The organism is Streptomyces sp. NPDC003035 (genome assembly GCF_042888285.1).
Classification (GTDB): domain Bacteria; phylum Actinomycetota; class Actinomycetes; order Streptomycetales; family Streptomycetaceae; genus Streptomyces.
The window spans coordinates 1-226210 of sequence record NZ_JBIAPJ010000004.1 but is presented as its reverse complement, the minus strand read 5'-3'; the positions used below and the strand labels follow the sequence as shown (position 1 = coordinate 226210).

207 protein-coding genes, 2 tRNA genes and 1 pseudogene (1 of these 210 cut by a window edge) are annotated in these 226210 nt (G+C 72.2%); 131 read left to right on the top strand and 79 right to left on the bottom strand.

Annotated features, from left to right (window positions below; translation table 11 throughout):
* The 6 genes from ACFYV5_RS14165 to ACFYV5_RS14140 form a co-directional block, all read left to right on the top strand.
* Positions 1–643, top strand: partial view of a tryptophan 2,3-dioxygenase family protein gene (locus tag ACFYV5_RS14165; RefSeq protein WP_355113363.1) — the 3' portion only. The gene continues 206 nt to the left of window position 1, outside the view; only the last 643 of its 849 coding nucleotides appear in the window; the start codon falls outside the window, past its left edge; the stop codon is at positions 641–643.
* Positions 636–1853 carry a kynureninase gene (gene kynU / locus ACFYV5_RS14160; RefSeq protein WP_389168282.1) on the top strand — a complete coding sequence of 406 codons (1218 nt, stop codon included), beginning with the start codon at positions 636–638 and terminating at the stop codon, positions 1851–1853. Before ACFYV5_RS14165 ends, kynU begins: the two co-directional genes overlap by 8 nt.
* A 94-nt stretch (positions 1854–1947) precedes the next feature.
* Complete coding sequence (locus ACFYV5_RS14155; protein WP_389168280.1) at positions 1948–2817, top strand: alpha/beta hydrolase; 870 nt, start codon at positions 1948–1950, stop codon at positions 2815–2817.
* A gap of 104 nt (positions 2818–2921) precedes the next feature.
* Positions 2922–4268, top strand: a complete 1347-nt coding sequence (locus ACFYV5_RS14150; protein WP_389168278.1) for a sensor histidine kinase — start codon at positions 2922–2924, stop codon at positions 4266–4268.
* On the top strand, positions 4265–4924 hold the full coding sequence (locus tag ACFYV5_RS14145; RefSeq protein ID WP_355113355.1) for a response regulator transcription factor: 660 nt from the start codon (positions 4265–4267) through the stop codon (positions 4922–4924). Before ACFYV5_RS14150 ends, ACFYV5_RS14145 begins: the two co-directional genes overlap by 4 nt.
* 143 nt (positions 4925–5067) lie before the next feature.
* Complete coding sequence (locus ACFYV5_RS14140; protein WP_389168275.1) at positions 5068–6255, top strand: cytochrome P450; 1188 nt, start codon at positions 5068–5070, stop codon at positions 6253–6255.
* A gap of 47 nt (positions 6256–6302) precedes the next feature.
* Here ACFYV5_RS14140 and ACFYV5_RS14135 read toward each other — a convergent pair whose 3' ends face one another.
* On the bottom strand, positions 6303–7880 hold the full coding sequence (locus tag ACFYV5_RS14135) for an ABC transporter permease (protein WP_389168273.1): 1578 nt from the start codon (positions 7878–7880) through the stop codon (positions 6303–6305).
* Positions 7877–8776, bottom strand: coding sequence for an ABC transporter ATP-binding protein (locus ACFYV5_RS14130; protein WP_355113351.1), 900 nt, complete (start codon positions 8774–8776; stop codon positions 7877–7879). The genes ACFYV5_RS14135 and ACFYV5_RS14130 overlap by 4 nt, the downstream gene beginning before the upstream one ends.
* Before the next feature lie 62 nt (positions 8777–8838).
* Here ACFYV5_RS14130 and ACFYV5_RS14125 point away from each other — a divergent pair, with 62 nt between their 5' ends.
* Positions 8839–9342, top strand: a complete 504-nt coding sequence (locus ACFYV5_RS14125; protein WP_389168270.1) for a GbsR/MarR family transcriptional regulator — start codon at positions 8839–8841, stop codon at positions 9340–9342.
* A 12-nt stretch (positions 9343–9354) separates the two neighbouring features.
* Here ACFYV5_RS14125 and ACFYV5_RS14120 read toward each other — a convergent pair whose 3' ends face one another.
* Positions 9355–10152 (bottom strand): diacylglycerol kinase, encoded by a 798-nt coding sequence (locus tag ACFYV5_RS14120; RefSeq protein ID WP_355113347.1) that lies wholly within the window; start codon positions 10150–10152, stop codon positions 9355–9357.
* 142 nt (positions 10153–10294) lie between these two features.
* Between ACFYV5_RS14120 and ACFYV5_RS14115 the strand changes: the two genes are divergently transcribed.
* Positions 10295–11578, top strand: a complete 1284-nt coding sequence (locus ACFYV5_RS14115) for an adenylosuccinate synthase (RefSeq protein WP_355113345.1) — start codon at positions 10295–10297, stop codon at positions 11576–11578.
* A 71-nt stretch (positions 11579–11649) separates the two neighbouring features.
* On the opposite strand, the gene ACFYV5_RS14110 is transcribed toward ACFYV5_RS14115, so the two are convergent.
* Positions 11650–12480: an oxidoreductase gene (locus ACFYV5_RS14110; RefSeq protein WP_389168267.1), complete on the bottom strand. Its 831-nt coding sequence runs from the start codon at positions 12478–12480 to the stop codon at positions 11650–11652.
* An 86-nt stretch (positions 12481–12566) separates the two neighbouring features.
* On the opposite strand from ACFYV5_RS14110, the gene ACFYV5_RS14105 reads away from it, so the two are divergent.
* Positions 12567–13457, top strand: coding sequence for a LysR family transcriptional regulator (locus tag ACFYV5_RS14105; protein ID WP_389168265.1), 891 nt, complete (start codon positions 12567–12569; stop codon positions 13455–13457).
* Here ACFYV5_RS14105 and ACFYV5_RS14100 read toward each other — a convergent pair.
* Positions 13454–15328 carry a serine/threonine-protein kinase gene (locus ACFYV5_RS14100; RefSeq protein WP_389168263.1) on the bottom strand — a complete coding sequence of 625 codons (1875 nt, stop codon included), beginning with the start codon at positions 15326–15328 and terminating at the stop codon, positions 13454–13456. The genes ACFYV5_RS14105 and ACFYV5_RS14100 overlap by 4 nt on opposite strands.
* Positions 15329–15354: 26 nt before the next feature.
* Positions 15355–16926, bottom strand: a complete 1572-nt coding sequence (locus ACFYV5_RS14095; RefSeq protein ID WP_389168261.1) for a substrate-binding domain-containing protein — start codon at positions 16924–16926, stop codon at positions 15355–15357.
* Positions 16927–17043: 117 nt separating this feature from the next.
* Between ACFYV5_RS14095 and ACFYV5_RS14090 the strand changes: the two genes are divergently transcribed.
* Positions 17044–17985, top strand: a complete 942-nt coding sequence (locus ACFYV5_RS14090) for an NADP-dependent oxidoreductase (protein WP_355113335.1) — start codon at positions 17044–17046, stop codon at positions 17983–17985.
* 88 nt (positions 17986–18073) lie between these two features.
* Here the strand turns inward: ACFYV5_RS14090 and ACFYV5_RS14085 are convergent, their stop codons facing one another.
* Complete coding sequence (locus tag ACFYV5_RS14085) at positions 18074–18595, bottom strand: MarR family transcriptional regulator (RefSeq protein ID WP_389168259.1); 522 nt, start codon at positions 18593–18595, stop codon at positions 18074–18076.
* A 125-nt stretch (positions 18596–18720) separates the two neighbouring features.
* On the opposite strand from ACFYV5_RS14085, the gene ACFYV5_RS14080 reads away from it, so the two are divergent.
* Positions 18721–19188: a MarR family winged helix-turn-helix transcriptional regulator gene (locus tag ACFYV5_RS14080; RefSeq protein ID WP_389168257.1), complete on the top strand. Its 468-nt coding sequence runs from the start codon at positions 18721–18723 to the stop codon at positions 19186–19188.
* A 109-nt stretch (positions 19189–19297) separates the two neighbouring features.
* Positions 19298–20185 carry a glycoside hydrolase family 19 protein gene (locus ACFYV5_RS14075; RefSeq protein ID WP_355113329.1) on the top strand — a complete coding sequence of 296 codons (888 nt, stop codon included), beginning with the start codon at positions 19298–19300 and terminating at the stop codon, positions 20183–20185.
* A 55-nt stretch (positions 20186–20240) separates the two neighbouring features.
* Here ACFYV5_RS14075 and ACFYV5_RS14070 read toward each other — a convergent pair whose 3' ends face one another.
* Together ACFYV5_RS14070 and ACFYV5_RS14065 are read right to left on the bottom strand one after the other, a co-directional pair.
* Complete coding sequence (locus ACFYV5_RS14070; protein WP_355113327.1) at positions 20241–20567, bottom strand: hypothetical protein; 327 nt, start codon at positions 20565–20567, stop codon at positions 20241–20243.
* 145 nt (positions 20568–20712) lie between these two features.
* Positions 20713–20892 carry a DUF397 domain-containing protein gene (locus ACFYV5_RS14065; protein ID WP_389168925.1) on the bottom strand — a complete coding sequence of 60 codons (180 nt, stop codon included), beginning with the start codon at positions 20890–20892 and terminating at the stop codon, positions 20713–20715.
* Positions 20893–20957: 65 nt separating this feature from the next.
* Here ACFYV5_RS14065 and ACFYV5_RS14060 point away from each other — a divergent pair, with 65 nt between their 5' ends.
* On the top strand, positions 20958–21173 hold the full coding sequence (locus ACFYV5_RS14060; protein ID WP_389168254.1) for a ricin-type beta-trefoil lectin domain protein: 216 nt from the start codon (positions 20958–20960) through the stop codon (positions 21171–21173).
* Between the two features lie 4 nt (positions 21174–21177).
* Here ACFYV5_RS14060 and ACFYV5_RS14055 read toward each other — a convergent pair whose 3' ends face one another.
* Both ACFYV5_RS14055 and ACFYV5_RS14050 read right to left on the bottom strand, forming a co-directional pair.
* Positions 21178–21633 (bottom strand): MarR family winged helix-turn-helix transcriptional regulator, encoded by a 456-nt coding sequence (locus ACFYV5_RS14055; RefSeq protein ID WP_389168252.1) that lies wholly within the window; start codon positions 21631–21633, stop codon positions 21178–21180.
* Entirely contained in the window at positions 21630–22220 is a 591-nt protein-coding gene (locus ACFYV5_RS14050) for a DJ-1/PfpI family protein (protein ID WP_389168250.1), read from the bottom strand. Before ACFYV5_RS14050 ends, ACFYV5_RS14055 begins: the two co-directional genes overlap by 4 nt.
* 216 nt (positions 22221–22436) lie before the next feature.
* Between ACFYV5_RS14050 and ACFYV5_RS14045 the strand changes: the two genes are divergently transcribed.
* From ACFYV5_RS14045 to ACFYV5_RS14035, 3 genes are all read left to right on the top strand, one after another.
* Positions 22437–23798: an aspartate aminotransferase family protein gene (locus tag ACFYV5_RS14045; RefSeq protein ID WP_389168248.1), complete on the top strand. Its 1362-nt coding sequence runs from the start codon at positions 22437–22439 to the stop codon at positions 23796–23798.
* A 164-nt stretch (positions 23799–23962) separates the two neighbouring features.
* The gene (locus tag ACFYV5_RS14040) at positions 23963–24661 is read left to right on the top strand and encodes a GntR family transcriptional regulator (protein WP_389168246.1); all 699 of its coding nucleotides are present in this window, start codon (positions 23963–23965) and stop codon (positions 24659–24661) included.
* A gap of 158 nt (positions 24662–24819) precedes the next feature.
* Positions 24820–25470: a hypothetical protein gene (locus ACFYV5_RS14035; RefSeq protein WP_355113315.1), complete on the top strand. Its 651-nt coding sequence runs from the start codon at positions 24820–24822 to the stop codon at positions 25468–25470.
* A gap of 78 nt (positions 25471–25548) precedes the next feature.
* Here the strand turns inward: ACFYV5_RS14035 and ACFYV5_RS14030 are convergent, their stop codons facing one another.
* Entirely contained in the window at positions 25549–26265 is a 717-nt protein-coding gene (locus tag ACFYV5_RS14030) for an SLATT domain-containing protein (RefSeq protein ID WP_389168923.1), read from the bottom strand.
* 260 nt (positions 26266–26525) lie between these two features.
* Here ACFYV5_RS14030 and ACFYV5_RS14025 point away from each other — a divergent pair, with 260 nt between their 5' ends.
* From ACFYV5_RS14025 to ACFYV5_RS13985, 9 genes are all read left to right on the top strand, one after another.
* Positions 26526–26861: a YbaB/EbfC family nucleoid-associated protein gene (locus ACFYV5_RS14025; protein WP_355113313.1), complete on the top strand. Its 336-nt coding sequence runs from the start codon at positions 26526–26528 to the stop codon at positions 26859–26861.
* Positions 26862–27024: 163 nt separating this feature from the next.
* Positions 27025–27624 (top strand): recombination mediator RecR, encoded by a 600-nt coding sequence (gene recR / locus ACFYV5_RS14020; protein ID WP_355113312.1) that lies wholly within the window; start codon positions 27025–27027, stop codon positions 27622–27624.
* Positions 27625–27668: 44 nt separating this feature from the next.
* Positions 27669–28331: a DUF5063 domain-containing protein gene (locus ACFYV5_RS14015; RefSeq protein ID WP_355113310.1), complete on the top strand. Its 663-nt coding sequence runs from the start codon at positions 27669–27671 to the stop codon at positions 28329–28331.
* Between the two features lie 37 nt (positions 28332–28368).
* Positions 28369–28785 carry a hypothetical protein gene (locus ACFYV5_RS14010; RefSeq protein WP_389168242.1) on the top strand — a complete coding sequence of 139 codons (417 nt, stop codon included), beginning with the start codon at positions 28369–28371 and terminating at the stop codon, positions 28783–28785.
* Positions 28782–30731 carry an FxSxx-COOH system tetratricopeptide repeat protein gene (fxsT, locus tag ACFYV5_RS14005; protein ID WP_389168240.1) on the top strand — a complete coding sequence of 650 codons (1950 nt, stop codon included), beginning with the start codon at positions 28782–28784 and terminating at the stop codon, positions 30729–30731. Before ACFYV5_RS14010 ends, fxsT begins: the two co-directional genes overlap by 4 nt.
* 246 nt (positions 30732–30977) lie before the next feature.
* Entirely contained in the window at positions 30978–32249 is a 1272-nt protein-coding gene (locus tag ACFYV5_RS14000; RefSeq protein ID WP_355113304.1) for an aspartate kinase, read from the top strand.
* Between the two features lie 40 nt (positions 32250–32289).
* Complete coding sequence (locus ACFYV5_RS13995) at positions 32290–33360, top strand: aspartate-semialdehyde dehydrogenase (RefSeq protein ID WP_355113302.1); 1071 nt, start codon at positions 32290–32292, stop codon at positions 33358–33360.
* A 279-nt stretch (positions 33361–33639) separates the two neighbouring features.
* Positions 33640–34362, top strand: coding sequence for a SigE family RNA polymerase sigma factor (locus ACFYV5_RS13990; protein WP_355113300.1), 723 nt, complete (start codon positions 33640–33642; stop codon positions 34360–34362).
* Complete coding sequence (locus tag ACFYV5_RS13985) at positions 34359–35519, top strand: hypothetical protein (RefSeq protein ID WP_389168236.1); 1161 nt, start codon at positions 34359–34361, stop codon at positions 35517–35519. Before ACFYV5_RS13990 ends, ACFYV5_RS13985 begins: the two co-directional genes overlap by 4 nt.
* Before the next feature lie 205 nt (positions 35520–35724).
* Here the strand turns inward: ACFYV5_RS13985 and ACFYV5_RS13980 are convergent, their stop codons facing one another.
* Together ACFYV5_RS13980 and ACFYV5_RS13975 are read right to left on the bottom strand one after the other, a co-directional pair.
* The gene (locus ACFYV5_RS13980) at positions 35725–36465 is read right to left on the bottom strand and encodes an SURF1 family protein (RefSeq protein WP_389168234.1); all 741 of its coding nucleotides are present in this window, start codon (positions 36463–36465) and stop codon (positions 35725–35727) included.
* A 22-nt stretch (positions 36466–36487) separates the two neighbouring features.
* On the bottom strand, positions 36488–38326 hold the full coding sequence (locus ACFYV5_RS13975; protein ID WP_389168232.1) for a prolyl oligopeptidase family serine peptidase: 1839 nt from the start codon (positions 38324–38326) through the stop codon (positions 36488–36490).
* Between the two features lie 62 nt (positions 38327–38388).
* Here ACFYV5_RS13975 and ACFYV5_RS13970 point away from each other — a divergent pair, with 62 nt between their 5' ends.
* Both ACFYV5_RS13970 and ACFYV5_RS13965 read left to right on the top strand, forming a co-directional pair.
* On the top strand, positions 38389–39219 hold the full coding sequence (locus ACFYV5_RS13970; protein WP_355113293.1) for a class I SAM-dependent methyltransferase: 831 nt from the start codon (positions 38389–38391) through the stop codon (positions 39217–39219).
* 54 nt (positions 39220–39273) lie between these two features.
* Positions 39274–40284: a YdcF family protein gene (locus ACFYV5_RS13965; protein ID WP_389168230.1), complete on the top strand. Its 1011-nt coding sequence runs from the start codon at positions 39274–39276 to the stop codon at positions 40282–40284.
* 699 nt (positions 40285–40983) lie between these two features.
* Here ACFYV5_RS13965 and ACFYV5_RS13960 read toward each other — a convergent pair.
* From ACFYV5_RS13960 to ligD, 4 genes are all read right to left on the bottom strand, one after another.
* On the bottom strand, positions 40984–42141 hold the full coding sequence (locus ACFYV5_RS13960; RefSeq protein WP_389168228.1) for a protein kinase: 1158 nt from the start codon (positions 42139–42141) through the stop codon (positions 40984–40986).
* 151 nt (positions 42142–42292) lie between these two features.
* Positions 42293–42931 carry an endonuclease gene (locus tag ACFYV5_RS13955; protein WP_355113286.1) on the bottom strand — a complete coding sequence of 213 codons (639 nt, stop codon included), beginning with the start codon at positions 42929–42931 and terminating at the stop codon, positions 42293–42295.
* 34 nt (positions 42932–42965) lie between these two features.
* Positions 42966–43400, bottom strand: coding sequence for a hypothetical protein (locus ACFYV5_RS13950; RefSeq protein WP_389168226.1), 435 nt, complete (start codon positions 43398–43400; stop codon positions 42966–42968).
* A gap of 128 nt (positions 43401–43528) precedes the next feature.
* Complete coding sequence (gene ligD, locus ACFYV5_RS13945; protein ID WP_389168224.1) at positions 43529–44476, bottom strand: non-homologous end-joining DNA ligase; 948 nt, start codon at positions 44474–44476, stop codon at positions 43529–43531.
* A gap of 477 nt (positions 44477–44953) precedes the next feature.
* On the opposite strand from ligD, the gene ACFYV5_RS13940 reads away from it, so the two are divergent.
* Positions 44954–46300: a KamA family radical SAM protein gene (locus ACFYV5_RS13940; protein ID WP_389168222.1), complete on the top strand. Its 1347-nt coding sequence runs from the start codon at positions 44954–44956 to the stop codon at positions 46298–46300.
* Between the two features lie 78 nt (positions 46301–46378).
* Here the strand turns inward: ACFYV5_RS13940 and ACFYV5_RS13935 are convergent, their stop codons facing one another.
* A complete protein-coding gene (locus ACFYV5_RS13935) occupies positions 46379–47842 on the bottom strand; it encodes a SulP family inorganic anion transporter (protein ID WP_389168921.1) in 1464 nt (487 codons plus the stop codon).
* A 412-nt stretch (positions 47843–48254) separates the two neighbouring features.
* On the opposite strand from ACFYV5_RS13935, the gene ACFYV5_RS13930 reads away from it, so the two are divergent.
* Positions 48255–48674 carry a MerR family transcriptional regulator gene (locus ACFYV5_RS13930; protein WP_389168220.1) on the top strand — a complete coding sequence of 140 codons (420 nt, stop codon included), beginning with the start codon at positions 48255–48257 and terminating at the stop codon, positions 48672–48674.
* A gap of 478 nt (positions 48675–49152) precedes the next feature.
* Here the strand turns inward: ACFYV5_RS13930 and ACFYV5_RS13925 are convergent.
* The 3 genes from ACFYV5_RS13925 to ACFYV5_RS13915 all read right to left on the bottom strand — a co-directional run bounded on the left by ACFYV5_RS13925 (position 49153) and on the right by ACFYV5_RS13915 (position 51021).
* Positions 49153–49226: transfer RNA gene (locus tag ACFYV5_RS13925), tRNA-Pro, on the bottom strand.
* A gap of 38 nt (positions 49227–49264) precedes the next feature.
* A complete protein-coding gene (locus ACFYV5_RS13920; RefSeq protein WP_355113278.1) occupies positions 49265–49999 on the bottom strand; it encodes a Pr6Pr family membrane protein in 735 nt (244 codons plus the stop codon).
* A gap of 83 nt (positions 50000–50082) precedes the next feature.
* Complete coding sequence (locus tag ACFYV5_RS13915) at positions 50083–51021, bottom strand: metallophosphoesterase (protein WP_355113276.1); 939 nt, start codon at positions 51019–51021, stop codon at positions 50083–50085.
* Positions 51022–51094: 73 nt separating this feature from the next.
* Here ACFYV5_RS13915 and ACFYV5_RS13910 point away from each other — a divergent pair, with 73 nt between their 5' ends.
* Entirely contained in the window at positions 51095–51559 is a 465-nt protein-coding gene (locus ACFYV5_RS13910) for a GatB/YqeY domain-containing protein (RefSeq protein ID WP_389168217.1), read from the top strand.
* Positions 51560–51665: 106 nt separating this feature from the next.
* Here the strand turns inward: ACFYV5_RS13910 and ACFYV5_RS13905 are convergent, their stop codons facing one another.
* Positions 51666–53909, bottom strand: a complete 2244-nt coding sequence (locus ACFYV5_RS13905; protein ID WP_389168215.1) for a transglycosylase domain-containing protein — start codon at positions 53907–53909, stop codon at positions 51666–51668.
* Between the two features lie 802 nt (positions 53910–54711).
* Here ACFYV5_RS13905 and ACFYV5_RS13900 point away from each other — a divergent pair.
* Positions 54712–55056 carry a WhiB family transcriptional regulator gene (locus ACFYV5_RS13900; RefSeq protein ID WP_026058363.1) on the top strand — a complete coding sequence of 115 codons (345 nt, stop codon included), beginning with the start codon at positions 54712–54714 and terminating at the stop codon, positions 55054–55056.
* A gap of 124 nt (positions 55057–55180) precedes the next feature.
* Here the strand turns inward: ACFYV5_RS13900 and ACFYV5_RS13895 are convergent, their stop codons facing one another.
* Together ACFYV5_RS13895 and ACFYV5_RS13890 are read right to left on the bottom strand one after the other, a co-directional pair.
* Positions 55181–56491: an ArsA family ATPase gene (locus ACFYV5_RS13895; protein ID WP_389168919.1), complete on the bottom strand. Its 1311-nt coding sequence runs from the start codon at positions 56489–56491 to the stop codon at positions 55181–55183.
* A gap of 251 nt (positions 56492–56742) precedes the next feature.
* Positions 56743–57705 (bottom strand): ArsA-related P-loop ATPase, encoded by a 963-nt coding sequence (locus tag ACFYV5_RS13890; RefSeq protein WP_355113269.1) that lies wholly within the window; start codon positions 57703–57705, stop codon positions 56743–56745.
* 71 nt (positions 57706–57776) lie between these two features.
* Here ACFYV5_RS13890 and ACFYV5_RS13885 point away from each other — a divergent pair, with 71 nt between their 5' ends.
* The 5 genes from ACFYV5_RS13885 to ACFYV5_RS13865 all read left to right on the top strand — a co-directional run bounded on the left by ACFYV5_RS13885 (position 57777) and on the right by ACFYV5_RS13865 (position 61200).
* Complete coding sequence (locus ACFYV5_RS13885) at positions 57777–57935, top strand: DUF4177 domain-containing protein (protein WP_017947820.1); 159 nt, start codon at positions 57777–57779, stop codon at positions 57933–57935.
* Positions 57935–58405 (top strand): RidA family protein, encoded by a 471-nt coding sequence (locus ACFYV5_RS13880; RefSeq protein WP_355113267.1) that lies wholly within the window; start codon positions 57935–57937, stop codon positions 58403–58405. Before ACFYV5_RS13885 ends, ACFYV5_RS13880 begins: the two co-directional genes overlap by 1 nt.
* 119 nt (positions 58406–58524) lie before the next feature.
* Positions 58525–59400, top strand: a complete 876-nt coding sequence (locus ACFYV5_RS13875) for an NUDIX hydrolase (RefSeq protein WP_389168212.1) — start codon at positions 58525–58527, stop codon at positions 59398–59400.
* Positions 59397–60227, top strand: coding sequence for an MBL fold metallo-hydrolase (locus tag ACFYV5_RS13870; RefSeq protein ID WP_389168210.1), 831 nt, complete (start codon positions 59397–59399; stop codon positions 60225–60227). Before ACFYV5_RS13875 ends, ACFYV5_RS13870 begins: the two co-directional genes overlap by 4 nt.
* A gap of 88 nt (positions 60228–60315) precedes the next feature.
* Positions 60316–61200, top strand: coding sequence for a prohibitin family protein (locus ACFYV5_RS13865; RefSeq protein WP_389168208.1), 885 nt, complete (start codon positions 60316–60318; stop codon positions 61198–61200).
* Between the two features lie 80 nt (positions 61201–61280).
* On the opposite strand, the gene ACFYV5_RS13860 is transcribed toward ACFYV5_RS13865, so the two are convergent.
* On the bottom strand, positions 61281–61955 hold the full coding sequence (locus tag ACFYV5_RS13860; RefSeq protein WP_015034542.1) for a Crp/Fnr family transcriptional regulator: 675 nt from the start codon (positions 61953–61955) through the stop codon (positions 61281–61283).
* A 229-nt stretch (positions 61956–62184) separates the two neighbouring features.
* On the opposite strand from ACFYV5_RS13860, the gene nth reads away from it, so the two are divergent.
* From nth to ACFYV5_RS13845, 3 genes are all read left to right on the top strand, one after another.
* A complete protein-coding gene (gene nth, locus ACFYV5_RS13855) occupies positions 62185–63207 on the top strand; it encodes an endonuclease III (protein ID WP_389168205.1) in 1023 nt (340 codons plus the stop codon).
* A gap of 68 nt (positions 63208–63275) precedes the next feature.
* Positions 63276–64031, top strand: coding sequence for a CoA pyrophosphatase (locus ACFYV5_RS13850; RefSeq protein ID WP_355113256.1), 756 nt, complete (start codon positions 63276–63278; stop codon positions 64029–64031).
* Positions 64032–64086: 55 nt separating this feature from the next.
* Positions 64087–65286, top strand: a complete 1200-nt coding sequence (locus ACFYV5_RS13845) for a MarP family serine protease (protein ID WP_389168201.1) — start codon at positions 64087–64089, stop codon at positions 65284–65286.
* A gap of 106 nt (positions 65287–65392) precedes the next feature.
* Here ACFYV5_RS13845 and ACFYV5_RS13840 read toward each other — a convergent pair whose 3' ends face one another.
* The 6 genes from ACFYV5_RS13840 to ACFYV5_RS13815 form a co-directional block, all read right to left on the bottom strand.
* Positions 65393–65581 carry a hypothetical protein gene (locus ACFYV5_RS13840; protein ID WP_355113252.1) on the bottom strand — a complete coding sequence of 63 codons (189 nt, stop codon included), beginning with the start codon at positions 65579–65581 and terminating at the stop codon, positions 65393–65395.
* Positions 65582–65681: 100 nt separating this feature from the next.
* Positions 65682–66617 (bottom strand): alpha/beta hydrolase, encoded by a 936-nt coding sequence (locus ACFYV5_RS13835; RefSeq protein WP_355113250.1) that lies wholly within the window; start codon positions 66615–66617, stop codon positions 65682–65684.
* On the bottom strand, positions 66614–67111 hold the full coding sequence (locus ACFYV5_RS13830; RefSeq protein WP_389168196.1) for a phage holin family protein: 498 nt from the start codon (positions 67109–67111) through the stop codon (positions 66614–66616). The genes ACFYV5_RS13835 and ACFYV5_RS13830 overlap by 4 nt, the downstream gene beginning before the upstream one ends.
* Positions 67112–67148: 37 nt before the next feature.
* Positions 67149–68543: a Na+/H+ antiporter NhaA gene (nhaA, locus tag ACFYV5_RS13825; RefSeq protein WP_389168193.1), complete on the bottom strand. Its 1395-nt coding sequence runs from the start codon at positions 68541–68543 to the stop codon at positions 67149–67151.
* Between the two features lie 262 nt (positions 68544–68805).
* Positions 68806–70818, bottom strand: coding sequence for an acetate--CoA ligase (acs, locus tag ACFYV5_RS13820; protein WP_389168190.1), 2013 nt, complete (start codon positions 70816–70818; stop codon positions 68806–68808).
* A gap of 137 nt (positions 70819–70955) precedes the next feature.
* The gene (locus ACFYV5_RS13815; RefSeq protein WP_389168187.1) at positions 70956–73262 is read right to left on the bottom strand and encodes a SulP family inorganic anion transporter; all 2307 of its coding nucleotides are present in this window, start codon (positions 73260–73262) and stop codon (positions 70956–70958) included.
* Positions 73263–73564: 302 nt separating this feature from the next.
* On the opposite strand from ACFYV5_RS13815, the gene ACFYV5_RS13810 reads away from it, so the two are divergent.
* Positions 73565–74881 carry a hypothetical protein gene (locus ACFYV5_RS13810; RefSeq protein ID WP_389168184.1) on the top strand — a complete coding sequence of 439 codons (1317 nt, stop codon included), beginning with the start codon at positions 73565–73567 and terminating at the stop codon, positions 74879–74881.
* Between the two features lie 62 nt (positions 74882–74943).
* On the opposite strand, the gene ACFYV5_RS13805 is transcribed toward ACFYV5_RS13810, so the two are convergent.
* Positions 74944–75930, bottom strand: a complete 987-nt coding sequence (locus ACFYV5_RS13805) for an ATP-binding protein (RefSeq protein WP_355113243.1) — start codon at positions 75928–75930, stop codon at positions 74944–74946.
* A gap of 102 nt (positions 75931–76032) precedes the next feature.
* Between ACFYV5_RS13805 and ACFYV5_RS13800 the strand changes: the two genes are divergently transcribed.
* On the top strand, positions 76033–76860 hold the full coding sequence (locus ACFYV5_RS13800; RefSeq protein ID WP_389168181.1) for an oxidoreductase: 828 nt from the start codon (positions 76033–76035) through the stop codon (positions 76858–76860).
* A 333-nt stretch (positions 76861–77193) separates the two neighbouring features.
* Here ACFYV5_RS13800 and ACFYV5_RS13795 read toward each other — a convergent pair whose 3' ends face one another.
* Positions 77194–78060, bottom strand: coding sequence for an HAD-IB family hydrolase (locus tag ACFYV5_RS13795; protein WP_355113239.1), 867 nt, complete (start codon positions 78058–78060; stop codon positions 77194–77196).
* Positions 78061–78538: 478 nt separating this feature from the next.
* Between ACFYV5_RS13795 and ssd the strand changes: the two genes are divergently transcribed.
* Genes ssd through ACFYV5_RS13760 form a run of 7 tightly spaced genes read left to right on the top strand, consistent with a single transcriptional unit; the run spans position 78539 to position 83524 of the window.
* The gene (ssd, locus tag ACFYV5_RS13790) at positions 78539–79693 is read left to right on the top strand and encodes a septum site-determining protein Ssd (RefSeq protein WP_389168178.1); all 1155 of its coding nucleotides are present in this window, start codon (positions 78539–78541) and stop codon (positions 79691–79693) included.
* Complete coding sequence (locus ACFYV5_RS13785; protein ID WP_389168173.1) at positions 79690–80871, top strand: TadA family conjugal transfer-associated ATPase; 1182 nt, start codon at positions 79690–79692, stop codon at positions 80869–80871. Before ssd ends, ACFYV5_RS13785 begins: the two co-directional genes overlap by 4 nt.
* Positions 80872–80927: 56 nt before the next feature.
* Complete coding sequence (locus ACFYV5_RS13780; protein WP_389168918.1) at positions 80928–81758, top strand: type II secretion system F family protein; 831 nt, start codon at positions 80928–80930, stop codon at positions 81756–81758.
* Positions 81759–81775: 17 nt separating this feature from the next.
* The gene (locus ACFYV5_RS13775) at positions 81776–82540 is read left to right on the top strand and encodes a type II secretion system F family protein (protein ID WP_389168170.1); all 765 of its coding nucleotides are present in this window, start codon (positions 81776–81778) and stop codon (positions 82538–82540) included.
* Positions 82541–82594: 54 nt separating this feature from the next.
* Entirely contained in the window at positions 82595–82789 is a 195-nt protein-coding gene (locus ACFYV5_RS13770) for a DUF4244 domain-containing protein (RefSeq protein WP_355113232.1), read from the top strand.
* Positions 82776–83135 (top strand): TadE family type IV pilus minor pilin, encoded by a 360-nt coding sequence (locus ACFYV5_RS13765; RefSeq protein WP_389168166.1) that lies wholly within the window; start codon positions 82776–82778, stop codon positions 83133–83135. The genes ACFYV5_RS13770 and ACFYV5_RS13765 overlap by 14 nt, the downstream gene beginning before the upstream one ends.
* The gene (locus ACFYV5_RS13760) at positions 83132–83524 is read left to right on the top strand and encodes an Rv3654c family TadE-like protein (protein ID WP_389168163.1); all 393 of its coding nucleotides are present in this window, start codon (positions 83132–83134) and stop codon (positions 83522–83524) included. Before ACFYV5_RS13765 ends, ACFYV5_RS13760 begins: the two co-directional genes overlap by 4 nt.
* Here the strand turns inward: ACFYV5_RS13760 and ACFYV5_RS13755 are convergent.
* Positions 83466–85943, bottom strand: coding sequence for a DEAD/DEAH box helicase (locus ACFYV5_RS13755; RefSeq protein WP_355113225.1), 2478 nt, complete (start codon positions 85941–85943; stop codon positions 83466–83468). The two genes, ACFYV5_RS13760 and ACFYV5_RS13755, sit on opposite strands and share 59 nt — an antisense overlap.
* A gap of 79 nt (positions 85944–86022) precedes the next feature.
* Here ACFYV5_RS13755 and ACFYV5_RS13750 point away from each other — a divergent pair, with 79 nt between their 5' ends.
* From ACFYV5_RS13750 to ACFYV5_RS13680, 15 genes are all read left to right on the top strand, one after another.
* Positions 86023–86376, top strand: a complete 354-nt coding sequence (locus tag ACFYV5_RS13750) for an STAS domain-containing protein (RefSeq protein ID WP_137988538.1) — start codon at positions 86023–86025, stop codon at positions 86374–86376.
* An 89-nt stretch (positions 86377–86465) separates the two neighbouring features.
* Entirely contained in the window at positions 86466–86921 is a 456-nt protein-coding gene (locus tag ACFYV5_RS13745; protein ID WP_355113223.1) for an ATP-binding protein, read from the top strand.
* Between the two features lie 241 nt (positions 86922–87162).
* Positions 87163–89571 carry a sodium-translocating pyrophosphatase gene (locus tag ACFYV5_RS13740; protein ID WP_389168158.1) on the top strand — a complete coding sequence of 803 codons (2409 nt, stop codon included), beginning with the start codon at positions 87163–87165 and terminating at the stop codon, positions 89569–89571.
* Between the two features lie 188 nt (positions 89572–89759).
* Positions 89760–90377: a small secreted protein gene (locus ACFYV5_RS13735; protein ID WP_389168155.1), complete on the top strand. Its 618-nt coding sequence runs from the start codon at positions 89760–89762 to the stop codon at positions 90375–90377.
* Positions 90378–90993: 616 nt separating this feature from the next.
* Positions 90994–92532 (top strand): methyltransferase, encoded by a 1539-nt coding sequence (locus ACFYV5_RS13730; RefSeq protein WP_389168152.1) that lies wholly within the window; start codon positions 90994–90996, stop codon positions 92530–92532.
* Positions 92529–93533, top strand: a complete 1005-nt coding sequence (locus ACFYV5_RS13725; RefSeq protein ID WP_355113215.1) for a helix-turn-helix domain-containing protein — start codon at positions 92529–92531, stop codon at positions 93531–93533. The genes ACFYV5_RS13730 and ACFYV5_RS13725 overlap by 4 nt, the downstream gene beginning before the upstream one ends.
* A 60-nt stretch (positions 93534–93593) precedes the next feature.
* Complete coding sequence (locus ACFYV5_RS13720) at positions 93594–94592, top strand: ATP-binding cassette domain-containing protein (protein ID WP_389168149.1); 999 nt, start codon at positions 93594–93596, stop codon at positions 94590–94592.
* Entirely contained in the window at positions 94589–95371 is a 783-nt protein-coding gene (locus ACFYV5_RS13715; protein ID WP_389168147.1) for an ABC transporter permease, read from the top strand. Before ACFYV5_RS13720 ends, ACFYV5_RS13715 begins: the two co-directional genes overlap by 4 nt.
* A 13-nt stretch (positions 95372–95384) precedes the next feature.
* A complete protein-coding gene (locus ACFYV5_RS13710) occupies positions 95385–96176 on the top strand; it encodes an ABC transporter permease (RefSeq protein ID WP_355113210.1) in 792 nt (263 codons plus the stop codon).
* A 159-nt stretch (positions 96177–96335) separates the two neighbouring features.
* Entirely contained in the window at positions 96336–96533 is a 198-nt protein-coding gene (locus ACFYV5_RS13705; RefSeq protein ID WP_389168144.1) for a hypothetical protein, read from the top strand.
* A gap of 236 nt (positions 96534–96769) precedes the next feature.
* Entirely contained in the window at positions 96770–99604 is a 2835-nt protein-coding gene (topA, locus tag ACFYV5_RS13700; RefSeq protein ID WP_355113206.1) for a type I DNA topoisomerase, read from the top strand.
* Between the two features lie 157 nt (positions 99605–99761).
* Positions 99762–103151: a dTMP kinase gene (gene tmk, locus ACFYV5_RS13695; RefSeq protein ID WP_389168140.1), complete on the top strand. Its 3390-nt coding sequence runs from the start codon at positions 99762–99764 to the stop codon at positions 103149–103151.
* A 106-nt stretch (positions 103152–103257) separates the two neighbouring features.
* Entirely contained in the window at positions 103258–104460 is a 1203-nt protein-coding gene (locus tag ACFYV5_RS13690) for a DNA polymerase III subunit delta' (protein WP_389168138.1), read from the top strand.
* Positions 104461–104555: 95 nt separating this feature from the next.
* A complete protein-coding gene (locus ACFYV5_RS13685) occupies positions 104556–106100 on the top strand; it encodes an alpha/beta hydrolase (RefSeq protein ID WP_389168135.1) in 1545 nt (514 codons plus the stop codon).
* 97 nt (positions 106101–106197) lie between these two features.
* A tRNA-Thr gene (locus ACFYV5_RS13680) sits at positions 106198–106271 on the top strand.
* Positions 106272–106318: 47 nt separating this feature from the next.
* Here the strand turns inward: ACFYV5_RS13680 and ACFYV5_RS13675 are convergent.
* A pseudogene (locus ACFYV5_RS13675) lies at positions 106319–106498 on the bottom strand (integrase); the annotation flags it as partial.
* Positions 106499–107237: 739 nt separating this feature from the next.
* Between ACFYV5_RS13675 and ACFYV5_RS13670 the strand changes: the two are divergent.
* Positions 107238–107591 (top strand): hypothetical protein, encoded by a 354-nt coding sequence (locus ACFYV5_RS13670; RefSeq protein WP_389168132.1) that lies wholly within the window; start codon positions 107238–107240, stop codon positions 107589–107591.
* 413 nt (positions 107592–108004) lie between these two features.
* On the opposite strand, the gene ACFYV5_RS13665 is transcribed toward ACFYV5_RS13670, so the two are convergent.
* Positions 108005–109114 carry a LuxR C-terminal-related transcriptional regulator gene (locus ACFYV5_RS13665; protein WP_389168129.1) on the bottom strand — a complete coding sequence of 370 codons (1110 nt, stop codon included), beginning with the start codon at positions 109112–109114 and terminating at the stop codon, positions 108005–108007.
* A 200-nt stretch (positions 109115–109314) separates the two neighbouring features.
* Between ACFYV5_RS13665 and ACFYV5_RS13660 the strand changes: the two genes are divergently transcribed.
* From ACFYV5_RS13660 to ACFYV5_RS13615, 10 genes are all read left to right on the top strand, one after another.
* Positions 109315–109521: a hypothetical protein gene (locus ACFYV5_RS13660; RefSeq protein ID WP_355113194.1), complete on the top strand. Its 207-nt coding sequence runs from the start codon at positions 109315–109317 to the stop codon at positions 109519–109521.
* A 4-nt stretch (positions 109522–109525) separates the two neighbouring features.
* Positions 109526–110437 carry a hypothetical protein gene (locus tag ACFYV5_RS13655; protein ID WP_389168125.1) on the top strand — a complete coding sequence of 304 codons (912 nt, stop codon included), beginning with the start codon at positions 109526–109528 and terminating at the stop codon, positions 110435–110437.
* Positions 110438–110632: 195 nt separating this feature from the next.
* The gene (locus ACFYV5_RS13650) at positions 110633–111145 is read left to right on the top strand and encodes a cupin domain-containing protein (protein ID WP_389168122.1); all 513 of its coding nucleotides are present in this window, start codon (positions 110633–110635) and stop codon (positions 111143–111145) included.
* On the top strand, positions 111142–112734 hold the full coding sequence (locus ACFYV5_RS13645) for a class I tRNA ligase family protein (RefSeq protein ID WP_389168120.1): 1593 nt from the start codon (positions 111142–111144) through the stop codon (positions 112732–112734). Before ACFYV5_RS13650 ends, ACFYV5_RS13645 begins: the two co-directional genes overlap by 4 nt.
* A gap of 100 nt (positions 112735–112834) precedes the next feature.
* Positions 112835–115087, top strand: coding sequence for an FAD-dependent oxidoreductase (locus ACFYV5_RS13640; RefSeq protein ID WP_389168117.1), 2253 nt, complete (start codon positions 112835–112837; stop codon positions 115085–115087).
* A 334-nt stretch (positions 115088–115421) separates the two neighbouring features.
* Positions 115422–116669 (top strand): APC family permease, encoded by a 1248-nt coding sequence (locus ACFYV5_RS13635; protein WP_389168114.1) that lies wholly within the window; start codon positions 115422–115424, stop codon positions 116667–116669.
* Positions 116670–116709: 40 nt separating this feature from the next.
* A complete protein-coding gene (locus ACFYV5_RS13630; protein ID WP_355113182.1) occupies positions 116710–118026 on the top strand; it encodes a lysine N(6)-hydroxylase/L-ornithine N(5)-oxygenase family protein in 1317 nt (438 codons plus the stop codon).
* Positions 118027–118095: 69 nt separating this feature from the next.
* Entirely contained in the window at positions 118096–118806 is a 711-nt protein-coding gene (locus ACFYV5_RS13625) for a pyridoxamine 5'-phosphate oxidase family protein (RefSeq protein WP_355113181.1), read from the top strand.
* A complete protein-coding gene (locus tag ACFYV5_RS13620; protein ID WP_389168111.1) occupies positions 118803–120182 on the top strand; it encodes an aspartate aminotransferase family protein in 1380 nt (459 codons plus the stop codon). The genes ACFYV5_RS13625 and ACFYV5_RS13620 overlap by 4 nt, the downstream gene beginning before the upstream one ends.
* 95 nt (positions 120183–120277) lie before the next feature.
* Entirely contained in the window at positions 120278–121597 is a 1320-nt protein-coding gene (locus ACFYV5_RS13615; RefSeq protein WP_389168108.1) for an MFS transporter, read from the top strand.
* 31 nt (positions 121598–121628) lie between these two features.
* Here ACFYV5_RS13615 and ACFYV5_RS13610 read toward each other — a convergent pair whose 3' ends face one another.
* The 4 genes from ACFYV5_RS13610 to ACFYV5_RS13595 form a co-directional block, all read right to left on the bottom strand.
* Positions 121629–122564 carry a sigma factor-like helix-turn-helix DNA-binding protein gene (locus ACFYV5_RS13610; RefSeq protein WP_389168105.1) on the bottom strand — a complete coding sequence of 312 codons (936 nt, stop codon included), beginning with the start codon at positions 122562–122564 and terminating at the stop codon, positions 121629–121631.
* A gap of 19 nt (positions 122565–122583) precedes the next feature.
* Positions 122584–122970: a DUF6479 family protein gene (locus tag ACFYV5_RS13605; RefSeq protein WP_389168103.1), complete on the bottom strand. Its 387-nt coding sequence runs from the start codon at positions 122968–122970 to the stop codon at positions 122584–122586.
* A gap of 79 nt (positions 122971–123049) precedes the next feature.
* Positions 123050–124741, bottom strand: a complete 1692-nt coding sequence (locus tag ACFYV5_RS13600; RefSeq protein ID WP_389168100.1) for a bifunctional 3'-5' exonuclease/DNA polymerase — start codon at positions 124739–124741, stop codon at positions 123050–123052.
* Positions 124742–124949: 208 nt separating this feature from the next.
* Positions 124950–126203, bottom strand: a complete 1254-nt coding sequence (locus ACFYV5_RS13595; protein WP_389168097.1) for a LuxR C-terminal-related transcriptional regulator — start codon at positions 126201–126203, stop codon at positions 124950–124952.
* Positions 126204–126335: 132 nt separating this feature from the next.
* Here ACFYV5_RS13595 and ACFYV5_RS13590 point away from each other — a divergent pair, with 132 nt between their 5' ends.
* Positions 126336–127253: an NADP-dependent oxidoreductase gene (locus ACFYV5_RS13590; protein ID WP_389168094.1), complete on the top strand. Its 918-nt coding sequence runs from the start codon at positions 126336–126338 to the stop codon at positions 127251–127253.
* A 625-nt stretch (positions 127254–127878) separates the two neighbouring features.
* Here the strand turns inward: ACFYV5_RS13590 and ACFYV5_RS13585 are convergent.
* From ACFYV5_RS13585 to ACFYV5_RS13575, 3 genes are all read right to left on the bottom strand, one after another.
* Positions 127879–129972: an ABC transporter permease gene (locus ACFYV5_RS13585; RefSeq protein WP_389168091.1), complete on the bottom strand. Its 2094-nt coding sequence runs from the start codon at positions 129970–129972 to the stop codon at positions 127879–127881.
* Complete coding sequence (locus ACFYV5_RS13580; protein WP_389168088.1) at positions 129966–130811, bottom strand: ABC transporter ATP-binding protein; 846 nt, start codon at positions 130809–130811, stop codon at positions 129966–129968. The genes ACFYV5_RS13585 and ACFYV5_RS13580 overlap by 7 nt, the downstream gene beginning before the upstream one ends.
* A gap of 104 nt (positions 130812–130915) precedes the next feature.
* Positions 130916–131731, bottom strand: a complete 816-nt coding sequence (locus ACFYV5_RS13575; RefSeq protein WP_389168085.1) for an NAD(P)H-binding protein — start codon at positions 131729–131731, stop codon at positions 130916–130918.
* A 79-nt stretch (positions 131732–131810) separates the two neighbouring features.
* Here ACFYV5_RS13575 and ACFYV5_RS13570 point away from each other — a divergent pair, with 79 nt between their 5' ends.
* From ACFYV5_RS13570 to ACFYV5_RS13560, 3 genes are all read left to right on the top strand, one after another.
* A complete protein-coding gene (locus ACFYV5_RS13570) occupies positions 131811–132200 on the top strand; it encodes a helix-turn-helix domain-containing protein (RefSeq protein WP_355113161.1) in 390 nt (129 codons plus the stop codon).
* Positions 132179–133318, top strand: coding sequence for a DUF2786 domain-containing protein (locus ACFYV5_RS13565; RefSeq protein ID WP_389168082.1), 1140 nt, complete (start codon positions 132179–132181; stop codon positions 133316–133318). Before ACFYV5_RS13570 ends, ACFYV5_RS13565 begins: the two co-directional genes overlap by 22 nt.
* Before the next feature lie 327 nt (positions 133319–133645).
* A complete protein-coding gene (locus tag ACFYV5_RS13560) occupies positions 133646–135706 on the top strand; it encodes an FUSC family protein (RefSeq protein WP_389168079.1) in 2061 nt (686 codons plus the stop codon).
* Between the two features lie 41 nt (positions 135707–135747).
* On the opposite strand, the gene rpsN is transcribed toward ACFYV5_RS13560, so the two are convergent.
* Both rpsN and rpmB read right to left on the bottom strand, forming a co-directional pair.
* A complete protein-coding gene (gene rpsN, locus ACFYV5_RS13555) occupies positions 135748–136053 on the bottom strand; it encodes a 30S ribosomal protein S14 (protein ID WP_355113156.1) in 306 nt (101 codons plus the stop codon).
* Positions 136053–136289 (bottom strand): 50S ribosomal protein L28, encoded by a 237-nt coding sequence (gene rpmB, locus ACFYV5_RS13550; protein WP_355113154.1) that lies wholly within the window; start codon positions 136287–136289, stop codon positions 136053–136055. Before rpmB ends, rpsN begins: the two co-directional genes overlap by 1 nt.
* Positions 136290–136352: 63 nt before the next feature.
* Here rpmB and rpmG point away from each other — a divergent pair, with 63 nt between their 5' ends.
* From rpmG to ACFYV5_RS13525, 5 genes are all read left to right on the top strand, one after another.
* Positions 136353–136517: a 50S ribosomal protein L33 gene (gene rpmG / locus ACFYV5_RS13545; RefSeq protein ID WP_026252351.1), complete on the top strand. Its 165-nt coding sequence runs from the start codon at positions 136353–136355 to the stop codon at positions 136515–136517.
* 7 nt (positions 136518–136524) lie between these two features.
* On the top strand, positions 136525–136779 hold the full coding sequence (locus ACFYV5_RS13540; RefSeq protein ID WP_355113151.1) for a type B 50S ribosomal protein L31: 255 nt from the start codon (positions 136525–136527) through the stop codon (positions 136777–136779).
* On the top strand, positions 136779–137918 hold the full coding sequence (locus ACFYV5_RS13535) for a CobW family GTP-binding protein (protein WP_389168073.1): 1140 nt from the start codon (positions 136779–136781) through the stop codon (positions 137916–137918). The genes ACFYV5_RS13540 and ACFYV5_RS13535 overlap by 1 nt, the downstream gene beginning before the upstream one ends.
* Before the next feature lie 3 nt (positions 137919–137921).
* A complete protein-coding gene (gene rpsR, locus ACFYV5_RS13530; RefSeq protein WP_137988604.1) occupies positions 137922–138161 on the top strand; it encodes a 30S ribosomal protein S18 in 240 nt (79 codons plus the stop codon).
* A gap of 156 nt (positions 138162–138317) precedes the next feature.
* A complete protein-coding gene (locus tag ACFYV5_RS13525) occupies positions 138318–138530 on the top strand; it encodes a DUF397 domain-containing protein (RefSeq protein ID WP_030219358.1) in 213 nt (70 codons plus the stop codon).
* Between the two features lie 75 nt (positions 138531–138605).
* On the opposite strand, the gene ACFYV5_RS13520 is transcribed toward ACFYV5_RS13525, so the two are convergent.
* Positions 138606–139109, bottom strand: a complete 504-nt coding sequence (locus tag ACFYV5_RS13520) for an ATP-binding protein (RefSeq protein WP_389168070.1) — start codon at positions 139107–139109, stop codon at positions 138606–138608.
* Between the two features lie 289 nt (positions 139110–139398).
* On the opposite strand from ACFYV5_RS13520, the gene ACFYV5_RS13515 reads away from it, so the two are divergent.
* From ACFYV5_RS13515 to ACFYV5_RS13485, 7 genes are all read left to right on the top strand, one after another.
* Complete coding sequence (locus tag ACFYV5_RS13515) at positions 139399–140271, top strand: helix-turn-helix domain-containing protein (protein ID WP_389168067.1); 873 nt, start codon at positions 139399–139401, stop codon at positions 140269–140271.
* A 114-nt stretch (positions 140272–140385) separates the two neighbouring features.
* Complete coding sequence (locus ACFYV5_RS13510; RefSeq protein WP_355113144.1) at positions 140386–141843, top strand: aldehyde dehydrogenase family protein; 1458 nt, start codon at positions 140386–140388, stop codon at positions 141841–141843.
* Between the two features lie 100 nt (positions 141844–141943).
* Positions 141944–142483 carry a DinB family protein gene (locus tag ACFYV5_RS13505; protein ID WP_389168063.1) on the top strand — a complete coding sequence of 180 codons (540 nt, stop codon included), beginning with the start codon at positions 141944–141946 and terminating at the stop codon, positions 142481–142483.
* 77 nt (positions 142484–142560) lie between these two features.
* Positions 142561–143202, top strand: coding sequence for a PadR family transcriptional regulator (locus ACFYV5_RS13500; protein ID WP_389168916.1), 642 nt, complete (start codon positions 142561–142563; stop codon positions 143200–143202).
* Between the two features lie 88 nt (positions 143203–143290).
* On the top strand, positions 143291–144238 hold the full coding sequence (locus ACFYV5_RS13495) for an ATP-binding cassette domain-containing protein (RefSeq protein ID WP_355113138.1): 948 nt from the start codon (positions 143291–143293) through the stop codon (positions 144236–144238).
* A 14-nt stretch (positions 144239–144252) separates the two neighbouring features.
* Positions 144253–144999: an ABC transporter permease gene (locus tag ACFYV5_RS13490; RefSeq protein WP_355113424.1), complete on the top strand. Its 747-nt coding sequence runs from the start codon at positions 144253–144255 to the stop codon at positions 144997–144999.
* 310 nt (positions 145000–145309) lie between these two features.
* Positions 145310–146335 carry a WD40/YVTN/BNR-like repeat-containing protein gene (locus ACFYV5_RS13485; protein WP_389168058.1) on the top strand — a complete coding sequence of 342 codons (1026 nt, stop codon included), beginning with the start codon at positions 145310–145312 and terminating at the stop codon, positions 146333–146335.
* A gap of 16 nt (positions 146336–146351) precedes the next feature.
* Here ACFYV5_RS13485 and ACFYV5_RS13480 read toward each other — a convergent pair whose 3' ends face one another.
* Genes ACFYV5_RS13480 through ACFYV5_RS13470 form a run of 3 tightly spaced genes read right to left on the bottom strand, consistent with a single transcriptional unit; the run spans position 146352 to position 149506 of the window.
* Complete coding sequence (locus tag ACFYV5_RS13480; protein ID WP_389168055.1) at positions 146352–147764, bottom strand: glutamate decarboxylase; 1413 nt, start codon at positions 147762–147764, stop codon at positions 146352–146354.
* A 21-nt stretch (positions 147765–147785) separates the two neighbouring features.
* Positions 147786–149078 (bottom strand): ion channel protein, encoded by a 1293-nt coding sequence (locus ACFYV5_RS13475; protein WP_389168052.1) that lies wholly within the window; start codon positions 149076–149078, stop codon positions 147786–147788.
* A gap of 59 nt (positions 149079–149137) precedes the next feature.
* Entirely contained in the window at positions 149138–149506 is a 369-nt protein-coding gene (locus ACFYV5_RS13470; protein ID WP_355113130.1) for a YbjQ family protein, read from the bottom strand.
* Between the two features lie 158 nt (positions 149507–149664).
* Here ACFYV5_RS13470 and ACFYV5_RS13465 point away from each other — a divergent pair, with 158 nt between their 5' ends.
* A complete protein-coding gene (locus ACFYV5_RS13465) occupies positions 149665–150357 on the top strand; it encodes a VTT domain-containing protein (RefSeq protein ID WP_355113128.1) in 693 nt (230 codons plus the stop codon).
* Here the strand turns inward: ACFYV5_RS13465 and ACFYV5_RS13460 are convergent.
* Both ACFYV5_RS13460 and ACFYV5_RS13455 read right to left on the bottom strand, forming a co-directional pair.
* Positions 150354–152000 carry a threonine/serine exporter family protein gene (locus ACFYV5_RS13460; RefSeq protein ID WP_355113422.1) on the bottom strand — a complete coding sequence of 549 codons (1647 nt, stop codon included), beginning with the start codon at positions 151998–152000 and terminating at the stop codon, positions 150354–150356. The genes ACFYV5_RS13465 and ACFYV5_RS13460 overlap by 4 nt on opposite strands.
* Positions 152001–152128: 128 nt before the next feature.
* A complete protein-coding gene (locus ACFYV5_RS13455; protein WP_019888410.1) occupies positions 152129–152623 on the bottom strand; it encodes an inorganic diphosphatase in 495 nt (164 codons plus the stop codon).
* A 103-nt stretch (positions 152624–152726) separates the two neighbouring features.
* On the opposite strand from ACFYV5_RS13455, the gene dacB reads away from it, so the two are divergent.
* The 7 genes from dacB to ACFYV5_RS13420 all read left to right on the top strand — a co-directional run bounded on the left by dacB (position 152727) and on the right by ACFYV5_RS13420 (position 161160).
* The gene (gene dacB, locus ACFYV5_RS13450) at positions 152727–154178 is read left to right on the top strand and encodes a D-alanyl-D-alanine carboxypeptidase/D-alanyl-D-alanine-endopeptidase (protein ID WP_389168045.1); all 1452 of its coding nucleotides are present in this window, start codon (positions 152727–152729) and stop codon (positions 154176–154178) included.
* A gap of 27 nt (positions 154179–154205) precedes the next feature.
* Entirely contained in the window at positions 154206–155336 is a 1131-nt protein-coding gene (locus ACFYV5_RS13445) for a zinc-dependent metalloprotease (protein WP_355113124.1), read from the top strand.
* Positions 155337–155532: 196 nt separating this feature from the next.
* A complete protein-coding gene (gene tilS, locus ACFYV5_RS13440; RefSeq protein WP_389168040.1) occupies positions 155533–156609 on the top strand; it encodes a tRNA lysidine(34) synthetase TilS in 1077 nt (358 codons plus the stop codon).
* A gap of 41 nt (positions 156610–156650) precedes the next feature.
* Entirely contained in the window at positions 156651–157190 is a 540-nt protein-coding gene (gene hpt, locus ACFYV5_RS13435; protein ID WP_067161225.1) for a hypoxanthine phosphoribosyltransferase, read from the top strand.
* Between the two features lie 161 nt (positions 157191–157351).
* A complete protein-coding gene (gene ftsH, locus ACFYV5_RS13430; RefSeq protein WP_355113121.1) occupies positions 157352–159385 on the top strand; it encodes an ATP-dependent zinc metalloprotease FtsH in 2034 nt (677 codons plus the stop codon).
* A 99-nt stretch (positions 159386–159484) separates the two neighbouring features.
* A complete protein-coding gene (folE, locus tag ACFYV5_RS13425; RefSeq protein ID WP_355113120.1) occupies positions 159485–160090 on the top strand; it encodes a GTP cyclohydrolase I FolE in 606 nt (201 codons plus the stop codon).
* A 71-nt stretch (positions 160091–160161) separates the two neighbouring features.
* Positions 160162–161160: a hypothetical protein gene (locus tag ACFYV5_RS13420; protein WP_389168035.1), complete on the top strand. Its 999-nt coding sequence runs from the start codon at positions 160162–160164 to the stop codon at positions 161158–161160.
* A 122-nt stretch (positions 161161–161282) separates the two neighbouring features.
* Here the strand turns inward: ACFYV5_RS13420 and ACFYV5_RS13415 are convergent, their stop codons facing one another.
* The 6 genes from ACFYV5_RS13415 to ACFYV5_RS13390 all read right to left on the bottom strand — a co-directional run bounded on the left by ACFYV5_RS13415 (position 161283) and on the right by ACFYV5_RS13390 (position 166158).
* Positions 161283–161768, bottom strand: a complete 486-nt coding sequence (locus ACFYV5_RS13415; protein WP_389168032.1) for a DUF3180 domain-containing protein — start codon at positions 161766–161768, stop codon at positions 161283–161285.
* Positions 161769–161813: 45 nt separating this feature from the next.
* Complete coding sequence (gene folK / locus ACFYV5_RS13410) at positions 161814–162413, bottom strand: 2-amino-4-hydroxy-6-hydroxymethyldihydropteridine diphosphokinase (protein ID WP_355113114.1); 600 nt, start codon at positions 162411–162413, stop codon at positions 161814–161816.
* On the bottom strand, positions 162410–162769 hold the full coding sequence (folB, locus tag ACFYV5_RS13405; protein WP_158988273.1) for a dihydroneopterin aldolase: 360 nt from the start codon (positions 162767–162769) through the stop codon (positions 162410–162412). The genes folK and folB overlap by 4 nt, the downstream gene beginning before the upstream one ends.
* A gap of 202 nt (positions 162770–162971) precedes the next feature.
* Entirely contained in the window at positions 162972–163430 is a 459-nt protein-coding gene (locus ACFYV5_RS13400) for a nuclear transport factor 2 family protein (protein ID WP_355113112.1), read from the bottom strand.
* On the bottom strand, positions 163427–164287 hold the full coding sequence (gene folP, locus ACFYV5_RS13395) for a dihydropteroate synthase (RefSeq protein WP_355113111.1): 861 nt from the start codon (positions 164285–164287) through the stop codon (positions 163427–163429). The genes ACFYV5_RS13400 and folP overlap by 4 nt, the downstream gene beginning before the upstream one ends.
* Before the next feature lie 38 nt (positions 164288–164325).
* A complete protein-coding gene (locus ACFYV5_RS13390) occupies positions 164326–166158 on the bottom strand; it encodes a phosphatidylglycerol lysyltransferase domain-containing protein (protein WP_389168025.1) in 1833 nt (610 codons plus the stop codon).
* Positions 166159–166320: 162 nt separating this feature from the next.
* Between ACFYV5_RS13390 and ACFYV5_RS13385 the strand changes: the two genes are divergently transcribed.
* Positions 166321–167433: an alpha/beta hydrolase gene (locus ACFYV5_RS13385; protein WP_389168021.1), complete on the top strand. Its 1113-nt coding sequence runs from the start codon at positions 166321–166323 to the stop codon at positions 167431–167433.
* Here ACFYV5_RS13385 and ACFYV5_RS13380 read toward each other — a convergent pair.
* Positions 167420–168505, bottom strand: coding sequence for an ABC transporter ATP-binding protein (locus ACFYV5_RS13380; RefSeq protein WP_389168018.1), 1086 nt, complete (start codon positions 168503–168505; stop codon positions 167420–167422). The genes ACFYV5_RS13385 and ACFYV5_RS13380 overlap by 14 nt on opposite strands.
* A gap of 142 nt (positions 168506–168647) precedes the next feature.
* On the opposite strand from ACFYV5_RS13380, the gene ACFYV5_RS13375 reads away from it, so the two are divergent.
* The 4 genes from ACFYV5_RS13375 to ACFYV5_RS13360 all read left to right on the top strand — a co-directional run bounded on the left by ACFYV5_RS13375 (position 168648) and on the right by ACFYV5_RS13360 (position 172234).
* A complete protein-coding gene (locus tag ACFYV5_RS13375; protein ID WP_389168015.1) occupies positions 168648–169334 on the top strand; it encodes an ABC transporter permease in 687 nt (228 codons plus the stop codon).
* Position 169335: 1 nt separating this feature from the next.
* Positions 169336–169998, top strand: a complete 663-nt coding sequence (locus ACFYV5_RS13370; protein WP_389168012.1) for an ABC transporter permease — start codon at positions 169336–169338, stop codon at positions 169996–169998.
* A gap of 116 nt (positions 169999–170114) precedes the next feature.
* The gene (locus tag ACFYV5_RS13365) at positions 170115–171092 is read left to right on the top strand and encodes an ABC transporter substrate-binding protein (protein WP_389168009.1); all 978 of its coding nucleotides are present in this window, start codon (positions 170115–170117) and stop codon (positions 171090–171092) included.
* 131 nt (positions 171093–171223) lie between these two features.
* Positions 171224–172234 (top strand): hypothetical protein, encoded by a 1011-nt coding sequence (locus tag ACFYV5_RS13360; RefSeq protein WP_389168006.1) that lies wholly within the window; start codon positions 171224–171226, stop codon positions 172232–172234.
* A gap of 78 nt (positions 172235–172312) precedes the next feature.
* Here ACFYV5_RS13360 and ACFYV5_RS13355 read toward each other — a convergent pair whose 3' ends face one another.
* Positions 172313–173455, bottom strand: coding sequence for an NADH-quinone oxidoreductase subunit D (locus ACFYV5_RS13355; protein WP_389168003.1), 1143 nt, complete (start codon positions 173453–173455; stop codon positions 172313–172315).
* 135 nt (positions 173456–173590) lie between these two features.
* A complete protein-coding gene (locus ACFYV5_RS13350; RefSeq protein ID WP_389168914.1) occupies positions 173591–174535 on the bottom strand; it encodes an SAM-dependent methyltransferase in 945 nt (314 codons plus the stop codon).
* A gap of 139 nt (positions 174536–174674) precedes the next feature.
* Here ACFYV5_RS13350 and ACFYV5_RS13345 point away from each other — a divergent pair, with 139 nt between their 5' ends.
* Genes ACFYV5_RS13345 through ACFYV5_RS13335 form a run of 3 tightly spaced genes read left to right on the top strand, consistent with a single transcriptional unit; the run spans position 174675 to position 177188 of the window.
* Positions 174675–175877: a sensor histidine kinase gene (locus tag ACFYV5_RS13345; protein WP_355113096.1), complete on the top strand. Its 1203-nt coding sequence runs from the start codon at positions 174675–174677 to the stop codon at positions 175875–175877.
* An 18-nt stretch (positions 175878–175895) separates the two neighbouring features.
* On the top strand, positions 175896–176570 hold the full coding sequence (locus ACFYV5_RS13340; RefSeq protein WP_389167999.1) for a response regulator: 675 nt from the start codon (positions 175896–175898) through the stop codon (positions 176568–176570).
* Between the two features lie 6 nt (positions 176571–176576).
* Complete coding sequence (locus ACFYV5_RS13335; protein WP_389167996.1) at positions 176577–177188, top strand: ATP-binding protein; 612 nt, start codon at positions 176577–176579, stop codon at positions 177186–177188.
* 50 nt (positions 177189–177238) lie between these two features.
* Here ACFYV5_RS13335 and ACFYV5_RS13330 read toward each other — a convergent pair whose 3' ends face one another.
* The gene (locus ACFYV5_RS13330) at positions 177239–178327 is read right to left on the bottom strand and encodes a DUF5937 family protein (RefSeq protein WP_389167994.1); all 1089 of its coding nucleotides are present in this window, start codon (positions 178325–178327) and stop codon (positions 177239–177241) included.
* Between the two features lie 99 nt (positions 178328–178426).
* On the opposite strand from ACFYV5_RS13330, the gene ACFYV5_RS13325 reads away from it, so the two are divergent.
* Positions 178427–178645, top strand: coding sequence for a hypothetical protein (locus ACFYV5_RS13325; protein ID WP_389167991.1), 219 nt, complete (start codon positions 178427–178429; stop codon positions 178643–178645).
* 43 nt (positions 178646–178688) lie between these two features.
* Here the strand turns inward: ACFYV5_RS13325 and ACFYV5_RS13320 are convergent, their stop codons facing one another.
* Entirely contained in the window at positions 178689–179846 is a 1158-nt protein-coding gene (locus tag ACFYV5_RS13320; protein WP_389167988.1) for a threonine aldolase family protein, read from the bottom strand.
* A gap of 124 nt (positions 179847–179970) precedes the next feature.
* Here ACFYV5_RS13320 and ACFYV5_RS13315 point away from each other — a divergent pair, with 124 nt between their 5' ends.
* From ACFYV5_RS13315 to ACFYV5_RS13270, 10 genes are all read left to right on the top strand, one after another.
* Entirely contained in the window at positions 179971–180882 is a 912-nt protein-coding gene (locus ACFYV5_RS13315; RefSeq protein ID WP_355113086.1) for a DUF2520 domain-containing protein, read from the top strand.
* On the top strand, positions 180879–181982 hold the full coding sequence (panC, locus tag ACFYV5_RS13310) for a pantoate--beta-alanine ligase (RefSeq protein WP_389167985.1): 1104 nt from the start codon (positions 180879–180881) through the stop codon (positions 181980–181982). Before ACFYV5_RS13315 ends, panC begins: the two co-directional genes overlap by 4 nt.
* Positions 181979–183673, top strand: coding sequence for an L-aspartate oxidase (locus tag ACFYV5_RS13305; protein WP_355113083.1), 1695 nt, complete (start codon positions 181979–181981; stop codon positions 183671–183673). Before panC ends, ACFYV5_RS13305 begins: the two co-directional genes overlap by 4 nt.
* Positions 183670–184698, top strand: coding sequence for a carboxylating nicotinate-nucleotide diphosphorylase (gene nadC / locus ACFYV5_RS13300; RefSeq protein WP_355113082.1), 1029 nt, complete (start codon positions 183670–183672; stop codon positions 184696–184698). The genes ACFYV5_RS13305 and nadC overlap by 4 nt, the downstream gene beginning before the upstream one ends.
* Positions 184698–185504: a type III pantothenate kinase gene (locus tag ACFYV5_RS13295; protein WP_355113080.1), complete on the top strand. Its 807-nt coding sequence runs from the start codon at positions 184698–184700 to the stop codon at positions 185502–185504. Before nadC ends, ACFYV5_RS13295 begins: the two co-directional genes overlap by 1 nt.
* A 775-nt stretch (positions 185505–186279) precedes the next feature.
* Positions 186280–186858, top strand: a complete 579-nt coding sequence (locus ACFYV5_RS13290; RefSeq protein ID WP_389168912.1) for a hypothetical protein — start codon at positions 186280–186282, stop codon at positions 186856–186858.
* 14 nt (positions 186859–186872) lie between these two features.
* Positions 186873–187055 carry a hypothetical protein gene (locus tag ACFYV5_RS13285; protein WP_355113078.1) on the top strand — a complete coding sequence of 61 codons (183 nt, stop codon included), beginning with the start codon at positions 186873–186875 and terminating at the stop codon, positions 187053–187055.
* 122 nt (positions 187056–187177) lie between these two features.
* Positions 187178–187624, top strand: a complete 447-nt coding sequence (locus ACFYV5_RS13280; protein ID WP_355113077.1) for a BlaI/MecI/CopY family transcriptional regulator — start codon at positions 187178–187180, stop codon at positions 187622–187624.
* Positions 187625–187683: 59 nt separating this feature from the next.
* Positions 187684–188211 carry an amino-acid N-acetyltransferase gene (locus ACFYV5_RS13275; protein ID WP_355113075.1) on the top strand — a complete coding sequence of 176 codons (528 nt, stop codon included), beginning with the start codon at positions 187684–187686 and terminating at the stop codon, positions 188209–188211.
* 144 nt (positions 188212–188355) lie between these two features.
* Positions 188356–188691 carry an Lsr2 family protein gene (locus tag ACFYV5_RS13270; RefSeq protein WP_389167977.1) on the top strand — a complete coding sequence of 112 codons (336 nt, stop codon included), beginning with the start codon at positions 188356–188358 and terminating at the stop codon, positions 188689–188691.
* Here the strand turns inward: ACFYV5_RS13270 and ACFYV5_RS13265 are convergent.
* Positions 188670–189260: an SCO3374 family protein gene (locus ACFYV5_RS13265; protein ID WP_355113071.1), complete on the bottom strand. Its 591-nt coding sequence runs from the start codon at positions 189258–189260 to the stop codon at positions 188670–188672. The genes ACFYV5_RS13270 and ACFYV5_RS13265 overlap by 22 nt on opposite strands.
* Positions 189261–189721: 461 nt before the next feature.
* Between ACFYV5_RS13265 and ACFYV5_RS13260 the strand changes: the two genes are divergently transcribed.
* Entirely contained in the window at positions 189722–192247 is a 2526-nt protein-coding gene (locus ACFYV5_RS13260; RefSeq protein ID WP_355113070.1) for an ATP-dependent Clp protease ATP-binding subunit, read from the top strand.
* A gap of 63 nt (positions 192248–192310) precedes the next feature.
* On the opposite strand, the gene ACFYV5_RS13255 is transcribed toward ACFYV5_RS13260, so the two are convergent.
* The 3 genes from ACFYV5_RS13255 to ACFYV5_RS13245 are packed head-to-tail and all read right to left on the bottom strand — an operon-like array spanning position 192311 to position 198962.
* Positions 192311–195220, bottom strand: a complete 2910-nt coding sequence (locus ACFYV5_RS13255; RefSeq protein ID WP_389167973.1) for an NACHT domain-containing protein — start codon at positions 195218–195220, stop codon at positions 192311–192313.
* Positions 195217–195546 carry a trypco2 family protein gene (locus tag ACFYV5_RS13250; RefSeq protein WP_389167970.1) on the bottom strand — a complete coding sequence of 110 codons (330 nt, stop codon included), beginning with the start codon at positions 195544–195546 and terminating at the stop codon, positions 195217–195219. Before ACFYV5_RS13250 ends, ACFYV5_RS13255 begins: the two co-directional genes overlap by 4 nt.
* A gap of 38 nt (positions 195547–195584) precedes the next feature.
* Positions 195585–198962: an NACHT domain-containing protein gene (locus tag ACFYV5_RS13245; protein WP_389167967.1), complete on the bottom strand. Its 3378-nt coding sequence runs from the start codon at positions 198960–198962 to the stop codon at positions 195585–195587.
* 489 nt (positions 198963–199451) lie between these two features.
* On the opposite strand from ACFYV5_RS13245, the gene ACFYV5_RS13240 reads away from it, so the two are divergent.
* Positions 199452–200216 (top strand): M23 family metallopeptidase, encoded by a 765-nt coding sequence (locus tag ACFYV5_RS13240; RefSeq protein WP_389167964.1) that lies wholly within the window; start codon positions 199452–199454, stop codon positions 200214–200216.
* Between the two features lie 13 nt (positions 200217–200229).
* Here ACFYV5_RS13240 and ACFYV5_RS13235 read toward each other — a convergent pair whose 3' ends face one another.
* A complete protein-coding gene (locus tag ACFYV5_RS13235; protein ID WP_355113061.1) occupies positions 200230–200787 on the bottom strand; it encodes a helix-turn-helix domain-containing protein in 558 nt (185 codons plus the stop codon).
* A 130-nt stretch (positions 200788–200917) separates the two neighbouring features.
* On the opposite strand from ACFYV5_RS13235, the gene ACFYV5_RS13230 reads away from it, so the two are divergent.
* Positions 200918–202507 (top strand): MDR family MFS transporter, encoded by a 1590-nt coding sequence (locus ACFYV5_RS13230; RefSeq protein WP_389167961.1) that lies wholly within the window; start codon positions 200918–200920, stop codon positions 202505–202507.
* 70 nt (positions 202508–202577) lie between these two features.
* Here the strand turns inward: ACFYV5_RS13230 and cseC are convergent, their stop codons facing one another.
* From cseC to ACFYV5_RS13200, 6 genes are all read right to left on the bottom strand, one after another.
* Positions 202578–203894, bottom strand: a complete 1317-nt coding sequence (gene cseC / locus ACFYV5_RS13225) for a two-component system sensor histidine kinase CseC (RefSeq protein WP_355113057.1) — start codon at positions 203892–203894, stop codon at positions 202578–202580.
* 12 nt (positions 203895–203906) lie between these two features.
* A complete protein-coding gene (gene cseB / locus ACFYV5_RS13220; protein ID WP_355113055.1) occupies positions 203907–204611 on the bottom strand; it encodes a two-component system response regulator CseB in 705 nt (234 codons plus the stop codon).
* Between the two features lie 58 nt (positions 204612–204669).
* Positions 204670–205383, bottom strand: coding sequence for a hypothetical protein (locus ACFYV5_RS13215; RefSeq protein ID WP_355113053.1), 714 nt, complete (start codon positions 205381–205383; stop codon positions 204670–204672).
* Positions 205371–205934 (bottom strand): SigE family RNA polymerase sigma factor, encoded by a 564-nt coding sequence (locus ACFYV5_RS13210; RefSeq protein WP_158988241.1) that lies wholly within the window; start codon positions 205932–205934, stop codon positions 205371–205373. Before ACFYV5_RS13210 ends, ACFYV5_RS13215 begins: the two co-directional genes overlap by 13 nt.
* A 239-nt stretch (positions 205935–206173) precedes the next feature.
* Positions 206174–207109: an A/G-specific adenine glycosylase gene (locus ACFYV5_RS13205; protein WP_389167955.1), complete on the bottom strand. Its 936-nt coding sequence runs from the start codon at positions 207107–207109 to the stop codon at positions 206174–206176.
* A gap of 21 nt (positions 207110–207130) precedes the next feature.
* Entirely contained in the window at positions 207131–207793 is a 663-nt protein-coding gene (locus ACFYV5_RS13200) for a phosphatase PAP2 family protein (protein WP_389167953.1), read from the bottom strand.
* A 159-nt stretch (positions 207794–207952) separates the two neighbouring features.
* On the opposite strand from ACFYV5_RS13200, the gene ACFYV5_RS13195 reads away from it, so the two are divergent.
* The gene (locus ACFYV5_RS13195; protein WP_389167950.1) at positions 207953–208780 is read left to right on the top strand and encodes a hypothetical protein; all 828 of its coding nucleotides are present in this window, start codon (positions 207953–207955) and stop codon (positions 208778–208780) included.
* 122 nt (positions 208781–208902) lie between these two features.
* Here the strand turns inward: ACFYV5_RS13195 and disA are convergent, their stop codons facing one another.
* Positions 208903–209961, bottom strand: coding sequence for a DNA integrity scanning diadenylate cyclase DisA (disA, locus tag ACFYV5_RS13190; RefSeq protein ID WP_329125588.1), 1059 nt, complete (start codon positions 209959–209961; stop codon positions 208903–208905).
* A gap of 138 nt (positions 209962–210099) precedes the next feature.
* Complete coding sequence (radA, locus tag ACFYV5_RS13185; protein WP_355113046.1) at positions 210100–211503, bottom strand: DNA repair protein RadA; 1404 nt, start codon at positions 211501–211503, stop codon at positions 210100–210102.
* Positions 211504–211691: 188 nt separating this feature from the next.
* Between radA and ACFYV5_RS13180 the strand changes: the two genes are divergently transcribed.
* On the top strand, positions 211692–213401 hold the full coding sequence (locus tag ACFYV5_RS13180; RefSeq protein WP_389167946.1) for a hypothetical protein: 1710 nt from the start codon (positions 211692–211694) through the stop codon (positions 213399–213401).
* Between the two features lie 20 nt (positions 213402–213421).
* On the opposite strand, the gene ACFYV5_RS13175 is transcribed toward ACFYV5_RS13180, so the two are convergent.
* Positions 213422–214333, bottom strand: coding sequence for a hypothetical protein (locus ACFYV5_RS13175; protein ID WP_389167943.1), 912 nt, complete (start codon positions 214331–214333; stop codon positions 213422–213424).
* Positions 214334–214373: 40 nt separating this feature from the next.
* On the opposite strand from ACFYV5_RS13175, the gene ACFYV5_RS13170 reads away from it, so the two are divergent.
* The 4 genes from ACFYV5_RS13170 to ilvD all read left to right on the top strand — a co-directional run bounded on the left by ACFYV5_RS13170 (position 214374) and on the right by ilvD (position 218843).
* Positions 214374–215306 (top strand): Ppx/GppA family phosphatase, encoded by a 933-nt coding sequence (locus ACFYV5_RS13170; RefSeq protein WP_389167940.1) that lies wholly within the window; start codon positions 214374–214376, stop codon positions 215304–215306.
* Positions 215307–215416: 110 nt separating this feature from the next.
* Positions 215417–216253 carry a sugar phosphate isomerase/epimerase gene (locus ACFYV5_RS13165; RefSeq protein WP_355113038.1) on the top strand — a complete coding sequence of 279 codons (837 nt, stop codon included), beginning with the start codon at positions 215417–215419 and terminating at the stop codon, positions 216251–216253.
* Positions 216250–216861, top strand: a complete 612-nt coding sequence (locus ACFYV5_RS13160; protein ID WP_389167936.1) for a TetR family transcriptional regulator — start codon at positions 216250–216252, stop codon at positions 216859–216861. Before ACFYV5_RS13165 ends, ACFYV5_RS13160 begins: the two co-directional genes overlap by 4 nt.
* Positions 216862–216989: 128 nt before the next feature.
* Positions 216990–218843, top strand: a complete 1854-nt coding sequence (ilvD, locus tag ACFYV5_RS13155; protein ID WP_389167933.1) for a dihydroxy-acid dehydratase — start codon at positions 216990–216992, stop codon at positions 218841–218843.
* A 90-nt stretch (positions 218844–218933) separates the two neighbouring features.
* Here ilvD and ACFYV5_RS13150 read toward each other — a convergent pair whose 3' ends face one another.
* Positions 218934–221066, bottom strand: a complete 2133-nt coding sequence (locus ACFYV5_RS13150; protein WP_389167930.1) for a PQQ-binding-like beta-propeller repeat protein — start codon at positions 221064–221066, stop codon at positions 218934–218936.
* 157 nt (positions 221067–221223) lie between these two features.
* Between ACFYV5_RS13150 and ACFYV5_RS13145 the strand changes: the two genes are divergently transcribed.
* The 5 genes from ACFYV5_RS13145 (at position 221224) to proC (ending at position 224619) form a co-directional block, all read left to right on the top strand.
* Complete coding sequence (locus ACFYV5_RS13145) at positions 221224–221538, top strand: SH3 domain-containing protein (protein WP_389167927.1); 315 nt, start codon at positions 221224–221226, stop codon at positions 221536–221538.
* A 32-nt stretch (positions 221539–221570) separates the two neighbouring features.
* Positions 221571–222107, top strand: coding sequence for a hypothetical protein (locus ACFYV5_RS13140; RefSeq protein WP_389167924.1), 537 nt, complete (start codon positions 221571–221573; stop codon positions 222105–222107).
* An 88-nt stretch (positions 222108–222195) separates the two neighbouring features.
* Positions 222196–222990 (top strand): ABC transporter ATP-binding protein, encoded by a 795-nt coding sequence (locus tag ACFYV5_RS13135; protein ID WP_389167921.1) that lies wholly within the window; start codon positions 222196–222198, stop codon positions 222988–222990.
* Entirely contained in the window at positions 222987–223724 is a 738-nt protein-coding gene (locus tag ACFYV5_RS13130; RefSeq protein WP_389167917.1) for an ABC transporter permease, read from the top strand. The genes ACFYV5_RS13135 and ACFYV5_RS13130 overlap by 4 nt, the downstream gene beginning before the upstream one ends.
* Positions 223725–223809: 85 nt before the next feature.
* Complete coding sequence (gene proC / locus ACFYV5_RS13125; protein ID WP_355113031.1) at positions 223810–224619, top strand: pyrroline-5-carboxylate reductase; 810 nt, start codon at positions 223810–223812, stop codon at positions 224617–224619.
* A gap of 80 nt (positions 224620–224699) precedes the next feature.
* Here proC and trpS read toward each other — a convergent pair whose 3' ends face one another.
* Positions 224700–225701: a tryptophan--tRNA ligase gene (gene trpS / locus ACFYV5_RS13120; RefSeq protein ID WP_355113029.1), complete on the bottom strand. Its 1002-nt coding sequence runs from the start codon at positions 225699–225701 to the stop codon at positions 224700–224702.
* Positions 225702–226210: the final 509 nt, after the last annotated feature.

The window sequence follows — 226210 nt, the reverse complement described above, 5'->3', positions numbered from 1 at the left end:
GGAGACCGCGAGCCGCGCGCTGCGCGAGGACCGCGTCCCGGTGGCGATGGACGCGCTCAAGCGCTCCGTGCGCGAGCTGGAGGCCCTGAACCACTCCTGGCGACCGCTCGCCCAGCTCACCCCGGCGCAGTTCAACGCCTACCGCGGCGCCCTCGGCGAGGGCTCCGGCTTCCAGTCGGCGATGTACCGGCGGATGGAGTTCCTGCTCGGCGAGAAGTCCGCGTCGATGCTGGTGCCGCACCGCGGCGCGCCCCGGGTCCACGCCGAGCTGGAGAAGGCGTTGCAGGAGCCGAGCCTGTACGACGAGGTGCTCAGGTTCCTCGCCCGGCGCGGGCTGCCCGTACCGCAGGCCGTGCTCGGCCGCGATCTGGCGAAGAAGTACGAGCCGTCGCCCGAGATCGAGGAGATCTGGGCCGGCATCTACGCCGACGCCGACCAGAACGCCGAGCTCGTCCGCCTGGGCGAGGCGCTGAGCGACGTCGCCGAGCTGGTCTGGCGCTGGCGCAACGACCACCTCGTCGCCACCCGCCGCGCCATGGGCTCCAAGACCGGCACCGGCGGCTCGGCGGGCGTGGCCTGGCTGGAGAAGCGGGCGCAGAAGAACGTGTTCCCCGAGCTGTGGACGGCGCGCAGCCATGTCTGAGACCTTGCGCGAGAGGGCGCTGCGGCTCGACGCCGAGGACCCGCTGGCCAAGCTGCGCGAGAAGTTCGCCCTCGACGACGAGACCGTCTACCTCGACGGGAACTCGCTCGGCGCCCTGCCCGCCCACGTACCCGCCCGGATGGCCGACGTCATCACCCGCGAGTGGGGGCAGCTGCGCATCCGCTCCTGGGACGAGAGCGGCTGGTGGACCGCGCCCGAGCGGATCGGCGACCGGATCGCCCCGCTCGTCGGCGCCGCCGCGGGACAGATCGTGGTCGGCGACTCGACCAGCGTGAACGTCTTCAAGGCGGTCGTGGGCGCGGCCCGGCTGAGCGCGGACGACCGGGACGAGATCCTCGTCGACGCGACGACCTTTCCCACGGACGGGTACATCGCGGAGTCGGCGGCCCGGCTGACCGGCCATCGGATGGTGGTCCTCGACCCCGCCGACATACCGGACGCGGTCGGTCCGCGCACGGCCGCCGCGCTGGTCAACCACGTCGACTACCGCACCGGCCGCCTCCAGGACCTGCCCGGCATCACGGCCGCGCTGCGCGCGGCGGGAGCGCTCGCCGTCTGGGACCTGTGCCACAGCGCGGGCGCGCTGCCCGTCGGTCTGGACGAGCACGGGGTGGACCTGGCCGTCGGCTGCACGTACAAGTACCTGAACGGCGGCCCCGGTTCGCCCGCGTACCTGTACGTCGCCGAGCGGCACCAGGCCGCCTTCGACTCGCCGCTGCCCGGCTGGAACTCGCACGCCGACCCGTTCGCGATGACCCCCGGCTACCGGGCGGCGGACGGCGCGCTCCGCGGCCGCGTCGGCACCCCGGACATCCTGTCCATGCTGGCGCTCGAATCGGCGCTGGACGTCTGGGACGGGGTGGACATCGAGGACGTGCGGGCCAAGTCCCTCGCGCTGACGGACTTCTTCCTGGAGTGCGTACGGGAGCACGTTCCGGCGGGCCGGGTCGAGTCCCTCACGCCGGGCGCGCACGCCGAGCGCGGCAGCCAGGTGGCGCTGCGCTGCGCCGAGGCGCCGGCAGTGATGGCCGAACTGATCGCGCGCGGTGTCGTGGGTGATCTGCGCAGACCGGACGTGCTGCGTTTCGGCTTCACCCCGCTGTACGTCGGTTTCGCCGACGCGGAGCGGGCGGCGCGGGCCCTGGCCGACGTCCTGGCCGAGGTGCCTGGTGACCTCCTGAGCTCGTAGGTCCGATGATCGCTTGATCTGTGGGGGCGTCAGTCCTGGTACCGTCCCCGCAGGTCAGGCCAATTCGGCCCCGTCCTCAGGAGGTTGGAACAGAATGCCGGACCCCGCCGCGCGCGACGCCGCCGAAGAAGCATCGGCCTTCTCGCACCCGGCCGTCGCCCCTGACGTGTCCGCCGCGTACGGCGAACACCCCGACCAGGTCGTCGACTTCTACGCACCGCGCGACGGCCGGCAGCGGGCCCCGCTCGTCGTCGCGCTGCACGGCGGTGCCTGGCGGGCGCCGTACGACCGGCAGCACCTGACTCCTTTCGTGGACTTTCTGGCCCGCCGCGGCTTCGCCGTCGCCAACGTCGAGTACCGGCGCGGCAGTGCCATCCCCCGGCAGGGCGGGACCGCTCCCGTCGCCGGCCGCTGGCCGGAGACCTTCGACGACGTGGCGGCGGCGCTGGACGCCGTGCCGCGGCTGGCGGCCGAGCATCTGCCGCAGGCCGATCCGCGCCGGATCGTGCTCACCGGCCACTCCGCGGGCGGCCATCTCGCCCTGTGGGCCGCCGCCCGGCACGTACTCCCCCCGGACGCGCCCTGGCGCCTGCCCGTTCCGCCCCCGCTGCGCGGGGTGGTGGCGCTGGCCCCCATCGCGCACTTCGACCGGGCGGTGGAGCTCGGGGTGTGCGGCGGTGCGGTGACCGAACTTCTCGGTGGGGAAGGAGAGTTCGACGTACGGGCGCGGCATGCCGACCCCGCTCTGCTGCTGCCGACCGGGATCGCCACCGCGGTCGTCCAGGGCCGGGAGGACGTCGTCGTCCCACAGGCCGTGGCCGACGCCTATGTGGAGGCGGCGGCGAAGGCGGGGGAGATGGTCGGCCTCACGCTCCTCCCGGACGTGGGCCACTTCCCGCTGATCGACCCGGCGGCGGACGCCTGCGCGGTGGTGGCGGAGGAGATCGCCCAGCTCGCGTTCTGACGAAGGGGGCCTCGGACCGTACCTACGGGGCGGTGGACCACGCGGACGCGTTCCGCGCGTAGGCCCGCGTAGTCCTTGGGACGGACGCGGGAGGATCCGTATTCATGGTGACGACCGCGTCCGCCCGCCCCCGTACCGTTGCTGACGTGACCGACACCCGTGCATCGAGCCGCAGCCCCGAGTTCCGCCTGGCCCAGGGCGCGCTCGGCGGGCTGCGCGAGGACCTCTTCCACGACGCGTTCGCCTACCGGCCGCTGGGGCCGATGTCGGTGGACGGGCCGGTGACCCGGCGCCTTCCGGAGCGGATACGCCGCAACGCCCGCTGGACCCCGCACGCGATCGTGGGGGCGTTCGCGCTCTTGGTCTTCGCGGTCGGGTCGGACATCGGTTCCGGCAGCGGCCTGTTCCTCCTCGCGTTCGCGGGTCTGCCGGCCGTGGCCGTGCTGCTGACCCTGGTCCGCCCGGTCCTCGCCTTCTGGGCGTCGCTGGCGATGACCCCGTTCATCACCGCCCTCGGCTCGTACAGCGACGGCTCGCCGTGGGGCCCGACCTCCGGCACCGCCCATGTGGTGATCATGACGGTGGTGGCCGCCCGGACCCGGCCGCGTACCGGCGCCTGGATGTGGCTGGTCAGCGCCGTCTACGCCTTCTTCGCCACCGGTCTCCTCGGCCGGGGAGCCGGCCCCGACGCCTTCGCGGTCCTCTTCCCCTCCGCGCTCGTGCTGCTCGTCGTGACCGTCCTCCAGGTCCGCCGCGAGGCCAAGGAGACCGTCACCGCCCAGCAGACGGTGACCGCCGTGGAACGCTCCAAGCGGACCCTCCTCGAGGAGCGCACGACCATCGCCCGCGAACTGCACGACGTCGTCGCCCACCACATGTCCGTGGTCGCCATCCAGGCGGAGGCCGCCCCCTATCGGGTCGAGAACCCGCCGCCGGAGCTGGAGCAGGCCTTCGTCACCATCCGCGAGAACGCGGTGGCTGCCCTGACCGAGCTGCGCCGCGTCCTCGGAGTCGTACGGGCGGAGGACTACGAGGCCCCCGACGCCCCGCAACCCACCCTCGCCGACCTGGAGGGGCTGATCGGCAACGTCCGCGAGGCCGGGCTCGACGTCGAGAAGACGGTGACCGGCGCGGTGCGGGAACTGCCGCAGGGCGTGGAGCTCTCCGCGTACCGGATCATCCAGGAGGCGCTGAGCAACGTACTGCGCCACGCGCCGGGCGCGGGGGCGAAGGTCGAGGTCAGCTATGTCCTCGGCGGGCTCGGACTGCGGATCGTCAACGGCCCCGCGCGCGGCCTGCTGAAGCCCTCGCAGGGCGCCGGACACGGCATCACCGGGATGCGCGAGCGGGTGTCGATGCTGAACGGCGAGATGACGGCCGAGCCGACCGAGGACGGCGGCTACGAGGTCACCGCGTTCATCCCCGTGACCCGCGAGGAGACGGACCAGTGATCCGGGTACTGATCGTCGACGACCAGATGATGGTCCGCGAGGGGTTCTCCGTGCTGCTCGGCGCGATGCCGGACATCGAGGTCGTCGGCGAGGCCGTCAACGGCCGCGAGGCGATCGCCCAGGTCGCGGCGCTGCGCCCGGACGTCGTCCTGATGGACATCCGTATGCCGGAGCTGAACGGCATCGAGGCGACCCGCGAGATCGTGGCCGCGGACGCGGACGCGAAGGTGCTGGTCCTGACGACGTTCGATCTCGACGAGTACGTCTACCAGGCGCTGCGCGCCGGCGCCTCGGGCTTCCTCCTGAAGGACGCCTCCGCGCGGCAGCTGGCCGAGGGCGTACGGGTGGTGGCGGCCGGCGAGGCGCTGCTCGCGCCCACGGTGACGAAGCGGCTCATCACCGAGTTCGCGAAGGCGGCCGAGTCGCCGAGACCACCGGCGCTGGCGCAGATCGGGGACTTGACCGAGCGGGAGACCGAGGTGCTCGTGCTGATCGCGCAGGGCCTGTCGAACGCGGAGATCGCCGACCATCTGGTGGTGGCCGAGTCGACGATCAAGACGCATGTCAGCCGGATCCTGGTGAAGCTGGGGCTTCGGGACCGGACGCAGGCGGCGGTCTTCGCGTACGAGGCGAGGCTGGTGCAGGTCGGCGGGTAGGGGCTGCGGAGGTCAGCGGGGGTCTGCGGGGCTGCGGAGGCCAGCGGGGGTCTGCGGGGCTGCGGAGGTCGTGGCCGCGGGCCGCGGCGCCGGTGCGGGCCCTGCCCCTCCCGTGGGCGGCCCGGCGCGGGTAGCGTCCGCCCATGGACGTTCCTTTCGAGCCCTGGTCGCCGGACTTCGTCGCGGACCCGTACCCCGCCTACGCCGAACTGCGGGCGCGGGGCCGCGCGCACTGGTACGCGCCGACCCGGCAGTGGCTGATCCCGCACCACGAGGACGTGTCGGCGCTGCTGCGTGACCGGCGTCTCGGCCGGACGTACACGCACCGGTTCACGCACGAGGAGTTCGGCCGCACGGCTCCTCCCGCGGCGCACGAGCCGTTCCACACCCTGAACGACCACGGTCTGCTCGACCTGGAGGCGGCCGACCACACCCGGATCCGGCGGCTGGTGTCGAAGGCGTTCACCCCGCGGACGGTGGAGAACCTGGTGCCGACGGTGGAGCGGCTCGCCCGGGAGCTGGTGGGCGGTCTCGTCGCGCGGGGCGGCGGGGACCTGCTCGCGGAGGTGGCGGAGCCGCTGCCGGTCGCCGTGATCGCGGAGATGCTGGGCGTCCCGGCGGAGGACGAGGAGCGGGCGCGGCTGCGGCCCTGGTCGGCGGACATCTGCGGCATGTTCGAACTGAACCCCTCGGAGGAGACGGCGCGCCGGGCGGTCCAGGCGTCGATCGAGTTCTCCGCGTACCTGCGGGAGCTGATCGCGCGGCGGCGGAAGGACCCGGGGGAGGATCTGATCTCGGCGCTGGTGGGTGTGGAGGAGCTGACCGAGCAGGAGATGATCTCCACGTGCGTGCTGCTGCTGAACGCGGGGCACGAGGCGACGGTGAACACGGCGGTCAACGGGTGGTGGACGCTGCTGCGGGAGGGCGTCCGTCCGGATCCCGAAAAGTTGTCCACAGCTGTGGAAGAAATCCTGCGGTACGACACCCCGCTGCAGATGTTCGAGCGCTGGGTCCTCGACGACATCGAGGTCGGTGACGTCGTGATCCCGCGCGGCTCGGAGGTGGCCCTCCTCTTCGGCTCGGCCAACCGCGACCCGGCGCGCTTCGGCCCGACCGCCGACGTGCTCGACCTCACCCGGGCCGAGAACCCCCACATCACCTTCGGCGCCGGCATCCACTACTGCCTGGGCGCGCCCCTGGCCCGCCTCGAACTGACCGCTCTCTTCGGGGAGGTGCGGCGCCAGGCCCCCGGCCTCCGGCTCGCGGCGGAACCGCGCCGCAAGCCGGGCTTCGTGATCCGTGGCGTGCACGAGTTGCTCGTGGAGGTCTGACCCCATGGCCGCGGAGCCCCGTCTCCGGGCCCCGCGTTCCGGCGACGTCAGGCGGTCGTCACGTCCCGGCGGCCCAGCCTCCACAGGCCGGCCGCGACGAGGGCCGCCGCGAGGGCCGTCAGGACGAGGACCGGGCCCCACGCCATCGCCGCGCCCGGCAGCTTCGGCAGGTGACCGAAGGGGGACAGGTCCAGGACCGACCGAGGCAGGTCCAGCGCCGGGCCGATCCAGCCGAGGGCCAGGGCGAGCCCCGCCGCCGCCCACCCCGCGGCCGCCGCCTTGGGCAACGCGCCCCACAGCAGGACCGCGAGCCCCGCCAGCGTCCAGATCGCCGGGAGCTGGGCCAGCGACGCGCCCAGGATCGGGCCGAGGTCCTCGCCGTACGAGACGTACAGGCCGAGGCCGCTCAGCAGCATGATCAGCGCCGCGCCGCCGAAGGCGATCAGCAGGTGTCCGGCCGCCCAGCGCAGCCGCCCCACCGCGTTCGCCAGGATCGGTTCGGCCCGCTGCGAGGTCTCCTCGCCGTTCAGGCGCAGCACCGACCCGACCGCGTACAGCGCCGCGACCATCCCGAACAGGTTCACCATCGTCGCCAGGAAGGCGTCCGTCAGACCGGTCCGACCGCCCATCCGCTCGAAGATCTCCCGGGCCTGCTCGTTGTCGCCCACGAGGTCGGCCGCGCCCGCGACCATCCCGCCGAAGACGATGCCGCCGAGCAGGAAGCCGGTCGACCAGCCGAGCACGCTGCCCCGCTGCAGCCGCCAGGCGAGCGCGCCGGCCGTTCCGAGCCGCCCTTCCGCCGGGCCAGGCCGGGTCGGCAGGAAGCTCATACCCACGTCGCGCCGCCCGGTCAGCTCGTACGCCACCACCGCCTGGACGAGCACGGCCGCGGCGATCAGGAGCAGCACCCACCACCGTTCGCCCGCGAAGGCGCGGACGTTCTCGGCCCAGCCGACCGGCGAGAGCCAGGTCAGCACCGACCCGCCGTCGGCCGTTCCCGCGTCGCCGGCCGCCCGCAGGACGAAGGCGAGGCCCAGCACCGCCGCCGTCAGGCCCTTGGCGAGCCGGGCGCTCTCCGTCAGCTGCGCGACGATCGCCGCCGTCGTGGCGAAGAGCATCCCGGTGCCGCCGACCGCGAGACCGAGCGCCGCCGCACCGCCCGCGCCCTGGCCGGCGAGACCGGCCGTGATGACGAGCGCGACGGCCGCGTTGGCGGTGAGCGCCGTGAGGAGTGCGGCGGTCAGCGGGGCCCGGCGGCCCACGACGGCGGAGGAGAGCATCTCCTGACGCCCGGTCTCCTCTTCCTCCCTGGTGTGCCGCACGACGATGATCAGGCTCATCACGGCGGCGAGGACGGCGGCGAAGGTGCCGAACCGCCAGGCCACGAGCCCGCCGAGGGAGTCGCTGAACACCGGCCCGTACAGCGAGCGCATCGAGCTGTTGGCGGTCATCGACGCGGCCAGTTCGGCGCGCTGCTCCTGGGTGCCGTACAGGCCCTCCAGGGAGCCGACACCACTGGCGACCATGCCGCCGGTGACGACGGCCCAGACCGGCAGCATCAGCCGGTCGCGGCGCAGGGCGAGCCGGGTGAGCGGGCGGGTGCCCGCGAGAGTCGAGGTGCTCATCGCGCGTTCGCCCCGTCGGTGGCGTAGTGGCGGAGGAACAGCTCCTCCAGGGTGGGCGGGGTGCTGGTCAGGCTCCGTACACCGGATTCGGTCAGGGACCGCAGCACGGCGTCGAGCTTGTCGGTGTCGACCTGGAGCCGGACCCTGTGGCCCTGGACGGCGAGATCGTGGACGCCGGGGAGGTGCGCGAGCCCGTTGGGCGGCCCGGCGAGTTCGGCGGTGACGCTGGTACGGGTGAGGTGGCGCAGCTGCGCGAGCGAACCGCTCTCCACGGTCCGTCCCTTGCGGATGATGCTGACCCGGTCGCAGAGCGTCTCGACCTCGCTGAGGATGTGCGAGGACAGCAGGATCGTGCGTCCGCGCTCGCGCGCCTCGGCGACGCAGCTCTGGAAGACCTCCTCCATGAGCGGGTCGAGACCGCTGGTGGGCTCGTCGAGGACGAGCAGGTCGGCGTCGGAGGCGAAGGCGGCGACCAGGGCGACCTTCTGGCGGTTGCCCTTGGAGTACGTCCGCCCCTTCTTCGTCGGGTCGAGCTCGAACCGCTCGATCAGCTCGGCCCGCCGGGCCTTGTCCAGGCTTCCGCGCAGCCGTCCGTAGAGGTCGATGACCTCGCCGCCGGAGAGGTTGCGCCAGAGCGTGACGTCACCGGGGACGTACGCGATCCGGCGGTGCAGCTCGACGGCGTCGTGCCAGGGGTCGCGGCCCAGGAGCTGGGCGGCGCCGGAATCGGCCCGCAGCAGCCCGAGGAGGACGCGGATGGCGGTGGACTTCCCGGCGCCGTTGGGGCCGAGGAAGCCGTGGACCTCACCGGTCTCGACGGTCAGATCGAGGCCGTCCAGCGCGTGTGTCCGCCCGAAGGACTTGTGCAGTCCGGCGATGGTGATTGCCTTCGTCATGCTTCAGAACATACGGTAGTTTCACAAACTTGTGAAGTTAAGGAAGCGTATAAAGTTGGGGGATGAGTGAGTTGACGGCCCGCGAGGGCAATGACGAGGCCGTGTCCCGGTTCGTGGAGCGCTTCGCCGCCGAACTGACCGAGGCCGGCATGCAGCGGATGGCGTCGCGCGTCTTCGCGGCCCTGCTCGCCTCCGAATCGGCGTCCATGACCTCCGCCGAGCTCGCCGAGCAGCTGCGGATCAGCCCGGCCGCCGTCTCCGGGGCCGTCCGCTACCTCACCCAGGTCGGCATGGTCGGCCGCGAGCGCGACCCCGGCTCACGCCGCGACCGCTATGTCCTCCACAACGAGGTCTGGTACGAGACGCTCACCCGCCGCGACCAGATCCTGACCCGCTGGGAGAAGGTGCTCCGGGACGGCGCGGAGATCCTCGGCACGGACACGGCGGCGGGGAGGCGGACGGCCGAGACGGCGGAGTTCCTCGAGTTCCTCCAGAAGGAGATGCTGAGCCTCCTGGACCGCTGGCGCGCCCACAAGGCGTCCCAGCGTGAGGCCCAGCGTGACTAGAGGCGGGCTCCCTCACGTCCTCGGCAGCGTCAGCCCCCATGCCCCTTCCCGCACCGTCCACGTCCTGCGGCGGACCGGGCCCGTCACCACCGTGTCCGCGCGGTAGCGGAAGTCCGGGCCCGAGATCGTCAGCGTGCGGGCCGTCGTGTGGAAGGCGGGCGCGGACGGCGGGTGGAGGGTGATGTCCGCCACACCCGCCAGGGAGCGGACGCTCACTCCCGCCAAGGGGGCGCTCATGTCGCTGAGCAGGATGCCGTCCGCCTCCACCCGGAGGCGGTGCGTGCGGAGCACGAGCGCGGAGGGGGCCGGACGGACCAGGGTGCGGACCAGGGAGCGGCAGGTGCCCCAGACGGTCGGCGGGACGACCGCCTCCGACCGGGCCGCCGGGATGCTCAGGTCGCCGAGCACGACCCCGTCGCTGTCGTCGACCAGCAGGTCCAGACGGTGTACGGACCCGTCGAGGACCGCCCGGGCCGCCGCCACCGCGTTCTGCGGCACGCCGAGCGCGTGCGCGACTTCCAGCGAGCCCGGGGCGCCGATCGGGACCAGGGAGAGCGCCCCGCCCGCGAGGTCACGCTCCCGGTGCAGCAGCCTCACCGTCCGTAGCAGCGCACGGTCGTCGCCGATCACCACGGGGCGGCGGGAGCCCCGCCGGGCAAGGGCCCGGGAAAATTCCTCCAGGCTGTCCGGAAGGCAGATCTTCGCCTCTGCTCCCGCGCACAGCACATCTTTCGCGATCCGTACGGACTCGCCGTCACTTCGGCGGGCGACCGGGTCGATGACCACCAGCAGCTGGTCGTGAGCCGACACCTCGGTCCTTCCTCGGGTAGCATCTTTGTGCAAGAGCCCCTTGCGCTATTGCGCCAGGGGCTTCGTCTATTCCGGGGCACACCGGTGAGGCGGCGGACGCCCGCTGACCTTGACATGCCCCGCCCGGAAGGGGTGTACGCCTGTGCCCGCACTTGTGCTGCTCGGTGCTCAGTGGGGTGACGAGGGCAAGGGAAAGGCCACCGACCTCCTCGGTGGATCCGTTGACTATGTGGTGCGTTACCAGGGCGGCAACAATGCCGGCCACACCGTCGTCGTAGGCGACCAGAAGTACGCGCTTCATCTTCTCCCTTCCGGAATCCTCTCCCCGGGGTGCACCCCGGTGATCGGAAACGGTGTCGTCGTCGACCCCGCGGTCCTGCTCTCCGAGCTGAGCGGACTGAACGAGCGTGGCATCGACACGTCAAAGCTCCTGATCAGCGGCAACGCGCATCTGATCACGCCGTACAACGTCACCCTCGACAAGGTGACGGAACGGTTCCTCGGGAAGCGCAAGATCGGCACGACGGGTCGCGGCATCGGCCCGACCTATGCCGACAAGATCAACCGCGTCGGCATCCGGGTCCAGGACCTGTACGACGAGTCGATCCTGAACCAGAAGGTCGAGGCGGCGCTGGAGGGCAAGAACCAGCTGCTCGCCAAGCTCTACAACCGCCGCGCGATCGACGCCGCCCAGATCGTCGAGGAGATGCTCCAGTACGCGGAGCAGATCAAGCCCTACGTCGCCGACACCACCCTGATCCTCAACAACGCGCTGGACGAGGACAAGGTCGTGCTCTTCGAGGGCGGCCAGGGCACGCTCCTGGACGTCGACCACGGCACGTACCCCTTCGTCACCTCCTCGAACCCGACCGCGGGCGGCGCCTGCACCGGTACGGGCGTCGGCCCGACGAAGATCAGCCGGGTCATCGGCATCCTCAAGGCGTACACGACCCGTGTCGGCGCCGGTCCGTTCCCGACCGAGCTCTTCGACCAGGACGGCGAGGACCTGCGCCGCATCGGTGGCGAGCGCGGTGTGACCACCGGCCGTGACCGTCGCTGCGGCTGGTTCGACGCGGTCATCGCCCGCTACGCGACCCGCGTGAACGGCCTGACCGACTTCTTCCTCACCAAGCTCGACGTGCTGACGGGCTGGGAGCAGATCCCGGTCTGTGTCGCGTACGAGATCGACGGCAAGCGCGTCGAGGAGCTGCCCTACTCGCAGACCGACTTCCACCACGCGAAGCCGATCTACGAGATGCTGCCGGGCTGGTCCGAGGACATCACCAAGGCCCAGACCTTCGCCGACCTGCCGAAGAACGCGCAGGCGTACGTGAAGGCCCTGGAGGAGATGTCGGGCGCCCCGATCTCCGCGATCGGCGTCGGCCCCGGCCGCACCGAGACGATCGAGATCAACTCGTTCCTGTAGGGGTTCCTGGAGGAACACGCGCTGGAGGGCCCGTACCCCGGACATCCGGGGTACGGGCCCTCTCGCATGCCCTACGCGTCCAGCTTGGTGTCCCGGCCCACCTTCTCCCAGGCTGCCAGGTCACCCCGCACCTGCTCCAGGTGGCCGTAGATCGTGTCGATCGAGTCGTCGCCCAGCGCCAGCCGCAGCGGCGTCTCCTCCGCGTCGAGCGCCGCGAGCACCGCCGCCGCGGCCTTCGCCGGGTCACCGACCTGCGTGCCGGCGCCCGTCTCGACGTACGCGCGCGTCGCGCCCACCGTGTCCGCGTAGTCGGCGATCCCCTCCCCGCTCAGGCTGTGGTTGCCGAACAGGCTCGTACGGAAGGCGCCCGGCTCCACGATCAGGACATCGATGCCGAGCGGGCGGACCTCCGCCGCCAGTGCCTCCGACATGCCCTCCAGGGCGAACTTCGTGGCGCTGTACGCGCCGAAGCCGGCCATCGACATCTGCCCGCCCACACTGCTGAGCTGCACGATCGCGCCCGAGCGGCGGGCCCGCATGGACGGGAGGACCGCGCGGGTCAGCGCCGCCGGGCCGAAGACATGCACGTCGAAGAGCGAGCGGAGCTCGGCGTCCCCGGTCTCCTCGACCGAACCGACATGCGTGCGGCCCGCGTTGTTCACCAGGACGTCGATACGGCCGTGCCGCTCGGTCACATCCCGGACGACCCTCTCGATCGCGGCCGTGTCGGTGACGTCGAGCGCCACCGCGTCGACCTGGTCGGGGTGGGCGGCGACCAGGTCGTCCAGGGACCCGACCCGGCGGGCGGCGGCGACGACCACGTCGCCGGCCCCGATCGCCGCCTCCGCGAAGGCGCGTCCGAAGCCGCTGTTGGCGCCCGTGATCAGCCAGACCTTGCTCATGTCCGTGACTCCCTCTCTCGGTGACACAACAAGCCTGTGCCACAAGGGCGTTGCCGGTCCAAGATCTGTCGTGATAGCCCATGGGCATGACCATGGACGTGCACGGGCGGGACCTCAGATACTTCGTCGCCGTCGCCGAGGAGCTGCACTTCACCCGCGCAGCCGAGAAGCTGTACGTCTCCCAGCCCGCGCTGAGCAAGCAGATCAGGGCCCTGGAGCGGCAGCTCGGCGCCCCGCTCTTCGACCGCGACCGGCGCGGCGTCCGCCTCACCCCGGTCGGTACGGCGCTGCTGCCGCACGCCCGCGCCGTGCTCGCCGCCTGGGAGGAGGCGGGCGGCGCCGTGCGGCGGGCCCGCGCGGCCGAACAGGCCACGCTCGTCGTCGGGATGTCCACCAGCCCCGGCCGGGGCGGGCTGCTGCCCGCGATCCGCTCCCGCTTCACCGAGGCCCATCCGGAGATCCGGCTGAAGTTACGGCAGGTGGGCTGGGAGGACCCCACGGCAGGGCTCGCGGACGGGACGAGCGACGTGGCCTTCGTCTGGCTGCCCCTGGCGGACGCCGAGCGCTACCGCTGGGTCGTCGTGGCCACCGAGCCCCGCCTGGTGGCCCTTCCCGAGACGCATCCGCTCGCCGGGCGCGAGAGCATCGACTTCGCCGAGCTGCTCGAAGAACCCTTCCTCGCGCTGCCCGCCACCAGCCCCGCACTGCGCGACTTCTGGCTCGCCGTGGACTCCCGCGCCGGACGCCCGCCGGTCGTGGGCGGGGAGATCGCCAGCACGGACGAGACGTACGAGGCGCTCGTCGACGGCCTCGGCATCTGCCTGGTGGCCGCCGGCAACGCACCCCTGCTCACCCGCGGCGGGGTCGTCGTCCTGCCCGTCGACGGGGTGTCCCCGAGCCGCTTCGCCCTGGCCTGGCGCGCGGACGACACCCGCCCCTTCGTCCGGGACTACGCCCGCGCCGCGGCCGCCCGCTAGCGCCGCTGGTACTCGCCCGGCTCCCCGTCGAGCATGGGGAAGACAAGCAGCCGCTCCTTGCCCTCCGAGCGGACGAGCGTCAGGTAGCCGGAGTTGCCACCATGGGTGCAGTCGGCGTCCGAGGAGTCCGGGTCGGGGGTTCCGGGGCCGATGACCAGCGGGGTGCCGGACCCGGCCAGCAGGGCCGTGAACGTGCAGCTGACCGCGTCGCCCGTGAGGTTGCCCTCGTCGTCCTGGCGGGGGTAGACCTGCACGTTCCGGTAGACGGTGGCGCCGATGGGGCCCTGGGTGATCGTCACCTCGTCGGTGTAGCGGTCGGCGTTCTCGCCGTAGATCAGCGGATCCTTCTTCATCTGCCAGGTGCCGACGAGCGTCGCGGGGACGATGTCCGTACCCGTCCTCGCCTTGCGGAAGGTCGCCTTCGCGGCGCCCGAGGTCCACTCCAGGACGTCCGGGGAGCGCAACGCGAGGGTCTGATGGGCGGCGGGAGTGCAGCGCTGGGCGGGGACGCTGGTGGTGACGTCGGACTCGCCGAGGACCACCTTGTCCTCGTCGGCCGAGACGAGCCGGGACCGGCCCATGCACAGGCGCTCGTCGGTCACCTGGACGTACGTGGACACCTTCGAGCCCGCGGCGCCCTGCGTGAGTTCGATCCGGACGGTCTCGCGGGGGTGGTCGGCCGAACCGCGCAGGACGCCCTCCCAGGCGCCGAGGAAGGACGCCGGAACGATCCCGGCCGGGCGGGCCGCCACGCTGTCCGTCTCGCCTCGGGCGCGGTTCTTCTGCTCGTCCCGTCCGGTGTCCGGATCCGGCCAGAACGTGTACGTGAGGGCGGCCGCGGCCGCCACGACGAGCGCCGTGGCGGCGGCGATCAGCCCGGTACGGCGCCGGCGCGGCGGCTTCGGTGCCGGTGCGGGCGTGGGGTCCCCGGCCGTGTCGTTCGTCCCGCCCGCGCCCGTGCCGGCAGGGGTGGCCGTCGCATCCGTCTCCGTCTCCAGCAGCCGGGCCGCGTGGCGGCCGAGGCGGGCCAGCACGTCCGCCGGGAGCCAGGGATCCGTGACCGTGATCGTCTCGGCGAGCTCGGCGGCCGACGGCCGGCCGGCCGGGTCCTTCCCGAGGCACGCCCGCACCAGGCCGGCGAGCTCGGGCGCGAGGCCCGTCAGGTCGGGCTCGTCGTGCGCGATGCGGAACATCGTGGCGTGGACGCCGCTGTCCGCCGTACCGAACGGGGAGCGGCCGGTCGCCGCGTAGACGAGGACCGAACCGAGACAGAAGACGTCCGAGGCCGGAGTCAGCTTCTCACCGCGCACCTGCTCCGGGGACATGAAACCGGGCGAGCCGACCACCGCGCCGGTGCTGGTCAGCCCCCCGTCGGTGATCGTGTCGACGGCCCGGGCGATGCCGAAGTCGATGATCTGCGGACCGTCGACGGTGAGCAGGATGTTGGACGGCTTCAGATCGCGGTGGACGAGCCCGGCGGCGTGCACATGGGTCAGCGCCCGCGCGATCCCGGCCGCGAGCGCGCGTACGGTCGCGGTCGGCAGCGGCCCGAACTCGTCACCCACCACCGTGCGCAGCGACGGCCCCGGTACGTAACCGATGGCCACCCACGGGGCCTCGGCCGCCGTGTCCGACCCGAGGACCGGAGTCGTGCCCGTGCCGCCCACGCGCTCCAGGGCGGCGACCTCGCGGGCGAACCGGCGCCGGAACTCGTCCTGCACGGCCAGCTCCGCGTGCACGACCTTCACCGCCACCGTCCGGCCGCCCGCCGAACGGGCCAGGAACACCCGTCCCATGCCGCCGACGCCCAGCCGGCCGAGCAGTCGGAACGGGCCGATGCTGACCGGGTCTTCCGCGTTCAATGGATCCACGTCGACAGAGGATGCCAGACGGGCGTTCACCCGTCGCCGCAGATCCGCAGGCCCTTGGGCGTCGCGCACGGCAGGTGGCCGTGGGTGCGGATGACGTCCTGGCCGCTGCCCCGGCTCAGGTAGGCCAGGAAACTGGAGGTCAGCGAGTCGGCCGGGGGTTGTCCCCAGGTGTAGGCGTACTCGATCTCCCGGTACGGGTACGTCGAGTCCCCGATCTCGTCCACGTTCGCCATCCGGCCGTCGATGGCCACCCGGTGCGCGCCCTTCAGCCCGCTGCCGGACCGGAGTTCGGTGTAGCCGATGGCGCCCGGAAGCTTGGCGACCGTCGTCAGCACCTGTTCGGTGCTGTCGAGTTCGCAGCGCACGACGGGAGCTTCCCGGTCGTCCTTCGTCACGCAGTCCAGGGAGGAGTTCGCGGGTTCGTTGCGGCCGAGCACCCGGCGTTGGAAGACCTCGCGGGTACCGGAATTGGCGTCCCGGCTGACCAGCAGGACCGGACGGTCCGGCCCGCCGGGTATCTGGTTCCAGTTGGTGATCCTGCCCTGGTAGAGGCGGCGGACCTGGTCGAGGGTGAGGTTCGTGACCGGTATCTCGTCGTTGAGGACCAGGGTGAAGAGGGAGACGGCGACCATGCTCTCGCGCAGCTGCGGGTAGCCGCCGGGCTTGCGCCCGTCGGAGAGCGCCAGGACGCCGGGGGAGCCCTTGCCGCTCGTTGCGCCGGCCGCCGCCAGGGCCCGTATGCCCGCCGTCGAGCCGTGGGCGTCCACCACGATCGTGGACCCGTCGCAGTCCTGCTCGTACTTCTTCGCCAGCTCGCGCACGGCCGGGGCGAACGCCGTCGAGCCGGTGACCGTGAGCGTGCCCCTGGCACAGCCGATCGGCGGCGGGGTCTCCGTCCGGACGATGATCGTGGCGAGGACGACCACGCAGGCGGCGAGGACGAGGGTGATGTTCCGGGCGGCGGGGCTGAAGGTCGGCGTCTTCTCGTCGACGCTCCGGCTGTGGTTGCGGTGGATCTCGGTGTCCTTGAGCGTCCTGTCGAACTCGATCTCGTCCTCGGCCACCCGGGCCGAGAGCAGCACGAGCAGCTTGAAGTACTGCCTGCGTGCGAGCGAGACCTTGGGCATCAGGACCGCGTCGCCCTCCTTGCGCAGCCCCGGAGGCGCCGCCAGGTGGCGCTTCACCCGGTCGAATTCCCGGGGGACGGTGGCGACGACCGCCTGCACGGTCCTGCCGTCGAACGTGACCTTCAGCCCCTCGAACACGTCGGACTGCTCGTAGTCCGCGTGGCCGATGTCGCGGGCGCCGTCGTTCTCGATCCGGATCAGGACGAGGGTGGAGCCGTTGGAGTCGCCGATGTCACCGACCCGGAGCGTCAGATCGCCGACGGTCTCGTCCCCCTCGCGCAGGGGCGTATTGAGCTGCACGCGGTAGCCGAGCCTCCTGCCCCGCTGCAGGATGCGCTCGTACGCGACCACGCCGGCGGAGACGAGGACACCGAGGAGCGCGGTGACCACGGCGATGACGTTTTCGGCGGTGACCCAGTCCACGACCGAGACGGTACGGACGGGTGTGCGGTTCTGCGGGGGAGGTCGCATGTCGCCACCTGGAGTTCTCTCTTCGTTCAGCGGGGCACGGGTTGGCGGAGCATCTGTTGCCGGGGGTGAGGTCCGTGGGTGTAATGGCCACGAGGGGGCCCGTCGGAGAGGAACCCCATGCGTGTCGTCGAAGTGACCGCCTACGGTGGCCCTGAGGTCCTGAGCATGGCCCGCCGGCCCGAGCCGGAGGCCGGAGACGTCCCGGGTCGGGTGCGGGTGCGGCTGAAGGCCGCCGGTGTGAACCAGGCGGATCTGCGGATCCGCTCCGGGAGGTACGCCGACGAGGTCGGCGATCTCCGGCCCCCCTTCGTCCTCGGGACGGACTTCGCCGGCAAGCTCCTCGATCCCGTGCCCGGCATGCCCGCCGGGACCCGTGTGGCCGGTTTCGTGCCCTGGTTCGAGGAGCTGACGGGCGAGGGCACGTACGCCGAGGTCCTCCGGGCCGCCCCCGAATGGCTGGCCCCGATCCCGGACGACGTGGACTTCACCGTGGCCGCCTCCGTCCCGCTGGCCTCGGCCACCGCCCAGCAGGGCCTCGACCGGATCGGGCTCCCGCCGGGGGCGATGCTGCTCGTGACCGGTGCGAGCGGGGTGGTGGGCCGCCTCGCCGTCCAGTACGCCTCGGCCGCCGGACTGCGCGTGGTGGCCGTCGCCCACGAGGGTGACGAGACCGACCTGAAGTTCCTGGGCGCGGAGCACAGCGTCACCCGCGGCACCCCGGCGGAGGTGGTCCGGAAGGTGCTGGAGTTCGCCCCGGATGGGGTGGACGCGGTCTTCGACGGGGCGTTCCTCGCCGACCCGCTCCTGCCGGTCCTGAAGGACGACGGCGCGTTCGTCGCGCTCGCCGCCGACCGGGCGCCGGTCGGCGAGCGGAACGTCCGCGTGGAGACCGTCCGGGGGAAGCCGGACGCCGCCCGCCTGAAGGAGACCCTGGAGAAGGTGGCGGCCCGCGAGCTGATCACCCGGGTGGCTGACGTCATGCCCCTGGAAGAGGTCGCGGAGGCCCACCGCAGGGCGGAGGCGGGGCACCGCCCGGGCCGCATCGTGCTGCTGATCTGAGGCGGCTGGGCGCTGGCCGCCGGCCGGTGTGCGCCGGCCGCCGGAGATCAGGGGGGCCGTGGCCGGCCGCGCGGTCATGCGATCGCGGTCAGGCGGTCAGTGCCGCAAGCTCCGCGTCGGCGCGCTCAGTGACCAGGGCGAGGACGCGTCCGGCGGCGGCCAGGTCCTCGACGGGTATCCCGCCCCAGATGCGAGCGGTCATGGGGGCGGTCTCCGCGACGACGGCGGGGAGAAGCTCGCGCCCCGCGTCCGTGGGGCGGAGGTGCGGGCCGTCCGCGACGAGCAGCTGCTTGCCCACCAGCTCGTCGAGAGTGGCGTGGATGTCGGCCGGATCGGCCTTGAGAGAGCCCCGGACCTGGGTGACGAGATCGTCCCGCGTCCGCGGGGTGTCGGCGGTGACGGCGGCACGCAGGGCGATCTGCTGCTGGAACGTCATGCCGTGCCGGGCCAGGACGGGCTCCAGGACGCTGCGGGCGGCGTAGTGGGCCAGGCCGACCGCACGGGCGTCCGCGAGGGGCGCGGTGGTGGCGGTGGTGGCGGTGGTGGCGGTGGTGGCGGACGCGGTCGCGGACGCGGTCGCGGACGTGGCGGTGGATGCGGTGCTGGTCATGGTGTTACCCCCTCGGTGCGAGACGACGTTCGCCGTTCGCTCATCTAACGTTCATTGCTCTAACGTTTATGACGCTAACGAAGCTACATCGTTCGGAGCACTAACGCAAGAGGTAATCTGCGGGCATGACGACGGACAGCGGAGGCGACGCCTCCGAGATGGATGAGCGCGAGACCCCGGCCCGCCTCCGCGCCCTGCCCAGCCGCCTCCTGGCACTGACCGCCGCCCGCGCGGACCGCCTGGTCAGCGCCGGTCTCGCGGAGGAGGACGCCCGCAAGTGGCACTACGCGGTGCTCGCCACCCTCGACGAGTACGGCCCGACCAGCCAGGCCGGTCTGAGCCGTCGCACCGGCATCTACCGCAGCGACCTCGTCGCCGTCATCAACGAACTGGCCGAACGCCGCCACGTCGAGCGCACCCCCGACCCCGAGGACCGCCGACGCAACGTCATCACCCTGACCGAGCAGGGCGGCAGGCATCTGGAGCGCCTGGACGAGGTGCTCGCGGAAGCTCAGGACGAGCTCATGGAACCCCTGTCGAAGCTCGAACGAGAGCTGCTCACGAGCCTGTTGGGGCGCATGCTCAAGCGCTGAGGGGCGGGAGGGGGCGGGTGCCCACCGACTGTCACAAGAGCTGGTCTAGACCTTGACAGGTCCAGACCAAAGACGCTTCGCTTGCCTTCCCCCACGGAAGGACGGGCGCATGCTGCGACGTCTGCTCATTCTCATGTCCGCACTCTGTACGGCCGTCGGGCTGGCCGTGTTCCTCCCGGCGGCCACGGCCGGCGCGGCACCCGCCTGCGTGACCGCCTGGAACTCCGGGAGCGTGTACACGGGCGGCATGACCGCCTCGTACAACGGCCGCAACTGGTACGCCAAGTGGTGGACCCAGAACGAACGCCCCGGCTCCGCCGACGTCTGGCGCGACGAGGGCACCTGCGGTGGCGGCGGCACGACCCCGCCACCCACGTCCGGATTCGTCGTCTCCGAGGCACAGTTCAACCAGATGTTCCCGAGCCGGAACTCCTTCTACACCTACAGCGGTCTCACGGCCGCCCTCAGCGCCTACCCCGGCTTCACCAACACCGGCAGCGACACGGTGAAGAAGCAGGAGGCCGCCGCCTTCCTCGCCAACGTCAGCCACGAGACCGGCGGCCTGGTCCACATCGTCGAGCAGAACACCGCCAACTACCCGCACTACTGCGACAGCGGCCGGCCCTACGGCTGCCCCGCCGGCCAGGCCGCCTACTACGGCCGCGGTCCCATCCAGCTCTCCTGGAACTTCAACTACAAGGCCGCGGGCGACGCCCTCGGCATCGACCTGCTCAACAACCCGTACCGCGTCGAGCGTGAGGCACCCGTCGCCTGGAAGACCGGCCTCTGGTACTGGAACACCCAGAACGGACCCGGCACGATGACCGGCCACAACGCCATGGTCGACGGCGCGGGCTTCGGCCAGACGATCCGCTCGATCAACGGCGCGCTGGAGTGCGACGGCAAGAACCCGGCACAGGTCCAGAGCCGCGTGAGCAAGTACCAGCAGTTCACGCAGATCCTCGGAGTACCGACGGGCGCGAACCTGTACTGCTGAGGGCGTGAGCGTTCCCGGGGCCCCTCGACGGGGCGCCCGGGAACCGTGCGTGCGATCAGCAGGGTGCGCTGATGTTCCCGCAGTAGATCCAGCCGGTCGCCGGGGACGTCACGTGGTACCAGCGGTTGCCCGCGGAGTTGATCCTGCTGTAGTCCCAGTACACGTCCTGCCCGTACGACGTCTGGTAGACGACGCCGCAACTGGCGGCCGCACAGCTCCTGATGGGCCCGCCGATCGACATGGCCCAGCCGGCCGCTGCCTGGGCGGAAGCCGCCTGGGCGGGCGCTGCCTGGGTGGGCGCCGCCTGAGCGGGGGCCACGACGGTGGCGGTGAGTGCGGCGCCGGCCAAGACGCCCGCCGCGGCGAGCATACGGATGCGCATGAAGGCTCCTCTGTCGCGAGTGGGGCCCCGGTGGATGCCGGGGCCTGACAGAGCGCCACTCTTCTCGGCCGCCGGGAGGCCGCTCAAGGCCGATCCCGTCCGGGACGTGTCCGGGACCGGTCCCGGACACGTCCCGGACGGGGCGTCAGCCGCGCCAGGACAGGAAGACGGACCAGGCGGCGGGGGCGACGGCGAAGGTGGGGCCGTCGCTGACCTTCGAGTCCCGCAGGTGGACGGCGTGGGCGCAGGTGGCGACCTCGACGCACTCCTGCCGGCGGGCACGACCGCCCGCCGATCCTGGCCGCGTGGCGTCACGCGCTTCAATGCCGGTCCCGCCCACGTGAGTGACGTACCGGTGCCGGCGTTGACAGGGTGCACCTGGCCGCTCGCGTGGCGGTTCCCGCTGGGGCGTCAGCCCTCTGGCACTGCAACAACGGCTGGAACCAGGTCTGGGAGCACCGGAACCTGTCCTACGTCAACCCGACGACCGGTCACGCCGTCGACGTGCCGCAGGGCACGCGCACCTGGGGCACCCAGATGATCGCCTGGCCGTTCAACGGGAACAACAACCAGCGTTGGGGTTACTACCCCAGCACCGGCTGGTAGCCCGTCACTCCGGCGCGCCGTCGAGCGCGTCCAGCGCCCTGGAGAGCCGTTCCAGGACCCGTACCGTCTCGTCGAACGCCTCTTGGCCGCCCAGCTCCCGCGTGAGCCGGGCGGCCAGGTCCGCGTGGCCCGGGTCGATGCGGCGGATGGCGGCGCGGCCTTCGGGGGTCGGGGTGAGGAGTTTGGCGCGGCGGTGGGCCGGATTCGGCTCGTACGCGGCGAGGCCCCGCTCCACCAGGAGGTCCGCGATCCGCTGGACGCTCTGGCGGGTGATGCCCATGACGCGGGCGATCCCGGCGACCGGCAGCGGCTCGGGCAGGACCGCGCCCAGGACCTGCCACCAGGCGGCCGTGAGGCCGGCCGGCTCGGCCAGTTTCTCGGACACCGCGAGCAACTGGCCGTTCAGGCGGAAGACGCCGAGGGCCGTGCGGGAGAGGGCGTCCTGCTGCTCGCGGCTCACCCGTTGAGCTCTTCGTACGCCGCCGGGTCCGAGTCGTGGAAGAGGCGGTACCAGGCGTCCAGCTTGGCGCCCTCGAAGGCGCCCATCTTTCCGAGCACCTCGCGGGCGAAGGCGACCGGCTCGGTCGGGCCGGCCGTGATCAGGTCGCCGTCGGTGACGGCGTCGGTGTCGACGTAGTGCTCGCCGCCCTTGTAGCCGGTCGCGGCCAGGTAGAAGGAGACGGCGCTGGTGTGCGCGCGGTCGTCGAGGAGGCCTTCGCGGGCCAGCCCCGCGGTGGCGCCGCAGATGGCGGCGACGGGGACGCCCGCGTCGAGGAAGCGGCGGGCCGCGACCGCGAAGGGGGCGAGGTCGTCGCCGGTGTCCCAGAGGTCGGCGCCGGGGAGGATCAGAAGGGCGCTGTCCTCGGGGCGGAGGTCTTCGAGGGGGAGGCCGGGGGTGATGCGGAGGCCGCCGATGGTGGTGACCGGGGCGGTGGTCGGTCCCACGGTCTTCACCATGAAGCCGGAGCGGGCGAGCCAGGCGGTGGTGTGGCCCGTCTCCCAGTCGGCGAGGGAGTCGTAGACGGCGAGGTGGACGGTGCGGGGCATGTCGGGGCCTCCTGCGTAGTGTCGGTGCCGTTCTCTTATGACAGAAGGCTGTCATGTCGACAGCATGCTGTCAAGATGCTGGTGCCCGGGGAGGTCGACGGGGAGGGGCGGCCGGGCAGCCGGGGGCGCGCGGTCCACAACCTGTCGCGTCGGCGACGGTCTCGGTGGACAAGATGGTCATGGCCGCTCCGACCTGCACGTCCTTACCCTGGCCGCATGACCCCTCATGTCGTACCCGATCCCCAGGCCGGCGCCGCCGTGAAGGCCGCCGACCGTGCGCACGTGTTCCACTCCTGGTCCGCCCAGGGCCTGATCGACCCGCTCGCCGTCGCCGGTGCCGAGGGCTCGTACTTCTGGGACTACGACGGCAACCGCTACCTCGACTTCACCAGCGGCCTCGTCTACACCAACATCGGCTACCAGCACCCCCGCGTGGTCGCCGCCATCCAGGAGCAGGCCGCGAAGCTCACCACCTTCGCGCCCGCCTTCGCCATCGACGTCCGCTCCGAGGCCGCACGCCTCATCGCCGAGCGCACGCCCGGCGACCTGGACAAGATCTTCTTCACCAACGGCGGCGCCGAGGCCGTCGAGAACGCCGTACGGATGGCCCGGCTGCACACCGGCCGTCACAAGGTGCTCTCGGCCTTCCGCTCGTACCACGGCGCCACCTCCACCGCGATCAACCTCACCGGTGACCCGCGCCGCTGGGCCTCCGACACCGGTTCCGCGGGCGTCGTGCGCTTCTGGGCGCCGTTCCTCTACCGCTCGCCGTTCTACGCCGAGAACGAGCAGCAGGAGTGCGAGCGCGCCCTCGCGCACCTGGAGGACACCATCGCCTTCGAGGGTCCGGCCACCATCGCCGCGATCATCCTGGAGACCGTCCCCGGCACCGCCGGCATCATGACCCCGCCGCCCGGCTACCTCGCCGGGGTCCGCGAGATCTGCGACAGGTACGGCATCGTCTTCGTCCTCGACGAGGTCATGGCCGGCTTCGGCCGTACGGGCAAGTGGTTCGCCGCCGAACACTTCGACGTCGTGCCCGACCTGATCACCTTCGCCAAGGGCGTGAACTCGGGCTACGTACCGCTCGGCGGTGTCGCGATCAGCGCCGAGATCGCCGCGACCTTCGACAAGCGGCCCTACCCGGGCGGACTGACCTACTCCGGTCACCCCCTCGCCTGCGCCGCCGCCGTGGCCACCATCCACGTCATGGAGGACGAGAAGGTCGTCCAGCACTCCGCCCACATCGGCGAGACCGTCCTCGGCCCCGGCCTGCGCGAGCTCGCCGAGCGCCACCCGTCGGTCGGCGAGGTGCGCGGCATGGGTACGTTCTGGGCGCTCGACCTGGTCAGGAACAAGGAGACCCGCGAGCCCCTCGTCCCGTACAACGCGACGGGCGAGGCGAACGCCCCCATGGCGGCCTTCGGCGCGGCGGCCAAGAAGCACGGCCTGTGGCCCTTCATCAACATGAACCGCACCCACGCCGTCCCCGCCTGCAACGTCTCCGAGGCCGAGGCCAAGGAGGGCCTCGCCGCCCTCGACGCGGCGCTGAGCGTCGCCGACGAGCACACCGCATAGCGAGCGCACCGCGGGGCGAGCGCACCGCGGAGCGAGCACATCGCGGAGCGCACATCGCGGAGCGCACATCGCGTGGGCGAACGTCACGTAGCGCGAGCGACGTCACGGAGCCGTCCCTCCCGTCTGGTCTAGGGTGTCCGAAGCCGGACGGAGGGGGCCACCACATGCCCGCGAGCGGAGCTGTCACCCGCAACACCCTGCGGCGGCAGATCGCGGACGCGCTCCGTGACGAAGTGCTCGCTGGGCGTTTGCAGCCCGGTGAGGAATTCACCGTGAAGCAGATCGCCGAGCAGTACGGAGTGTCGGCGACGCCCGTGCGCGAAGCGCTCGTCGACCTCTCCGCCCAGGGGCTCCTCGACTCCGACCAGCACCGCGGCTTCCGGGTGCACGAGTTCACGATCGACGACTACCGCGGCATGGTCGAGGCCCGGATGCTCGTCGTGGACGGCATCTTCCGCCGCCGCACCCCCCTGTCCGTCCCGCCCACCGAGCCCGACGTCTCGCGCGGGGTGGCGCTCGTCTCCGTACGGCGCCGGGGCGAGGCGGCGGCGCGGGCGGCCCGCGCCGGCGACCTGGACGTCCTCATCGGGTACGACATCCGCTACTGGCGCGAGCTGGCACGGCTGGTCTCCGCCAACGACTACATCGCCGACTTCCTGCACCGGCTGCGGGTCCAGGCGTGGGTGTTCTCCGTGCCGTACCTGCGCTCCGACCGCGATCTGCTCGGTTGGCTGTGGAGCGGGCACGTGGACCTCGTCGACGCGGTCACGCTCGGGGACGCGGAGGCGGCGGTCGCGGTGGTCCAGGCGTACAACACCCAGTCGCTGGCCTGGGCGGACCGTCTGGAGCGGCTCACGGGGTGACGCTGTCCCCGCCGGTGGTGGTCGCCGGTCGCGCAGGCGACGGCGAGCGGCCGGGGGTGTCGACGGTGGTGTCCCGGGGCAGGTCCCCAGCGGGTGTGCGGCGCGGACGGCGCCGACTACCCTGGCCGTCCCTGCAACTGACGGAGAGAGAGCCTCCCTTGGCCTGTGACCTGTGGCTGGTCCCTCTTGTCGACGTGCTGTGTCACAGCCCCGACAACCCCTTCGCCGAAGAGATCGCCGCCTACGACAAGGCCCTGACCGCGTCCGGTCTGCCGACCGTTCCCGTCTTCGCCTACATGCCGGGGCTCTCCGGCGACGTGGCGCCCGTCGCCGGATTCGACTACGAGGCCCTGCACTTCCTCCGCCGCGCCTACCTGCTGCTGATGTGCGGGCTCGCCGTCGAACCGGTCGACGAGCTCGGCGGGGACTACGAGCAGCTCCTCGAGATGTTCGAGGCGACCGCGCAGCAGTCCCACCTCGTCTGGCACTACGACCACGCCGGCGCGTACGTCCCCGTGGACTTCCCGGTCCCGCTCTCCAGCGACGAGCTCCTGGAGGGCGGCGGTCCGCTGGGGTCCTCGCACGGTCTGCTGCGGGAGCTGGAGTTCGTCGCCCCCGCGATCGGCATCGACCCGGCCAATCCGCCTGCCGCGCCGCTCCCGCCGGAGCGGCCGACCGCGCTGGAGGAGCCGGCGGCACCCGTCGCGTACGACGACAGTCCGTTCGCGCGCGAACGCCATGTGTGGCTCGGGCTGCACGCGGCGGCGACACGGAGCCTCGGACAGGGCTCGATGATCGTCCTGAGCTGACGCGAGAGCAGCGCGTGGACCGACGCGTGGACCGACGCGTGGAGGCGGGCGCCCCTCGATCATGGAGAGGCGCCCGCCTCAGCGCGGTTCCGGCGGGCGCTGCCGCGGCATGTTGGGGCGGGTGCCCGGGGGGAGCGGGAAGCGGGTCGAGGGGTGCGTGCCGCCTTCCGGGCGGGGCGGGCCCGCGCTCACGGACGGGAGGGCCGGCGGCGTGGGGCCCCCGCGGAAGTCGACCATCCAGTCCGCCGTCTCGGCCCGTACGAGCTCCGTCACGTCCTCCGAGAAGCGCCGCAGCACCCCGAGACATCGCTCCGCGGCCTCGCTCGCGGTCCCCTCCGTCGGCCCCAGCACCTCCCGTACGCTCTCCGACGCCCAGTCGAACTGCAGGGCCTGGAGTCTCCGCTGCACCGCCTGGGCCGTCGCCACGTCCCTCATCCAGCCCGACGTCAGCCCGAAGTACCGGTCGCAGGCCATGCAGGCGGCGCCGAGCAGCAGGGACAGGTACCCCCACCCCGTCGCGCCGTCCGGCGCGACACCGGTGAGATCGAGCAGCGGCAGCGCCGCGCCGGCGATGACGCCCAGCGCCGTGCCGACCCGCAGGGCGCGGGCACAGCGGCGCTTGCGGACCCGGTCGGACAGGTACCACTCCACCGTGCGCAACGCCTGGGACTCGACCCAGCGATAGAGCTCGTCGAGGCGGTCGGCGGGCTCACCCCAGTCGCCGAGAGGGAACGGCGTCCCGGTCAGGTCACGGTTCGCGGCCGAACCTGCGGTATTCCCCGGTTGCGGCTGCATCTCCGGCTGCTGGCTCACCGGGGCACTCCTCTGTTCAGCTCAGCGCTCGTGGCCTTCTGTGACGTGCGGTGCACGTGGTGCCTGCCCTTCCTACCGCCGAATGGTGGGCTGTGGGCCCGGAAAGCCGGGATTTCCGCCCACAAGGGGGTCTTGATCAGGTAGAGGAGCCCGCAGTTTCTCACTCGAAAGAGTTGTGGCGGCAGGCCGGGCATGGACCACGTAGGCTCGGCGTACCGACATACCGAACATCAGGAGTGACCGTGATTCCCGGTGGTGGCCAGCCCAACATGCAGCAGCTCCTCCAGCAGGCCCAGAAGATGCAGCAGGATCTCGCGCGCGCTCAGGAGGAGCTCGCCGCGACCGAGGTCGAGGGCCAGGCGGGCGGTGGTCTGGTGACGGCGACGGTCACCGGCTCCGGCGAGCTGCGCGGCCTGGTGATCGATCCCAAGGCCGTCGACCCGGAGGACACCGAGACGCTGGCCGACCTGGTCGTCGCCGCGGTCCAGGCCGCCAACGACAACGCGCAGCAGCTCCAGCAGGCCACGCTGGGCCCGCTGACGCAGGGGCTGGGCGGCATGCCGGGCCTGGGTTTCTGAGCCCGTCGGCCGAGCCCGTCGGCCGAGCCCTCGGACCGGTGGCCTCGCGGCCGCTTCCGGCCCGCTCCCGGCCCGCGGTCGGCACCGCTTCACGCGCCGGGCTTCTAAGGGGCCCCGGCAGCCACTACCGTAAGAATCAAGCACTTCTCAGAAGGGCGTTCCGTTGTACGAAGGCGTGGTTCAGGACCTCATCGACGAACTGGGCAGGCTGCCCGGCGTCGGTCCCAAGAGCGCGCAGCGGATCGCCTTCCACATCCTCCAGGCCGAGCCGACCGACGTCCGTCGCCTCGCGCACGCGCTCCTGGAGGTCAAGGAGAAGGTCAGGTTCTGCGCGGTCTGCGGCAACGTGGCACAGCAGGAGCAGTGCAACATCTGCCGCGATCCGCGCCGGGACCTCTCGGTCATCTGTGTGGTCGAGGAGCCGAAGGACGTCGTGGCGATCGAGCGGACGCGTGAGTTCCGCGGCCGCTACCACGTGCTCGGCGGCGCGATCAGCCCCATCGAGGGCGTCGGCCCGGACGACCTGCGCATCCGTGAGCTGCTCGCGCGGCTGGCGGACGGGTCGGTCACCGAGCTGATCCTGGCGACCGACCCCAACCTGGAGGGCGAGGCCACCGCGACGTACCTGGCGCGGATGATCAAGCCCATGGGGCTCAGAGTCACGCGTCTGGCGAGCGGGCTGCCGGTCGGTGGCGATCTGGAGTACGCCGACGAGGTCACCCTGGGGCGTGCCTTCGAGGGGCGGCGACTGCTAGATGTATGACGACAGGGTCTGCGCGCCGGCCGCGCTCGAAGGAGGCACCCGCGATGTCTGACGCCACACTGCACGCGATCACGCAGGATCCGGACGACTTCGCGGTCCAGATCGCCGACTCGATCGAGTCCTTCATCGTGGCCACCACGGAGGTGGCCAAGGGGGACGAGCCCGACAGCACGGTGCCCTTCCTGCTCCTGGAGATCTCCCAGCTGCTGCTCGCCGGCGGTCGGCTGGGCGCCCACGGAGACTTCCTCCCGGACGAACGCTACGAGACCGATACGGGTCCCGAGCCGGACATGGACGACCTGCGAGAGCGCTTCGCGGTGATGCTGGACCCGGTGGACGTCTTCTCGGAGGTCTTCGACCCCTACGAGCCGCGCAAGGCGCCGGTGCCGGCCCGGATCTCCGACAACCTCGCCGACATCGTCGCGGACCTGCGGCACGGTCTGGCGCACTACCGGGCCGGGCGCACGAGCGAAGCGCTGTGGTGGTGGCAGTTCTCCTACTTCTCCAACTGGGGTCCGACGGCCTCGGCGACCCTGCGGGCGCTGCAGTCCCTCGTCGCCCACGTCCGCCTCGACCAGCCGCTCGCGGAGCTGGACGGCCTCGACACGGACGAGGACCTGACGGAGGACGACCTCGCGGAGGAGGCGGGGCGGGTCATGGCGGAGGAGATCGCGGGTCCGCTGGGCCTGGGCACGCTGAAGAAGTAGCCGCCTCCGCCCGTCGCTCTCCTGCCATCATGGGTCCATGGCAGGCCAAGGGCAGTCAAAAGCGTTGCGGTGGACCGGCGTTGGCGTCGGGGCGGCCGGGGTCCTGGCGCTGGCCGTCGTGGCCGTCGCCGACCTCGGGAAGGCCGACCAGATCGCGAGCGTGGTGGGGGCCGTGCTGGCCGCCGCCGGGCTCGGGCTCTCGCTCTGGGCGCGCGGTGGGGGCGGGGTGACCGCCTCCGGGGAGCGATCGGTGGCCGCCGGCGGGAACATCGGGTCCGCGACGACGGGGAACGGCGCGCAGGCGCCGACAGCGCCCCCGATGCCGGGGGCCGGTACGTCGTCCGCGGGATCCGCCGGGCCCGCCGCGCCGACCGCCGGGCCCGTCACCGCCTCCGGTGACCGTTCCGTCGCCGCCGGTGGTGACATCGGGAGCGTGTCGACGGGCGACGCGTGAGCGGGGGCGTCGAAGCCGCCGGGGAGCGGTCGGTCGCGGCCGGCGGGAACATCGGGCGGGTCACGACCGGGGACCACGTCACCCAGATCGAGCACGCGGTCCTGCTGCCGCCGGAGGCCCTGGCGACGGCGTCGTGCCCGGGCGGACTGGCCAACGTCCCCCGCCGCCACGCCCATTTCGTCGGCCGGAAGCGCGAGATCTCCTTCCTGGACGAGGAGTTCGACATCGTCGTGATCTGTGGACTCGGCGGGGTCGGCAAGTCCACGCTCGCCGCACGCTGGGCCGCCGGGAAGACCAGTGAGCGCACCCTGGTCTGGTGGATCACCGCCGAGAACCGGTCCGAACTCGACGCGGGCCTCGTCGGCCTCGCCGTCGCCATGCAGCCCGCCCTCATCGACGTACTGCCGCCCGAGGCGCTGCGGGAGAGGGCGCTGCAGTGGCTGTCCACGCACGACGAGTGGCTGCTCGTCCTCGACAACGTCTCCGATCCGGCCGACATCGAGCCCTTGGTCGCTCGGGTCCGCCGCGGCCAGATTCTGATCACCACCCGGCAGACCGGCGGGTGGTACGGGGTCGCCAGGGTCCTCACCCTGGACGTGCCCGACGGGGCCGAGTCCGTCGAGATGTTCACGCGGATCCTCACCCATGCCGGGCCGCGCGCCGCCTCCGGCGCCCGGCATCTGTGCGCGGCCCTGGGGCAGTTGCCGCTCGCCGTGGCGCAGGCGGCCGCGTACTGCGCGGAGACCAGTACGGAGCCCTTCGACTATCTGGAGCAACTGAGGCAGTATCCGGGCGAGTTGTACGAGATGCCGGTCGAGGGCGGGGTCGACGGTGGTCAGGCCGTCGCCTGGACCTGGCGTCTGACCCTGGACCGGCTCGCCGCGGCCGATCCGCTGACCGGCACGATCCTGCGGACCCTCGCCTGGTGGGGGCCGGACCGGATCCCGCGCGCCCTCCTCGACCGGATCGCCTCACCCTTCGCCGTACGGCGGGCGCTCGGCCGGCTCGCCTCGCACAGCATGCTCACGCTGCACGAGGACGGTGCCGTGTCGGTGCACCGCCTGGTGCAGGCGGTGGCGCGCACCCCGCACGGGAGCGACCCGCACCGGCGGGCGGAGGACATCGCAGCGGCCCGCCTCCTCGCCGAGGAGGCGCTGGCGTCGGCCGCGCCGTCGAGGGCCGGGGGCGTGGCGGAGTGGGGCGTGTGGCGTGAACTCTTTCCCCACGTCGAGACGTATGTCCACCACACCGACCCGTCGGCGGACACCGCGCACACGGCGGCCCTGCTGGACAGGGCGGCCCGGTTCCTGCTGGAGCACAGCGACACGGAGCGGGCGGCCGCCTGGTTCGAGCGGGCTGTTGAGTGCCGGCAGCGGGTGCTCGGGGAGGATCACCCGGAGACCGCGGGCAGCCGCGAGGGCGTCGCCGAGTGCTGGGCGATCCAGGGGGAGCTGGGGCCCTCGGCCGAACTCCAGGAGCGAGCCGTCGCGGACCTGGAGCGGGTACTGGGGGAGGGCCGGGCGGAGACGCACATGGCCCGGTGCCGGCTCGCGGTCACCTGGCGCCATCTGGGGGACAAGGAGGCCGCGGTCACGCTGCTGGAGGGGGCGCTGGCCGGTCTGGAGCGGATCCTCGGGCCTCGTCACCGGGACACGCTGTGGGTGCGGAGCAATCTGGGCGTCGCCTATCAGGACGCCGGGCGGCTGGAGCGGGCGATCGCCCTGCAGGAGCGGACGCTGGGCGAACGCCGGGGGCTGCTCGGCCCCGACCATCCAGAGACGCTCACCTCGCGGCTGAACCTGGTCCGGCTGTACGAGGCGGTGGGGCAGCTGGAGCGGGCGACGACGGAGTTCGACGCGGTCGTCGGCGACGGCGTACGGGCGCTGGGAGAGGAGCATCCGTTCGCGGTGCATCTGATGCACGTGCGCCCGCCGAGGGCGTGGTGAAGCGCGGCCCGCGGTGGACGGCGCCCTCTCGCGGGGAGCCTCCCGCATGTGAGCCCGGGCACACCCCGGCGTACCTCCTCCCCTCCCGGGCAGGGTGTCTCCCACGGGCGGCCCGGGCTTCCGGCCGAGATCACGTCGTGAGCGGGACATCTCAGGATGTGATATACGGTCGGTGATTCCGGGCCGCTCGTTAGACTGAGCCGACCGCAGTAATGACTGCGGCAGAGACCTGAGCGAGGAGCGCACGTGGGCCTTGTCGTGCAGAAGTACGGAGGCTCCTCCGTTGCCGATGCCGAAGGCATCAAGCGCGTCGCCAAGCGGATCGTGGATGCCAAGAAGAACGGCCACCAGGTGGTCGTCGTGGTTTCCGCGATGGGCGACACGACGGACGAGTTGATCGATCTCGCCGAGCAGGTATCCCCGATCCCTGCCGGACGTGAGTTCGACATGCTGCTGACCGCCGGAGAGCGGATCTCCATGGCCCTGCTGGCCATGGCGATCAAAAACCTGGGCCACGAGGCCCAGTCGTTCACGGGCAGCCAGGCCGGTGTCATCACCGACTCGGTCCACAACAAAGCGCGCATCATCGATGTCACGCCGGGCCGGATCCGTACCGCCCTCGACGAGGGCAACATCGCGATCGTGGCCGGCTTCCAGGGTGTGTCCCAGGACAAGAAGGACATCACCACGCTGGGGCGTGGCGGGTCCGACACCACGGCGGTGGCGCTGGCCGCCGCGCTGGACGCCGAGGTCTGCGAGATCTACACCGACGTCGACGGTGTGTTCACGGCCGACCCGCGTGTGGTGAAGAAGGCGAAGAAGATCGACTGGATCTCCTTCGAGGACATGCTGGAGCTCGCCGCCTCGGGCTCCAAGGTGCTGCTGCACCGGTGCGTCGAGTACGCACGCCGTTACAACATCCCGATCCACGTCCGCTCGTCCTTCTCGGGCCTGCAGGGCACCTGGGTCAGCAACGAACCGCAAGGAGCCCAGAAGGTGGAGCAGGCCATCATCTCGGGTGTCGCCCACGACACCTCCGAGGCGAAGATCACCGTCGTCGGCGTGCCGGACAAGCCGGGCGAGGCCGCGGCCATCTTCCGGGCTGTCGCGGACGCCGAGATCAACATCGACATGATCGTGCAGAACGTGTCCGCGGCCTCCACCGGTCTGACGGACATCTCCTTCACCCTCCCCAAGGCCGAGGGCCGCAAGGCCATGGACGCCCTGGACAAGGCGAAGGGCGCGATCGGCTTCGACTCGCTGCGCTACGACGACCAGATCGGCAAGATTTCCCTGGTCGGCGCGGGTATGAAGACGAACCCGGGCGTCACCGCGTCCTTCTTCCAGGCGCTGTCCGACGCCGGTGTGAACATCGAGCTGATCTCGACCTCCGAGATCCGCATCTCGGTCGTGACCCGCCAGGACGACGTCAACGACGCCGTGACGGCCGTCCACACCGCCTTCGGTCTCGACAGCGACTCGGACGAGGCCGTCGTCTACGGCGGCACCGGCCGATGACGGACCGGTGACGGACGGGTGACGGACCGGTGATTCGCCGATGAGCCGCAAGCCGACGCTCGCGGTCGTGGGAGCGACCGGAGCCGTCGGCGCGGTGATGCTCCAGCTCCTGTCGCAGCACGCCGACGTCTGGGGCGAGATCCGACTCGTGGCCTCCTCGCGCTCGGCCGGCCGCAAGCTGGCCGTGCGCGGGGAGGAGACCGAGGTCCTCGCGCTGAGCGAGGACGTCCTGGAGGGCGTCGACCTCGCCCTCTTCCTCGCGCCGGAGGAGATCGCGGCACGGTGGGCGCCGATCGCCGCGGCCAAGGGCGCGGTGGTGGTGGACACGTCCGTGGCGTTCCGGGCGGATCCGGACGTGCCGCTGGTGGTCCCGGAGATCAACCCCCATGCCGTACGCCTCCGGCCCCGGGGCATCGTGGCGAGCCCCGGCTGCTCCACGCTGGCCTTGATCGTCGCCGTGGGCGCCCTGCACGCGGAGTTCGGGGTCGCCGAGCTGGTGGTGACCGCCCAGCAGGCCGCGAGCGGGGGCGGGCAGGCGGGTGTCGCCGCCCTGCGCGAGCAGCTGTCGCTGGTGGCCGGGACCGAGCTCGGCAACCATCCCGGCGACGTACGGCGGGCCGTCGGGGACGACACCGGGCCCTTCCCCGGGCCGGTCGCGCTCAACGTACTGCCGTGGTCCGGCGCCCTGGGAGAGGACGGCTGGTCCTCCGAGGAGCTGCGCATCCGCGAGGAGACGCGCAAGATCCTCGGCCTTCCGGGGCTTCCGGTCGCCGCCACCTGCGTGCGCGTTCCCGTCGTCACCGCGCACTCCGTCTCCGTCCACGCGCGGTTCGAGCGGCCCGTGAGCGTCGCGCGGGCGCACGAGATCCTGGCGACCTCGCCGGGAGTGGTGCTGTACGACGATCCGGCGGCGGGCGACTTCCCCACGCCGGCCGACGTCGTGGGCACGGACCCGGTCTGGGTGGGGCGGGTACGTCGCTCGATGGACGACGAGCGCGCGCTCGAGTTCTTCGTCTGCGGCGACAACCTGCGCAAGGGCGCGGCGCTGAATGCCGTACAGATCGCGGAATCGGTCATTCGCCCTGAGCGTCCGGAAATCGGCGACGCTTGACCGCTCCGCCGCACGGCATCGGTGAACGACTTGTGAGCAAGTCGGCGGCATAAGTCCCTTGAACTGGGGTGACGCCATGTTCGACGATGCTCTTCCCTCTTACTGCAACCGGTAGTTGGGTGGGGGGCGTCTCTGCGTGCGCCTTGGTGGTGTAGCGCGCGAGGTGCTGTCAAAACGGGGCATGGGGGGAGATCGGGTACGCATGATGACAATTGGATCACCGTCAAGAACGGTGGCGTACTCGTACAACCCTGACGGGGGGACGTGTGTCCAACAGGCGTGGCAGAGGTACTCGACATCCCAGCGGTCGTCCCGCTCCGTGGCACGGCAGTCGTCCCCGGACGGGGCGCGCTCGCGGTCCCCGTACGGGGCACCATGGCGCGCCCGCTCAGGCGCCCGCGTCCGTCCGGCGGCATGCCGGTGATCACTCCCGTGCCCGCGAGAACGCGGACGGCCGGTGTGGTCGGTATTCCCTCGCCACGCGAGAGCACTGAAGGCATCGTGGCCGCGGGCACCACCGTCGATCACCTGACCGAGACCTACCGGGCGCACTACCGCTCGCTCCTCGGCCTCGCCGCGCTGCTCCTCGACGACACGGCCTCCTGCGAGGACGTGGTCCAGGAGGCGTTCATCCGGGTGCACTCCGCCCGCAAGCGGGTCCGGGACCCCGAGAAGACCCTGGCCTATCTGCGGCAGACGGTCGTCAACCTGTCCCGTTCCGCGCTGCGCCGCCGCATCCTCGGACTCAAGCTGCTGTCCAAGCCGATGCCGGACATGGCGAGCGCGGAGGAGGGCGCGTACGACCAGCTGGAGCGGGACGCGCTCATCAAGGCGATGCGCGGGCTGCAGCGGCGACAGCGCGAGGTGCTGGTGCTGCGATACTTCGCGGACATGACGGAGGCGCAGGTCGCCGAGACGCTCGGCATATCCCTGGGCTCGGTGAAGGCGTACGGCTCGCGTGGCATCGCGGCGCTGCGCGTCGCGATGGAGGCGACGGCATGAGCCCCGACGACATGAGCTCCGGCGGCATGGGCCCGGATCGCGAGGGCCCGGACCGTGAGGATCTGGACCGCGAGGGTCTGGACCGTGAGGGTCTGGACCGCGAGGACGCCCGCCGTCACGACGGCCCGGGACACGAGACGGCGAGCGATCCCTTCGCGGGCGACGAGCTGGCGCTGCGGCGCCTGCTCCACGGCGCCGTGGGGGACCTCCAGCCCTCCGAGGGCGCACTGGACCACCTGCGCCGCGCGGTGCCCGTACGGCGCACCCGCAAGCGTCAGGCCATCGTCGGCTTCGCCGCGGCCGCCGTGCTGATCGGCACGGCCGTTCCCGCCTTCGTCCACGTCGCCAACTCGGGCGGCATCACCGCCGGCCAGGCCGTGAACGCCGGCCACGGCGAGCAGGCCCAGGGCGGCACAGGCTCCGAGACCGGGGTCGAGGGCGGCCAGCAGGGCGCGGGCACGCCGACCGGCACCGCGAGCCCCAGCCAGGGCGCGGGCGAGGGAGCAGGCAAGCCCGAGCAGCCCGGGGCCGGCAAGGCGGGCGGCACGGGGACCGATTCGAAGCCGCCGACGGACTCCCCGCCGGACTCGGTGCCGGCGTGCGAGGCCGCACAGCTGGGCGTCAGCGCGGTACAGGCGGGCGGACCCGATGCCGAGGGCAAGGTCTACGGCACCTTCCGCATCGCCAACGTCTCCGGCAAGGAGTGCGTGGTGAGCGGCGACGGCAGCGTCGGCTTCCAGGCCATGGGCGCGGCCGACAGCTCCAAGATCACGGTCCTGGCGCACACGGCCGGGGACGCGGCGAGCGGCCTTCCCGACCCCTCGCAGGAGTCGCCCACGCTGGTCCTCAAGCCGGACAACGCGTACGAGGTGAAGTTCGCCTGGGTCCCCTCGGAGACCTGCCCGACCACGCCTCCGTCTCCGGACCCGAGCACCTCGACGGACGGTGCCGGCGGTACGTCGACGGGCTCCACCGGTTCGACGGGCGACAACACCACCGACGGCACGTCTCCCCAGCTCCGCACGGACGGGACGCCGGAGGACGGCAGCGTCTCGGTCAGCCACACGGCGGAGCCGGGCGCCCCGCAGGCGGCGACGACGATCTCGAACGCCTGCGCGGGAACGATCTACCGCACGGGCGTACTCGACGCGTCCTAGGGCCCGGAGGGTGCCCCCGGGGCGGCTCGGCCAGGCCCAGGGCCGGGAAGGGCCCGTCGGGTGTCCCGGAGAGGCCGGGAAGCGTCCGTGCGCTCAGGGCGGCCGGCTCGTGGGTCCGAGGGCCAGAGCCCTGGAGAGCCCGGCCGCTGCCCCGGCTGGTGGGCCCTCGGTCGAGGGCCGGAGCCCAGTAGGCCCGGGGCCCGGCCTAGAGGCCCAGGGCCTCGTCCTGTTGGGCCTCCGCCTCACGGCGCAGGAGGCGGAACCACATGAAGACCACGAAGCCCGCGAAGACGAACCACTCCGCCGTGTACCCGAGGTTCTGGAACGCCTTCAGGTCCAGCGACGTGCCCGCCGCCGCGGCCGCCGGAACCGGCGTCAGGCCGGCGGGGGAGTCCACGACCGTGACCCACGCGTCGTAGACCTCGTCCGGGACCAGGTTCACCAGGGCGCTCGCGCTGATCATGCCGAGCTGGCCCTCCGGGAGACCGCCCGCCGCGTGGACGCCCTTGGTCCCCGTGTTCTCCGACGCCTGGAGGGCGCCCACCACGGTGACCTCGCCGGACGGCGGGGCCGGCGCCTTCGCGCCGGCCGGCAGCCAGCCCCGTACGACGGGCAGGGACTTGCCGCCGTCCGTCTTCAGCAACGTCAGCACATAGCTGCCGGTGCGCCCGTCCAGCTCACGGTCCGGCACCAGGAACTGCGCTCCGTACCGGCCGCTCGCCTCCGCGTGCCGGCCCGAGGTCTCCTTGTCCACCGGCAGCAGCTCGTCCAGCGGCTCGGTCCTCAGCGTGCCCGGATCCGGGGCCCGCTCCGCCTCCCGGTGGGAGTCGACGCGGTCCTCGAACTTGCCCATCTGCCAGGTCCCCATGAACAGGCAGAACGGGATCGCCAGCAGGACGAAGACGTTGATCCCCCACCAGCGGGGCGTTTTCAGGAACCGGTACACCCCTCCACGGTACGCAGCCGCCTCACCCCCCGACCGGCCGGGTCCCCAGGTGACGCGCCGCGAAGTCCAGCTCCAGGCGCACCTGCTTGATCCGCTCCTCCACCACCAGGGAGCCGTGCCCCGCGTCGTACCGGTACACCTCGTGCGCCGCGCCCCGGGCCGCCAGCCGGTCCACGTAGTTGTCGATCTGCCGGATCGGGCAGCGCGGATCGTTCACACCCGCCGAGATGTACACCGGCGCCGTGACCTCGTCCACGTACGTCAGGGGCGAGGAGATCCGGAACCGGTCCGGCACCTCCTCCGGCGAGCCGCCGAACAGCGTGCGGTCCAGCGCCTTCAGGGCCTCCATCTCGTCCTCGTACGCCGTCACGTAGTCCGCGACCGGGACCGCGGCGAGCCCCAGCGACCAGGCCCCCGGCTGCGTGCCGAGCCCGAGCAGCGTCAGATACCCGCCCCACGAGCCGCCCGACAGGACCAGCTTCTCCGGGTCGGCGAGACCCGAGGCGACCGCCCACTCGCGGACCGCGGCGATGTCCTCCAGCTCGATCAGGCCGACCCGGTGCTTGAGCGCGTCCGTCCACTCCCGGCCGTAGCCCGTCGAGCCGCGGTAGTTGACCCGGACCACCGCATAGCCGTGGTCGAGCCAGGCCGCCGGACCGGACGCGAAGGCGTCGCTGTCGTGCCACGCAGGGCCGCCGTGCACCTCGAAGATCGTCGGGAACGGGCCCTCGCCCTCCACCGGCCGCTGCACGAGGGCGTGGATACGGCCGCCGGGCCCCTCCACCCACACGTCCTCCACCGGCACCGACCCGGGCGCCTTCGCGCCCGGCGGCTCCAGGACGACCCCGCCGGCCGTCGAACGCACCACCGGCGGCTGCGCGGCCGAGGACCAGAGGTACTCCACGCTGCCGTCCGGGCGGGCCGTGGCCTCCGACACCGAACCGGCCGGGGTCTCCACCCGCACCAGCGCGCCGGTCGCGATGTCGTACCGCCACAGCTCGCTGCGCGCCTCGAAGCTGTGCACGACCAGCAGGCCCGTGCCGTCCGCGTACCACTCCGCCGACACGTCTCCCGGCAGGTCGAGCCGGAGATCGGTCTCCTTGCCCGTCGCCACGTCCCACAGCAGCGGCTCCCAGCGGCCCCGCCGCTGGTGTCCGACGAGCAGCCGGGTGTCACCGTCCACCGGCGCGAAGCCCAGCACCGCCAGGCCAAGCTCCTCCGTCCCGCCCTTGGAGTCGTCCAGCTCGGCCACCACCGAGGAGTCGGCGGCCCGCAGCACCCGCAGCGCCGAGTGCATGGCGTCCCCGTGCTCGGTGTGCTCGATCGCGATCAGCGAGCTGTCGTGGGAGAGGTCACCCACCCCGGCCGACTCCCGGTGCCGGTAGATCTCCACCGGCTCCGCCCCGGCGCGCACGAGATGGATCGTCGAGCCCTCCTCGTCCGTCGAGCGGCCGACGACCACCGTGCCGTCCCGGCCGATCGCCAGACCCGCCGGGTACGAGGGCGCGAGCCCGGGCACCGCGGGCTCGTCCACGCCGCCGCCGAAGGGCTGGCGCATCCACACCCCGAACTCGTCCCCGTCCTTGTCCGAGAACCACCAGATCCACTGTCCGTCCGGCGACAGCGTGCCGTCCGTCGTGCCGTTCGGCCGGTCCGTGACCTGCCGCCGCACGCCGGTCGCCCGGTCCCAGGCGTACAGCTCGTACGTCCCCGTCGCATTGGACACGAACAGCGAACGGTCCGGCGCCTCCTCGGCCCACTCGGGAAGCGACACGCGCGGCGCCCGGAACCGCTGCTCCCAGACGGGGACCTCCCGCGACGGGCTGTCTGTGATCTCGTTGGTCTCAGTCATGGCCCCCATGATGCTCCGATCCGCCGACAATCCGTTCGCATCCCCCGCAACCTGTGGATAACCTCCCGGGCATGTACTCACCGACGCCCGACGACTGGCACGAGGGCAACCGCGCTCGCTGGGACGAGAGAGTCCCGATCCACGCGGCCAGCGCGTACTACGACCTCGACGCGTTCCGGGCCGGCAAGGAGGCGCTGCGCGACTTCGAACTCGCGGAGGTCGGAGACGTCACCGGCCGCTCCCTCCTCCACCTCCAGTGCCACATAGGCCTGGACACACTGTCCTGGGCCCGGCACGGCGCCTCGCACGTCGTCGGCCTCGACTTCTCCGAGCCCGCCGTCGAGACGGCCCGCTCCCTCGCCGCCGACCTCGGGTTCTCCGCGGACCGGGCCGCCTTCGTCGCCGCCGACGCCTACGACGCCGCCGAGGCCGTCCCGGACTCCTCGTACGACATCGTCTACACCGGCACGGGGGCGCTGAACTGGCTTCCCGACATCGAGCGCTGGGCCGAGACCGCCGCCTCGCTCGTCGCCCCGGGCGGATTCCTCTACGTCGCCGAGTTCCATCCGCTCACCGACTCCCTCGACGACGAGACGGGCAGCCGGATCGTCCACGACTACTTCGTGCGCGACCCCTGGGTGGACACCAGCTCGGGCACGTACGCGGACATGGACGCCGCCACCGTCCACAACCGGAGCGTGGAGTGGGTGCACCCGGTCGGGGAGGTCGTCACGGCGATCGCCAGGGCGGGGCTGCGCATCGAGTTCCTGCACGAGCACGAGGTCTCGCTCATCCCCCGGTACGGGACCCTGAAGCGGCAGGAGGACGGGTACTACCGCTTCCCCGCCGACCGGCCGCGGATCCCGCTGATGTACTCGATCAAGGCGTCCCGCCCCCGCTGACACGGATTCAGGAGAGCCCGCCCGCCGGATCCACCGTGGACCTACGATGACGAGATGATCGCCTTCGCCGTGGCCATCGCCTTCCTGGCGCTCTTCGGGGCCGGCGTGCTGCGCGACCGCCGGCGTTTCGGCAACGCCGTCTACCTCGGGCTCGCCGTCACCTTCCTCGGCCTCGGGCTGCTCGCGGAGATCGACACGGCACCGCCGGGCGTCGCCGCATCGGCGATGGTCGTCGTGCTGCTCGTGCTCGGCCTCGGTCCGGTCGTGCTGGCGGGCCTGCTGTGCGCGAACGGCGTGCAGATGGTCCGCAAGGAGGGCAGGAGCCCCGCCAACCTGCTCTCGCTCCTCGCCGGGCTCGGCATGTTCGGTGTGATGGGCCTGATGGTCGCGGCACTGGTCACCCACTCGTGGACGCTGGGCCTGATCGTCGGCACCCTGCTGCTGGTCCTCGGCTACATCTCCTTCCTCTTCGTCTGTTTCGTCGGATACGCCTTCCTCTACGGGCGGATGCGGCTGCGCCGCGACGCGGACTTCGTGGTCGTCCTCGGCTCCGGGCTGATCGGCGGGCGGCGCGTACCGCCGCTGCTCGCGAGCCGGCTGGAGCGCGGGCGCGAGGTGTACGAGTCGCTCGCCGCGCGGGGCGGGCGGCAGCCGGTCCTGATCACCTCGGGGGGCCAGGGCCCGGACGAGGAAGTGCCCGAGTCGCATGCGATGGCGGAATATCTCGTGGAGCGCGGCTTCCCGGAGGGCCGGATCGTGCGCGAGGACCGCTCGCGGACGACGGAGGAGAACATGCGCTTCAGCAGGCAGCTGATGGAGGAGGCCGCCGGCCCGGGCGCGGAGTGCGTGATCGTGACGAACAACTTCCACGCTTTCCGGGCGGCGCTGATGGCCCGTCGGGTGGGGGTGAACGGTCAGGTGGTCGGCTCGCCCACCGCCGCGTACTTCTGGCCGAGCGCGACCATCCGCGAGTTCGTCGCGGTCTTCCTCCAGTACAAGGCGGTCAACCTCGGGGTCTGTCTGACGCTGATTCTGATGGGGGTGCTTGCCTGGGCGGTCCGCTGATCGTCTTCGACATGCGGCTGCGGACGACGGCGGTGCCGATGGCACCGGCGAGCGCGGCGGCGCCGAGGCCGAGGGCGATGGCGGAGGGGCCGGAGTCGGAGACGACCTCGGCGGGGACGGTGGCCGCCGCCTCGGCGGCTGTCTGGAGGGGGTGCATGTCCCCAGGGGAACGGAACGGGGCGGGGAGGGCCACCCGGCGGGCCCCGTTCGGGGCGGGGAGGTCGGGGACGGGGTCCTGAGGGAAGGTCGGGAATCGGGTCGTACGGGGGCGTGCGCGGGCGGCTGACCCGACGTACGGCTGACGCCGGGGGCGTAGGTCGTACGGCTGACCTCGCGGCTCAGGTCGTACGGTGGGACGGATCCCGGAGTCGGGCCTCGAGGCCGTCGAGAGGGCCTCCACACCGAACTCGAGCGCGTCGCTCGTCGTCGCGGCCGGGTCGGCGCCCTGCCGTTCCTGGAGGCGGGCCGGCAGGCGGGGGCACGGGGACGCGATCCTGTACGCCCAGTCGGCGACTCGCCCCACACCGCGTCGGCGGCGAGGACGTTCGAGGCTGTCCTTGCTGCCGACGTGCCAGTACATGGCGGTCCCCGCCGCGCCCAGGCGCCGGCCGAGGCGGCGCATGCGCGGCCCGTCGATTCCCACGCTGTCGAGCGGCTCGACGGCGGCTCGACGGCGGCTCGGACGATCAACCCCGACGTCTACGACAGCCAGGACATGCCGATGAACAGGAAGACCACGAAGGCTATGACACCGGCCACGGCAGCGGTCTTCCGGGGACGGCGCCGGGACAGGGCCGCAAGACCGCCCTCGCTCCGGCGCGTCTGCCGTCGCGGAGCGGTGGCGGCCTGAGGTCGGGGCCTCGTGTGCGGTACGGGGCGTGGCTGCGGGTGCGGTGCCGAGTGCCGGGCTTGCGCATGCGGCTGCGCGTGGGCGTGGGCGTGGCCGCGGCCGTGGCCGTGCGGTGCCGGTGGGAGCGGCCGGGAGTGGTGCTGGGAATGGGGTGGGGAGTGGGTGTGGGAGTGGGGCTGAGGATTCGGCAGGGGGTGCCCCCGCCAGGCGCCCGAGGCGAACCAGTCCGCGATCGCCTGGGCGGGCGGTCTCTGCTCGGGCTCCTTGGCCAGCAGCGTGAGGAGGTACGCCTCGAACGCGGCCGGCAGTCCTACCCCGAGCTGGCGGGGCGGAGCGGGCGGCGTGTCGATGTGTTGGTACAGCAGGGCGGTCGCGGTGTCACCCTGGAACGGCGGGCGGCCGGTGAGCAGTTGGTACAGGACGCAGCCGAGCGAGTACACGTCCGAGGCCGACGACGCCGGCCGGCCGAGAGCCCGCTCGGGCGCGAGGTAGAGGCCGGTGCCGACGATCTGCCCGGTGGTGGTGAGCCCGGCGGAGGGGTCGTCGACGAAGCGGGCGATGCCGAAGTCGGCGAGCTTCACCGTCCCATCCCCGTCGAGCAGCAGGTTCCCGGGCTTGATGTCCCGGTGCACGACCCCTTCCCGGTGCGCGGCGGCCAGCCCGGCGGCGGCATGGGCGGCGACGACGGCCACCCGCTCAGGGGGCAGCACGCGTGGGGTCCCCGAGTCCCCGGCGAGGCTCTCCCCGTCCACCAACTCCATGACGAGGAACAGCTTTCCGTCCCACGTACCGAAGTCGAAGACGCCCACGACATGCGGATGACTCAGCCGCGCCGCCGTCTGCGCCTCCAGCCGGAACCGGTCGGCCGCCGAGGGATCGGTGCCGTGCCCGAGCATCAGCTTCACGGCCACGTCCCGCCCGAGTACCTCGTCGGTGGCCTGCCACACCTCGCCCATACCGCCACGCCCGACACACGAGTGGAGCCGATATCGGTCCGCGACCAGCACCTGAGAACCCAGCCTTTCGACGGTCAGTCACCTGACAGGAAGCACGCGTCGCCGTACCCCGCTGTCCGGCGCGTCCGATGCCGTTCAAGAGTAGAGCCGCTTGATCGACACCCCGCGCCGGGATGGCCCGTCCGCCGTCAAGTCCGCCGCCTCACGCGGTCTTCAGCTCCTCCGCCGCGTTCTTGGACAGGCTGACGCGCACGAGGGCGGCCGACAGGCGCGCCAGATCCTTCGGCGGTACGAGCTCCGCAAGGCCGCTCGCGGAGCGCGGAAGCCCGAGCCCGGCGGCGGTCGCGCGCGAGCGTTCGTCGAAGAACGGACGCAACTCCGGCCAGACAGCCTGGACTTCCCGGCAGAAGATGTCCGCACCCACCGGCCCGATGCGAGGCACGTCCTGCAGCAGCGTGCGCAACTCCTCCGTATCGCCCCCGGCTTGCTCGCGAAGCTTGCGCACATCGCCGTGGAAGCGGTCGAGCAGCAGCTCGGCACCGTCGCCGAGCGCGGTCGCGGTGCTCTCGTCGTAACGGACGTAGTGCGCCCGCCCGAGGGCGTCCACGCGCTCCTGCCAGCCGGACTCCGCCATGGCCCGGGGTGTCCGCAGTCCTGCCGCGAACAGCTCCCGGGCGGCGGCGGTGGCCGTCTCGGCCCTGATCCGGATAGAGCACAGAACCGTGAGGACCAGCAGTTGGTACAGGGGAGCGGGCTTGTCGCGAAGGGCGATGCCGGCTTCGTCGGCGTAGGTCCGCCCGTGCTCACGCAGCAGTCGGCTGATCACCTCGGAGGTGTCCATCGGAGCGCTCCTTCCGACTCCGCCTGCCCTGCCGTCATTCGCCGAAGTGGAAGGGGCGGCGGGGATGGCGTCCCGGGGCGGTCGAGGGGTCGTCCCCCGGAGCGGCCGGCGCGTCCGACCTCGTGTACGGGCCATCCTGGGCGCCGTAGCCGCCCTGGCCGCCATGACCGCCATGACCGCCTGGAGCGTCCCATTCGCCCGTCTCTCGGTCCGCCGGGGCCGGCGCCTCATGGGCGCGTTGCCGTCGGCGCCGGGAACGAGTGACGCCCGCCTTGATCATGGCCAGGGCGAGGCCGAGGATCAGGGTCAGCGCGATGCCCGCGAGAAAGATCCCGAGGCCGTCGAGGGTGGCGATCTCCTTGTCCAGGACCGTCACGGTGTAGTCCGGGCCTCCGGTGTTGTCCGCGATCAGCAGCCCGATGAAGGCCCCGGTCGCCCCCAGAAGCAGCAAGCCCAGCAGCAACAGCATGGCCGCACGTCCTTCCGTGAACCGTCCCCCCTTCCTCCCCCCGCACCTACCCGCAGGACGCGCATCTGACCCGCCCGCGCGTCACCGGCTCACCGGCTCACCGGCTCACCGCCCACGACGCACCCCGCTCACGGACGAGCGCGGAGGCCGGAGCGGCGGAGGCGGTCCGCCGCCGCGGTGAGCGAGCGCGGCCGCGGGGCGGGACTCCAGGGGTCGTCCTCCAGGAGCCGGCTCGCGTCCGCGAGGCCCCACCGCCGCGCGTCGAGTTCCGGATCCTCCAGATCGGCCCAGGCGAGCGGAGCCGCGACGGGCGCTCCGGGGCGGGCCCGTACCGCGTACGGCGCGACAGCGGTCTGACCGTAGGCGTTGCGCTGGATGTCGAGGTAGAGGCGCCCTGCCCTGGCCTTCTTACGGGCCTCGGTGGTGAGCCGGTCGGGATGGCGGTCGGCGAGCACGGTGGCGACGTCGGTGGCGAAGGCGCGTACGTCGGCGAAGGGAGCGCGCCGGTCCAGCGGAACGATGACGTGCAGGCCGCGGGATCCGGTGGCCATCAGCTGGGACGGCAGTTCCAGCTCGTCCAGCAGCTCGTGGAGCCATCGCGCGGCCTCGCGGACCCGGGCGAAGTCGTCGTCGGGCGGGTCGAGGTCGAAGACCAGCCGGTCCGGATGGTCGGGCCGGTCGGCCCGGGAGAGCCATCGGTGGAGGGTGGTGCAGCCCTGGTCGGCGAGGAGGACCAGGGTGGCGGTGTCCTCGCAGACGACGTACGTGACGCTCCCGCCCTCCTTGGGCAGTTCGGCCCGGTGGACCCAGCCCGGGAAGTGCTCCGGGATGTCCTTCTGCATGAAGCCGGGATCGCCGATGCCGTCCGGGTGGCGCTCCAGCATCAACGGCCGGCCGCGCAGGTGGGGCAGCATCCGCCGGGCGACGGTGCGGTAGTACGCGGCGAGGTCGGCCTTGGTGATGCCGTCCTCGGCGAAGAGCACCTTCTCCGGACGTCTGACCTCGACGGTGTGCCGGCCGGCCCGAACCGTGTGCGCGGCGCTCATCGGGAACCCGGACCCGAATCCGAACCCCATGGGCGGTACTCCGTCAGCGCCGTCACGCGTGGCGTCATGCCTGTCTCCTGCCGTCGGAGGACATCAGCTCGCCGTGCGCCTGCCCTCTTCCCTGCCGGCCATGCGCGCGGACGCGGCCCCCGGCCGTCGACGGCTCGGCGGAGGTCGTGGTGATCGAGCCAACCTGACGGCGCCCCGCACCCCTCTCCGCGCCGGTGGCGCGGCTCAAAGATCCCCACTCCGCGAGCCGGCGCGCTGGTGACCACCATCATCCGCTCCGATGGTCCCGATCGCGTGGCCTGTTACCGCTCGGCGGGGAATGTCCGGACTTCCCGGTTACCACCGACTCCCGGCACCGCTAGCGGCATTGGCACCCCGTTCCGCCCTCTCCATCATCGTCCGCGGGTGCGACGATCGATCGACGGTGAGGACACGTCCATGGAGAGAATCGACGGGGTACCACGTGGAGGCAGCGGAGGTAAGGGTGGCCGCCCTCGTGTGAGCGTCTACACCGGCCGCCGCCTCGCCCGGCTCATCGCCGACCGCACCGGCCGTCCCGACCTGGCCCACGACGCCGAAGTCGTCGGCCACGTGCTGCCCTTCAAGGTCAGCGCCCACGTGACCGACCAGCTCATCGACTGGTCCCGCGCTCCCGACGACCCCCTCTACCGCCTCGTCATGCCGCACCGCGACATGCTCGCTTCCGCCGACTTCGCCGCCGTCGAGGCGGCACGCGACGCGGGCGAGCAGCGGTTGCGCCTGACCGTGTCCGGCGTACGCGACCGGCTCGACCCCTACCCGCAACCGAACCCGTACCCGCAACCGTCCGGCCGACCGCGGCGCGACACGCCGGAGGACGGCCAGGGGCTCCAGCAGGAGGACGCCGAGACGCTGCTCGTCTTCCCCCGGCAGGGCCAGACCTGCCACAGCTACTGCGCCTACTGCTTCCGCTGGCCGCAGTTCACCGGCGAGACCGCGACGAGGCCGCCCGTCAGCGGCCCCGAGGCGATGACCGCCCATCTGGACCGGCACCCCGAGATCACCGACGTCCTGCTGACCGGCGGCGACCCGCTCGTGATGCGCACCGAGCTCCTCGACGCGTACGTCGCCCCGCTCCTCGCCGAGGAGCGACGCGACCGGATCCGTACGGTCAGCATCGGCACCAAGGCCGTCTCCTTCTCCCCGGAACGCTTCCTCACCGCCCCCGACGCCGACGACCTGCTCCGTCTCTTCGAACGCGTCGTCGCCTCCGGCCGTCGTCTGGCCCTGACGCTCCACGTCTCCCACCCCCGCGAGCTCCATCCCGAGCCCGCTCGCCACGCCCTGCGCAGGCTGCGGGACACCGGCGCGGTCCTGCGCAGCCAGGCCCCCGTCGTCCGGCACGTCAACGACGACCCGGACGTCTGGGCGCGGATGTGGCAGGAGGGGGTGGAGCTGGGCATCGTCCCCTGCTCCATGTTCGTGGAGCGGGACGCGGGTCCCCGCCGGTACTTCGGCCTTCCGCTGTCCCGAGCCCTGACGGTGTACGCGGACGCCCTGCGCCAGGTCTCCGGGCCGGCCGGGGCGGCCAGGGCGTCCCGCGGCCCGGTCATGTCCACCGAGCTCGGCACGATCGCGATCGAGGGGATCGCCCATCTGCCCGACGGCCCCGCGTTCGCGCTCCGCGTCCTCCGGGCCCGCGACCCGGCCCTCGTCGGCACCCTCGCGCACGCCCGCTACGACCCCGTCGCCCAGGGGTGGAGCGACCTCGTCCCGTACGCCCCGCACGACCGGCGCGTGATCCCGCACGAGCCACTGACCCTGAGTGCGCTGCTGCCCGGACTGGGAGGGGTGTGGGGCGACTGAGTCCCGGTCCGATCCCGGTCCGATCCCGATCCCGGTCCGATCCCGGACCGGTCCTGGACCGATCCCGGATCGGACCCGTCAGTGCCCGGCTGCGAGTTCGCCGCTGAGCTTGCCGTGGAGGTCGGCGCTGGGGTCGTTCAGGCCGGTGATCTCGACTGTCTTGCCGCGTTGGGCGTACTTGGTCTCGATGGCGTCGAGGGCGGCGACGGAGGAGGCGTCCCAGATGTGGGCGGCGGACAGGTCGATGACGACCCGGTCGGGGTCGGTGGCGTAGTGGAACTGTCCGACGAGGTCGTTGGAGGAGGCGAAGAACAGCTCGCCGGTGACGCGGTAGACGACCGTCGTGCCGTCGGGGTCGGTCACGGCGGTGACCTCGGCGAGACGGGCGACGCGCTTGGCGAAGATGACCATGGCGGTGACCGAGCCGACGACGACGCCGATGGCGAGGTTGTGGGTGGCGACGACGCACACGACGGTGATCACCATGACGGCGATCTCCCCGGCGGGCATGCGTTTCAGGGTCTTCGGGGCGAGGGAGTGCCAGTCGAAGGTCGCGAACGACACCATGATCATGACGGCGACCAGGGCGGCCATGGGGATGTCGGAGACGACCGGGCCGAAGACGATGCACAGCACCATCAGGAGCGCGCCGGCCAGGAACGTGGACAGGCGGGTGCGGGCACCGGAGACCTTCACGTTGATCATCGTCTGGCCGATCATCGCGCAGCCGCCCATGCCGCCGAAGAAGCCGGTGACGACGTTCGCGATGCCCTGGCCGATGGACTCGCGGGTCTTGTTCGAGTGGGTGTCGGTGATCTCGTCGACGAGCTTCGCGGTCATCAGCGACTCCATCAGGCCGACGAGCGCCATGGCGAAGGCGTACGGGGCGATGGTCGTCAGGGTGTCGAGGGTGAACGGCACGTCGGGCAGACCCGGAACGGGCAGGGAGGAGGGCAGGTCGCCCTTGTCGCCGACGGTCGGCACCGCGATCGCCGCGCCGAGGGTGATGACGGTGAGGATCACGATGGAGACCAGCGGCGCGGGGATCACGGTGGTGATCTTCGGGAAGAACACCATGAGCGCCAGGCCGCCGACGATCAGCGGATACACGGCCCAGGGCACGTCCCGCATCTCCGGGATCTGGGCCATGAAGATCAGGATGGCGAGCGAGTTGACGAAGCCGACCATCACCGAGCGCGGAATGAACCGCATCAGCTTCGCCACGCCCAGCGCGCCCAGGATCACCTGGAAGCCCCCGGCCAGGATGACGGCGGCGACCAGGTACCCGAGGCCGTGCTCACGGTTCAGCGGCGCGATGACGAGCGCGACGGCGCCGGTGGCGGCGGAGATCATCGCCCGCCGGCCGCCGACGACCGAGATGACGACGGCCATGGTGAACGAGGCGAACAGGCCGATCGCCGGATCGACACCGGCGATGATCGAGAACGAGATCGCCTCCGGGATCAGCGCGAGCGCGACGACCAGACCGGCCAGCACCTCGGTGCGCCAGACCTTGGGGTCGGTCAGCCAGTCGGGCTTCATGCCCCGCAGACGCGCGGCCGGGGAGACGGTGGAAGCAGCAGAAGACAAGGGGAAGGAACCTGTCGTGCTCGGGCACACCCCGTTCGACGGGTGGGGCGGGCGGAGGGGCGCGGGGCGTGGAACCGGAAGATCGGGAAGGAACGGAGCACACCCGCGCGAGGGCGGCGGGGCTCACATCCAGGGGTGAGGCGTCACGGTGGGCAGGCGGCGGCGCCGGGCGTCATGGGCTCGCGCACGCTTCTCTCCTGCAAGAATCGGAACTTCACCGGGGCAGGGCGGCACGCCGTCCTGCCTCCAGCAACCCTACCCTAACGTTAGAGTAGAGATCGGCGGTGCCCACCTGGGCCGAGACCGCCGAACAGTCGAGGCTGCCGTGGCCGGCAGGGACGAGAAGGGCCAGAGGATCACGGGCGTGGACGGCAAGCACATGCAGATCGGCGAGGTCGCCGCGCGGACCGAACTGTCCCTGCGCACCATCCGCCACTACGAGGAGACCGGCCTCGTCGTCCCCTCCGCCCGCTCCCAGGGCGGCTTCCGCCTCTACACCGAGACCGACGTGGCCCGCCTGATGGTGATCCGCCGGATGAAGCCGCTCGGCTTCACCCTGGATCAGATGCGCGACCTGCTGGACGCCACCGACCGCCTCGACGCCGAAGCCGACGCCACCCTCGACGCCGACGAGCGCGAGGCTCTTCTGGCGCGCGTGCGCGACTATCAGCAGGCCGCCGCCGAACAGGTCGAGAAGCTCCGCGTCCAGCTCATCCGCGCCGAGGACTTCGAAGCCACCCTCCGCGCCCGCCTGGAGCAGAACACCCCCGCCACCCGCACCTGAGACCCCTCCCGCGGACGGCCCGCGCCGCGCCGTCCAGCGCACGCGCGGCTCTCTGCGCGGACCTCCCGCGCCCGCCGAGGTGGGCGCCGAGCGGCAGCAGGGGGCTCTTGGCGTTCACGCGACGAGACGCTCAACGGCCAATCGCCGCCAGGGCAGTTGTCAGTGCCTGCGTCTAGGGTCTCAAGCGCGCGGTCGGCTTCCGGGGGTTCCAGCTCTGAAGGGAATGGTTGCATCCCCGGCCTGTCTGGGGGCGGCCCGGAGACTCGTCCTAGACCTAACCGACGGTCGGGCTTCGTCGATGGCCAGGAGATGACCTGCCAGAGCCGACCGCGCACCGCCTCTCGCGTGGGCGCGGGCGGGGCACGCGGTGCCGTGGTCATGGACGGGGAGGAGCGGTAGCCGCGCAGATAGACACACAAACACAAACAGGTGAGGCACCTACCAAAAATGGTAGGTGCCTCACCTGGTGTTTCAGCTGTCGGGGTGGCGGGATTTGAACCCACGACCTCTTCGTCCCGAACGAAGCGCGCTGCCAAGCTGCGCTACACCCCGATGTCACTGCTCTGTTCTTCACGTCGCGGCGACATCGATTACTTTAGCCCACCCACGCCCGGAGACGAAATCCGGTTTTCGCGCCCTCGCGCCGCAGGTCGGATGCGGTCCAGGGCGACGATCGCCAGGCCCAGCGCGTAGAAGGCCGCCCCCAGGACGAGCACGTTGACGAGGACGCCCCCGTAGCCGAGCTCGGTGACGTCGATGAAGGGGTACGTGTAGCGGCTCGGTACGTCGGGGGAGAGCAGGGCGCCCCGGATCAGGGCGAAGGTCAGATACGCGGCCGGGGCGGCGAGCCACTGGGCCGCGTGGCGTGGGCGCAGGGCGCCCGGGAGGGTGAGCAGGAGGAAGTCCAGGGCCGCACCGATCGGGGTGACCGTGTGGAGCAGCTGGTTCGCGACGGCCTTGGCGCCCGAGAGCTTGGCCAGCTCGTCCACCACGTTGAACTCGCTCGACCCGTTCGCCAGGACCAAGTGGAAGACGAGCCCGACCACCGAGATGCACAGCAGCACCCCGCCCGTCCACAGCGCCGGCAGCGGCGGGCGGCGCGTCCAGGCTCGTCGGGCCGACAGCGTGAAGACGACCGCGACCAGGATGTTCGACCAGATCGTGAAGTAGCTGAGTACGACCGGCACGCTCCCGTGCACGCACTCGATCACCACGCCCGTCGCCGCGGCCAGCGCGATCAGGGCGCGGAAGGCCGCCGCGTACGGCCGGCGCGCGACGGGTATGACGGCGGAGGCGGGCACGGCCGCGGTGCGAGGCGTGATCATCCCCCCACCGTAAAGGGACGAACGTCAAAGGACGACCGTAAGGGGCGAACCGCCCAGTCGCGCGCCGCCCAGTCGGGCGCCGCTCAGTCGCGTGCCGTCAGCGTCAGCAGCGTCGCCTCCGGCGGGCAGGCGAAGCGCACCGGGGTGTACCGGTTCGTGCCGCAGCCCGCCGAGACGTGCAGGAACGAGGTCCGGCCCTCCACGGTGTGCGTGGAGAGGCCCTTCACCCGGTCCGTGTCCAGGTCGCAGTTGGTCACCAGCGCGCCGTAGAAGGGGACGCACAGCTGTCCGCCGTGCGTGTGCCCCGCCAGGATCAGCCCGTAGCCGTCCGCCGTGAACGCGTCGAGGGTGCGCAGGTACGGGGCGTGGACCACGCCCATGGAGAAGTCCGCCGACACGTCCGGGCCGCCCGCCACCCGCTCGTACCGGTCCCGCTTGATGTGCGGGTCGTCCAGGCCGGTGAAGGCCACCTCCAGATCGGGCAGCTTCAGCCGGCCGCGCGTGTTGGTCAGGTTCACCCAGCCCGCCTCGTCGAAGGCGTCCCGCATCCCCTCCCACGGGTTGTGCACGACGCGGACCGCCGGGGCGTTGCCGTTGAGGCCGTGGCGGCCCTGGGCCCTCTCCTTCAGATAGCGGGCGGGGTTGCGCAGCCGCGGCCCGTAGTAGTCGTTGGAGCCGAAGACGTACACGCCCGGGAACTCCATCAACGGGCCGAGCGCGTCCACGACCTCCGGGATCGCGTCCGTGTCCGAGAGGTTGTCGCCCGTGTTCACGACGAAGTCCGGGCGCAGCCCCGCCAGCGACTGCAGCCAGGCCCGCTTCTTGCGCTGGCCGCAGACCATGTGGATGTCGGAGACCTGAAGCACCCGCAGATCCCGCATCCCGCGCGGGAGCACCGGGATCGTCACCCGTCGGAGGCGGAACGAGCGGGCCTCGAAGCCCGCCGCGTAGACCAGTCCGGCCGCCGCCGTCGCCGTGAGGCCTGCCGTGATCTTCAGGGGGATCCCGTACCGTGCGCGCATCCCCCCATCGTCGCAGACCCGACGGAGGGAAATGCGCGGGCGGGTCGGTAGGGGCACCTGACACACTTGGGTCATGACCACGCTCAAGGCCAAGCTTCAGGACGACCTCAACGCCGCCATCAAGGAGCGCGACGAGCTGCGCTCCTCGACGCTGCGGCTCACCCTCGCCGCGATCACCAAGGAAGAGGTCGCGGGCAAGACCAAGCGCGAGCTCTCCGACGACGAGGTGCAGAAGGTGATCGCCAAGGAGGCGAAGAAGCGCCGCGAGGCCGCGGACGCCTTCGCCCAGGGCGGTCGCGCCGAGTCGGCCGAGCGCGAGAAGGCCGAGGGCGTCATCCTCGACGCGTACCTGCCGCAGCAGCTGAGCGACGAGGAGCTGGAGCAGATCGTCGCGGCGGCCGTCGCCGAGGCCACGGGCGCCGGCGCCGAGGGGCCGCGCGCGATGGGTGCCGTCATGAAGATCGTGAACCCGAAGGTCGCCGGGCGGGCCGAGGGCGGGCGCGTGGCGGCCGTCGTGAAGAAGCTGCTCGCGGACTGAGCGCCCGTACCGACGCCGCGCCCCGGCGACCGAGGGCGCCAGTAGCAACGACCGAGGGCGCCTCCCGCACGCGGGAGGCGCCCTCGCTCATGTCCTCACTTCTGCCCTACCGGCCGTTTCCGCCACCGCCGCCGTTGCCGTTTCCGCGGCCGCCCGTCCCGCCGATCAGGTCCGGTGGGATCGTGATCCCCGGGAACATGTCGTCGCCCTCGTCCCCGTCGCCCGGCTTGTTGTCGTCGCGGGGCTTGTCCTTGTCCTTGTCCTTGTCCTCCGGCTTCTCGCCGCGCGGGACCGCGATGGGCGCGAAGGACGGCGTCTCGGAGGCGCTCAGCGCCCCGGTCATCGCGATCTTCCAGATCGGGCCCGGGAGGCAGCCACCGCAGACCTTGTCGTACGTCACGCCGCCGATGACGATGTCGTACATCGACTGCTTCTCGCCGACGTCGTCACCGACCCACACCGCCGTGGACAGGTTCGGGGTGTAGCCGACGAACCAGGCGTCCTTGCGGTCGTTGGTCGTACCCGTCTTGCCGGCGTTGTCGCGGTCGCTCAGACCCGCCTTCGTACCGGTGCCGTCCTCGACGACGCCCTTCAGCATCTGGTTGATGGTGTCCGCGGTGCGCTCGCTCATCGCCCGCGAGCACTCCGTCTGAGGCACCTTCAGGCGCTCGCCGTTCGCCGTCTTGATCGACTCGATGGCGATCGGCGTGCAGTACGTGCCGCGGTTGGCGAAGGTGGCGTAGACGGCCGCCATGTCGAGCGGGGTGGCCTCGATCGCGCCGAGCGTGATGGAGGGGCTCTCCTTGACCTGCTTGCCCAGCTCCCGCTCGTACCCGACCTTCTTCGCCATCTGCACCGTCTCGCACAGGCCGGCCATCTGCTCCAGCTTGGCGAAGTACGTGTTGATGGACTTGCCGAGCGCGCTCGTCATGTCCCAGGTGCCGGTCTCGGACTTGAGCTCGTTGCCGACCTTCCAGTCGGCGTACCCCGCCGGCTTGCCGTCGCAGCGCGTGAAGGAGTCCTCCGGCACCGTGATCTCGTACCCGGAGGAGAAGCTCTGCGCCGGGCTCAGGCCCTTCTCCAGGGCGGCCGCGGCGGTGATCGGCTTGAACGTCGAACCGACCTGGAAGCCGTACGTCGTGCCGCCCATCTTGCTGCCGACGGCCAGGTTCAGCGTGGTCTCGTGCTTCTTCTGGTCCAGGCCGTACGGACGCGACTGCCCCATCGAGAGGATCTTGCCGCTGCCCGGCTGGACCTGGACCACCGAGGCGGCGACCTTGTCGTTCTTGTAGATCTTCGCGACGGCCGCCTCGTTGGCCGCCTCCTGCGCGCGCGGGTCGAGCGTGGTCCGGATGGTCAGGCCGCCCAGGTTCCACAGCTTCTGCCGCTCCTCGACCGTCTTCCCGAAGACGGGGTCGGTGAGGATCGTCTTGCGGACGTAGTCGCAGAAGAAGCCGGCGCCGTCGACGGCGGTGATGCAGCCGTTCTTCGGGCTCTTCACCTTCAGCTTGATCGGGGTGGCCTTCGCCCGGTCCGCCTCGGCCTGGCTGATGTCCTTCACGTCGGCCATCCGCTGCAGCACGATGTTGCGCCGCTTGGTGGCTTCCTGGGAGTCGTTGACCGGGTCGTAGCGGCTCGGCGACTGGACGAGGCCGGCCAGCATGGCGGCCTCCTCCAGCTTGAGGTCTGCGGCGGGCTTGGAGAAGTAGCGCTGGGACGCCGACTCGATGCCGTACGCCTGCTGGCCGAAGAAGGTGATGTTCAGGTAGTTCTCGAGGATCTTCTTCTTCCCCAGCTCCTCCTCGACCTGGATCGCGTACTTGAGTTCGCGCACCTTGCGGCCGATGGTCTGCTGGGTGGCCTGGGCGACCTTCTCGGGGTCGTCGCCGGCCTCCTCGACGAAGACGTTCTTCACGTACTGCTGGGTGAGCGTCGACGCGCCCTGCGCCACGCCACCCGACTGGGCGTTGCGGTTGATGGCGCGCAGCACGCCCTTGAGGTCGATCGCTCCGTGCTCGTAGAAGCGGGAGTCCTCGATCGCGACGATCGCCTTCTGCATGTACGGCGAGATCTTCTCGATCGGCACGACCTTCCGGTCGCGCGAGTACACGGTGGCGAGGTGGCCGCCCTCGGAGTCGAGGATCGTGGTGCGCTGACTCAACGGCGGTGTCTTGAGATTGGACGGGATTTCGTCGAATCCCTCGACCGTGCCCTTGGCCGCCAGCCCGAGCGCTCCGGCCGCGGGCAGGGCGATACCCGCCAGCACGGCTCCGGAGAGCACACTGACACCGAGGAACTTGGCGGCCTGCTGGGTCCCGGTCAGACCTCCGCCCGAGCGCTTGTTTGCCATGGGGGCAGCCTAATCCGTAGTGATGAGCGTTCCGTAGGAGCGGGGGCTTCTCGGAGCGTTCGCGTACCAGACCGTGACATCCGGAGGCAGCAGGGCCGTTGCCCCGAACGGATGCCCCGGCGGAGATCGGCGCGAGGCCGAGCCCGTCAGCGGGGCAGGGCGAGTCAGGAGAGCGGAGGGAGTGAGGCAAGCCTCGAGAGCGGCCCGCTGCGGCGGGGGAAGATGGCCGCCCAGGGGCACCCTGGTGCGCGGGCCAGAAGGCGGGCTCATCCAGGAGCGGATGCCCGTCCACGACGGGCGAGGAGGAGTACCGGTGCCGTGCCATCACATGCCGGGATTCTCCCCGCCCCCGCCCCAGCCCTGTCCCAGCCCCTGCGCACACCGGCATGAGGTGTCTACGTTCCCATTCGCCGGACACACGGACAGGCCTTGGCCTAAGCTGCTCCCAACTGTCACAGCAGTGTGGTTCTGCATCAAGACCCGGGTGTGACATCGGCAGGAATTCCCTTGACCCCGAAGCCTGGGAAACCCTGCCCGATTCCGCCCCATGCGTCACTCGACGCCCCAAGTGACTCCGTCACAGTCGGGCGAACTGTACCGGTTCGCCGGGTTCGACACGCATGTCCTCCGGTCACTCCCCTGGGTGATCTGCCGCGTACGCATAGTCCGTTCGGGCCATTCAAGATTGGGCCCGAAGGGGGTGTTGCGCTGTGCCCACCTTCCGTAACGTCACCAACTGGCAGCGGTGAATATGCCGCTACCGCCGTGGGGGAGCCTCGATTCGGGAGAGGACGGCGCCGGTATGGGCTGGGTAGCTGACTGGAGTGCGCAGGCGGCCTGCCGCACTACCGATCCGGATGAACTTTTCGTGCAGGGAGCGGCACAGAACAGGGCCAAGGCGGTGTGCACCGGATGTCCGGTGCGGACCGAGTGCCTGGCCGACGCCCTGGACAACCGCGTGGAGTTCGGCGTGTGGGGCGGCATGACGGAGCGCGAGCGCCGTGCCCTGCTGCGCAGGCGGCCGACCGTCACCTCGTGGCGGCGACTGCTCGAGACCGCGCGCACGGAGTACGAGCGGGGAGCGGGCCTGCTGCCCGTGGCGATGGAGGACGACGCGACGTACGAGGCGTACGCGGCGGTGGGCTGACCCGCCCGGCACGTCGTACGAGACGCGCGACAAGTACCACGCGTACGAGGCGCACGAGGCGTACCACGCGCACGAGGTCGGCCTACGCGGCGGTGGGTGGCACCCCCGCCGGCGTTCGCACGGCTCAGGCCGACGGCATCCGGCCCGTCCCGGCCGTGAGGCGATCGCCGATGGCCCGAAGCCCCGCGAGATCGTGTACGTCACCGGGCAGCGCGGCCACTTCCGCCACAGCCACCTCGGGGTGGAGCGCCGTGAAGCGGTCACGCGTGCGCTGTTCGCGCGCGAGCACCTGCATCCGCTCGGCATGGAGTCGGAGCAGTCCTGCGGTCACCTGCTGAATGTCGTACGGTGCGTCGTCGGCTGTGGGGGCAGCCTCGTCGTGCGAAGAACGTGCGGCGGCGGTGGCGGTGTCTGACGGCTCGGCGGATGTGGCCCGGGAGCCACGAACACCAGTCTTCCCGGCCCCCTGATCCACAATGCGCCCCTCGTCAAGATTTTCCGCGGCGGCCCGCGCACGCTCGGCCGACAGCCCGGCGGCGCCGCTGCCGTGGACGCGGTTGAGGACGAGGCCGGCCAGCGGCATCTCCTCGGCGGCCAGCCGCTCCACGAAGTACGCGGCCTCGCGCAGCGCGTCCCGCTCCGGGGTGGCCACCACGAGGAACGCCGTGCCCGGGGCCTGGAGCAGCTTGTACGTCGCGTCCGCCCGGGTCCGGAAGCCGCCGAACATCGTGTCCATGGCGGCGACGAAGGTCTGCACGTCCTTGAGGAACTGACCCCCCAGCAGCTTCCCCAGCGTCCCGGTCATCATCGACATGCCGACGTTGAGGAACTTCATCCCCGCGCGGCCGCCCATCTTCGCCGGGGCCATCAGCAGCTTGATGAACTTCCCGTCCAGGAAGGACCCGAGCCGCTTCGGCGCGTCCAGGAAGTCGAGCGCCGAACGGGACGGGGGAGTGTCGACGATGATCAGGTCCCACTCCTCGCGGGCCCGCAGCTGGCCGAGCTTCTCCATCGCCATGTACTCCTGCGTACCGGCGAAACCGGCCGACAGGGACTGGTAGAAGGGGTTCTCCAGGATCGCCCGGGCGCGGTCGGAGTCCGCGTGCGCCTCGACGATCTCGTCGAAGGTCCGCTTCATGTCGAGCATCATGGCGTGCAGTTCACCGCCGTCCGACCCCTTGATGCCCTCCACCTTTCGGGGGATGTTGTCGAGCGAGTCGATCCCCATCGACTGGGCCAGCCGGCGCGCCGGATCGATCGTCAGCACGACGACCCTGCGGCCGCGCTCGGCCGCCCGTACGCCGAGCGCCGCCGCGGTCGTCGTCTTGCCGACGCCACCCGCGCCGCAGCAGACGATGATCCGCGTCCCCAGGTCGTCGATGAGCGGATCCAGGTGCAGGACGGGCGCGGAGTCCAGCCCGTTCGCGGCGGACACGGAGTTGAGACCGCTCAGGGCGGGCGGGGACTCGGGTTCGTCCACGGCGGGTGGGGAGTCGGATCCGTCCACGGCGGGTGGGGAGTCGGATCCGTCCACGGCGGGCGAGGAGGCAGGTCCGTCCACGGCGGGCGAGGACTCGGGTTCGTCCACGGCGGGCGGGGAGTCGGATCCGTCCACGGCCGGCGCGGCTTCGACGCCGTCCACGGCCGGCACGGAGTCGAGACCGTTCACCGCGGCATCCTTCTCCGTCACGCGCCCACCCCTTGCTTCCGCAGGTCCTTCGCCAGCCGGTACAGGCCCGCGATGTCCGCCCCGTCCCCGAGGAACGGGAGTTCGTACGTCGGTACGCCGAGTCCGCGGAGCACCGCCCGCTGCTCGCGCTCCAGCTCCACCCGCTGCGCGTGCTCGCCCGCCTGCTCCAGGAGCGGCTCGACCAGCCTCGTGCCCCCGGTGATCCCCGCCGCCGCCAGCGTCCTCGCGACCGCCTCCCGGTGGTCGCCGGAGGCGGCCCGGACCGCCGCCTCGTCGAGGACGTGCGGACGCACCATGTTCACGATGACCTCGCCCACCGGAAGTCCGGCCGCCCGCAGCTCCGCGATGCCGTCCGCGGTCTCCTGGACCGGCATCTCCTCCAGGAGGGTCACCAGGTGCACCGCCGTCTCCGGGGACTTGAGCACCCGCATCACGGCCTGCGCCTGATTGTGTATCGGGCCGATCCGGGCCAGCCCCGCCACCTCGTCGTTGACGTTGAGGAAGCGGGTGATCCGGCCGGTCGGGGGCGCGTCCATGACCACGTGGTCGTACGTGTACCCGCCGTGCTTCTCGCGCCGGCGGACCGCCTCGCACGCCTTGCCGGTCAGCAGCACGTCCCGTACGCCCGGCGCTATCGTCGTCGCGAAGTCGATCGCGCCGAGTTTCTTCAGGGCCCGGCCCGCGCTGCCCAGTTTGTAGAACATCTGGAGGTAGTCGAGGAGCGCGCGCTCGGCGTCGATGGCCAGCGCGAACACCTCCCCGCCGCCCGGTGCGACGGCGATCTTGCGCTCCTCGTACGGAAGGGCCTCCGTCTCGAAGAGTTGTGCGATGCCCTGTCTGCCTTCGACCTCGACGAGAAGGGTGCGCTTGCCCTCCGTCGCGAGGGCGAGCGCGAGGGCGGCGGCGACCGTCGTCTTACCGGTACCGCCCTTGCCGCTGACCACCTGGAGCCTGCTCACGTCTTCGAGCCTAACCACTGCCGCGCCGCCCTAAGCAGGAGGTGTGTGTGGCAGCGGATACAGTCGGCTCCATGACCAAGTGGGAATACGCGACCGTGCCCCTTCTCGTGCACGCGACGAAGCAGATTCTGGACACCTGGGGCGAGGACGGGTGGGAGCTCGTCCAGGTCGTTCCCGGACCGAACAACCCCGAGCAGCTCGTGGCCTACCTGAAGCGGGAGAAGTCCTGATGAGCGGCGCCGTCGAGGCGAAGCTGGCCGAGCTGGGCCTGACCCTGCCGGAGGTCGTGCCTCCGCTGGCCGCCTACCAGCCGGCCGTGCAGTCCGGCGCGTACGTCTACACCTCGGGCCAGCTCCCGATGGTGGCGGGCAAGCTTCAGCTGACCGGCAAGGTCGGTGGCGAGGTCACCGCCGAGGAGGCCAAGGAGCTCGCGGCCACCTGCGCGCTGAACGCGCTCGCGGCCGTGAAGTCGGTCGCCGGTGACCTGGACCGGATCAAGCGGGTCGTGAAGGTCGTCGGCTTCGTCGCCTCGGCCCCCGACTTCACCGGGCAGCCGGGCGTCGTCAACGGCGCCAGCGAGCTGCTGGGCGCGGTCCTCGGCGACAAGGGTGTGCACGCGCGCAGCGCGGTGGGTGTCGCGGTGCTGCCGCTTGACGCCCCGGTCGAGGTCGAGGTCCAGGTGGAGCTCGTCCAGGACTGAGGCCTCGTACGGGGACTGGTTCGCCCGACTCCGTACGACTCCGTGTGAAGAGAGCCGGTTCTCCCGTCCAGGGTGAATCGGCTCTCGTGCGTAGGAGTCGTTGCGCATACCATCCGGCCATGCCGAATGGTCAGTGGTACCCACCGGAATGGCCCGACCGCATCCGCGCCCTTGCCGCGGGCGAGCTCACCGCCGCGACACCCAAGCGGGCGGCCACCGTCCTGCTGCTGCGCGACGGCGCCGAGGGGCCGAGCGTCCACATGCTGCGACGGCGCGCCTCCATGGCCTTCGCGGGCGGTGCGTACGCCTATCCCGGTGGCGGAGTCGATCCGCGGGACGAGCACCTCGTGCGCTGGGCCGGCCCCTCCCTGGAGAGCTGGGCCGAGCGCCTCGGCGTCACGGGTACGGAGGAGGCGCAGGCCATCGTCTGCGCGGCCGTGCGGGAGACGTACGAGGAGGCGGGCGTCCTCCTCGCCGGGGAGACCGCCGATTCCGTGGTCGGTGACACGACGGGTGACGAGTGGGAGAAGGACCGGGAGGCGCTGGTCGCCCGCGAGCTGTCCTTCGCGGACTTCCTCGACCGGCGCGGCCTGGTGCTGCGGTCGGACCTGCTGGGCGCGTGGGCGCGGTGGATCACGCCGGAGTTCGAGCCCCGGCGGTACGACACCTGGTTCTTCGTGGCCGCCCTTCCGGCCGGTCAGCGCACCCGCAACGCCTCGACCGAGGCGGACCGCACGGTCTGGATCCGCCCGGCGGAGGCGGCGGCCGGGTACGACCGGGGCGAGCTGATGATGATGCCGCCGACGATCGCGACCCTGCGGGGCCTCGAGCGCTTCGGCACGGCCGCCGAGGCGCTGGCCGCGGCGAGGGAGCAGGACCTGACTCCCGTACTCGCGCAGGCGCGGCTGGACGGTGACGCGGTGATCCTGAGCTGGCCGGGCCACGACGAGTTCACCAAGCACATCCCGGCGGGGCCGGCCGGAGGTGCGCGATGAGCGACGCCGCCGCGCTGCCCGGACAGCCCCGGGGCGGGGTCCTCTCGGGTCCCGCGACCGAGCGCGCCGTCAACGTCCTCGCGCCGAACCCGTCCGCGATGACTCTCGACGGCACCAACACCTGGATCGTCTCCGAGCCGGACTCCGACCTCGCCGTCGTGGTCGACCCGGGCCCGCTCGACGACGGCCATCTGAAGCATGTCGTCGAGACCGCGGCGAAGCTCGGCAAGCGGGTCGCGCTCACCCTGCTGACGCACGGACACCCCGACCACGCCGAGGGCGCGGGCCGGTTCGCCGAACTGACGGGCACGCACGTACGGGCCCTGGACCCGGCCCTGCGGCTCGGGGACGAGGGACTCACCGACGGGGACGTCGTCACCGTCGGCGGCCTGGAACTGCGGGTGGTGCCGACGCCCGGCCACACCTCGGACTCGCTCTCCTTCCATCTCCCCGCGGACCGAGCCGTCCTGACGGGCGACACGATCCTCGGCCGCGGCACGACGATCGTCGCCCACCCCGACGGGCGGCTCGGGGACTATCTGGACTCGCTGCGGCGGCTGCGCTCGCTCACGGTCGACGACGGGGTCCACACGGTGCTCCCGGGTCACGGCCCGGTCCTGGAGGACGCGCAGGGCGCGGTGGAGTTCTACCTGGCCCACCGGGCGAGCAGGCTCGCCCAGGTGGAGACGGCCGTCGAGAACGGCCACCGGACCGCGCAGGAGGTCGTCGCGCATGTGTACGCGGACGTGGACCGCACGCTCTGGCCGGCCGCCGAGCTGTCGGTGCGGGCGCAGCTGGAGTACCTGCGGGAGCGCGGCCTGATCTGACGTACGCCCCCGACCCCGCCTCCCCCTGGGGCCTCTGCGTGCTTTACGCTCCGTTTACTTCTGGCCGTAGTTCTCGGGGGGAACGCCCGTGTTCGTCATATCCATCCTGTTGCTCATCGCCGCGGCGGTGCTCTTCTTCGTCGGTCGCGCCCAGGACACCCGTGGGCTGAAGCTGGGTGCCCTCGGAGCGCTCATCGCCGGTGCCTTCGCGATGCTCGGCTCCACGCTCTACGTGGTCAGCGCGTACGAGGTCGGTGTCCCGGTCGCCTTCGGCAAGGTCGGTACGCCCATGACCTCGGGCATGCACGTCAAGTCGCCGTTCACGAACGTCACGACGTTCTCCACCCGCCCCGTCGACCTCAACCTCTCCGACAAGGACGTGGTCGAGGTCCGCTCCTCGCAGGGCGGCGTGATGGAGGTCGAGGTGACCGTGAAGTGGGCGGTCACGCCGGCCAAGGCGGTCGAGCTGTACCGGCTCGCGGGCAGCGAGGAGGCCATCCAGCAGCGCCTGGTCTACCCCGACAGCCGCGAGATCGTCCGCAACGTCTTCGCGCGCTACACGAGCGAGCAGGGCTACGCCACGGACCGCGAGAAGATCAACGCCGAGATCGGCACGCTCATCAAGGAGCGGCTGGCCCCGCGCGGGATCGACGTCACCGCCGTCAACTTGCGCAATGTGAAGCCCTCGGCAGCCCTGCAGGACCAGATCGACCGCAAGATCCAGCAGCAGCAGGCGACCGAGCGGGCCACCGAGGCCTCCCGTACGGCCAAGGCGGAGTCCGACCGGCGCCGTATCGAGGCGGAGGGCATCGCCCGCGCCAACAAGATCCTGAACGAGTCGCTGACCGACAAGGTCCTGATGAACCAGTGCATCGACGCGTACAAGGAGGCCGCGGCGAAGAACCCGGTCTACGCGGTGCCCTGCGGCAGCGGCAGCGGGAACCCGCTGATCGTGGACGGTACGAAGCGGTAGTCCGCCTCCCGTACGTACGAGAAGGGCCGCCCCGGTTCGACCGGGGCGGCCCTTCTCGTACGTACGGGACTGCGCGCTTCCTACCGCGAGCGCTTCGCGAGGCGTTCCACGTCCAGCAGGATCACGGCGCGGGCCTCCAGGCGCAGCCAGCCGCGCTGGGCGAAGTCCGCCAGGGCCTTGTTGACCGTCTCGCGGGAGGCGCCGACCAGCTGGGCGAGCTCCTCCTGGGTCAGGTCGTGGACGACGTGGATGCCTTCCTCGGACTGCACACCGAAGCGGCGCGACAGGTCGAGGAGCGCGCGGGCGACACGGCCCGGAACGTCCGAGAAGACCAGGTCGGACATCTGGTCGTTGGTCTTGCGCAGCCGACGGGCGACCGCGCGCAGCAGGGCGGTGGCCACCTCTGGGCGGGCGTTCAGCCAGGGCTGGAGGTCGCCGTGGCCCAGGCCCAGCAGCTTGACCTCGGTCAGCGCGGTCGCGGTGGCGGTACGCGGACCCGGGTCGAAGAGCGACAGCTCACCGATGAGCTCACCGGGGCCGAGGACGGCCAGCATGTTCTCCCGGCCGTCGGGCGAGGTGCGGTGGAGCTTCACCTTGCCCTCGGTCACCACGTACAGGCGGTCGCCGGGGTCGCCTTCGTGGAAGAGCGCGTCGCCACGGGCGAGCGTCGCTTCACTCATCGAGGCGCGCAGCTCCGCGGCCTGCTCGTCATCGAGCGCCGCGAAGAGCGGGGCGCGCCGCAGAACGTCGTCCACGAGTTCTCTCCTATGTCGACCTGCTCAGGGGACCTTGATCCCATGATGCCGGACGTACAAAACAGTGCGATCAATCACAACAAGTTTGACGTACCGAACCACCCCTCCGTACGTCAGGGCCCCGATTGGGTCGTGATCGGCCGTGCCCGGGGCGGATGTCGGTGGTGGCGCTTAGGCTGGCCGGGTGTCCAACTCGCCGGTGAGAGCGCAGGCCAAGGGGGCTGGAAGAGTGTCGGCCAAGGGTTATTCCGCTGTGGGCGAACAGGGTGCGCCGAAACGGGCGAATGCCGCAAAACGCCCAGTGAAGGCCACGTCCACGTCGGCCCCGAAGGCTTCCGAGTCCGCGGCCAAGGCCACGGGATCGGGTGGGAAGCGGGGTGCGAAGTCGGCCGTGAAGCCGGGTGCGGCGCCGGAAGCGAAAGCCGCGAAGCGGACTCCCGCATCCACGAAACCCGCGAAACCGGAATCCCGGCTCGCGATGGTCCGCAGGGCCCGGAAGATCAACCGGGAGCTGGCCGAGGTCTATCCGTACGCCCACCCCGAACTGGACTTCCGGAACCCCTTCGAGCTGCTCGTCGCCACGGTCCTCTCCGCCCAGACCACCGACCTGCGGGTCAACCAGACCACCCCCGCGCTCTTCGCGAAGTACCCGACCCCCGAGGACCTGGCCGCCGCCGTCCCCGAGGAGGTCGAGGAGCTGATCCGGCCCACCGGCTTCTTCCGCGCCAAGACCAAGTCGATCATGGGCCTCGCGACGGCCCTCCGGGACGACTTCGGGGGTGAGGTCCCCGGCCGCCTCGACGACCTGGTGAAACTGCCCGGAGTGGGCCGCAAGACCGCGTTCGTCGTCCTCGGCAACGCCTTCGGTGTGCCCGGCATCACCGTCGACACCCACTTCATGCGCCTCGCCCGCCGCTGGAAGTGGACCGAGAGCGACGACCCGGTCAAGATCGAGGCGGAGATCGCCGCGATCTTCCCGAAGGCCGAGTGGACGATGCTCTCGCACCGGGTGATCTTCCACGGCCGCCGGATCTGCCACGCCCGCAAGCCCGCCTGCGGCGCCTGCCCGATCGCCCCGCTCTGCCCGGCGTACGGAGAGGGCGAGACCGACCCGGAGAAGGCGAAGAAGCTCCTGAAGTACGAGAAGGGCGGCTTCCCCGGCCAGCGACTGAACCCGCCCCCGGACTATCCGGGCCGCCCGGCCCCACCCGCCCCCGGCGTGGCCCCAGGGGCCGAGGAGGCCGCCGAGTGAGCCCAGGGAGCCAGGCCATGAGGGAACGAACCCAGACACCGACGGCGTTGTGAACCACGGGGGTGCCTATGACGCGCACTGAAGAGACCGAAGCGACCGAAGAGACCGCGGCACACGCCGAGGCGCACACCGAGGCCCCGACCCACGGCGTCGGGACCGGCGGCCTGCTGAGCCGGAACGGCCTGCCGGACTGGCTCGCCCCCGTCGACCGTGCCGCCCGCGTCGTCGCGCCCGAGCAGCTCAGTCGCTTCCTGCCGCCCGCGAGCGGCGCCGGCCGCCAGTCCGCCGTCCTCATCCTCTTCGGCGAGGGCGAGCGCGGACCCGAGCTGCTGCTCATGGAGCGTTCCGGCTCCCTGCGCTCGCACGCCGGGCAGCCCTCCTTCCCCGGCGGCGCCCTCGACCCCGAGGACGGCGCCCCGGCCGACGGCGGCCTGCTGCGGGCCGCGCTGCGCGAGGCCGAGGAGGAGACCGGGCTCGACCCCTCCGGCGTCCAGCTCTTCGGCGTGCTGCCCCAGCTCTACATCCCGGTCAGCGGCTTCATCGTCACCCCCGTGCTCGGCTGGTGGCGCACGCCGTCCCCGGTCGGGGTCGTCGACCCCGCCGAGACCGCCCGGGTCTTCACCGTCCCCGTGGCGGATCTCACGGACCCCGCGAACCGCGCGACCGCCGTCCACCCCAGCGGTCACCGGGGCCCCGCATTCCTCGTCGCATCCGCTCTGGTCTGGGGATTTACGGCCGGAGTGATCGACAGGCTGCTCCACTACGCGGGCTGGGAGCGGCCCTGGGACCGGGCCAGGCAGGTCCCACTGGACTGGCGGTCATGACAGGCTGACCTGCGGGGCCGGGGCGACCGAAGACGAATCTGCGAGGCTATTGACGGTGAACGTGCTGGACATCTTGTTGCTGCTCGCCGCCGTGTGGTTCGCGGTCATCGGGTACCGCCAGGGTTTCGTGGTCGGCATCCTGTCGGTCGTCGGCTTTCTCGGCGGCGGCCTCGTCGCCGTCCTGCTGCTCCCGGTCGTCTGGGACTGGCTGACGAACAACTCGCAGGTCTCCACCACGGCGACGGTCGTCTTCGTGGTCGTGGTCATCGTCTGCGCCTCGGTCGGCCAGGCGTTCACCACCCACCTCGGGAACAAGCTGCGCCGGCACATCACCTGGTCTCCCGCGCGCGCCCTGGACGCCACCGGCGGCGCGCTGGTCAACGTCGTCGCGATGCTGCTGGTCGCCTGGCTGCTCGGCTCGGCACTCGCCAGAACCTCCATGCCCACGCTGGGCAAGGAGGTGCGCAACTCCAAGGTGCTCCTCGGCGTCGAGCAGGTGATGCCCGATCAGGCGTCCGCGTGGTTCTCGAACTTCACCTCGACTCTCGCGCAGAACGGCTTCCCGCAGGTCTTCAGCCCGTTCGCCAACGAGCCCATCACCGAAGTACGGCCCCCGGACCCGGCGCTCGTCGGCAGCCCGGTCGCCGCCCGGGCCCAGCGCTCCATCGTCAAGGTCGTCGGCACGGCGCCGAGCTGCGGCAAGGTCCTCGAAGGCACCGGCTTCGTCTTCTCCGACCGCCGCGTCATGACCAACGCCCATGTCGTCGGAGGCGTCGACGAGCCGACCGTCCAGATCGGCGGTGAGGGCAAGTTGTACGACGCGAAGGTCGTCCTCTACGACTGGCGGCGCGACATCGCCGTCCTGGACGTGCCGGACCTCGACGCCGAGCCCCTGCGGTTCACCGACGAGGACGCCCGCAGCGGAGACGACGCGATCGTCGCGGGCTTCCCCGAGAACGGCTCGTACGACGTCCGCTCGGCGCGCGTCCGGGGCCGTATCAACGCCCCCGGTCCGGACATCTACCACCGCGGCGAGGTGCGCAGGGATGTCTACTCCCTGTATACGACGGTCCGTCAGGGCAACTCCGGCGGCCCGCTCCTCACCGCCGACGGCAAGGTGTACGGCGTGATCTTCGCCCGCTCGCTCGACGACCCGAACACCGGTTACGCGCTGACGGCCGACGAGATCCGCGACGACATCGCCCAGGGTCGCGCGGCCACCCAGCAGGTCGACAGCCAGGGGTGCGCGTTGTAGGTGCCGACCGAGTGCCGGTCGGGTGCGAGTCGAGCGCGGGACGTCGGCGCGCACGCGAGCGGGTGCGTTTCGTAGCCGAACGGACGAGTACGGTCAGTCCCGGAGGTCAGTCACGGGTGTGCCTGAGCCGCGCGGAGACCCAGCGGGCCCGGCGGCGCAGAATGCGCGGGATTCCGATCCCCTCCGCGGTATGAGAGCGGCCCTGCTCCTGCGGACCACCTCTCTCATGCGTGCCCGGCCCAGCGGTCGAGCGGCGGTTGCGTGCTGTGTCACCGTAGTCGTGCGTCCAGCCCATACCCCGACGTCTGCCCGGGGCCCAAGGTCGGTAACCGCCCAGGAGCCCGCCAATTGGAGTATGCGCCGGGCACATGGCCGTTCGTCGAACGGGAGTCCGGTCAGCGGTCGGGCTCGGGGTCCTTGAGCCAGTTGATGAGCTCCGTGGAGAACGCCACCGGGTCCTCCTCGTGGGGGAAGTGCCCCAGCCCGTCGAAGAGTCGCCAGCGGTACGGCGCCTCCACGTACTCGCCGGAGCCCGCCGCGCTGCGCGTGCGCATCGCCGGGTCCATCGAGCCGTGCAGGTGCAAGGTGGGTACCCGCACCGGGCGCTTCATACGCCGGTTGAACTGGATTCCGTCCGGCCGCGCCAGGGACCGCACCATCCACCGGTACGGCTCGATCGAGCAGTGCGCGGTCGACGGGATGCACATCGCCCGGCGGTACACCGCGAGCGCCTCCTCGTCCGGCAGCCCGGGGCCCGACCAGTCCTCGATCAGCTTCCCCACCAGAGCCGCCTCGTCCGCGACGAGCTGACGCTCCGGCAGCCAGGGGCGCTGGAAGCCCCATACGTAGGAACCGGCGCGCGACTGCGAGAAGTCGGAGAGCATCGCCGAACGCCAGCGGCGCGGGTGCGGCATCGAGGAGACCGCGAGCCGGCGGACGAGCTTCGGCCGCATGACGGCCGCGGTCCAGGCGAGATAGCCGCCCAGGTCGTGTCCGACCAGCGCCGCGTCCGGCTCGCCGAGGGAGCGGACGACGCCGGTGATGTCGAGCGCCAGGTTGGCGGGGTCGTAACCCCGGGGCGTACGGTCGCTGCCGCCCACGCCCCGCAGGTCCATCGCCACGGCCCGGAAGCCCGCGTCGGCGAGAGCGGGCAGCTGGTGGCGCCAGGTCCACCAGAACTGCGGGAAGCCGTGCAACAGCAGCACGAGCGGCCCGTCACCCATCTCGGCGATGTGGAAGCGCGCACCGTTGGCGGCCACGTCGCGGTGGGTCCAGGGGCCTTCGATCCGTACGGGACTGCCGCTGCCGTTGCTGCTCTCGGGGACGGTCATGCAGACGAGCGTCCCACAACAACGGCCTTGTCCTGGACCGTGCCGGGCAGTGCCGCCCGTTCGGGGCGCGGGTGCGGCTTGGCGTTCTGCAGGACCGCGGCCGTCCGCTTGGCCGAGTTGATGGACTTCTCCGGCTTCTTGACCTTCTTGAACTTGGCGTAGGCCAGCAGCCCGAGCAGCCCCGCGAGCAGGACGTTGGCGGCGAAGGAGAACAGGAAGCACCAGGCGAGGTTCCAGCCGCCCTCACCGTTGTGGCCGCCGGTCCAGGCGTTGATGCCGTACGCGAGCGCGAAGCTCAGCATCGGCAGCGAGAAGAGGAGCACCGTGGCGGCCGTCACGCCGGCGGCGCCGCCCATCGCCCCCCGCTTGACGTCCTGTCGGATCTCGGCCTTGGCCAGGGCGATCTCGTCGTGCACCAGCGCGGACATCTCGGCGGTCGCCGAGGCGACCAGCTGACCGAGGCTGCGCTCGGTTCCGTCGATCGGGTCGCTCATCGCTGCTCCCTCTTCTCTTCTACGGTCCGACCTCAGATCATGCCGGACTGTCGCCGCCATCGCGCGATGCCCCCGCCAGTTGGGCGCGCTCACGGTGCTCGGCGGCCTTCTTCTCGTAGATCTCGGCCATGCGCAGGTGGTACGCCGGGTCGTCCTGCTCGTACATGTCGGGGATGCCGTCGTGGTCGTCGTCGCGCTCCTCCTCGGCGCACAGCGCCTGGTACCTGCGGACCCGCAGCTTGAGCAGGACCGTGGCGAGCAGGGCCGCGATCAGCGAGCCGATCAGGACGGCTGCCTTGACCTCGCCGGTCAGGGCCGCGTCGCCCTCGAAGGCCAGCTCGCCGATGAGCAGCGAGACGGTGAAGCCGATGCCGGCGAGGGCGGCCACGGCGAAGACGTCGCCCCAGGCCAGGTCCTTGTTGAGCTCCGCCTTGGTGAAGCGGGCGGCCAGCCAGGTGCCGCCGAAGATGCCGACCGCCTTGCCGACCACCAGGCCGAGGACGACACCGAGGGTGACGGGCTGGGTGAAGACGTCGGTCAGCGAGTCTCCGGTGACCGCGACCCCGGCCGAGAGCAGCGCGAAGAGCGGGACGGCGAGCCCGGCGGAGAGGGGGCGGACCAGGTGCTCGATGTGTTCGCCGGGGGAGTGGTCCTCACCTTCCTTCCGCGTGCAGCGCAGCATCAGGCCCATGGCGACACCGGCGATGGTGGCGTGGACGCCGCTGTTGTACATCAGGCCCCAGATGACCAGGGCGAGCGGGACGTACACGTACCAGCCGCGGACGCCCTTGCGCAGCAGCAGCCAGAAGACGGCGAGACCGGCGACGGCGCCGCCGAGGGCGGCGAAGTTCAGGTCGCTGGTGAAGAAGACCGCGATGATCAGGATCGCGAACAGGTCGTCGACGACGGCGAGTGTCAGCAGGAAGGCACGCAGCGCGGACGGCAGCGAGGTGCCGATGACGGCGAGCACGGCGAGCGCGAAGGCGATGTCGGTGGCGGTGGGGACGGCCCAGCCGTCCATCGAGCCGCCGCCGACGGCGTTCGTCAGGACGTAGACGAGCGCGGGCGCGGCCATGCCGCAGAGGGCGGCGACGACGGGGAGCGCGGCGGCCTTGGGGTCGCGCAGCTCGCCCGCGACGAGCTCGCGCTTGAGCTCGATGCCGGCGACGAAGAAGAAGATCGCGAGGAGGCCGTCGGCCGCCCAGTGCTGGAGGGAGAGGTCGAGCCCGAGGGCCGCGGGGCCGATGTGGAAGTTCCGTACCGACTCGTAGCTGTCGCCGAGGGTGTTCGCCCAGACGAGTGCGGCGATGGCGGCCACGAGGAGGAGCACGCCGCCGACGGTCTCGGCGCGCAGCGCGTCGGCGAGGAAGCGCCGTTCGGGCAGCGACAGACGGCCGAGGAAGGTGCGATCGGTCGGGGTGGGCGCGGGCACGGCAAGCAACCTCCGGTCGGTTTGGGCAGGGCGAAGCACATGCCGACCAGACTTCCCGGCGCACCTAGGTTTTTCTGTCACGTCTCTGACGCGATCTTTACTTTACCTAACGAGCCGGGGTTGTGTCCGGTGACCGTCACTTTAGGGACAGAACTCCGCTCCGGCCCGTTGTGCCCCCGACCGGCCACCGGAAACGAGGGCGCCCGCCCCGGGGATCCCGGAGCGGGCGCACACGGACGTTCAGTCCTCCGTCAGTCCTCTGTCAGTCCTCCGAGGACGCGCTCGGCAGCTTCGTCTGGATGAGTGCCATGACCGAGGAGTCGGTGAGGGTCGTGACGTCCCCCAGCTCCCGGTTCTCGGCCACGTCCCGCAGCAGCCGTCGCATGATCTTCCCGGACCGCGTCTTCGGCAGCTCCGCCACCGGCAGCACCCGCTTCGGCTTCGCGATCGGGCCGAGCGTCGTGCCGACGTGGTTGCGCAGCTCGGCGACGAGGCTCTCGTCCTCGCTCGCCGTGCCCCGCAGGATGACGAAGGCGACGATCGCCTGCCCGGTCGTCTCGTCGGCCGCGCCGACCACGGCCGCCTCGGCGACGGACGGGTGCGAGACGAGCGCGGACTCGACCTCGGTGGTGGAGATGTTGTGCCCGGAGACGAGCATGACGTCGTCGACCCGGCCGAGCAGCCAGATGTCGCCGTCCTCGTCCTTCTTCGCGCCGTCGCCGGCGAAGTACTTGCCCTCGAAGCGCGACCAGTACGTGTCGATGAACCGCTGGTCGTCGCCCCAGATGGTGCGGAGCATCGACGGCCACGGCTCGGTGAGGACCAGGTAGCCGCCGCCTCCGTTCGGCACCTCGTGGGCCTCGTCGTCGACGACGGTGGCGGAGATGCCGGGGAGCGGGCGCTGGGCTGAGCCCGGCTTGGTCTCGGTGACGCCCGGCAGCGGCGAGATCATCATCGCGCCGGTCTCGGTCTGCCACCAGGTGTCCACGATCGGGGTCTTCCCGGCGCCGATGTGCTCGCGGTACCACATCCACGCCTCGGGGTTGATCGGCTCGCCGACCGAGCCCAGGACGCGCAGGCTCGACAGGTCGAACTTCGCGGGGATGTCGTCGCCCCACTTCATGAACGTACGAATCGCGGTCGGCGCGGTGTAGAGGATCGTGACGCCGTACTTCTGGACGATCTCCCAGAACCGGCCCTGGTGCGGGGTGTCCGGGGTGCCCTCGTACATGACCTGCGTCGCGCCGTTGGCCAGCGGTCCGTACGTGATGTACGAGTGGCCGGTCACCCAGCCGATGTCGGCGGTGCACCAGTAGACGTCGGTCTCCGGCTTGAGGTCGAAGACGGCGTGGTGGGTGTACGCGGCCTGGGTGAGGTAGCCGCCGGAGGTGTGCAGGATGCCCTTCGGCTTACCCGTCGTACCGGAGGTGTAGAGGATGAAGAGCGGGTGCTCGGCCTCGAACGCCTCGGGGGTGTGCTCGGCGGACTGACGGGCGACGATGTCGTGCCACCACACGTCCCGGCCCTCGGTCCACGCCACCTCCTGGCCGGTGCGGCGCACGACGAGCACGTGCTGGATGCGGTCGACCCGGCCGAGGGCCTCGTCGACGGCGGGCTTGAGGGCGCTCGGCTTGCCGCGGCGGTAGCCGCCGTCGGCCGTGATGACGAGCTTGGCGTCGGCGTCCTCGATGCGCGTGGCGATGGCGTCGGCGGAGAAACCGCCGAAGACCACGGAGTGCGCGGCGCCGACGCGGGCGCAGGCCAGCATCGAGACGACGGCCTCGGGGATCATCGGGAGGTAGATCGCCACCCGGTCGCCCTTGGTGACGCCCAGTTCGGTCAGGGCGTGGGCGGCCCGGGAGACCTCGTCCTTGAGCTCGGCGTAGGTGAGGGAGCGGCTGTCGCCCGGCTCGCCCTCGAAGTGGATGGCGACGCGGTCGCCGTTCCCGGCCTCGACGTGCCGGTCGACGCAGTTGTACGCCACGTTGAGCTCGCCGTCGGCGAACCACTTGGCGAAGGGCGGGTTCGACCAGTCGAGGGTCTCGGTCGGCTCGGTGGCCCAGGTGAGCCGCTTGGCCTGCTCGGCCCAGAAGCCCAGCCGGTCCGCCTCGGCCCGCTCGTACGCCTCCGCCGTCACGTTGGCGTGCGCGGCCAGCTCGGTCGGCGGCGCGAACCGCCGCTCTTCCTTGAGCAGGTTGGCCAGGCTTTCGTTGCTCACGACATCTCCCTTTCCCAGGGCGTCCCATGTGCCTATGTGTCCCGCGTCATAGCTCATCAGTCAGATGCCCGGGTGACAAGAGTCTCCAGGAAATTGGTTTAGACCTATGAGGCGGCGGGCGTGCGGTGGCCCCTCCCTCCCGAGCGGTGGGAAGAAGGGGCCATACAGTCTCACGGACGCCCGGACGGGAAGGTTCAGGACGCGCGGGCTTCCTGCAGCGTCGTGGGCGGGACCAGGTCGAAGACGTCGTCGTACCCGTGCGGTTCGTCGGAGTCCGCGAGCAGATACGCCTGGGCCTCGCCCACGTGGAAGTACATCCCGTGCAGCGTGAGCGTCCCGTCGGCGAGCCGCCGCGCCACCGCGTCGTACGCCCGCAGGTGTTCGAGCTGCTGCACGACGTTGGTCAGGCAGAGCTGCTCGACCGCGTCGGCCGGCAGCCTCCCGGAGATCCGGGCCCAGGCGTGTCTGCGGCTCGTCATGCGCTCCAGGCTCGGCAGTCCGTGCCGCAGCCAGCGCCGCAGTGGCGTCGGCGGGTCGTCCGGCGTACTGCCGAGCAGGGCCTGCATCGCCCCGCAGCCCGAGTGCCCGCAGACGGTGATCGACTGCACGCGCAGCACCTCCACCGCGTACTCGATCGCCGCCGCCACCGAGTCGTCCCCGTTCCCCTCGCCGGGCAGCGGGACCAGATTGCCCACGTTCCGTACGGTGAAGAGGTCGCCGGGCCCGCTGGCGGTGATCATGCTCGTGACGAGGCGGGAGTCGGCGCAGGTGAGGAACAGCTGGGACGGGCTCTGGCCCTCACGCGCCAGGCGGGCGAGCTCGTCACGCACCAGCGGGGCCGTGTTCCGCTGGAACTTGCCGATGCCGCTCGCCAGTTGGTGCCCGGTCTCGCGTCGCGTCTCGTCTGCCGGATGGTTCTCCCCGCAGTGGTTGCGCCAGGGCGTCCAGGGGCGGCAGCAGGCGTGCGACTCCGAGGTCGGCTCGGTGATCCGGGCACCGGAGGGGCCGGTCATCTCCACCGTGGCGCCGTGCGACGCCTGCCAGTCGTGCAGCGCCTCGTACGCCGCATGGTCCATGAAGGACCCGTCCAGCTCGATCACCACCTCCGACGCGTCGGGGATCGTGTGCAGGATCCGGCTCAGCCGCGGCACGGCGAGAAAGGTCAGCTGGCCGCGGACCCGGACCAGATAGCGGCCGTCCTTCTCCTCGTGGGTGATGCGGGTGCGGGCGAGCCGGTGCAGGGCGACGGCCGTGGCGACCGCGATGCCGAGGGCGACGCCCTCCAGGATCCCGAACAGGACGACACCGGTGACCGTCGCCGCGTAGACGAGGGCTTCACGGTGCCGGGTGACCGTGCGGATGTGGGTGATGCTCACCATCTGGACGCCGACCACCATCACGAGCGCGGCGAGGGCCGGCAGCGGGATCAGGTCCAGGACCGGCACCAGGAGGAACGCGGCCAGGATCACCCACAGGCCGTGCAGCATCGTGGAGTTGCGGCTGACGGCGCCCGCGGAGACGTTGGCGACGCTGCGGACCGCCACTCCGGCGACGGGCAGCCCTCCGAGCGCGCCGGAGACCATGTTCGCCGCGCCCTGGCCCGCCAGCTCGCGGTCGAGGCGGGACCGGGGGACCCCGACGCCGCGGTCGGGCCGGGCGGACACCAGCTTGTCGACGGCGACGGCGGAGAGCAGCGACTGGACGCTGGTGACGAGCGTGATCGTGAGCACGCCGGCCGCGATGCCGAGCGCCGGACCCTCGGGCAGCCCGACGAGGGCGTGGCTGCTCCAGGAGGGCAGGTCGACGCGCGGCACATGCAGCCCCGCGACGACGGCCACGAGGGTGGCCAGGGCCACGGAGGCGAGAGCGGCCGGTGCCTTCCGTACGAGCCGGCCCGCCCGGCCGGGCAGGCGCGGCCACAGCAGCAGGACGGCGATGGTCAGGGCACTGACGGCCAGTCCGGTGAGGTGCGGGGCGGCCAACTGAGCCGGAAGGGCGATGACATTGGCCACCACGGAGCTCTGTGGCGTACCGCCGAGGACGATGTGGAGTTGTGCGAAGGCGATGGTCACGCCGATACCGGCGACCATGCCGTGCACGATCGCGGGGGAGACGGCGAGGGCTGAGCGGGCCACCCGCAGGGCGGCCAGGCCGAGTTGGGCGAGTCCGGCGAGGACGGTGATGGCGCAGGTGGTGCGCCAGCCGTACCGCTGGATCAGCTCGGCGGTGACCACCGTGAGGCCCGCGGCGGGGCCGCTGACCTGGAGCGGTGCTCCGCCGAGCCGGCCGACGACGATGCCGCCGACGGCGGCCGCCACGAGGCCGGCCTGGAGTGGGGCTCCGGTGGCGAGTGCGATGCCGAGGGAGAGCGGCAGCGCGATCAGGAAGACGGCGATCGACGCGGACACGTCGGCGCCCGCGATTCGGAAGCGTGGCCGGCGGCCGGGCGGGCTGTGGGGCCGCTGGGTCGGGGTACGGCGGATGGGCATGCAGACAGTCATGGTTCCCGTCTCCTCCGGGGCAGCGCGGTCGCGGCTCGTGCGGGACGAACGTGGGGGTCGCGGCCGTGGGTCACGGCGTGCAGCGGCGGGATTCCGAGCGTGGATCCTGATCGCCAGGATCAACACTCAGTAAATGGATCGTAATGCAGAGTAAAGTCTGCGGCATTATTTTCGGGGCAAACAGGGCAATGATTCACCGGTTCCGGTGAATGGTGTGCAGAGTTCCGCTTGTCGTTTCATCTCTTCGACGGTCGTGGTGCGACGTTGACGCCGCTCGCACGGAACCGAGGAGAGGTGGGCGGATGACAACCGCCGGGAGAAGGACCACTGCCCGCACCAGGACGCTCGCCGTCGGCGCTCTCGCCGCCGCCCTGATCGCCGGCCTCGCCGGTTGCTCGGACTCCGGCGGACCGGGCGGCGACCAGGGCGCGCCGGGCGCGAAGAAGGACCCGGCCGCGGCCCCGGAGAACGCTGTACGGCTGATCGGCGACGGCTCCACCGCCTTCACCGGCGCCCAGCCCCACCAGCCGGTCTGGCAGAAGCTGAAGCCGGGCGAACAGCCGCCACAGTTCGTGGTCTTCTCGTGGGACGGCGCGGGCGAGGACAGCCAGAAGCTCTTCTCCCACTTCCGCAAGGTGGGCAAGAAGTACGACGCGACCATGACGTACTTCCTCAGCGGCGTGTACCTGCTGCCCGAGGAGAAGCGGAAGCTCTACAACCCGCCCCAGCACGCGGCGGGCCGCTCGGACATCGGCTTCAACGACACCGAGGGCATCCGGGCCACCGTCCGCGAGCTGCGCGGCGCCTGGCAGGAGGGCAACGAGGTCGGCACGCACTTCAACGGCCACTTCTGCGGCAAGGAGGGCGGCGTCGGCAACTGGTCGGTCGAGGACTGGAAGAGCGAGATCATCCAGGCCAAGTCCTTCGTGAAGAACTGGAAGACCAACTCCGGCCTCACCGCGGAGCAGCCGCTTCCGTTCGACTACGACAAGGAGCTGGTCGGCGCCCGCACCCCGTGCCTCGAGGGGCGCAAGAACTTCGTCCGGGCGGCGTCCCAGATGGGCTTCCGCTACGACACCAGCGGCGTCAACGACCAGATCTGGCCCAAGAAGGACCACGGCCTGTGGGACCTGTCGATGCAGCTCGTGCCCGTCCCGGGCCGTGCCTTCCAGACCCTCGCCATGGACTACAACTTCCTGGTCAACCAGTCCGGTACGACCAAGGGCGACCCGTCCATGCACAAATTCTGGGGCAACCAGATGCGTGACGGCCTGGTGCAGGCCTTCAACCGCTCGTACCACGGCAACCGCGCGCCGCTGATCATCGGCAACCACTTCGAGTCCTGGAACGGCGGCACGTACATGCGCGCCATCGAGGAGACCATCGCCACGGTCTGCGTCCAGAAGGACGTGAAGTGCGTGTCCTTCCGGCAGCTCGCGGACTGGCTGGACGCCCAGGACCCCGCGGTGATCGAGAAGATGCGGACCCTGAAGGTGGGCGAGGCTCCGAAGGGTGGCTGGGCGACCTTCCTGGTTCCCCAGCCGGCGGCCCCCGCGCAGCCCGCCGGCCCGCAGCCCGCCGCCGCGCAGCCTGCCGCCGCGCGGGCCGAGCGCCGCTGAGTCCCTCGCTCGACGTCACGCCGGGGCCGACCCGCGCGGGCGGGCCGGCCCCGGGCCTCTCTTCAGCTGGGCTGGGGCACCGCGAGTGCCTCGTCGAGCACGAAACCGGGGTCGACCTGAGCGGCCAGGTCCGCCCCGGTCTTGGCGTTGCCCCAGCTCTCCGCGTTCTTCAGGTGGAAGTGGACCATCTGGCGCGTGTACCGCTCCCAGTCGCGGTGCGCGTACGAGTCGTCCGCCGCGTTCTGGAGGGCCTGGAGCGCCATCCGGTTGTCCGCCTCCAGGAGTTCGAAGCGGGACGGGCGGCCCTTCTCCATCCCCCGGACCCAGTCCGAGTGGCCGACCGTCACCAGCAGGTCGTCGCCCACCTCGGCGCGCAGGAAGTCCACGTCGTCCTGACCCTGCACCTTGTTGCCGACGACCTTGAGCGCGACACCGAAGTCCCGTGCGTACTCCTTGTACTGGCGGTAGACCGAGACCCCCTTGCGGGTCGGCTCCGCGACCAGGAACGTCATGTCGAAGCGGGTGAACATCCCGGACGCGAAGGAGTCCGAGCCCGCCGTCATGTCGACGACGACGTACTCGTCCTCCCCGTCGACCAGGTGGTTCAGGCACAGCTCCACCGCGCCGACCTTGGAGTGGTAGCAGGCGACGCCGAGATCCGACTCGGTGAACGGCCCCGTCGCCATCAGCCGGATGTCCCCGTCGTCGAGGCGCACGGTCCGCGCGCACGCCTCGTAGACCGGGTTGTCCTCGCGGACCCGCAGCAACCGCGAGCCCTCACCGGGCGGGGTCGTCTTGATCATCGTGTCGGCGGAGGCGATCCGCGGGTTCGAGCCCCGCAGGTATTCCTTGATCAACGGCAGGTGCGCCCCCATCGCGGGCAGCGCCGCGGCCTCCGCCTCGTCGAGACCCAGCGCGGCCCCGAGATGCTGGTTGATGTCGGCGTCCACCGCGACGACGGCGGCCTCATTGGCGGCGAGGTGGCGGATGAAGAGCGAGGACAGCGTGGTCTTCCCGCTGCCGCCCTTCCCTACGAAAGCGATCTTCATGTTCACCTAGCGTAGTGGTATGACTGCCGCGTGTGGTCAAGGGGCGTGAAGAAGACCACTCCAACGTGGGGTGGCGGCCCAGGGCGCGTAGCCTCGCTACTTATGAGTACGCACGCCTCTGACCCCCTGGCCGCCCTCGGCTCCCTGCCGGGCGTCGCCGAATCGGTGGACTCCGTACGCAAGGCCGTCGACCGGGTCTACGGGCACCGCGTGATGCGGCGCCGCAGCAACGAGATCACCTCCGAGGCGGCCCTGCGCGGCGCGCGGGGTTCGGCCGCGCTCTCCGGCGCCGACTGGGCGCTGGAGGAGGTCCGCCGACGGACCGACTTCGGTGGGGACGCCGAGGCGCGGACGGTGGGCGCGGCCCTGCGGCTGGGTGCCGAGGCCGGTCAGCTGCTCTCCATCTGGCGCCAATCGCCGCTGCGCGTGCTGGCCCGCCTGCACCTGGTCGCGGTGGGCGACAGCGGTGACTTCGTGGACTCCGTCGGCAGGCCCCGGCAGGCCGGCGAGGCGGTCGACGAGCCGCTGATCGAGGCGCCGCTGCCGGACCCGGCCGAGGTCGCCGGCCGGCTCGAGGGGCTCTCGGAGCTGATCATCGCGGGCGGTAAGGCCCCGGCGCTGGTGACGGCGGCCGTGGTGCACGGCGAACTGCTCGCGCTGCGGCCGTTCACCTCGTACAACGGGCTGATCGCGCGGGCCGCCGAGCGGATCGTGCTGATCGGAAGCGGGCTCGACCCGAAGTCGATCTGCCCGGCGGAGGTCGGGCATGCCGAGCAGGGGCGCGCCGCGTACGTCGCGGCGTTCGACGGATATCTGTCGGGGACCTCGGAGGGCATGGCCGCCTGGATCGCTCACTGCGGGCGGGCCGTGGAGCTGGGTGTCAGGGAGTCGACGGCGGTCTGCGAGGCGCTCCAGCGCGGCGCCGCCTAGGAAACCGCCGGAACGTCGGGAAGCCGCCTCGGTAGTCACCTGAAAAGGGTTGCGGCGGTACCAGTTCTGGTACCGCCGCTGGCACGTCTGCCGAGTTACCAAGCGTCCTCGATATGTGCCCATCAAGCGGGGAGCTTTGCCCTTCGCCTGGTGCGGCTGGCCCGTAATCGACGGGTCGACGTCGCGTGGGTGCCCGGCTTCAGTGCGTGGTCCGTGGGGCCTTCTTGCTCAACAGGTGATCCTCTCGGATGTCCTAGGTCTCGCGGGCCTGATTCCTTTCTACTCCTGTCGAGAGGGATGCGAAAGCCCTGGCCGCACTTCTTTACTTTCCGCTCAAATCCGGGCAAAGCGATCGGCAAGAGCGGTCTGCCGTCGGCGGTTGGCGTACCAGACGAGTCCGGCGGTCGCCGCGGCGGCGCCCACGGCGGCCGCGGCCACGAGCGCGGGGCGCGGAGGCATCCGGAACGCCGGCAGGCGCTGCTTGAGCCGGACCGGCTTCTCGAAGGCCAGGATCGGCCAGTCCCGGGCGAGGGCCTCGCGGCGGAGCGTCCGGTCGGGATTGACCGCGTAGGGGTGACCCACGGTCTCCAGCATCGGTACGTCGGTCGCCGAGTCGCTGTACGCGTAACAACGCGAGAGGTCGTAGCCCTCCGACTCCGCGAGCTCACGGATCGCCTCGGCCTTGGTCGGCCCGTAGGCGTAGTACTCCACCTCCCCGGTGAAGCAGCCGTCGTCCCCGACGACCATCCGCGTGGCGACGACCCGGTCGGCGCCCAGCATCTCGCCGATCGGCTCCACGACCTCGGCGCCGGAGGTCGACACGATCACGACGTCGCGGCCGGCGGCGTGGTGCTCCTCGATGAGGGAGGCCGCCTCGTCGTAGATGAGCGGGTCGATCAGATCGTGCAGGGTCTCGGCGACAAGCTCCTTGACCTGCGACACGTTCCAGCCTTTGCAGAGCGCGGAAAGATATTCGCGCATCCGCTCCATCTGATCGTGGTCGGCCCCGCCCACGAGGTAGACGAACTGGATGTAGGCCGTCCGCAGGACGGCGCGGCGGTTGATCAGTCCTCCTTGGTAGAAGGACTTGCTGAAGGTCAGCGTCGACGACTTCGCAATGACCGTCTTGTCCAGGTCAAAGAAGGCGGCTGTGCGCGGCAACGAGTGGTTTTCCACGAGCCGAGCATAGGTGCCCGCCATTCGGCGTACGCTCGGGCGTGTGGGTTTGCCTGAGAGGGCTCTCGGGTACACCATGGAAGTCACGGATCGTTCGCGACCGTGCTAACCCGGTCCGGCTCCTCCCCCCCCGAGTCGGCCGGAGAGACGACCCCCGCTCTCCCCCCCGGCGGGGGTCGTCGCATGTCCGGACGCGTTTTCACCCGCTGGATCTTCATCTCTCCTCCTCCGTCGGCCGCACGGCCGAGGCTGCGTGATGCCCTCAGTTCGTCACTCAGCGTAGTGCTCGGACTGCTCTCCGGACATCCCCGGTAGGGGGCACGGGGATATTCACAACCGGTGAGTTATCCACAGTTTTTGAGCAAGATCCGCACGATTTCCCGTACGGCGCCACGGTGATTCCCGCCGCGAACTCCGCGGACGGAAGGAATCACCGATCTCGGCGGCGCGACGGGCGCTGATGGGATCGCACGGACAGGGGGCGTGCGCTGTGGCGGGAACCATGACTTTCAGAACTTCGCGGGGCCGCGGGGCCGCGCGGGCCGTCGGCTCTTCGGGAACGCCCGAGGGCGTGACGGCCGGAGGCGGACACCGGACCGGACCGCTGATCGTGACCGAGGACCTCGCGTTGCTCGACGACCTGCTGAGGCTGTGCGCGGCCGCGGGTGCCGATCCCGAGGTGCACCACACGGTGCCGGAGCACCGCGCGAGCTGGGCCGATGCCCCGCTCGTCCTGGTCGGCGAGGATGCCGCGAAGCGGTGTCGCGGTGCCGCGCGCCGACAGGGGGTGATCCTCGTCGGCCGGGGCGCCGAGGACCGCGAGGACCCCGAGGTGTGGCGGCGGGCCGTCGAGATCGGCGCCGACTGTGTGCTGCGGCTGCCCGACGCCGAGAGCTGGCTCGTCGACCGGATCGCCGACGCGGCCGAAGGCGCCGGGAAGCAGGCGCTGACGGTCGGCGTCATCGGGGGTCGCGGTGGGGCCGGTGCCTCGACACTGGCCTGCGCCCTCGCGCTGGCCGGCGCCAGGACCGGGCGGCGCACCCTGCTGGTGGACGGCGACCCGCTCGGCGGCGGACTCGACGTCCTCCTCGGCGGAGAGCGGGCCGAGGGCAGACGCTGGCCGGACTTCGCCGCCTCCAAGGGGCGGGTGGCCGGCGGCGCCCTGGAGGAGTCGCTGCCCTCGGTGCGCGGGCTGCGGGTGCTCAGCTGGGACCGGGGGGACTCGGTGCTCGTGCCGCCCGAGGCGATGCGCTCGGTGCTCGCCGCGGCGCGCAGGCTGGGCGGGATCGTCGTCGTGGACCTGCCTCGCCGGATCGACGCGGCGGTGACCGAGGCGCTGGCGCAGCTGGACCTCGGACTGCTCGTCGTCCCGGGCGAATTGCGGGCCGTCGCGGCGGCCCAGCGGGTCGCCTCCCTCGTGGGTCTGGTGCTGGGCGATCTGCGTGCGGTGGTGCGCGGGCCGTACGCGCCGGGGCTCGACGAGCAGTGGGTCGCGGACGCCCTGCGGCTGCCGCTCGCCGGAGAACTGCCGCACGACCCCGGCCTCCTGACGGCCCTCGACAGCGGCGCGCCGCCGGGCGGTGAGGTGCGGGGACCGCTCGGCCGCTTCTGCGCGCAGTTCTGGGACCGCGCCCTGGCCCCGGAAGGGACGTCATGAACGGCGGGGCGCCCCTCGCCGGCGGGGGTGGCGGCGCTGGGCTTCTGGAGGCCGTGCGGCAGCGGCTCGCGGAGAGCGGCGCCGACCCGACGCCGGCGCGGGTCGCGGCGGCGCTGCGGGCCCAGGGGCGACTGCTCGGGGACACGGAAGTCCTGGGCGCGGCGGAGGCGTTGCGCTGCGAGCTGGTCGGCACGGGCCCACTGGAACCGCTGCTCGCCGATCCGGACGTCACCGACGTGCTGGTCTCCGCGCCCGACCGGGTCTGGGTCGACCGGGGAGCCGGTCTCGAACTCACCGAGATCCGCTTCGCGGACGCGCCCGCCGTACGCCGACTGGCGCAGCGGCTCGCGGCGGTGGCCGGCCGGCGGCTCGACGACGCCCGGCCCTGGGTGGACGCCCGGCTGCCGGACGGGACCCGGATGCACGCCGTGCTGCCGCCCGTGGCGGTCGGTTCGACCTGCCTGTCGCTGCGGGTCGTGCGGCCGCGGGCCTTCTCCGTGGGGGAGTTGACCGCGGCGGGCACGGTCCCGCCGGGCGGCGAGCGGGTCCTGCGGGCGCTGATCGAGGCCCGCGTCTCCTATCTGATCTCCGGCGGCACGGGCTCGGGAAAGACGACCCTCCTCTCCACCCTGCTCGGCCTGGTCGGCGAGCGGGAGCGGATCGTCCTGGCCGAGGACTCGGCCGAACTGAGGCCGGACCATCCGCATGTGGTGCGCCTGGAGGCGCGCCCGGCGAACCAGGAGGGCGCCGGTCTGGTGACCCTGCGGGACCTGGTCCGGCAGGCGCTGCGGATGCGGCCCGACCGTCTGGTGGTCGGCGAGGTACGGGGCGGGGAGGCGGTCGATCTGCTGGCCGCTCTCAATACGGGCCATGAGGGCGGTTCCGGGACGGTCCATGCCAACACGGCGGCGGACGTACCGGCCCGGCTGGAAGCGCTCGGGACGGCCGCCGGTCTCGACCGGGCTGCGCTGCACAGCCAGTTGGGGGCCGGACTCTCGGCGGTGCTGCACCTCGCACGGGACCGGGCGGGGCGCCGGCGGATCGCCGAGATCCACGTCCTCGAAAGGGACCGGGAGGGGCTGGTGGTGACCGTGCCCGCGCTGCGCTGGGGAGCGGCCGGGTTCGTGCGGGATCGGGGCTGGGAGCGGCTGCGGTCGCTGATCGGGGGCGAGTGGTGAGGGCGGAGCAGTGGGCGCTGGCCCAGAGTGCGGCGGTGTTGTGCGCCGGGGCGGCGATGTGGCGGCTGGCCGAGCGCGAGCGGGGGCTGCGCCGGGCGCGGACGGTGCTGGCGGGTGTGGGGGCCGTAGGAGCCCTGAGGGGCCCAGGACGGGGCCTGCCCGCGCTGCGGGCGGTGGGTGAACGGTGGTGGGCCGTGGTGCGCGGGCGGCGCGCCTGGTGGTGCCTGCCGGTGGCGGGGGTGCTCGCCCTCCTCGGGGAGTCGCCGCTCCCGCTGGTGGCGGGGGCGCTCGCGGTGCCGCTGGTCGGGCGCAGGCTGCGCGCGGCGGCGCTCCGCAAGGAGCGGGAGGCGCGGTCCGACGCGGTGGTGGCCCTGTGCGGCACGGTCGCGGGTGAGCTGAGAGCGGGTCGGCAGCCCGGCCAGGCGCTGCTCTTCGCGGTCGGGGCCTCCGGGGCGCTGGGGGCGCGGGAGGAGGCGGAGGTGCTCGCCGCGGCCCGGTTCGGTGGGGACGTGGCGGGAGCGCTGCGGCGGGCGGCGCGGCAGGACGGTGCCGACGGCCTGGCCGGTCTGGCGGCCTGCTGGCAGGTCGCGGTGGACGGGGGTGCGGGACTGGCCGCGGGGCTCGACCGGCTGGAGGGCGCGCTCCGGGAGCACCGGGACCAGCGGGAGCGGTTGAGGGCCCAGCTGGCCGGGGCCTGGGCGACGGTGACCGTCCTCGCGGTGCTCCCGGCGGTGGGGCTCGTGCTCGGTTCGGCGATGGGCGCTCGACCGTTGCACGTGCTGCTGCACTCGCCGGTGGGGTGGGGGTGTCTGGCCATCGGCGGAGCCCTGGAGGCGGCCGGTTTGTGGTGGGCCGCGCGGATCGTCAGGGGAGGCGAGCGGGGGTGAGCGGTCCGATGTGGCTCATGGGCGAATTCGTCCACCGGCTGGGGATGGCGGTCGCGGCGGCCGGTTCGGTCGTCTGGGTCGCCTGGACCGTGGCGGATCGCCGACGGGAGCGGCGGACGCGCAAGCGCGTGGCGGCCTTGCTGGAGGCCGAGTTCGACCGTCGAGGACGGAGCGGTCCGAGGATTCCGCCGTGGCTGCGGAGCTGGGCGGGGCCGCTCGCGGGGGCCGTCGCCGGCTGGGTGCTGATCGGTGGTGCGGCCGGTCTGTCGGCGGGTGTCGCGGCGGGCTGGGGCGTACGACGCTTCCGAGCGCGCCGGGCCCCGGCGGCGGGTGACGAGGGTGCGGTCGCACGGCAACTCCCGCTCGCGGCCGATCTGCTGGCGGCCTGTGTGTCGGCGGGGGCGGGGCCCGGCGAGGCGGCGGAGGCGGTGGGCCGATCGCTGGGCGGACCGGTCGGCGATCGGCTGACCCGGACGGCGGCCGAGCTTCGCCTCGGCGGTGAACCGGCCGACGTATGGCGGAGGTTCGGCGCGATACCGGGCGCCGGGGGCTTGGCCCGCTGCCTGGAACGGGCCGGCTCCTCCGGGGCGCCCGCCGCGGAGGCCGTCTCGAAGCACGCGGCCGATCTGCGGGCGGACCGCGCGCGGAAGGCGGCGGCCCGGGCACAGCGGGCGCAGGTGCTGATCACCGCGCCCGTGGGCCTCTGCTTCCTGCCCGCGTTCCTGGCCGTGGGGGTGGCCCCGGTGGTGATCGGCCTCGCGAGCGGGCTGCTGCGGCACTGACGGAAGACGAACACGCCGACGCCACAGGGCGATCGGCCTCACTTGGGGGTTGGCATGAAGAGGATGAACGCGTGGTGGCGAGCCCGGTGGGCGGCCCGGAGCGATGCGGGGATGACCACGTCCGAGTACGCGATGGGGACGATCGCCGCCGCGGCCTTCGCGACCGTGCTGTACAAGATCGTGACCAGTGGTTCGGTGTCCGGAGCGCTGGAGTCCGTGATCGGGAAGGCGCTCGATGCGCCGTTCTGAGGACCGCGGCGCCGTGACCGTGGAGGCGGCGATGGCCCTGCCGGCCCTGGTGGTGTTCACCATGGCCCTGGTCTGGGCGCTCGCCGCCGCGGCGGCGCAGATCCAGTGCGTGGACGCGGCGCGGGCCGGGGCGCGGGCGGTGGCCCGTTCGGAGCCGGTGGCAGGCGCCGAGGCGGCCGCTCGGGCGGCCGCGCCCGAGGGCGCCCGGGTCGACGTCACCCGGTCGGGCGAGCTGTGGCGGGTGACGGTGGAGGTGGTGGCGCCGGGACCGGGCGGAATGGGGCTCACGCTGCGCGCGGGGGCGGTGGCGCTCGCCGAGGACACGGTGGGGGTGGCGGGGCCGTGAGCAGGGCAGGGAGGGCCGCGGTGACCGGGCTGCGCGGAGACCGCGGGTTCGCGACGGTGTGGACGGCGTTCGCCGCCTGTGTCCTGTGCGTGGTGTTCGGGGCGGTGCTCGCGCTGGGGCAGGCGGTCGCGGCCCGGCACCGCGCGGGCGGTGCCGCCGACCTGGCGGCGCTCGCAGCCGCCGACCGTGCCTTGTGGGGCGAGGAGACCGCCTGCGCGGCGGCGGCCCGGGTGGCGGATGCGCATGGGGCGTCCGTGCTGCGGTGCTCGGTGCGGGGCGACGTCGCGGACGTGACAGCGGCGGTGCGGCTGGGGCCGTACGCACCGGCCGTCAGGGCGAGGGCGGGGCCTTCCGAGGCTCTTCCGGGGCTTCCCGCAGCAGCTCCGTGAGGAGGCGCACGGCGCCGCGCTTGTGGAGGGGGTCGTTGCCGTTGCCGCACTTGGGCGACTGGATGCAGGAGGGGCAGCCCGCCTCGCACTCGCAGGAGGCGATCGCCTCACGCGTGGCCGTCAGCCAGGCACGGGCGGTGTGGAAGGCCCGTTCGGCGAAGCCGGCGCCGCCCGGGTGGCCGTCGTAGACGAAGACGGTGGGCAACAGGGTGTCGGGGTGGAGCGGGATCGACACCCCGCCGATGTCCCAGCGGTCGCAGGTGGCGAAGAGCGGGAGCATGCCGATCGAGGCGTGTTCGGCGGCGTGCAGGGCGCCTCCGAGGATCTCCGGGTTGATTCGGGCGGCGTCCAGCTGGTCCTCGGTGACCGTCCACCACACGGCCCGGGTGCGCAGGGTGCGGGGCGGCAGGTCGAGCTTGGTCTCGCCGAGGACCTCGCCGGTGATCAGACGGCGGCGCAGGAAGGAGACGACCTGGTTGGTGACCTCGACGGAGCCGTAGCAGAGGCGGCCGGCTCCCCAGGGGATCTCGGTGTCGGTCTCGAGGACGGAGATGGAGGTGGTGTCCCGGGCGGTGGTGGAGTACGGCGGGGCGGCCTCCTCGACCAGGGCCACGGAGTCCTTCAGGTCGAGGGTCTTCACCAGATAGGACCGGCCCTGGTGCAGGTGGACGGCGCCCTCGTGGACGGCCGTGTGGGAGGCGGCCTCGTCGACCGTGCCGAGGAGGCGGCCGGTGGCGGCCTCCACGATCTGGACGGGGCTGCCGCCCCCGCCCCGGATGTCGGTCAGGTCGGCGGCCCGCTCGCGGCGGGTCCAGTACCAGCCGGTGGAGCGCTTGCGCAGCAGGCCGGCGGCCTCCAGCTGGGGCAGCAGGTCGGGGACGGCCGGGCCGAAGAGGGCCAGGTCGGGTTCGGTCAGCGGGAGCTCCGCGGCGGCGGCGCACAGATGGGGGGCGAGGACGTACGGGTTGTCGGGGTCCAGGACGGTGGACTCGACCGGCTGCTGGAACAGCGCCTCGGGGTGGTGGACCAGGAAGGTGTCCAGCGGGTCGTCACGGGCGACCAGGATGGCCAGGGCGCCCTCGCCGGAACGGCCCGCGCGGCCCGCCTGCTGCCACAGGGAGGCCCGGGTTCCCGGGTACCCGGCGATCAGCACGGCGTCCAGGCCCGAGACGTCCACGCCCAGCTCCAGGGCCGTCGTGGCGGCCAGGCCGAGCAGCTCGCCCGAGTGCAGGGCGCGCTCCAGGGCCCGGCGCTCCTCGGGCAGGTAGCCGCCGCGGTAGGCGGCGACCCGGCGGGCGAGGGAGCGGTCGACCTCGGCGAGGCGTTCCTGGGCGATGACCGAGATCAGCTCGGCGCCGCGCCGGGAGCGGACGAAGGCGACCGAGCGGACGCCCTGGACGGTCAGGTCGGTCAGCAGATCGGCCGTCTCGGCGGTGGCCGTGCGGCGTACCGGGGCGCCCTGCTCGCCGTGGAGCTCGGTCAGCGGCGGCTCCCAGAGGGCGAAGACCAGTTCGCCGCGCGGGGAGGCGTCGTCGGAGACCTCCGTGATCGGCAGGCCGGTCAGCCGGCCGGCGGCGAGGGCGGGCTCGGCGGAGGTGGCGGAGGCGAGGAGGAAGACGGGATCGGCGCCGTACCGGGCGCAGACGCGGCGCAGCCGGCGCAGCACCTGGGCGACGTGGGAGCCGAAGACGCCACGGTAGGTGTGGCACTCGTCGATCACGACGAAGCGCAGGGAGCGCAGGAAGGAGGACCACCTGGGGTGGGAGGGGAGTATGCCCCGGTGCAGCATGTCCGGGTTGGTGAGCACGTAGTTCGCGTACTGGCGGACCCACTCGCGCTCCTCGACCGGCGTGTCGCCGTCGTAGACGGCGGGCCGGATCCGGTTGCCGAGCGGGGCGGCCAGCTCGCGCACGGCGCGGCGCTGGTCGGCGGCCAGGGCCTTGGTCGGGGCCAGGTACAGGGCGGTGGCGCCCCGGCCGTTGGCGGCTTCGGAGCCGTCCAGGAGCGCGGACAGGACCGGGGCGAGATAGGCCAGCGACTTTCCCGAGGCGGTGCCGGTCGCGATGACCACGGATTCGCCGTCCAGGGCGTGCTCGGCGGCCTCCGCCTGGTGGGCCCACGGATGCTCGATGCCCGCCGCCTGGATCGCGCCGATCACTTCCGGCCGGATGCGATGCGGCCAGACCGCATGACGACCCTCTCGGGCGGGCAAGTGCTCCGTATGAGTGATGCGCGCGGCCCGGCTCCCACCCGAGGAGAGCCGGTCGAGGACCATGCCGGGAGAGGGGCGGCTGCCCATGTCCCCGGCAGGTCGACTGGGGCGCTGATTCTTGGCCATCGGCACCGAGTGTGTCACTGGCCTGACGGACAATGCTCCCAAGGCGTCGTGCATGGCTGCTGGTAAGTGATTGAATGCCATCGCGGCTGGCGTTCCGTCCCCCGACTCCGCCGGGGAGACCCGAGGGGCGACCGCTCGATAGCAAGGTGCTGGAGGATCCGTGGACCTGTCCCTGTCGACTCGCAATGTGTCCGGCCCGAGTGGCGACCGTACGGTCGTCGAGGTCGGTGGCGAGATTGATGTGTATACCGCGCCCAAGCTGCGCGAGCAGTTGGTCGAGTTGGTGAACGACGGCAGCTACCACCTGGTTGTCGACATGGAGGGCGTGGACTTCCTCGACTCGACCGGCCTCGGCGTGCTGGTGGGTGGCCTGAAGCGCGTGCGCGCGCACGAGGGCTCGCTGCGCCTCGTCTGCAACCAGGAGCGCATTCTGAAGATCTTCCGGATCACCGGTCTGACCAAGGTGTTCCCCATTCACACCACGGTCGACGAGGCCGTCAACGCCACGGACTGAGGCCGTCGGCGTCGGAAGAAGGAGTGGAGAACCGGGCCGGGAGGCCCGGTCCTCCGAGTTGCCCGCCCATACGTTCCTAGGGGGACCGCATGGCCACCGTTGAACTCCGCTTCAGCGCCCAGCCCGAGCACGTCCGCACGGCCCGCCTCGTGGCGGCCGCGGTGGCGCGCCGGGCCGGGGTCGACGAGGCGGTCCTCGACGAGGTCAGACTCGCCGTCGGCGAGGCGTGTTCCCGTGCCGTCGGGCTGCACCGCAGCAGCGGTGTCACCACCCCTGTCCGGGTCGTGCTGACCGAGGAGGAGAAGACGTTCTCCATCGAGGTCGGCGACGGTGCCCCGGGCACCGGGGCGGCGGCGGATGCCGCCGGTGTACCCGGCGCGCGGGGCGAGGCACCGGCCGAGGGGTTCGCCGAGACCGACGTCGAGGACGAGATGGGTCTCGCGGTGATCCGCGGGCTCGTCGACGACGTCGAGGTGCGAGCGGGCGAGGAGGGCGGGGTCATCAGGATGACCTGGCCGATCACGCCGGCGGTCGTGCTCCCCTGAGCGCTTTTCCCCCGAACGGCCCACACCGATCCATCGAGATCATGAAAAAGAGGCCCTGCTGAGCAGGGCCTCTTTTTCATGTGTCCAGATCATCGATCATGTGTAAATGCTTTTGCCCCATTACCGCTTTCGGTGGGAAGATCGGGGCAATGGGGAAATCCGTCTGCGGCGCCCTGTTTTGATCAGGTTCCGCTCCCTACAATCCGTCCACATCTTGAGCTCGCAACGTCAAGGAGGACGAATGGCGGGGCTCTTCAACCCAGAACTGACCGGACACCCCACTTCTCTCGCCGCGGCGGTACTCACCGACGAGAACCGAACCATCGTGATCGTCATCGCGGGCGTCGCCCTGGCGGCGCTCGTCGTCGCCCAGCTGCTGGTGCGCCAGGTGCTCGCGGCCGGTGAGGGCACCGAATCGATGAAGAAGATCGCCGCCGCCGTGCAGGAGGGCGCGAACGCCTATCTGGCGCGGCAGTTGAGGACCCTCTCGATCTTCGCCGTCGTCGTGTTCTTCCTGCTCCTGCTGCTTCCCGCCGACAACTGGTCGCAGCGTGCCGGGCGTTCCCTGTTCTTCCTGGTGGGTGCGCTTTTCTCGGCGGCCACCGGATACATCGGAATGCGACTCGCCGTTCGGGCGAATGTGCGAGTGGCCGCGGCCGCTCGTGAGGCGACTCCCGCGCCCGGCGAACCGGAAAGGGATCTGACGTCCGTCGCGCACAAGGCGATGAAGATCGCTTTCCGTACGGGCGGAGTGGTCGGCATGACCACCGTCGGCCTCGGCCTGCTCGGCGCCGCCTGCGTCGTGCTCGTCTACGCCGCCGACGCGCCCAAGGTTCTGGAGGGCTTCGGCCTGGGTGCCGCGCTCATCGCGATGTTCATGCGCGTGGGCGGCGGCATCTTCACCAAGGCCGCGGACGTCGGCGCCGACCTGGTCGGCAAGGTCGAGCAGGGCATCCCCGAGGACGACCCGCGCAACGCCGCCACCATCGCCGACAACGTGGGCGACAACGTCGGCGACTGCGCGGGCATGGCCGCCGACCTCTTCGAGTCGTACGCCGTCACGCTCGTCGCCGCGCTCATCCTCGGCAAGGCGGCCTTCGGCGACCTCGGCCTCGCCTTTCCGCTGATCGTCCCGGCGATCGGCGTGGTCACCGCGATGATCGGCATCTTCGCGGTCGCCCCGCGGCGCGCCGACCGCAGCGGAATGACCGCCATCAACCGCGGCTTCTTCATCTCCGCGGTGATCTCGCTCGCCCTGGTCGCCGTCGCCGTCTTCGTCTACCTGCCGTCCTCCTACGCCGACCTCAAGGGAGTCACCGAGCCCGGCATCCAGAGCCACCCCGGCGACCCGCGGATCCTCGCCCTGGTCGCCGTCGCCATCGGCATCGTCCTGGCGGCGCTGATCCAGCAGCTCACCGGCTACTTCACCGAGACGACCCGGCGCCCGGTCAAGGACATCGGCAAGTCCTCGCTCACCGGCGCCGCCACCGTCGTCCTCGCCGGCATCTCCATCGGGCTGGAGTCCGCCGTCTACACCGCCATGCTCATCGGCCTCGGGGTGTACGGCGCGTTCCTGCTCGGCGGTACGTCGATCATGCTGGCGCTGTTCGCGGTCGCCCTCGCCGGCACCGGTCTGCTCACCACCGTCGGCGTGATCGTCGCCATGGACACCTTCGGACCGGTCTCCGACAACGCCCAGGGCATCGCCGAGATGTCCGGGGACGTCCAGGGCGCGGGCGCGCAGGTCCTCACCGACCTCGACGCCGTCGGCAACACCACCAAGGCCATCACCAAGGGCATCGCCATCGCGACCGCCGTCCTGGCGGCGGCCGCGCTCTTCGGTTCGTACCGCGACGCGATCGCCACGGCGGTCTCCGACGTGGGGGCCAAGGCCACCGAGACGAACCTGTCGTTGGACATCTCACAGCCCAACAACCTCTTCGGCATGGTCCTCGGCTCCGCGGTCGTCTTCCTGTTCTCGGGGCTCGCGATCAACGCGGTCTCGCGCTCGGCGGGCGCGGTCGTCTACGAGGTGCGGCGGCAGTTCCGCGAGCACCCCGGGATCATGAACTACACCGAGAAGCCCGAGTACGGGCGCGTGGTCGACATCTGCACCAAGGACGCGTTGCGCGAACTCGCCACGCCCGGGCTGCTCGCCGTGATGGCACCGATCGCGGTGGGCTTCGCGCTCGGCGTGGGCGCGCTCGGCTCGTACCTCGCCGGGGCGATCGGGACGGGCGCGCTGATGGCGGTCTTCCTCGCCAATTCCGGCGGCGCCTGGGACAACGCCAAGAAGCTCGTCGAGGACGGCCATTACGGCGGCAAGGGCAGCGACGCCCATGCCGCGACCGTCATCGGCGACACCGTCGGCGACCCGTTCAAGGACACCGCGGGACCGGCCATCAACCCGCTGCTGAAGGTGATGAACCTGGTCGCGCTGCTGATCGCGCCCGCGGTGGTGCAGTTCAGCTACGGGGACGACGCGAGCGGCGGGCTGCGGGCGATGATCGCGATCCTCGCGACCGTCGTCATCATCGGCGCCGTCTACGTCTCCAAGCGGCGTTCGGTGGCCGTCGGTGACGAATCGGGTGACGAAGGCAACGCCGCGCGGCGGGCGGAGGCTTCGCCGGACGCGCCCGTGACGTCGTAACACCTGGTCATGTGAGGGGCGGGCGGCGCGTGCTGACGTGCCGTCCGCTCGTCGCGTACGGGGACGTGAGGCGTGTCTCCCTTGGTGCGAACGGTTGCAATATGGGATGAATCGGTCGCACGACAGGTGGATGGCGCCCGCTCGGCGTGTATGTTCCGGGGCCGAGAGCCTTGGAAGGGACCGATCCGGTGAACAAGAAACTTGCGGCCGTGCTGTCCGGCGGCGCGGTACTGGTGCTCGCGCTGTCCGGTTGCGGCGACGACGGTGACAAGGTCAACGACTGGGCCAAGACGGTCTGCGACCAGGCGAAGCCCCAGATCCAGAAGCGGGCGGACGCCCAGCAGCTCATCATCTCGACGGCGGCGGACGGAAAGCCGGCCGACATCCAGGCGGCGGACTCGAAGGCGTTCCAGGACATCGCGGACGCCGACCGGGCGCTCGCCAAGGCCATCGAGGGCGCGGGGGCGCCGCCGGTCGACAACGGGCAGAAGCTCCAGCAGGACGCGGTCAGGGAGCTCAACGCCACGGCGGTCGCGTACGAGGGGCTGAAGAAGCAGGTCGACGGGCTCGACCCGAGCAACCAGCAGAAGTTCGCGGACGGTCTGCAGGGTGTCGCCGACGGCCTGAAGAAGATCGAGAAGATGGACCAGGACGCGCTGGCGAAGCTGCAGTCCGGCGAGCTGGGCACGGCGATGGCGAAGCAGCCGGGCTGCCAGAAGGCGACGCCCTCGCCGAAGGCGGGCTCGACCTCTTCGGAGAAGGCGTCGACCGAGCCGTCGGACGCCGCGAGCAAGAAGGCGGAGTAACGGGGCGGGACGGTACGCCCCCTCGCGAAGGGCCCGGTGACGAGCACGCCTCGTCCCCGGGCCCTTCCGCGTACGAGGCGCCGAGGCCGCAAGGGCGCGGCTCGGCCGGCCGGGTGCCCCGGCGGCGCGCGGCTGCGGCCTGGCGGGCCGGTGGCCCGTCGTCCGGCGGCCTCCGGCCGGCCGTGGGCCCTGCGGCCCGCAGGCAGCCGGGGCGCGTACAGGCGACCCCAGGCGTCCGGCGCCATCGGAGCCCTGCGGCCAAGGTGGGCTGCGGCCCGCAGGGTGCCGAAGGACGATCGGCGGGCGCCGGCGTCCGGGTGCCCTTGCGGCCCTGCGGCCCCGTAGACGACCGACCGGTGGCCCTGCGGCCCCGCAGGCGGCCGGATCCCATGGGACCGGCGGCCCCCCGGCTCCCGCCCCCTACCGCCCCGCAGGCGGCCGGATCCCATGGGACCGGCGGCCCCCCCGGCTCCCGCCCCCTACCGCCCCGCAGGCGGCCGGATCCCATGGGACCGGCGGCCCCCGGCTCCCGCGGTCGCTGGTCCCACCGGACCGGCTCCCACGGGTCGGGCGGGGCAGCTGAGGGGAGGGTGGTGGTGGCCGTCACAATGGGGGGGTGAGTACGACCAGTCTGACCTCCCGCCTTCCCGTGCCCGCGCACGCCGCCCGGCTGCGTGAAGCGCTGCTTGCCGCCGACTTCACCGCCGACGGGCTGCTCGAACTGCTCGGAGCGCCCGCCTACGCCGCGCTCGCGCGCAGTGAGACCGTGCCCGCGCTGCGGGCCACGCGGGGGGACTCCCCGCTGGAGATCCTCGTGCGGCTCTTCCTTCTCCAGGGCGCCGTCCCCGTCGAGCGGGCCGGGGCCGCGCTGCCGTTGGAGGAGTGCCTCGCGGACGGCTGGGTGGAGCGCGACGGCGGCGAGGTCCGTGCCGTCGTCGACATCCGGCCCTACAGCGGCCCGGACGGCCAGGACTGGTTCATCGTCTCCGACCTGGGCTGCGCCGTCGGCGGGGCCGGGGGCATCGGGCGCAAGGACGAAGGAGTCGTCCTCGGTGTCGGCGGAGCCTCCACCACGCTCGCCGGCATCACCGTCCGTACGCCCGTGGCCTCCGCGCTCGACCTCGGGACCGGCTCAGGCATCCAGGCCCTGCATGCCGCCCAGCACGCCACGCTCGTCACCGCCACCGACCTGAACCCGCGCGCCCTGGACTTCACGCGGCTCACCCTCGCGCTCTCCGGGGCCCGAGAGGCCGAACTGCTGCAGGGCTCCCTCTTCGAGCCCGTCGACGGCGACACGTACGACCTGATCGTCTCCAACCCGCCGTTCGTCATCTCCCCCGGCGCCCGGCTCACCTACCGCGACGGCGGGATGGGCGGCGACGACCTCTGCCGCACGCTCGTGCAGGAGGCCGGGGAGCGGCTCAACGACGGCGGCTACGCCCACTTCCTCGCCAACTGGCAGCACGTCGAGGGCGAGGACTGGCAGGACCGGCTGCGCTCCTGGGTGCCGCGCGGCTGCGACGCCTGGATCGTGCAGCGCGAGGTCCAGGACATCACCCAGTACGCCGAGCTGTGGCTGCGGGACAGCGGCGACCACCGTGAGAACCCGGAGCGGTACCGCGAGCGGTACGAGGCATGGCTGGACGAGTTCGAGGCGCGCAGGACCAAGGCCGTCGGCTTCGGCTGGATCACCCTGCGCAAGAACCCCGCCGTGGCCTCCGGCGCCGTCGAGCCGTCGATCGTCATCGAGGAGTGGCCGCACCCGGTCGAGCAGCCGCTCGGCGACACCGTGCGGGCCCACTTCGAGCGCCAGGACTATCTCCGCACGCACGACGACGCGGCCCTCCTCGCCGAACACTTCGCCCTCGCACCCGAGGTCGTCCAGGAGCAGGTCGGGCTGCCGGGCGCCGAGGACCCCGAGCACGTCGTGCTGCGGCAGAACCGCGGGATGCGGCGCGCCACCAAGGTGGACCACGTCGGCGCCGGCTTCGCGGGCGTGTGCGACGGCTCGCTCAGCGCCGGCCGGATCCTGGACGCGATCGGGCAGCTGATGGGCGAGGACCCGGTGCTGCTGCGGGACCGCACCCCGCAGGCGATCCGGCTCCTGGTGGAGGAGGGCTTCCTCCTGCCATCCGGAGAGGCACAGCAGGGTTGATACGGATCGAGCTGGACGAGACCTCGCTCGGGGCGACCCGCATCGCGATCAGCCCGCTGCGGGACGCCTTCTGCGCCGTCCACCTGGCGCTGCCCCGGCGGAACCCCTCCTGGCCGTACCAGGAGTGGGTGGGCCCGGCACGTGAGGTGTGGCGTCAGGACGATCGGATCGCGCCCCTGCGCGCCCTTGTGGAGGAACTGCCTCCCGACGTGTCCGACTTCCTGCTGCCCCGCCCGGTCGGCACGGTCCACGTCCACGAGGAGCTCGATCTGCTGCGGGCCACCGACCCGGAGTTCGTCCGCGAGCAGGTGGCCGTCTGCTATCCGGGGCTGGCCGACCACTCCTCCGTACAGCCGTATCTGAGGGATCCGGCCGCCGCCTGCGCCGCGCTCGCCGACGCGTACGCGGCGTACTGGGAGGGGGCGATCGCGCCGTACTGGCCGACCATGCGCCGGCTCGTCGAGGACGAAGTGCTCGTCCGGGCGCGGACGTTCGCCACCGAAGGCGTCGACGCGCTGTTCAGCGGCCTCGAGTCCAGGGCCCGCTGGGAGCGGCCCGTGCTCGAACTGACGAAGTACCTCGAGGCGGAGTACGCGGCGGGGGAGCGGCGGCTCGTCCTCGTGCCGCTCGTCTTCGCGGAGGGCTGCCGGCTCTACTCGACCGACGATCCCGACGTGGTCGCCGTCTCCTTCCAGGCCCGCGGAGCCGCCGCCCTGCGCGAGCCGGTCGAACCCGTCGCCGAGGACCGGCTCGGGCTGATGCTCGGCCGCGGCCGGGCCGCCGTCCTGCGGGAGCTGGCCGGCCCGCTGACCACGGCCGGTCTCGCGGACCGGCTCGGGCTCGCGCCCAGCACGGTCTCCGAACACCTGTCGGTGCTCGCGGAGGCCGGAGTGGTGACCCGGCACCGGGTCGGCCGCTCCGTCTACTACCAGCTGACGGACACCGGCCGTTCGCTGCTCGCGCTCCTCGCCGGAGAGGGCGTGCTGCACGCGGTCGCCTGACGATTCGGAGCGTGCCGAATCGTTCGCCCCGCCCTCCCCGGGCCTCCTACCGTCCCGCCCATGCTCGCAATCGAGGCGGACGCGCTGCGCCGCACCTACACCAGCAGGACCGGGTGGCCGCGCCCCCGCCGGACCGAGACCGAGGCCGTGCGCGGGGTCACCTTCGAGGTGGCGCCCGGGGAACTGTTCGGACTGCTCGGCCCCAACGGCGCCGGGAAGACCACCACCATCAAGATGCTCAACACCCTGCTCCTGCCCACCTCCGGCACGGCCCGGGTGTTCGGCCACGACGTGGCCCGCGACCCCGTCGCCGTACGCCGCCGCATCGGGTACGTCTTCGGCGGCGACCGTGGCCTGTACGACCGGCTCTCCGCGCTCGACAACCTCCGCTACTTCGCCGAGCTGTACGGCGTCGAACCCCGCGCCCAGAAGCGGCGCATCGCCGAACTCCTCGACCTGGTCGGCCTCACCGGCCGCGAGAAGGAGCGGGTCGAGGGGTACTCGCGCGGGATGCGGCAGCGCCTCCACATCGCGCGCGGCCTCCTGCACCGCCCCGACGTCCTCTTCCTCGACGAGCCGTCCATCGGTGTCGACCCGGTCGCCGCCCGCGATCTGCGCCGTACCGTCGCCGACCTCTCCGCCGCCGGCACCACCGTGCTGCTCACCACCCACTACATGGCCGAGGCGGACGAGCTCTGCGACCGCGTCGCCGTCATCGCCGGTGGCCGGATCCGGGCGCTCGGGACGCCCGAGAGTCTCAAGTCCCGCGTCCGGGAACGGGACGTGCTGGAGATCGAGGCGTACGGCGTCGGCACGGAGCACCTGGCGCGGATCCGTGAACTGCCCGGGGTGCGGGGCGCGTCCGTGGAGGACCGGGGCGCGGCGCAGACCGTGACCGTGCAGAGCGACCGCGGGGCCGTCCCCCACGCCCGGGTCCTGGCGGCCGTCGACGGCGTACGCGTCGGGCGGGTCGCCAGCCGCGAACCCTCCCTGGAGGACGCCTACATCGCGATCGTGTCGGAAGACGCGGGTCAGGCGCCGCAGGAGGTGCCGGCGTGACGCGCGTCCTGCGGCCGATGCGGCTGATCGGGGTCGGCGTGCGCACCCACGTCTCGTACATGTCGCGCTCGCCGATCGAGATCACCTTCGCCGTCCTCGTGCCGCTGGTGTACGCGACCCTCGCCGTCTACCTGTTCCGTGCGGCCGGCGACCCGGAGCGGCTGCTCACCGCCTCCGTCGGCGCCGGTCTCATGGGCATCTGGGGCTCGGTGCTGTTCGGTTCGGGCGGTGCCGTGCAGAACCAGCGATGGCTCGGCACGCTGGAGACGCTCGTCGTGGCGCCCACGCCGCTCGCCCTCGTCCTGCTCCCGATCACGCTCGCGACCGCCGTCATCGGCACGTACGCGATGGGCGCGACCGTCCTGTGGGGCGTGCTGCTCTTCGGCGTACCCCTGGACTTCGCGCACCCGCTGCTGTTCCTCCTCGCCGTCCCGGTGTGCGTGCTCGCGCTCGGCATGATGGGGCTGCTGCTCGCGGCCGTCTTCGTCCTGCTGCGCAACGCCAACGCGCTGGCCAACCCGCTCGACACGCCGGTCTGGCTGCTGTCCGGGCTGCTCGTGCCGATCGGTGCGCTGCCCGCCTGGACCCACCCCGTCTCCTGGGCGCTGCCGACGACCTGGGGCGCGCGGGCCGTGCACGCCGCGACCTCCGGCGGAGACGTCCTCGCACCGCTGCTCGCCGCCGTCGCGCTCGGCGCCGGATACGCGCTGGCCGCCGTCCTCGTCCTCGGGCGGGTGGAGCGGCGGGCGCGCGCCGCCGCCACGCTCGCCCTCGCCTGAAAGGCCACCAGAGATGTTCCGCTTCCTCGGCTCCGCGCGGCTGGTCCTCGTCGGCGGATCGCTCTCGTACCGCGCCCTGTTCAACTGGACGACCCCACCCATGTTCATCGGAACGCTGCTGGTCGGGCCGTTGCTCCAGGTTTTCTTCTTCGTCTTCCTGGGCAGAGAACTCGGTGTCGCCGACGACCGCTTCCACCTGGTCGGCAACGCCGTCCTCGCGGCTTCCGCCTCCTGCGTGTACGGCGGCACCATGGCGATCGCGAACGAGCGCCGGTTCGGCACCCTCGGGGCCGTCCTCCTCTCGCCGCGCCGCCGCGTCCCCCTGTGGGCCGGACGCGCCCTCCCGTACGTCCTGAACGGGCTGCTCGTCAGCGTCTTCGTCCTCACCGTCGCCGCGCTGGTCCTCGGTCTGCCGGTGCCCGCCGGTGCGCTGCCCGGACTCGCCCTGGTGCTGCTCGTCGCGGCCGGTGCCTGCTCGGCGTTCGGGCTCGCCCTGGGCGCGCTCGGGCTGCGCTTCCGTGACGTGTTCCTGGTGTCGAACGTGGCCAGTTCGGTCCTGTTGCTGCTGACGGGCGCCGCCGTCCCCCGGCACACGCTGCCCGAGTGGATGCGGACGGCCGGTGACCTGATGCCGCTCACCCACGCGACGGACGCGGCGCGCCGGCTCACCGCGGGAGAGGGCCTCGACGGGGCGCTGCTCGGCGCCGAGCTGGCGGTGGGAGCCGGCTACGCGGTGCTGGCCGTGGCGCTGCTCGCCCTCTTCGAGCGGGGCAGCAGACGACGGGCCACGCTCGATGTGATGTGACGAACCGAAAGAGGGGAGTGGGGCACTACCGGCCATATTCGTGAACCCGTGCGGGAGCGTCCGCGTCGTTCACCCGGAATTCGGGCTGTGGACGCCGGAAGGTGCCAGCCTCGGCCTCCAGGGACCACGGGGGCCCGGTGAACGGAACGGGGTACGGACATGGAGAGCGGGCCGGCGGTCTTCGCGGGGGCGGCGTTCGCGCTGTTCGGAGCCGCGCTGCTGTTGTGGACGGGGATGCGCGTGGCGCACGGCGAGCCGGTCGCGCAGGGGGTCGCCACGCCGGTGGCCGCCACCCTGACGACGATCTTCGGATGTGTCTTCCTTCTTCTCGGGGTGTGGTGCTTCGGACGGGTGTGACGAGGTCGTTCCGTGCGGCCCCGCCGCACCGGACCGGGAGTCCGGGCGGCAGGAATGCCAGGACTCGGGTTACCGTTCGAGTGGCCGTTGCGGGCTTTCGCCGTTTGACACGGGGGCGGGTTGTACCGTCACACTCCGCAGCGACGGCAGCGTCACCGCACGTGCCGCCGCCGTACGTGCCAACGGAGTGCAGTGCCGTACGTGCCACCGAGCGTCGACCGGAGAGAAGAGCGAAGTTGTCCCCGACCAGCGAGACCGCACAGGGCGGCCGCCGACTCGTCATCGTCGAGTCGCCTGCCAAGGCGAAGACGATCAAGGGCTACCTCGGCCCCGGCTACGTCGTCGAAGCGAGCGTCGGACACATCCGCGACCTCCCCAGCGGCGCCGCCGAGGTGCCGGAGAAGTACACCGGCGAGGTGCGCCGCCTCGGCGTCGACGTCGAGCACGACTTCCAGCCCATCTATGTCGTCAATGCCGACAAGAAGGCGCAGGTCAGGAAGCTCAAGGAGCAGCTGGCCGGAGTCGACGAGCTCTTCCTCGCCACCGATGAGGACCGCGAGGGCGAGGCCATCGCGTGGCACCTCCTCGAGGTCCTGAAGCCCAAGGTCCCCGTCCACCGGATGGTCTTCCACGAGATCACCAAGGACGCGATCCAGGAGGCCGTCCGCAACCCGCGCGAGCTGAACAAGCGCATGGTGGACGCCCAGGAGACGCGCCGCATCCTGGACCGGCTGTACGGCTACGAGGTCTCGCCGGTCCTGTGGAAGAAGGTCATGCGCGGCCTGTCCGCGGGCCGCGTCCAGTCCGTCGCCACCCGCCTCGTCGTCGAGCGCGAGCGCGAGCGCATCGCCTTCCGCTCCGCCGAGTACTGGGACCTGACCGGCACCTTCTCGACGGGCCGCGCCGGTGACCCCTCCGACCCGTCGTCGCTGGTCGCACGCCTGAACACGGTCGACGGCAAGCGCGTCGCCCAGGGCCGTGACTTCGGCTCGGACGGGCAGCTGAAGACCGCGAACATCCTCCACCTCGACGAGGAGAAGGCGCGGGCGCTCGCCGCCTCGCTGACCGACACCTCGTTCAGCGTCCGGTCGGTCGAGTCGAAGCCGTACCGCCGCTCGCCGTACGCCCCGTTCCGAACGACCACGCTCCAGCAGGAGGCCTCGCGCAAGCTGGGCTTCGGGGCGAAGGCGACCATGCAGGTCGCGCAGAAGCTGTACGAGAACGGCTTCATCACCTACATGCGTACGGACTCCACGACCCTGTCCGACACCGCCATCGCGGCGGCAAGGGCCCAGGTCACGCAGCTGTACGGCGCCGACTACCTGCCGGAGAAGCCCCGCGTCTACGCGGGCAAGGTGAAGAACGCGCAGGAGGCGCACGAGGCGATTCGCCCTTCGGGTGATCGTTTCCGCACCCCGGCGGAGACCGGTCTGAGCGGCGACCAGTTCCGGCTCTACGAGCTGATCTGGAAGCGGACCGTCGCCTCCCAGATGAAGGACGCGACCGGAAACTCGGTCACCGTGAAGATCGGTGGCCGCTCCGCGGACGGCCGGGACGCCGAGTTCAGCGCGTCCGGCAAGACGATCACCTTCCACGGCTTCATGAAGGCGTACGTGGAGGGGGCCGACGACCCGAACGCGGAGCTGGACGACCGTGAGCGCCGGCTGCCGCAGGTCGCCGAGGGCGACGCGCTCTCCGCCGAGGAGATCAGCGTCGACGGCCACGCGACCAAGCCGCCGGCCCGCTACACCGAGGCCTCGCTGGTCAAGGAGCTGGAAGAGCGCGAGATCGGCCGCCCGTCGACGTACGCGTCGATCATCGGCACGATCCTGGACCGCGGCTACGTCTTCAAGAAGGGGACGGCGCTCGTGCCGTCGTTCCTGAGCTTCGCCGTGGTCAACCTGCTCGAGAAGCACTTCGGCCGGCTCGTCGACTACTCCTTCACCGCCAAGATGGAGGACGACCTCGACCGCATCGCGCGCGGCGAGGCCCAGGCCGTGCCGTGGCTGAAGCGGTTCTACTTCGGCGAGGGCGGTAAGGAGGCCGCCTCCGGCGGCGCCGCCGACGCCGGGAACGGCGACGGCGACCACCTCGGTGGTCTGAAGGAGCTGGTGACCGACCTCGGCGCGATCGACGCCCGGGAGATCTCCTCCTTCCCGGTCGGCGACGGCATCATGCTCCGCGTCGGCCGCTACGGCCCGTACGTCGAGCGCGGTGAGAAGGACGCCGAGGGGCACCAGCGCGCCGACGTCCCCGAGGAGCTCGCCCCGGACGAGCTGACCGTCGCGTACGCCGAGGAGCTGCTGGCCAAGCCGAGCGGCGACTTCGAGCTGGGCGTCGACCCGGTCAGCGGCAACCAGATCGTGGCCAAGGACGGCCGGTACGGCCCGTACGTCACCGAGATCCTGCCCGAGGACACCCCGAAGACCGGCAAGAACGCGGTGAAGCCGCGGACCGCCTCGCTCTTCAAGTCGATGGCGCTGGACACCGTGACGCTGGAGGACGCGCTCAAGCTCATGTCCCTGCCGCGCGTGGTGGGCACGGACGCGGAGGGCGTCGAGATCACGGCGCAGAACGGCCGCTACGGCCCGTACCTGAAGAAGGGCACGGACTCGCGCTCGCTGACGGACGAGGAGCAGCTCTTCACGATCACGCTGGAGGAGGCGCTCGCGATCTACGCGCAGCCCAAGCAGCGTGGCCGCGCGGCCGCCAAGCCGCCGCTGAAGGAGCTCGGCGTGGACCCGGTCAGCGAGAAGCCGGTGGTCGTCAAGGACGGCCGCTTCGGCCCGTACGTGACCGACGGCGAGACGAACGCGACCCTGCGGACCGGGGACAGCGTCGAGGACATCACGCCGGAGCGCGGCTTCGAGCTGCTCGCCGAGAAGCGGGCCAAGGCGCCGGCGAAGAAGACGGCCAAGAAGGCGCCCGCCAAGAAGACGGCCGCCAAGAAGGCGACGCCGGCGAAGAAGACGGCGGCCAAGAAGACCGCAGCCAAGAAGACGACGACGGCGAAGACGGCCACGGCGAAGAAGACCGCCGCGAAGAAGACGGCCGCGGCGAAGCCGGAGTAGCGAGACCGCGGAAGCGGGACCGGAGTAGCCGGGGCCGCAGTGGCGGGAGTAGTCCCGGGAAGCCAGGGCAGACGGGGCGGAGGCATGGTGCCTCCGCCCCCGACGTTTGTTCGGGTGGAGGCCACAGGGAGTGAAGGGGTCCGGATAGGGTGGACGGATGACGCGAGCAGAGCAGCCAGAGTCCGATGCCGCCCTTGTCGCCGACTCCCGCGAGCGTGCCGTCCGCGCGCTGCTGCGCCATCAGCCCCTTCGACGGTTGTGGAGCGCGCAGTTCGTCGGCGGGACGGGAGACGCGCTCGCCCTCCTCGTCCTGGTGCTGCTGGGGTATCAGACCGCCGTGTCCGAGGGAGCCCTCGGAGGCGGCTACCGGGGCGCGGCGTTCGCCGTAGCCGCCGTGATCGGCGTACGACTCCTTGCCTCCGTGCTCTTCGGCGCCGTCCTCCTCGGCCCCCTCACCACACTGACCGGGCCCGGCGGACCGCTCGACCGGCGCTGGACCATGATCGGGTCCGACGGGCTGCGGATCGCGCTCCTCGTGATCGCGCCCCTGTGGATCGACTGGGTGCCGGACACGGCGCTGTGGTTCCTGCTCGGCACCGTTCTCGTCACCGGCGCCGCCGAGCGGCTGTGGACCGTCGCCAAGGAGGGCGCGGCCCCCGCGCTGCTGCCCGCGCCGCCGCTGGAGGGCGCATCCGTGCGGCCCCTGCCGGACCACCTGGACGCGCTGCGCCGGCTGTCCCTGCGGACCGGATTCCTCGCGGTCCCGGCCGCCGCGGCCGCGCTCCTCGTCGCCACCCTTGTCGGCAACCTGCTCGGCACGGGCGTCGACTGGTTCTCCGCGCACCAGGCCGCCCTCGGCGCGTACGTCGCCGCCGGACTGTTCGCCGCCTCGCTCGCCGTGCTGTACGCCGTCGAGCTGCCGGGCGGGCAGACGCCCAGGCCCCGTTCGCCGCTGGAGGGCCTGCGCAGGCCCTCCGCCGAGAAGGGCCGCACGGGCGCCGTCCCGCTGCTCGTCCTCGCCTGCGCCACCGTCGCCGGAGCCATCGCCGCCGCCGCGGCGGTCGCCGTCCTGCACGCCCACGATCTCGACGGCGGCCCGGTCACCTTCGCGCTGCTGATCCTCGCGCTGAGCGGGGCCACCGGGGTCGGCATCCGGACGGCCGGGTCCGTCCTTCCCGCCTTCTCCCGCCGCCGGCTCCTCGCCCTCGCGATCACCGTCACCGGCATCGCGCTGCTCGCGATGGGTCTGGTGCCCGACACGGCGACGGTCCTGTTCCTCGCCGTACTCGCCGGGTACGCGGCCGGTGTGGCCGCCAACACCGGCCACGCCCTCATCGACCAGGAGATCGAGGAGGGCCGGCAGCCCCGGGTCACCGCGCACCTCCAGGCCGTCGCCCGGGTCGGCATGGCGCTCGGGGCGCTCGGCGCCCCGCTGCTCGCCGCCGCCATCGGACCGCACCACCTCGCCTCTGGCAGCTTCGTCTTCGCGCACGGCGGCGCCGCCTTCACGCTGATGCTGGTCGGGGCGCTGCTGCTGCCCGTCGCCGCGCTCGTCCTCGCCAAGACCGACGACCGGGCCGGCGTACCGCTGCGCCGCGACCTGCGCGACGCGCTGCGCGGCGCCGACCCGGCCCAGGCCCCCGCCGCGACCGGCTTCTTCATCGCCCTGGAGGGCGGCGACGGCGCGGGCAAGTCCACGCAGGCCGAGGCGCTCGCGGAGTGGATCCGCGCCAAGGGCCACGAGGTCGTCGTCACCCGCGAGCCGGGCGCGACCCCGATCGGCAAGCGGCTGCGCTCGATCCTGCTCGACGTCTCCTCGGCCGGACTCTCGAACCGCGCCGAGGCGCTGCTGTACGCCGCCGACCGCGCCGAGCACGTCGACTCCCTGGTCAAGCCCGCCCTGGAGCGGGGCGCGGTGGTCATCTCCGACCGGTACATCGACTCGTCCGTGGCCTACCAGGGCGCCGGACGCGACCTCTCCCCGACCGAGATCGCCCGGATCAACCGCTGGGCCACGGGTGGCCTCGTCCCGCATCTGACCGTGCTGCTCGACGTCGCTCCGGAGACCGCGCGGGAACGGTTCACCGAGGCCCCGGACCGGCTGGAGTCCGAGCCGCCGGAGTTCCACGCGCGCGTGCGGGCCGGTTTCCTCGCGCTGGCCGCCGGCGACCCCGGCCGCTACCTCGTCGTCGACGCCGGTCAGGAGCCGGAGGCCGTGACCACCGTCGTACGCCACCGGCTCGACCGGATGCTGCCGCTGTCCGAGGCCGAGGTGAAGGCCCAGGAGGAGGCGCGCCGGAAGGCCGAGGAGGAGGCCAGGCGCCGCGCCGAGGAGGAGGCCGCCCGCAAGGCGGAGGAGGAGCGGCTGGAGCGCGAGCGCCAGGAGCAGCTCGCCAGGCTCCGTGCCGAGGAGGAGGAGCGCAAGCGCCAGGAGGAGGAAGAGGCGCGGCGCCGCGAGGCCGAACGGCAGGCGGAGGAGGCGCGTCGGCGGGCCGAGGAGGCCCGGCTGGCCGCCGAGGAGGAGCGCAAGCGGCGCGAGGCCGAGGAGAAGGCCCGCCGCGAGGAGCAGGAACGGCTCCGCAGGCAGGCCGAGGAAGAGGCCCGGCTGCGCGCCGAGGCGGAGGAGCGCCGCCGCGAGAAGCAGCGCAAGGCCGAGGAGGCCCTGCTGCGGGCGGAGGAGGCGCGGCGTCTGGCCGAGGCCGCGGCGGCGAGGGCCGCCGAGGAGGCGCAGCGCAAGGCCGCGGCGGAAGCCGCGGAGAAGGCGGCCAGGGAGGCCGCGGAGGCGAAGGCCGCCGCGCAGGCCGCAGCCGTGGCGAAGGCCGCGAAGGCCGCGGAGGCCAGGAGGGCGGCGGAGGCGGAGAAGGCGGCCAGGGAGGCCGCGGAGGCCGAGGCGGCTGCCCGGGCCGCGAAGGCGACCGAGACGGAGATGTCGGCGAACGAGCTCACGGTTCCGACGCCGATCGTCAGGCCCGGCTCGGCGTCCGATGCGGGATCCGCTGGGGCGTCCGATGCCGGGTCCGGTGCCGGGTCCGGTTCGGGGTTCGATGCCGGGTCCGGTTCGGGGTCCGATTCCGGGTCCGGTTCGGGGTCCGGTTCGGCACCCGACGAGGTGACGCAGGTCGTGCCGATCGTGTCGCCGAACGAGGTCACGGTCGCCACGCCGATCGTCCGGCCGGACGAGCAGCCGGAGGATCGGCCGGGCCGTCGGCCGGACGGCCGGTCGGGCGTCCGGCCCGAGGAGGAGACCACGGTCCTTCGCCCGGTGCGCGACGCCGACGAGACCGCGGTGCTCCCGCCCGTACGGGACGCGAGCCCGGCGGACCGGGTGCCGCAGGGCATCTTCCGGGACGAGCGGCCCGCCGCCCCGGCCGAGTCCGCGGGCTCCAACGACCGCACGCGCGAGCTGCCCCAGCTCGACGAGCAGGGCCGTCCCAAGCGCCGCTCCGACTGGGCGGAGGAGACCCCGCTCGACGACCTGCCGTCGCTCGCGGACGAGCTGCTCGGCCCGCACGACGACGAGGACGACGGCCGGCGCCGCCGGCGCTGACCCTCACCACCACGACAACGGGTCGCGGGCCTCTGCCCGCGACCCGTTGTCGTGGGTTGTCGGAGGCGCCCCCCACAATGGAGGGCGTACCTGAGGAGGGGCAGACATGGCCGTATGGGACGACCTCGTCGGACAGGCGCGGGTCGAGGAGCAGCTCGCCGCCGCGGCGCGGGACGCCGACGCGCTCGTGACCTCCCACGCGGCGGGTGAGCCCGACCCCGACACGTCCAAGATGACCCACGCCTGGCTGTTCACCGGCCCCCCCGGCTCCGGCCGGGCGACCGCGGCGCGCGCCTTCGCGGCCGCGCTGCAGTGCGTGAGCCCGGACCGGGCGCTGGGCGGGGCGCCGGGATGCGGCTTCTGTGACGGCTGCCACACCGCGCTGATCGGGACGCACGCCGACGTGGAGGTCGTGCGCACGGACCTGCTCTCCATCGGTGTGAAGGAGACCCGCGAACTCGTCCGGCGCGCTCAGCTCTCGCCGGCGGGCGGCCGCTGGCAGGTGATCGTCCTGGAGGACGCCGACCGGCTCACCGAGGGCGCGGGCAACGTGCTCCTGAAGGCCGTCGAGGAGCCCGCGCCCCGCACGGTGTGGCTGCTCTGCGCGCCGTCCCTGGAGGACGTGCTGCCCACCATCCGCTCCCGCTGCCGCCACCTGACCCTGCGGACGCCGCCGGTGGACGCGGTCGCCGACGTGCTCGTACGCCGGGACGGCATCGAGCCCCAGGTCGCCGCGGCGGCCGCCCGGGCCACTCAGGGGCACATCGACCGCGCCCGCCGACTGGCGACCGACGAGCGGGCCCGGGCCCGCCGTTCCGTCGTCCTGAAGCTCCCGCTGCGCGTGGGGGACATCGGCGGTTGCCTCAAGGCGGCCCAGGAGCTGGTCGACGCGGCCGGCGAGGACTCCAAGCAGATCGCCGAGGAGGTCGACACCAAGGAGACCGAGGAGCTGAGGGCCGCGCTCGGCGGCGGCCAGGGCGGGCGGATGCCGCGCGGCACGGCTGGGGCGATGAAGGAGCTGGAGGAGCGGCAGAAGCGGCGCAAGACCCGTACGCAGCGCGACAGCCTGGACCTCGCGCTCACCGACCTCACCGCCTTCTACCGCGATGTGCTGGCCCTGCAGCTCGGGGCGCGCACGCCGATCGCCAACGAGGATGTACGGGACTCCCTGGAGCGGATCGCCCGCGACACCGCGCCGGAGCGGACGCTGCGCCGGATCGAGGCGGTGCTCGCCTGCCGGGACGCGCTGGACCGCAATGTCGCCCCGCTGCTGGCGGTGGAGGCGATGACGATGGCTCTGCGCGACTGAGGACGGACGGCGGACGGATGGACGGCGGACGGATGGACGGGCGGCCGGGACGGGCGATTGGACACGGTCCGTACCCGTACGGATACGCTCCGGGGATGGACTCCAGGCGTTTGCTCCGCATGTCCGCCACGGCCCTCGCGGCCGCCGGGCTGATCCTCTCCGGCTGTACGGGCGGAAGCGACGCCGCCGCCCCCGCCGGGCCGTCCTCCGCGCACTCGCCCGCGACGCCCGATCCCGCCCTGCGGAGCTACTACGGGCAGAAGCTCACCTGGCGCGACTGCGGTGTGCCGCAGTTCCAGTGCGCCACACTCCGCGTACCGCTCGACTACGCGAAGCCGCAGGCCGGGGACATCGAACTGGCCGTCTCCCGGGCCGCGGCCACCGGCCCCGGCAAGCGGATCGGCTCGCTGCTGGTCAACCCCGGCGGCCCCGGCGGCTCCGCCGTCGGCTACCTCCAGGGGTACGCGGGCATCGGCTACCCCGCCCCCGTCCGCGCCCGCTACGACATCGTCGCCGTCGACCCGCGCGGGGTGGCCCGCAGCGAGGCGGTCGAGTGCCTGACGGGCCCGCAGATGGACACGTACACGCAGGTCGACCAGACCCCCGACGACGCCTCGGAGACCCGTGCCCTCGCCGCCTCCTTCAAGGGGTTCGCGGCGGGCTGCGTGAAGCGCTCCGGAAAGGTCCTGCCGCACGTCTCCACCGTCGAGGCGGCCCGGGACATGGACATCCTGCGGGCGGTGCTCGGCGACGGGAAGCTGAACTACGTCGGGGCCTCGTACGGCACCTTCCTCGGCGCCACCTACGCCGAGCTGTTCCCCTCCCGCGCCGGACGGCTGGTCCTGGACGGGGCGATGGACCCGTCGCTGCCCGCGATCGACCTCAACCGCGACCAGACCGCGGGCTTCGAGACGGCCTTCCGGGCGTTCGCGGCCGACTGCGTCACGATGCCGGACTGTCCGCTCGGCACCGAGTCCGTCGCCGCGGCCGGCGACAACCTGAAGACCTTCTTCCGTGACGTCGACGCCCGGCCCGTGCCGACGGGCGAGAGCCGCGCGCTGGGGGAGTCCCTGGCGACGACCGGGGTGATCGCCGCGATGTACGACGAGGGGGCCTGGCCGCAGCTGCGCGAGGCGCTGACCCGGGCGATCGGCGGCGAGGGCTCGGGCCTGCTCGCCCTGGCCGACAGCTACTACGAGCGGGAGGCGGACGGTTCGTACGCGAACCTGATGTTCGCCAACGCGGCCGTGAACTGCCTGGACCTCCCCGCCGCCTTCGGCGGTCCGGCGGACGTCGAGAAGGCGGTGCCGTCCTTCGAGAAGGCGTCGCCCGTCTTCGGCGAGGGCCTCGCGTGGGCGGCCCTGAACTGCACCTACTGGCCGACCCCGGCGACCGGCCGCCCGCACCGCATCACCGCCGAGGGCGCACCCCCGATCGTCGTCGTCGGCACCACCCGCGACCCGGCGACCCCCTACAAGTGGGCCGAGTCCCTCGCGGACCAACTGGCCTCCGGAAACCTGCTGACCTACGAGGGCGACGGCCACACGGCATACGGCCGCGGCAGCGACTGCATCGACACCGCGATCAACGCGTACCTCCTGGAGGGCACGGTCCCGAAGGACGGCAAGCGCTGCACGTGAGGGGTGGCGCGGGCCACGCGGAGGGTGGTCGGGAGCACCCCCGGAAACTGTGTAGACTTGGCGAGGCCGCTGCACCCACCATGGGAACGCACGGCATGCCGCCTTAGCTCAGTTGGCCAGAGCAACGCACTCGTAATGCGTAGGTCTCGGGTTCGAATCCCGAAGGCGGCTCTGTAGAAGCCTCAGGACTCACTCGCCGTGACCTGGGGCTTTTGCTTTTACCGGATGCGACGGCGACGGCGGGAGCGGGCCGCGCGAGTGTCCTCGGTCTCAGTTCTGGTCTCAGTCGGGACCTGCGGTGCCTTCTGGGCCGGGGGACGGAGCTGCGGGAGGAACGTGTCTCCCATGCGCTTCATGGCATCCCTGGACTGCTCGGACCGACCCTTCACATATCGCCGCGGGTGGTTGTTCATACGGTCACCCCTAGAACGGCGGTTCGTCGCTGTACGCGCCGGTCGTGGCCCAGGGGTCGGTGGACGGGGTGCGGCGGCGCCGGGAGTGAGGCTGTGGGAGCGCAGGAGAAAGAACAGGACGAGCCCGAACAGGGCGACGAGCGAGACCGTGATGGCCATGCCGAAACTCCCTTGATCACTGGGTGAGATGGGCGGGTAGGCTGCGCGGGCCCCGGGTGCTCGCAAGCTTGGGGACATGGACCGGTGGTCGTGCTGGCGAGCCCTTGCTCTTGAGCGAGTCCGCGACAAGGTGGGCGGCCACCGGTCCCACGACGTTGGTCAGCGGTTGCCGGCCGGGTGGACGGCGCGGCTGTGGTTGGTGAGGCGGCGGCCGAGGCGCAGGCGCTTGCCGTGGCCCTTGCAGCGGCGGCAGGGCTTGGCCCGCTTCAGGCGGCCCTTGCGGTCGACCTATGGGTGGTCACTCCCTCTGCACCCTTATGAGGGCGCGTACTTGGTGTCCTCATGACTTGGTCACGAATGACGCACATAACCGGGTTGGGTGGCCGTTTCGGCAGTCCGTATTTTCCTTCTCCGTTCCCGCCCGCAATGGGTTCTCGTGCGCGGCGGTGTAACAGTGGGCGCGTGCGGAACGCAGAAGCAGGAAGAAGCGGGCGACGACATCCGGGTTGAATTTCGACACCTGGAGCGAGCGCGCCGACATGGCACTACGTCGATCGGATTTCCTGTGAGCAACATCGACCCGGTCCCCGGATACCAGACGCACGACCGGTCCGCGCGGTCGGACCGCTCCGTGCGTCAGCAGGCCGCCACGCGGCGCACCGCCCTCGCCGTCTGCACGGTCGCCGACGTCGCGGCAGGTCTGCTCGGCCTGTGGATCCTGTTGTTCCTGCTCGACGCGAACCAGGCGAATGTGTTCGTCGAGTTCGTGCGGGGAACGGCGGACCGGCTGGCCTGGTGGGCGCGGGACATTTTCACGATGGACACAGAGGGTCTACGCGTCGCCCTCAATTATGGTCTTCCGGCCGTCTTGTATTTGCTGATCGGCCATGGGATCGCTGCCCGGCTCAACCGAGCCTGACAGCGGACCGCCCTTTATCGATCGCCACGAACCGTTGCCGCCGGCGCCTTCCCACCAACGATCAGGCGCGGAAGTGCCGGCAGCCGAAGGGTCGACTGTGACACGCAGCTTCACTCGAAACGATCTCTCGCCGATATACGAGGACCTGGTACGCGAATGTGGTGACGTCGTCGCCGAAGCGCGGCGGGCGGCTGATCACGCGCAGCATCAGGCAGCGGAACTGCTGCCCGGATGGGACGCGGTCCACCAAGAGTCTCGCAGGGGCGACAACGTCAGAGCCGCCGCGGGTGGGCATCCGGAGTGGCGCGGGTCGCTGCCGTAGCTGAACTCGGCGACGCGGCAACTCGGCGCGGATACCCCTGCCCAGCGCCGAAACCCCGGTGCGGATCCTTTCCGCGCCGGGGTTTCCCGGCCTATCCCGTCGGCTGCTCGCGTTCCTGCTGGGCCAGGAGGTAGCCCGCCTGGAAGCGGCTTTCGGCGCCGAGCGCGGCCATCACGTCGGCGACGTGGCGGCGGCAGCTGCGGACGGAGAGGCCGAGGCGGCGGGCGATGGCGGCGTCCGTCAGGCCCTCCGTGAGGAGGCGGACGATCGTCTGCTTGAGCTCGTCCGAGATGTCCATGATCGTCTGGCGGTCCCATTCCGTCTCGAACGGCAGCGCCTCCAGCCAGAGTCGTTCGTAGGCGCCCACCATGAACGAGACCACGTGCGGTTCGCGGATCAGGACCGCCGCGTTCGGGTCGTCCGGGACGGGGATGACCGCCGTCGTGCGGTCGAAGACCAGCATCCGCATGAACTCGTCGTCCAGGGTGCGCACCTGGGCGCCCAGTCTGCCGACCCGCTCGACGTAGGCGCAGGTGCCCGAGGAGAAACGGGCGGTGTGCTGGTAGAGGATCCGCATCCGGACGCCGCGGCGCAGGAGTTCCTCGTCGCGGGCGACCGCCTCCTCCAGGACCTCGGCGCGTCGGCCGCCGCCCGGCTGGGCCGTCATGACCTCGCTCTCGCAGGTGCGGCCCAGTTCGGTGATGGCCTCCCGGACCGCCCGGAGATCGGTGAGGACCTCCACGTACTCCGCCTGCCGCAGATGGGTCAGCCGGGCCAGGTGCGTCTCGTACAGCGGCATGAACGCCATCAACTGTTCGCGCGTGCGCTCCATGTGGAGGCGCCGGGCCCGCATCTCGCGCTCCAGCGGGCCCAGGGTGCGCTGGACCGCCTCGTCCGGCGGCACCGGCAGGACGCCGCGCTCCGGGGTGCGGCGCAGCAGGCCCATGTCGAGCAGCGCCGACACGGCGGACTCCACGCGGGCGAGCGGGAGTTCCAGTTCCTCGGCCAGGTCCGCGGGGTGCGCGGGGGTGTCCGGGTCGCGCCCCAGGACCGTCACGTACACCCGGGCCGGCGGGTCGTCGGGCGCGAGCCCATCCGGCAGGCCGTCCCCCGAGGACGCGCCGATGAGGCCGACCGCGAAGCCGCCCCCAGGGCCGCTCGCGAGGCCCTCGGGCCTCTCACTTCTGTCTGGTATCGCCACCTTTACCCCCGCTTGTGACAGCGTCCTGTTGCTGCCATGCAGCCTAATGAGCCATGCGGTCCGCCCGATAGTCATGCAATCCCGGATACGTTCATCTCACCGCCCACAAGGTCAAAGCTCACAGAGCTCGTGAAGCACGCGAGCCACGCACAACCCGTGAAAACCACCGGACTTACTCATCGGAAGAGAGAGCAGACGACATGAAGCGGCGGATCCGCACCACCGTGTACGCCACCCTGATCACCGCCTTCGCGGGCCTGGCCACCGTCACCGGAACGCAGATGGCGGGCAGCGGCGCCGGCACCGACGACACGGGGTGGGGTGCGTCGGTCGTCAGCGGCACCTACGACACCGGCTGGGGCGCTCCGGCCCCCGGCCCGGGCACCAACGACACCGGCTGGGGATGACCGTATGACCCTGCTCGACTGCACCCTGCGCACCAGCGGGCAGCTCATCGGCGCCACGCCGTCACCGCAGCTGGTCGCCGACTACCTCGCGGTCTGCGCGCGGATCGGCATCGACGTGATCGAGCTGGGGCCCGTACACGATCCGGCCGGCCGGACGGGCGGTCCGCTTCCCGACCTCCTCCCTGATCTTCTTCCCGATCTCCTTCTTGTCGCTCCCACCCAGTGGTACGGGCCGCGGTTCGCGGTCCTGCTCGACGCGGCCGAACTGCCCATGGGGGACGGACCCGCGGCCGCGGCCGCCGACCGGATCGCCGAGCGGATCGCCACCGCCCCCCTCCCCGTCGGCCTGGTGCGCGTCGCCGTCCGCTACGACGAGGTGGCCCGCGCGGCCGCTCCGCTGGGCCGGCTGCGCGAAGCCGGATTCGGCGTCTGCCTCCTCCTCACCGAGATCGACCTCGCCTCCTACCCGGAGCTCGACCGCTGTCTCGCCGAGACGGCGGCGCTCGGTCCGCTCGACGCCGTCTTCCTCGTCGACTCGCTCGGCTCGCTCCGCCCCGAGCGGGTCATCGAACTCGTCCAGTCCACCCGCGCCGCCGTGCCCGCGCCGGTCGGCATCCACGCCCACGACAACCAGGGCTTCGCCCTGCACAACACCGTGGTGGCCCGCAGCGCCGGCGCCACCTGGCAGGACGCCGCCGTGCACGGGATCGGTCCGGGGGCGGGGGTCACCCGCACCGAGCAGTTGCTCGCCCTGCTCGGGGCCGCACCCAGCGATCTCGGTCCGCTCCTCGAACTGATCGCCACCCACTTCGCCCCGCTCAAGCGGCGGTACGGCTGGGACGCCGGGCCGCGCCAGGTGATGGCCGGCCTCGCCCGGATCCCGGTGGCGGCGGTACGAGGGCTCGGCGTGAGCTGAGGGGGAGAGGAGGCGGGGCGCTGATCGACCGACGACCGACCGCCCGCCCTCGTCACCCCCCTTGAACCGCCATCTCCGGCCTTGCCCCGGCCGCCGCCCGTTCCGTGGTCCGTCCGTGCGCCGTCCGTGGCGCGTTCCGTAGCGCGTTCCGTCCCGCGCGCCCTCCGCCGTCGCCGACCGCCTCAGGAGTCCCGTATGCCCTTCACCGCACCCATCCTGCCCCCGGGAGAGCCGGCCGTCGCCGTCACCCCGTACGGCAGCGCCGCCCCCACCACCCCGCCGGTCCGGCGGGTCCACCGCACAGGAGAGGCCATGGCCGACCGCAGCCCGAACCGCTTCCGCATCGACCGGAATTCCGCCGAGGAGGAGTTCGGCCTCGCCTGCCAGCGGCTGATCCCATGGCCCGGCGGGGACAAGGAGCCGCCGGTCGGCGCCATGGCCTGCTTCCTGAAGCCCGGCGGCGACTCCGACCCCGACTGCCACAACCAGGACGAGGTCATGATCATCCTCGCCGGGACCGGCAGCGTGACCCTCGACGGCGAGCTCGAACCGCCGTTCCGGGCGGGCGACATCGTCGTCCTGCCCCGCAACCAGGAGCACGTCGTCCACAACACGGGTGACGAGGAGCTGAGCTGGGTCTCCCTCTACTGGCCGCTTCGCGAGCCCGCCGTCCGTACCGCAACCGAGAACGAGGAGGTCGCCGCGTGAGCGCGACGCACTGGATCACCGCCACCCCGCCCACGCCCAACGGCGACCTGCACATCGGCCACCTCGCCGGCCCGTACCTCGCCGGTGACGTACTGCGCCGCTTCCTGGTGGCCGAAGGGGCCGGAACCGTCCGGTACACCACCGGCCTCGACGACCACCAGAGCTACGTTCCCGTCCGCGGCCTCAACGACGGCGGGCGCAAGGGTGAGGAGGTCGCCGACGGCTACGGCGCCTCCATCGAGTCCGTCTGGCGGCAGGCCGGCGCCGACTTCGACGCGATCGTCCGCCCGCGCCGTGACGTCGGATACGCGTCGGCCGTGCAGGAGTTCTTCCAGCGGCTGTACGACGCCGGGCACATCGTCGCCCGTACGAGGCCGCTGCCGTACTGCACCGGCTGCGAGCGCTGGCTGTACGAGGCGTACCTCAAGGGCGACTGCCCGCACTGCGGTTCCGGCTCCAACGGCAACGCCTGCGAGCCCTGCGGCCGCCCCAACGACTGCGCCGACCTGACCGACCCCGTCTGCACCGGCTGCGGCGCCACCCCCGAACTCCGCGACTGCGAGCGGCTCTACTTCCCCCTCGCGCCGTGGGAGGAGCAGCTCGACGCCTTCTGGGCCGAGGTCGACATGCCGCCCCACCTGCGGGCGCTCTGCGAGCGGATGCGGGCCGAGGGGCTGCCGGAGATCGCCGTCAGCCACCCCTCCGAGTGGGGCGTGCCGGTGCCGGTGGCGGGCTTCACCGAGCAGCGGATCTACGTGTGGTTCGAGATGGCCCCCGGCTATCTGCAGGAGTGGACGGGCGCCGGGGAGACCGGCCCCGCGCCCGCGCCCGTGCAGTTCTTCGGCTTCGACAACGGCTACTTCCACGCCCTGCTGTTCCCCGCGGCGTTCCGGGCGTACGACGCCGGGATCGCGCTGCCGAAGGCCTTCGTGGTCAACGAGTTCTACCGGCTCGAAGGGCTGAAGTTCTCCACCAGCCGTCGCCACGCGATCTGGGCGCACGAGGAGCTGGCCCGCACGGGTGCGGACGTCCTGCGCTACCACGTGCTCTCCGACCGGCCCAACGGTCGCCAGACCAGCTTCAGTTCGGCCGCCCTGGAGATCAGCCGCGCCCGGCTCGCGGACCGGTGGGACGGCTGGCTGGGCCGGCTGTTCACCGCCGTCGCCGAGGGCGGGGGCGTGGTCCCCGAGGAGGCGCCGCAGGGGGCGGCCTGGGAGCGGCTGCGCGCCCGGCTGACGGAGACCGTCGGTCAGCTGCGGGAGGCGTACGGGGTCGAGGGCTACGATGCCCGGCGCGCCGTCGCGCTGCTCGACGAAGTGGTGGCCCTGGCCGAGGACTTCGGATACGTCAACGGCTTCGAGGCGGAGCGGCCGGACGGCGCCCCGGCGTACCGCGCCGCGCTCTCCGCGCAGCTCGCGGTGGCCGCCGCGCTGTCGGCATGGGCCGCGCCGGCACTGCCGTACGGCTCGGCCCGGCTGGCCGAGTTCCTCGGCCTTCCGCCAGTACGGCCCGTGGACGCGGTGGCCCTGACGCCGCTGGTCCCGGGGGCGCCGGTGGCCGCCTGGCCGGGGACGGTCTTCAGTGGCTGAGTCCACGGCGGGGGGCGGGGCCGGCGGGTCCGGGTCCGGGTCCGGGTCCGGGTCCGGGTCCGGGTCGAGGTTCGGGTTCGGGTTCGGAGGTGTTGAGTCCGTGGGCGTCGAGTGTGTGCGTGTCGACGCCGCGGGTGACGAGTCCGGGCTGCCCCGTGGCGCCGTCGTGGGGCCCTTCTCCGGGCCCCGGGCCGCCTGGGGCGAGCACCTGGAGCGGGCCGCGGCCCTGCACGGGGCCGTCAACTGGGAGCTGTACGACGACCGGGGCGAGGCGGAGACGTCCCGGCAGATCGCCGAGGCCGTCGTCGCCGAGGGCCGGCACACACTGGTGATCGGCCACTTCAACAGCGCCGGCGCGCGGGCCGCGCTTCCCATCTACCGGGCGGGTGGACTGCCCGTCCTGCTGCCGCTGGCCACGACGCCGGACCTGCTCGCCGACAGCGCGGGCACGGTGCTGCGCTGGTGCCCGGACGACCGCGCCCAGGCGGCGGACCTGCTCACGGCCGTCGGCGCGGCGGGCCACACCCGGATCGCCGTCACGCACGACGGGACGGCGTACGGGGAGGGCCTGGCCCGTCTCGTACGGGACGCCTGGCCGTCGGATGCGGGCTCCGGAGCCGGTCCAGCCGGTCCCACAGCTGGTCTCGGTAGCGGCCGGGTGCCGGCCGGGCCGGTCGTCTCGGACGGCAGCGCTCCGGCGACGGGCGCCCTGCCGGGCGTCGGGCCGCTGGCGGCAGGCCGCCCCTCCGGGGGCGGTCCCGAGAGGGCCTCGGAGGCGGGCAGCGGCCCGGACATCCTCTCCGGTCCCGGGATCGACGCCGCGGCTCCGGACTCCCTGACCGCGCTCGTCGTGTGCGGGACGCACGGTGGGGCCGCGCGGGTCGGCGGGGAGTGGCGGGAGGCGGGGTTCGGTGGGGAGTTGTACTTCACCGACGACTGCGCGGTGGACGAGTTCTCCGAGCTCCTCGGGGACGCGCACCGGGGCGCCGCCCGGGTGGCTCGGATGCGCGGAGGTCCGGAGACCCACGTCATGGCCGCGTTCGCCGCGGCCACCCAGGCCCTCACGGAGGACCCGGAGCGGACCGGGCGGATCCTGCTCGCCGCTGTACGTGCCCATGCCGATCGGGCGTTCACCGCGGCCGGGGAGCCGGTGGAGGGGAGCGTGGGCTGGGACTTCGTACCCGTCCCTGTATCCGTGCCCGTACCTGCACCCGTACCTGCGCCGGAGCCGTCCACGGGCGGTGGTCACCGCGGGCGGGCCTATGACGTGATCGTCGTCGGCGCCGGTGTGGTGGGGTCCGCGACCGCCGCCGTACTCGCCCGGCAGGGTGCGCGGGTGGCGCTCGTCGCGCCGATGGACGGGCGCCGGGACCACGCGACCGCCTGGTCCGGTGGGCTCGTACGGGCCTTCGAGGCCGATCCGTACCTGCGGGGGCTCGCTCTGCGCAGCCACCAGCTGGCCTGGGGGCCCGCGGCTCATGTGCCGGGACCGTACGGCTTCGTGCCGACCGGGTCGCTCGTGCTGTGCGGTGACGCCGACCTGGAACAGGCCGAGAAGGGCGTCGCCGAGCTGAACGGGTCCGGGGTGCCGGCCGAGTTGCTGACACCGGGGACGCTCAGGGAGCGGTTCTCCGGGCTGGCGGTCGACGGGGTGACCGCGGCCGTGTGGGAGCCGGAGGGCGGCTACGCCGATCCGCCGCGCACCGCCCGCGTCTACCGGGACCGTGCCCTGGCCCACGGCGCCCGGCTGCTGCCCGCCCGGGTGCGGGAGCTGGTCGCGCCGCCCGGGGCGGACCGGGTGCGGGTCCTGCTGGAGCCTGGGGGACCCGTCGAGGCCCTGGCCGTCGTCCTGGCGGCGGGCAGCGGCACCGGGGCGATCGCCGGGCACCGGTTGAGCGGCTCGGACGCCGGGCGTACGAAGAGCATTCGGTACGGCTTCTTCCACCACCCCGACACGGCCGGTCTGCCGACCGTCGTCGACATGGTGACCGGCGTCTGGGGGCGGCCCCAGGTCACCGGGGAGGCGGCGGGCGGATACATGGCGGGGCGGCCGGTCGACGAGTGGGATGTACCCGCGGGCGGCGACGACACGCTCACCGACGAGCACGTGGCGTACATCCGCCAAGGCGCGGCCGAGCGCTGGCCCTGGCTCGCGGACCCGGCGGCCCGCTTTCTCGGCGGCCGGCAGGGCGTGGACCTCTACACCCCGCACTCCCTTCCCCACCTCGGGAGGGAACGGTCCGGCAGCCGCATCGTGCTCGCCACCGGCTGGTCGGGCGCCGGCTTCAAGACGGCCCCGGCGGCGGCCGAACTGGCGGCTGCGGAAGCCCTGGACGTCCTCTCAGGCGCCTGACACCGGGGCACCAGGCGGCCCTTCGGTCGGGCCGGTCGGGCCGGCGGCCCCGGCGTCGCCGAGCGACTTCGCGCTCGCTCGACCGGCACCGGCCGCCGCCTGGCGGCAGCCGGTCGTCGATGGCTGGTCGCACGTCAGGCAACGCCCGGTGGCCTGACGGCCCCTGGTTCCGGTCCGGTGATCCCCAGGACCGGTGACCGGGCCTGGGACCACGGCTCAGTGGCCTGGCGGCCACCGTCCGGGCCGCCCGGTGCCGGCCCGCTCGCCCGCGCTCACCGTCCGCCGACCCCTTCCCACCCCCCACCCCTCAACCCCCCCACCGGAGGTGACACCCATGACGGATCTCATGTCCCGACCCGCGTCCGACGGCGCGGAGGTGACCGGGCGACTCGGAGTTCGGGCGCTCGTCGTGTTCTACGTCAGCAGCCTCGTCGGGACCGGCATCCTGCTGGTGCCCGCGCTGACCGAGCGGCAGGCCGGGCCGGCCTCCGTGGTGGCGTGGCTGGCGCTCGCCGTCTGTTCCTATCCGTTCGCCCGGTTCTTCGCGGAGATGTCCGCCTGGCGGCCCGACGCCGCCGGTCTCGCCGCCATGGTGACCGCCGGGCTCGGGCGGCGACCCGGACGGGCCGCCGCGCTGCTGCTCGTCGCCACGTACGTCATCGGCAACCCCGTCATGGGCATCGTCTCCGCCCGCTGTCTCCTCGGCCTGCTCGGGCAGCCCGACGGGCCCGTCTACCCGATCGCCATGGGCTTCATGGCCCTCTCCGCCGCGTTCACCCTGCTCGGTCTCACCGCCGGCGCCCGGGTCCAGGCCGCCTCCCTGGTCGTGCTGCTGCTCGGGCTCGGCGGGGCCGTGGCGCTCGCCGCGCCGCGGTTCGACGCGGGGGAGTACACCCCCTTCCTCACCCAGGGCTGGGGCGGCGTCGGCATCGCCGTCGTCACCGCGTTCTTCTCCTTCCTCGGCTGGGAGAACGTCTCCACCCTCGCCGATCAGGTCGACGACCCGGCCCGCAGCTACCGACGCGCCATCCGCTGGGCCGTCCCCATCGTGGGGCTGCTCTACGCCGCCGTCACAGCCGCCTACCTGGCCGTGCCCGGCGACGAACCCGTCGTCATCACCGCCCTGCTGGGAGCCTCCCTCGGCGAGACCGGCGCCGTCGTCGGCGATCTGCTCGCCCTCGGCCTCGCGGTCGTCGCCACCAACGCCTGGGTCCTCGGCGCCACCCGCGTCGTCCGGGCCGCCGCCCGCGACCGCATCCTGCCGCGCTCCCTCGCCGACCGTCCGGTGCCCGCCACCGTCGCGCTGACCCTCGCCTACACCGCCGTCCTCGGCGGCCTGACCCTCACCGGCACCGGCGAGGAGATCGTCCTCATCGTCACCAGCAGCGCGTTCCTGCTGCTGTACGTGGCGGCGGCGGCGGCCGCCCTCCGGGCCCGCGGCACCGGGCGCGCCCTGCGCACCACCGCCGTCGTGACCCTGGTGATCGCCGCCGTCTTCCTCTCCTTCGCCGGTACCGGCCTGCTGCTCGCGCTGCTCCTCGCCGCCGGCTGCGTCGCCGTCACCGCCACCCGCTCCGCCTGACGTCCCGCTCCACCCGACCCTTTCCGCGAAAGGCCCCGCCATGAACGAGACCACTCCCGTCTACGACGTCGTCGGCGTCGGCTTCGGCCCCGCCAACCTCGCCCTGGCCATCGCCATCGAGGAGTACAACGAGCAGGCCGCGCCCGACGAGAAGCTCACCGCCGTCTTCCTGGAGAAGCAGCCCTCCTTCGGCTGGCACCGCGGCATGCTGATCCCGGACGCCACCATGCAGGTCTCGTTCCTCAAGGACCTCGCCACGATGCGCAACCCGCGGAGCCGCTTCGGTTTCGTGCCGTACCTCCACGACCGGGGCCGGCTGGTCGACTTCATCAACCACAAGGTGCTGTTCCCCACCCGCGAGGAGTTCCACGACTATCTGCAGTGGGCCGCCAACGGTGTGGATCACATGGTCCGTTACGGCCTCGAGGTCACCGCCATCCGCTCCACCACCCAGGCCGGCCCGGTCGTCGAGGTCGACGTCACCGCGCTCGGTGAGACCGAGGCGGTCACCTACCGCGCCCGCAACCTGGTCCTGGGCACCGGCCTCGTGCCCCGGATGCCCGAGGGCGTCGCGTCCTCCGAACGTCTCTGGCACAGCAGCGAGTTCCTGCACCGGCTCGCCGCGCTGCCCACGGAGACCCCGCGCCGTTTCGTCGTCGCGGGGGCCGGGCAGAGCGCCGCCGAGATCGCCGACCACCTGCACCGTACGTACGAGAACGCCGAGGTCGTCGCCGTCCACACGCGCTACGGCTACAGCCCCGCCGACGACAGCCCGTACGCGAACCGCATCTTCGACCCGGAGGCCGTCGACCTCTACCACGGCGCCGACCCGGAGGTCCGCCGCAAGCTGATGGCCTACCACCGCAACACCAACTACGGCGTCGTGGACATGGACCTGATCGAGGAGCTCTACCGCCGCTCCTACCAGGAGAAGGTCCGCGGCGAACAGCGGCTGCGCATCATGGGCGCCTCGCAGCTCACCTCGGTCGAGGCGGACGCCGACGAGGTCCGGGTGCGGGTGCGCAACCTGGCGACCGGTGAGACCGAGGCGCTCACCGCCGACGCCGTCGTCTACGCCACCGGCTACACCGAGCCCGACCCGGCCCGTCTGCTCGGCGAGCTGAACGCCGCCTGCGAGCGCGACGAGGACGGCCGGCTGCGGGTGCACCGCGACTACCGGGTGCACACCGGACCGGAGTTGGAGGCCGCCGTCTACCTGATGGGCGGCACCGAACACAGCCACGGCATCACGGCGAACCTCCTGTCGATGGCCGCCGTACGGGCGGGCGAGATCTGCGACTCGCTGGCGGCCCGCCGCCGTTCCGACAGGCGGGCACCGGTGGCGGCGCGCGGCTGAAGCCCGTAGAACCCCAGAAGCACCGCAGCACGGACGCACGTCGGTACGTACGACCCCAGAAGAGGACACATGAGCACCGCCGCCGAACAGGTACCCGCACCGGACGAACTGGCTCCTACCGAACGCACCCGGCTGCGCCGGATGCGCCACAAGGGCAGCCACCGGCGCGCCGATCTGGAGGCGGTGCTCGCCGCCGGCTTCCTCTGCCACCTCGGCGTCACCGTCGACGGCACCACGATGGTGGTGCCCACGGCGTACGGCACCGACGGCGACCGGCTCTATCTGCACGGCTCGGTCGCCAGTCGCAGCCTGGTCCAGGCCCCCGACGCGACCGTCTGCGTCACGGTGACGCACGTCGACGGCCTGGTACTCGCCCGCTCCGTGTTCGAGCACGGCGTCAACTACCGCTGCGCGATGATCTACGGCGTACCGCGTCTTGTGACCGACCCGGAGGAGAAGCTGCGGGGGCTGCGGGCGCTCACGGAGCAGTGCGCGCCGGGGCAGTGGGAGTACGCCCGGCAGCCCAGCCGCAAGGAGCTCGCGGCGACCGCGGTCGTGGCGCTCGACCTCGTCGAGGCCTCGGTGAAGATCGCCGTCGGTCCGCCGGACGACGGTGACGGGCCGGACGCGGAACTGGGGCTGTGGGCCGGGGTGCTGCCGGTCGTCACCACCTTCGGGGAGCCGGTCGCCGACCCCGTCCTGCCGGCCGGCATCGAGCCGCCCGCGCACATCGCGGCGCGCGCGGGCCGCGTCCTGACCGGGGAGCAGGTGCAGGCATGACGCGCACCACCGACGCCACCGGGAGCACCGACGGGACCGCGCGCACCAACGCCTCCGCGCGCGCCGCCGACCGCGCCCATGTCTTCCACTCCTGGTCCGCGCAGGCGCAGACCGATCCGCTGCCCGTGGCCGGTGCCTCCGGCGCGTACTTCTGGGACCACGAGGGCAACCGCTACCTCGACTTCTCCTCCCAGCTCGTCTACACCAACATCGGCCACCAGCACCCACGGGTCGTCGCCGCGATCCAGGAGCAGGCGGGGCAGTTGTGCACCGTCGCCCCGAGCTTCGCCGTCGACGTCCGCTCGGAGGCGGCCCGGCTGATCGCCGAGCACACGCCCGGGGATCTGGACCGGATCTTCTTCACCACGGGCGGCGCGGAGGCGGTCGAGCACGCGGTACGGATGGCCCGGCTGCACACCGGCCGCCACAAGGTCCTGTCCGCGTACCGCTCGTACCACGGCGCCACCTCCACCGCGATGCATCTGACCGGTGACCCGCGCCGCTGGCCCTCGGACACGGGCGCGGCAGGGGTCGTCCACTTCTGGGGTCCGTACGCCTATCGGTCGTCCTTCCACGCCACGGACGAGCAGCAGGAGTGCGAGCGGGCCCTGCGTCACCTGGAGGAGACGATCGTCGGGGAGGGGCCCGGCACGATCGCGGCGGTCCTGCTCGAGTCGGTGGTCGGTACGGCGGGTGTCCTGGTGCCCCCGGACGGCTATCTCGCCGGGGTGCGCGCGCTGTGCGACCGCTACGGCATCGTGTTCGTCCTGGACGAGGTGATGGCCGGCTTCGGGCGTACGGGGCGCTGGTTCGCGGCCGACCACTGGGGCGTGGTCCCGGACCTGCTCACCTTCGCCAAGGGGGTCAACTCCGGTTACGTACCGCTGGGCGGGGTCGCGATCGGCGAGAAGATCGCCGCGACCTTCGCCGACCGTCCGTACCCCGGCGGCCTCACCTACTCCGGGCATCCGCTGGCCTGCGCGGCGGCGGTGGCCACCATCGAGACCATGCGCGCCGAGCGCGTCGTCGAGCACGCCGCCGACCTCGGCGCGCGCGTTCTCGGCCCGGGGCTGCGCGACCTCGCCGCCCGGCACCGCAGCGTGGGCGAGGTCCGGGGGCTGGGTGCCTTCTGGGCCCTGGAGCTGGTCGCCGACCGCACCACGCGTGAACCGCTCGTCCCCTACGCGGCCACCGGCGAGGCGGCCGCGCCGATGGGCCGGGTCGCCGCGGCGTGCAAGGCGCGCGGGCTGTGGCCCTTCGTCCACATGAACCGTATCCATGTCGCCCCGCCCTGCAACCTGACGGAGGCGGAGGCGAAGGAGGGGCTCGCGATCCTGGACGAGGCGCTGGAGGTCGCGGACGCGGAGACGCGCTGATCCAGCGCCGGGCGCGAACGGTGTAGCCCTGCTTCATCGTCACTGAAGAACTACTCGCTTGTGCTGACGCGTCGGGGTGCGGCAGGTTCGCAGACATGCGATCCGATTCACCCTGGCGCGTATCCGACTTCCGTACGTTGTTCTCCGCCGCCGTCCTCAGCCACCTCGGCACCAACGCCGGATACGTCGCCGTCCCCCTGATCGCCGTCGAGGCCCTGGACGCGAGCCCCGGCGAGGTGGGGGCGCTCGCCACCCTCGCCACCCTGGCCTTCCTGCTCATCGGCCTTCCCGCCGGGGCCTGGGTGGACCGGCTGCCCCAACGACGCGTCCTGATCGCGGCGGACACGGCCCGCGGACTGCTCTTCGCCTCCGTGCCCGTCGCCTGGTGGTGCGACGCCCTGACCCTCACCCAGCTCTACGCCGTCGTGCTGCTCAGCGGCTGCGCCACCGTCTTCTACGACGTGACCGGGCAGAGCATCCTGCCCCGCTTCGTCGGGCGGGACGGACTCGTCCAGGCCAACGCGGCCATGGTCAGCCTGATGGCCGTCACCAACGTCGTCGGTCGCGGAGCGGGCGGTGGCCTGGTCCAGCTGCTCACCGCCCCGCTGGCGGTGGCGGGGGCGGCGGTGAGCCATCTGGCCTCCGCCGTACGGCTCCTGTGGCTGAAGGAGGCGGCGGCGCCCGCCGTACCGGCCGACCGGACGCGGGAACCGCTGCGCGCACAGATCGCGGCCGGCGTACGGCACGTCCTCGGGAACAAGGAGCTGCGGGCGCTCGCCCTGTGCGCCGCGCTCACCAACCTCGGCTCGCAGATCCTCAACACGATGATGCCGGTGCTGTTCGTTCGCGAACTGGGGCTCTCCGCAGGGATGCTGGGTATCTACTGGGCGGCCGGCGGCCTCGGGCTGCTGCTCGGCTCCCGCTGTGCGCGGTCGGTGGCGGCCCGCCTCGGCTACGGGCGCACCCTGGGCCTGGCGGGTCTCGTGCTGGCCCCCGCCGGACTGCTCGTCCCGCTCATCGGGCAGGGCCTGTGGCTGTGGGTCGCGGGCGCCGGGTGGCTGCTCGCGATGTTCAAGACCGGCATCGACAACGTCCTCGGCGTCAGCCTGCGTCAGCGGATGACCCCGGACGCCATGCTCGGCCGCATGAACGCGACCTTCCGGTTCCTGCTCACGGGCGCGCTCGCGGTCGGGGCGGCGATCGCGGGGCTGCTGGGGGAGCTCGTCGGCATCCACCCGACCATGTGGGTGGGCGGCGCGTTGCTCGCCACGGCGTTCCTGCCGGTGTTCCTCTCGCCGGTGAGAACCCGCCAGGACCTCCCGCCCCAGGCCGCTCCCACTCCCACTCCCACTCCTACTCCTACGACGCCCCGACCCGCGGCGGAGGCGAAGGGCACCGGGGCGACCACTTCTTGACCGGCCTGGTCGGCCGGGGCCGGCGGGGCGCTCAGTCCGGCAGGAGCTGGACGTCCAGGCGGTCGAGGTGGGGCGGGTCCATCAGAAGGTCGAGGGCCGTGACGCGGCCGTCGATGACCGTGAAGGCGACCACCGACACCGGCGGGCCGGCCGGTGCCCACGCCAGTCCGGCCGCTCCGTCCACCAGCGCGAGACGCGCCGACCGACTCCGGCCGGCGAAGCTCTCCGCCACCGCCAAGGCCCCGTGCGCGATGCCGGCCCCGCTCCGTACCGCCTCCCCGTCCGTCCGCAGCACCACATCGGCGTCGAGGAGCGCGAGCAGCGCGTCCACATCCCCGCTCCGCGCCGCGGTGAGGAAGGCGGCGACGACCTCGCGCTGGCGCGGCAGGTCAGGTTCCGGCATCTCCTCCGTGCCCTGCACCCGCCGCCTCGCCCGGGCCGCGAGCTGCCGGGCGGCGGCGGGGGTGCGCTCCACGATCGGCGCGATCTCCTCGAAGGGGACGGCGAACAGGTCGTGGAGCACGTAGGCCAGCCGTTCGGCGGGCGTCAGCGTGTCCAGGGCGGAGAGCATCGCCGGGCCGGCCGGGTCGGCGAGCAGCGCCCGCTCCTCGGGGTCCGTGACCTGCTCGGGCCGGTGCGGCTGTCCAGGCTCGCCCGCGCCCCACGGGTCCCAGGGGTCTCCGCGCCGCGCCTCGCGGGACCGCAGCAGGTCCAGGCAGACCCGGGCGACCGCCGTGATCGGCCGGTCGGCCGGATCGCCGGGGCCCAGGTCGGGGGAGCCGGAGCCGGAGCCGGAGCGGCTCAGCCGCAGCCGCAGCCGCGCCTCCCGGACGGCGTCGTCCGCCTCGGCGAGCGAGCCGAGCATCCGGTACGCGACCGCCCGCAGCCGCGGCCCGTACTCCTCGAAGCGGTCCACCGAGGCCACGAGATCACGACCGTCATGGTTCACCGCGTGATCGACCACCACTCGGAACCTCCGTAAGCGGTCAGTCGCCGTGCCCCGGTCCGCCGCTGCCGAAGCCGCCGCTGGAGATCCCGCCCCACTTGCGCTTCTCCTCGCTCGGCGGTTCGGGCGAGGTCTCGCTGCCGTCCTTCAGCTGGTACGGCATGAGCCGGTGCTCGCCGTCGGTCCGCGGCATCTCGGCGGGCCTGCGGTATTCGGACGTCTCGCCGGGCAGCCCACCCTCGGGCCGGTGCGGCTGCTCCTCGGGTTTGGGTGTCGGGGACTCCTTGTCCCTGATGCGCATACCCAGCACGAACGCGCCGATCAGAACGGCGACCACGACCAGGCCGCCGAGGACCTGGGCCAGCCCCGACTGCCAGATCCCGGCTGCCGTGGTGACCCCTGCGGAATCGATGAGGAAAGCGTTCATGTCCTACACCTACCCGCTCTGGGGCGGTATGGGACATTTTGCTTCCCGCGGTCGTGTGAAATTTCCGCGCGGACGAGTTTCACTTCGCGTCCGCGTACCGCTCCACCGTCGCCGTCGTGAACGGGAAACGCACCGGCGTCTGTCCGAACGCGATCCGTCCGGCCTCGTCCCCCGCCGCGCGGATCGCCTCCGTGACCGCCTCCGCCTCCTCGGCCGGGCAGTGCACGATCACCTCGTCGTGCTGGAAGAAGACCAGCTCGGCCCGCATCCCCGCGGTGGCGCGGCGCAGCGCGGCGAGCATCAGCAGCGCCCAGTCCGCGGCGCTGCCCTGAACGACGAAGTTACGGGTGAAGCGGCCGCGCGCCCGCGCGTTGCTGGAGGCGTATCCGGGGGTGAACTCGGCGTCCGCCGCCGGTGGCTCGCCGCCCTCCTGCGGGATGCCCGCCTCCTCGTCCTCGCCGGCGCCGACCGCGCGCGGACTGGTCCGGCCGAGCCAGGTCCGGACGAGCCGGCCCTCCTCGCCGGCCTTCGCCGCGTCGTCGACATAGGCCACGGCCTTCGGGAAGCGGCGGCGCAGCGCGGCCAGGTTCTTCAGTCCGTCGCCGCTGGTCTGGCCGTAGACGGCGCCGAGCAGCGCGAGCTTGGCGTGCTCGCGGTCGCCGGAGAACGCGCGGTCCGAGAGCCGGGTGTACAGGTCGTCGGGGTGCCCGGCGACCTCCATCAGGCCGGGGTCGCGGGAGATCGCCGCCAGCACCCGGGGCTCCATCTGGTCGGCGTCGGCGACGACCAGCCGCCAGCCCGCGTCGGCGACGACGGCCCGCCGGATGACCTTGGGGATCTGCAGGGCGCCCCCGCCGTTGGTGGTCCAGCGGCCGCTGACCGTGCCGCCGGGCAGGTACTCGGGGCGGAAGCGGCCGTCGCGCACCCAGTCCTGGAGCCAGGACCAGCCGTGGGCCGTCCAGATCCGGTACAGCTTCTTGTAGGCGATGAGCGGCTTCACCGCCGGGTGGTCGAGCTCCTCCAGCTCCCAGCGGCGGGTGGACCGCACCCGGATACCGGCCTGGGCGAAGGCCTTGACCACGTCGGCGGGCAGGTCGGGCCGGACGCGGCGGCCGAAGGCGGCCGAGACCTCGTCGGCGAGCTCGGCCAGCCGGCGCGGCTCGCCGCCTCCCGCGTACCGCTCGCCGAGCAGCTCGTGCAGCAGCTCCCGGTGCACATCGGCCCGCCACGGGAGCCCGGCCCGGTGCATCTCGGCGGCCACGAGCATCCCCGCGGACTCGGCCGCCGTGAGCAGCCGCATGCGCCCCGGGTGCTCGGTGCGGTCGTGCCGCCGCTGCTGCTCGGCGTACACCTCGAGAAGGCCCTCGAAGGGGATCCTGGAGGACGGCACCGGCTCGAAGAGCGAGTCCTGGGAGCCGGGCTCGGCGGCCCTCTGCGGCGGATCGGGCGGTACGGGGGCGTTCCGCAGCCGCGCGAGGGCGGCGGCGGCGGACCGGGGCTCCCCGAGCCGCCCCTCGTGGCCGAGGAGCAGCTGCTCGGCCACCTCGATGTCGTAACACCGCTCGACGCGTACGCCGGCGGCGAGGAGCCGCGGAAGGACCTCGGCGCTCGACCGCCACACCCAGCGGGCGACGCCGGGCCGTGCGCGCACGGCCTCGACGAGATCCGCCTCGCGGACGACGGCCCCGGCGGGCAGCCCGTCGGGACCGAGCGGGACGAGCAGCGCTCCGTCCCCCTCCGCCTCACCGGCCAGCGCCCACCTCTCGCTCATGGGTGCGAGTCTGGCACCTGCCACTGACAGCACCTGGCCACCGCACCGATGGCGTCGCCGCGGACGTCGATCCTGCTCGTACCGCCGCGTGCCTGTTTCCGCTGCGGGCCGCCGCCGCAGCGCGCCCGCTCACGCCGCTACAACGCGGCCGCTCGCACGCAACGGGCGCCGCCACGCCCCCTCGTGCCGTTCGCGCGCAGCGGGGCCTTCACGCCGCCTTGTGGAAGAGCGCCGCGGCCTCGCCCCTGGAGCCCACTCCGAGCTTCGTCAGGATGTTGGCGACGTGGAACTTCACCGTCGACTCGCTGATGTGGAGTTCCTGCGCGATCCGGCGGTTGCGGTGGCCGAGCGCCAGCTGGGTCAGGACCTCCAGCTCGCGGCCGCCGAGGCCGGTGAGCGGGTCCACGGCCGTGGCCGGTGCGTCCGGGGTGGCCAGCGGGAGGGTCGCCGTGATCGTCGTGCCCCAGCCGGGGACGGCGTCCAGCTCCAGCCGGCCGCCGAGCACCTCCAGCCGGTCGGTGATGCTGCCCGCACCGAGCGGGCAGGCGTCCAGGGCGCCCGCGCCGTCGTCCCGCAGCGTGGCCCGCAGCTCGTGCTCCGTGATCTGCCAGTCGACGCGGACCCGGCTCACCGAGTCCTGTTCCAGGACCACGAGCAGGAGCGCACGGACGATCGCCCGCGCGCCGTGCGCCACGTCCGCCGCCAGTGAGCGCGGGCTGTCCGGCGGCGGGCCGAGTTCGAGCCGTACGGGGCTGTGCCGCAGCATCGTCCGCAGCCCGTCCGCGAGCCGCTCGAAGGCCTCCCGGGCCGGCTCCTCGGCGACCGCGCGGTCCCGCTTCGACTCCGCCCGCATCTCGATGAGCGCGCTGACGGCGAGGTCCGTGGCGGTCGCCCGGGCCGCTCCGTCCTCCAGGGCCCGGCTGCGGAGCACCCCGAGGATCCCGGAGAGCGCGGCCGCGTGCGTCGTCGTCAGCTCCGCGATCACCCGGGCCCGGGTGTCGGCCGCCGCCCGCGAACGGGCCAGGGCACCCGGCAGGGCCTCCACCGCGAACCGGTCGAAGTGACTGGTTACCAGGTCCCAGAGGGCCTGCGCGACGGCCAGGATCTCGTCCCGTACGGGTCCGGCGCCGGCGCCGTCCTCCCGTACGAGCACGAGGACCGAGCGGCGCGCCGTCGCGTCGCTGGTGACGGCGACGACCTCGCGCTCCGCGCCGCCGACCGTCGCCCGGCCCTGCCAGGGCTCGCCGGGTGTGCCGGAGGCCAGCAGCGGCGTGAGTTCGGCAGCGGTGAGAAGGCCGGTCTCACCGACCACCTTGAAGGGCGAGTGCGCGCAGTGCGTGGAGAGTTCGGCGGCGGTCCGGTGCGGGATCAGCGGCGCGAGCGCGGCCGACAGCCGGGGCAGGATCTCGCCGAGCGGCTGCCGGATGATCTCGTACGCGGTGGTCAGCGTGGTCGCGTCCATGGGATCAGCGTAGTGAGCCCCACCCTGTCCACGGCTGGCCTTTCGGACAGGTGGGACTGGCCGTTCGGCCGGCCGGGAGGAGGGGGCCGTCGACCGAAGCTGGAGACCGAACCGGCGACCTGAGGAGATGTCATGGAAGCGATCGTGTACGACGAGTTCGGCGGCCCGGACGTGCTGCGCCACGAGACCGGCGTCGCGGTGCCCGAACCGGGCCGCGGCCAGGTCCGGGTGAAGGTGGCCGCTGTCGGCGTCAACCCGGTGGATCACAAGCGCCGTTACGGCTGGGTGGAGGCGTTCTACCCGACGACGTTCCCGGCCGTGCCGGGCCTGGAGTTCGCCGGAACGGTGGAGGCGCTCGGGCCGGACGTGAACGGCGTCGAGGTCGGTGACGAGGTCCTCGGCTGGACGACGACCGGCGCGTACGCCGAGTACGCCCTGGCCGAGCTGTTCGTGCCCAAGCCGGCCGGCCTGTCGTGGGAGCAGGCGGCGAGCCTTCCGGTGGCGGGCGAGACCGCCGCGCGGGTGCTGGCCCTGCTCGGCGTCGAGGAGGGCGAGACCCTGCTCGTGCACGGCGCGGCGGGCGTGGTCGGGTCGGTCGGCGTCCAGCTGGCGGTCGCGGCGGGCGTCACGGTGATCGGCACGGCGTCGGAGGCCAACCACGGGTACCTGCGCGAGCTGGGCGCGATTCCGGTGACGTACGGCGACGGCCTGGCGGACCGGGTCCGGGCGGCGGCGCCGGGAGGCGTCGACGCGGTCTTCGACGCGGCGGGCCACGACACGCTGCCGGTCTCGATCGAGCTGGTGGCGGGGCGCAAGGACCGCATCGTCACGATCGCGGCGACGGACGCGGCGGAACACGGCATCGTCTTCTCCGGTGTCACCGCGGCGCCTGAGGTGGTCCGCGAGGGGCTGACCACGCAGCTCGGCCTCATGACGGAGGGCCGCCTGTCGATCCGACTGGCGGAGACCCTTCCCCTGAAGGAGGCGGCGCGGGCTCAGGAACTGAGCGAATCGGGCCACGTGCGCGGCAAGTTGATCCTGCTGCCGTAGATGCCGCCTGGTTCGCTGCGGGCCCCGTGGCCGGACCCGCACCGGGCGTCCCCGGCCCCGTGGCCCGTACCGGCCTTGCCCGGGGCCGCACCCAGCCTGCGGGCCAGTACCGGTGGCCAGGTCCGCGCCGGGCGTCCCCGGCCCCGTGGCCCGTACCGGCCTTGCCCGGGGCCGCACCCAGCCTGCGGGCCAGTACCGGTGGCCAGGTCCGTGCCGGGTGTCCCCGGCCCCGTACGGGGCCTTGCCCGTGGCCCGTACCGGCCCTGGCTCAGGGGTCTGTACCGAGGCTGCCCGGGCCTCACCGAGCTTGGACCCGGGGCCGTATCCGGCCCGCGCCCGTTCCCACCGCCGTCGCGGGCCTCCGCCAGGCCCGCGCCGCGTCCACGCCGGCCGCCGCCCAGGCCTCACCGCCCTCGCGCGGGGCCTTCGCCGGGCTTGCGCTGGTCCTCACCAGGCCCGCACACGTACTCACCAGGCCCGCGCAGGCGTTCGCCAGGCCCGCGCTGGTCCCCGCGACCCCCGCGCACGCCCCACCGACCCCCCGCGCAAGCCCGCCACCCGCGCGGGGCGGGGCGGTGACCCGGCTCCGACCCCGGTCACCGCCCCGTTCATCCACCTTCCTCGCTCAGCGCGTCGCGCGCCACGCGGGGAGCGCCGAGGCCGCCACGGCGACCGCCCCGCACATCCCTGCCGCGGCTCCGACCGCGCCCCACGGCACCGACAGGGCGACCGGCGCGGACAGTGCCGCGAGCCCCGCCCCCAGCACCCCCAGATCGACCGCCGTCACCGCGAGGCCGAGGAACGCGCCGATCGCCACCGCCAGGGCCGCCTCGCCCGTCACGACCCGTACGATCTGGCCCCGCGTCGCGCCGGCCAGCCGGAGCGAGGCCAGCTCCTCGCCCCGTACCGACGTCGCCATCAGCAGCGTGTTGGCGAGCGCGATCACGGTGTAGACGAGCGCGATACCGAGGACCAGGAGCAGGCCCAGCCGGGTCTCGCGGCTGGTCGTGGGGTGGGTGGCGGCGGCCCACGCCTCCACCGTGCGCACCGTCCCGCCCGCCGCCGCGAGCGCCTCCGGCCCGGGGCCGACCGCCTCCGCCTCGATCCGGTCCACCACCGCGCCCGGCGCGTTCGCCCGGGTCACGTACGGCCCGTTGTCCCCCGTCCCGCGCGCCAGGACGGCCACGACCCGCAGCCGCACCGGCCCGCTCCCGTCCGCGAGCCACACCTCGACCCGCTCGCCGACCGTCCGCCGCTCCCACTCCTCGTCGACGACGATCGACCGGTCGTCGAGGTCCCGTACGTCCCCCGCCACCACCGGCAGCCGCGCCAGGTCCGCGAACGCCGCCGGGTCGGAGACCGCCCGGGCCCCGTACTTCACGAGCGCCTCGGCGCCGTCCCGTACGAAGACGGAGGTGGCGCCCGTCGCCGACGCACCGGGCACCGGCCGCAGGTCCTCACCGCTCACCACCCACCGAGCGGCCGTCTGCTCCCGTGCCTCCGCCGCCTTCGTGCTCGTCACCGTCGTCGCCGAGCCCAGCAGCGAGCCGGCCAGCGCGACCGTGACGAGCACGGGCGCTGCCACGGCGGCGGTACGGCGCACGGCCGCCGCGCTGTTCTCCCGTACGAGCATCCCCGTCGCTCCCGGCAGCCGCAGGGCGCGCGCCACCGGCCGGACGAGCAGCGGGGCGAGCAGCGCGACGCCGGTGATCAGAAGCATCGGCACCGTCGTGTACGTCTTCCGCTTCAGCAGCTCCGAGGGCTCGGTGACGCACGTCCACACGAGCAGCCCGGCGCCGGTCAGGAGCAGTCCCGTACCGAGCAGCGCCCGGCCGAGCGGCAGGACGTCGGTGTCGACGTCCGCCTCGCGCAGCGCGGCCGTCGGGCCGACCTTCCCGGCCCGGCGGGAGGCGGCCACGGCCCCGGCGAGGGCGACGGTCACCCCGGTCCAGAAGGCGGCGTGCAGCGGCCAGGTGGCCGCGCCGATCGTGAACCAGTCGGGGGCGAGACCGCCGTCGACGAGTACCCGCGCCAGCCACGGCGCACCCCACGCGCCGAGCGAGCAACCGGTGGCCGAGGCGAGGACCCCGACGCCCGCGGCCTCGGCGAGGAGCATCCGCCGCACCTGGCCGGGCGTGGCCCCGGCGGTGCGCAGCAGGCCGAACTCCCGCCGCCGCAGGGCGACCGCGAAGGCGAAGGTGGAGGCGACGACGAAGACGGAGACGAAGGTGGTGACTCCGCCCGCGGTGCCGAGGAGGGAGTTGAGGGCGACGAGCGCCTCGGCGTCCCGCCCGGGCTCGGGGTCGGCGAGCCGTCGCTCGTTCCCGGTGAGGACCTGGGCGCGGTCGCCGACGAGGGTACGGATCTCGGCGGCGGGGCCGTGGACGCCGACGGCGTCGGGGCCGCCGGCGGTGGTGACGGTCCAGCGGGCCTTCAGCTCGCCCAGGAGTTCGGTGTCCACAGGCTGTGGACGGTCGAGCGGGCGGGAGACGGAGGCCGTGTCCGGCCCTCGCCGGACGTCGACGGTGACCGCGTCCTTCCCCTTCACGACCACCGGCGCGGACGCGAACCGCTGGGGTGCGCGCTCGGGGGCGTCGAAGGTCGAGGCGAGCCCGAGGCCCATGGTGGTGAGGAGCCCGACGCCGAGGGCGAGGGCGAGGAAGCTGCCGAGGAAGGCGGCCCAGCGGGCGCGGAGCCCGGAGAGGACGACGGTCAGCATGCGACGGCCCCCGTCTGCGAAGGCGCCCCTTGTGCCCCCGACGGACCCGACGGACCCGACGTCCCACACGGTGCCGCCACCGCCACCGCCACCGCCGCCGCCGCAGACACCGCCGACACCGCCGACGTCTCCAGTCCCGCCATGCGGGCCGCGACCGCCTCGACCGTCGGCCCGTACAGCTCCCCCTCCACCCGTCCGTCGACCAGGAACACCACCCGGTCCGCCCGCGCCGCCGCCACCGGATCGTGCGTCACCATGACAATGGTCTGGCCGTCCCGGTCCACCAGCTCCCGCAGCATGGTCAGAACCTCACGGCTGGTGGTCGAGTCCAGCGCACCGGTCGGTTCGTCCCCGAAGAGCACCGCCGGCCGGGTGATCAACGCCCGGGCGATCGCCACGCGTTGCTGCTGTCCGCCGGACAGCTCCCCGGGGCGGTGCTTCTCCCGCCCGCCGAGCCCGACCCGTTCCAGCGCCTCCCGCACCTCGCGACGCGACGGGCGGCGTCCGGCGAGCCGCAGCGGCAGGGCCACGTTCTGCGCGGCGGTGAGCGAGGGGAGCAGGTTGAACGACTGGAAGACGAATCCGATCCGGTCCCGCCGCAGCAGTGTCAGGCGCCGCTCGCTCAGTCCCTCCAGGGCGACCCCGCCCACCTCGACCGTCCCGCCGGTCGGCCGGTCCAGACCGGCCGCGCACTGCAGCAGCGTGGACTTGCCGGACCCCGAGGGGCCCATGACGGCGGTGAAGGTGCCGGCACGGAAGTCGAGGTCGACGCCGTCGAGGGCGCGGACGTCGCGGTGGTGGCGGCGAAGGTCGGTGAGGCGTACGGCCGTTGAGGTCATGGCTCAAGCGAACCGTTTCCGCGACCGCCGATCACGACCACTGGAGGGCGTCTGCGGGGTATGCCTGGCCCTACCCCCGCCGTACGGCTAGCCCTGCCGTACGGCTAGCCCTGCCGTACGGCCGCCACGAACACCTCCAGCGCGTCCAGCGGCTCGCGGCCAAGGAGATCCCGCAGGTCGCTCTTCACCCCCGTGCCGTCCATGAAGCCGTGCGCGATGGCCGAGTACGTCCCCGTCAGCATCGGCACCTGGAAGGCCATGGCCCCGGAGGCCGCGATCGCGGTGCGCGCCTCGGCGAGCGTGCCGGGGGTGTACGTGGCGCCGAGCGCGGCCGCCAGGTCCGCGCCGCCGAGAGGGCGTTCGCCGACGAGCTCGTAGGTGCGGCCCGCGTGCCGGGCCGGGTCGGTGGCGACGGAGACCGCGATCTCGGCGAGGTCCTCGCGGGCGACGGCGGCGAGCCGACCCTCGCCGAGGGGGCCGGTGATGCGGTTGCCGGCGTCGGGCGTGGCGATCCAGGTGAGGAACTCGGCGTAGAGGCCGTTGCGCAGGACGGTCCACTCGACGGTCGACCGCTGGAGCCGCCGCTCGGTCCAGCGGTGCGCGAGGGCGTACGGGAGGTGGTCGCCGTCGCCGGAGAGGCTGGTGTAGACGACGTGGCCCACCCCGGCCCGCTCGGCGGCGGAGATGGCGGCCTCGTGACGGGCGATGACGGTGTCGTCCTCTCCGTAACCGGCGGAGATCAGCAGCAGGGTGTCCACCCCGGCGAAGGCGTCCGGCAGGGTGGCCGGGTCGTCGAAGTCGACGAGACGGGTGCCGGGCAGTCCGGCGCGCGTGCCGAGGAGGACGTCGCCGTCGCGACCGGCGAGACGCTCCGCGACAAGCGAGCCGAGACCGCCGGAGACACCGGTGACGAGCAGCATGATTCCCCCTGATTTCGTGATCGTGTTCGGTGAGGATCATTCTGGTGGGGCGGGTCGGATCGCATAAGGAGGCACATTCATGTACGAGGGGCACACGGAGGTAACCACCGAGCCTCTGGTGAGTTGCGCGGAGGAGTGCGGAGTACGGGATGTGCAGGACCGCCTCGGCGACAAGTGGACCGTGCACGTGGTGGTTGAACTGGCGGCGGGGGCGCGGCGGTTCAAGGAGCTGCAGCGGCTGGTCACCGGCATCTCGCAGCGGATGCTCACCCTGACCCTGCGCCGCCTGGAGCGGGACGGGCTGGTGACGCGGACGGTGTATCCGACGACGCCGCCGCAGGTGGAGTACGCGCTGACGGCGACCGGTCACAGCATGACCCACCTGATCAAGCAGCTGATCGACTGGTCGCTCGACCACCGTGCGGTGATCGGTCGGGCGCGTGAGGAATGGGACGCGAAGCAGTCGTGAGCACGACCAGGAGTACGGTCGAGAAGGCCTTCGAGGCCCTGTACACGGACGACGACACGGCCCTGGACACGGCGGCGTCCCTGCTCGCGGCGGACCGGGCGGCGGACGCGGAACTGTCGCGTCGTGGTGAGGAGTTCGTCCGGCGGGCGTGGGAGCGGGGCTGGCAGCCGGCGGATGTCGTACGGCTGGTGCGGCGGGATCTGGCGGAGGAGCACGTGCGGCTCCTCGGCGGGCTGATCGTTTCGGAGACGGCGCGCTACGAGCGCCTGCCGGCGCGCTGGGCGGCGCAGCTCGCCGACCTGGACACCACCCCCGTCCGCGCGGACCGCTTCTCCTCGGCGACGACCTCCCTGGAGCTGTACCGGCTGCTGGTCCGGCTGCCGTCCCTGGAACCGGTGGGCCCGGTGCCGGGCGACGCGCTGCCCGCCGCGGTGGCGGGGGAGCCGCGGATGCTGACGCGGGTGCGGGCCCTGCTCGCGAAGGCGGAGGCGACGGGCTACCCGGAGGAGGCCGAGGCGCTGACGGCCAAGGCGCAGGAGCTGATGGCCCGCCACAGCCTCGACGAGGCGGCCCTGGCGGCGCGGGCGCAGACGGGGGACACCCCGGGGGCGATCCGGATCGGGGTGGAGCCGCCGTACGAACAGGCCAAGGCGATCCTGCTGGACGCGGTCGCGGCGGCGAACCACTGCCGGGCGGTGTGGAGCGAGGCGTACGGCTTCTCGACGGTCGTCGGCTTCGAGGCCGACCTGGATCCGGTGGAGCTGCTGTACACCTCGCTCCTGGTCCAGGGCACGGCGGCGATGACGCGGGCGGAGGCGGAGCAGCGGGCGGGAGGCCGGAAGCGTACGAAGTCCTTCCGGCAGTCCTTCCTGCTCGCCTACGCGAACCGCCTGGGCGCCCGGCTGGCGTCGACCTCGCGCCGCGTGGCGTCGGAGACCCCGACCCTGCTCCCGGCGCTCGCCTCCCGCGAGGTGGCGGTCACCTCACGCACGGACGAACTCTTCCCCGAGACCCGCACGACGCGCGTCCGCGCGATGTGGGACGAGGCGGGCTGGACCCACGGCACGACGGCCGCCGACCGAGCGGGCCTGGGCAGGGGCCACCCGGAGGTGGAGTGACCCTGCGTTCCGGTGCCCGCCCTCACCCCTCCCACGGTTGTGGGCAACTGTTCCGCAGGGGCGGAACGGGTGGGCACAACCCACGACGGCGCCGCACCCGCGGGTACCGCAGGCACCGGGAGCCTGGGCCCGGCAAGGGCGCCGTCGCGTTGTGCCCACCCGTTCCGCCCCCTAGGGCTTCGCCCTGGGGGACCCCCATGCGGAACGATTGCCCACAACGAGGGCAGGGGGGGTGGGGCGGCGCCCCAGGGGAACGCCTGCCCACAACCGGCGGGGGCAGGGCCCCGAAAGCACCGAAACGCCCCGCTTCGTGGATACGCTCGGCCCATGAGCTGGCTCCGCGCCCTGAAGGACACCACCCGCGCGGGCCTCGCCGTCGAGCGGCGGCGGCTCGAACCCCTCGTCGCCGCCCGCGCCGCCCTCGGTCTCGCCCTCGTCGTCGGCGCCGCCCTCGCGCTCTTCGGACCCGGTGTCGCCGTCTCCTCCGCGTTCGGCGCGTTCCAGGCCGCCATCGCCACCTTCCAGCGGTCCTGGCGTCCCCGCCCCACCCTCGCCCTCGCCTCCGGCGCCAGCCTCGCCGTCTCCACCTTCCTCGGGTACGTCACGAACGCCGGCGCCCACCCCGCCCTCTTCCTCGGTCTGCTCGCCCTCTGGACCTTCCTCGCCGGCCTCGCCTGGACCGCGGGCCCGACGGTCGGCATCATCGCCTCCTCCAACGTCGCGATGATGCTGGTCACCGTCACCCTCCCCACCTCCGTCGCCGAAGCGGCCGGCCACGCCGCCATGATCGCCGTCGGCGGGCTGGTCCAGGCCGCCCTCGTCGTCCTGCTCCCCGTCCGCCGCTGGGGCGCCCAGCGCGACGCCCTCGCCGACGCGCTCGCCGCCGAGGCGGACTACGCCCGGCGCCTGCGCCAGGACCCGACCGCCGCCTTCGACCCCGTCCCGCTCATGACCGCCCGCAGCGCCGCCGCCGTCACCGCCCGCCAGGCCCGGCGCCGCCCCGCCGAGCTGCACGGCGCCCGCGCCCTCGCCGAGCGGATCCGTCCCGTGCTCGCCTCCCTCGCCGACCCGGCCGTCGGCGCCTCCGCCGAGGGGCCCGAACGCGACCGCGTCCGCGAGCTGCTCGCGGCCGCCGGAGCCGTACTCGACGCCGCCGCCCACGCGATCCGGCACGGCGAACCCGTCGACCTCCCGCCCGCCGCCCTCGCCGCCCTCCGCACCCCCGACACCGGCGCGATCCTCAGCGGCCCTCCCCGCCGGGCCGCCGTCCGCCTCGCCGCGCTCCTCGACGACGTCGTCGAGACCGCCGAACCCCGCACCGAGACCGCCGCCGACGCCCGCTCCCGCCCCAGCCTCCTGCGTCTCACGCCCGTCGTCGCGGCCCGCATGCGTGCCGAACTGCGCCGCGACTCGCCGATCCTGCGCCACGCCGTCCGCGTCACCACGGTCACCGCCGCCGGTTACGTCCTCGGCTCCGCGCTCCCCCTGGGCCACGGCTACTGGGCCCCGATGGCCTCCGTGATGGTCATGCGCCCGGACTTCTCACAGACGTACGCCCGTTCCGTGGCCCGCTTCGGCGGCACGCTCGTCGGCGTCGCGCTGGCCACCGGCGTCGTCCAGGGCGCGCACCCCGACATGTACTTCTCCGCGGCGCTCTCCGTCCTGTGCGCCTTCGGGATGTACCTGCTGATGCGCACGGGGTACGCCGTCAGCCAGGTCTGCGTCGCCGCCTACGTCGTGTTCCTGCTCGGCATGGGCGGTTCGGAGTGGACGCAGACCGTCTTCGAGCGCGTGGTCCTGACGCTCCTCGGCGGGGTCCTCGCCATGCTCGCGTACGCCGTCTACCCGGCCTGGGAGACGCCCCGGCTGCGCGGTCGGCTCGCCGACTGGCTGGTGGCCGACGGCCGTTACGCCGCTTCCGTCGTCGCCCACTACGCCGATCCGGCAGGCTCGTCCTGCCCGGACGTCCGCGAGGCGCTGCTCGACACCCGGACGGCCCGGATCGCCTGGCAGGAGGCGCTGGACCGGGCGACCCACGAGCCGGTGCGCCACCGGGGTCTTTCGCGCGCGGCGGCGGACGACGCCGGGCACGCCCTCGCCCAGCTCGGCAGGGTCGCCATGCTCATGGAGGCACACCTGCCGGAGCGCGGCGCCCCGCCCGTGCCCGCCGCCGCGACGCTCGCCGAGGCGCTGCGCCGGGCGACGGAGCGGGGCGCGAAGTCCGTACGGGAGCGGAAGGTGCCGGACTGGGACGACGTACGGACGACGCTCGCCACCTGGGAACCACCCGAGGAGCCCCTCCTCCGCAAGAGCGCGCCCCTGCTGCTCGAAGCCCTGGACGCGCTCTCCGAGGCGCTCTCCCAAGAGAACGGCCCCGCGAAGCCCTGACGTCCCGCGAAGCCTGGAAGCCCCCCGGCCCGCCGCCTTCGCTACCAGGATGCCTTGCGCACCCCCGGCAGGAACCCGGCGTGCGCCTGCTCCCGCAGCCGTACGCGCGAGATGCCGAACTTCCGCAGGTGCCCGCGCGGCCGGCCGTCCACCGCGTCCCGGTTGCGTACCCGGGTGGCGCTCGCGTCCCGCGGCTGCCGCCGCAACTCCCGCATCGCCGCCTCGCGTTCGGCCTCCGGGGTGGACGGCCTGCGGATGATCTCCTTCAGCTCGGCCCGCCGTTCGGCGTACCGCTCCACGACGGTCTTCCGCCGTTCGTTGCGCGCGATCTTGCTCTTCTTCGCCATCAGACCTTGACCCCCCGCGCGCGGATCCGGGCCACCGCGGCCTCGATCCCGATCGTGTCGACGGTCTTGATCGCGCGGGCGCTCAGCGTCAGCCGGACGTACCGGCCCTCGCTGGGCAGCCAGTAGCGCTTCTTCTGGATGTTCGGGTCGAAGCGCCGTGACGTACGGCGGTGCGAGTGCGAGATGCGGTTGCCGAATCCGGGCTGTGTGCCGGTCAGCTGGCAGTGGGCGGACAAGGGTGACCTACCTCTCCGGGCGGCTGTTGGTAATGGGAACCATGTTCATTTACTCTACACACCATGGCCCGCAACGAACTCCGCCCGATCATCAAGCTCCGGTCCACCGCCGGCACCGGCTACACCTACGTCACCCGCAAGAACCGCCGGAACGACCCCGACCGCCTCACCCTGCGCAAGTACGACCCGGTCGTCGGCCGTCACGTCGACTTCCGAGAGGAGCGCTGAGCACCCGATGCAGCACGACATCCACCCCCCGTACGGCCCGATCGTCTTCCGCGACAAGGCCGGCGGCTTCGCCTTCCTCACCCGCTCCACGCTGACCAGCGAGAAGACGGTCGAGTGGGAGGACGGCAACACCTACCCGGTCGTCGACGTCGAGATCTCCTCCGCGAGCCACCCCTTCTACACCGGCACCGCGCGCGTCCTCGACACCGCCGGCCGGGTGGAGCGCTTCGAGAAGCGTTACGGACGGCGCGAGGCTCGCTGATGACCGCAGGCCTCTCCGTCGCCCTGGTCGGAGGGCTCCACTCCGACGCCCGCCGCGCCGCCGTGGACCGGCTCCTCGCCACCGTCCCCGGCAGCGTCGCGCTCCATCACGACCTCGCGACGGCCCCGGAGACGGGGACGGTCGCCCGTACCGTCCGCGACGCCACCGGTGTCCTGTCCACCGACGAGACCCCGCTCGTCAACGACTGCGCCTGCTGCGCCCTGCGCGAGGACCTCGTCCCCGAGCTGGAGCGGCTCGCCGATGCCGGACTGACCCGGCTCGCCGTCGTCGAGCTCTGGGACTCGGTCGAACCCAAGGCGATGGCCGAGGTCGTCGCCGCGGCCGGGCTCCGACTCACCGCCGTGCTGACCGCCGTCGACCCGGCCCTGGTCCTGCCCTACCTCGGCAACGGCGACGACCTCGCGGACGCGGGGCTCGCCGCCGCGGCCACCGACCAGCGGACCGTCGCCGACACCTGGGCGCGCCAGCTGGAGTACGCGCCCGTGCTGGCCGTCGTGGACAGCCCCGACGCCGACGACGAGGACCGCGCGCTCCTCGCCCAGCTCCACCCCACCGCCCGGCAGGTCCCCGTCGATTCCGGTACGGAGCTGGCCTCCGCCGCGCTCGGCGGCTTCGACGTCGAGGCCGCCGCGGCCGCCCAGCACCCGGCCTGCGCGCTGCTTCCCCAGGAGGCCGACCAGAGCGGGGTCGCCACCTTCGTCTGGCACCACACGCGCCCCTTCCACCCCGAGCGGCTGTACGCGGCCCTGGAGGACCTGACCTGCGCCGCGGCCCGCAGCCGCGGCCGGTTCTGGCTCGCCGACAGGCCCGACACCCTGCTCCACTGGGACGCCGCAGGAGGCGCGCTCTGTGTCGAGAGCGTCGGCCCGTGGCTGGCCTCGCTGCCCGACGCCGCGTGGGAGATGGTCCCGCCGATCCGCCGGGCGGCCGCCGCCCTGGACTGGCACCCGGAGCACGGCGACCGCTGCCAGCACCTGGTCTTCACCTCACCCGGCCTGGACCGCGAGGGCCTGGCCGAGGTCCTCGACTCCTGCCTGCTCACCGACGCCGAGTACGCCGCCGGGCGCGAGGCCTGGAAACAGCTCCCGCCCGCCTTCGACAACCTTCTGGAGGTCTGACCCGTGCCCCCCAAGTCCCCCCGCAAGCCCGCCAAGCCGCGCCCGAACCCGCTGGACCGCGACGGCATCACGTACATCGACTACAAGGACACCGATCTGCTGCGGAAGTTCATCTCCGACCGGGGGAAGATTCGGAGCCGTAGGGTGACACGGGTGAGCGCCCAGCAGCAGCGGCAGATCGCCCGTGCCGTCAAGAACGCCCGGGAGATGGCACTCTTGCCTTACTCGTCGGTAGCGCGCTGAGTGCACGGAGTCGCGTAGTCACTACGCCACGCCGCGTGCACGTGCATCTGCTCATGCATGGGCAAATGAACGCAGCTATGATCCGAGGAAGTTGACACCTGCACCAGGCATCTCGGGGAGCTACCAGTGCATCATGCGCATCACGCGTACAACGGCATGGCGGCCACGGAGCTTCGCGGTGTCGTGTGGCAGAAGAGTCGGCACAGCAACTCCCAGGGGTCGTGCGTGGAGTTCGCCAAGCTGCCCGGTGGCAACGTTGCCGTACGCAATTCGCGCCACCCCGACGGTCCCGCCCTGGTGTACACGCCCGCCGAGATAGAGGCGCTGCTGCTCGGGGTCAAGGACGGGGAGTTCGACCACCTGGTGTGACGTGTGCCGACCGCGCACGGACGAGGGAACGAAGGGCCCCGGCATCCGCGCCGGGGCCCTTCCCGCGTACACGCCTCACTCCGGCCCGAGCCGGAACAGCGCCCAGACCACCTTGCCCTGGAGCGTCCCGGCCAGCGGGTGCCATCCCCAGCCGTCGCTGAAGGAATCGACCAGGAACAGACCCCGCCCGGACTCCGCGGCGAAGTCCTCGTCCCCGTCGCGCGCCTCCGGGCTCCGGTGGCTCGGATCGCGCACCGCGCACACCAGTCGGCTCGTCCAGCGCATCAGGTGCAGGCGGACCGGGGGTGCGTGCCGGCCGTCCTCGTCCTGAGAGGTGCCCGACGGCAGCGCGTGACGCAGGGCGTTGGTGACGAGTTCGGAGACGACCAGGGCGACGTCGTCGAAACGTTCGGTCAGCTCCCACTGCGCGAGGGTCGACTGCGTGAACTTCCGTGCGCCGCGCACCGCTTCGTAGCGCGGCGGAAGGGCGCAGGAGGCGGAGCTGGAGACGGCAGCGGCGTCGATCGGCGGAAGCCCCTGCCGCAACGGCTCGAGCATGGTCGATCCATTCGTCCCCATGCGAGGCACTCCCGGGAATCGCGTCTGTGGTGCGACAACACGAACGAGTACGCAGCTGCGCGGGGTCCATGGTTCCGAATGCGACCAAGGGATGCAAGGGCAGATGCACGTGCACGCGCCGGACCTGTCCCTCCCCGCGCCGATTCTGTGCATATCTTCTGCCGCCTACTTTCGCCTTGATCAGCAAGTCGCCCTGAACATGCCGCCTTTGCGTAATCGGATGTGTACGGGCTGAAGCGTTTAGTGGCAGAATCCGGGGGCCCGAGACCGCGAAGGAGAGGCTGGAGCCGTGACCGCAGTCGAATCGAGCGGAGCGAGCGGGAGCGTCGTGCGGCGCATCCTGCTGGGTTCGCAGCTGAGGCGGCTGCGCGAATCGCGCGGCATCACCCGCGAGGCGGCCGGCTATTCGATCCGCGCGTCCGAATCCAAGATCAGCCGCATGGAGTTGGGACGGGTGAGCTTCAAGGCCAGGGACGTCGAGGATCTGCTCACGCTCTACGGCGTCAGTGACGAGGCCGAGCGCGGCTCGCTCCTCGGGCTCGCCCGCGAGGCCAACGTGGCCGGGTGGTGGCACAGTTTCGGTGATGTGCTGCCCGGCTGGTTCCAGACGTACATCGGCCTGGAGGGCGCCGCCTCCCTCATCCGCGTCTACGAAGTCCAGTTCGTCCACGGCCTGTTGCAGACCGAGGCGTACGCACATGCCGTCGTCACCCGCGGTATGCCCGGCGCCCCGCGCGCCGAGATCGAGCGCCGCGTCGCGCTGCGCCTGGAGCGCCAGAAGGTCCTCGTCTCCGAGAACGCGCCGATGTTCCACGCCGTCCTCGACGAGGCCGCGCTGCGCCGTCCGTACGGCGACCGGTCCGTGATGCAGGGGCAGTTGCGGCATCTGATCGAGATCTCCGAGCACCCCAACGTGGCGCTCCAGGTCATGCCGTTCAGCTACGGCGGGCACGCCGGCGAGAGCGGCGCGTTCACGATGCTGAGCTTCCCGGAGTCCGACCTCTCCGACGTCGTCTACCTGGAGCAGCTGACCAGCGCCCTCTACCTCGACAAGCGCGAGGAAGTCGCCCAGTACGCGCGCGTGATGGAGCGGCTGCGCCAGGACAGTCCCGATCCGGCCGAAAGTCGCGATCTTCTCCGCGGGCTCCTTCAACTCTCGTAGGACGTCAGTACGATGACGTGGCATCAGACGTCAGACGTGAGGCGTCGGACGTCAGTCGTCACCTTGGTCACCGTCGCCACAGAGTCCGCCACCGCGGGTTAAGGGGTCTCGTACATGTCCTACTTCACCGACCTGGCCCACCAGTACATCGACGGCGAGTGGAAGCCCGGCAGCGGCTCGTGGGACATCATCGACTTCAACCCCTACACCGGGGAGAAGCTCGCCTCGATCACCGTCGCCACCGCCGACGAGGTCGACCGCGCCTACCGCGCAGCCGAGCGCGCCCAGCGCGAGTGGGCCGCGACGAACCCGTACACCCGGCGGCTCGTCTTCGAGCGTGCCCTGCGGATCGTCGAGGAGCGCGAGCAGGAGATCGGCGACACGATCGTCGCGGAGCTCGGCGGTACGCGCCTGAAGGCGGCTTTCGAGCTGCACCTCGCCAAGGAGTTCCTGCGCGAGGCCATCCAGCTGGCGCTGCGCCCCGAGGGCCGGATCCTGCCCTCCCCGGTCGACGGCAAGGAGAACCGCGTCTACCGACTCCCGGTCGGCGTCGTCGGTGTCATCTCCCCCTTCAACTTCCCCTTCCTCCTGTCGTTCAAGTCGGTCGCCCCGGCGCTCGCGCTCGGCAACGCGGTCGTGCTCAAGCCGCACCAGAACACGCCGATCTGCGGCGGCACGCTCGTCGCGAAGGTGCTGGAGGACGCCGGACTGCCGGCCGGGCTCCTGAACGTCGTCGTCACCGACATCGCCGAGATCGGCGACGCGCTGCTGACCCACCCCGTCCCGAAGGTCATCTCCTTCACCGGATCCGACAAGGTCGGCCGCCACGTCGCCACCGTCTGCGCGCAGAACTTCAAGCACGCCGTCCTCGAACTCGGCGGCAACAGCGCGCTGATCGTCCTCGAGGACGCCGACGTCGACTACGCGGTGGACGCGGCCGTCTTCAGCCGCTTCGTGCACCAGGGCCAGGTGTGCATGGCCGCCAACCGGATCCTGGTGGACCGCACCCTGGAGGCGGAGTTCACCGAGAAGTTCGTCGCCAAGGTGAAGACGCTGCGCGTCGGCGACCCGGCCGACCCCGCCACGCACATCGGCCCGCTCATCAACTCCCAGCAGGCGGAGTCGGTGTCGGCCGTCGTCGAGCAGGCGGTGGCGGGAGGCGCGACGGCCCTGCTGCACGGCTCGGCGGACGGCAACGTCGTCTCCCCGTCGGTCCTGACCGGCCTCGCGGCCGACGCGCCCGTGCTGAGCCAGGAGATCTTCGGCCCGGTGGCCCTCATCGTGCCCTTCGACGGCGAGGAGGAAGCGGTACGGATCGCCAACGACACGCCGTACGGCCTGAGCGGCGCCGTCCACACCGGTGACATCGAGCGCGGTGTACGGGTCGCCCAGCGCATCCACACCGGCATGATCCACATCAACGACGGCACGGTGGCCGACGAGCCGATCGTGCCGTTCGGTGGCGAGAAGCACTCCGGTATCGGCCGGCTGAACGGCGACGCGATGATCGACGCCTTCACGACCCAGAAGTGGATCTCGATCCAGCACGGCCGGAGCCGGTTCCCCTTCTAGGACAGCAACTGTCCTACACGGTTCGTAACGTGATGGGTGTCGGAAAGGGCGAAGGCCCTCCGGCACCCATCCTTCGTTCAGACATGAAAGGCGGACGACCATGGTTGCTCTTGTTCCCGCGGAGGCCCAGGGTGACGAGCGCGGAGCGTTCCTCAACTTCGTCGAGGCCCAGCGGGCCGCCCTCCGGCGCGCGGTCCTCGGGCTGACGGAGGAGCAGGCGGCGAGCCGCCCCAGCGCGAGCGAGCTCAGCCTGTCCGGTCTGATCAAGCATGTCGCGGAGGTCGAGCTGAATTGGCTGCGCCTGGCGCAGCAGCGGCCGAACGAGCGGCAGCGCACCCGCGAGACCTGGGGCGAGGCCTTCCGGCTGACGGACGAGGAGACGATCCCGCAGGTGCTGACCTTCTGGGAGGGCGTCCAGAAGGAGACCGAGGAGTTCGTCCGGGAGGTGCCGAGCCTGGACGACACCTTCCCGCTGCCGTCGGCGCCCTGGTTCCCGAAGGACGGGCGGGTCTCGGTGCGGTGGATGCTGCTCCACCTCGTCCAGGAGATGGGCCGGCACGCCGGGCACGCGGACATCATCCGGGAGTCCCTGGACGGCCAGGACTCGTTCTCGCTGATCGCCCGGGAGCAGCGGGGTTGACCCTGTGGCGCCGCGTGTGCCTCGTACGCCTCGTACGCCTCGTACCCTAGTCAAAATTGACGAGGGAGGTGGTGGGGATGTCGGCGATCCGGCTCCTCGTCCTGGGCGCGGTGAAGCAGCACGGCCGCGCCCACGGCTACCAGGTCCGTAACGACCTGGAGTTCTGGGGCGCGCACGAGTGGTCCAGCGCCAAGCCCGGCTCGATCTACCACGCGCTCAAGCAGATGGCCAAGCAAGGCCTGCTGCACGCGTACGAGATCGCGCCGAGCACGGCGGGCGGCCCGCCGCGGACCGAGTACGAGGTGACCGAGAAGGGTACGGAGGAGTACTTCGCGCTGCTGCGCGAGGCGCTGACCACGTACGACCAGAAGATGGACGTCCTGTCGGCGGGGATCGGGTTCATCGTGGACCTCCCGCGGGCGGAGGTCGTGGAGCTGCTGCGGCGACGGGTGCGGGCGCTGGACGAGTGGCGGGCGGCCGTCACCTCGTACTACACCCCCGAGGGCGGCCCGCAGCAGCTCGGGCACATCGGCGAGATCATGCACCTCTGGGTGCACTCGGCGGACGCGGGCAAGGAGTGGACACTCGATCTGATCGAGCGGATCGAGGCCGGTGCGTACTCCTTCGCCGGTGAGGGCGGGGAGCCCTTCGTGGGCGTGCTCGCCGAGGGCGAGGAGAACCCGTTCGCGACGGGGACGCCGGACGAGTATCGGGATTAATCAAGTTTGACTAATGGCGAGGGCGGGCATACGTTCGGCGGTGGTCAAATTTGACTACCGGGCCGTGAGGCCCGACGGGAGGAGCGGGATGACTGACGCGATCGTCGTCGAAGGCGCGCGGAAACGGTACGGGGACAAGCAGGCGCTCGACGGTCTCGACCTGGTCGTGGGCGCCGGCACGGTGCACGGGGTGCTCGGCCCCAACGGCGCGGGCAAGACCACGACGGTGCGGATCCTGGCCACGCTGCTGCGGCACGACGAGGGCCTGGTGCGGGTGGCCGGCTTCGACGTCCGGACCCGGGCCGCCGACGTGCGGCGCAGGATCGGGCTGCTCGGTCAGCACGCGGCCGTCGACGAGGAGCTCGGCGGCCGGCAGAACCTGGAGATGTTCGGGCGGCTCCACCACCTGGGCGCCCGGCGGGCCGGCGCGCGGGCCGACGAACTCCTGGAGCGCTTCGGGCTCGCGGACACCGGCCGCAAGCCCGTCAAGCAGTACAGCGGCGGGATGCGACGCCGGCTCGACCTCGCGGCCTCGCTGGTCACCGAGCCGGACGTGCTGTTCCTCGACGAGCCCACGACCGGGCTCGACCCGCGCGGCCGGGGCGAGGTGTGGGAGTCGGTGCGCTCGCTCGTCGGCGGAGGGACGACCGTCCTGCTGACCACGCAGTACCTGGAGGAGGCCGACCAGCTCGCCGACCGGATCTCGGTCGTCGACCGCGGCCGGGTCGTCGCCGACGGCACGGCCGACGAGCTGAAGGCGAGGGTCGGCGGGGACCGCATCGACGTCGTCCTGCGGGACGGGCGGCGGCTGGACGAGGCGGCACGGCTGCTGCCGGCCCTCGGCTCCGAGGCGGTCGTCGACAAGGACCGGCGCCGGATCAGCGCCCCGGTGACGGACCGGATGGCGGCGCTGGCCGAGACCGTACGGGCCCTGGAAGCGGCCGGGATCGAGGCGGAGGACATCGCCCTGCGCCGCCCGACCCTCGACGAGGTCTTCCTGCACCTGACCGATCGTGAGAAGGAGGTGGCGGCGTGAGCGCGGCGTATGTGATGAGCGACTGCTGGACCATGACCCGGCGGGAGCTGGCGCACTGGGCGCGGCAGCCGGTCCAGGTGGTCGTCGGACTGATCTTCCCGATCATGATGCTGCTGATGTTCGGCTACCTCGTCGGCGGAGGGCGGGAGATCGAGGGCGCGTACGTCGACTTCCTCGTACCGGGCATGCTCACGCTCACCATGGTCTTCGGCCTCGAAGGCACGATGACGGCCGTCACGCGGGACCTCGACAAGGGTGTGATCGACCGCTTCCGCTCGATGCCGATGGCCGACGGCGCGGTGCTCGTGGGGCGTTCGGTCGCCGACATGCTCCAGTCCGCGGCCGGACTGCTGCTGATGATCGGCGTGGGGTACGCGATCGGCTGGCGGGTGCACGGCGGTTTCGGGGGCTTCCTGGGGGCCGTGGGGCTGCTGCTCCTGCTGCGCTTCGCGATGCTCTGGATCGGCATCTTCCTGGCGCTCGTCGCGGGCCGGGCGGAGCTGGTGCAGGCCGTCCAGATCCTGGTCTGGCCGCTCGGCTTCCTCTCCAACGCGTTCGCCTCGCCCGAGTCCATGCCGGGGTGGCTGGGCACGGCCGTGGAGTGGAACCCGATGTCGGCGACGGCGACGGCGGTACGGGACCTCTTCGGCAACCCGGGCGGCGAGCCGGGGCACGTGATGGCGGCGGTGGTGTGGCCGCTGGTGCTGCTCGCGGTCTTCTTCCCGCTGGCGGTACGGAAGTTCAGGCGGCTGAGCGCGTAGGGGAAGGTGAGGGGAGCGTGGTGGGAACCCCGAGCGGCCGAGCGGTGTAACTAAGGCAGACGGTTCACCGCGGACCGGGCGAAGGGCGGGGGGACGGGCGATGCGCAAGCTCTACGGAGTGGTCGGCGCCGTCGTGGCGCTGGTGTTGACGGCTTGTACGGGGGCGGGGGCGGGGACGGGGGCGGGGTCTTCGGGCTCGCGGGGTTCTCCGGGGTCTCCGGGTGCCGGGGCTGCCGGGTCTTCGGGTGCTCCGGTCGCCCCGCCGCCGCGGATACCGTCCGCGCCGGAGCTGCCCGGCTGGTCGCACAGCGTGGGGTTCGCCGCCGACGGCAGTGGGTTCACCCTGCTCGCCTCCTGCGTCGAGGACGAGAGGGTCCCGGCCAACGGCTTCTGCCGGCAGCACGTGGCCGTCCTCGACCGGGGCGCGAAGGAGTGGACGATGCGCAGGTCTCCGCTGCCCGAGACCCGGGGCGGGGTCGGCGTCTCGTCGAGCCTGCTGGTGCTCGGTCCGGGGCGCGCCCTGATCGAGGAGGGCGGCGCCGAGCCGGAGGCGCGGCGGACCTGGTTCACCCGGGACGGCGGGCGGAGCTGGCGCCAGGGCGACCTGAAGACGGTCGGCACGGCTCTGGAGATACCGGCCGGCGCCGTCCTCACCACCGACTGCGCGCGGCCCGCCGGATCGCAGGGGGACGACTGCGCCCAGGAGCGGCTCGTCGTGGTCTCCCCGCAGGACGGCCGGCGACGGGCGCTGGCCCGCGGGCCGCTGCTCGGCGCGCACCCGAGGCCGGCCGAGCGGGCGGAGCCCGACGGCTCCTGGTGGGTCTCGGGCACCGATCCGGTCACGGGACGCTCGGCCGTCGCCGTGTCGCGGGACGCGGGACGCAGCTGGACGCCGAGCCGGCTGCCGAGCCCCACCACCGCCCCCGGCCGGCACACGACGGTCGTGGTCGGACCGGACGCCGTGTACGCGGCGGAGATGGGGGAGCTGAAGGGCGGCGAACCCGTCAAGAACCCCCTGCGGGCGCTGCACCGCTCGCTGGACGGCGGCCGCACGTGGGAGCGGATGTGGACGACCGGGCCGATGCTGGAGCCGCGCACGCTGCAGGGGCTCCCGATCGCGGGCCCGGGCGGCAGGGTGGTGATCGGCGCCGAGGACCGGGAGTACGCCAGCACCGACGGCGGCCGCAGCTTCCGCCCCACGGGCGAGGGCTCCCGCTTCACCCGCCGCACCCCCATCGGGCTGCTCCGTCAGGGAACCACGTGTCTGTACGACATATCGGCCGACGGGGTGCGCTGGGCGGAGTTCCGCCTCGCCTGCGAGGACGAGGAGTCCTGAGGGCGGTCCGCCGGGCTCAGTGGTGGAAGGAGGTCGCGGCCTGCCTGTCATGGCTCAAGGGACCCGGCTGCATCCGCAGTTCCGGCAGAAGCCGTGCCAGGTCCTCGATCAGGAGCCCCGCCAGGTCCGCCGAGAAGCCGTTGCGGCAGACCACACGCAGCACGGACAGGTCCTCCCGGTTGGCCGGGAAGGTGTAGGCGGGGACGAGCCAGCCGCGCTCCCGCAGCCGCCGCGAGACGTCGAAGACGTCGAAGCGGGTGACGTCGGGGGCGGTGGTGAACGCGAAGACGGGCAGTTGGTCGCCCCGGGTGAGGAGGTGGAAGTCGCCCATGGCCTCGATCCGTTCGGCGAGTCCGCGGGCGACGTCCCGGGTGGTCTGCTGCACCGCCCGGTAGCCCTCCCGGCCGAGCCGCAGGAACGTGTAGTACTGCGCGACGACCTGGGCGCCGGGCCGGGAGAAGTTGAGGGCGAAGGTGGGCATGTCGCCCCCCAGGTAGTTGACCCGGAAGACGAGTTCCTCGGGGAGCTCGGCGGGCGAGCGCCACAGCGCCCAGCCGACGCCCGGATAGACGAGTCCGTACTTGTGACCGGAGGTGTTGATCGAGGAGACCCGGGGCAGCCGGAAGTCCCAGACCAGGTCTTCGTCCACGAAGGGGGCGACCATCGCGCCGGAGGCGCCGTCCACATGGACGGGGATGTCGAGGCCGGTCCGTTCCTGGAGGGCGTCGAGGGCGGCGCAGATCTCGGCGACGGGTTCGTAGGAGCCGTCGAAGGTCGAGCCGAGCACGGCGACGACACCGATGGTGTTCTCGTCGCAGAGCGCGGCGGCCGCCTGCGGGTCCAGATGGAAGCGGTCGCCCTCCATGGGCACGAGCCGGGGCTCGACCTCCCAGAAGGCGCAGAACTTCTCCCAGCAGACCTGGACGTTGATGCCCATCACCAGATTGGGCCGGGCGCTGCTCGGGTAGCGGTCGGCGTTCCTCTTGGCCCAGCGGCGCTTGAGGGCCATGCCGGCGAGCATGCACGCCTCGCTGGAGCCGGTGGTGGAGCAGCCGACGGCGGCCGCGGGGGAGGGGGCGTTCCAGAGGTGGGCGAGCATGGCCACGCAGCGGCGCTCCAGTTCGGCGGTGCGCGGGTACTCATCCTTGTCGATCATGTTCTTGTCGCGGCACTCGGCCATCAGGACGCCGGCCTGGGTCTCCATCCAGGTGGTGACGAAGGTGGCGAGGTTGAGCCGGGAGTTGCCGTCGAGCATCAGCTCGTCGTGGACCAGCTGATAGGCGGTCATGGGCGGCAGCGGGCCGTCGGGGAGCCGGTGACGCGGAGGCGCGTCGGTCATGCCGCCGACCGGGTTGGCCTCGCCGAAGAACGGGTTGAGGGCGAGACGCCGGTCGGGCTCGGGCGCGTCGGGACCCTTGTGCAGCGGCATGGGGACTCCTTCCGGGGGCGCTCAGCGCAGGGAGGCGCCGGACGCGTCCAGTTCGAGCTGGGGGCGGCCGGTGACGACCAGCCAGGCGGGCAGGGAGGCCAGACAGAGGAGGGCGAGCATCGTGGGCGAGGAGGCGAGGACGGCGGCGACGAAGAGGCTCACCCAGCCCTGCCGGGTGGTCGCGAGCAGGACGCCGAGCACGGCGGAGGAGACGGCGACGGCCGGGTGGATCTCGGGGACGAGGGCCTGGGCCAGCAGACCGAAGGCGGCCCCGATGAACACGGCCGGGAAGATCCGGCCGCCCACGAAACCGCACGAGGCGGCGACCAGCAGGGCGGCGAGCTTGACCACGGCCATCCTGGCCAGCTCGGCCGACGACCATCCGCCGAGGCCGGAGGACAGCTCCTTGATCTCCTCCAGCCCCTTGAAGAGCGTCAGAGGCCCGCCGAGCACGCCCAGCAGACCGAGGACCAGGCCGCCGGCCGGCAGGATCAGCATCGGATGCCGCAGCCGCTTGAAGAGACGGTGGACAAGGGGGAAGCCGTAGCAGGCGAGGAGGCCGAAGAGGGCCGCGGCGGGCGCGACGGTCATCGCGGCGAGCAGATCGCCCCATCCCGGGTCGGTCAGCTCGGGGAGCGACATATCGAAGCTGGGGTGGGCGAGCAGGGTGGTGGTCATGGCCCCCGCACCGGCGGCGACCAGTGGGGCGAAGAGCCGGTCCCACAGCGAACCCCGCCCGCCCGTCTGGTGGACGAGGGCCTCGGAGATGACCAGCGCGGCGGCCACCGGGGTGCCGAAGAGGGCGCCGATGGTGGCCGCGGAGGCGAGCGAGACCCACATCGCCCCGGGCACCGCCGGCTGGGCCTTGCGGCCGAGCCAGTAGGCGAGCGCGACATTGGCCGCGATGATCGGGTTCTCCGGGCCGAGGCTGACCCCGCCGGCCAGCGTCAGCGTGCTCGCCAGCAGCAGCCCGGGGACGACGGTGGGCGCGATCGGGGCGCCGGCGAGATCGGTGGTGGCGGGATCCGGGCCCGCGTGCCCGGGCACCTTCCAGACGACGAGGCCGACCGCGACACCGGTCGCGGTGAGCATGACGATCATCCAGAGGGACGAGAAGCCGCCGATGCCCAGGGCGTCCGGAAGCGTCTCCCACAGCACGTGTTGGAACTCCTCGGAGACCACGCTGATCCCGAGGAAGAGCAGAGCCGCCCCCACCCCCACCACGAGGGCGGGCAGGATCTGCGGCGTCAGGACACGCAGCGGGGTCTCGGAGGAGCGGGGCAGCGGCGCGGACGAGGGGCTGTCAGTGACCACCGGCTCACCATAAGTGCGCAAATGCCGCAGAACATCCCGAAATCAGGGCGTTTCCGCCTTCAGCTCCGGGGAGCGACCACCGCTGCCGTCCCGTACGCGCAGACCTCCGTCCCCACGTCCGCCGCCTCCGTCACGTCGAACCGGAACATCAGGACCGCGTTCGCGCCCCGCGCCCGCGCCTGCTCCACCAGCCGCTCCATCGCCTGGTTGCGGGTCTCCACCAGGGTCTTCGTCAGACCCTTCAGCTCCCCGCCGACCATCGACTTCAGCCCCGCGCCGATCTGGCTGCCCAGATGCCGCGAGCGCACCGTCAGCCCGAAGACCTCGCCGATCACCTGCCGGACCTCGTAGCCGGGAACGTCGTTCGTCGTGACGACCAGCACGTCGGATTCCGGTCCCTGACCGCCTCCGTACTCCTCGATGCCCATACGCATCCACCTCCTGGCCCCAGCCTCGGGCCGGCCGCCCCCGCTCGCACCCCGGAGAGGCCCGGAGGGAGCCCCCGTGGAACCCCGCGCCGTAAGAAAGCGTTGATACTTTGGGGCAGCCGTCCCCCGCCCCCCTCAACCGCAGGAGCCCGGAACCCGTGAACACGCTTGCCCTCGGACCGAGCTGGCTCGACCCGGACTATCTGATCCAGACCTTCGGCCTGATCGGTGTCCTCGTCATCGTCTTCGCCGAGTCCGGCCTGCTCATCGGGTTCTTCCTGCCCGGCGACTCGCTGCTCTTCACCACCGGCCTGCTGGTCACCACCGGCAAGCTGGACACCCCGCTCTGGATCGTCTGCACCCTGATCGTGCTCGCCGCGATCATCGGCGACCAGGTCGGCTACCTCTTCGGCCGCAAGGTCGGCCCGGCCCTCTTCAAGCGCCCCGACTCCAAGCTCTTCAAGCAGGAGAACGTGGAGAAGGCGCACGAGTTCTTCGAGAAGCACGGCCCGAAGTCGCTGATCCTGGCCCGCTTCGTGCCGATCGTGCGCACGTTCACGCCGATCATCGCCGGTGTGAGCCGGATGAACTACCGCTCGTTCATCACGTTCAACATCATCGGCGGCGTGCTGTGGGGCGCGGGCGTGACCCTGCTCGGCGCCTCGCTCGGCAAGATCGACTTCGTGCATCAGCACATCGAGGCGATCCTCATCCTGATCGTGGCGATCTCCGTGGTCCCGATCGTGATCGAGTACCTCCGCGCCCGCTCCCACTCCAAGAAGGCCGCCCGCGCCCAGGCCGACGACGACCACGACACCCCCACCGAGCGCGGCCGCCACGCCAAGCGCTAGAAGCCTCGCGTCCGCTTCGCCGCGCGGCGGGCCGCCGCCGCGCCCGGGGCCTGCATGAAGAGCCGGGCCAGCTCGCCACCCAGGTTCACGCCGATCGCGATCGCCAGGGCCAGGGCCGCCGCCTTCGCCAAGGAGGCGAAGCCCTGGTCCAGGTTGTTCTGGGCGATCGCGAGCACACCGAAGTACGTCGCCGAACCCGGCAGCAGCGGCCCGATCGCCGCCGTCACGTACGGCAGGGACGACGTGTGGTGGTACCGGGCGATCAGCTGCCCGAACAGACCCACCAGGCCCGCCGCCACCGCCGTCGCCATCACCGCCGAGCCGTCCGCCGTCACCGCGATCGACGCGTAGATCACCCACGCCACCCCGCCGTTCAACGTCGCGAACAGCACCGTGTCCCGCGACTGCTGCAGCAGAATCGCGAACGTCGCACACAGCACCATCGACGCCAGGATCTGCACCACCGGCCGCTCGACCGGACTGAGCGCACCGTCCGGACTGAGCTGCGCGTCGAACTGCACGGCCACGTACAGCACCGACAGCACACCCACCACGATCGCCACGAAGAAGTACCCGACCTCCAGGAGCCGGGCCGAGGCCGTGATGTAGAAACCGGTCAGACCGTCCTGCACGGCCGCCACCAGCGCCCGCCCCGGGATCAGCGCGAACAGGCCACCCGTGATGACCGCCGAGGGCCGCAGATCCGCGTGCAGCATCGTCAGCAGCACGCCCATCGCGGCCGGCGGCATCGCCGCCACCAGGAACTGGTAGAACTCCGGCAGCCCGCGCCCCGCGCACAGCCACGCCAGCCGGTCCCCGAGCACCGCGCCGAGCGCCGCCAGGCAGAACACCGTGAAGTCACCGCCCAGTAGCACCGAGGCCGCGCCCGCCAGCACACCCGCCGCCGTCGTCAGCACCCACCCGGGGTACGGGTGCCGGTTGCGCCGGATCTCCGCGAGCCGCCGGTACGCCTCCTCCGGCGTGACGTCGTGCTCCTCCGCGTTGATGTCGGCCAGCAGCTGGTACACCGCCGCCAGCCGGGTGTAGTCCGTGCCCCGGCGCCGTACCGTCCGGTTCGCCGTGATCGGATCGTCCACCAGCGACGGCTGGTACGTGATCGAGAGCAGCGTGAACGTCACGGTCGGCTCGCACCGGTCCAGACCGTACGAGCGGCAGATCGCGAACATCGCCGCCTCGACGTCCTCCGCGCCCTCCCCGCCCGCCAGCAGCAGCTCACCGATACGCAGCGTCAGGTCGAGCACACGGCCCACCGCGGGCCCCGCCTCGTCCTCCTTGCGCTGCGCCTCCGGCACCGGCCGGTCGCCGACCGGAAGCCGCAGCATGGTCCGCATCCGGTCCTGCCAGGGCGCGTCCTTCGACAGCCGCACCAGCGGAATCCCGTGCGCGGGCGTGAACGCCGGCGGCGCGTGCTTCGCGGAGTACGTGGACGGCGGCGCGAACGCCGAACCCTCCGGCTCGGTCGGTGGCTCCGGCGCCAGCCCCTCGGGAACGGCGAACTCGGAGGTCGGATGCTCCTCCTCCGGCACCACCGGCTGATCGACCCCCGCCGGCGGAATGAACGCACTGCGCGCCTCGTCCGACTGGGGCTTCCGGTCCTCCGGGCCGTCCGGCTCCGCGACCACTCTGTCCGTCCTCAATCCCATTCGCCTGTGTCTGCCCAATATGTGCAGTGTCACACGGCCTCACGCGAGACGGGCGGCGCTCCTCCGCAGAGGTGCACCGCCCGTCACGACGTCGAACGTGGACCCACTCAGTGGGCGCCGCCCTGCGCCTCCAGGCGCTTGTAGGAGGCCTCGATCTCGGCCTCGGCCTCGGCGCGGCCGACCCAGTTGGCGCCCTCGACCGACTTGCCCGGCTCCAGGTCCTTGTAGACCTCGAAGAAGTGCTGGATCTCCAGGCGGTCGAACTCCGACACGTGGTGGATGTCGCGCAGGTGCTCGACGCGCGGGTCCGAGGCGGGGACGCACAGCAGCTTGTCGTCGCCGCCGGCCTCGTCCGTCATACGGAACATGCCGATGGCGCGGCACTTGATCAGGCAGCCGGGGAAGGTCGGCTCGTCCAGGATGACCAGCGCGTCCAGCGGGTCACCGTCCTCGCCGAGGGTGTTCTCGACGAAGCCGTAGTCGGCCGGGTAGCTGGTCGAGGTGAAGAGGCGGCGGTCCAGGCGGATGCGACCGGTCTCGTGGTCGACCTCGTACTTGTTCCGCGACCCCTTCGGGATCTCGATGGTGACGTCGAACTCCACGGGTGGCTCCTCCTGAATCAAACACATGTGAATGCCTGCGACGACGCGCAGTGATTAAGTGTCCCTCACGCCTGTGTGTGATCGCGAAAGGGGCTGGTCAGCAATGCCGGAGCCGAGGACGTGGCAGGTCACGGCGGGTGCCGCCGTGCTCGGTCTGGCCCTGGCCGCCGGAGCGGTGACCGCCGCCGGCCCGTGGGACACCGGTCAGCGTAAGGCCGAGCGGGCCCGCGCGGCCGCCACGGCTCCCACAGGTGGCGCACATCACGCGGACACCCGTCCCCCCGCGGGCCCGCCGCGCCCCGTCCCCGCACCCAGCGCCGCCGGAGTGCTCCGCGCCCTCGGCGCGGCGGAGACCACCCGCCCGAGCGACCTCGCCGCCACCCTCGTACCGCTCCTCGCCGACCCCGGCCTCGGCACCCTCCGCACCGCCTCGGTCGTCGACGCGACCACGGGCGAGCAGCTGTACGGGGAGGGCGCCACGACCCCCATGACCCCCGCCTCCACGATCAAGATCGCCACCTCGGTCGCCGCCCTCTCGGCCCTCGGGCCCGACCACCGCATCCCCACCACCGTCGTCGCCTCACCGGACGGCCGCACGGTCACCCTCCTCGGCGGCGGCGACCCCACCCTCGACCGCACCCGCCTGAAGGCCCTCGCGACCGACACCGCCCGAGCCCTGAAGGCCCGGGGCGTCACCTCCGTACGCCTCGCCTATGACACGAGTCTCTACCAGGGCCCCGCCCACCACCCCATCGGCGTGGACGAGAACATCGCCCCCGTCAGCGCCCTGATGCTCAACGCCGGCCGCCTCGACGGCTCCGTCAGCGGCATCGCCGCGCGGACCACCGACCCCGCCGGCGACACCGCCGCCGCCTTCGCCGAGCTCCTCACCAAGGCCGGTACGACGGTCCAGGGCGCCCCCGCCCCCGGCCGCGCCCCCAAGGCACCCAAGGGCGCCGAAGGCACCGAGGCCGCGCCCCTCGCCCGTACCGACTCCGCCCCGCTCTCCGCCCTCGTCGAGCGCACCCTCACCCACAGCGACAACGACCTCGCCGAGGCCCTCGCCCGGCAGACCGCCCTCGCCCGCAAGCAGCCCGCGAGCTTCACCGGCGCCGGCAAGGCCGTCCAGGCCGAACTCGCCGCCCTCGGCCTGCCCACCGCCGGAACACGCTTCGCCGACGGCAGCGGCCTCTCCCGCGACAACCGCGTCTCCGCCGCCCTGCTCACCGGCCTCCTCACCCGAGCGGCCGACCCCACCCGCCCCGCCCTGCGCCCGGTCCTCACCGGCCTCCCGGTCGGCGGCTTCAGCGGCACCCTCGAAGGCCGCTTCGACACCGGCCCCGCCACCACCGGCGCCGGCCTCGTCCGCGCCAAGACCGGCACTTTGCGGGGCGTCGACACGCTGGCCGGCACCGTCGTCACCGGCGACGGCCGCCTCATCGCCTTCGCCTTCCTCGCCGGCCGCACCTCTTCCGCCTACCAGGCCCGGCCCGCCCTCGACCGGCTCTCCGCCGCCCTCGCCGCCCCGAGCCGACCCGTACCGAACCTGCCCTGATCCGGCGGGAGAACGTACGGTTGACGCATGACGAGCATCGGTGGTGCCGAGATGGTCGACTGGAATCTCGCGGTCGCGACCGCGACCCGCCTGGTGAGGCCGGGCCCGGAGGTGAGCCGTGAGGAGGCCCGCGAGGTCGTCGCGGAGCTGCGCCGGCACGCCAAGGCGTCCGAGGAGCACGTCAGGGCCTTCACCCGGATGATCCCCGAAGGCCACGAACCACGGGACACACCCGTCCTCGTCGTGGACCGCGCCGGCTGGGTCAGGGCCAATGTCGCCGGCTTCCGCGAACTGCTCGCCCCGCTCCTCGACAAGATGCAGGAACGCCGCTCGAACACCCCCGGCGGCACCATGCTCGGCGCGGTCGGCGGCAAGGTCACCGGCGTCGAACTCGGCATGCTGCTGTCCTTCCTCGCCTCCCGCATCCTCGGCCAGTACGAGACCTTCGCCCCCGCCACCCGCGAACTCCCCGCCGGCGACAACGGCGGCGGACGACTCCTCCTCGTCGCCCCCAACATCGTCCACGTCGAGCGCGAACTCGACGTCGACCCCCACGACTTCCGGCTCTGGGTCTGCCTCCACGAAGAGACCCACCGCACCCAGTTCACCGCCGTCCCCTGGCTGCGCGACCACCTCCAGGGCGAGATCCAGGCCTTCCTCGGCGCCACCGAGGTCGACCCCTCGACCGTCGTCGAACGGCTGCGCGAAGCCGCCCAGGCCCTCGTCGGCGGCCGCCCCGAGGGCGAGGAGGGCGAACCCTCCCCCTCCCTCGTCGAACTCGTGCAGACCCCCGAACAGCGCGAGATCCTCGGCCGCCTCACCGCCGTCATGTCCCTCCTCGAAGGCCACGCCGACTACGTCATGGACGGCGTCGGCCCCCAGGTCGTGCCCTCCGTCGCCGAGATCCGCGAGAAGTTCCAGCAGCGCCGCGCCCGCGGCGCCTCCCGCCTCGACCTCGCCCTGCGCAAACTCCTCGGCCTCGACGCCAAACTGCGCCAGTACCGCGACGGAGAGCGCTTCGTCCGGGCCGTCGTCGACGAGGTCGGCATGGACGGGTTCAACCGCGTCTGGACCTCCCCCAACACGCTCCCCACCAAGGCCGAGATCGCCAAACCGGCGGACTGGATCGCGAGGGTGCACCGTAAGGCAGACTCCTGAGACGGGTGCGGCGTACGACGGAAGAACACACCCCCAATCACCCATCCGAGGGACCCTAGGCAAAGGGTGGGGCGTGCAATGCTCGGGTAACGGCCAGGTTCTGTCACCATCGACGCACTCTGAGTGACCGAACCCCCTCTTCCGACCGTTAAGACACCGACCGAGGCACCCCACCCCATCACGAAGGGCACCGGACATGGGTCCCCATCCTGCGGTCGCGGCGATACGCCTGGCGGTCCGCCGCGTACTCCACGACGTTCTCACCGAGCACCAGACCGACCCCGCCACGACACCCGGCCCGCACCCCCTGGGCCCCTCCCCCGACCGGCCCACTCCCCTGGGCCCCTCCCCGGACCGGCCCACCCCGCTGGTCCTCGTGGCCTGCTCCGGCGGCGCCGACTCCATGGCGCTCGCCTCCGCACTCGCCTTCGAATCACGCAAACTCGCCGTCCGCGCCGGCGGCATCACCGTCGACCACGGCCTCCAGGACGGCTCCGACCAACGCGCCACCGAGGTCGCCGGCCGCATGGCCGCGCTCGGACTCGACCCCGTCGAAGCCGTCACCGTCACCGTCGGCCGCGAAGGAGGCCCCGAGGCCGCCGCACGCGACGCCCGCTACGCCGCCCTCGACGCCGCCGCCGAACGCCACGGCGCCACCGCCGTCCTGCTCGGCCACACCCGTGACGACCAAGCGGAAACCGTCCTCCTCGGCCTCGCCCGCGGCTCCGGCATCCGCTCCCTCTCCGGCATGGCCGCCGTCTCCGGCGCCTCCGGGCGCTACCGCCGCCCCTTCCTGGGGCTCGACCGGCAGACCGTCCGCAAGGCCTGCGTCGCCCAAGAGCTGGCCGTCTGGGACGACCCGCACAACGCGGACCCCGCCTACACCCGCTCCCGCCTCCGCCACGAAGGCCTCCCCGCCCTCGAGAAGGCCCTCGGCAAAGGCGTCGTCGAAGCCCTCGCCCGCACGGCCCAGCTCTCCCGCGACGACGCCGACGCCCTCGACTCCTGGGCCGCCGACGCCGAGGCAGCCGTACGTGACGAAGCCGGCCGACTCGAATGCGCCAAGCTCTACGGACTCCCACCCGCCGTCCGCCGCCGCATCCTGCGCCGCGCCATGATCGCCGAAGGCGCACCCGCCGGCTCCCTCTTCGCCCGCCACATCGAAGAGGTCGACCGGCTGATCACCGGCTGGCGCGGCCAAGGAGCCATCAATCTGCCCGGCCGCGTCGAGGCACGACGGCAGGGTGGCAGACTGGTCATTCGGCAAGGCTGACGCACGCTGCAACGAAAGTGACCCGGGTGAACGAGAAGGACATGGGCACCGACCTCCAGTCGGTGCTCATCACCAAGGAAGAGATCGACGCCAAGCTGGCCGAGCTGGCCGCGAAGATCGACGCGGAGTACGCGGGCAAGGACCTGCTCATCGTCGGCGTCCTCAAGGGCGCCGTGATGGTGATGGCGGACCTGGCGCGCGCGCTGTCCACCCCCGTCACCATGGACTGGATGGCCGTCTCCTCCTACGGAGCCGGCACCCAGTCCTCCGGCGTCGTCCGGATCCTCAAGGACCTCGACACCGACATCAAGGGCAAGCACGTCCTGATCGTCGAGGACATCATCGACTCCGGCCTGACGCTCTCCTGGCTGCTCTCCAACCTCGGCTCGCGCGAACCCGCCTCCCTGGAGGTCTGCACCCTCCTGCGCAAGCCGGACGCCGCCAAGGTCGCGATCGACGTGAAGTGGATCGGATTCGACATCCCGAACGAGTTCGTCGTCGGATACGGCCTCGACTACGCCGAGAAGTACCGCAACCTCCCCTTCGTCGGCACACTCGCGCCGCACGTCTACGGAGGCTGAGACACGGGAACCCGTACCGCCCTCCCGCCGTTGGAGCAAGGGAAGGCGGTCACGGGCCACCATGCTGAGGTACCGTCCGAAGAACAGCTTTTTCTCATAGCAGCTCTCACAGCAGCATTTACCTACGGGCAGGAGGGACGGAGCGTTCTCGCTCCGTATGGATGGACGTGAAGCGATACTTCCGTGGGCCGGTCATGTGGATCGTGCTGGCCGTCCTCGCCGTGGTCGTGCTGATGCAGGTCGTCGGCTCGTCCGAGGGCTACAAGACGGTGGACACCAGCAAGGTCGTCCAGGCGATCACTGACAAGCAGGCCAACCAGGTCAAGCTGACGACCGGCGACGAGCAGGTCATCAAGGTCGAACTCAAGAAGGACGCCGACAAGAACAAGTACGGCGGCAGCACCAAGATCCAGGCCAGCTACATCGGTGACCAGGGCGCCAACCTGACCACCACGCTCCAGGAGCAGTCCGCCGCCGGCGACCTCGACAAGGGCTACACCGTCTCCCCGGAGCGGCAGAGCCCGTTCCTGTCGGTGCTGCTCTCGCTGCTCCCCTTCGTCCTCATCGTCGTCGTCTTCCTGTTCCTGATGAACCAGATGCAGGGCGGCGGCTCCCGAGTCATGAACTTCGGGAAGTCCAAGGCCAAGCTGATCACCAAGGACACCCCGAAGACGACCTTCGCCGACGTGGCGGGGTCCGACGAGGCCGTCGAGGAACTCCACGAGATCAAGGAATTCCTCCAGGAGCCGGCGAAGTTCCAGGCCGTCGGCGCCAAGATCCCCAAGGGCGTGCTGCTCTACGGCCCGCCCGGAACCGGCAAGACCCTCCTCGCACGCGCCGTCGCGGGCGAGGCCGGCGTGCCGTTCTACTCGATCTCCGGCTCCGACTTCGTCGAGATGTTCGTCGGCGTCGGCGCCTCCCGAGTCCGCGACCTCTTCGAACAGGCCAAGGCGAACGCCCCGGCGATCGTCTTCGTCGACGAGATCGACGCCGTCGGCCGACACCGCGGCGCCGGCCTCGGCGGCGGACACGACGAGCGCGAGCAGACCCTCAACCAGCTCCTCGTCGAGATGGACGGCTTCGACGTGAAGGGCGGCGTCATCCTGATCGCCGCCACGAACCGGCCCGACATCCTCGACCCGGCGCTCCTGCGCCCCGGCCGCTTCGACCGGCAGATCGCCGTCGACCGCCCGGACATGCAGGGCCGCCTCGAGATCCTCAAGGTCCACCAGAAGGGCAAGCCGGTCGCCCCGGACGTCGACCTCGGCGCCGTCGCCCGCCGCACCCCCGGCTTCACCGGTGCCGATCTCTCCAACGTCCTCAACGAGGCGGCGCTCCTCACCGCCCGCTCGGACAAGAAGCTGATCGACAACCACTCCCTGGACGAGGCGATCGACCGCGTGGTCGCGGGCCCGCAGAAGCGGACCCGGATCATGTCGGACAAGGAGAAGAAGATCACCGCGTACCACGAGGGCGGACACGCCCTGGTCGCGGCGGCCTCGCCGAACTCCGACCCGGTCCACAAGATCACCATCCTGTCCCGCGGCCGGGCCCTGGGCTACACCATGGTGCTCCCGGACGAGGACAAGTACTCGACCACGCGCAACGAGATGCTCGACCAGCTCGCGTACATGCTGGGCGGGCGCGCGGCCGAGGAGCTCGTCTTCCACGACCCGACCACGGGCGCCGCGAACGACATCGAGAAGGCCACGGCCACCGCACGCGCGATGGTCACGCAGTACGGCATGACCGAGCGGCTCGGCGCGATCAAGTTCGGCGGCGACAACACCGAACCGTTCCTCGGCCGTGAGATGGCGCACCAGCGCGACTACTCGGAAGAGGTCGCCGCGCTGGTCGACGAAGAGGTCAAGAAGCTCATCGAGACCGCGCACAACGAGGCCTGGGAGATCCTCGTCGAGAACCGTGACGTCCTCGACAACCTGGTCCTCCGGCTGCTGGAGAAGGAGACGCTCAACAAGGAGGAGATCGCCGAGATCTTCGCCCCGATCGTCAAGCGCCCGGCCCGCCCCGCGTGGACCGGCTCCTCCCGCCGCACGCCATCGACCCGCCCGCCGGTGCTCTCCCCCAAGGAGCTGGCACTGACGAACGGCGCGAACGGCAGCGCGACGGTGGACACCACCAAGACGCCGACCACCGGCATCGAGGTGGCCCCCGAGGAGGCCCCGGAGGCCTGACCTCCACACCCGGAATGGATGCCGCGCCCCGACAGGTTTTAGCCTGTGGGGGCGCGGCATCTTTTTCGCGCCATATGAGTCAGACGGAACGAGGCACAGATGACCGACCCGGTGACGCTGGACGGCGAGGGCACGATCGGCGTATTCGACGAGAAGCGCGCCGAGAACGCCGTACGAGAGCTCCTCATCGCGGTCGGCGAGGACCCGGACCGCGAGGGGCTGAGGGAGACGCCGGCGCGGGTTGCGCGGGCGTACAGGGAGCTGTTCGCCGGGCTGTGGCAGAAGCCCGAGGATGTCCTGACGACGACGTTCGACCTGGGGCACGACGAGCTGGTGCTCGTGAAGGACATTGAACTGATGGCCAGCTGTGAGCATCACTTGCTCCCATTTTATGGCGTAGCTCACATTGGTTACATTCCGGCGGAAACGGGCAAAATTACTGGCCTGTCAAAGTTGGCTCGCCTTGTCGATGTCTTCGCCCGCCGCCCGCAGGTGCAGGAGCGGCTGACGACGCAGATCGCCGATTCGCTGATGGAGATCCTGGAGGCGCGTGGCGCGATCGTCGTCATCGAGGCCGAGCACATGTGCATGTCCCTGCGTGGAGTCCGCAAGCCGGGCGCGAAGACGACGACCTCGGCGGTACGTGGTCAACTTCGTGACGCTACTACACGAGCCGAGGCTATGTCCCTGATATTGGCCCGTTAGTAGCGAGCTGTCCGCCTTGCTCCATACCGTCCCCGATCAGTGGAGTTGATCGCTGATCAAGGGGGATCGGTATGGGGTATGGGCTTTCCAGCAAGATGCTGGTGAACCTGGTAGACGGCTGGGCTCAGGCGAAGAACGTCTTCCCCGGCAGTGTGCTGTGGACGCTGGACGGCGACCGGACGGTGCAGACCACGGTCGCGGGCGTGATGGCGGTCAAGGGGCGCGATGCCGTCGAGGTGGTCACGGACCATACGACCTTTGTGGCAAGCCCAGACTTGCTGCTGGCCACGCCGGACGGGTGGACGCACGCCTCAGATGCGGCAGGGATGACGGTCGCCTGGACGTATGCGCGGAAGCTGTGCCGGGAGCGTCTGACGATCAGGCCGGGGTACGACTTCGGCTACTTTGTAGGCGCCACCTGCGCCGACGGGACCGTCCACAAGAACTACGTGTCCCTGATCGTCAACGACGAGGGCTTCGCGTCCCGGTACGCGGCCGCCCTGACGGCCTGCACGGGGCGGTCCGCGCGGCTGGAACCGGTGACTCGGCCGTCCGGATATCTGAAGCGGCATGTGGCGGGATTCCGCGTGCGAGTCGTCTCGTCGTACCTAGCAGATCTGGTGAGGCAGTACGTCGGGGGCGACGCGCACCATATGCGGCAGGAGTTCCCGCGCGTCGTCCTGCGAGACGTGGCGACGTTCACGGGGTTCATGGACGGCTACGCGGACGGGGACGGCTGTCGTGTGCGGTGGGGCGGCTTTCAGGGAAGGGTGGTGGCAAGTGCCAACGTCCCGTTTCTGCGCGAATGGGCACCGATCATCGGAGCTCGCTTCACACCCGATATGCAGGGTCGGGCGTCGCGTCTCTACATCTCCGATCGCTGGCTCAGCAGGGACACCTACGGGCCGGAGCAGCACCCCTTGCAGCTCAACGAAGCGGAGTGGGTAAAGGTCCGCGAGGTCCGTCCCCGCCCCGCGCTTGGCACGAAACCCTTCACGTTCTACAGCTACCGGCTCGAACCGCACCCCACCTTCCTGGTGAATGGGCACCTCGTGCGCGAGCCCTGGTAGCCCGGTGGTGTCAGTGCGGCCGGCCGTATGACGCCTTCGAGGCCGCCGAGGAGACCTCCGACTGGCTGCGGCACTGGACGGTACGGGACCACCGGGGGCATGCCGCGCTCTGCCGCTGAGCCTCAGGCCACCGGGGCTGTGCCCTTGCCGTTGTCCTCGTCCTCGGGGAGTTTGCAGACGTGCTCCAGGAAGAGGGCCGCCGCGATCACGCCGATGCCGGCCAGGACCGAGAAGCCGGCGTAGATCGCCTGGTCGCGGCGGGCCGGGATGTCCAGGGAGCCGAGGAGGAAGACGCCGACGCCGCCGTACATGCCGGCGACGAGGGCGGCGACCAGGGCGCTCGCCTGGCCGAAGACCACGGCGCGGGCCGCCATCAGGGGTTCCACGCCCTTGGCGCCGGGGCGGCGCTCGCGCTGGGCCTTCAGGCGGGAGCGGAGGGAGAGGGCCGTGGCCGCGAGGACGACCGCGATCGCCGCGAGGACGATCGGCGCGGCGAGCGGCACGCTCGGCAGGGAGCCCACCGCGTCCCAGAGGCGTGCGCCGCCCCAGGACAGGATTCCGGCCACGATGAACAGTCCGGCGAGAACCTTGAGCCGCAGTTGTTTCACCGGGTGTCCTGTCCTTCGTACGTGTCGGGTCTCCGAGACTAACGACTACTCGGGCAGACGGAGTTCCAGGTCGACACGCGCCACGACGCCGTCGTGGCCGACCGACGCGAGGAGCTCCGCGATCGGGCCGTGTCCGGGCAGCTGGGCCGCGGGGTCCACGTCGTGCCAGGGGGCGAGGACGAAGGCCCGCTGGTGGGCGCGGGGGTGGGGGAGGGTGAGGACGGGGTCGTCGGAGACCACTTCGGCGTACGCGACGATGTCGACGTCGATGGTGCGCGCGCCCCAGCGCTCCTCGCGGACCCGGTGGAAGGCTTCTTCGACGGCGTGCGCGCGCTCCAGGAGGGAGCTGGGCGGCAGGGTCGTCTTCACCAGGGCGACGGCGTTGAGGTACGAGGGCTGGGAGCCGGGCTCGACGCCCCAGGGCTCCGTCTCGTACACGGGGGAGACGGCCTTGACCCGGAGGCCGGGGGTGTCTTCCAGGGCGTCGACGGCGCCCTGGAGGGTCTCCAGGCGGTTGCCGAGGTTGGCGCCCAGGGCGATGACGGCCCATTTGGGGTTGGAGAGCGTGACGTCGGCGGCGTCGACGGCCGCGACGACGGAGGCGGGTACGGGCTGCACGGTGGGGTCGCTGTGCGTGCTTTTCATACTCGGCTCCGGGTGATGGTGATGGTCACGTCGTCGAAGGGGACCGTGATGGGCGCGTCCGGCTTGTGGACGACGACCTCGACCTCCTGGACGCCGGCGTGCTTGAGGCACTGCTGGGCGATCCGCTCGGCGAGCGTCTCGATCAGGTCCACCGGCTCGCCCTGGACGACATCGACGACTTCCTCGGCGACGACGCCGTAGTGCACGGTCTTCGTCAGGTCGTCGTCGGCTGCCGCGGGGCGGGTGTCCAGGCCGAGGACGAGGTCCACGATGAAGGTCTGGCCTTCTTCGCGTTCCTTGGGGAAGACGCCGTGGTGTCCTCGGGCCTTGAGGCCGCGCAGCGCGACACGATCCACGCGAATCACTCCTGCTGTCGTAGTTCAGTGGCCACGCAGCCGGGTGCGGACGGCCGGGTGTCCAGCATCGAATCTACCTGCGGGCACCGACAGCGCTTGCCCATGGGGGGCTGAGGCGAGGGCCACAGGGGCTGGGAGCGGCCCCTACCCAGGGGGCCGGATTCCAATCCTCGTGGTCCTCCGAAAGGGCGCGGGATCCCGTTCAGGAGCCGGGTTCCTCGTCCTCTTCCTCGTCCGTTTCGGTGAGGACGGGGGAGCCGTGGTGGGACCAGATCCGCCAGCCTTCGAATGTGCGGCGGAACACATTGGTGGCGACGACGAGCTGGCCGACGAGGGGTCCGAGTTCGGCGCCGTCCTCGGCGGGTCCGCCGCTGAGGATGTTCTCGGTGCAGGTGACGACGGCCACGTCGCCGGCGAGGGAGACCTGGAGGTCGGTCAGGAAGAACTGGATGTATTCGGTGTTCGCCATGATCAGGGCGTACGAGCGGAGGACCTCGCCGCGGCCGGAGAGGACGGGCCAGCCGGGGTGGACGCAGCTGATCGGGGTGGCGCCGTCGTCGAGCCAGAGTTCGGAGATCTCTTCGAAGTCGCCGCGCTCCATCGCCTCGTAGAAGGCGGTGTTGGCGGCCTCGACCGCTTCGGTGTCGGTCTGGTGGGTCACGCGGCTCCCTCGACGGCTCTGGCGACCCGGACGGCGTCGGCGGTGGCCCTGACCTCGTGGACCCGGACGGCCCAGGCGCCCTCGTGGGCGGCGATGGCGGAGACGGCGGCGGTGGCGGCGTCGCGTTCGCGTGCGGGGGGCGGGGCGGCGCCTTCGTGGGCCAGGACGTGGCCGAGGAAGCGCTTGCGGGAGGCGGCGACGAGGAGGGGTCTGCCGAGGGCGCGCAGTGCGGGGAGGTGGGCGACGAGGGCGAGGTCGTGGGGGGCGTGTTTGGCGAATCCGAGGCCGGGGTCGATGACGATCCGTTCGGGGGCGATGCCGCCTTCGACGACGGCTTCCATGCGGTGGCGCAGTTCGGTGACGACTTCGCCGACGACGTCGTCGTAGACGGCGAGGCTGTTCATGTCCTGGCTGAAGCCGCGCCAGTGCATGACGACGAAGGGGACCTCGGCGGCGGCGACGGTGGGGACCATGGCGGGGTCGGCGAGGCCGCCGCTGACGTCGTTGACGAGTGCGGCGCCCGCGGCGACGGCCGCGCGGGCGACGGAGGCGCGCATGGTGTCGACGGAGACGGTGACGCCTTCGGCGGCGAGGCCGCGGACGACGGGGACGACGCGGCGCAGCTCTTCCTCCTCGTCGACGCGGCTGGCGCCGGGTCGGGTGGATTCGCCGCCGACGTCGACGAGGTCGGCGCCTTCGGCGACCAGGTCGAGTCCGTGTTTGACGGCGGCCGTGGTGTCGAACCAGCGGCCGCCGTCGGAGAAGGAGTCCGGGGTGACGTTCACGACGCCCATGACGGCGCAGCGGTCCCACTCCGGCAGGCCCCGGGCCGTGCCCCGGCCGATCAACGTACTCATATGTCCAGACTAGGGGCTGGCCGGTCCGGGGGCGCCGGTCAGGCCGCTCGGGCCTCGTGGTCCGTGCGGGGAGTGACGATGTGGGCGCAGGGGCGGGGCTGGGCGGCGGAGCGGCGGCGGGCGAGGGGGCGGGGCAGTTCGAGGGTCACGAAACCTTCGGCCTGCATGGCGGCGAAGCCGATGCGGGGGAGGTCGCGGCTCTTGCGGTAGACGACGAAGCGGGGTTCCCAGCGGGGCTGGAACTTGGCGTTGAACTTGTACAGGGATTCGATCTGGAACCAGCGGGAGAGGAAGACGAGCAGTCCGCGCCAGACGCGGAGGACGGGGCCGGCGCCGATCTTCTCGCCGCGGGCGAGGGCCGAGCGGAACATGGCGAAGTTGAGGGAGACGCGGTCGATGCCGAGGCGGGGCGAGTTCTGGAGGGCGGCGACGATGAGCAGTTCGTTCATGCCGGGGTCGGCGGAGCGGTCGCGTCGCATGAGTTCCAGGGACATGCCGTCGGCACCCCAGGGCACGAAGTGGATGATCGCCTTCAGGTCGCCGTACGGCGAGTCGGGGTCTTCCTTGTGGGCGGTCGCTATGACGGCGTCGCCGTCGCCGGGGTCGCCGATCCGGCCGAGGGCCATGGAGAAGCCGCGTTCGGTGTCGGTGCCGCGCCAGTCGGCGGCGGCGCGGCGGACGCGGGCGAGTTCGCCGTCGGACAGGTCACGGACGCGGCGGACCTTGGTGGTGTAGCCGTTGCGTTCGATCCGCTTCACCATTTGGCGCACGTTGCGCATGGCGCGCCCGGAGAGGGAGAAATCCGCGACGTCCACCACCGCCTCGTCGCCGAGTTCGAGGGCGTCGAGGCCGGTCTCGCGGGTCCAGACCTCGCCGCCGGTCTCGGAGCAGCCCATGACGGCGGGGGTCCAGGAGTGGGCTTTGGCCTCGTCCATGAAGCGGTCGATGGCGCCGGGCCAGGCCTCGACGTCGCCGATGGGGTCGCCGCTGGCGAGCATGACGCCGGAGACGACGCGGTAGCAGACGGCGGCTTTGCCGCTGGGGGAGAAGACGACTCCCTTGTCGCGGCGGAGGGCGAAGTGGCCGAGGGAGTCGCGGGCGCCGTGCTTGTCGAGGAGGGCGCGCAGTCGGGTCTCGTCGTCCTCGGTGAGGCGGGCGGCGGGGTGTTCGGGGCGGAAGGCCAGGTAGATGGTGGTGAGGGCGGTGAGCATGCCGAGGGCGCCGAGGGAGTAGCCGACGGTCCAGTCGACGTTGCCGGTGTAGCCGACGGGGCCTTCGAAGCCGAGGAGTCCGTACAGGACGTGTTCGAGGCGGTCGGTGAGGCTGGGGCTGCCGATGACGCGGCGGGGGTGGGCGCTGACGATGATCAGGCCGAGGAGGATGGATCCGGCGCCCATGAGGACGAAGTTGGCGAGTGCCTTCCAGCGGCTACGGGGGTCGGGGAGGGCGGCGAACTGGTCGCGGTGGCGCAGCAGCAGGGCGAGCAGGGCGAGGGAGAGCAGGGCGCCGAGGACGGAGTGGCGCCAGACGAACTGGGCGGCGGCGCCGAGTGGCAGGAGGACGACGGCGGCTCGCCAGGCGCGGCGTTTGTGGCGCTTGAGGCCGTGGGCCAGCAGCAGGAGGAGGACGCCGGCGCTGAGGGAGAGGGCCGCGGAGAGCGGTCCGAGTGTGCCGGGGAGGATCTCGGCGACGGCGTGCATGCGGCTGGCCCGGAAGCGGGGGAAGACGCCCGCGGCGATGTCGATCAGGCCGATGAGGGTGCAGGCCGTTCCGACGAGGGAGGGGACTTTCTCGGGGCGGGGCCCGCGCAGAATCCGGCGTACCCGAACCGGAACCGATCCTGATTTGTCCCCATCTACCGTGACAGACATCGCTTCCCGTACTTCCCGTGGCTCCGCGAGAGATTGTGGTCCGGCGGCCGCGCGTGGTCGGGGCGGGCCGTGCCGGGGGTCGTGCGCCTTCTAGGACGGCCTCGTGGGGGAGCGGGTTCATTCGCGTACGGGAAATTCTCGGGAAGAAAGCTCGGTCGTCTCATGGGTCTCACCAGCAGCAAGGTTCTGGCGCTGGCCGTCACGGTGGCGGTGGTGCTGTTCGTGGCCACGGTCTGGCTGTGGCCGCGGATGGCCCGCGGCGGGTTCCGGTCCGTGCTCGGCCGGGTCGGGCTGCTGCTCGCCACCCAGCTCGCGCTGTTCGCCTCGGTCGGTCTCGCGGCGAACAACTCCTTCCTGTTCTACGGGTCCTGGGCGGACCTCTTCGGTCAGGAGCAGGACATGGGGGTGGTCGTCGACCACTCGGCCGGGTCCAGGGACGTCAAGGTGGTCGGGACGCAGGCGCTGGACGTGCCGGGCGGGGGCCGTCCCGCGGTCGGCGGGCAGATCCAGAAGGTCGTCATAGCGGGCGAGAAGTCGAAGATCGACTCCCCGGCGTACGTGTATCTGCCGCCGGAGTACTTCCAGAAGGAGTACGCGACGAGCACCTTCCCGGCCTCGGTGGTGCTGACCGGCTATCCGGGCACGGCCGAGAACCTCCTCAAGGGGCTGAAGTACCCGAAGACGGCGTTCCTGCAGGCCAAGGAGAAGAAGATGCGGCCGATGATCCTGGTGATGCTGCGCCCGACGGTGGCGCCGCCCCGGGACACGGAGTGCGTGGACGTTCCCGGGGGGCCGCAGACCGAGACGTTCTTCGCCGAGGACCTGCCGAAGGCGGTCTCGGAGACGTACCGGGTGGGGACGAAGGCGCGGAACTGGGGCTTCATGGGGAACTCGACCGGTGGGTACTGCGCGCTGAAGATCGCGCTGCACCATCCGGACCGGTTCGCGGCGGGCGCGGGGTTCTCGGCGTACTACAAGGCGGCGGAGGACGTGACGACGGGCGATCTGTTCCATGGCGACGACGCGGCGCGCAAGCGGGCCGATCTGCTGTGGAGCCTGGACCACGCGCCGCGGGGGAAGTCGTCGTTCCTCGTGACGACGTCGAAGGAGGGCGAGGGGAACCGCCGGGAGACGCTCGACTTCATCGGGAAGGTGAAGGCCCCGGCGCGGGTCTCCTCGATCACTCTCGACAGCGGCGGGCACAACTTCAACACCTGGAACCGGGAGATCCCGCCGGGGCTGGTGTGGATGAGCGGGCGGCTCAGCGCGAACTGAGCGTGGTCTCGGCGGAGGCCGCCCGCAGGGCGCGGTGTACGCCGGACGGGGTGAGGACGCCGACGTACCGGCCGCCGTCGGCGGGGTCGGTGACGGGGAGCCAGCCGGTGTCGTGCTGGAGGAGCGCCGCGAGCGCCTCGCGCAGGGAGGCGCCGAGGGGGACCGGCTCGGGGGCCGGGAGGGTGCGGCCGGGATCGTCGGCCGACACCCAGCCGGCGATCCGGCCGTCGGCGTCCAGGACCAGGGACCAGGGGGCGTCCGAGGCCGGTGCGGTCGCGCCCGTACGCAGCACGGGGGCCTCCTCCAGGGCGGTGGTGTCGACCGGGGTGACGGAGAGCCGCTTGAGGCCCCGGTCGGCGCCGACGAACTCGGCGACGTACGGGGTGGCGGGGGCGCCGAGCACCCGGGCCGGTGTGTCGAACTGCTCGATCCTGCCCTGCCCGTAGACGGCGATGCGGTCGCCGAGGCGGACGGCCTCCTCCAGGTCGTGCGTGACCAGCAGTACGGTCTTGCGGACCTGCGCCTGGAGCTTGAGGAACTCGCTCTGCAGGTGCTCACGGACGACGGGGTCGACGGCGCCGAAGGGCTCGTCCATCAGCAGAACGGGCGGGTCGGCGGCGAGCGCGCGGGCCACGCCGACGCGCTGGCGCTGGCCGCCGGAGAGCTGTTCGGGGTAGCGCTCGCCGTACGTCTTCGGGTCGAGGCCGACCAGGTCGAGGAGTTCGGCGGCGCGGGCGCGGGCCCGGGCGCGCGGGGCGCCGAGGAGGTGGGGGACGGTCGCGGTGTTGTCGAGGACGGTCCGGTGCGGGAAGAGGCCGACCTGCTGGATAACGTAACCGATCCGGCGGCGCAGCCGGACCGGGTCGACGGCGGATATGTCCTCGCCGTCGAGGAGGATCCGCCCCTCGGTCGGCTCGATGAGCCGGTTCACCATCTTCATCGTGGTGGTCTTGCCGCAGCCCGACGGGCCGACGAGCGTGACCAGTTCACCCTCGGCCACCTCGAAGGAGAGGTCGTCGACGGCCGTCGTGCCGTCCTCGTACCGCTTGGTCACCCGCTCGAACCGGATCATGGTTCCCCATTCTGCTGCCTGACGGCCGGGCGCGTGTGAAGGCCCTGTTGCCGCATTGTGGCGGTCGCCGGCGATTGTCAGTGGCGGGGGTTAGGGTCGCTGGACATACGTTCGGCAGGGCGGGCGACCGGGGGGAGGGCCGATGAGCACGTCGAGTTGTCTGGTGACGAACGACTGGATCTGCGGGGAGTATCTGCGCTCCCGCAGCCAGGAGTTGACCGACGCGACGCTCCAGCACGTGGGGATCACGGTCGTGTCCGTACTGATCGGGCTCGCCGTCGCCTTTCCGATGGCGCTGCTCGTGCGCGCCCGGCCGCGCCTCGCCGGTCCGGTCCTCGGTCTGACGACACTGCTGTACACGATTCCGTCCCTGGCGATGTTCTCGCTGCTGCTGCCCTTCTTCGGGCTCTCCGCGGCGCTGGTGGTGACCGGACTCGTGCTGTACTCGCTGACGATCCTCGTACGGAACATCCTGGCGGGCCTGGAGGCGGTGCCGGCCGAGACGCGGGAGGCAGCGCGCGGCATGGGGTACGGCGCGGGCCGGCTGCTGTGGGAGGTCGAACTGCCCCTCGCGCTTCCGGCTCTGATGGCCGGCATACGCATGGCGGCGGTCTCCACGATCGCGCTGACGACGGTCGGTTCGATCGTCGGGCGCGGCGGGCTCGGGAACCTCATCGAGGACGCGCTGCCGACCTTCTTCAAGGCGCAGGTGCTCGCCGCCTCCGTGCTGTGCGTGCTCCTCGCGGTGGCCGCGGACCTGCTGCTGCTGGGTGTCCAGCGGCTGCTCACGCCGTGGACCCGCATACGCACCGCCGCGGGGGGCGAGTGACATGAGGATCGTGGCGGACGCCTGGAGCTGGCTGACCACGGGGGCCAACTGGGCGGGTGACGGCGGTGTGTGGCACCGGCTCGGGGAGCACGTGTACGTCAGCGGGGTCGCGCTCCTGGTGGCCTGCGCCGTCGCGCTGCCGGTGGGGCTCGGGCTCGGACACCTCGGCAAGGGCGGCACGGTCGCCGTCAACGTCTCCAACGCCGGGCGGGCGATCCCCGTCTTCGCGGTCCTCGCCCTGTTCATGGTGTCGCCGCTGCGCAACGCCGGGTACGTCCCGACGGTGATCGCCCTGGTGCTCTTCGCGGTGCCGCCGCTGCTCACCAACGCGTACGTGGGCATGCGGGAGGTGGACCGGGCGGTGGTCGAGGCCGCGCGGGGGATGGGCATGTCGGGCGGACAGGTCTTCTGGAGGGTCGAGCTGCCCCTCGCCCGGCCGCTGGTCATGACCGGCCTGCGATCGGCCGCGGTGCAGGTGGTCGCCACGGCGACCATCGCGGCGATGGTCGGCCAGGGCGGCCTGGGCCGGATCATCACCGCCGGCTTCACCACGTACAACACGCCGCAGGTGGTCGCGGGCGCGCTGCTCGTGGCGCTGCTCGCCCTCGTGGTCGAGGCGGTGCTGGTGGGGGCGGACCGGCTGCTCGGCCACAGGCCCCGGTGACGACGGAACGACGACGGTCGAAGAACGACGACGAAGAACGACGCCAGACGCACGACGGAACGACGAACCACGGAACGACGAACCACGGAACGACGAACCACGGAACGACGAACGGAATGGGTGATCTCGTGAGCAGGACCTCGCGCACCGCGGGTGCGGTTCTGGGCGTGGCGGCGCTGGCCGTCGGGCTCGCCGCGTGCGGCGGCGACAGCCTGGAGAAGAGCAACGCGCCGGCGGGGGGTTCGGGCAAGGGCTCGCTCGTCGTGGGCGCCGCGGCGTTCACCGAGTCGAAGGTGCTGGCGGAGCTGTACGCGCAGGTGCTGAACGACGCCGGATACTCCGCGACCGTCACCACGGTGAAGAACCGTGAGCTGTACGAGCCGTCGCTGGAGAAGGGCGAGATCGACGTCGTACCGGAATACGCGGCGACGATCGCGGAATTCCTCAATGCCAAGGTGAACGGTCCGAAGGCGCCCGAGGAGAAGCCGGTCGCGTCCGGGGACGCGGCGGCCACGGTGGAGGCGCTGAAGAAGCTCGCGGAGCCGCGCGGACTGAAGGTCCTCGCGGTCGGTGAGGCGGTCGACCAGAACGCCTTCGCGGTGTCGAAGGAATTCGCCGAGAAGAACAAGCTGAAGACGCTTTCCGATCTGGGCGCCGCGAAGCTGAAGGTGAAGATCGCGGCCGGTGACGAATGCGCGGTACGGCCGTTCTGCGCGCCGGGCCTGAAGAAGACCTACGGGATCGACGTGGCCGGCATCGACCCCAAGGGCGTCGGGACACCGCAGGCGAAGCAGGCGGTCAAGGACGGCGTGGACCAGCTGGTGCTGACCACCACGACGGACGCCACGATCGAGAGCTTCGGGCTGGTCTTCCTGGCCGACGACAAGAAGCTGCAGAATGCCGACAATGTGCTGCCGGTCGTCAATGCCGAGGACGCCGGATCGCCGGAGATAGCCGCCGCGCTCGACAAGATCACAAAGGTCCTCACGACAGCCGATCTCGCCGAACTGAACCGCAAGGTGGACGCGGAGCGGGCGAAGCCCGCGGACGTCGCGAAGGCATATCTGGAGTCGAAGGGGCTGGTCAAGAAGTAGGGGCCGGGTAAGGGGAGTCGGCCCGGTCCGGCGGGGGTACGGTCCCGGCGGTGAGAACGGCGGCGAGAAGTGGCCAAGAGATTGCCGGGCCGACACCCCATACGGCGCCTACGCACGGTAAATTTCAGGCCATGCCACGTGGACGCCACCGCCATTCCCCTCCCCTGCACAAGCTCCTGCCGCCCTCGGCGGTGGCCGGAGCGTCGGTCGTCTGTGCCGCGGGTGCCTGGCTGCTCGCCGATCCCGTGGCGCTGCGGCTGCTCGTGGCCGCCGCCGCGGCGGCCGCGGTCACCGGCGGCGTCATCATGCGCAGTTGGGACCGGAGCGCCGGCCGGCAGGTCGCCGAGCTCACCCGGGCCCGGACCGCCGACCAGTGGAAGACCGAGGAGCGGATAGCCGAACTCGAGGCCGACCTCGAGGAGTCCCGCGAGCTGCGCGCCAAGCTCGACGCGAAGCTGCGCGCCAAGCGGGTCGAACTCGCCGGGCTGCGGGGCGAGCACGCGGCGCTGCTGCGCCGGTACGCCACCGCGGAGACCGAGCGGGCCAGCGCCCTGGAGGGCCGTCGGCAGCTCGCCCTGGAGTCGGCCGCCCCGGCCAAGGAGCTGGCGGCCGCCGGGTCCACGCCGACCCCGGCCGCGTACCGCCAGGCCGCCGACGCCCTGCGCAACCTGGCGCGCAACGCCGCCGCCCAGGAGGCCCGCCGCACGGCGGAGGCCGCCCGCAGCCGCGATCTCGCCGAGCGCGCCCGGGAGACGGAGGAGCCGCAGGGGAAGCACGCGGCGGCCGCCGGCACCGAGCAGCACGCTCGCCCGTCGACCGCCGTGGTTCCCGCACCGCCCGTCGCGTCCGCCGTGCCCGCCGTACGGCCCGTCCCGCCCGCGGCCGCGATCGTCCCCTACGCCGCCCGCCCCGTCGCGCGTCCCGCGGGAGGCTTCGACTTCTTCGGTACGCAGAAGGCGGCGGCCGCCATCGAGGCCGTGCAGGACGCCGATCTCGCGGACGTGGTGGGCGAGGAGGTCCTGGCGACCGTCGCCCGGCGCGCCCCCGAGCAGCGGGCGATCGGCCAGGTCATCGACCTGACCGCGCACGACGAGACGGAGCAGATCGACGTGGCGGAGCTGCGCGGAGCCGTGAACTCCTGAGCGTGAACTCCTGACCGCGGACTCCTGAGCGTGAGCTTCTGACCGTGGACTTCTGACCGCCGGCCGACTCCTGCCGGACTACTTGTCGATGTCGCCGACGACGAAGAAGAGGGATCCCAGGATCGCCACCATGTCGGCGACCAGCGTGCCCGGCAGCAGCTCGGTCAGCGCCTGGATGTTGTTGAACGACGCCGAGCGGAGCTTGAGCCGGTAGGGCGTCTTCTCGCCCTTGGAGACCAGGTAGTAGCCGTTGATGCCGAGCGGGTTCTCGGTCCAGGCGTACGTGTGGCCCTCGGGCGCCTTGAGCACCTTCGGCAGCCGCTGGTTGATCGGCCCCGGCGGGAGGTCGTCGAGCCGGTCGAGGCAGGCGTCGGCCAGCTCCAGGGAGTTGTGGGTCTGCTCCAGGAGGCACTCGAAGCGGGCGAGGCAGTCGCCCTCCTCGCGGGTGACGACCTTCAGCGTGTCCTGAAGCTCCCCGTAGGCCAGGTACGGCTCGTCCCGGCGCAGGTCGAAGTCGACGCCGGAGGCGCGGGCGATGGGCCCGGAGACGCCGTACGCGTGCGCCGTCCGCGCGGTCAGGACGCCGACGTCCCGGGTACGGCCCCGGAAGATCTCGTTGCCGAGGACCAGCTTGTCGTACACGTCCATCCGCGACCGCACGTCGGCGACGGCCGCGCGGGCCCGCCCGAGCCATCCGGCCGGCAGGTCCTCCTTGAGCCCGCCGACCCGGTTGAACATGTAGTGCATCCGGCCGCCGGAGACCTCCTCCATCACGGCCTGGAGCTCCTCGCGCTCCCGGAACGCGTAGAAGACCGGGGTGATACCACCCAGTTCGAGGGGGTACGACCCGAGGAACATGAGGTGGTTGAGCACCCGGTTCAGCTCGGCGAGCAGCGTCCGGGTCCAGACGGCCCGCTCGGGGACCTCCATGCCGAGCATCCGCTCGACGGCCATCACGACACCGAGCTCGTTGGAGAAGGCCGACAGCCAATCGTGGCGGTTGGCGAGCATGATGATCTGCCGGTAGTCGCGCGCCTCGAAGAGCTTCTCGGCGCCGCGGTGCATGTACCCGATGACCGGCTCGGCGTGCCGGATCACCTCGCCGTCCAGAACGAGACGGAGGCGGAGCACACCATGGGTCGAGGGATGCTGCGGCCCGATGTTCAGCACCATGTCGGTGCTCTCCGCCGCCCCGCCGATTCCGACCGTCGTCTCCGTCATGGGACCAGTATCCCTGTCGGGTCAGCTGCTGTGAGTACCCGTCCCGCAGGCCGGACCCACGCTCACCCCCACCGTCGTGGGAACCCGTCCCGCAGGGCGGGACTGGTGGGCACAACCCACGGGCGCGGCGCCCCGTCAGGCCCGTCCACCCCGAGGACCCGGCACCCGGTGTGTGAGCCACACGAAGTCCCCCAGCCCGCCCCGCGCTGTCAGCTCGGCCGCCTCGCCCGCCGCGGCGAGCGCCCGCACATACGCCCCCGGATCGCTGCTCGCCAGCGAAAGCGGCGGCCGCCCCCCGCTCACCCCCAGCCCCCGCAGCGCCTCCCGCTGAGTGACCAGCTCCCACCCCTCCCCGCCGGCCGAGGCGACCGCGTCCATCGCCACATGCGCCGTCAGGTCGCACGACCCGTCCGGCACCGGCTCCACCTCCCGCCCTGCCCGGAACCCCGTCAGCGTCCCGAACGGCGGCCTGGACTCCCGTACATGCGCGTAGTCCACCGCCACCGCCGTCCCCGCCGCCAGGGCCCCGACCGCCGCCGCCCACGCCTCGTCCCGCGCGCGCCCGATCTCCGCCCGCTCGCCGGGCTCCCGCAGCGGCCACCACCGCTCCAGCCACTCCGCGTCCGGGCCCTCCACGACGCCCCTGAGCCGCTCCGTCCCGTCCGCCCGCACCTCGACGTACCGGACGGTCCCCGCCTCGTCGACGGACGCGACGTCCACCGGCACGTTGTCGAGCCACTCGTTCGCGAAGAGCAGTCCGCGGACGCCCTCCGGCACCCGGTCCGTCCACTCCACCCGCGGGTCCAGGCCCTCGGGCCGGGCGGCGCGCTCCACGCCGTACGCCCGTACGGAGAGCCCCGCCGGCGCGGCGGCCAGGACGCCGGCCACCAGCTCACCGCGCCCCGCGCCCACGTCCACGAACGCGAGCTCGTCCGTCCCCAGCTCCTCCGCCACCCCCGCCAACAGCCGGGCCACGGCCCCCGCGAAGAGCGGGGAGGCGTGCACGGAGGTGCGGAAGTGACCGGCGGGGCCCTCGGGGCGCAGAAAGAAGCCCTCGGGCCCGTACAGCGCCTGCTCCATGGCTTCGCGCCATCCCTGCCACTGACACGTCTCATCCGTCACGGGCCCCAGTCTCCACCTTGCGGAGTACGGCCCTCGCGCCAAGGATCGACCCCACGGTTGACCCCTGCACCTATCCGCCTTGCCTACGCTGGGTTACGTGCAGCGCCTCTACGACTTCATCCGCAGACACCCGACGGGCGTCGACAGCTTCTGGGCCGTCGTCCTCTTCGGGTTCTCCCTGCTGTGGGTGGGCTCGACCTACCCGGCGGTCGACCGCCCGGCCGCGTACGGCGTCGTCGCCGCGCTGTACTCGCTGGTGGTCGCGCTGCGCCGCCGCGTGCCCGAGAGGATGCTGCTGCTCGCCGTCGCGCTGGGCGTCGTCCAGCTCGCCTTCGACCTGATGCCGTTCTTCGCGAACATGGCGTTCCTGGTGATCATCTACACCGTGGCCGCCGGCGACGGCCCCCGCTGGGCCTCGCGCGTCGCGCTCATCGGCGGCCTCGGCGCGGCCACCCTCTCCCAGCTGCGCTGGCCGGCGGAGGGCCCCGGATCGGTGCTCGCCCACGTCTTCTTCACGGTGATCATGACCGTGCCGTTCGCCCTCGCCTGGGTGCTCGGCGACTCTCTGCGCACCCGCCGCGCCTACTTCGCGCAGCTGGAGGAGCGGGCCTCCCGCCTGGAGCGGGAACGCGAGGCGCAGGCCAAGGTCGCCGTCGCGGCCGAGCGCGCCCGGATCGCCCGCGAGCTGCACGACGTCGTCGCGCACAACGTCTCGGTGATGGTGGTCCAGGCCGACGGCGCCGCGTACGTCCTGGACGCCTCGCCCGAGCAGGCCAAGCAGGCCCTGGAGACGATCTCCTCCACCGGCCGCCAGGCGCTCGCCGAGATGCGGCGGCTGCTCGGCATCCTGCGCACCGGCGAGCACCAGGAGGCGGGGGAGTACGTGCCCCAGCCCGACGTCCAGCAGATCGAGGACCTCGTCGAGCAGGTCCGCGGGGCCGGCCTGACCGTCGACTTCCGGGTCGAGGGCACGCCGCGGCCACTGCCGAGCGGCGTGGAGCTCACCGCGTACCGGATCGTGCAGGAAGCCCTCACCAACACCCGCAAGCACGGCGGTCCGGACGTCGGGGCGAGCGTCCGCCTGGTGTACTTCGACGACGGGCTCGGCCTCCTCGTCGAGGACGACGGGCGGGGTGCGACCCAGGAGATGTACGAGGACGGGGGCGCCGACGGCCGGGGCCACGGCCTGATCGGCATGCGCGAGCGGGTCGGCATGGTCGGCGGCACCCTGGACGCGGGGCCGCGTCCGGGGGGCGGCTTCCGTATCAGTGCCCTGCTCCCCCTGAAGCCCGCCCACTGACGACCCTTAAGGATCTTCATGTCCATCCGCGTGATGCTCGTCGACGACCAGGTGCTGTTGCGCACCGGCTTCCGCATGGTGCTCGCCGCCCAGCCGGACATGGATGTCGTCGCCGAGGCGGGCGACGGCGTGGAGGCGCTGGAGGTGCTGCGCTCCACGACGGTGGACGTGGTGCTGATGGACGTCCGGATGCCCAAGCTCGACGGGGTCGAGACGACCCGGCGGATCTGCGCGGAGCCCGGCGCCCCCAAGGTGCTGATCCTGACCACCTTCGACCTGGACGAGTACGCGTTCTCCGGGCTGAAGGCGGGCGCGAGCGGCTTCATGCTGAAGGACGTGCCGCCGGGTGAGCTGCTCGGCGCGATCCGCTCCGTGCACAGCGGGGACGCGGTCGTGGCCCCGTCGACGACGCGCCGGCTGCTGGACCGCTTCTCGCCGATGCTGCCGTCGTCGGGGAAGGAGCCGCAGCACAAGGAGCTGGAGCGGCTCACCGACCGGGAGCGCGAGGTGATGCTCCTGGTGGCGCAGGGTCTGTCGAACGGTGAGATCGCCGCCCGGCTGGTGCTGTCCGAGGCGACGGTGAAGACGCACGTCGGCCGCATCCTGACGAAGCTGGATCTGCGTGACCGGGTGCAGGTGGTGGTGCTCGCCTACGAGACGGGTCTGGTGCGGGCGGGCGGCGGAGCGGTCTGATCTGTTGTGCTGCTGTGGATCAACGGGCCGTTCGGGGGCGGAAAGACGCAGACGGCGAACGAGATCAGGCGCCGGCTGCCGGGCAGTGTCGTCTGCGACCCGGAGCACGTCGGCTTCGGCCTGCACCGCACGCTGCCACCGCGGCTCCGTGGCGATTTCCAGGACCTGAGGTCGTGGCGTGAGGGCGTGTACGAGGTGCTGGACCTGGCGCTGCGCGAGTACGCCGACGGCCCGGTGATCGTGCCGATGACGCTGGTCGAACCGGCGTACTTCGAGGAGATCGTCGGCCGGCTGCGCGAGGCGCACGGCGCCGACCGGGTGCACCACGTGGCGCTGCTCGCGGAGCGGGAGACGGTCCTGAAGCGGCTGACCGAGCGGGGCTGGGGGCGCGGCCTGCGGCGGGAGAGCTTCGCCGTGCGGAAGCTCGACCTGTGCCTGGAGCGGCTGAACGGACCGGAGTTCGCGCACCACCTCCGTACGGACCGGCTGACCGTCCCCCAGGTCGCGGACGAGGCGGCGGCGGTCGCGGGGCTCCGCCTGGAGCCGAACACGGACGGGCCGCTGCGCCACCGGCTGCGCCGGATCAGGGTCGGCCTGTCCCACGTCCGCTTCGACTAGGGGGGTGTCTCGCCGATCATGCCGGGCTCGCCTGATCGACGAGACACCCCCTAGCGCAGCACCGACTCGAGGAAGTCGCTGCCCAGGCGGGCGACGACGGCCACGTCCAGTTGGTGCAGCACGTACCGGCCGCGGCGCTGGGTGGTGAGCAGTCCGGCCTTCTTCAGGACGGCGAGGTGACGGGAGACCTCGGGCGGGGTGAGGGAGTACGCGTCGGCCAGTTCGCTCGTCGTGTACGAGCCGCGGGCGAGGCTGCGGCAGAGCCGCATCCGCATCGGGTGGGCGACGGCCTCCAGGCGGAGCTTGACGGTCTCCACGGACGCGGCGCCTTCGAGCTCGCGGGTGGAGACGGGGTACTGGATCACCGGCTGCCAGCCGGGCGCGTGCAGGGCGAACAGATGCGGCCAGCCGAACGCGGTCGGCAGGAACGTCAGCGCCGAGCCGTCGGCGCTGGTCCGGCCGTGCATCAACTTGTCGACGACGATCCGGGAGCCGCGCTCGTCCTCCTCCAGGCTCATGGCCGGGGACACGGCGGCGAGGGCGTCGGCGAGGCCCTTGCGGCGCAGGAGTTCGGTCTTGTGCCGGGCGTCGGCGGCGAGCTGGACGCGGACCCGCTGCCAGGTGTCGCCGAAGAACGCGTCGTCGCAGTCCTCCAGGAGCCGGCGGATCCACGCGCGCGTGCCGGTGGGATCGGCGAGCATCCGCTCCACGAACCCGGCCTGCCGCGGCCCGCGCGCGGCGGCCAGGTCGAGGGCGCGGCGTCGGGAACGGGGGTCGACGAGCGGGGAGGGCGCCCCGCTCGCGTACCGGCTGCTGCACGAGATCTCCAGCGCCGCGCCCACGTACGTCTCGTCGTCCATCCGGTCGAGGTCGTCCAGCTCCTCCGCGAGGGTCTCGCGCGGCCGGGCGGGCAGCAGGAGGTCGGACCGGGTGGACCGCCACATGAAGTCGGCCTCGTGCAGCCGGTCGGCGAGCTCCGGCTCGAGAGCGGCGGAGGTCGTCGTGGTCCACCCGTGGAGCCGGGCGTGATGCGCGGGCTCGGACAGCGCGTGCAGCGCGGCGCCGAGCTCGGCCAGCGGCGAGGGGCAGAAGGAGATCCGCTCGTGCGGCAGTCCGGTGATGTCGATGGTCACGCTCACGCCCCTATGGTGCGGGTCGAGCCGGGCTGCTCGTCGACCGTTTGACGCCGCTCGTCAATCGACAGGACGCCGGACGTCGCCCGGCGCATCGTGGCGGGCATGAACGCACTGCACCAGTACCTCCTCGACAGCTACCGGGCCGAGCAGCGCGGAGAGCGGCGGCCGCCGATGCCCGGAAACCACGACGTCGCCGCGCTCCGGGAGCTCCGCGACCACCGCCGCTTCCACGCCGTCATCAGCGGCCGCCCGGCCCGCGGCGCCACCTGGGCGCGACTTCGCGCGGCCGTCGGCCGCCGGCCGCGCCCGGGGTCGGGCTGACGCCGGACTGCGGCCGGTCCGGCCCGGGGCAGCTGCGGGAGAATCAGGCCAGCCGCGACAGGAACGCCACGGCCGCCTCCCGTACGTCCCGCTCCGTCCACGCGAGCCCCGGCTCCGCCACCGTCACCTCCGTCATCGCCATCCCCGGCGGCCCGCCCGCCGTCGGCGGGGACCAGCGGCGGAAGAGCACCGTGTCCGTCGTCTCCGTCAGTGCCAGGGACGCCGCCGTCAGGGCCTCGGGGTCGTACGGGAGCCACACCTGGAACTGGTGGGTGTGCGGGGTCTCCGGGTGGATCCGGAACCACGGGACCCCCGCCTCCTCGAAGCCGGCCCGCAGGCCGTCCGCCACCACGCGCGCGTGCGCCACGTACGAGGGCAGCCTGGGCAGTTCCACGGCGAGGCCCCGCAGCGCGGACAGCGCCGCGGGGAACTGCTGGAAGACGAGCCCGCCGTAGCGGTGGAGCCACACCCGCGCCTCGTCCGTCACCTCCTCCGGGCCGGCCAGCGCGGCCCCCGAGATCCCGCCCAGGGACTTGTAGAACGACACGTACACGCTGTCCGCGAGCCCCGCGATCTCCCGCAGGCCGCGCCCGAAGTGAGGGGCGCACTCCCACAGCCGTGCGCCGTCGATGTGCACCACCGCATCGCGCTCGCGCGCCGCGTCCACCACGTCCACGAGCTCGGCCCACGTCGGCAGCACGAAGCCCGCGTCCCGCAGCGGCAGCTCCAGCATCAGCGTCCCGAACGGCTCCGGGTGTTCCCGGACCTCCTGGGCCGTCGGCAGCCGGGGCTCGTCCGTCAGGTGCACCGTGCGCAATCCGGCCACCGCGGTCAGCGCCCCGCTCTCGTGCACCTCCGGATGGGCGAGCGGATGGAGCCCGACGACCGGGCTGCCGGTCCGTCCCGCCCAGCAGCGCAGCGCCACCTGCTGGGCCATCGTGCCGGTCGGGAAGAACACCGCCGCCGGGAAGCCCAGTTCCTCGGCGACCCGCCGCTCCACCTCGGCGACCGGACCGCCGTCGCCGTAGGTGTCGGTCAGCTCGTGCGGGTCGATGAGCGCGGAGCCGCTCCGGGCCGGCTCCGCCAGTTCGGCCAGCCGCTCCCCGACCGACGCCTCCACGGGCGAACGCCACAGCGCCCGCCCGGCCTTCGACCACACCGAGGCCCTGTACCGTTTCGCGTCCCGCTCCGACTCGTCCATCCGCCGATCATCACACCGCCGCCCACACCCTGTGGACAGCCACGGAGGAGCGGGAAACGCTGGCGTAGCATGACCAGAAATCGTCCGGTACCCCCCGCGGACTGGAACGGAAGGCCGTTGCCGCGTGAACCAACCAGCAGAACCCCGAGCGGAAGACCGACCCGCGCGACTCACCGTCGGAGTCGTCGGAGCCGGCCGGGTGGGACCCACCCTCGCCGCCGCCCTCCAGCTCGCGGGGCACCGCCCCGTCGCCGTCTCCGCGGTGTCCGACGCCTCCGTGCGCCGCGCCGCCACCCTGCTCCCCGACGTGCCGATCATGGCGCCCGCCCAGGTGCTCGCCCGCGCCGAGCTGGTGCTCCTGACCGTTCCCGACGACGCCCTGCCCGGCCTGGTCGAGGGCCTCGCGGAGACCGGGGCCGTACGGCCCGGGCAGCTGCTCGTGCACACCTCCGGGCGGTACGGCGTCCAGGTCCTGGAGCCCGCGCGCCGCGCCGGCGCGCTGCCGCTCGCCCTGCACCCCGCCATGACCTTCACCGGGACCTCTGTCGACGTCCAGCGGCTGGCCGGCTGCTCGTTCGGTGTGACCGCGCCCCAGGAGCTGCGGCTCGCCGCCGAGGCCCTGGTCATCGAGATGGGCGGCGAGCCCGAGTGGATCGAGGAGGAGGCCCGCCCGCTCTACCACGCGGCCCTCGCCCTCGGCGCGAACCACCTGGTCACGCTCGTCGCCCAGTCGATGGAGCTGCTCCGTACGGCCGGGGTCGCCGCCCCCGACCGGATGCTCGGCCCCCTCCTGGGCGCCGCTCTGGACAACGCCCTGCGCTCGGGCGACGCGGCACTCACCGGACCGGTGGCTCGCGGTGACGCCGGCACCGTCGCCGCCCACGTCGCCGAGCTGCGCAAGCACGCGCCCGGCACCGTCGCCGGCTATCTGGCGATGGCCCGCACGACCGCGGACCGCGCGCTCGCACACGGCCTGCTCAAGCCCGAGCTGGCCGAGGATCTGCTGGGCGTGCTCGCAGAGGGGGATCCCCGATGACAACCGCGTCAACCGCGTCGTCCACGTCAGCCACGTCGTCGTCGACGTCGTCGAGGGCCTTCGCCCTGGTCCGCACGGCCGACGAACTCCACGCCCGCGCGGCGCGCCACGCGGGCACCGTCGCCGCGGCGGGCGTGGCCGAGAACAGCCGTACCGCCGTCGTCATGACCATGGGAGCCCTCCACGAGGGCCATGCCACCCTCGTCCGTACCGCACGGGAGTACGTCGGACCCCACGGGTTCGTCGTCGTCACCGTCTTCGTCAACCCGCTCCAGTTCGGCGCCGGCGAGGACCTCGACCGCTACCCCCGCACGCTGGAGGCCGACCTCAGGACCGCCGAGGCGGCCGGAGCCGACACCGTCTTCGCCCCGTCCGTCGACGAGGTCTACCCCGGCGGCGAGCCTCAGGTCCGGATCACCGCGGGGCCCATGGGCGAGCGCCTCGAAGGCGCCTCCCGGCCCGGCCACTTCGACGGCATGCTCACCGTCGTCGCCAAGCTGCTCCACCTCACCCGCCCCGACCTGGCCCTGTTCGGCCAGAAGGACGCGCAGCAGCTGGCCCTGATCCGCCGGATGGCCCGCGACCTGAACTTCCCGGTCGAGATCGTCGGCGTGCCGACCGTCCGCGAGGCCGACGGCCTCGCCCTGTCCAGCCGTAACCGCTACCTCTCCGACGGCGAGCGCCGCACCGCCCTCGCGCTCTCCCGCGCCCTGTTCGCCGCGAGCGACCGGCTCGCCGCCCAGTCCGCGCTGCGCGCGCGTGCCGACTCGCTGCCCGGCGCGCAGAACCGGGCCGAGACCCGCGCGGAGGCGCTCTCCCGGCTCGGCGAGGCCCGGGCCGCGGCCGACGCCCACGCGGTGGCGCAGGCGTCCGAGGGCAGTGGCGCCGGAGCCGTACGGGCCGCGGCGCGCTCCGTCCTCGACGACGCGGCGGCGGCCGAGCCGCCGCTCACCCTCGACTACCTCGCCCTGGTCGATCCCGCGGACTTCACCGAGGTCGCCGACGACCACGACGGCGAGGCGATCCTCGCCGTCGCCGCGCGCGTGGGCACGACGCGGCTGATCGACAACATCCCGCTGACGTTCGGAGCCACCAAGTGACCGGAATACGGCTGCACGCGCCCGCGCCGGGCTGGGCCATCGACGCGGACGTCGTCGTGGTCGGCTCCGGCGTCGCGGGGCTGACCGCGGCCCTGCGATGCACCGCCGCCGGGCTGCGCACGGTCGTCGTCACCAAGGCCCGCCTGGACGACGGCTCCACCCGCTGGGCGCAGGGCGGCATCGCCGCCGCGCTCGGCGAGGGCGACACCCCCGAGCAGCACCTCGACGACACCCTCGTGGCCGGCGCCGGCCTGTGCGACGAGGAGGCCGTCCGCCTCCTGGTGACCGAGGGGCCCGACGCCGTCCGCCGGCTGATCGCCACCGGCGCCGACTTCGACAAGAACGCCGACGGCGAGATCGCCCTGACCCGCGAGGGCGGCCACCACCGCCGCCGGATCGCGCACGCCGGCGGCGACGCCACCGGCGCCGAGATCTCCCGCGCCCTCGTCGAGGCGATACGGGACCAGGGGGTGCGCACCGTCGAGCACGCTCTCGTCCTGGACCTCCTCACCGACGACGAGGGCCGCACGGCGGGGGTGACCCTGCACGTCATGGGCGAGGGCCGGCACGACGGCGTCGGTGCCGTCCGCGCCCCCGCCGTGGTCCTCGCCACCGGCGGCATGGGCCAGGTCTTCTCGGCCACCACCAACCCGGCCGTCTCCACCGGCGACGGCGTCGCGCTCGCCCTGCGCGCCGGGGCCGAGGTCTCCGACCTCGAGTTCGTCCAGTTCCATCCCACCGTGCTCTTCCTCGGTGCCGACTCCGAGGGCCAGCAGCCGCTGGTCTCCGAGGCGGTACGGGGCGAGGGCGCCCATCTCGTCGACGCCGACGGAGTCCGCTTCATGGTCGGGCAGCACGAGCTGGCCGAGCTCGCCCCGCGCGACATCGTCGCCAAGGCGATCATGCGCCGCATGCAGGAGCAGGGCGCGGAGCACATGTACCTGGACGCCCGGCACTTCGGCGCCGAGATGTGGGAGAACCGGTTCCCCACGATCCTGGCCGCCTGCCGGGCCCACGGCATCGATCCGGTCACCGAGCCGATCCCGGTCGCCCCCGCGGCCCACTACGCCTCCGGCGGCGTCCGCACCGACCTGACGGGCCGGACCACCGTCCCGGGCCTCTACGCATGCGGTGAGGTGGCCTGCACGGGCGTCCACGGCGCCAACCGGCTCGCCTCGAACTCGCTCCTGGAGGGCCTGGTCTTCGCCGAGCGCATCGCCGAGGACATCGCCGAGCACGGCCCGCACCGCGAGGGCGTGCCGGTGGCCCACGCCGCCCGCGTGATGCCGGTGCTCGCGCCCAAGCTGCGCGCCGAGATCCAGCGCGTCATGAGCGCGAACGCGGGCGTGCTGCGTTCCGAGGAGAGGCTGCGCAGGGCGGCCGAGGCCCTGGAGAACCTGGGCATGGAAGCCGTCATGGACCACCTCGGCGAGACCGTCGAGCCCCGCACCGAGAGCTGGGAGACCGCCAACCTCCTGGAGGTCTCCGGGGCCCTGGTGGCCGCCGCCCTCGCCCGCGAGGAGACCCGCGGCTGCCACTGGCGCGAGGACCGGCCCGACCGCGACGACCACGAGTGGCGACGCCACCTGGTCGTGAGCCGCGCATCCGGAGGCGAGTTGGCCGTCCGCCCCACCGCCACGGCAGACTTTCCGCCCGTAACCGCCGACGCATCCAGGGAGCCGCAGTCGTGAGCACGCCCGAAGAAGCACGTCCGCAGCCCGTGGACGTACCCCTGATCCAGATCAGCGCCCCCGGCACGGGCGCGGAGAACGCCGGAGGCTGCGGTGACGGCTGCGGCTGTGCCGAGGGCGACGAGGTGTACGAGTGCGGCCTCGACCCCGCGCTCGCCCAGCTGCTCGCCGACGCCGGGCTCGACCCGGTCCAGGTCGAGGACATCGCCCACCTGGCCATCGAGGAGGACCTCGACGGCGGCGTGGACGTGACGACCGTCGCGACCGTCCCCGAGGACGCCGTCGCCACGGCCGACTTCACCGCCCGCGAGGCCGGTGTCGTGGCCGGTCTGCGGGTCGCCGAGGCGGTCCTGTCCATCGTCTGCACGGAGACCTTCGAGGTCGAGCGGCACGCGGAGGACGGCGAGCGCGTCGAGGCGGGACAGAAGCTGCTCTCGGTCACCACCCGCACCCGCGACCTGCTCACCGGCGAGCGCAGCGCGCTGAACATCCTGTGCCGCCTCTCCGGCATCGCCACCGCCACGCGCGCGTGGGCCGACGCGCTGGAGGGCACCAGGGCCCGGGTCCGGGACACCCGCAAGACCACGCCGGGCCTGCGCGCGCTGGAGAAGTACGCGGTGCGCTGCGGCGGCGGCGTCAACCACCGCATGTCGCTGTCCGACGCGGCGCTGGTCAAGGACAACCACGTGGTGGCGGCCGGCGGGGTCGCCCAGGCCTTCAAGGCCGTACGGGAGCAGTTCCCGGACGTCCCGATCGAGGTCGAGGTCGACACCCTGCACCAGGTCCGCGAGGTCCTCGACGCGGGCGCCGACCTGATCCTGCTCGACAACTTCACCCCCGCGGAGACCGAGGAGGCGGTCGCCCTGGTCGCCGGGCGCGCCGTCCTGGAGTCCTCCGGCCGCCTCACGCTGGAGAACGCGGCGGCGTACGCGGCGACGGGCGTGGACTACCTCGCGGTGGGCGGGCTCACCCACTCGTCCCCGATCCTCGACATCGGCCTCGACCTGCGCGAGGTGCGGGCCTGATGCTGCTCACCATCGACGTCGGCAACACGCACACGGTTCTCGGTCTCTTCGACGGCGAGGAGATCGTCGAGCACTGGCGTATCTCGACCGATCCGCGTCGCACCGCCGACGAGATGGCGGTCCTGCTCCAGGGCCTGATGGGCATGCATCCGCTACTGGGCGTGGAGCTGAGCGACGGCATCGAGGGGATCGCGATCTGCGCGACGGTGCCGTCAGTCCTGCACGAGCTGCGCGAGGTGACGCGGCGGTACTACGGCGACGTCCCGGCGGTCCTGGTCGAGCCTGGCGTCAAGACGGGCGTGCCGATCCTCACGGACAACCCCAAGGAGGTCGGCGCCGACCGCATCATCAACGCGGTCGCGGCGGTCGACCTCTACGGCGGCCCGGCGATCGTGGTGGACTTCGGCACGGCGACGACGTACGACGCGATCAGCGCGCGCGGCGAGTACGCGGGCGGGGCGATCGCGCCCGGCATCGAGATCTCGGTCGAGGCGCTGGGCGTCCGCGGCGCCCAGCTCCGCAAGATCGAGCTGGCGAGGCCGCGCAGCGTGATCGGCAAGAACACGGTCGAGGCGATGCAGTCGGGCATCGTCTTCGGCTTCGCGGGCCAGGTCGACGGCGTGGTGGCCCGCATGAAGCGCGAACTGGTCGGCCGGGACGGCGACCCCTCCACGGTGACGGTGATCGCGACGGGCGGCCTCGCCCCGATGGTCCTCGGCGAATCGACGGAGATCGACGAACACGAGCCGTGGCTGACGCTGATCGGCCTGCGCCTGGTGTACGAACGCAACGTCTCCCGCATGTAGCCCAGACGCCCCCGGCCCCGCGCCGCCCGCTGCCCTCGGCGACCTGCGCCGCCTACCGCCCTCTCGGCGGCCCCCGGGCCGGGTGCCGGACTCTCGACGGCCCCGCGCCTGCCGCCCTCTCGGCGGCTCCGTCCGGTTGCTCCGGACTCCCGCCTCGGCCGTCGGGGCCGCTCCCAGGCTCCGCGCCTCGGTCGGCCCGGCCGCCCCGCGCTCGGCGGCCCGCCCGGGCCCCGCCTCGCCCGGTGCGGGCCGCCAGCCCCGTGAGGCCTCGGTCGTGGAGCCGCAGGCCCCGCACCCTCGGGCGTCGGCCGCCCAGGCCCGCCCCGCGCTCGGCGGCCGGCCCTAGGGGGCGTCTTGCCGATCTTGCCGGGCTCGCGTGCCCTGGTGCCGCTCCCCCGTAGCCCTTCGGGCACGGGAGGTGCCCCCACCGCGTTGCCTCTCTCCTCCGCCTTGCGATCCGTCCCCTCGGCCTGGCGGGCCTGGGAAGGCCCCATGCACCAGACCCCGCAGACACCCCCTGGCCCCGCCTTGGTCGACCCGGCCGCCAGGCCGGTCGGGCGCTCGCCCCGGCCACCCCGGCCGTCGGCCGTCCAGGCACGGCCGCGCCGTGGATCCCGCCCCCTCGGCCGCCGGCCGCCCGGCCCGCCCCCTGGGGGAGCCCCGCCCCGATCCGCCGCCCGCCCGAGGGCAACGCGCCGGGTGGGCGGTAAGGGAAATTTGTCTGATTAGCGCGTATCGTCACCTCATGCCCACGCCATACGGATCCCGCGGCGGCATGGCGTTCAGCGCGGACGAGCTGCGTGTGCTCCGACGCGCCCTTGCCACCGCCCTCAACCCTGCCCCCCTTCAGGACGAGGACGTCCAGGACTGCCTGCGCCTCGCCGAAGCCGTGGACGACGCCGTCCGCGAGGCCGGTCGGCTGCGTGCCTTCCTCCTCGCCGATCTGGCCCGCTACCGCGAAGCCCTGCCCGGGACGCTCCCCGGCTATCTGGAGCTCCTCCAGGACGCCCTCGCCGCCGGCTACGACCCCGCGGCCGACGACCTCGCCGCCCTGCGCGCCCTGCGGGCGAACCCCCGGGCGGCCGCCCTCCTGGAGCGTTGCCAGGTGCTCGCCGAGCGCTCCGTGCGAGCTCGGCTCGTCCGCGCCACCCGCGCCACCCGGGCCGTGGCGCCCGCGCCCCGCACCCGGCTGCTCGCCCTCCCCGGAGGCCGGTCCGCCGCCGACGAACCCAAGCCGGCCACCCCGAAGCCGCCCGTCCCGAGCAAGCCGCCGGCGCCCAAGCCCTCCGAGGTGTTCCCGCCGCGCCGACGCCCCGTACCCCCGCCCCCGCCCGAGGAACGCGTCGCCGGATAGCTACTCTGGTCGGCATGGACTACGTATCCGCGCTCCTGCCCCCCGTCGTGATGGCCACGTTCTTCATCTGCCTCGTCGTCACGATCGTGAAGAGCCAGGGCGGCCCCAACAAGGCCAAGGAGGACGAGGCCGTGGACGCCGCCCTCGCCCGCGCCGAGGCCACCCGCCAGGCGGACGGCAGCGCGAGCGCCTCCTAGTCCCGGCTCCGGCCCCGGCCCGCATCCAGGACGTACGACATTTTTCATGTCGTACGTCCTTTTTGTTGCGTTTCCTACGTCAATAACCAGCCGTCACCGGTTCGCGGACTATGGTGGGCCTTGTGCCCCGTCAATTGGGAGAGCTCGAAGACGCCGTCATGACACGCGTCTGGCAATGGAACCGCCCGGTGACCGTCCGGGAAGTCCTGGAAGATCTCCAGCAGGAACGGTCCATCGCCTACACCACCGTCATGACGGTAATGGACAATCTCCACCAGAAGGGCTGGGTACGCAGGGAAGTCGACGGCCGCGCCTATCGATATACGGCGGTCTCCACCCGCGCCGCCTACTCGGCCGCACTGATGAACGAAGCCTGGTCCCAGAGCGACAACCCTGCCGCCGCCCTCGTCGCCTTCTTCGGCATGATGTCGAGCGACCAGCGAGAGGCCCTCAGCGACGCGATCCGCATCGCCGGGCACAACATCCCCGAGGACCCGGCCCCACCGGCGGAGAGCGCCGAGGGGACCACCGGCGAGGGCGACGCCGGGACGGCGGCTCCGGGCCGATAACGTCCACCCGCCTCCGGGCCGATAACGTCCCCCGGGGCGCGGAGCGATAACGTCCCCCCATGTCGTCGTCCTCCACCGCTTCAAAAGCCGTGACCGTTCGTCGTGCCCGCACCAGTGACGTCGCCGCCGTGCGCCGGCTTGTCGACCCGTACGTCCGCCGCGGCATCCTGCTCGACAAAGCGACGGTCACCCTTTACGAGGACATCCAGGAGTTCTGGGTCGCCGAACGCGACGAGGACGCGGTGGTGGTCGGCTGCGGCGCACTCCACGTGATGTGGGAAGACCTCGCGGAAGTGCGTACTCTCGCGGTCGATCCCGAGTTCAAGGGCGCGGGCGTCGGACATCACGTGCTCGACAAGTTGCTGCACACCGCCCGATGGCTCGGGGTGCGCCGGGTATTCTGCCTGACCTTCGAAGTCGACTTCTTCGCGAAGCACGGCTTCGTCGAGATCGGGGAGACTCCGGTCGACGGAGATGTCTACAGCGAGCTCCTGCGTTCCTATGACGAGGGTGTCGCCGAGTTCCTCGGTCTCGAACGAGTGAAGCCGAACACCTTGGGCAACAGCCGGATGCTTCTGCATCTGTGATCGGGGCGTGCGCCCGGAACCCTATGTCCGAATCGCGTACGTTTCCCGCGTTCCCGGGCTTCTGAACCTCTGCCAGGGGTTTGTGTTTTTCCGGGAAAAGCGGTTTCCTTTCCGCGTACTGCATTTTCGATGAAAGGAAATCCGGTGGCACAGAAGGTTCAGGTCCTTCTTGTCGATGACCTCGACGGTGTCGAGGCGGACGAGACCGTGACGTTCGCGCTGGACGGCAAGACCTACGAGATCGACCTCACCACCGCCAACGCGGACAAGCTCCGTGGCCTGCTCGAGCCGTACACCAAGAGCGGTCGGCGCACCGGTGGCCGCACCGCCGGTACGCGTGGCAAGGGCCGCGTCGCCGCCGGTGGCAGCCCGGACACCGCGAAGATCCGCGCGTGGGCCAAGGAGAACGGTTACAACGTGAACGACCGCGGCCGTGTCCCCGCGGAGATCAAGGCGGCCTACGAGGACGCGAACCGCTGACGCGTCAGCTGCTGAGGCGCCGATCCGTGAGGGCGGGCACTCAGCAGCCGCGCCCGGTGGCACTCCGCGGCGGCGGCGGCCACGAGCCGTACGAGACAGGGGGCGCCCGCATCGCCCCGCGCGGCGGCCCGCAGAGCGGGCAGCGAGCACTCCCCTGCCCGGCCGGGCTCGGGGGCCCGCAGCCACACCGCGGCGCCCGGCGCGCCGGAACCGCTCCGTCCTGGGGGAATGGGAGCGGTCATCCGGCCGCCCGCGCCCAGCGCGACGAGATCCAGTGAGATCCCGCCCCATTCCAGCCAGTCGAGCAGCCCCGGCAGCTCCTCCGCGCTCCCCGGGGCCACCAGCAGGCGCATTCCGCTCCCCATGAGGGCCACCGGCCCGGTGGCGGCGCCCACCCTGCGCAGCACCGCCCATCCGGCAGCGGCGGGCAGCTCCAGGACGTCGAAGCGCACCCCCGTGACGAGCTGTACGGGCGGGCCGTCCACGGCCGCCCAGCCGAGCTCGCGCTCGTACCACCGCATCAGGTCGCCCTCGATCGGTGAGCGGGGGAGCGGAACGGTGAGAGCCATGTCCGGGGAACTCCCGCGGCGGTTCGTTGGTTACGCCGTGATGACCGTGCGTCCTTGATCCAGTGCGCAGAGTGTCCATGATGGGGGCGTACGGGTGCATTCGAGAGCGCAAGGATGTTCGCCCGTAGCGGAGGGAACCCGGGTGTGCCGCATGGAGTGTCAGTGCTTACGGGTAAGACATTCCTAGTGAGGAGGGGCGACTCGCGGGCTTTGGCGTCTCACGTTCGCCATCGGCGTACAGATGGCACGGGTAACTGCTTGGCCTGCGGGAACATCGTCTCGCACCATCGGGTTGGAGCATTTGTCGGCTGTTCGGCAGCAGGTCTCCCCACGGACAAGGGGGTGATCCGGACGGATGTCGGCAGTTGGAATGAGCGGTCCCCGCTTGCGGGACTAAGCTGCGGAAGGACAGGGAGGGGATCGACCCCTAACTGACTGACCGCTCTGAGGAGCGATTAACGATGTTCGAGAGGTTCACCGACCGCGCGCGGCGGGTTGTCGTCCTGGCTCAGGAAGAAGCCCGGATGCTCAACCACAACTACATCGGCACCGAGCACATCCTCCTGGGCCTTATCCACGAGGGTGAGGGTGTCGCCGCTAAGGCCCTGGAGAGCCTCGGGATTTCGCTCGAGGCGGTCCGCCAGCAGGTTGAGGAGATCATCGGGCAGGGGCAGCAGGCCCCGTCCGGCCACATCCCCTTCACCCCGCGTGCCAAGAAGGTCCTGGAGCTGTCGCTCCGTGAGGCCCTCCAGCTCGGCCACAACTACATCGGCACCGAGCACATCCTGCTCGGCCTGATCCGCGAGGGCGAGGGCGTCGCCGCCCAGGTCCTCGTGAAGCTGGGCGCCGATCTCAACCGGGTGCGGCAGCAGGTCATCCAGCTGCTCTCCGGCTACCAGGGCAAGGAAGCCGCCACGGCTGGCGGTCCTGCCGAGGGCACTCCCTCGACGTCCCTGGTCCTCGATCAGTTCGGCCGCAACCTCACCCAGGCGGCCCGCGAATCCAAGCTCGACCCGGTCATCGGGCGCGAGAAGGAGATCGAGCGGGTCATGCAGGTGCTGTCCCGCCGTACGAAGAACAACCCGGTTCTCATCGGCGAGCCCGGTGTCGGCAAGACCGCCGTCGTCGAGGGCCTGGCGCAGGCCATCGTCAAGGGCGAGGTGCCCGAGACCCTCAAGGACAAGCACCTCTACACCCTGGACCTCGGCGCGCTGGTCGCCGGCTCCCGCTACCGCGGTGACTTCGAGGAGCGCCTGAAGAAGGTCCTCAAGGAGATCCGCACCCGCGGCGACATCATCCTGTTCATCGACGAGCTCCACACCCTCGTGGGTGCGGGCGCAGCCGAGGGCGCGATCGACGCCGCCAGCATCCTCAAGCCGATGCTGGCCCGCGGTGAGCTCCAGACCATCGGTGCGACCACGCTGGACGAGTACCGCAAGTACCTGGAGAAGGACGCGGCCCTCGAGCGCCGCTTCCAGCCCATCCAGGTCGCGGAGCCGTCGCTGCCGCACACGATCGAGATCCTCAAGGGCCTGCGCGACCGGTACGAGGCCCACCACCGGGTCTCCATCACGGACGAGGCCCTCGTCCAGGCCGCGACCCTGGCCGACCGGTACATCTCGGACCGCTTCCTGCCGGACAAGGCGATCGACCTGATCGACGAGGCCGGTTCCCGGATGCGCATCCGCCGGATGACCGCGCCGCCGGACCTGCGCGAGTTCGACGAGAAGATCGCCGGCGTCCGCCGGGACAAGGAGTCCGCGATCGACTCCCAGGACTTCGAGAAGGCGGCGTCTCTCCGCGACAAGGAGAAGCAGCTGCTGGCGGCGAAGGCCAAGCGGGAGAAGGAGTGGAAGGCCGGCGACATGGACGTCGTCGCCGAGGTCGACGGCGAGCTGATCGCCGAGGTGCTCGCGACCGCCACCGGCATCCCGGTCTTCAAGCTGACCGAGGAGGAGTCGAGCCGCCTGCTGCGCATGGAGGACGAGCTCCACAAGCGCGTCATCGGCCAGAAGGACGCGGTCATCGGCCTCTCGCGGGCGATCCGTCGTACGCGAGCCGGTCTGAAGGACCCGAAGCGTCCCGGTGGCTCGTTCATCTTCGCCGGTCCGTCCGGTGTCGGTAAGACCGAGCTGTCCAAGGCGCTCGCCGAATTCCTCTTCGGCGACGAGGACGCGATGATCTCCCTCGACATGTCGGAGTTCAGCGAGAAGCACACGGTTTCCCGTCTCTTCGGTTCTCCGCCCGGATACGTGGGCTACGAAGAGGGCGGCCAGCTCACCGAGAAGGTGCGCCGCAAGCCGTTCTCCGTCGTCCTCTTCGACGAGGTCGAGAAGGCCCACCCCGATATCTTCAATTCCCTTCTCCAGATCCTGGAGGACGGTCGACTGACCGACTCCCAGGGCCGGGTCGTGGACTTCAAGAACACGGTCATCATCATGACGACCAACCTCGGGACCCGGGACATCTCGAAGGGCTTCAACCTGGGCTTCGCGGCTCAGGGCGACACGAAGTCCAACTACGAGCGGATGAAGGCGAAGGTCAGCGACGAGCTGAAGCAGCACTTCCGCCCGGAGTTCCTGAACCGTGTGGACGACATCATCGTCTTCCCGCAGCTCACCCAGGACGACATCCTGCAGATCGTCGACCTGATGATCGGCCGGGTGGACGAGCGCCTGAAGGACCGGGACATGGGCATCGAGCTCTCCCAGTCCGCGAAGGAGCTGCTCGCCAAGAAGGGTTACGACCCCGTGATGGGCGCCCGGCCGCTGCGCCGGACGATCCAGCGCGAGATCGAGGACTCGCTCTCCGAGAAGATCCTCTTCGGCGAGCTGCGCCCCGGTCACATCGTGGTCGTGGACACCGAGGGCGAGGGTGAGGAGAAGAAGTTCACCTTCCGCGGCGAGGAGAAGTCGGCGCTGCCGGACGTCCCGCCGATCGAGCAGGCGACGGGCGGAGCGGGCCCGAACCTCTCGAAGGACGCGTAAGCGCCCGATCGCGTGACAGGGGCGGCCCCGGACTCGGAAGAGTCCGGGGCCGCCCCTTTTCCGTCACGGCTCCAGCCTGAGGCGGTCGCCGAAGGCGGCGCGGCCGAGGACGTTCCGCTTGGGGAGTCCTTCGACCTTCACGTCGAGGTCGGCGACGGAGTACAGGGGGGCCAGGTCCAGGCGGGCCCCCTCGGGGACGGGATCGCGCAGCGTCAGCCGCCGCAGCCGGGGAAGCCCGGCGATCACCTTCAGGTCGGCGGGGCTCAGCGCCACCGCGTCGATCAGCAGGGTGTGCACCTGGCTCAGCCCGCCCAGGGCCGTGAGATCCGTCAGCCCCGCGCACCGCTGCAACGCCAGGGAATCGAGCCCGGCCGAGAACGGCGTGAGCAGGGAGAGATCCGCCAGGTGCGGATTGTCGGCGATCGTGACCCCGCGCAGCGGATGACCGTCGAGCCGGGCCGCCATTTCGGCCGGGGTGAATTCGCCCTGCAGGATCAGATCCGGAGCGTGGCGCAGCAGGGGCAGCTGAGCCAGCTGTTCCCGGTTCCTGACGAAGAGCGCCATGCCGTCGAGCGGGATGCGGGCCAGGATCTCCCGTGCGTACTCCTCCGCGGGGAATCGCGACCAGTTCAGGGTCAGGGGGACGGCGTGATCCTCCCGCGCGTAGACGCGGGCGTAGGGGATGGCCGCGGCGCCGCCGATCTCGCAGATCAGGGGGAGCGTCATGTTCCGGAGGCCCTTCGGATCCGGGCCGGGCAGATGGGGCAGCACGGTGGCGCCCAGTCGGGCCAGCTGGGTCAGCTGGGCGGTGCTGCGAGGAGGCAGCACGGACTTCACCGCCTGGGTGACCCGCCGGTGCAGGGCCTCCGCCAGCCAGGCCGCGTGCTGGGCGCACAGGGCCGCCAGGACGTACAGGGTCGTCTTCAGGTCCCGGTCCCGGCACCCCGAGCCCGCCGCGAGCAGGCCCTCCACCAGGACGGGGAGTTCCCGCCGTGAGCAGTGGCCGGCCGCGAGCAGCAGCACGTCGTGCCACTGCTGCTCCCGCGCGTGGCGCAGCAGCTCCGGTACGAGGTCGTCCTCGACGAACTCCTTCGCCGCCAGGAAGTCCTGGAACGTGCGGTGCGCGAACTGGAAGACGTCGTCCGTCCGCTCCTGGAGCAGGCCGCTGCGATTGAGGAGGTGGGTGAGGATCTCCTCGGGCGTCCCCTGGGCCTGGACCCGCGGCATCCCCGGCAGCGCGCGGTTCAGCCGGTGCAGCGCCTGCTCCCGGGTGAACTCCGTCTGACCGCCCCGGACCAGCCAGGCCGCCAGCCGCTGGAGCAGCTGCTGGTGCTCCTCCACCGACATCCGGATGCCGTCGGGGGCGTCGATCCGGCGCCGGTCGTCGCGGGTGCCGAGGAGCAGCTGGAGGGCCGACTCGTACAGCGCCCAGCGCGTCTCGGGCAGGAACCCCTCCCGTAACCGGTGGAGCGCGCAGATCACCGCGCACAGCAGCGGGGTACGGGCGAGGTCGGACAGGGCCGGGTTGTGGCGGAACTGCTGGGCGAGGTCCTGTTCCAGCGCGCTCAGGTGCGCGGGGTCGCCGTCGAGCCTCGCCGCGTCGTGCCAGGCGGTGACGAAGGACTGGATGTCCTGGTCCCGCATGGGGAGCAGGGTCAGCTCCTCGAAGCCCTCGCCGGCCAGCCACTCCGGCTCCACGGCCAGGGGCCGTACGGTCGCCACACAGCGCGTACGGGGGAAACGGGCGAGGAGCCCCGAGAGCCAGGCGTGGGCGGCCTCCCGGTCCTTCTGGGGCACCTCGTCGAGACCGTCGACGAGGAGCAGCGCCCGGCCTCCGGACAGGACCCGGCCCGCCCAGCCGTCGGGCGCCGGGTCGACCATCAGGCCCGCGACGCCGGGGAGGTCGGCGGGGGAGGGGAAACCGGAGCCGCGGGCACGGAGCGTGCGGAGCGGGACGACGAACGGCACGAGGCCGTTCAGCTCGGCGAGCCGCGGCCCGAGGGTGCCGGCCGCGGCGTGGGCGGCCAGCCACCAGACCAGGGTGGTCTTTCCGGCGCCGGCGTCGCCGCGGAGGAGGACGCGGGGGCGGGAGGCGAGCAGTTCGTCGATGCGCCGGGGGCCGGGGGCGGCGGCCTCGGCGTCCCGGGAGGTGGCCTCCAGGGTGAGATAGGCGGTGTCCAGGTCCCAGGACGCGCCGCGCCGGCCGAGTTCGTCGAGGCCGAAGATCCGGGTCCGGCGGTAGGCGGCTCCGACGGCGTCCCCGTACTCCTGCTCGTACGCCGAGTCGGTCGAACTGTGCCGGGTGAGGGCGGTGAGCGAGGGAAAGCCACGGCCGGTGGCCTGGGTGAAGGCGACGAGGAACTCGCCGTTCGCGGCGATGGCGCTCATGGGCACGCACTCCACCCGCCGGTGGCCGCGCCCGCGCGGGATCTCCCGGACGATGCCGAGCAGCCCGTCGCCGGCGACGACGGGCCCTCCGGACAGCCCGGCGAGGGGCGAGCTCCCGTCGGGCGGTTCGGCGGCCGGGGGCGCGTCCAGCTCGACGACCATCGTGCGGCGGACGAGGCCGGCGAGCGGGAGCAGCGTGCCCCTGTACTGGTCGCTCTCCAGCTTGCGGCCCTCCTCGTACCGCTGGACGCGGGGGTAGCCGAGGATCTCGCAGCCGGGCAGCGGCTGGTCGGTGGCGAGCAGGCTGATCTTCGCCCGGTACTGGTTGCCGCGAGGGCGGACCAGGCTCTCCGGGGCCTGCAGCAGGGCGGCGTCGAGCCGTTGGTCCGACCAGATCACCTGGCAGAGGGTCCGCTCGCCGCGGCCGGGCACGGACACCCAGGCCGTGTAGGCGGTCCGCAGCACATGGGCGCAGGTGAGGACGGTGTCCGCGGTGAGCAGCACACCGCTGCCCTGCAGCCCGTGCTGCTCGGAGTGGACGACGACGGGGAGCCGTACGGAGGGGCTCGGGGCGTGGGTCGTCAACGCGTCTGCCCGTCGCCGAAGTCGGAGGTGTCGCCGGCGTCCTCGTTGCCGACGAACCAGGGCCCGTTCGTGGTGGGGTTGCGCGGCTTGAGGGTGAAGGAGACGCGGTGGGTCTCGCCCCGGGTACGGGAGGCGTCGGCGCCGGCCTCGACGACCCAGGCCTTGACCTTCGTGCCGCCCTTCACCTCCTTGCGGAGTTCGATGGTGAACTCCATCTCGATGTCGCCCACTTCGAAGGCGACGGCTTTGCCGGTGGCGCGGGTGGCGGCCTCGACGAGTTGATCGCGTACGGATTCGATGGCGTCGGCGAGCTCGATGTCGGTCATGATCGGGAACGTACCGGGGGAGGGTGGCCGCGGTCAGCTCATGTGTGGACTTGGACGGTGGGGGCGAGGTTCTCGGCACCGGTGAACCGGCCGCCGAAGCCGAGGACGAAGGAGAGTTGGGGCAGAGGAGCCAGCGGCGTGAGGTCGTGGACGTGTCCTTCTGGGCCGCCCGCGATATGCAGTCGGCGCAGGGCAGGGAAGGTCCGGACGACGACGTCCAGAGGCGCTGTGGCGCCCTCGCAGTCCACGTACAGCGTCTCCGCCCGGGGCAGCCGCACCGAGGCCGGGACATCTTCCAGGACCTCCGCGGGCAGCGAGAGGAACGAGAGCCCCTCCAGGTCGGCCACCGCGCGCCAGTCCGCCTCGGCCATCGACGAGACGCCGGCGAGCTCGAGCCCACCGAGGTGGGTCAGGCGGCGGAGAAAGGCGAGCCCTCCCTCGGGGCGGTCGACCAGCGAGAGGATCTGTAGCTCGTTCTCGGTGGGAAGGGCCTCCAGGGCCCGGGCGAGAGATCCCGGGAGCCGCAGCGTTCGTGCCCTGCCGATACTTTGGCGCAGCTGGTCCACGCCGCCGATGGTGACGCCCGGGCGCAGGTCGAGGCGCTCGGGGCGCAGCCCGAGGCGCACGAGCTCGGCGGCCTGTTCGTCGGAGACGACCGTGAAGTCGAGGGACTCCGTGTCGAGTCGGGCGATGATCTCCTCCGCGTAGGGGGTCGTCGCGAACCGGGACCACCCCCACATCAACTGGGAGCGGACGTCCAGGTTCGGATGGTCCACGAACCGCGCGAGATACGGCAGCGTGGCGTCGTCCGTGATGTGGGTCGCCGTGATCACCACAGCCAGCGCGGTTTCGTCGTCCAGACCCTCCGGACCCGGCAGCAGGTCCAGGACCGCCCGCCCCACCGACGCCAGCTCCCGTGCCTCCTCCGGCCCGGACGGCGGGATCACCGCCGCCGTCCGCGCCAGGATCCGCTCCCGGATCTCCGGTGCCACCTCCGTCGCATGGTCCAGCGCCGTCGCCGCCAGCACCAGGATCCGCAGCCGGGTACGGCGGTCCGCCGCCGCGTCGACGGCGCGCAGCAACTCGTCGAAGATCTCCGCGCATTCGCGGGGTCGGGCGTGGCCGACGGCCATGCGGATGACGTCCTCCCACTGGTCGTCGGCCGCATGCCGGACGAGGACGCCGATGTCCCACTGGTCCACCAGGGCCTTCGCCGCCAGGTAGTCCTGGAAGGTGCGGTGGACGAAGTCGACCGTGTCGGCGGTCGGTTCACGCAGCAGACCGCTGCGGTGGAGCAGGTGGGTGAAGACCGCCCCGGGATCGTACGCGGCCGCCTCGGTGATCGCCGGTGCGGCGGACCGCACGACGGACTCCGCGTGCGAACGGTCCATCTGCGTGCGGCCGTTGAGCGTCAGCCAGTACGCGAGGCGCTGGACGAGCTGGATCTGGGCGGCCTCGCCGAGCTCGATCCCGTACGGCGTTCCCATGTCCCGCTCGCGGTCCCGGCGCGAGAGGAGCATCGACAGGGCCGCCTCGTACAGCGCCTTGCGGCCGCGCGGCAGAAAGCCGCGCCTGCCGCGGTGCAGGGCGCAGATCAGGCCGCACATCAGGGGGTTGGTCGCGAGCTGGGCGACATCCGTGGTCCTGCGCAGGGCGTCGAGGAGCGGTTGCTCGTACGGGGCTGCCTCCGGCCCGGCCGCCCGGTGCCAGCGGCGGACGAAGGTGGTGACGTCGGCGGAGGACATGGGGGAGAGGGTGAGCTCGGCGAAGCCGTCGGAGGTCAGCCAGTCGTCGCGTACGGCGGTGGGGCGGGAGGTCACGAGCCAGCGGTTGTCGTCGTAGGAGTCGAGGAGGTCGCGGAGCCAGCGGCGGGCGCGGTCGCGCTCCGCCTCGGGGATCTCGTCGATGCCGTCGACGAGGATCAGCCCGCGCCCGGCGGCCAGGACCCGGTCGGCCCAGCCCTCCGGCGGGGAGAGGGGACAGCCGACGGCGGAGAGGAAGCGGTCGGGGGCGGGGAGCCGCTCGCCGTGGCGGGTGAGGGTGCGGAGGGGGAGGACGAAGGGGATCCGGTCACGGAGGTACGCCATGTCGTCCGCGAGGTCCTCGCGGGCGGCCGAGACGGCCAGCCACTGGACGAGGGTCGTCTTGCCGGAGCCCGCCAGACCGCGCAGCAGCACCTTGTCGTGCCGGGCGAGCACCTGGTCGGCGCGACCGCCTGCGACGGCGCGCAGCAAGCGGTCGGTGGCGGCACGGATGACGCGGTACTGCTCGGCCGTCACGACCACCGTCGGCTCGGGCGTCGGCTCCGGCGGCGTGCCCAGGGAGCCGGAACCCGAGCCGGGCTCGGAGCCGACGCCCGAGCCGGAGCCGGGCTCGAAGCTGAGCTCGGAGCCGGAGCCGGAGCCGGAGCCGGGGCCGGGCTGGCGGCCGAGGCTGGAGCTGGGCTCGAAGCCGGAGTCGGAGCCGGAGCCGGGGCGGGAGTCTGGGCCGGGCTCGGAGCCGGAGTCGAGGCTTGAGCCGGGGACTGAGCCGCGGCCGGCCCCGACGCCCGCGCCGGACGCGGCGCCGACGGCGTCCCTGAAGGAGGCCGAGGCGGCACGGGCCGCCTCGCGGAAGCGGCCGTGGAGCCCGTCCGCCTCCTCGCCCGGCTGCGCGAGCCAGGTCCCCACCCCGCTCCCCGCCGCGAACCACGCGTCCGCGTCCGCCCCCGTCGCCTCCAGCGACAGGTACGCCACGTCCAGCGGCCACTTCTCCGGCGCGTCCCGCAGGTCCACCCCGTAGATCGTGAGGCTGCCGTGCTTCCTCGTCACGTACGCCCGGTAGCGGCGCTCGAACTCCGCGTCCCGCCCGTCCGGCCGTGGCGCGCGGCGGATCAGCTCGTCGACCTTGGCGATGAGCTCCGCCTGGCCGCGGGTCTGCTCGACCAGCGTGCGGGCCACGAACGTCGAGCGCTGGGTGAAGAAGTCCAGGATGTGCAGGCAGGCCCACTCGACGAGGGAGTCGAGGAAGAGGACGGAGTCCGTCGACAGGCCGTCGGGCGCCGGGGCGGCCGCGCGCAGATGGCGGGCGAGTTCGCGGTGCCCGAGGCGGACCGCCTGGACGTCGTCCATGTCGAGGTCGCCGAGGGCGGAGAGCGTGGCGGCCAGGGTGTCGGTGAGCGCCTCGGTCTCATCGGCGGGGAACGGGGCCTCGCCCGGGCCGGTGCGGGCGCGCTCGACCAGGGTGGCGGAGAGTCTGCGGACGTCCTTGTCCGTCAGGGTGCGCTGCTCGCCGCGGAAGGAGACGAGCCGGGAGAGCCGTACGGGCTTGCGGGAGCCCGTGAGACCGGCGCCGGGGCCGTCCTGGACCAGGAGCTTCCGCAGGAGCGGGCCGATCGCCGCCGACGCGAGGCGGGTGCCGATGAGCGCTGGTTCCACGTACGTCCCCCGAACGTCCCCTGAACAAGATCGTGTCCTGCAAACCGTAGTCGGGGACGGTCTTTCGGGAGGGCCGGTTGCGTGACCCAGGTCGCATTCAGGGGCGGCCCGCCGTGACAAGGCGCACAGGGGTTTCGGGCGGTACTAACCGGAATAGTGCTGTCGTTTGGTGTCGATTCGGGACGTTCAGGGTCAGGGTCCCGGGACTTTGGTCCCGAGGCGCCCGGAACCGTACGAGAGGCGCCCTGTCCGTCGTATCCGGGCAGGTCCGACGTGCGGATAAACCGCTTCTCTTATGCCGCTTTGTCCGATTCCGAAGAGGTGCCTCCCGGGTCGTCAAGACCTGAACATCCTGGGGGATCGCTACGACGTGATGTCGTAGATGGGGTGTTTTACCCCGGATGGGGGTCCGGGTTACCAAGGAACAGCAACACCAGCCCGGCGCGCCGCTCGCGTCGGGTCCCGTTCTGTCCGGAGGTTTTCCCCCGTATGTCGAAGCGCGTCATGAACCCCGCCGCCCGTATCACCGCCGTCGCTCTCGCCACCGCCGGCCTGGGAGCGTCGCTGGTGGCCGGAGCAGGGTCCGCCTTCGCCGCCGAGGGCAAGGCAACCATCGCGACTGCCGCGACCGGTGCGTCCGCTGCCGTCGCCGCGCAGGCCGATGCCCAGGCGCTCGCCGCCACCAAGGCCGCCGCCGCGAAGCAGGCCGCCGCCACCAAGGCTGCCGCCGCGAAGCAGGCCGCCGCCAAGGCCGCGGCCGCCAAGCAGGCCGCCGCCAAGAAGGCGGCTGCCGCCAAGGCCGCGAAGGCCGCCCCGGTCGCCGCCAAGAAGAACCCCGCCTGGGTCAAGCCGGTCGGCGGCTACACCCTGACCGCCAGCTACAACCAGGGCGGCGCCATGTGGGCCAGCAAGCACTCCGGCCAGGACTTCGCCGTCCCGGTCGGCACCCCGGTCAAGGCCGCCGGTGCCGGTACCGTCGTGAAGGCCGGCCCGAACGGCGGCGGTGACGGCCCGGCGTACGGCAACGCCATCGTCGTCAAGCACGCCAACGGCAAGTACTCGCAGTACGCGCACCTGTCGAAGATCAACGTGCACCTCGGCCAGAAGGTCGCCGCCGGCCAGAAGATCGCCGCGTCGGGCAACACCGGAAACTCCTCCGGCCCGCACCTGCACTTCGAGATCCGTACGACCCCGAACTACGGCTCCTCGCTGAACCCGGCCGCGTTCCTGCGCTCCGTCGGCGTCACCATCTGACCCGAGGAACACCTCACCGCGCGCCGTGCGCCTGGGTGAGCAGATCGAGGGCGACATCGAGGACGGCTTCCCGCTTCTCCTCGGCGTCGCCCTCGACGTTGTCCATGAAGAACATCCCCGCGTGCAGGGTGAAGATCGCGCTCACGCAGCGCACCCGGTCGATCACGGCGAACTCCGGCTCCTGGATCAGATTGCTCAGTTCGAGCATCCGCTCCTTGAAGGTCAGGCCGATGCTCAGCTCGCGGACGGCCGCCTGGTTCTCCTGCATGAAGCGGAACAGCGGGGCCGCGCCGATCAGGGACTCCTGGTAGCGGCGCAGGATCTCCTCCCTGACTTCCAGCGTGCGCGGCTGCTCCCGCGCCCATGCGATCAGCTCGTCCACGGGCCGGGTGAGGTCCTGGAAGATGCCGATGATGATGTCTTCCTTGGTCTTGAAGTGGTAGTACAGCGCGGCCTTGGTGACATCGAGGTGCTCGGCGATCTCGCGCAACGAGGTCTTCTCGTAGCCCTGTTCGGCGAAGAGTTCGAGGGCCACGTCCTGGATGCGCTGCCGGGTGTTGCCTCTGGCCATGGTCCGCTCCCACACACTCTTACTTACTTGACGACCGGCTAGTTACAGGTCTACCGTCCCCAGTGTAGTAACTAGCCGGGCGGCAAGTAAGTGCGCGAAGGGGTTGTGGGGAGCTGTGGGGAGCGGAAGCGTGGCGACGACCGAACCAATAAAAACGTCCGAGGGGACGAAGCCGGCCGAGAGGGCGGAGAAGCCGCGCAGTGTGCGCGTCGTCCTTCTCGCCCTGATGATCGCGATGCTGCTCGCGATGCTCGACAACATGATCATCGGCACCGCCATGCCGACGATCGTCGGTGAGCTCGGCGGCCTGGAGCACCTCTCCTGGGTCGTCACCGCGTACACCCTGGCCACCGCCGCCTCCACCCCCATCTGGGGCAAGCTCGGCGACATGTTCGGCCGCAAGGGCGTCTTCCTCACCTCGATCGTGATCTTCCTGATCGGCTCGGTGCTCAGCGGCATGGCCCAGGACATGGGCCAGCTCATCGGCTTCCGTGCCGTCCAGGGCCTCGGCGCCGGCGGTCTGATGGTCGGCGTCATGGCGATCATCGGCGACCTGATCCCGCCCCGTGAGCGCGGCAAGTACCAGGGCATGATGGCCGGCGTGATGGCTCTCGCCATGATCGGCGGACCGCTGGTCGGCGGCACCATCACCGACCACTGGGGCTGGCGCTGGTCCTTCTACATCAACCTGCCGCTCGGCGCCGTCGCCCTCGCGATGGTCACCGCCGTGCTCCACCTGCCGAAGAAGGAGCGCGACCGCTCCACCCGGATCGACTTCCTCGGCGCCGCGCTGCTGACCGTCGGCATCACCGCGATCGTCCTGGTCACCACCTGGGGCGGTACGGAGTACGCCTGGGGCTCCGCGACCATCGTCGGCCTCTCGGTCACCGGTGTCGCCGCGCTCGCCGCCTTCCTCCGGGTCGAGACCCGAGCGGCCGACCCGGTCGTGCCGCTGCACATCTTCCGCAGTCGCAACTTCACCCTCATGTCGGTGATCGGCTTCCTCACCGGCTTCGTGATGTTCGGCGCGGTGCTCTTCCTGCCGCTCTTCCAGCAGTCCGTGCAGGGCGCCTCGGCCACCAACTCCGGTCTGCTGCTCCTGCCGATGCTGCTCGCGATGATGGTCGTCTCGCTGGTCTCCGGCCGGATCACGACCAACAGCGGCAAGTACAAGATCTTCCCGATCATCGGTACGGCGCTGATGGTGATCGGCCTGTTCCTGCTCGCGCAGATGGACACCGGCACCTCCCGCCTCACCTCCGGGATCTACATGGCGGTGCTCGGCGCCGGCATGGGCTTCCTGATGCAGATCACGATGCTCGTCGCGCAGAACAGCGTCGAGATGAAGGACATGGGCGTCGCGTCCTCCGCGACCACCCTCTTCCGCACCCTCGGCTCCTCCTTCGGCGTCGCGATCATGGGCGCGCTCTTCACGAGCCGCGTCCAGGACGAGATGGCGGCGCGCGGCGGCTCGGAACTGACCCAGCAGTCCGCCCAGCTCGACGCGGCCTCCCTGGCGAAGCTGCCGGCCGCGCTCCGCGAGGCGTACCAGTACGCGGTGTCCGCCGGCATCCACTCCGCCTTCCTGGTCGCCTCGGCGGTGTCGGTCATCGGCTTCGTCCTCGCCTTCCTGGTCAAGGAGGTGGCGCTGCGCGGCGCCGGACCGGCGCAGAAGCCGCGGGCCTCGGACGGTGAGCCGAAGGTCGCCGAGACCGTCTGACCGTCCGTCGTACGTGAGAAGGCCCCCGGCGATCATCCGCCGGGGGCCTTCCCGCGTTCCGTACGCGCCCTCAGTCCGCGAACTTGATCATCGGGAAGCTGCCGGTGTTCGTCGGAGCGTGGTCCGGGAGCCAGAGCACCGCGATCGCCCCGCCCGCCCCCTCCGGGGTGCCCTCGGGCGCCGCGTTGCGGAAGGTCAGCCGGGCGCCGAGGACCCGGGCCTGCCCCGCCGCGATCGTCAGCCCCAGCCCGTGGCCCTGGCCCGCGCGGTCGCTCGCGCCGGTACGGAAACGGCTCGGGCCCTCGCGGAGCAGCGCCTCGGGGAAACCGGGCCCGTGGTCCCGGACCCGTACCACCCGGCCCTCGACCGTCACCTCCACCGGCGGCTTCCCGTGCTTGGCCGCGTTCGCGAGGAGGTTGCCCAGGATGCGCTCCAGGCGGCGCGGGTCGGTGTTCACCCACGACTCGTGGACGACGTGCACGACCGCCCGCGGGTCGAGCGCCCGCACCCGGCGCTCCACGAACTCGCCGAGGGCGATCTCCTGGAGCTCGGCCCGCTCCGAGGCGCTGTCGAGCCGGGCGACCTCGAGCACGTCCTCGACCAGCGTCCGCATGGCCTGCGCCCGGTCCCGTACGAGCTCGGTCGGACGCCCCGGCGGCAGCAGCTCCGCTGCCGTGAGCAGGCCGGTCACCGGGGTACGCAGCTCGTGCGCGATGTCGGCGGTGACCCGGCGCTCGGCCTCGATCCGTTCCTGCAGGGCGTCGGTCAGGGCGTCCACCGCGCGGGCCAGCTCGTCGGTCTCGTCCCGTACGACTCCGCCGATCGCGTCCCGTACCCGTACGTCCGTGTTGCCCTGCGCGACCCGGCCGGCCGCCGCCGCGGCCTTGCGCAGCCGGCGCGACAGCTGGCCGCCGATGAGGACGCCGAGCGCGCAGCCGCCGAACACCACCGACACCGAGCCGATGACCAGCGCCCGGTCCAGATCCTTCATGATCGCCGTGCTGCGGTCGGCGAACGGGATGTGCAGCGACAGCACGTCGCCGTTGGCCAGCGGCACGGCCGCCCAGACGTCGGGCGGACCGCCGCTGCCGTGCTCCTGCACGTACGTACCGCGCCGCTTGTCCCGCATGAGCTGGTCCAGCTGCGGCGGCAGCATCGGATCGTTGATCTTGGTGCCGAAGCGTGGCTCCTTCGGCTTGGAGCTCTCGTACATCCGCTGCGCGAAGAGGAGCCGCTCCATCTGCACCTCGCGCGCGTTGTCGAGCATCGACACGCGCGCCGAGTTGTGGACCACGAGGCTGAGGGTGACCGCGATGAGCGCGCCCACGGCCGCGATGGCGACGGCGATCTTCCAGCGGACCCCCGTACGGAGTGCCAGCGGCTTCACGAGTGCGCTGCCCTATCCCTTGAGCTTGTAGCCGAAGCCGCGGACCGTCTCGATCCGGTCCTGGCCGATCTTGGTGCGCAGCCGCTGGACGTGGACGTCCACCACGCGGGTGTCGCCGCCCCAGCCGTAGTCCCAGACCCGCTCCAGGAGCTTGTCCCGGGACAGGACCGTGCCCGGCGCGGACGAGAACTCCAGCAGCAGGCGCATCTCCGTCGGAGTCAGCCCGACGGGCGCACCGCTCCTGCGCACCTCCATGCCGTCGGTGTCGACCTCCAGGTCCCCGAAGACCAGCACCCCGCCCTCGGGCGTGTCGCCGCGGCCCCCGTCACCCGCCGCCGGGCCGCCGGCGTGCCCGAAGCGGCGCAGGACGGCCCGGATCCGCGCCACGAGCACGGACCCGTCGAAGGGCTTGGTCACGTAGTCGTCGGCCCCGGCCTCCAGGCCCAGGACGACGTCGATGGAGTCGGCGCGCGCGGACAGCATGATCACCGGCACGGCCGACTCGTCACGGATGCGGCGGCACAGGCTGACGCCGTCCATGCCCGGCAGCATCACGTCGAGCAGCGCGATGTCGGGCCGGTCCGCGCGGAACGCCTCGAGCCCGGACAGTCCGTCGGGCATGGCGGTCACCGTGAAGCCGTCCCGCTCCAGCGCGAGCTGGGTGGCTTCACGGATCACGTCGTCGTCCTCGACGAACAGCACATGGGTCTCGGCCATCGCGCGCCTTCCTGTCTTTCCGTTCTGCTGAATTCCGATGAGGTCAGGGTCGTCGCGGTCAGTTGCCCGTCGGCGGATCGGACGGCGCGGGGCCGTCGATGCCTCCGTCGCCGACCGCGCGGCTGTAGTCGTTGTGCACCCAGTCGTGCTGGCTGAACCTGCTGCCCGCCCAGCGGTACGTGATCACGTCCTCGCCCGAGGGGTACGCCACCGGGTCGCCCTTCGCGTACACCTGCTTGGTCACGACGAGATCGCCCCGGTCGATCGTGGCGTAGACGGCGGCGTCCTCGGCCATGAAGACGTTCTTGTACTCGCCGCTCTCCTCGCGGTACACGTACGTGCCGATACCGACGGCATCGCCGCAGGTCATCACGTTGACGACGACATCGGGCGCGGTTCCGCCGGTCAGGTTCCCGTAGGAGGTGTCCACCGGGTACGCGTCCGCGACACACGGCTTCAGATCGGACTTCAGGCGCTCGCCGATCTTCGGGTCGGCCTTGATGAGCGCGATCGGATCGACCCGTTTGGCGGGCATCTGCCCGGAGGAGGCCGAGGCGGACGGCGCCGGGACGGCCGAGGCCGCCTCGTCGGCGCGGGCGGCGCCCTCGTCCCGGGAGCCCGTACCGCCGGTGGAGCAGGCCGTCAGGGACAGCCCGACGGCGACGAGCCCGGCCAGTGCCGTGGTACTCGTCGCCCGGAGTGAGGGGGTGCGCCGGCGCGGGCCGCCGGGCCCGTCGTCGTCGCCGTCGTGTCTGGCGCCTAGGCCGCGCACCGGTCCTGCCCCCGTTCGTCACGTCGTACCGTCGACCGCTCCAGAGCGCGGGCGTCCTCGACGCCGCGGCTCTCCAGTTCCTGACGCAGTCGGGCCAGTGCGCGGTGGAGCGTGGACTTCACCGTACCCGTCGACATGCCGAGCGCGGCCGCGGTCTCCTCCGTGCTCATCTGTTCCCAGTGCCGCAGGACGACGACGCTGCGCTGCTTCGGCGCGAGGACCTTGAGGATGTCCATCAGCAGGGCGCGGTCGGCGTGCTGCTCGGTGGCGTCGTCGACGGAGGCGTCGGGCAGCTGCTCGGTGGGGACCTCGTCGAGCTTGCGGGCCCGCCACCACTCGGTGCGGGTGTTGATCATGACCCGGCGCAGATACGCGTCGGCGAGCGACTTGTCGGCTATGCCGTCCCAGCGGCCGTACGTCCGTACCAGCGCCGTCTGCAGCAGGTCCTGCGCGTCGACGGGGTCCGGGACGAGACGGCGCGCGCTGCGCAGCAACGCGTCCTGCCGAGTGCGGACGTACTCCTCGAAGTCGAGCACCTCGCCGTGCGACATCCCCAACCGCCTCCGATCCCCGTGACCAGCCTGTTTGCCTTACGTCGACGAAGGTACGGAGCTGTTGTCACGAGGCTGTCCGGGGCAGCCGTCGGCGGATGCACGGCTGCCCATCGGTTGTGTAACGGGGGCGTGGGGTGGGTAGGAGGTCAGATCGGCTTCAGGACGGCTCAGGAGTCGCCGAGCACCCCACGCGCCTCCAGGCGGCTCAGGACGGCTGTGGACGGGCCTCAGGCGGCTCAGGACTGCGGCAGGCGGTACAGGCCGTCCTCGAGCGGCTCGACCAGACCGTCCGCCACCAGGCCGTCCAAGGCGCGGGCCCGCTGCACCGGCTCGTCCCAGGCCGCGTCCAGGGCGGACTGGGGCACCGCGCCCACCGCGTCCCGGAGTACGGCGAGCAGCCGGCCGCGCACCTGCCGGTCCGTCCCCGCGTACGTCTGGCCGCGCCGCGCCGGGCCGTCGTGGGCCGGCTTCCCCGACAGCCGCCACACGCAGCTGTGGGCGATCGGGCAGCGCCCGCAGTCCTCGTTCCTCGCCGTGCAGACCAGCGCGCCCAGCTCCATTGAGGCGGCCGCCCAGCGGGCCGCCGTCGCGACGTCGTCGGGCAGCAGCGCCCGCGCGAGCCGGCGCTCGGCGGCGGTCGTGGCGTTCGGCGGGTACTGGACGCCCGTGGCCGCGCGGGCGAACACCCGGCGGACGTTGGTGTCGAGCACCGGGTGCCGCTGCCCGTAGGCGAACGAGGCCACCGCCGCCGCGGTGTACTCCCCGATCCCGGGCAGCGCGAGCAGCGCGGAGTGCTCGCTCGGCACGTCGCCGCCGTGCCGTTCCGTTATGGCCACGGCCGCCGCGTGCAGCCGCAGGGCGCGCCGCGGGTAGCCGAGCCTGCCCCAGGCGCGCACCGCCTCGCCGGGCGCGTCCGCCGCCAGGTCGGCCGGCCGGGGCCAGCGCGCGAGCCACTGCTCGTACACCGGCAGGACCCGTACGACCGGGGTCTGCTGGAGCATGAACTCGCTGACCATCACCCCCCACGCCCCCGCCTCGGGGCGGCGCCAGGGCAGGTCGCGGGCGTGCCGGTCGAACCAGGCGAGGACGGGCCCGTGCAGTTCGGTGGGGGCCGGAGCGGGCGCCGGGGCAGGGGCGTCGGACATCGGGGTGCAGGCATCGGTGGAAGTCATGGCCCTCCGATCCTGGCACGTTCAGCGCGCGCCGTGGCGCACGCCCTCGGGGCGCGCGGAGGCGTGCTGGCGCGGTCCGCGCCCCGCGCACCACACCACGGCGCCGTTGCGGCTCGACCGGGCCGTCTCCACCAGGGCCCCGACCGGCCGGGTCGCCGCCTTGACGGCCAGGAACGCGAGCGCGCCGCCGAGCAGCAGGCCGACCGTCACGTCGTGCGGATAGTGGACGCCGACGAAGACCCGGGAGAAGGCCATGAGCAGCGCCATCGGCACGGTCAGCCACACCGTCCCGCGCCAGGCCAGCGCGACCGCGACCGCCGCCGCGCCCGCGATGGCGGCGTGGTTACTCGGAAACGACCAGTCTCCGGTCGGCGGGCACGGCACGAGCGAGGCGGGGGCGCCGACGACGGCCCGGCACGGACGCTCCTCGTCCACCAGGCTCTTGAGCGCCTCGCTCACCACATAGCCGAAGGCGGTCGCGAGCGGGGCGAGCAGCGCGAGGGCCATCGCACCGCTCGCCCCCGCCCTGGCCCGCCACCAGCCGGCCACGAACAGCACGCCGAAGAGCAGCAGTCCGGCCTCCGTCCACACCTCGGTGAGGCTCTGGAACCAGTGCGGCGTGGAGTGGGCGAAGTCCGTGACGTCGAGATAGAGCTCGTCGGAGAGCCGGGAGAGGTTGTCCATGGTCGGCGACGCTAACCGGCGGCAGAGGCCCGCCACCCGTGCCGAAGGACCACGACGACCCCCTACGAAAGTGGGGTGGATGTGATGATCGGCAAAGTTTGGTGCCTGGGGCGGCGGGTGGGGCGGGAGTTGGCGCCGATCTCTCGTAAGGTTCGTGCCGTGGGATCACTGCGCAATCCGGTCGGGCCGCTTCCCTCCTCCATCTACTGGCGACGGAGGGCGGTCGCGCTGTGCCTGATCGCACTTCTCGCGGCGCTCGCGCTCTGGGCCGTCACCATCGGTGGCGGTGGCGGGAAGAAGACGAACGACGCCGCCAACGGCTCCTCTCCCGCGCCCTCGATCACTCCCGGACCGTCCGGTTCCGGTCCCGCGATCAGTGAACAGCCGGGCGGGCGGGACGAGTCGGGCGACTCCGGCGAGAACTCCGGTGGCGACGGCGGTGCCGGAGGCGACGGCGGAACAGGCGGCACGGACGGTACGGGCACCGGCGCCGAGGTCGGCGGAAAGAACGGCGACACCGACGGCGCGGGCGGCGACGGCGGTGCCGGTACGGGCGCCGGCCAGCAGGTTCCGGCCGATTCGCCCCTGCCGAACTGCGCCCCCGGAGCCCTGCAGTTGACGCTCAGCAGCGCCAAGGTCTCGTACGCGCCGGGCGAGAAGCCCCGCTTCCACCTCGTCGCCAAGAACACCTCGACCGTCGACTGCAAGGCCGACCTCGGCCCGAAGAACGCGGTCCTGACGGTCAGTGACGCCAAGGACGACGACGTCTGGTCGTCCCAGGACTGCCCGCGTCCGGCCGGCGCCGTCCTGCTCCGGATCCCCGCGCGCTCCGCGATCACGCACACCGTGGAGTGGGACCGCGGCCGCAGCGCCCCGCGGTGCGCCACCGCTCCCGCGGGCCCGGTGGGACCGGGGACGTACCTGGTGGAGGCGGCGATGCCGGGCGTGAAGGTCCTGCCGGCCTCGTTCACGCTGGCCAAGGACTGACAGCACGAGCACGAGCAAGGGAAAGGGGCCGTACGGGAAACTCCGTACGGCCCCTTTCCGCGTACACGCGTCCGTGCGCGGTCATCCGGGTGCGGTCATTCGTGCGCTGTCATCCCGTGCGGTCAGACGTACCGCTCCAGGATCGAGGACTCCGCGAGGCGGGACAGACCCTCACGGACGCTGCGCGCCCGGGCCTCGCCGACGCCGTCGACGGTCTGCAGGTCGTCCACGCTGGCCGCGAGCAGCTTCTGCAGCCCGCCGAAGTGCTCCACGAGCCGCTCGATGATCGCTCCGGGCAGCCGCGGGACCTTGGCGAGGAGCCGGTAGCCGCGCGGGGAGACCGCGGAGTCGAGGGTCTCGGGGGAGCCGCTGTAGCCCAGGGCTCGGGCCACGATCGGCAGTTCGAGAAGCTCGGCGTGGGTGAGCGCGTCGAGCTCGGTGAGCGCCTCGGCGACCGTGCGGGAGCGCTTGGCGGTGGGCTCGGGCACGTAGTCGCGGATGACGAGCTCGCGCTCGGGCTCCACGCCCGCGATCAGCTCGTCGAGCTGGAGGGAGAGCAGCCGGCCGTCGGTGCCGAGCTCGACGACGTACTCGGCGATCTCGGTGGCGATCCTGCGGACCATCTCCAGGCGCTGGGCGACGGCCGTGACGTCCCGGACGGTCACCAGGTCCTCGATCTCCAGCGCGGAGAGCGTGCCGGCGACCTCGTCGAGACGGAGCTTGTACCGCTCCAGGGTCGCCAGCGCCTGGTTGGCGCGGGAGAGGATCGCGGCCGACTCCTCCAGGACACGACGCTCGCCGTTCACGTAGATGGCGATGAGCCGCATCGACTGGGAGACGGAGACCACCGGGAAGTTGCACTGCTTGGAGACCCGGTCCGCGGTGCGGTGGCGGGTGCCGGTCTCCTCGGTGTGGATGGAGGCGTCCGGCACGAGCTGGACACCGGCCCGGTGGATCTTGGAGATGTCCTTGTCGAGGACGAGCCCGCCGTCGAGCTTGCACAGCTCACGCAGCCGTGTCGCGGTGAACTCCACGTCCAGCACGAAGCCGCCGGTGCACATCGAGTCCACCGTCTTGTCCATGCCGAGCACGATCAGACCACCGGTGTTGCCCCGCAGAACACGCTCGAGGCCGTCGCGCAGTGCGGTGCCGGGAGCGACCGCGCTGAGGGCCGCGCGCATCAGCGCTTCGTTCCCGTCCTTGGCTGCCACTGCACTCCTCCGGCTCGTACGGATGGGCGAGACCAGGGCAAAGTCTAGCGACACCGCCCCGCGCCCCTCCGCCGCGCGCCGGAGCACACCCTCTTCTCGCCCCGACCGCTACCCGTCCTCCCCCTTGGAGGCCGCCGCCCGGCGGCTGCGCGGCAGCACCCTGAGCGCCTCGCCCATGTCCGCCACCTCCGTCACCTTCATGCCCGCCGGCACCTTCCCCGGGTCCGTGGGGACCAGCGCGTGCGTGAACCCGAGGCGGTGCGCCTCGGCCAGGCGCCGCTGCACGCCCGTGACCCGGCGGACCTCGCCCGCGAGCCCCACCTCACCGATCGCGACCAGGTTCTTCGGCAGCGGGGTGTCGCTGGCGGCGGAGGCCAGCGCGAGCGCGATCGCCAGGTCGGCGGCCGGCTCGGAGAGCTTCACACCGCCCACCGTCGCCGAGTAGATGTCCCGCTTGCCCAGCGCGGTGATCCGGCCGCGCTGCTCCAGGACGGCCAGCATCATCGAGACCCGGGAGGTCTCCAGACCGGACGTGGTCCGGCGCGGGGAGGGGATCTGGGAGTCGACCGTCAGCGCCTGGACCTCGGCCACCAGCGGCCGGCGGCCCTCCAGCGTGACCGTGAGGCAGGTGCCCGGCACGGCGACGTCGCGCCGCGTCAGGAACAGCCCGGAGGGGTCCGTCAGGCCCGTGATCCCCTCGTCGTGCAGCTCGAAGCAGCCGACCTCGTCCGTCGCCCCGTACCGGTTCTTCACCCCGCGGACCAGCCGCAGGCGCGCGTGCCGGTCGCCCTCGAAGCTCAGGACGACGTCGACCAGGTGCTCCAGGAGGCGGGGTCCGGCGATGGCCCCGTCCTTGGTGACATGGCCGACCAGGAGCGTGGACATGCCCCGCTCCTTGGAGGCGCGGATCAGCGCGCCGGCGACCTCACGCACCTGGGCCATGCCGCCCGGCGCGCCGTCGATCTCCGGCGAGGCGACGGTCTGCACCGAGTCCATGATCAGCAGCGAGGGCTTGACCGCGTCGAGGTGGCCGAGGACGGCGGACAGGTCGGTCTCGGCGGCCAGGTACAGATGGTCGCTCAGCGCGTTGATCCGGTCGGCCCGCAGCCGGACCTGGCTCGCGGACTCCTCACCCGTGACGTACAGCGTGCGGTGCTCGTCGCTGGCGGCCTTCGCGGCGACGTCGAGGAGCAGCGTGGACTTGCCGACGCCCGGCTCGCCGGCGAGCAGCACGACCGCACCGGGCACCAGACCCCCGCCCAGGACCCGGTCCAGCTCGTCGACGCCGGTGGAGCGCGCGGTGGCCTGCCGGCCGTCGACCTGGCCGATGGGCAGCGCGGCAGTGGAGACCCGGCCGGCGGCCGTCGTGCGGACGGCGGGCGCGCCGTACTCCTCGACCGTCCCCCAGGCCTGGCACTCAGGGCAACGGCCGAGCCATTTGGCGGTCGTCCAGCCGCATTCGGTGCAGCGGTAGGACGGCCTGTCCTTGGCGGATTTCGTACGGGCAGCCATGCACCGAACCGTAGCGGGCGGCACTGACAACGGCTGCCGAGCCCGGAGACCGCCGCCACCGCGGAAGGACCGGCGTCGCTGGAATGCCGCCCTCCTGTCCCCTTTTGAGGGATACCTTCACCCGTAAGGATTAAAAGTGTTCAACCGGTACGAAGAGTCCGGCCAGTCCTGCCTACGGTCGCCCAGTGATGAGCAGCAGGCTGGAATCCTCCACGAACACCACCGGCGCACACCGGGCGCACCGCCGGGCGGCCGAAGGCCCCCGCACCGTCGGCCAGCACCCGCCCGCCCGCTACGAGGCCCATCTCGACGGCCTGTTCACCTACTGCCTCTCCGTGCTCTGCGACCACGACGCCGCGACCGCCGCCCTCGGTGACGTCCTCGCCGTCGCCGAACGCCACCACGGCCGCTGCCCGTCCGACGCGGACGGCCGCAAGGCCTGGCTCTACGCGCTGGCCCGCTGGTCCTGTCTGCGCGGCCTCGGCGAGCAGCGCCGCAAGCGCCAGGGCGCGCACACCGGCCGCCCCGCCGCCGCCGAGCCCGAGCCGCCGCGGGTCTCCGAGGAGGTCGCCGAGCGCCGGCGCGCGGAACTCGCCCTGCTCGCCTGGCCCGAGGCGGCCGGCACCACCCCCGAGCAGCGCGAGGCCCTGGAGCTCGCCGTCCGGCACGGCCTCGGCCACCGCGACGTCGCCGCCGTGCTCTCCCTCGACCCCCTCGCCGCCCGGGAGCTGCTCTCCTCCGCCGCCTGCGAGGTCGAGCGGACCCGGGCCGCGCTCGCGGTCGTCGAGACCGGGAACTGCCCCACCGTCGCCCGGCTCACCGGCGACCACCAGGTGCTGCTCTCCGCGACCCTGCGCGCCGAACTCGTCCGCCATGTCGACGACTGCCCGCGCTGCCGCCGCGCCGCCGAGCGGGCGGGCGCCGGTGGCCCGTGGCCCGGCGCGACGGCGGTCTCCCCGGCCAGGCTCCCGCTGGTCGAGGCGCCCCGGTCGGCCGCGTACATGGCGATGCTGCACGCCCCACGCGCGCGTGCCGCCGCACCGCGCTTCGGGCCCGCCGGTTTCCCGATGGATCCCAAGGACCACGCGGCCCGCCGCGACCGGATGCGGGCCCGCGCGGTGACGACCACCGTCGTCGCGGCCGTGGTCGCGGCCCCCGTACTCGCCCTGTGGGCCTCGTACCGCGGCGGTCCGACGGGCGAGGACGGCCGCGCGGGCGCCCCGGTCACCGCGCGCGAGGCGGACGAACCGGCGGGCCTCGACGGCACCCCGTACGAGAACGCGGGCAACGCCCACACCTCCCCCGACTCCCGCTTCACGCAGGGCAGCCGCTCCCCGGACGTCTCGGTCGAGGTGGTCAGCCCCGGCGGGCCGGTCGGGCCCACCCTGCCCGGACAGCCCGGCCCCGGACGGATCACGGTCGCCGCGCGGTCCGACGGCGACACGACGCTGCTCACCCTCACGGCGTCCGGCGGCTCGCCCGTCGACTGGTCGCTGTGGTCGGACGCGCCCTGGCTGTACGTGAGCCAGGCGTCCGGCACCCTGCGGCCGGGCGAGTCGGTGACGGTACGGATCAGCGTCGACCACGCGCGCGAGCCCGTCGGCGCCTGGTCCGGGAGGGTCGGGGTGAACCCCTCCGGCGCGGTGGTGCGGATCGACGGACGCGGCGCGAGCACCCCGCCGCCCCCGACGTCGGAGGAGCCCCCTCCGACGACCGGCCCGACGACGCCGCCTCCGACCACGGGGCCGACGACGCCTCCGCCCACGACCGAGGAACCGCCCCCGACCACGGAGCCGACGACCCCTCCGCCGACGACGGACCCGGCACCCACGGGCGAGCCCTCACCGTCCACGGACCCGGGAACGCCGAGCGGATCGGACTCCCCGCCGGCGTCGTAGATCCGACGGACCCGTGGCGGCTATCGCGGCGTCGGGTCCGCGGGGTGCGTCGGGTGCTTCGGGTCCGTGGGGTGCGTCGGCCGCGTCGGGTGCTTCGGGTCCGCCGGGTGCGGGGCCACCAGCGGCAGCTGGGAGGCCAGCCGGGCCTCGCACAGCTCCACCAGCACGTCGTACCCCGCCTTGCCCATCAGCTCGGTCAGCTCGGGCCGGTACGTCACGTACACCGGTTCCCCCGCCCCGTGCGCCGAGGTCGCCGAGGTGCACCACCAGTGCAGGTCGTGGCCGCCCGGACCCCAGCCCCGCCGGTCGTACTCACCGATCGACACCTGGAGGATCTTGGTGTCGTCGGGCCGCTCGATCCAGTCGTACGTGCGCCGCACCGGCAGCTGCCAGCAGACGTCCGGCTTGGTCTCCAGCGGCTCCTTGCCCTCCCTGAGGGCCAGGATGTGCAGCGAGCAGCCGGCGCCGCCCGCGAACCCGGGGCGGTTCTGGAAGATGCAGGACCCCTCCCAGCGGCGGGTCTGCCGGTCGCCGTCCTCGTCGACCTGCGTCCAGCCCGTCTCCGTACCGACGTCGTGGAACTGCCACAGCTCCGGCGTGAGCCGCGCCACATGCGAGGCGACCCGCTTCTCGTCGTCCTCGTCGGAGAAGTGGGCGCCCAGCGTGCAGCAGCCGTCGTCGGCGCGGCCCGCCTGGATGCCCTGGCAGCCGCTGCCGAAGACGCAGGACCAGCGCGAGGTGAGCCAGGTCAGGTCACAGCGGAAGACCTGCTCGTCGTCGGCCGGGTCGGGGAACTCGACCCAGGCACGCGGAAAGTCCAGCCCCTTCTCGTCCGGTTCGACCGGACCGAGGGCCTTGCCCAGCTTCTTCGGCGGCTTGAGAGCCTTGGCGGCGCTGTCTTTGCCCGGCTTCGCCTTGTTCGTCTTTGGCACACGCCCAGCGTATGCGGGCGGGAGCAGTAGCGTTCCGCCCATGAGACTCGGAGTCCTCGACGTCGGTTCGAACACGGTGCACCTGCTGGTGGTGGACGCCCACCCCGGCGCCCGCCCGCTGCCCGCCCACTCCCACAAGGCGGAGCTGCGGCTTGCGGAGCTCCTCGACGAGGAGGGTGCCATCGCTCCCGACGGCGTCGAGCGGCTCATCGCGACGGTCCAGGGGGCTCTGCAGGCCGCCGAGGACAAGGGCTGCGAGGAGGTGCTGCCGTTCGCGACCTCGGCGGTGCGCGAGGCGTCGAACGCCGACGTCGTCCTGGAGCGGGTGAAGCGGGAGACCGGCGTCGACCTGCAGGTCCTCACCGGCGGGGAGGAGGCCCGGCTCACCTTCCTCGCGGCCCGCCGCTGGTTCGGCTGGTCCGCGGGCAAGCTCTTCCTCCTCGACATCGGCGGCGGCTCGCTGGAGATCGCGTACGGCATCGACGAGGAGCCGGACACGGCGGTCTCGCTGCCGCTGGGCGCGGGACGGCTGACCTCCGGCTGGCTGCCCGGAGACCCGGCCGACCCGGCCGACGTACGGGCACTGCGCCGGCATGTACGGGCCCAGATCGCCCGGACGGTCGGCGAGTTCAGCCGCTTCGGCAAGCCGGACCACGTCGTGGCCACGTCCAAGACCTTCAAGCAGCTCGCCCGGATCGCCGGGGCGCCCGGCTCCGGAGAGGGGCTTTACGTCGAGCGCGTCCTGACCCGCAAGTCCATGGAGGAGTGGGTCCCCAAGCTCGTCGGCATGACGGTCGACCAGCGCGCCGGCCTCCCCGGCGTCTCGGAGGGCCGCGCCCGTCAGCTGCTCGCGGGGGCGCTGGTGGCCGAGGCGGCGATGGACCTCTTCGGCATCGACGAACTGGAGATCTGCCCCTGGGCGCTGCGCGAGGGCGTGATCCTGCGCCGTCTGGACCACCTGCCGGAGCTGTAGCGTCTGCCTCCCCACCCCGCCCCTCGGGCCTCGTGCTCACACCCGTCCGCTCCCCGGCGTGACCGGAACCACTTCCCCGGGGCCCTGCCACGCCCCGTACCCTGTCCTTCGTGGCAGAACCAGTGGTGCGCATCCCGGATGCGAAGGTCGCCCTGTCGACGGCCTCGGTCTATCCGGAGTCGACGGCGACGGCCTTCGAGATCGCCGCGCGCCTCGGCTACGACGGTGTCGAGGTCATGGTGTGGACCGATCCGGTCAGCCAGGACATCGAGGCCCTGCGCCGCCTCTCGGACTACCACCAGGTCCCGGTCCTCGCCGTCCACGCGCCCTGCCTGCTCATCACCCAGCGCGTCTGGTCCACCGACCCCTGGGTCAAGCTCCAGCGCGCCCAGGCGGCTGCCGAGAAGCTCGGCGCCACCACCGTCGTCGTCCACCCGCCGTTCCGCTGGCAGCGCCAGTACTCCCGCGACTTCGTCAACGGCATCTGGCGGATGGCGAACGAGACCGACGTCCGGTTCGCCGTCGAGAACATGTACCCCTGGCGGTACAAGGACCGCGAGATGCTCGCGTACGCCCCCGAGTGGGACGTCACCAAGGACGACTACCGTCACTTCACCATCGACCTGTCGCACACCGCGACGGCCCGCACGGACACCCTCGCCATGATCGACCGCATGGGCGACCGCCTCGGCCATGTCCACCTCGCCGACGGCAAGGGCTCGGCCAAGGACGAGCACCTCGTGCCGGGGCGCGGGAACCAGCCCTGCGCCGAGCTCCTGGAGCGTCTCGCGCTCACCGGCTTCGACGGCCATGTCGTCATCGAGGTCAACACCCGGCGGGCGATGTCAGCCGCCGAACGCGAGGCCGACCTCGCGGAGGCCCTGGCCTTCACCCGGCTGCACCTGGCCTCGGCGGCCCGACCGTCGTCCCGGGCCCCCCGCCCATGACCGGACCGGCCCCGCGTCGGCGCGGCCGCCCGTCGCGTACCGAGGAGGAGTCCGGCCCGGGCGCGCGCGAACGCATCCTGGAGGCGGCCCGCACGCAGTTCGCCGAGCGCGGCTACGACAAGACGTCCGTGCGCGGCATCGCCAAGGCGGCCGAGGTCGACCCGGCGCTCGTGCACCACTACTTCGGTACGAAGGACGAGGTCTTCGCCGCCGCGATCGAGGTCTCCTTCGAGCCCGCGACCGTCGTCCCGGCGATCATCGGAGGCCCGCGCGACGCCATCGGCGAACGGCTCGCGCGCTTCTTCATCGGCGTCTGGGAGAACCCCGCCACCCGAGCCCCGCTCCTCGCGATCATCCGCTCCGCGCTGACCCACGAAGCGGCCGCGAAGGTGCTGCGCGGCTTCGTGCTGCGTCGGCTGCTGGAGCGGATCGCGGCCGACCTCGACGTACCGGACCCGAAGTTCCGCGCGGAGCTGGCGGCCTCGCACATGATCGGGATCGCGATCCTGCGGTACGTCGTCCAGGTCGAGCCGCTCGCCACCGCCGATCCGGAGAAGATCGTGGCGATGGTGGCCCCCACGCTCCAGCGCTACCTCACCGAGGCGTGAGGCCCGCCTGACGTTCGAGCCTGACCGAAAGCTGAACATCCGGTCCGGCATACGGACACGCTGTCCAGATCTTGGTCCGTCGGCGTACGCTCGAGAGCAAGCACACCCATCACGAGGAGCGAGCGACGATGCCCGAGCTGAGGTCCCGCACTGTCACCCACGGCCGCAACATGGCGGGCGCACGCGCCCTTATGCGCGCCTCCGGTGTACCTGGCGCGGACATCGGCCGAAAGCCGATCATCGCCGTCGCCAACTCCTTCACCGAGTTCGTCCCCGGCCACACCCACCTCCAGCCGGTCGGCCGGATCGTCTCCGAGGCCATCACGGCCGCCGGAGCCATCCCGCGCGAGTTCAACACGATCGCCGTCGACGACGGCATCGCGATGGGCCACGGCGGCATGCTGTACTCCCTGCCCTCCCGCGACCTGATCGCGGACAGCGTCGAGTACATGGTCGAGGCACACTGCGCCGACGCCCTGATCTGCATCTCCAACTGCGACAAGATCACCCCCGGCATGCTGATGGCCGCCCTGCGCCTCAACATCCCGACGGTCTTCGTCTCCGGTGGTCCGATGGAGTCCGGCCGCGCCACGCTCGTCGACGGCACGGTCCGCACGCTCGACCTGGTCGACGCGATGTCCGACGCGGTGAACCCCAAGATCTCGGACGAGGACATGCTCCGGATCGAGGAGAACGCCTGTCCGACCTGCGGTTCCTGTTCCGGCATGTTCACCGCCAACTCGATGAACTGCCTGACCGAGGCCATCGGCCTCTCCCTCCCCGGCAACGGCTCGCTGCTCGCCACCCACACCGCCCGTAGGGCGCTGTACGAGAACGCGGCCCGCACGGTCGTCGACATCACCCGTCGCTACTACGACGAGGACGACGACTCCGTCCTGCCGCGCTCCATCGCCACCCGCGCCGCCTTCGAGAACGCCATGGCCCTCGACATCGCCATGGGCGGCTCCACCAACACGATCCTGCACCTGCTCGCCGCCGCCCAGGAGGCCGAGCTGGACTACGGCCTGTCCGACATGGACGCGGTCTCGCGCCGCGTGCCGTGCCTGGCCAAGGTCGCGCCGAACGTGGCGCCCGGCGGCACGTACTACATGGAGGACGTCCACCGCGCCGGCGGCATCCCCGCCATCCTGGGCGAGCTGTACCGCGCCGGGCTCCTCAACGAGGACGTCCACACCGTCCACTCGCGCTCCATCAAGGAGTGGCTGGAGACGTGGGACGTGCGCGGCGGCTCCCCGTCGGACGAGGCCGTCGAACTGTGGCACGCGGCGCCCGGCTGCGTCCGTTCCGCGACCGCCTTCTCGCAGTCCGAACGCTGGGAGAGCCTCGACACGGACGCGGCCGGCGGCTGCATCCGCGACGCGGCCCACAAGTACTCGAAGGACGGCGGCCTCGCGGTGCTGCGCGGCAACCTCGCCGTCGACGGCTGCGTCGTGAAGACGGCCGGTGTCGACGAGTCGATCTGGACGTTCGAGGGCCCGGCGGTCGTCTGCGAGTCGCAGGACGAGGCCGTCGAGAAGATCCTCAACAAGCAGGTCAAGGACGGCGACGTGGTCGTCATCCGCTACGAGGGCCCGCGCGGCGGCCCCGGCATGCAGGAGATGCTCTACCCGACCTCCTTCCTCAAGGGCCGGGGCCTGGGCAAGACCTGCGCGCTGGTGACGGACGGCCGCTTCTCGGGCGGTACGTCGGGCCTGTCGATCGGCCACGCCTCGCCGGAGGCGGCGTCCGGCGGCACGATCGCGCTGGTCGAGGACGGCGACCGGATCCGTATCGACATCCCGAGCCGCTCGATCGAGCTCCTCGTCGACGAGGAGACGCTGGCGGCCCGCCGCGAGGCGCTGGGCGGCGTCTACGCCCCGAAGAACCGTCAGCGCAAGGTGTCGGCGGCGCTGCGGGCGTACGCGGCGATGGCGACGAGCGCCGACAAGGGCGCGGTGCGTGACGTGACGAAGCTGGGCTGAGCCCGGCGGTTTCAGGACTCCGATGACGCGGGGAGTGGGCGGAAACGCTCGCTCCCCGCGTTCGTGCGCGCCGGGTGAGGCGGCCCCTCCTCACCAGGCGGACGGGTCCCGCCCGTCCACGGCGAACACGGACCCGTCGGGCGCGGTCCCGAACACCCGGTCCCCGGCGACGACGGGCGCGGGCACGGTGGGCGCGTATCCGAGCCGGCCGTCGCCGAGCCGCGGCTTCGTCTGCCCGATCAGCGCACCGCGCGCGGTGTCGACGGCGAGCAGCCGCCCGTCGGACGCGGAGAGATAGAGCCGGCCCCCGGCCCCGAGAACGGGCGCGGACACGTTCCCGGCGGCGGTCTCCAGCTCCCAGAGGACACGGCCGCGGGGCGCGGCGGTGTCGAGCGCGGTGAGCCGGCCGGCGGCATCGAGGAGGTACGCGGTGGTGCCGTGTACGGCGGTTCGCGGCTCGTCGAGCCGGTAGCGGAGCGGGACGCGGCGTACGGAGTGATCGGCGGGGTCGTAGCGGACGACGGCGTCGGTCTGGGAGTCCGAGGTCGTGGAGCGCAGGAACAGCACGCCGTTGTCGCCCGTCCCCATGGGCACGAGGTCTCCCTCCAGCCGCTTCTGCCAGACGACCTCGCCGGTCCGCGGCCGCAGGCCCGCGAGCGACGTGCGCGTCCCGCCGTTCGTGGTCTCGAAGACGGGCACGAGCCCCGACGTCTCGTCGTAGGGGCCGAAGCGGGGCGCGGTGAAGCCGCGCAGGGAGTGCCGCCATCGCTGCTTCCCCGTCGCACCGTCGACGGCCCGGACCGCGGCCGTGGAGGTCGGGAAGAGCAGGGTGTCCCCGGCCGGGGAGGCGCCGGCCTGGTGGGCGGAGGCTCCGGTGTCCCACACGAGGGCGCCCCGGTCCGCCGCGAACGTCCGCAGGGTCCCGTCGGCGGCGACGGTCCCGAGCAGACCACCGGACGGTACGGGGGCGGAGACGGGCTCCCCGGCCGCTGCGGGATGCGACCAGAGAACGCGGCCGGTGACGGGGTCGAGCCGGGCGAGCGTGATGCCCCGGCCGGTGCAGTAGAGCGCGCCGGCGGCGTGGGTGCAGGCCGGGGCGGCCGGGTCGCCGTCCTTCTGGAGTCTGGTCTGCCAGCCGGAGAAGACCGCGGCCGCCTCCGCCGGGCGCGGATCGGCGGTCGGGGCGTCACCGCCGGCCGTGCGGAGCGCCGCGAACGTTCCGCCGGCCGCCAGGACGACGAGCAGGGACGTGATGGCGAACGGGCGGAGCCGTCGGCGGGCGCGCGGCGCGGGCGCCCGTACCGGAGTGTCCGCGTCCCAGGATCCCGACGACCCGGCTTGGGGCGCGGGCAGCGCGGGAGGCCGGCGCTGGGCCGGTATGAAGGCCGCCGCTTCGTACGAGGGTGGCAGCAGCGCCGCCATGATCTCGGCCGGAGTCGGGCGCTCCGCCGGTTCCTTGGCGAGGCAGCGGGCGACAAGAGGCGCGAGGTCCTCCGGAACCCCTGACAGATCCGGTTCGTCGTGCACGACTTGGTACGCGACGATGTACGGGCTGTCGGAGTCGAACGGCCCGTGTCCGGTGGCCGCGTGCACCAGTACGGAACCAAGCGCGAACACGTCCGCCGAAGGGCCCACCTCGCGGGGCCGCTGGAACTGCTCGGGCGCCATGAACGGCGGCGACCCGATCAGCTTCCCCGTCTCCGTGTGCAGATCGCTGTCCAACGGCCGGGAGATGCCGAAGTCGATGACCTTCGGTCCGGTGTCGGTGAGCAGCACGTTGCTCGGCTTGAGGTCGCGGTGGACGACACCGGCCCGGTGGATGTCGCGCAGCGCCTCCGCGAGTCCGGCTGTCAGCCGACGCAGTTCGGCGGGGGACAGCGGGCCGTTCCGCTTCACCTGGTCGGCGAGGGTGGGGCCGGGGACGTAGAGGGTCGCCATCCAGGGACGTACGGCATCGGGGTCCGCGTCCACGACGGGGGCGGTGAACGCGCCGCTGACCCGCCGCGCGGCGGCCACCTCCTGGCGGAAACGCGCCCTGAACTCCGGGTCCTCCGCGTACTGTCCGTGCACCACCTTGACCGCGAGCCGCAGCCCGGAGGCAGAGGTGGCCAGATGTACGACTCCCATGCCGCCCGCGCCGAGGCAGGCCTGGAGGCGGTACTCGCCCGCGTACTCAGGTCCTTCCGCTTCCCGGTCGGCGCCGGTACTGCGCAACGGCGGCATAGCCAACCCCCGTGTGGTTCCCCGTTGAGGCCGCGCGCGTGCGCGACGCACGGAGCCTAGTCCATGGCGCACTCGATGTCGGTGGGGCTTGCTAGCCTGCGCGTCGCAGAGAGTGAATCGCAGTGGAGCGCTTTGCGCCAACGGGGGAGGGGACGCCATGGGCGTTGACGAGACGAACGACGCGACCGCGGTCGCGGAGCTGGACGGGGTCGCCACGATGAGCGTCGTGCGCTACCCGGTCGCGCCGGGCTACCGCGTCAATGTGCGCTCGGGTCCGGGCACGCAGTTCCGCATCGTGCGGACGCTCGCCGTGGACGTCCGGGTACCGATCTACTGCCAGACGCCGGGCGAGTGGATCTCGGGCCCGTACGGCACCACGAACATCTGGGACAACATCGCGCCGGGCGAATTCATCTCGGACGCGTACGTGAAGACCGGCAGCGACGGCTACGTCGCCCGCCGCTGCGGCTGACCCTTCCTCCGCCCCCGGGGATAATCGACCCCGTGAGCGACGAAGACCAGACAGCCAAGCCCGACAGCACCGCCAAGGGCGCGGTCGGCGGCACCCCCGCCGGTCCGCGGCCGGAGGAGATCCGCTTCTTCGGGACGACGTGGGTCGACCGCAGCGGCGGCTACGGGCTGCGCCGCGCCGGCCTCGCCGTCGGCGCGCTCGCCGCCGCCGCGGCCGGCTGCTTCGTCCTGCGGTTCGCCTACGAGGGGCTGGCGATCGCCGCCGTCGGCGGCTTCGTGAACACGCTCGTCATCGTGATGTTCGCGATCTGCAGCGCCATCGCCTTCCGCAAGACCTGGGAGGGCTTCGTCCGCCGCCCCGCCGACCCGGCCCGCGAGGATGCGCTGCGCAGCCTCAAGATGATCGGCTTCATCGGCTCGCTCCTCGCCTACGCCTTCCGCTGCCTCGTCGAGGCCCCCGGCGAGAAGCTGCGCCGCGCGGAGTACGAGACGGCCCGCAGCCAGTACGAGAAGCGCCGCGGCGCCCGTGCGGGCAACCCGGCGGCCCGCAAGAAGCCCAAGCGCAGGTAGCCGGACCCGGCATCGACCCCACCCCTCAAGCACTCCGGCGTCGCCGGAGTGCTTGACGCTGCGCACCCCCACGCGCACTATTCATCACATGATGAATTACACCGGCGAGGTCGCGCAGCCGGCCATCGTCGCGCACGGCCTCACCGCCGTACGAGGCGACCGCACCGTCCTGCGCGGCCTCGACTTCACCGTCCCGGCAGGCCGGATCACCGGCCTCCTCGGACCCTCCGGCTGCGGCAAGTCCACCCTCATGCGCGCGGTCGTCGGCACCCAGGCCCACGTCACCGGCACCCTCCAGGTCCTCGGCCGCCCCGCGGGCGACCCCGCCCTGCGCTCCCGTATCGGCTACGTCACCCAGGCGCCGTCCGTCTACGACGACCTCACCGTCCGCCAGAACCTCGACTACTTCGCCGCCGTCCTCCTCCCCGGCCGCACCCACCGCGAAGACCGCCGCACCGCGGTCGCCCGAGCCATCGACGACGTCGACCTCGCCTCACACGCCGACGCCCTCGCCGGCCGGCTCTCCGGCGGCCAGCGCAGCCGCGTCTCCCTCGCCGTCGCCCTCCTCGGCACCCCGGAGGTCCTCGTCCTCGACGAACCCACCGTCGGCCTCGACCCCGTCCTCCGCCGCGACCTGTGGAACCTCTTCCACCGCATCGCCGAAGACCGCGGCACCGCGATCCTCGTCTCCTCCCACGTGATGGACGAGGCCGAACGCTGCCACCGACTGCTCCTCATGCGCGAGGGCGAGATCCTTGCCGAGGACACCCCTCAAGCACTGCGCCGCCGCAACGACACCGCCACCGTCGAGGACGCCTTCCTCCACCTCGTCGACGCCGCCGACGCCCTCGCGGCCGCCCGCCCTGAGGAGGCCCACCGATGAACAGCGCCCGCACCCTCGCCACCACCGCCCGCGTCCTGCGCCAGCTGCGCCACGACCCCCGCTCGATCGCCCTGATGCTCCTCGTCCCGTGCCTGATGCTCCTCCTGCTCCGGTACGTCTTCGACGGAAGCCCCCGGACCTTCGACACCATCGGCGCCTCGCTGCTCGGCATCTTCCCGCTCATCACGATGTTCCTCGTGACCTCGATCGCCACCCTGCGCGAACGCACCTCCGGCACCCTGGAACGCCTGCTCGCCCTGCCCCTCGCCAAGGGCGACCTCATCGCCGGCTACGCCCTCGCCTTCGGCCTCCTCGCCATCGTCCAGTCCGCCCTCGCCACCGGTCTCGCCCTCTGGCTCCTCGGCCTCGACGTCGTCGGCTCGCCCTGGCTCCTCCTTCTCGTCGCCCTCCTCGACGCCCTCCTCGGCACCGCCCTCGGCCTCTTCGTCTCCGCCTTCGCCGCCTCCGAGTTCCAGGCCGTCCAATTCATGCCGGCCGTGATCTTCCCCCAGCTGCTGCTCTGCGGCCTGTTCATCGCCCGCGACCAGATGCACCCCGTCCTCGAAGCGATCTCCGACGCGCTGCCCATGTCGTACGCCGTCGACGGCATGAACGAGGTCCTCCGGCACACCGACATCACCGCCGACTTCATCCGTGACGCCCTCGTCGTCGCCGGCTGCGCCTTGCTCGTCCTCGCCCTCGGCGCGGCCACCCTCCGTCGCCGCACGGCGTGACCGCCCCTCGGACACGGATCACGAGCGAAGGCGCACGGTGCGAGGATGGCGACACATACGCATCCACGGCGAGGTGAACAGAGCCATGACGCAGACCGTCGCAGTCCTCGGCACCGGCAAGATCGGTGAAGCGCTCCTCAGCGGCATGATCCGGGCCGGCTGGCGCCCCGCGAACCTCCTGGTCACCGCCCGCCGCACCGAGCGCGCCGAAGAACTGCGCGCCCGCTACGGCGTCGAGCCCGTCACCAACGCCGAGGCCGCCAAGCGCGCCGACACCCTCATCCTCGCCGTGAAGCCCCAGGACATGGGCCGCCTCCTCGACGAACTCGCCCCCCACGTCGCCTCCGACCGCCTGGTCATCAGCGCCGCGGCCGGTATCCCCACCTCCTTCATCGAGGACCGGCTCACCGCCGGCACCCCCGTCGTCCGCGTCATGCCCAACACCCCCGTCCTCGTCGACGAAGGCATGTCCGTGATCTCCGGTGGCAGCCACGCCACCGCCGAGCACCTCGTCCACGCCGAGGAGATCTTCGGCGGCGTCGGCAAGACCCTGCGCGTCCCCGAGTCCCAGCAGGACGCCGCCACCGCCCTCTCCGGCTCCGGCCCGGCCTACTTCTACTTCCTCGTCGAAGCCATGACCGACGCCGGCATCCTCCTCGGCCTGCCCCGCGCCCAGGCCCACGACCTGATCGTCCAGGCCGCCATCGGCGCCGCCGTGATGCTCCGCGACAGCGGCGAACACCCCGTCAAGCTCCGCGAGGCGGTCACCTCCCCCGCCGGCACCACCATCAGCGCCATCCGTGAACTCGAGAACCACGGGGTACGAGCCGCCCTCATCGCCGCCCTCGAGGCCGCCCGCGACCGCAGCCGCGAGCTTGCCTCCGGCAACGGCTGACGTACCCGCCCTCCCGGCCGGGGTCAGCGCACCCCGGCCGAGACCCCCTTCACCACCTCCTCCGTCGACACCCGCTTCCGTCACCCGGCGGCCGGCATCAGCCCGATCGCCCGATAGGCCCGGTCCACCAACGGCCGCGCCATCCCCCGGGCCCGCTCGGCCCCGTCCCGTAGCACCTGGTCCACATGCCCCGGATCGGCCGCAAGCTCCGCATGCCGCTCCCGGACCGGCCGCAGCATCTCGACCACCGCGTCCGCCGTGTCCCGCTTCAAAGATCCGTACGACTCATATACACCGGCCAGGGCTTCCGGGTTCCCACCCGTCGAAGCGGCCAGCAGATCGAGCAGATTCGCCACGCCGGGACTGGCCTCCCGGTCGTACACGACATCCCGTCCGCTGTCCGTCACGGCCCGCATGATCTTCCGCCGGACCGCGTCCGCCTCGTCCAGCAGATAGACGATGCCGGCCCCGCTCTCGTGCGACTTCCCCATCTTCGAGATCGGGTCCTGCAGATCCATGACCCGCGCGGCCACCCGGGGATGCGTCGCCTTCGGCACGGTGAACACATGCCCGTACCGCTGGTTGAACCGCACCGCCAGATCGCGGGCCAGCTCCACATGCTGCGTCTGGTCCTCACCGACCGGCACCTCGTCGGTGCCGTAGGCGAGGATGTCGGCCGCCATCAGCACCGGATACGTCAGCAACGACAGCCGCACACTCTCCCCGGCGGCCCGCGCCCGAGCGCCCTTCTCCTTGTACTGGATCATCCGCCGCAGTTCACCGTCGGTGGCCGTGCACTCCAACAGGTACGAGAGCCGAGCGTGCTCGTCCACGTGACTCTGCACGAACACCGTGCAGAGCTTCGGATCGAGGCCGGCGGCGAGCAGCAGCGTGGCCGCCTGCCGGCTGAGCCGCAGAACCCGGGCCGGATCGTGCTCGACCGTCAAGGCGTGCAGATCCACCACGCTGAACAGCGCGTCGGCCTCGTGCTGGTCGACCTCGACCCACCGCCGTACGGCCCCGAGGTAGTTGCCCAGTGTCAGATGCCCGGTCGGCTTGACCCCGCTGAAGATCCTCTTCACCACGTTCGTTCTCCCTCTCTCCTGTGCGCCGACCCGTCGGCCGCACTCCCGGAGGGGATACGCGAACGGCCGCCGAAGTCGGCGGCCGCTGATGCATGCGTGGGTGCGGGCCGCCCTCAGGCGGCCCACCACTGGGTGGTGTGCGCATGCGTCGTCATACGGGGAGAGTACGCCGAGGGACCGGGGTTGACACGGGATTACCCGGTCCGTAGTGTTCTCCGAGTTGTCCGACGTGAGCACCGACCCCGGTCGGCCCCGGACAGCCATTCCGCAGGAACCACGAGAAGATGATGATGCTTCGTCGCGTCGTCATGCTTTCCGTGCACTTTTGCGAAATGAGGAATCCGCGTTCGAAGGTTTGAGCGTGAGCCGCCCGATTAGCGTCGGGGGCCAGGAATCCGCTAAAGTCTCACTCGTCGGAACGGCCCAACAGCCGCAAAGACAATCCCCTCTGACTGGGAATCAGGCCCGAAAGGATCTGATAGAGTCGGAAACGCCGGAAGGCCGGA

What these genes read in the sequence shown, in the direction of transcription:
- kynU (WP_389168282.1), top strand. Translation starts at nt 636, where the DNA reads ATGTCTGAGACCTTGCGCGAGAGGGCGCTGCGGCTCGACGCCGAGGAC.
- ACFYV5_RS14155 (WP_389168280.1), top strand. Translation starts at nt 1,948, where the DNA reads ATGCCGGACCCCGCCGCGCGCGACGCCGCCGAAGAAGCATCGGCCTTC.
- ACFYV5_RS14150 (WP_389168278.1), top strand. Translation starts at nt 2,922, where the DNA reads ATGGTGACGACCGCGTCCGCCCGCCCCCGTACCGTTGCTGACGTGACC.
- ACFYV5_RS14140 (WP_389168275.1), top strand. Translation starts at nt 5,068, where the DNA reads ATGGACGTTCCTTTCGAGCCCTGGTCGCCGGACTTCGTCGCGGACCCG.
- ACFYV5_RS14135 (WP_389168273.1), bottom strand. Translation starts at nt 7,880, where the DNA reads ATGAGCACCTCGACTCTCGCGGGCACCCGCCCGCTCACCCGGCTCGCC.
- ACFYV5_RS14130 (WP_355113351.1), bottom strand. Translation starts at nt 8,776, where the DNA reads ATGACGAAGGCAATCACCATCGCCGGACTGCACAAGTCCTTCGGGCGG.
- ACFYV5_RS14125 (WP_389168270.1), top strand. Translation starts at nt 8,839, where the DNA reads ATGAGTGAGTTGACGGCCCGCGAGGGCAATGACGAGGCCGTGTCCCGG.
- ACFYV5_RS14110 (WP_389168267.1), bottom strand. Translation starts at nt 12,480, where the DNA reads ATGAGCAAGGTCTGGCTGATCACGGGCGCCAACAGCGGCTTCGGACGC.
- ACFYV5_RS14105 (WP_389168265.1), top strand. Translation starts at nt 12,567, where the DNA reads ATGACCATGGACGTGCACGGGCGGGACCTCAGATACTTCGTCGCCGTC.
- ACFYV5_RS14095 (WP_389168261.1), bottom strand. Translation starts at nt 16,926, where the DNA reads ATGCGACCTCCCCCGCAGAACCGCACACCCGTCCGTACCGTCTCGGTC.
- ACFYV5_RS14090 (WP_355113335.1), top strand. Translation starts at nt 17,044, where the DNA reads ATGCGTGTCGTCGAAGTGACCGCCTACGGTGGCCCTGAGGTCCTGAGC.
- ACFYV5_RS14085 (WP_389168259.1), bottom strand. Translation starts at nt 18,595, where the DNA reads ATGACCAGCACCGCATCCACCGCCACGTCCGCGACCGCGTCCGCGACC.
- ACFYV5_RS14080 (WP_389168257.1), top strand. Translation starts at nt 18,721, where the DNA reads ATGACGACGGACAGCGGAGGCGACGCCTCCGAGATGGATGAGCGCGAG.
- ACFYV5_RS14075 (WP_355113329.1), top strand. Translation starts at nt 19,298, where the DNA reads ATGCTGCGACGTCTGCTCATTCTCATGTCCGCACTCTGTACGGCCGTC.
- ACFYV5_RS14070 (WP_355113327.1), bottom strand. Translation starts at nt 20,567, where the DNA reads ATGCGCATCCGTATGCTCGCCGCGGCGGGCGTCTTGGCCGGCGCCGCA.
- ACFYV5_RS14050 (WP_389168250.1), bottom strand. Translation starts at nt 22,220, where the DNA reads ATGCCCCGCACCGTCCACCTCGCCGTCTACGACTCCCTCGCCGACTGG.
- ACFYV5_RS14045 (WP_389168248.1), top strand. Translation starts at nt 22,437, where the DNA reads ATGACCCCTCATGTCGTACCCGATCCCCAGGCCGGCGCCGCCGTGAAG.
- ACFYV5_RS14040 (WP_389168246.1), top strand. Translation starts at nt 23,963, where the DNA reads ATGCCCGCGAGCGGAGCTGTCACCCGCAACACCCTGCGGCGGCAGATC.
- ACFYV5_RS14030 (WP_389168923.1), bottom strand. Translation starts at nt 26,265, where the DNA reads ATGCAGCCGCAACCGGGGAATACCGCAGGTTCGGCCGCGAACCGTGAC.
- ACFYV5_RS14015 (WP_355113310.1), top strand. Translation starts at nt 27,669, where the DNA reads ATGTCTGACGCCACACTGCACGCGATCACGCAGGATCCGGACGACTTC.
- ACFYV5_RS14010 (WP_389168242.1), top strand. Translation starts at nt 28,369, where the DNA reads ATGGCAGGCCAAGGGCAGTCAAAAGCGTTGCGGTGGACCGGCGTTGGC.
- ACFYV5_RS13995 (WP_355113302.1), top strand. Translation starts at nt 32,290, where the DNA reads ATGAGCCGCAAGCCGACGCTCGCGGTCGTGGGAGCGACCGGAGCCGTC.
- ACFYV5_RS13985 (WP_389168236.1), top strand. Translation starts at nt 34,359, where the DNA reads ATGAGCCCCGACGACATGAGCTCCGGCGGCATGGGCCCGGATCGCGAG.
- ACFYV5_RS13975 (WP_389168232.1), bottom strand. Translation starts at nt 38,326, where the DNA reads ATGGGGGCCATGACTGAGACCAACGAGATCACAGACAGCCCGTCGCGG.
- ACFYV5_RS13970 (WP_355113293.1), top strand. Translation starts at nt 38,389, where the DNA reads ATGTACTCACCGACGCCCGACGACTGGCACGAGGGCAACCGCGCTCGC.
- ACFYV5_RS13965 (WP_389168230.1), top strand. Translation starts at nt 39,274, where the DNA reads ATGATCGCCTTCGCCGTGGCCATCGCCTTCCTGGCGCTCTTCGGGGCC.
- ACFYV5_RS13955 (WP_355113286.1), bottom strand. Translation starts at nt 42,931, where the DNA reads ATGGACACCTCCGAGGTGATCAGCCGACTGCTGCGTGAGCACGGGCGG.
- ACFYV5_RS13950 (WP_389168226.1), bottom strand. Translation starts at nt 43,400, where the DNA reads ATGCTGTTGCTGCTGGGCTTGCTGCTTCTGGGGGCGACCGGGGCCTTC.
- ligD (WP_389168224.1), bottom strand. Translation starts at nt 44,476, where the DNA reads ATGGGGTTCGGATTCGGGTCCGGGTTCCCGATGAGCGCCGCGCACACG.
- ACFYV5_RS13935 (WP_389168921.1), bottom strand. Translation starts at nt 47,842, where the DNA reads ATGAAGCCCGACTGGCTGACCGACCCCAAGGTCTGGCGCACCGAGGTG.
- ACFYV5_RS13920 (WP_355113278.1), bottom strand. Translation starts at nt 49,999, where the DNA reads ATGATCACGCCTCGCACCGCGGCCGTGCCCGCCTCCGCCGTCATACCC.
- ACFYV5_RS13915 (WP_355113276.1), bottom strand. Translation starts at nt 51,021, where the DNA reads ATGCGCGCACGGTACGGGATCCCCCTGAAGATCACGGCAGGCCTCACG.
- ACFYV5_RS13910 (WP_389168217.1), top strand. Translation starts at nt 51,095, where the DNA reads ATGACCACGCTCAAGGCCAAGCTTCAGGACGACCTCAACGCCGCCATC.
- ACFYV5_RS13905 (WP_389168215.1), bottom strand. Translation starts at nt 53,909, where the DNA reads ATGGCAAACAAGCGCTCGGGCGGAGGTCTGACCGGGACCCAGCAGGCC.
- ACFYV5_RS13900 (WP_026058363.1), top strand. Translation starts at nt 54,712, where the DNA reads ATGGGCTGGGTAGCTGACTGGAGTGCGCAGGCGGCCTGCCGCACTACC.
- ACFYV5_RS13885 (WP_017947820.1), top strand. Translation starts at nt 57,777, where the DNA reads ATGACCAAGTGGGAATACGCGACCGTGCCCCTTCTCGTGCACGCGACG.
- ACFYV5_RS13880 (WP_355113267.1), top strand. Translation starts at nt 57,935, where the DNA reads ATGAGCGGCGCCGTCGAGGCGAAGCTGGCCGAGCTGGGCCTGACCCTG.
- ACFYV5_RS13875 (WP_389168212.1), top strand. Translation starts at nt 58,525, where the DNA reads ATGCCGAATGGTCAGTGGTACCCACCGGAATGGCCCGACCGCATCCGC.
- ACFYV5_RS13870 (WP_389168210.1), top strand. Translation starts at nt 59,397, where the DNA reads ATGAGCGACGCCGCCGCGCTGCCCGGACAGCCCCGGGGCGGGGTCCTC.
- ACFYV5_RS13850 (WP_355113256.1), top strand. Translation starts at nt 63,276, where the DNA reads ATGACGCGCACTGAAGAGACCGAAGCGACCGAAGAGACCGCGGCACAC.
- ACFYV5_RS13840 (WP_355113252.1), bottom strand. Translation starts at nt 65,581, where the DNA reads ATGGGCTGGACGCACGACTACGGTGACACAGCACGCAACCGCCGCTCG.
- ACFYV5_RS13835 (WP_355113250.1), bottom strand. Translation starts at nt 66,617, where the DNA reads ATGACCGTCCCCGAGAGCAGCAACGGCAGCGGCAGTCCCGTACGGATC.
- ACFYV5_RS13830 (WP_389168196.1), bottom strand. Translation starts at nt 67,111, where the DNA reads ATGAGCGACCCGATCGACGGAACCGAGCGCAGCCTCGGTCAGCTGGTC.
- acs (WP_389168190.1), bottom strand. Translation starts at nt 70,818, where the DNA reads ATGAGCTATGACGCGGGACACATAGGCACATGGGACGCCCTGGGAAAG.
- ACFYV5_RS13815 (WP_389168187.1), bottom strand. Translation starts at nt 73,262, where the DNA reads ATGACTGTCTGCATGCCCATCCGCCGTACCCCGACCCAGCGGCCCCAC.
- ACFYV5_RS13810 (WP_389168184.1), top strand. Translation starts at nt 73,565, where the DNA reads ATGACAACCGCCGGGAGAAGGACCACTGCCCGCACCAGGACGCTCGCC.
- ACFYV5_RS13805 (WP_355113243.1), bottom strand. Translation starts at nt 75,930, where the DNA reads ATGAAGATCGCTTTCGTAGGGAAGGGCGGCAGCGGGAAGACCACGCTG.
- ACFYV5_RS13800 (WP_389168181.1), top strand. Translation starts at nt 76,033, where the DNA reads ATGAGTACGCACGCCTCTGACCCCCTGGCCGCCCTCGGCTCCCTGCCG.
- ACFYV5_RS13795 (WP_355113239.1), bottom strand. Translation starts at nt 78,060, where the DNA reads ATGGCGGGCACCTATGCTCGGCTCGTGGAAAACCACTCGTTGCCGCGC.
- ssd (WP_389168178.1), top strand. Translation starts at nt 78,539, where the DNA reads ATGACTTTCAGAACTTCGCGGGGCCGCGGGGCCGCGCGGGCCGTCGGC.
- ACFYV5_RS13785 (WP_389168173.1), top strand. Translation starts at nt 79,690, where the DNA reads ATGAACGGCGGGGCGCCCCTCGCCGGCGGGGGTGGCGGCGCTGGGCTT.
- ACFYV5_RS13780 (WP_389168918.1), top strand. Translation starts at nt 80,928, where the DNA reads ATGTGGCGGCTGGCCGAGCGCGAGCGGGGGCTGCGCCGGGCGCGGACG.
- ACFYV5_RS13775 (WP_389168170.1), top strand. Translation starts at nt 81,776, where the DNA reads ATGGGCGAATTCGTCCACCGGCTGGGGATGGCGGTCGCGGCGGCCGGT.
- ACFYV5_RS13770 (WP_355113232.1), top strand. Translation starts at nt 82,595, where the DNA reads ATGAAGAGGATGAACGCGTGGTGGCGAGCCCGGTGGGCGGCCCGGAGC.
- ACFYV5_RS13765 (WP_389168166.1), top strand. Translation starts at nt 82,776, where the DNA reads ATGCGCCGTTCTGAGGACCGCGGCGCCGTGACCGTGGAGGCGGCGATG.
- ACFYV5_RS13755 (WP_355113225.1), bottom strand. Translation starts at nt 85,943, where the DNA reads ATGGCATTCAATCACTTACCAGCAGCCATGCACGACGCCTTGGGAGCA.
- ACFYV5_RS13745 (WP_355113223.1), top strand. Translation starts at nt 86,466, where the DNA reads ATGGCCACCGTTGAACTCCGCTTCAGCGCCCAGCCCGAGCACGTCCGC.
- ACFYV5_RS13740 (WP_389168158.1), top strand. Translation starts at nt 87,163, where the DNA reads ATGGCGGGGCTCTTCAACCCAGAACTGACCGGACACCCCACTTCTCTC.
- ACFYV5_RS13720 (WP_389168149.1), top strand. Translation starts at nt 93,594, where the DNA reads ATGCTCGCAATCGAGGCGGACGCGCTGCGCCGCACCTACACCAGCAGG.
- ACFYV5_RS13710 (WP_355113210.1), top strand. Translation starts at nt 95,385, where the DNA reads ATGTTCCGCTTCCTCGGCTCCGCGCGGCTGGTCCTCGTCGGCGGATCG.
- ACFYV5_RS13705 (WP_389168144.1), top strand. Translation starts at nt 96,336, where the DNA reads ATGGAGAGCGGGCCGGCGGTCTTCGCGGGGGCGGCGTTCGCGCTGTTC.
- tmk (WP_389168140.1), top strand. Translation starts at nt 99,762, where the DNA reads ATGACGCGAGCAGAGCAGCCAGAGTCCGATGCCGCCCTTGTCGCCGAC.
- ACFYV5_RS13690 (WP_389168138.1), top strand. Translation starts at nt 103,258, where the DNA reads ATGGCCGTATGGGACGACCTCGTCGGACAGGCGCGGGTCGAGGAGCAG.
- ACFYV5_RS13685 (WP_389168135.1), top strand. Translation starts at nt 104,556, where the DNA reads ATGGACTCCAGGCGTTTGCTCCGCATGTCCGCCACGGCCCTCGCGGCC.
- ACFYV5_RS13660 (WP_355113194.1), top strand. Translation starts at nt 109,315, where the DNA reads ATGAAGCGGCGGATCCGCACCACCGTGTACGCCACCCTGATCACCGCC.
- ACFYV5_RS13655 (WP_389168125.1), top strand. Translation starts at nt 109,526, where the DNA reads ATGACCCTGCTCGACTGCACCCTGCGCACCAGCGGGCAGCTCATCGGC.
- ACFYV5_RS13650 (WP_389168122.1), top strand. Translation starts at nt 110,633, where the DNA reads ATGCCCTTCACCGCACCCATCCTGCCCCCGGGAGAGCCGGCCGTCGCC.
- ACFYV5_RS13635 (WP_389168114.1), top strand. Translation starts at nt 115,422, where the DNA reads ATGACGGATCTCATGTCCCGACCCGCGTCCGACGGCGCGGAGGTGACC.
- ACFYV5_RS13630 (WP_355113182.1), top strand. Translation starts at nt 116,710, where the DNA reads ATGAACGAGACCACTCCCGTCTACGACGTCGTCGGCGTCGGCTTCGGC.
- ACFYV5_RS13625 (WP_355113181.1), top strand. Translation starts at nt 118,096, where the DNA reads ATGAGCACCGCCGCCGAACAGGTACCCGCACCGGACGAACTGGCTCCT.
- ACFYV5_RS13620 (WP_389168111.1), top strand. Translation starts at nt 118,803, where the DNA reads ATGACGCGCACCACCGACGCCACCGGGAGCACCGACGGGACCGCGCGC.
- ACFYV5_RS13615 (WP_389168108.1), top strand. Translation starts at nt 120,278, where the DNA reads ATGCGATCCGATTCACCCTGGCGCGTATCCGACTTCCGTACGTTGTTC.
- ACFYV5_RS13605 (WP_389168103.1), bottom strand. Translation starts at nt 122,970, where the DNA reads ATGAACGCTTTCCTCATCGATTCCGCAGGGGTCACCACGGCAGCCGGG.
- ACFYV5_RS13600 (WP_389168100.1), bottom strand. Translation starts at nt 124,741, where the DNA reads ATGAGCGAGAGGTGGGCGCTGGCCGGTGAGGCGGAGGGGGACGGAGCG.
- ACFYV5_RS13595 (WP_389168097.1), bottom strand. Translation starts at nt 126,203, where the DNA reads ATGGACGCGACCACGCTGACCACCGCGTACGAGATCATCCGGCAGCCG.
- ACFYV5_RS13590 (WP_389168094.1), top strand. Translation starts at nt 126,336, where the DNA reads ATGGAAGCGATCGTGTACGACGAGTTCGGCGGCCCGGACGTGCTGCGC.
- ACFYV5_RS13585 (WP_389168091.1), bottom strand. Translation starts at nt 129,972, where the DNA reads ATGCTGACCGTCGTCCTCTCCGGGCTCCGCGCCCGCTGGGCCGCCTTC.
- ACFYV5_RS13580 (WP_389168088.1), bottom strand. Translation starts at nt 130,811, where the DNA reads ATGACCTCAACGGCCGTACGCCTCACCGACCTTCGCCGCCACCACCGC.
- ACFYV5_RS13575 (WP_389168085.1), bottom strand. Translation starts at nt 131,731, where the DNA reads ATGCTGCTCGTCACCGGTGTCTCCGGCGGTCTCGGCTCGCTTGTCGCG.
- ACFYV5_RS13570 (WP_355113161.1), top strand. Translation starts at nt 131,811, where the DNA reads ATGTACGAGGGGCACACGGAGGTAACCACCGAGCCTCTGGTGAGTTGC.
- ACFYV5_RS13565 (WP_389168082.1), top strand. Translation starts at nt 132,179, where the DNA reads ATGGGACGCGAAGCAGTCGTGAGCACGACCAGGAGTACGGTCGAGAAG.
- ACFYV5_RS13560 (WP_389168079.1), top strand. Translation starts at nt 133,646, where the DNA reads ATGAGCTGGCTCCGCGCCCTGAAGGACACCACCCGCGCGGGCCTCGCC.
- rpsN (WP_355113156.1), bottom strand. Translation starts at nt 136,053, where the DNA reads ATGGCGAAGAAGAGCAAGATCGCGCGCAACGAACGGCGGAAGACCGTC.
- rpmG (WP_026252351.1), top strand. Translation starts at nt 136,353, where the DNA reads ATGGCCCGCAACGAACTCCGCCCGATCATCAAGCTCCGGTCCACCGCC.
- ACFYV5_RS13540 (WP_355113151.1), top strand. Translation starts at nt 136,525, where the DNA reads ATGCAGCACGACATCCACCCCCCGTACGGCCCGATCGTCTTCCGCGAC.
- ACFYV5_RS13535 (WP_389168073.1), top strand. Translation starts at nt 136,779, where the DNA reads ATGACCGCAGGCCTCTCCGTCGCCCTGGTCGGAGGGCTCCACTCCGAC.
- ACFYV5_RS13525 (WP_030219358.1), top strand. Translation starts at nt 138,318, where the DNA reads ATGGCGGCCACGGAGCTTCGCGGTGTCGTGTGGCAGAAGAGTCGGCAC.
- ACFYV5_RS13520 (WP_389168070.1), bottom strand. Translation starts at nt 139,109, where the DNA reads ATGGGGACGAATGGATCGACCATGCTCGAGCCGTTGCGGCAGGGGCTT.
- ACFYV5_RS13510 (WP_355113144.1), top strand. Translation starts at nt 140,386, where the DNA reads ATGTCCTACTTCACCGACCTGGCCCACCAGTACATCGACGGCGAGTGG.
- ACFYV5_RS13505 (WP_389168063.1), top strand. Translation starts at nt 141,944, where the DNA reads ATGGTTGCTCTTGTTCCCGCGGAGGCCCAGGGTGACGAGCGCGGAGCG.
- ACFYV5_RS13500 (WP_389168916.1), top strand. Translation starts at nt 142,561, where the DNA reads ATGTCGGCGATCCGGCTCCTCGTCCTGGGCGCGGTGAAGCAGCACGGC.
- ACFYV5_RS13495 (WP_355113138.1), top strand. Translation starts at nt 143,291, where the DNA reads ATGACTGACGCGATCGTCGTCGAAGGCGCGCGGAAACGGTACGGGGAC.
- ACFYV5_RS13490 (WP_355113424.1), top strand. Translation starts at nt 144,253, where the DNA reads ATGAGCGACTGCTGGACCATGACCCGGCGGGAGCTGGCGCACTGGGCG.
- ACFYV5_RS13480 (WP_389168055.1), bottom strand. Translation starts at nt 147,764, where the DNA reads ATGCCGCTGCACAAGGGTCCCGACGCGCCCGAGCCCGACCGGCGTCTC.
- ACFYV5_RS13470 (WP_355113130.1), bottom strand. Translation starts at nt 149,506, where the DNA reads ATGGGCATCGAGGAGTACGGAGGCGGTCAGGGACCGGAATCCGACGTG.
- dacB (WP_389168045.1), top strand. Translation starts at nt 152,727, where the DNA reads ATGCCGGAGCCGAGGACGTGGCAGGTCACGGCGGGTGCCGCCGTGCTC.
- ACFYV5_RS13445 (WP_355113124.1), top strand. Translation starts at nt 154,206, where the DNA reads ATGACGAGCATCGGTGGTGCCGAGATGGTCGACTGGAATCTCGCGGTC.
- tilS (WP_389168040.1), top strand. Translation starts at nt 155,533, where the DNA reads ATGGGTCCCCATCCTGCGGTCGCGGCGATACGCCTGGCGGTCCGCCGC.
- hpt (WP_067161225.1), top strand. Translation starts at nt 156,651, where the DNA reads ATGGGCACCGACCTCCAGTCGGTGCTCATCACCAAGGAAGAGATCGAC.
- ftsH (WP_355113121.1), top strand. Translation starts at nt 157,352, where the DNA reads ATGGACGTGAAGCGATACTTCCGTGGGCCGGTCATGTGGATCGTGCTG.
- folE (WP_355113120.1), top strand. Translation starts at nt 159,485, where the DNA reads ATGACCGACCCGGTGACGCTGGACGGCGAGGGCACGATCGGCGTATTC.
- ACFYV5_RS13420 (WP_389168035.1), top strand. Translation starts at nt 160,162, where the DNA reads ATGGGGTATGGGCTTTCCAGCAAGATGCTGGTGAACCTGGTAGACGGC.
- folK (WP_355113114.1), bottom strand. Translation starts at nt 162,413, where the DNA reads ATGAAAAGCACGCACAGCGACCCCACCGTGCAGCCCGTACCCGCCTCC.
- folP (WP_355113111.1), bottom strand. Translation starts at nt 164,287, where the DNA reads ATGAGTACGTTGATCGGCCGGGGCACGGCCCGGGGCCTGCCGGAGTGG.
- ACFYV5_RS13390 (WP_389168025.1), bottom strand. Translation starts at nt 166,158, where the DNA reads ATGTCTGTCACGGTAGATGGGGACAAATCAGGATCGGTTCCGGTTCGG.
- ACFYV5_RS13385 (WP_389168021.1), top strand. Translation starts at nt 166,321, where the DNA reads ATGGGTCTCACCAGCAGCAAGGTTCTGGCGCTGGCCGTCACGGTGGCG.
- ACFYV5_RS13380 (WP_389168018.1), bottom strand. Translation starts at nt 168,505, where the DNA reads ATGATCCGGTTCGAGCGGGTGACCAAGCGGTACGAGGACGGCACGACG.
- ACFYV5_RS13375 (WP_389168015.1), top strand. Translation starts at nt 168,648, where the DNA reads ATGAGCACGTCGAGTTGTCTGGTGACGAACGACTGGATCTGCGGGGAG.
- ACFYV5_RS13370 (WP_389168012.1), top strand. Translation starts at nt 169,336, where the DNA reads ATGAGGATCGTGGCGGACGCCTGGAGCTGGCTGACCACGGGGGCCAAC.
- ACFYV5_RS13365 (WP_389168009.1), top strand. Translation starts at nt 170,115, where the DNA reads ATGGGTGATCTCGTGAGCAGGACCTCGCGCACCGCGGGTGCGGTTCTG.
- ACFYV5_RS13360 (WP_389168006.1), top strand. Translation starts at nt 171,224, where the DNA reads ATGCCACGTGGACGCCACCGCCATTCCCCTCCCCTGCACAAGCTCCTG.
- ACFYV5_RS13355 (WP_389168003.1), bottom strand. Translation starts at nt 173,455, where the DNA reads ATGACGGAGACGACGGTCGGAATCGGCGGGGCGGCGGAGAGCACCGAC.
- ACFYV5_RS13350 (WP_389168914.1), bottom strand. Translation starts at nt 174,535, where the DNA reads ATGGAGCAGGCGCTGTACGGGCCCGAGGGCTTCTTTCTGCGCCCCGAG.
- ACFYV5_RS13340 (WP_389167999.1), top strand. Translation starts at nt 175,896, where the DNA reads ATGTCCATCCGCGTGATGCTCGTCGACGACCAGGTGCTGTTGCGCACC.
- ACFYV5_RS13325 (WP_389167991.1), top strand. Translation starts at nt 178,427, where the DNA reads ATGAACGCACTGCACCAGTACCTCCTCGACAGCTACCGGGCCGAGCAG.
- ACFYV5_RS13320 (WP_389167988.1), bottom strand. Translation starts at nt 179,846, where the DNA reads ATGGACGAGTCGGAGCGGGACGCGAAACGGTACAGGGCCTCGGTGTGG.
- panC (WP_389167985.1), top strand. Translation starts at nt 180,879, where the DNA reads ATGACAACCGCGTCAACCGCGTCGTCCACGTCAGCCACGTCGTCGTCG.
- ACFYV5_RS13295 (WP_355113080.1), top strand. Translation starts at nt 184,698, where the DNA reads ATGCTGCTCACCATCGACGTCGGCAACACGCACACGGTTCTCGGTCTC.
- ACFYV5_RS13290 (WP_389168912.1), top strand. Translation starts at nt 186,280, where the DNA reads ATGGCGTTCAGCGCGGACGAGCTGCGTGTGCTCCGACGCGCCCTTGCC.
- ACFYV5_RS13285 (WP_355113078.1), top strand. Translation starts at nt 186,873, where the DNA reads ATGGACTACGTATCCGCGCTCCTGCCCCCCGTCGTGATGGCCACGTTC.
- ACFYV5_RS13275 (WP_355113075.1), top strand. Translation starts at nt 187,684, where the DNA reads ATGTCGTCGTCCTCCACCGCTTCAAAAGCCGTGACCGTTCGTCGTGCC.
- ACFYV5_RS13265 (WP_355113071.1), bottom strand. Translation starts at nt 189,260, where the DNA reads ATGGCTCTCACCGTTCCGCTCCCCCGCTCACCGATCGAGGGCGACCTG.
- ACFYV5_RS13260 (WP_355113070.1), top strand. Translation starts at nt 189,722, where the DNA reads ATGTTCGAGAGGTTCACCGACCGCGCGCGGCGGGTTGTCGTCCTGGCT.
- ACFYV5_RS13250 (WP_389167970.1), bottom strand. Translation starts at nt 195,546, where the DNA reads ATGACCGACATCGAGCTCGCCGACGCCATCGAATCCGTACGCGATCAA.
- ACFYV5_RS13240 (WP_389167964.1), top strand. Translation starts at nt 199,452, where the DNA reads ATGTCGAAGCGCGTCATGAACCCCGCCGCCCGTATCACCGCCGTCGCT.
- ACFYV5_RS13235 (WP_355113061.1), bottom strand. Translation starts at nt 200,787, where the DNA reads ATGGCCAGAGGCAACACCCGGCAGCGCATCCAGGACGTGGCCCTCGAA.
- cseB (WP_355113055.1), bottom strand. Translation starts at nt 204,611, where the DNA reads ATGGCCGAGACCCATGTGCTGTTCGTCGAGGACGACGACGTGATCCGT.
- ACFYV5_RS13210 (WP_158988241.1), bottom strand. Translation starts at nt 205,934, where the DNA reads ATGTCGCACGGCGAGGTGCTCGACTTCGAGGAGTACGTCCGCACTCGG.
- ACFYV5_RS13205 (WP_389167955.1), bottom strand. Translation starts at nt 207,109, where the DNA reads ATGACTTCCACCGATGCCTGCACCCCGATGTCCGACGCCCCTGCCCCG.
- ACFYV5_RS13200 (WP_389167953.1), bottom strand. Translation starts at nt 207,793, where the DNA reads ATGGACAACCTCTCCCGGCTCTCCGACGAGCTCTATCTCGACGTCACG.
- disA (WP_329125588.1), bottom strand. Translation starts at nt 209,961, where the DNA reads ATGCGCGCGGCCCTCAGCGCGGTCGCTCCCGGCACCGCACTGCGCGAC.
- radA (WP_355113046.1), bottom strand. Translation starts at nt 211,503, where the DNA reads ATGGCTGCCCGTACGAAATCCGCCAAGGACAGGCCGTCCTACCGCTGC.
- ACFYV5_RS13180 (WP_389167946.1), top strand. Translation starts at nt 211,692, where the DNA reads ATGAGCAGCAGGCTGGAATCCTCCACGAACACCACCGGCGCACACCGG.
- ACFYV5_RS13170 (WP_389167940.1), top strand. Translation starts at nt 214,374, where the DNA reads ATGAGACTCGGAGTCCTCGACGTCGGTTCGAACACGGTGCACCTGCTG.
- ACFYV5_RS13160 (WP_389167936.1), top strand. Translation starts at nt 216,250, where the DNA reads ATGACCGGACCGGCCCCGCGTCGGCGCGGCCGCCCGTCGCGTACCGAG.
- ilvD (WP_389167933.1), top strand. Translation starts at nt 216,990, where the DNA reads ATGCCCGAGCTGAGGTCCCGCACTGTCACCCACGGCCGCAACATGGCG.
- ACFYV5_RS13150 (WP_389167930.1), bottom strand. Translation starts at nt 221,066, where the DNA reads ATGCCGCCGTTGCGCAGTACCGGCGCCGACCGGGAAGCGGAAGGACCT.
- ACFYV5_RS13145 (WP_389167927.1), top strand. Translation starts at nt 221,224, where the DNA reads ATGGGCGTTGACGAGACGAACGACGCGACCGCGGTCGCGGAGCTGGAC.
- ACFYV5_RS13135 (WP_389167921.1), top strand. Translation starts at nt 222,196, where the DNA reads ATGATGAATTACACCGGCGAGGTCGCGCAGCCGGCCATCGTCGCGCAC.
- ACFYV5_RS13130 (WP_389167917.1), top strand. Translation starts at nt 222,987, where the DNA reads ATGAACAGCGCCCGCACCCTCGCCACCACCGCCCGCGTCCTGCGCCAG.
- proC (WP_355113031.1), top strand. Translation starts at nt 223,810, where the DNA reads ATGACGCAGACCGTCGCAGTCCTCGGCACCGGCAAGATCGGTGAAGCG.